This window comes from Mesorhizobium sp. SEMIA396 (assembly GCF_024518615.1).
Taxonomy (GTDB): domain Bacteria; phylum Pseudomonadota; class Alphaproteobacteria; order Rhizobiales; family Rhizobiaceae; genus Mesorhizobium.
The window spans coordinates 341516-566765 of record NZ_JANIFC010000001.1 but is presented as its reverse complement, the minus strand read 5'-3'; the positions used below and the strand labels follow the sequence as shown (position 1 = coordinate 566765).

The following is a 225250-nucleotide window of genomic DNA, read 5'->3' as shown; positions in this document are numbered from 1 at the left end:
GAAGCACTCAACGAGTTGCCGGAAGCGGCATGCCCGGATGGTCAGGCCGTTGCGTCGGTGACACTCAATCCCGAATATATCGCCAAATCCTTCTATCCGTCCGATCTGTTTCGGCAGACTGGATTGCAGGCGGTGGGCAGCCGCCCGCGCCGCATCAAGCCAGCCAAGAAATCCAAGGGACGGGAGCCTCAGGAAACGCTCACCACGGAGCTGTTCGTGCTTGGCCCAAAGGATGCGTTCCGTTCGTGGGAACGGTCCCTTCCCGCCTGGGTCTCCGGGACGCATCTTGCGGAAGATATGGTGACGATTGAAGAGATTGCCGCTCCGACGGCGCGTGACAAAATCAAGGGTCCGCTTCCCAAAAGCAAGGACGCGGTGTTCGAAGTCGTCCTTCACACCGATCAGCTTTTCGGAGAAACTGAGGCTCTCCCTGCATTTCAAAAGTATGTCCGGTCGCTCGGTATCGATCAGAAGTTTGACAAGCGCTTTTATGCAGGCGGGCTGTGCTTCCTCGAACTTGAGGCGCCGGTCGCACTCGCTGACGAGATCGCCACGTTCACGATCGTTCGCGCGTTGCGGGAGATGCCGCGGCTTCGAATTCTCCGTCCGGCTTTTCGTACATCCGGCGTGCCGTCGCAGTCACTGACGCTGCCAACGAAACCCGCCCTCGACCCATCCATCAAGACTGCGATATTCGATGGCGGGCTTCCGGCCACGCATCCGCTTGGCCCTTGGTCAACAGCGATCGACGGTCCGCATGTTGGCGCGTCACATCCCGAACTGCTTAAACACGGGCTGCAAGTTACATCGGCGCTGCTATTCGGACCTCTCGATCCAACCAAGCCTGTGCCGGTCCCCTACTCCAATGTCGATCACTACCGCGTGCTCGATATGACGCCCGGGCAAAACCCGCACGAGCTCTACGAGGTTCTCGAACGCATCGACACCGTTCTCAACAATACCGACTACGACTTCGTCAATCTGAGCCTCGGCCCGAGTCTCTCCATTGAGGACGACGATGTCCATGCCTGGACCGCAGTGCTCGACGAACGGTTTTCGCAGGCCGACACACTGGCAACGATCGCCGTCGGCAACAATGGCGAAGGCGACGCCGCCATGGGGTTCAACCGCATCCAAGTGCCGGCTGATTGTGTCAACGCACTCGCGATCGGCGCCGCAGATTCTCCAGATACGCCTTGGCAGCGAGCGGCATATAGCGCCGTAGGCCCCGGCCGCAGTCCGGGCTTGGTGAAGCCGGATTTTGTCGAATTCGGCGGCTCGATGCAAAGACCTTTTCTCGTTGTCGCGGAAGGCGGGGTCAGCAAACTGGATCCAACCGGCGGAACGTCGTTCGCCGCTCCGAGCACGCTCCGTCTCGGGACCGGTATTCGCGCACATTTCGGGCACAATCTCAACCTGCTCGCCGTGCGAACGCTGCTCGTCCACTCGATTGAGGCGAGCGAGATTCCGCACAACGAAGTCGGCTGGGGGCGCCTGGCGCGCAATATCGACGACATCGTTCTTTGCGAGGACGATATGATCCGTGTGATTTATCAAGGCAAAATTTCGCCCGCGAAATACATTCGGGCGATGGTGCCGATGCCCGACAGCGAATTGTCCGGCATGGTCGAGATCACGGCGACGCTTTGCTACAAATGCAACACTGATCCGCATCATCCCGGCAATTATACGCGTGCGGGTTTGCAGGCGACCTTCCGGCCGCATGACGAGAAGTTCAAGAAAGACGATCAGGTTCACCCGAATACCAAGTCGTTCTTCGGCGACCCCGGACTCGGCGCCGGGGAAGACGAACTGCGCCGCGATGCCTGGAAATGGGAGAATTGCCTGCACGCGAGCAGACGGCTCAACGCGAAGAGTCTCAGCCGGCCATCTTTTGACATCCACTACAATGCGCGTCTCGAAGGCCGGAGTTTCTCGCCGGCCGAGCAGCTTCCCTACGCACTCGCCGTGACAGTCCGCGCGCGCAAGATCGCAGATCTTTACGACCAGATCGTACGAAAATACGCCACGGTGCTGGAGCCCATCAGGCCGGTGGTTGACATTCCGGTGCGGACATAGGGAGGCTATTTCGAACTGCGAAGGAACCGAAGATATTCCAACAGTTTGACGTCTTCTTCGGGTGAAAGATTGAGCTCTGTAAAGCTGTTGCGCGCCGGCTTGTGCGCCGAAGTCTTCGAAGTGACGGCGTAGCCCGCCATCTGCATCAGCTGCTCGTAGTTTATTCGGTACACCTGCGCGAGAACATGGAGCACGTTGGGCGACGGTTTCTTGATCTTGCCGTTCTCAATCTGGCTCAAATACGCGTTCGAGACTTCGCGTTTTGTGGCTGTTTCGACCTCCCGCAGTTTCATGCCGCGGTCTTCACGAATCGAGGCCAAATACTGCCCAAGGCTTGCCTTCAGTTCAGTTTTTCGTTCAATCGTGTTATTCATTCTTCACCATAACCGTTTGATTCCTTTCGGATTATAACACTTTTTGCTCAGTCTGTCAAGCGTGCTAATTTCTGCTTGACGTTCTTAGCAAGCTTCTGCTAGTATGCAGAAAGTTGCCGGCAAAGGGATCGGCATCGCCACTTGAAGGAACATAAAAATGGATACCCACGAGAACGGGATCGATCCCGGTGAAGAACAGGTCCTCGACGACATCATCGACCTCGAGGAATACGCCAAGCTTGGCAAGCAGCCCCCGCTCGCGAAAGGATACCGGCTGCAGGTCAACGGCAAGCCGTATGTCATCCTGAAGCCGAATCCGACCGGCGAGGAAATCCTGACGCTGGCGGGTCTCCTGCCCGCCAAGGACTATACGCTCCGCCTCAAAATGGCGGGCGAGCGCCCCGAGAAGATCGGGCTGCACGAACCTATCGACCTGCGCCGCAAGGGTATCGAAAAGTTCAAGGCCTTGCCCCGCGACCAGACGGAGGGCTGACAAGATGTCCCTGCGCCGCAACTTTGAACTCGGGGAGGAGGACGAGGCGTTCCTCCAGCAGTATGAGCGTCCGTGGGAGACCATCATCGACGGATCGCCATGGGTGCTTATCCACGACTTTCCCGTGCCCAAGGGCTACGACCATGACAAGGTCATAGCGGCGATCCGGATCGAATCCGGCTATCCGCATGCCCAGCTCGATATGGTTTACTTCTATCCCGGACTCCAGCGCATCGACGGGCAACCGATCGGGCGCACGGAAGCACGGCAGGCCCTGGACGGAAAGACGTTTCAGCGCTGGTCGCGGCACCGCACGGGAGCGAACCCGTGGAAACCCGGCTTCGACAATTTGGGCACGCATATCTTCCTCGTGGAAGAATGGCTTGAGCGAGAGTTCGAAAAATGCCCGGCAAAATGAGCCTCGCCCTATCGGGCGATCAGCACGCTCATCTGAAGAGCTTCCTCTTCCCCGGCGACGGCTGCGAAGCCGTCGCTATTCTTCTTTGTGGCCGCCGCAACGGTGACCGCGTGCACCGGCTGACGGTACGCGAAATTCATGAGGTTCCATACGATCAGTGCCTTGAGCGTTCGCCAATTCGCGTGGTTTGGAGTCCCGATTACATCGCGCCGATCCTGGAGAGAGCCACCGAGAAGGGGCTTTCTATCATCAAGGTGCACAGCCATCCGGGCGGATATCCTGAATTCTCGGACATCGACGATGACGGCGATCACCGGCTTCTACCGATGATCCGCGGCTGGGTTGAGGCGAATATCCCGCACGGCAGCGCGGTCATGTTGCCTTCTGGTGAAATGTTCGGCCGCGTGCTGCTCGACTACGGCGTCATGCGTTCCTTGAGCTGCATCAGCGTGGCGGGCGATGACCTCCTCTTCTGGTATCCGAACAGCGGCAACGTCGAGGTTCCGAGTTTCGCCGCCTCGCATGCGCAAGCGTTTGACGAAGGCACGATCGAACGCCTTGGCAAGCTTTCCATCGGCGTTATCGGCTGCTCGGGAACGGGCAGTCCTGTGATCGAGCAGCTGATGCGTCTTGGGGTCGGCGAACTTGTCATCGTCGATGATGATGCGATCGAAGATCGCAACGTCAATCGGATCATCAACTCCACAATGGAAGATGCCCGGCTGGGCCGGAAGAAAGTCGACGTGATCGGCGACGCCATCGACCGAACCGGTGTTGGCACCAAAGTCATTCGGCTGGCCCAAAATCTGTGGGACCCGGACGTCGTCCGTGCGCTTGGACAATGCGATGTGCTCTTCGGTTGCATGGACACGGTTGATGGACGCTACCTGCTGAACTGTATCGCAACCCAGTATCTCATCCCCTACTTCGACATCGGAATAAGGCTCGACGCCGTACGTGATGGGTATAATCGCGGACAGATTCGGGAAGTGTGCGGGACGATCCACTACCTACAGCCAGGCCGCTCGTCGCTGATGAGCCGCGATCTGTTCTCGATGGATGACGTGTCGGCCGCGGGACTACGCCGCACAGATCCCGAGGCGCATCTATTGCAGGTCGAAGACGGCTATATCAGAGGTGTCGCAAATCGCCGACCCGCCGTGATCAGCGTAAACATGCTGGCCGCGGCACTTGCCGTTGATGAATTCCTCGCCCGGCTTCACCCGTTCCGCGAGCTGGTCAATCGGGAGTATGCAAGCGTTACGTTCAGCCTCGCCAGCATGGAACTGATCACCGAGCCCGAAGTAGGAATATGCTCTATCCTGTCCTCGAAAGTGGGCCACGGCGATGTCCGCCCGCTTCTGGGCATACCAGAGCTCGGAAAGCGGACTACATGACCTGGCTGATTCAGTTTCTGGCGTGGCTGCTTTCGCTCCCGGGGCGCTGGTTCGATCGACCATACAAGACGATCGTCGTGCGGATCGCACTCCCTGGAAAATTGCGTAAGAAGACCCTCTACGTTGTCGAAGAAGACGGCTTCGAAGAACAAGCCGCAATGCTCTGCCCTCGCTGTCACGACCACATCCTTCACATGAATCTGCTGCCCGACGAGCGACCCTGCTGGAAAGTGACGCGGCATGAAGACGGCACAGCGACGCTGCACCCCTCCGTCTGGAGGAAAAAGGATTGCGGTGTTCACTTCTGGTTCCGTCATAGCCGTGTCGAGTGGGTGAAGGAAACGACGACGCTGCAATAGGTTGGTAATCCCATGGACGTTACCCTTCCTCGCTCCGTCGAAGAGATAGGACGGCCGAGCGTGGCTTCCTTCTCAGCCTTTCAAAACGGATGCACGACCCAGCGACACAGGCTATGTTGCCCCGTCCGGCCGAGGTCGTCGAAGGGGGAGGCATGACATGCAGGCAATGCCGATAGCGCATCAAGCCGCGCAACCCGTGGTCTCCCTGACCGGCTATCCGGCCGCCGTGCTGTGCTGGCTGCTTTCGGCTGGTGTCTATATCGCGGCCAAATGGGTGGCGCCTGAAATGCCGCCCTGGGGCCTCTGCTTCTGGCGGCTGACGCTGGCCTGCGCCATCCTGCTGCCGATCGTGCACCGTCATCACGACGCGATGATCGGGCTTTTGCGAACGCGCGCCGTGGAGGTCGTCGCCGTGGGGGCGATCGGCCTCACGCTGTGCCAAGGTATGATCTACCACGGCCTCAACGACACCGACGCCACCACGGCCGGCATCATCATGGCGCTGTCGCCGGTCATGACGATGGTGCTCGCCCGTTTTGTGCTTGGCGAGCCGCTCGGCCTGTGGAAGTCGCTTGGCGCCCTGGTTGCGCTTGCCGGGATGATCTTCATCGTTGCCCATGGCAACCTGACGGCGCTGCTGCAACTCAAGCTCAACGCCGGCGAGCTGTGGATCGTCGGCAGCGCGTTCTGCTGGGGCCTCTACACCGTGCTTTTGCGCCGTGCCAAATTCGGCATCGAACTCCTGCCGATGGTCGTGCTGCTGCTCGGCGCCGGTGCGCTGGTCGCCTTGCCTTTCCATGTGTGGGAATTGTTCAACGACGAACGCTCCGCCATGGACGTCGACAGCCTTCTCGCACTCGCCTATCTGGCAGGTCCCGGCGGCGCCTTGATGTACTATCTCTACAACAAAAGCGTGCAAACGCTGGGCGCGAGCCGGGCGAGCATGCTGCTCTACCTGCAGACGGTGTTCGTGGCCATGCTCGCCTATCTGCTGCTCGGCGAGGGCTTGCACGATTACGATCTGGTCGGTGCGGCCTTCATCGTCGCCGGCATCGTACTCGCCACAATGGTCAAGCCCAGGCCGGCTCAACCACGCGTGGCGTAGAAATCTCGCGGGTGACGGCTGTGCGGCGGGCAACAAAAAACCCGCCTGCGCGGCGGGTCACTGGCGCAAATCAGCACCATAGGCAAAAATGTAGCATAGCTGCCCTCACCGGTCAAGAAAAAATTCCTATCCACGTCAGCCAAGGTGCCCGCCGGACACATGCATTCCCGGGCCAGCGGCGCACTTGCGGTGGAGGCCGACATTCAAACGAAAGTAAATTCAGTTCCAACTTGACGGAACATTAGCTAGAGCTAATTGTTGATCTGTGCGGCAGGTGGTGCCCTCCATCGCCTGCCGAAGATCGGCCGTCCGATCGGCCCGCGTCCTCCGCCAGAGGCGCGGGCTTTCGGGCCGGGTGACCGGCCAGCCCTCGCAACGGTAGTTCTGTCCTCAGCTTCCGGTCATTTCGCCAGTCCCTCATCGGGGTTTCGCCGCCTTTTGGCCTTCAGGCTGCGGGCGGCTTGCTCGATTGCCGCGCGGTCATTGCCCAGGCGGTCGAGCAGTTCCTGCGCCTCGTCGCCCGATATGCCGGTGCGCACCGCCAGCGCCTCGACCTCCAGCACGTCGGAGCTGGCGATCTCGCCGGTTTCGGGCAGCGCGTCATCCGCCGTCAGCGGCAGGGCCGACTCGCGGTCGATCTCCGCCTCGGCCTGGTGCCAGTGCCGCTCAGGGTCGCCGTGCATGCGGCCTTCCCGTTCCCAGATCTGGTAGGCGCGCTCACGAATTCTGTCGTCCCGGTCGTCGCTCATGGTCAGTCCTCCTTGGGGTCAGGGTTGAACGCCGCGCCAGTGCGGACGCTCCGGAAAATCCGCGCGATCGGATCGCCATGCCGGGCGGCGCGCGGGGCTACTGGCATTGCCGTCTCGGGCCGCCTGAATAGGGCTGGTAGGAGTTGTCTTCCGGGCGGTAGGAGCGGTAGCGGCTGAAGCAGGAATCGACATGGTCGGCCGAAAGTGCGGCGCCGCCATCGTCGGCAACGTAGACGCCCAGGCCGGCGCCGTTTTCGTCGCCATCGCCGGCGGCGGGCAAAACAGCCTGACCGGCGGCTTGGAGATAGGGCGAGATGCAGGGGCGCAGCTGCCCGCTGTAGGAGCGATAGCTGTTGTCGTCCGGATGGTAGGAGCGATAGCGGCTGGCGCACCAGGCGAGATGCGAAGGCGGCAATTCGGTCGTCGTGGGCGCGATCGCGCCGGTGACCGTCGGGTCGGGCGGTGTTTCCTGCGGTTTGGCGGGGATGTCGGGCGGCGCGGACTGTTTGGCCGGCAGGCGTTCGAGGCCCTGCCCGGCCTTGTTCACCGGCCGCGCCTTTTTGGTCCACAGCTCCGCCACGCTGACGGTGGCCGTCGCCTGGCGCGGCGGCTTTGCGGCAAGCAGCCAGGCCGCAAAACCCAGTCCGCTGCCGAAGACCGCAAGGGTCAGCACGAAGCCGCAGACCAGGCCCAAAACCGCTTTCACGACACGCTCCTTAAGTCCCTGCTCATAGAATGCGGGGCCTCAAGGCTGGTTCCAGAAAAACGCCGGCGCCGAAGCTGCCAATCTCCCCACAGGTGGGGGAGATGGCCGGCAGGCCAGAGGGGGGCGCCGTAGGGCGCTCACGGGCGGAGGCTTCCCCTCCCCCGCAAGCTCCAACAAAGAGGGCCACCCCCCGCCCAGACACAGTTCAGAAACAATATTCAACAGTTCGGAAAAACTGCCGAAAAGATCGGATGGCATAAGCATCCCACAACAACTGGAAAAATGGCCGTGCCGGGCGATGCCCGGCCTGGACGGGAAAGTATGGAAATGGATCACGGTGTCGACATCGCCGAACTGGACGCGGAACGATCGGGGCTGGAAAGCGGCCTGGCAAGTGTCGACGCGCCGATAAGAACGGCCCCCGCGACAGCCAGGCGCGGGCAAATCCTGACGGGCGCCGACTTTGCCCGGCAAGGCCTGCCCGGCGAGCGGCTCGACACCGTCTTCGAACAGCTCGCCGACATGTTTGCAGCGCTGCCGGCGGTGATCTCGGACGGGCGTGTCTGGACCTATCGGGAACTGGACAGCCGCGCCAACCAGTTCGCCCGCCTGCTGGTCAAGCGCGGCGTGCGGCCGGGCCACCGCGTCGGGCTCATCCTCGACCGCTCGGCGGAGACCTATGTCGCGCTGCTCGCCGTGATGAAGGCGGGCGCTGCCTTCGTGCCGCTGGCGACCGCCTTCCCCGAGGAGCGGATGGCGCTCATCATCGAAGACGCCGGCGTCAGCCTGATCGTCACCATCGCCGCCTACGCGTCGCGCGCCGGTCAGCTGCCCGTCCCGCATCTCCTTATCGACAGCGCCGCCGCTGAAATCTCCGGACAGTCCGACGCGCCGCTGAAGCCGCATGCGAAGGCCGCTTCATCGGACGACACCTGCTACATCCTCTACACCTCGGGCACCACGGGCAAGCCCAAGGGCGTGGTCATCAAGCACCAGAGTTTCGTCAATTTCATCCGCGTCGCCGCCGCCTCCTACGGCTACCGGCCGGGCGACCGCGTCTATCAGGGCATGACGATCGCCTTCGACTTTTCCTCCGAAGAGATCTGGGTGCCGTTCGTCGCCGGCGCGACGGTGGTGCCGGCACCGGGCCAGATGCCGCTGGTAGGCGAGGAACTGGCCGATTTCCTGCGGCTCCATGACATCACCTGCATCGCCTGCAGCCCGACGCTGCTGTCGTCGATGACGTCGGATGTGCCCAGCCTGCGCACGCTGCTGGTCGGCGGCGAGGCCTGCCCGCACAATCTGGTGGTGCGCTGGTCGAAGCCGGGGCGGCAGATCCTCAACACCTATGGCCCGACCGAGGCGACCGTCACCGCCACAATGGGCGCGCTGACGCCGGACAGCCCCGTCACCATCGGCGCGCCGCTGCCGACATACTCGATCGTCATCCTCGACGCATCGCTGCCGCAGCTTGCCGAGCCCGGCGAACTGGGCGAGATCGGCATTGCCGGCATCGGGCTCGCGGTCGGCTATCTCAACAGGCCCGACCTGACCGAGCAGAAATTCATCGCCGATTTCGTCGGCCTGCCGAACAATCCGTCCAGGCGCATCTACCGGACCGGCGACCTTGGCCGCATCAACGACCAAAGCGAGATCGAGTATAACGGCCGCATCGACACCCAGGTGAAGATCCGCGGCTACCGCATCGAGCTCGGCGAGATCGAGGCGGTGCTGCTCGACCAGCCCGAGATCGCCCAGGCTGCGGTCACCACCTGGGAGATCGAGCCCGGCCGCGTCGAACTCGTCGCCTATTACGCCCCCAAGGCCGGCCAGAAGGCGATCTCGCGCGCCGACCTCGCCAGGACGATGAAGCGGCGGCTGCCCGACTACATGGTGCCCTCCTATCTGGAGGAACTGCCTGTTATCCCGATGACGGTTTCCAACAAGGTGGATTTGCGCCAGCTGCCGAAGCCGACAAGCGTGCGGCTTTCGGGCGATCGCGCCATGGTCGCGCCCGCCAATGACGACGAGCGTTTCCTCGCCGACGCACTGGCCGCGGTGCTGAAATTCGAAGAAGTGTCCGTCGAGGACAATTTCTTCGACGATCTCGGCGCCAACTCGCTGCTGATGGCGCATTTCTGCGCCCGCCTGCGCACCAGGAAGGAATGGGCGACGGCGTCGATGCGCGACATCTACCTCCACCCGACCGTGGCACGGCTCGCGCTCCACCTGGGCGTGGCGGACGAGATGACGACGGCCACCAACGAGCCCGTCCTCACCCGCCGGGCCTCGAATTTCGCCTACTGGACCTGCGGCGCCGCACAGCTGCTGTTCTACGCGCTCTACAGCTATGGCGCCTTGTGGGCGGTCAATGACGGCCTCAACTGGATGTATGACGCGCTCGACGATCCGCTGCAGCTCTACATCAGGTGCGTGGCGCTTTCGGCCGCCGTGTTCTTCGGCATGTCGGGCTTTGCCGTCATCGCCAAATGGGTGCTGGTCGGCCGCTGGAAGGCGGAGGCGTTTCCCATCTGGGGCGTGCGTTACTTCCGCTTCTGGGTGGTCAAGACATTGATCCGCACCGCGCCCGTCGTGCTGTTCCGCGGCAGCCCGCTCTACAGCATCTACCTGCAGCTTCTGGGCACCAAGCTCGGCAAGAACGCCGTCATCGAATCGAAATCCGTGCCCGTCTGCACGGATCTCATCTCGATCGGCGCCAACACCATCCTGCGCAAGGAATCCATGATCCTCGGCTTCCGGGCGCAGTCCGGCTATATCCACACCGGGCCGCTGACCATCGGCCGCGATGCCTTTGTCGGCGTCGGCTCGACGCTCGACATCGACACCCGGATCGGCGACGGCGCCCAGCTCGGCCATTCGTCCTCACTGCACCGCGGCCAAAGCATCCCCGACGGCGAACGCTGGCATGGCTCGCCGGCCGTGCCGACCACGGCCGACTATTGCAAGGTGCGCAATGTCGATCCGTCCAACATCAGGCGCTTCCTCTTCGAAGCGGTGCAGCTGATCGGGCTGTTTGCCATCGTCACCCCCTTGCCGCTTTTGTTCCACAGCTATTGGGAAAACGTCGGCGACGACTACCAGGAAACCATCGGCGTCGTCGCGATCGGCACCACGGTGACGCTGTTCGGCTACATGGCCGCATCCTTCCTGGCGGCGACGCTGGTGCCGCGCCTGGTCAGCCTGCTGTTGAAGCCAGGCCGCACCTACACGCTGTACGGCTTCCGCTACTGGCTGCAGACGGTCGCTGAATTCTCCAGCAATTCCCGCGTGCTCGGCCTGCTGGCCGGCGACAGCTCGGCCATCGTGCACTACATGAGAGCGATCGGCTGGAACCTCAACAAGGTGGTGCAGACCGGCTCCAATTTCGGCTCCAACCAGCAGCACGAAAACCCGCTTCTGTGCGAGATCGGCACCGAGACCATGGTGTCGGACGGGCTGTTCATGATCAACATGCACAAATCCGCCTCCGCCTTCCGGCTCGAGCCGACGAGGATCGGCGAGCGCAACTATCTCGGCAACAACATCTACTATCCGCCGGACGGGCGCACCGGCGACAACGTCCTGCTCGGCACCAAGGTGATGATCCCCATCGACGGGCCGCTGCGCGAGAATGTCGGGCTTCTGGGTTCGCCTGCCTTTGAAATCCCGCGCATGGTGAACCGCGACAAGGAACTCATCGCGGGCGTCGACGAAGACGACCGGCGCCGGCGCATCCCGCACAAGAACCGCCACAATCTGGTGACGATCCTGCTCTTCGTGGCAACGCAATGGGTCATGCTGTTCGTCACGCTGGCGATCTGGGACCGGGCGCTGAACTACTACACCGAATGGGCCGAGGTCGCGCTGTTCGTCGCCGTGCTCCTGACCTCGGCGATCACCATTCCGTTCTACATCTTCGTGGAGCGGGCGAGCCTTGGTTTCGGCCGGCTGAAGCCGCAGATGACGACGATCTACGACGTCGCCTTCTGGCGCCACGAGCGCCACTGGAAGCTGGCGGATTCGCCGATCGTGCGCCTGTTCGCCGGCACGCCGTTCCGGCCGATGATCCTGCGCATGCTGGGCGTCAAGGTTGGCAAACGGGTCTATGACGGCGGCAGCAACCTCACCGAACGCTCGCTGGTAGAGATCGGCGACGACGCCACCCTCAACGAGGGCTGCGTCATCCAGGCCCATTCGCTGGAGGAAGGCGCTTTCAAGTCCGACTTCATCCGCATCGGCAAGGGCTGCACGCTCGGACCTTCAGCCTTTGTCCACTACGGCGTCGTGATGGGCGAAGGCTCGGTGGTCGATGTCGACTCCTTCGTCATGAAGGGCGAAGAGCTGGAGCCCAACTCCATATGGAGGGGCAATCCGGCCAAGCTGCACCGCTTCGTCGAGCCGATCACCGACGATGGCTCCAAGGTATCGGCCAGGGCATCGGCTTGAAGAAGGGCATCGGCTTGAACACCGGAGACATCCGTCTCGTTGCCGTGACCGAGGCCAACCGTGCCCTGGTCACGGCCCTGGAACTGGCGCCGGAGCAGAGGGATTTCGTCGCCGGCAATGCGGACTCGCTGGAAGAAGCCGAAACCGACGCAGACGCGCGGCCACGCGTCGTCATGGCTGGGACCCGTGTCGTCGGTTTCCTGATGTACGAGGCGCCCGAGGATGACGACGAGGCGCGCATCTACCGCTTCATGATCGACCGCGCTTCTCAAGGCAAAGGTTACGGCAAGGCCGCGCTGCGCGAAGTGCTGGACGAAATCCAGGGGCTCGGCCACATCAGCCACGTCTCGATCTGCTACGAACCGGAGAACGATGCGGCGCGAAACCTCTATCGCAGCGCCGGTTTCGTCGAAGAAGGGCTCGACGAGGACGGCGAAATGATCGCCGATCTCGCTTTGCCGGCACGGACGCACGAGCCGTGACGCGGCTGCCCGAGGAAATCGCCTTGGCCGAAGCGATCGCCGCCATCGCACCATCGGGAGTCCGGATCGGATGTCGCATGATCCGCGACGGCGACGAGGCCCATCTGCTGCCCGGGGAAGCGCATTCCCTCCCCGCGCGCCAGCCCGGCATGCGGCGCGCCAGCGGCGCGGCCCGGTGGATCGCGCACGGACTGCTGGCGGAGCTTGGCGTCGGCGACGTCGCCATCCTGCGCACGCCAACCGGCGCGCCGGTCTGGCCCGACGGGATAACCGGTTCGCTCGCGCACGACGACGACATGGCCGTGGCGGCGGTTGCCCCGATTGGCGATATCGCCTCGCTCGGCATCGACGTCGAGCCCGCGCAGCCTCTCCCGGATGATACTTTGGCCCTCGTGACAACGCCCGCGGACCGCACGGACGCAGCCGACCGGCATCTTGCCGGCCGCATCCTCTTTGCCGCCAAGGAAGCCGTCTACAAGGCCGTCTATCCGCTCGATCGCGAGGTGCTGGGCTATGAGGACATCACCGTCGACCTGAACGCAGGCCAGGCGACGACGAAGACCGGCCGCAAGGCCAGGCTCGTTTACTGCGCTGCCCCGCGCGTGGTGGTGCTGGCGTTTGTCGATGGAGATGGGGTTTGAGGTCGGCGCGCTTATTCTGCTGCGCTACGGCGTCATGAGTTCCTAGCCGAACGCGGCAATCGTTGACGTTGGCGCTGCCCCTCACTGTCCTGCCGGACATCTCTCCCCGTATAGTGACGGGGAGAGAGGGGCTGGCCGCGACGCCGGCATTCTTCCCGCAACGCTGGAGATTGGCGAAATCGCCGATGACAGCACCCCTCTCCCCGTCACTATACGGGGAGAGGATGCCGGCAGGCAGGTGAGGGGCGGCGCAGACGCTGGCCATTACGAACGGTCGCTGTGACGCTGTAGGATTATCCGGGTGGATCCTGGCGTCACGAGCCTGGAATCTTCGAAGACTGTTCCTCTTGCGCGCCAACGATCTCCCTATATTCCCGCACTTCGCCATCGAGCCCGCGCAGCCGCCAGCTCTCCCCCTGCCTGCCCTCGACATGACAGGGCCCGATCGGCACCTTGCCGCCGCCTTCCGGCAGGTCGAGCACATAGACGGGGTTGCAGATGCCCGACAGCCGCGCCCGCAGCGCTTCGGTCAGCGCCTGTCCCTGCGCGATCGTCGTGCGCCGGTGCGCCATGCCGCGCGCGAGGTCGCCATGGTGCAGGTAATAGGGTTTGACGCCGAGGCGGTACATCAGCTCGCGGCAGAGCTCCTCCAGCGCCTCGATGCTGTCGTTGACGCCTTTGAGCAGAACGCTCTGGTTGAGCAGCACGAACCCGGCTCGCCGAAGCGTGCGGCAGGCCACCTCGGTAGCGCCGGTGATTTCACGCGCGTGATTGAAATGGGTGACGACGGTGACCATCAGCCGGCCCTGCAGCGTCGCGACGAGCCCTGATGTAATGCGCGACGGCAGCACCACCGGCACGCGCGTATGGATGCGCAGCAGCCGCACATGGGGGATCGCTTCGATGCGCGCGGAGATTTCGGCCAGTGCCTTGTCGGGCAGCGACAGCGGATCGCCGCCGGTCAGGATCACCTCACGGATTTCGGGATGCTCGGCGATATAGGCCAGCGCCGGCTCCAGCGCCTCGTGCGTATAGCCACGACCGATCGAGGTCAGCGATTCCTTGCGGAAGCAGAACCGGCAATAGACCGCGCATTGATAGGTCGGGAACAGCAGCACCCGGTCGGCATGACGGTGCGTCAATCGCGGCACCGGGCTGAAGTCATGATCGGCGATCGGATCGTCGAGCTCGCCCTCCGCTTCCTCAAGTTCCTGCGGAGACGGGATGACCTGCGCCCGGATCGGATCGGCCGGGTCGCTCCAGTCGATCAGGTCGAGATAGGCTTTGGGCGCGCGCACCTTGTGCTTCACCGCCGCGGCTTGGGCGGCCGCGCGCTCGGCTGGGGACAGCGGGAGGGACGCCAGATCGCGCACGTGGCGCACGCCGGCGCGGACGTCCGCCTGCCAGTCGGTGTCAGGGCCGACGGCGGGTGCATCGTGGAGGTTGGTGTCTGAAGTCATCAGGGTTCTCAGGACAGTTTCTGGCGGAGCTATCGGCCGGATGGCCAGGCGGGTCAACCTTCCGGGGTGGCCGCCGCCATCAAATCCACCGCCTGCAAATCCGTAGGTATTTAGCCAAAATGGCACTATTCTGCGCAGTCTGGGCTTCAGGGAAAAGGAATGGATTTCAGCACAGGCCATGGTTACCTGCTCATCGGCGGCCTCATCCTCGTCGGTACTGGGCTGCTCATCCTGTCGCTGATCGTCAATTTGCGCGTCGCCCACAGTGTGCGCGACGACGTGCGCCATCGCGAAAAGCTGCTGGAATACCACCGCAACATCTTCTCGCAGTTGGGCGTGATCCTGATCGGCATCGGCGTGTCCCTGTTCATCTTCTTTTTCCAGCAGAATTACCAAGACCAGCGCAGACGCGAAGCGGATCTTCAGCAGGTTCTGGCCAAGCTGGCGGCGCGCATCGCTCGCGGCGCTCCCCTCGTCGAGTCACTTGGCGAATTCGACGCGCTGCTGGATGACGGCGGGGCCTATATTAGTCCCGAACTTGGTGGAACCAACGCCGCCATCGGCGCGCAGGGAGCGGAGCTTGGCAAGCAGGTCCGCGAAATCCTGCTGGTTGAGCGCGACGTCGACATCCGGGACTTCGACATCCTCAACCTGTCGCGCGATTTCGAGTCGTCGTTCGTCGTCAACGAGCTCGATCCGACGCTATGGTTCGACATCGTGCGCGACGAGAGCGAGATCAAATATGCCATCACCCAACTCACCCTCGACTACAAGGACCTGCAGGATGCGATCGGCGGCGAGCCGATTGAGGTTGCGATCGCCAATCCTGAAACGCAGCGCAAGATCAAGCACGAGGTGCTCGACATCTTCTACGATGCCGACCTCTTGCGCCAGCGCAGCAGGCGATTTCTCGGCCGTGCGTGCTGGCTTCTCAGCCACGGACGCAGCTTTGTCAGTCTTGCACCGGTCGATGCGATCGAGGCCGATGCGAAGTCACATCAGGAATGGATAGACAGGTCGAAGCCCTTGCTGGCGCAGACGAAATCGGGCAACGGCGATTGCTTCAAACTGCTCCGGTACGGCCCGGCATCCTGAACTCCCGGCCGCACCGTTCGATTTGGAAGTCAGTCCCCCACACGTTGCAGCGTGCCGAGATGATTGTCGTCGAGAAAACCTACGGTCATGGCCGACGCCTTGCCGTCAGCGCCGACCACAAAACTTACGCCCGAGGGGCTGTCCGGCGTCTCCGCGTCGGGGAAGGTCAGGAAAAGGTCACCGTCGAAATGCCTCAATGAGTAGGACCGGCCGGCGGCCGGGCCTACCCTGAGCACAAGGTGGTCTCCCGCTTCCGACACAATCGCATCGCCGATGAAGTCGTTGGCGTACCGGCCGGCATAGACGCTGTCCGGCCCGGCTGGCCGTGGCGGAGACGGCGGCGCGGCATAGGCGGCCTTGGCCGCCGCGACCGCCGGACCGAACAGGCCCGCATAGATATCATTCCACGCCTTGACCCAGTCCTTCTCGACGTTACCGTCGAAGACGAGATCGGCGAAGCTGTCGGACAATCCCTCCGGCAGGCCAGTCGGAAAGGCGTTGGCGACGATGACGATGCCCAGCTTCTCCTTTGGGAAGACTGTCACCAGGGTACGCGCCCCGACACTGAAGGCGCCGGCGTGGCCCCAGCTCAGGCCGTGTCGGCCGAATTCGACGTTCCAGCCGAGGCCGTAGAACGATGCGCCGCCGGAGACGGGGTTGTTGCCGCGCGCTATCAGCGGAACATGCGTCTGGCTTAGCGCATCGGCGGCAATCAGTGTCTTGCCGGCATAAACGCCGTTGCCGAGGATGAGGCGCAGCCATTGCGAGAGGTCACGTGCCGTGGAGCTGACGCCGCCGGCGGGCGCCTGCGCATCCGGATCGCGCTCTATCTTCGCGGCCCAGGCGCCATCGACCTTGACGTGAAGCGCAGCACGGTTGCTTTGCTTGACGAAGTCCGAATGACGGGAACTGGTCGAGGCCATGCCAAGCGGACGGTAGAGCTTCTCCTCGGCGACCTCCTCCCAGGGCTTTCCTGTCGGTGTCGCGGCTGCCATGGCACCCTCTGTCAATCCGAAATTGCTGTAGGCATACCCGGCGCGAAAGCTCGACGATGGTGGCACGAACCGCAGGCGATGCACGATCTCGACGCGGTCGTAGCCAATACCTTCGAGGTCGTCTCCGGCGGTGCCTGGAAGCCCGCTGCGATGCGAAAACAGGTCACGAACGGTGAGTTGGCTCGCCGGATAAGGATCGGCCAACCGGAAGGCCGGATCGAGATCGGCGATCTTCGAATCCCAGGACACGATCCTGTCGCTAACCAACGCCGCTACGACGGTGGCGGAAACCGGTTTGGAAAGGGAGGCGATCTGGAACACCGTGTCGGCGTCGACGGTCTCTGGCTTGCCGGCCTCGCGATGCCCAAAACCCTTGAGGAAGATCACCTCGTCATCGCGCACGACGCCGATGGCGAGACCGGGTACAGCACCGTCCGCTACGGCGGCTTCGGCAAGCGCTTCGAGCTTCGACAGGGCAGCAGTGATGCGCTCGGGCGTGAGGGTATCGGCCGGCGCCGCGTGCGGCCAAAGCACCATTGCGGCGATGAAGACCCAAACCCTCCAATGACAGAGATTCCGATTCAGCCGCATGCACAAGCCTCCTCCCAAGCATTCACAAGGCCATGATACAGGGCCGCACGGGTGAGGCCAGCCCTTCTCGGGCCATTCGCGCAACCGGACGGTCGATCTCCTGATCGGCCGCGCCGACGACGCCATCACCTCTGCCGGGCTACCGCATCGACGTCGAAAGCGCGCTGATCGAACATCCGGCGGTCAACGAGCGAGTTGCCGAAGACACCCAGCGGCAAGATTCAGCGGTTCCTGCTGAGGAAGGCCGAGGTGGAGAAGCGGAAGGGGGTGATGCTGCCGATCTCCCCACTTGTGGGACCCGAAGGACGGGCGAGACCCGTGGCTCGCCCGGGAACGGCCCGGCACTACTCCTTTGCGCGAAAAACTTCCGGCACGACGAACACTTCGTCGGCCCGGCCATAGCCGCCGTCGGCGACCTCCTCCACCAGCACCATCGTGAAGGGGCGCACACCCTCGCCGAAAAAGTCGACGAACATGGCTGTCGTTCGATGGATGAGGTCTTCCTTCTGCGCCCTGGAGAGCGCCGCTTGCGGTAACTTGATGTTGGCGAATGGCATGATCTTTTCCTTTCTGTGGAATTTGAGGTTCGGCGTGGAGCGGTCGGCGACGGCTCAGACGACGCCGCCATTGGCGCGGATGATTTGTCCGTTGACCCAGAAGCTGTCCGGCCCGGCCAGGAACGAGACCAGCCCGGCAATGTCGTCGGGCTGGCCAAGCCGGCCGAGCGGGATCATCTTGCCGATGGCCTCGATCTGCGCCTCGCTCTTGCCGTCCGTGAACAGCGCGGTTTCGATCGGCCCGGGCGCTACTGCGTTAACTGTGATGCGGCGCGCGCCAAGCTCCTTGGCCAGGATGTGGGTCATCGCCTCGACACCCGCCTTGGTGGCGGCGTAGACGCCGTAGCCCGGCTGGTAGAGGCCGACGACGCTGCTGGAAAAATTGACGATGCGGCCGCCGTCGCGAAGCCGGCGCGCGCCTTCCCGCATGCCGCGGAACACGCCGCCGAGATTGATCGCGATCTGCGTGTCGAACGAAGCGTCGTCGGTCTGCGCCATCGGCGAAATCTTCATGACGCCGGCATTGTTGACGAGGATGTCGATGCCGCCGAACGCCTTCTCGCCGGCGTCGAACAGCGCTGCGATCCCATTCGGATCGGCGATATCGGCCTGAACGGCGATTGCCTTGCCGCCGCCGGCTTCGATGCTGCGCACAAGCTCTTCGGCCTCGGCGCGGCCCCGTGCATAATTGAGGACGACGGCGACGCCATCGCGGGCGAGCCGCTGTGCGATGGCGGCGCCGATGCCTTTGGAGGCGCCGGTCACGATCGCGGTTCTGGTTTGGCCACCCGTACTTGTTTGATTGGATGTCATGGAAGTCTCTCCGTGTTGGTGACACGGATATAGGCCGACCCGCTTTCCGTATAATCAGCCATCTATTGACATCACTATTCGGAAATTGCGAACAAGGGCCATGGATCGACTGGACACGATGCGGCTCTTCGTTCGCGTTCTGGAGCGGCGCAGCTTTACCGCTGCCGCGGCCGATCTCGGCCTGCCGCGTTCAACCGCGACGGAAGCGATCCGGCGGCTGGAAGAGCATCTCGGCGCGCGGCTTCTGGAACGAACGACGCGGCAGGTGAACGCCACGCAGGACGGCGAAGCCTACTATCGGCGCTGCCTGTCGATCCTGGCCGAGATCGAGGATGCCGAGGCCGCCTTTCGCAATGCCGAGCCTTTCGGCCTGCTGCGCATCGACGCCAGCACGCTGCTCACCCGCACATTCCTGTTGCCGCGCCTGCCGGAGTTCCTCGCCCGCTATGTCAGGATCGACCTGCAGATCGGCCAAAGCGACCGGCTGGTCGATCTCGTGCGCGAAGGCGTCGACTGCGTCATCCGCGTCGGCGAGCCGCCCGACAGCGGCATGATCATGCGGCGGCTGGCTGTCATCCGCGAGATCACCTGCGCCAGCCCTGCCTATCTCGAGCGCCACGGCACGCCCGTCTCCCCCGATGCGCTCGACGGTCACCAGGCGGTGGGCTTTGTTTCGTCGCGCACCGGCGAGACCCTTCCGTTCGAATTCACCGTCGCCGGCAGTATCCGTGAGGTGCGGCTGCCATGCCGCGTCGCCGCCAACAATTCCGACACCGCCGCCGATCTGGCGCGGCTTGGCCTCGGCCTCATCCAGGCACCGCGCTATCGCTTCGAGAAGGATCTGGCGGATGGGACGCTCGTCGAGGTGCTGGCCGACTATCCGCCATCGCCGACACCGCTGTCGGCGCTCTACCCGCAGAACCGTCAGCTCTCGCCACGCCTGCGCGTCTTCCTCGACTGGGCCTCGCGCATCTTCGCCGAGGCCGATCTCTAGGGCAATTCCAGGAAAAATGTGAACAGTTTTCCGGGAAAGCGCGTCACGGGCTGAGGCCGTTCCGGTCCAAAGGCGGACAAGGGCGAATGAGCGCACTTGATCCATAGCCGAAGTTTCACGAAAATCATCCCAAAGCCGGTTGCTGCCATTCAGCGCGCCACTTTCCGTCTGTTGGACTGGATATTGCGGCGCCTGGCCTAATCGCCGCAGTTGAGGAACCGGATAGCCATTATGAGGAGACTGTTTATAACGGTCGCTGAAATCGCGATGACCAAGGGGAGACGATGCGCTACATACGTCCGCTTTCAATAGAAGATGCCGTTGGCCACTTGGCCGGGTCGGCTGGTACGGCCGCCATCCTCGCGGGAGGCAGCGACCTCCTGGTCAGGATGAAGGGCGGCTTTGCCGAACCAGAGCTGATCGTCGACATCAAGGCGATCGATGGCTTGAGCGAGATCCGGGAAACTGCTGAAGGCTTCAGCATCGGCGCCGCGGTTCCCTGCGCCGTCCTGGGAGAGAACACCGCCCTCAAGAAGGCATGGCCTGGTGTCGTCGAGGCGGCCAAGCTGATCGGCTCGAAGCAGGTGCAGGGACGCTGCACCATCGTGGGCAATCTCTGCAACGCCTCGCCGGCCGCCGACAGCGTGCCGGCGCTGGTTGCCGCCGGCGCCAAGGCAGTGGTCGTCGGGCCGGCGGGCCGGCGCACGATTCCCGTGCAGAGCGTGCCGACCGCGCCGGGCAAGACGTCGCTGGCCAAAGGCGAGATCATCGAGGCGATCCTACTCGACAAGCGCGAGCCGCGCTCTGGCGATGCCTATCTGCGTTTCATTCCACGCACCGAGATGGACATCGCGGTGGTCAGTGCCGGCGTGAACCTGACGCTCGACGAGCACGGTGTGGTCAAATCGGCCCGCGTGGCGCTGGGCGCCGTGGCGGCGACGGTGCTTCTGGTCGAAGAGGCGGCGGAGGTGCTCATCGGCTCCAAGCTGGACGAAGCGACGCTGGAGCGGCTCGCCAAGGTCTGTGCGGGCGCCTGCCGTCCCATCGACGACAAGCGCGGCACCATCGAATTCAGACGAAAAGTTGCGGGTGTGCTGGCCCAGCGGGCCGCCACATCAGCCTATACACGTGCAGGAGGCAAATGATGGCTGGTATAGCAGTTTCAACGACAATCAACGGCGACGCTGTCGAGTATCTTTGCCAGCCGGACGAGACGCTGCTCGATGTCCTGCGCGATCGGCTGGGGCTGACGGGCGCCAAGGAAGGCTGCGGCACCGGCGACTGCGGCGCCTGCTCGATCATCCTCGACGATCGGCTGGTTTGCTCATGCCTGGTGCTCGGCGCCGAGGCTGAAGGCCGGCGCGTCGAGACCATCGAGGGCATGGCCCATGGCGATACGCTGCACCCGCTGCAGCAGAAGTTCCTCGAGCATGCGGCGCTGCAATGCGGCATCTGCACGCCGGGCTTCCTGATCGCGGCCAAGGACCTCCTGGCCAAGAACCCCGACCCGACCGAGGAGGAAATCCGCTTCGGCCTCGCCGGGAACCTCTGCCGCTGCACCGGCTACGACAAGATCGTGCGCGCCGTCCAGGACGCGGCCATCGTGATGAAGGGAGCCTGAGATGAATTTCGATCCACGTTTTTCCGGACGTAAATTCGCCTCCGTCGGCACGCGTCCGATCCGTCCCGACGGCATCGACAAGGTGACGGGCCGCGCCCGCTACGGCGCCGACTTCAACATGGCCGGCCAATTGGTCGGGCGTGTTCTCAGAAGCCCGCATGCTCACGCCAGGATCGTGAAAATCGACACGTCCAAGGCGGAAAAGCTCGCCGGCGTCAAGGCGGTGATCACCGCGGCCGACCTGCCCGACCTCACCGATGGCGATGCCGCCATGTACGACGTCCTCGACAATTGCATGGCGCGCACGAAAGCGCTCTATGACGGCCACGCGGTGGCCGCGGTCGCCGCGATCGATGCCCGCACCGCCAGGCAGGCGCTGAAGCTCATCGAGATTGAATACGAGCTTTTGCCGCATGTCACCGATGTCGACGAGGCGGCGAAGCACACGGCGCCCTTGATCAATGATGCCATCTTCACCGAGGGCCTCGAGGAAAAACCGGTAAAACCCTCCAACGTCACCAAGCGCAGCCAGTTTGGCCATGGCGATGTCCATCAGGGTTTCGGGCAGGCCGACTTTATCGTCGAGCGTTCCTTCAAGACCGAGCAGACGCACCAGGGCTATATCGAGCCGCATGCCTGCGTGGCGAATTTCAGCTCCGACGGCACCGCTGATCTCTGGGTGTGCACGCAGGGCCATTTCGTCTACCGCCAGCACTGCGCCCAGTTGCTTGGCATGGAAGCCTCGAAACTGCGCGTCACCTCCTCGGAGATCGGCGGCGGTTTCGGCGGCAAGACCCATGTCTGGGCCGAGCCGGTGGCGCTGGCGCTGTCGCGCAAGGCCGGACGGCCGGTGAAGCTCGTGATGACCCGCGACGAGGTGTTCCGCGCCTCGGGCCCGACCAGCGCCACCTCGATCGACGTCAAGATCGGCGCCCGCAAGGACGGCACGATCACCGCCGCCGAAGCGACGCTTCGCTACAGCTGCGGCCCGTATGCCGGCTCCTGGGCCGAGATCGGCGCCATGACGGCATTCGCCTGCTACAAGCTCGATAACGTCAAGACGGTCGGCTACGAAGTGCTGGTCAACCGGCCGAAGACCGCAGCCTATCGCGCGCCCTCAGCGCCGATGGCGGCCTTCGCGGTGGAAAGTGCTGTCGACGAGCTGGCCAAGAAGATCGGCATGGATCCGGTCGACTTCCGCATCAGGAACGCCGCGCAGGAAGGCACACGGTCCTCCTACGGCCCGGTCTACGGACCGATCGGCATCGGCCCGACGCTGGAGGCGGTGAAGAGCCATCCGCACATGAAGGCGCCGCTGGGCAAGAACCAGGGCCGTGGCATGGCTTGCGGCTTCTGGTTCAATTTCGGCGGCCAGACCTGCACCGACCTCAACATCGGCATGGACGGCTCGGTCTCGCTTGCCGTCGGCACGGTCGATGTCGGTGGTTCGCGCGCGTCGCTGTCGCTGGTGGCGGCGGAGGAGCTCGGCATCGACTATAGCCAGGTCAAGGCGATCGTCGCCGACACGTCCAGCCTCGGCTACAACGACATGACGGACGGCAGCCGCGGCACCTTCTCGTCCTCCATGGCGACGATCTCGGCCGCCCGCAATGCGATCAAAATCCTGCGCGAGCGCGCTGCGCAGATGTGGGACATTGCCGTCGACGACGTGGTCTGGGAAAAGGGCCACGCGGTCGCCAAGGGCGAGAAGCACGGCAATCTCGGCAAGCTGTCGCTGAAGGAGATCGCGGTCGAGTCGGGCAAGACCGGCGGGCCGATCGCCGGCCACAGCGAACTCGTCGCCGATGGCGCCGGCGTCTCCTTCGCCACCCATATCTGCGATATCGAGGTCGATCCCGAGACCGGCGCCACCAGGGTCATCCGCTACACGGTCGTGCAGGATGCGGGCAAGGCGGTGCACCCGACCTATGTCGAGGGACAGTACCAGGGCGGTGCGGCGCAAGGCATCGGCTGGGCGCTCAACGAGGAGTATATATACGGCAAGGACGGGCGGCTGCAGAACGCCGGCTTCCTCGACTACCGCATCCCGGTCTGCTCGGACCTGCCGATGATCGACACGCAGATCCTCGAAATCCCCAACCCCAACCACCCTTACGGGGTGCGCGGTGTCGGCGAGACGTCGATCGTGCCGCCGCTGGCGGCGATTGCCAATGCGGTGTCGAACGCCGCGGGCGTGCGCATGACGCACATCCCGATGTCGCCGCCGCGCATCCTGGCGGCGATCGAGGCGGAACGGGAATGGTCGAAGTAACGCTCTGGGGCTCGCTCGCCGCGACCGCCGGAGGCAACAGCAAGGTCGAGATCGAGGCCAAGGACATAAGGGAGCTGTTCAGGAAGCTGGCTGAACAGTATCCCGGCCTAGAGCCCTGGATCGACAAAGGCATCGCGGTTGCGATCGACGGGACGATCTATCGGGATACGTGGTCGAAGAAGCTGCCAGAGGGGGCGGAGATTTTTCTGTTGCCGCGACTGGCGGGGGGATGAGGGGGAGAGCCGGGCCTCGGCACCATCGCTTAACATCATGTCGTGGTGGGGCCGCAAGCGGACTGTCTGGTTTCGGGTGCCGATGGGTCGATACTAGGCATAGAACCTGCTGCTTGGCTGTTGTAGAGCTCGAACCGTCGGCGCCTATTCTGGAAATTGCTGGTTCCGCAGTCCATCCTGCGCTGCCTTCGCCGCGTTGCTACCCGCTGCCCAGATCCGATAGATCAGGTTGTCGTCTGCGAGGAAAAACTCGCCACCAAGCACCTCTGCGCCATCTTCCACGAGGCGCTTCTTCATGGCGTCCTCGCCGGCGATCGCAATTTCTGCACTCGCATATGGTGCGGTGTCGGGCTGAGGGCTTGGCTTGAAGACCTCCCAATGGAAGGCTCCTCTGGGATAGGCGCTCTGGATCTGATCGCGGCGCGCCTGCGGGCTCTTTGAGAAGCCTACTTTGATGATGTGTTTGTCTTCGACTTCATCATCCCGACGTCCCAGATAGGCTCCGATGTTACCCACGAGGCGGAGTATGTAGAGATGCTTCGGCCCGTTCGTCTCCCCGACCCAGTAAGGCCGTGAGGCCGGTCTCACGGCGCGGCTCGGGCTAAGCGCGGATTCGAGGGTCTGAATTGTCGGGTCCACGGGCTCCGTCTGCCCATAGACCGGCACTTCGTAGACGTCCAACTCATAGAGCTCTGCCGCCTCGTCGGCTGAGACGGGGACACCGTTTGCTCCTATGAGTTCTGCATTCGAGCCACGATAAGCCTGAGGAAACAACTCCTCCACTCGACGCCAATCCTCTGGAACGATGCGCCATGCCCTCGTCGCCTTTACCGCATAAAGCCACTTCCCACGGGAGTCCTGATCGCGCTCCTTTTCGGCCCAGCGATCCCCCGAGATGAACTCCTGCGCGTGACCGATCTCGTGGGAGATCTCAAGCACCCCGACAACCTTGCCGCGCATGTTTTCCGGGCCCTTTCCCTTGGTCACGTAGATCGCGACCAGTGTCCCCGGCTTGGAGTTGCTAAGGTAACGGGCCCGCCGAGCTTCGTCGGCAAATCCGATGCATCCCCAGCTGGCTGGATCGAAGCCCCAGAACGATGTCAGCCAGACCTGCCGGCCATCGGGTAGGGTATCGGTGGCCGGGGCGAGTTCTGGAACCGACGTCCAGTCAAACGCAAACACCTCTTGCTGGGCAGCCTCGATGTCTATAGCTCCGAGTGCGCTGCGGATGTATGCCATCGCATCTTCAGCTGGATGCCGCTCCCCCTTCTTCACCAGGATCGTCGTGAGAGGCGGCAGCCCACGATCCGCCAAATAGTGCAGAATGACCTCGAGATTTCGCCCAAGCCCGCGGCCCGTTGGATGGTTCCAGCCTACTGCCTCACCAACCTGCTGGTATGTCGTCCGCCTCTTATGCAAAGCCTTTGCAGCCAGGAAGCGGGCGATTTCGAATTGAAGCGTATCCATTCGTTACCCATCATTTCAAGTGAATGCTTAAAGGACCGATTTTTCATTACTTCCAGTGCACGCTGATGTGACGATCGACGTCTTCGTTCTTCAACTGTTTGTCACATTGCTAGTCGGCCTGGCGGCGATCGAGGCGGAACGGGAAGGCTAGGGCGAGGGGTGCGCTGATGGTCGAAGTCACCCCTTGGGGCGCCGTCGGCCAGCTTGCCGACGGCAAGAGCAAGGTCGAGGTCGAAGCCAAGGACATCAGGGAGCTGTTCAGGAAGCTGGCTGAACAGTATCCCGGCCTCGAGCCCTGGATCGACAAAGGCATCGCGGTGGCGATCGATGGGACGATCTATCGCGAGACGTGGTCGAAGGAATTGCCGCAGGGGGCGGAGATTTTCTGCTGCCGAGGCTGGCGGGTGGGTAGGCGGACAGCCGTATCCCCGCCGTCGACGACGCAGATCTGGCCAAGTGAATTGAAATAGCGAACACAACGCAAAGATTTCATTATGTGAGAGGAATATCAGGCCAGTCGTCGGGAACAAGAGCTGGCGGCTTAGTCCATGGCCCTTCAACCAACGCGGCTTGAAACCAATCGTCACGTAGGTTCGCGTGCTCAGTAACAATCAATTGGAAGCCGGGCGCATCTTGAATCGTGAACCGAGACAGGACCTCGAACAGCCGCCTAACGGCCTCCAGATCGGCATCCTTTTCAGTCTGTTCGATTGACCCTCCAGCTTCCGCGTAAGCCTTCTCCGAAGGAAAATATACCTGTGTCGGTTGGTCGATTAGCATGAATCTCGGTATGGGCTGACCGTAAGTCGAAGCGAACCGATGAAGGGCCAGTAGTGCGGCCAGATGATACGCCAAGTGATTTTCGCCGCCACCTGTCCTGTTCATATAGATCGGCCGACCAGGCCGATCTATAACGACAGTGAGATTGTGCAGGTCAAGGCGAGCCGGGTACTGGCCAAACTCACCACCGAGAGCGGCGATGTATCCAGACATATGCATAGAGATATTGCTGAGTGTCGATACCAAACGAGATTCTGTATCATCGGCGCCAAGCTTTCGTTCGAGACCTTCTACCTTGGCCTTGAGTCGGCGCTCCTCATTCTTAAGCTTCGTCATCTCGGTATCGGGTACAAGGTTCTCCAGAAACAAACTAATGCGACCGACCACACGTGAAGCGGCGTTGTTCCTGCTGCCCGTCTGGGCGATTACTTCGCTGGCCGCAATGGCGGAAGCTAGTTCCAACTCCCTGCTTCGGAGGTCGTCTCCTATCGAGACCACTTCCTTCTGCCGCTCGACCAAATAGGCTTCTAAGGCGGGCCGTTCGCCAGTCACAGCTATCAGTTCGCGATCCAAAGAGGCGAGTTCCGATAAAAGTGCCTCGGCAATAGGGGTTGTCATGCCGAGGTTGGCTTCTACAAATGGCCACTGCCATTCCCCTGTGGCCTTGTTGGAGGGGAGTGCCTTGATAGAACTCAAGCGATCCCGTTGCTCCGTAACTTCGCTCTGGAAACCTTCCGCTCGGCGGGCGAACTGCTGCGCGCTTTCTATCCGGCGCTGTGTCTCTCGACGTCGTTCCCTGAGATCGACCAAGTCGTTCTCGATGGTTGACACCCTTTGACCGTCGTCTTCGGGTGTAGGCGTTGGTTGCCAGTCAAGAGCCTGTCGGAGAAGATCGACGACCGCCACCTCGTCGCCGCCAATGGATCGTAGAATGCCAACGGCCCGAGCTTCCGACAGGAGGCCGATCGCGCGCTCCTCGGAACTGTCGATTGCTTCGTTGGCTTGCTGGACGAGCTTTGCATTTAAGCGAAGCTCGCGTTGCGCAATGCGCAGTTGGGATTCCAGTGTAAACTTGTCTCTACCAGACACCCCCAGCAGGATGGGTAGCGTGTCCTTGATCGCTTGCGGCTGGTGCGGCTCGTTCTGGCGATAGAACAACTGATCCTTGTTGGTTACAATCGCCTGTTTCTGGAACAGGTAGTAGAAGGTATGTTTTACGTTTGCATCGTAGCTGTCCCGACTGTTTTCAAGCGGAACATCGGTGGTATTCTCAGGAATGCCGAGCAACCCCGTTAGCAGAGCGACGACGCCGTCATCAGTGTCGTTGACTACGAGTTCGTTGAACGCTGGTGCATTTAGCACGGCTCCGCGGCGAACCATGACGGTACTTCCGCTTTGCGCACCAAGTACAGGAGCTGGTTTCGCCACGAGCACCTGTTCGCCCTCGAAACGATAAATAACCGCGTACCAAGTTACGTGATCCCGGATCACGCCTTCGGGCACGTTGAAGGTCGATCGTCCCATGCAATATTCGATGATATCCGAAAGGGCGGATTTGCCGGTGGAGGACCTGCCAGTAATTACGTTGAGGCCATCATGAAAGATCACATCCCGACGGCGGCCATCATTACTATATATATGGATTGACTTGATCTTCATGGTCTAATGCCCAGTGTGGTATAGATAGTTCCTCTATCACCAATGCGCGCGAACTCTTTTCCCAAGAACGCCGCAACGCGTTGACAAGCTATGGACTCAGGAGTGCCGTTAATAGTCTTTCGCACACCTTTTGGCTTGGAAAGCAACCGGCCGTCCGGCTGAACAGCCAGTGCATCGACATGCATGAGCAACCCGAGTGCTTCGAAAGTGAACGGAAGGATATCGGTGCAACGACGGTCGAATCCAACTTGGAGTTCCGGATGCTCCGCAACCACCTTCAAGAAATAACCGCGGTTTCCGCGCTGCAAAGTTTCACGAGACTGGCGCTGCAAACACAATGGCAAAATCAGCAGGGACAACGAGAATGGCATGCCTTCTTTGGCTTCCTCCTCGAACCCAGATAAAGCGCGAAAGAGCACAAGGCCACAAAATGCAGGGTTGAAGAGGTTGCGAATCTCAATTGGCCGCTCGCTCCAGCTTTTCATGCGGCAATGCCCAACAATTGAGCCAAGCGCTGCATGAATCGCGGATGCCAATAAACTCGGGGAGATGGAGTCGAATTGGCGAGAATATGGAAAGCACCGCGAACCACATATGGCTCCATGACGCGCTCCCGTATTCTTAGCCTTTCCGTTTCCATCTCTGCCCAAAGATAAAGCTCTTTGCCGGCTGCAATGCATGCATCAGGTTGGCTATCATCGGTAATGGTCTCGAATGCGATCTCCCGATAATGTGCCCATTCCTCGACGAGACGGTCTTCGTATTCCTCGATCTCACCCGAGACCAGCAGGTTTTCGCGAGCCCAACTCGAGCGCTGTTCGAACGCCCGGTAGTAGTCGAGGATCGCGTTTTGGATTCGACCTGCCGGCAGATCGAGCACACGCAGTTGCTCAACGAATATTCGTGGGTCGTTTAAGGCATCGATCTTGCCGTCTGGATGGCGATTTCGGAACGTTATGGGCAGGTTATCCGCTCGATACTCGTCGGCGAGCGCCGCAAGCTTGTCGGAAACCTCCTGGACCTTGATCGGTTTCTTCCGTTCGCCAGACAGAAGCTTAATAACGGTGTCGGTCCACCAACCCTCAAGTCTCTCGAACAAAGCGACGCGGAATTCTCGGCGGACGGTGCGAAGCCGTTGATCCACCAACATCGGAATTTCATTAATTCGTGGTGCCGCTGGGAAGATCGTTATGCGTCCGTAGAAATCTCGGGTCTCTTCGGCGGTCAAACCATCGAGTTCGGATTTGACTTTTGCGATTTCACGGGACTGGCTTTGAGCCAGAATATTCGCGGCCACTTCAGCTCTAGTGCCGTCATCTGCTTGCACACCGGTAAACAGGGTAAGGAATGAGTTGGGAGAAATACTCGCAGTGCTGAACAAAAGGAAGCGGGCGTCAGACGCCTCCATACCGCTCGCCTTGTAGTATTTGATCCATATGCGCACCGACTTCCAGAAGTCGACCGATAAGTCCGAGAGCCTGTCTCCTGGGGCTTTGTGCTTAAGCGAAGCCAGCGAGACACCTGCATTGGTGGCTACAAATTCTACGTCATCATTTCTTTCGATGTATACAGCACCATCCTCCGGAAGATCGAGCACCTTCAGGAGTGCAAATCTGGCCTGATATATATAACCTAGCCCCTGCTCCGCTGCCGAAAACGCCGAACTAGAGTCGGTCATTCACCGGAAACTCAATAACAGGATATTTGAGACACGTTCCAACTCATCCCCCATCTATGTTTGCGATTTAAATATCTGGGTTATTTTAAATAAACAACCACTCGATTTGATGGGCGAGTGCGAAAATTGCTGCGCAGTTGTGATTTCTGCGGCCTTGGACACTGGCGCGAATTGTGACGAGTGAATGGCTACTTTTCTTCCACGATCCGCAAATACGCCGCCGTCACGAACAGCACGAACAAGATCCGCCTTGCCTCCTCGGGCATTAGCAGGGTCGTCAGCACCGGGAGATTTCATGCCGAGGTGACGGGTGCCGCGAGGCGACTCAGCCCGCGAATGCTTCGAATGTATCCCTGGAGGTCAGCATCGCCTGGCCCTTGAACGAGATCGAGAAATCACCGAGCTGGTACTGGCCCTGGTCATTCTTGACCAGAATGTCGCCATCAACCGTGTTGAAGCCACTCTCGATGCTTTTGAGGATCCTGTCGACGTAGCGCAGGTTGCTCTTGGCGGAGAGACTGTCTTTCTTGGCCAGCTGCGCGAGACCTTGGAGCTTCGGATCGTCGCCGATGCTTTGCAGCCGTGCTTCAACGGCCTCGGGGCCGGTGCGCGCCAACGCCGCATTCAGGGCCGGCAGTGCCTTCTGCAGGCTGAACAATGCAGAGGCTATGGATACTTCGTCGGCCGCACCCCCGGGTTCAAATTGCCCTGCAGTTCCTTCGGCAGCGGCAGGCTTGAGCATTGCAGGTGCACCTCGCGGGCGAACAGCTTTCGTTGCTTCTGCTCATGCTCCTTGATGGCTGCGACGAGCCCCATCGAGTATGGACCAAGCAAGACGCCGAAACCCCACCCCGGATGCTCCTTCTCGCGAGCTTGGTAATCCGAAGCCGCCCTGCGGGCCTGTTGGCATGCCGGCGAAGCCCATTTCTGGTCCTGCTGCGAAAGCGACGCCTCATAGTCGACCGGGGAGGTCGCGCACCCGGCCACTGCCGCAGTCAATGCGAGGCAGATTGCGTTTCTCATCCGAAGCCTCTCCTAAGCCTTGTGAAGGGCCTGCATAGACCTCTTCATCCCACAAGGCGATAGCTGCGGCCATGCGCCTTCCCACCCTCCGCAACCCCTCGCCCCTCCCCGGGCCTTCCCGCAGCCGGATTCGAACATGCCTGGAACCAAGTCACGGGGCCTGGAACCAAATCGCGGGCGAGATTGTTCAGTTGTAACTTTGATCCCACGCCGCGGCCGGCAAAGCGGCGACATTGAGGAGTTCTCACCATGAAGATTTCATCCGGATTTCGTTCCATCGCGGTTGCCGCCATCGCCACCGCGAGCATCGGCTTTGCCAGCGCCGCGCATGCCGACAGCGGCACGATCCGCTTCGCCGTCTACAAGGCGGCCTTCTTCGTCGGTGGCTCCGGCGGCAAGGGCACCTTCACCTTCCATGGCAAGAGCTACCCGATCTCGATCGGCGCCGTGTCCGGAGGCCTGGCTTTCGGCGTGTCCAAGACATATTTCCGCGGCACGGTTCGCCATATCCGCCGCGCCCGCGACGTGACCGGGGTCTACGGAGCAGCCGGCGGCGGCGGCACGATCGGCAAGGGAGCCCAGGTGATCATCATGACCAATGACAAGGGCGCCCAACTCGAACTCACGGGCAAGCAAGTCGGCCTGCAGGTCAACGCCGACCTCAGCGGCATGGCCATCTCGTTCGAGTAAGGCCGTCATTCCAGCCGGACCATATTCAAAGGGCGGTGCCGGCTTCGAGCCGACGCCGCCCTTATCATTTACCTAGCTCCTGAGCCCCGGCGCTTCCTGGCCGGTGCGCTCGACATATTCAGTATAGCCGCCGCCATAGGTGTGGATGCCTTCGGGCGTCAGTTCCAGCACGCGATTGGAAAGCGCTGCCAGAAAATGCCGGTCGTGCGAGACGAACAGCATGGTGCCCTCGTACTGCGACAGTGCGGTGATCAGCATCTCCTTGGTGGCGATGTCGAGATGGTTGGTCGGCTCGTCCAGCACCAAAAGGTTGGGCGGGTCGAACAGCATCAGCGCCATCACCAGCCGCGCCTTCTCGCCGCCTGACAGCACGCGGCATTTCTTCTCGATCTCGTCGCCGGAAAAACCGAAGCAGCCGGCAAGTGCCCTGAGCGGCGCCTGGCCGGCCTGCGGAAACGCGTCCTCCAGTGTCTGAAACACCGTGCGCTCGCCTTCCAGCACCTCCATGGCGTGCTGGGCGAAATAACCCATCTTGACACTTGGGCCGCGCGCGACCGTGCCGGTGTCGGGCTCGGAAGCGCCGGCGACCAGCTTCAGAAGCGTCGATTTGCCGGCGCCGTTGACGCCCATGATGCACCAGCGCTCGCGGCGGCGCACCTGGAAGTCGAGCCCCTCATAGATGGAGCGGCTGCCATAGCCCTTGTGGACGTTCTTCAGCGTCACGACATCTTCGCCGCAGCGCGGCGCCGGCAGGAAATCGAAGGAAACCGTCTGGCGGCGCTTCGGCGGCTCGACGCGGTCGATCTTGTCCAGCTTCTTCACCCGGCTCTGCACCTGCGCGGCATGCGAGGCGCGCGCCTTGAAGCGCTCGATGAAGGCGATCTCCTTGGCCAGCATTGCCTGCTGGCGCTCGAACTGTGCCTGCTGCTGCTTGTCGGCGATCGCCCGCTGCTGCTGGTAGAATTCGTAGTTTCCGGAATAGGCGGTCAGCGAACCGGCGTCGATCTCGACCACCTTGTTGACGATGCGGTTCATGAACTCGCGATCGTGCGAGGTCATCAGCAGCGCGCCGTCATAGTTTTTCAGGAAGGATTCCAGCCAGATCAGGCTCTCCAGGTCGAGATGGTTCGATGGCTCATCGAGCAGCATGGCGTCGGGCCGCATCAGCAGGATGCGGGCCAGCGCCACGCGCATCTTCCAGCCGCCGGACAGCTTTCCGACATCGCCGTCCATCATCTCCTGCGAAAAGCCGAGACCGTCCAGCACTTCCCGCGCACGGCCATCCAGCGCATAACCGTCGAGTTCCTCGAAGCGGTGCTGCGCCTCGCCATATTTTTCGATGATTTCGTCCATCTGGTCGGCCTGGTCGGGATCGGCCATGGCCGCCTCGAGGGCTGCCATTTCGGCCGCGACTTCGGACACCGGCCCGGCGCCGTTCATCACTTCGGCGACAGCGCTGTGGCCTTCCATGTCGCCGACATCCTGGCTGAAATAGCCGATGGTGACGCCGCGATCGACCTGCACCTGGCCTTCGTCGGGCTGCTCCTGCCCGGTGATCATGCGAAACAGCGTCGTCTTGCCGGCGCCGTTCGGCCCGACGAGGCCGACCTTCTCGCCCTTCTGCAGGGAGGCCGACGCTTCGATGAAGACAAGCTGACGGCCGTTCTGCTTGCTGATGCTTTCAAGTCTGATCATGCGGTGTCCGGGCTATATGCTTGCGTGAAAGGATTTGCCCGGCGCCTTACGCGAAGGATGGCCGCAAAGGAAGAGGCGCAAGCGCCGCATACAGCGGAACGCCCTTGCCTTCCCCCCTTGTGGGGGAAGGTGGATCGGCGCGTCAGCGCCTAGACGGATGAGGGGTGTTCCAGCGAATGAGACGTTGGTGTTCCCTGGAACACCCCTCATCCGACTCGCTTCGCGAGGCCACCTTCTCCCACAGGGGGAGAAGGGACAACCCCACCCAGACACACTCCAGAAACAAGATTCAACATCCGGGAAAAACTCGCGAAAACATCGCCTGTCATAACCACCCTCGCGGCGGTCAAGCAGGCTGCTGCACAACGCGAAGAAATGGTCCCGAAACATGCAACGACGCTCGACCGGATGGATGGGTGCCCTGACAGGCATTTCGCTCGCCATGCTGGCGGTCGCAGAGTCGGGGGCGGAAGCAGCGGTCACCCGGAGCGAATATTGCAGCCAGCTCGGCCTTCAACTCGACGGAGCCATCCAGACGAAAGCCGTCCCAGGCACGAGCGCAAGCCAGATCGCCGAGGCAACGGCACTCCAGGACAAGGCGAACCGGTTTTGTGCCGAGCGAAAGCAGGCCCAAGGCATCAGGACCTACGCCAACGCCTTGAAACTCCTTGGCGTGACACCGGTCGACCTGAACCAATAGTATCTGCCTTTGAACCATCAAGCACGCCAAGGCTGCTTGATCGCCCCTCCTTCCTGACTTCCTCCCGGGAAAAGGCCGCCGCTCGCAAAAGCGAGGGCGGCTTTTTTCTTGGCTACGCAATGCCGGAGGAAATGCGCGACAGACACCTGTCAAATCCGCATAAAAACAGATGCTTATAACAATTCGGCGATTCAGATACTGAAGCACTTCATGCGACGCTGAGTGCCGATCACAATCTGCCCAGGGATCGGGTGGCGGGCCGCATGCGCAACGCATGCCCCTCGCCGCAGAAAGAGCCTGAGCGGCTTACTTCCTGCCTTGCGGATGGATCGTCTCGCCGCGCTTCAGCATTGCTACAAACGTCTCGATCTTCTTCTTGCGCCCGGCCTCGGTCTTCATGTTGTGGGTGCGGAAGGCGAGTGCGAAGCGGTTTTGCGCACTGAGTTTTTCAAGCATCGCCTTCGCGGCGGGTTCGGCGTCTATGGCTGCTTGCAAATCATCGGGGATCTTCATCTGCTTGCCGCTGCCATAGGCGCGCGCCCAGCGCCCGTCCGCCTTGGCCGCCTCGACCTGTTTGAGCCCATGCTCGGTCATGCGGCCCTCCTCGACCAGCCGCGCGACATTGTCGATGTTGATCAGGCTCCAGATGCTCTTCCGGCTGCGCGGCGTGTAGCGCTGCAGGAAACTCTTGTCGTCCAGCCCCTTGCGCACCGCGTCGATCCAGCCGAAGCACAGCACCACGTCGATGGCTTCCTTCGGCGTGATCGACTTCAGTCCCGACCCCACCTTGTGAACCTTGATCCACACTTCGGTTTCCGTGGCGTGGTGCTTGCCGAGCCAGGCGTAGAAGCTGCCCGCATCCGGAAACTCGTGCACCTTGTCGGGATCGACCTTGACCGGCGCCATTAGCCGGCCTGTTTGTTCAGTGCCGCTCGCGCCACCATAGTTCCTGCTCCCACTGTCGTATTGCCTCCCGCGTTGTGCCCATCGTCATCGCCCGGCATGTGGCACAGATCGCTGTCAGTTTTCGTCAGTTGCGTCACCACAAGCTAAGGAAAGCATCCCGCGCGACTTCGTCGGGGAGAAGAGAGGGCGCGCGATATTCCACCGCCATGCTATAGAACCGCAAGGTGTCAGTCTGGGGGAATATGCCACCATGAAATCTCTGCTGCTCGCTTTTCTATCTTTGCTGTTGCCGAGCCTCGCCCTTGCGGAGCCGATCGAAACCCGGAAAATCGTCACGGCTGTGACTGGCGACTTCGACGGCGATGGCGCCGTCGATCTTGCCATGGTGGTCGAGACCGAGCCCGGCCAGCCGATGGACGTCCACTTCTTCCTCAGGGACAAGGAGCACAATTACCTCAAGCCTGTCGAGATCGTGCACGAGCAGGTCCACGGGGAATGGAACGGCTACGACCGGCCGGGCTACGAGAACTCCGACACCGAGCCGGAACTGACGATGCTGCCCAACGGTTCGATCAAATTCTACCTGCCAGCGATGCCGGTCGGCAGCGAACGGACCGACATGACGCTGACCATCGCCTGGCGCAACGGTGCCTTCATCGTCGCCGGCTTCGCCTATAACCATGATGACTATTTGAAGGAGAATGCCGAAAGCGCCTGCGAGTACAATGTGCTGACCGGCAAAGGCACCAGCAGCGAAAAGCAGCCGGACGGCAGCACCAAGCACAAGACCGTCTCGGTCGAAGGCCAGGCCATCGCTTTCAAGGACTGGAACCCGGGCGCTGCCTTCGCCGCTTGCGGCAACTGATCGCCCTGCATCATCGGCGTTTCCGATAGCGCTATCGGTTTCTTCCGTTTTCACTTGCCGTACCGAACTGCCAATTCCCTGCCCTTCTCCATCCAAGCAAAGGCAGTGCGAATGAGCATTTCAAATCAGAAAATCCTGATCGTCGGTGGCGGCTCCGGCATGGGTCTGGCGCTGGCCCGGCGCTGCGTTGAGGCTGGGGCCAGTGTGATCATCGCGGGGCGCGGCGAGAACCGGCTGCGACAGGCGCGTGAGGCGCTGGGCAATCCCGACGAGGCCCTGGCCGCGATGGCCGAGCGGCTGCCCGTCGGGCGAATTGGCAACCCGATGACATCGCCGACGCCATCGACGCGTCTACTGCAGTTGCGGCTTTTTCAGAAAACTGCCGCGGTCGGCCGATTTGACGCGCAGCCAGGTTTCGCGGCCGTCGCGCAACACTCGCATCGGAATCTCGGCCCCCGCCGAGCCGCTTTCCCACAGTTTGCGATAGAAATCGGCCAGCCCGTCGACCGCGCCGTCCCGGATGTCGGAGATGATGTCGCCCTGGCGCAGGCCGGCCTTGGCCGCCGGGCCGCCCTCGGTCACGCTCATCACCACCACCCTGCCGTCGCTTTCGGCCGACAGGGCGCCGAGCCACGGGCGCGGCGGCTTGGCCACCTGGCCGCGTGTCAGGAGGTCGTCGAGAATGGGCGGCAAAAGATCGATCGGCACCACCATGTTGATATCGGCGACCTCGCCGTTGCGGCTCATCTGCAGGCGCAGCGAACCGATGCCGAGCAGCGAGCCGTCAGCGCCGAACAGCCCGGCACCGCCCCAGGAGGGGTGCGCCGGTGCAATGAAGATCGCCTCGTCGAGCAGATATTCCCAATAGCCGGCGAATTCCTGCTTGGTGACGATCCTGGCCTGCACCGACTGGCCGATGCCGTCGGCCAGCACGACGGCGTCGCCGATCCTGGCCTTGCCGGCATCGCCCAGCGCCACGGCCGGCAGGCCGAGCGGCGCCAGCGCCTGCACCAGGCCAAAGCCCGATTCCTGGTCATAGGCGAGCGCGTGCGCGGGGATGACGCGGCCGTCATGGCTGGTCAGCCAGACCTCTTCCGCTTCGGTGATGAGATAGCCGATGGTCAACACCAGCCCGTCATTGCGAATGACGACGCCGCTGCCTTCCCTGAGCGTGCCGAGCGCCCCGGCTGTAAAGGCATCTTCGGGGACAGTGGCCCGCACGGCAACGACCGAGCGCGGATTGGGATTGATGGTCATGCTTTTGTCCTGGGTGGGCTTTGGCGACATCTTCTATAGGTATGCCACGCCGGAGAAGGCGCAAGGGTAAGGAAGTGCCCAATTGCCGATGTTGGCCCTGCGGGCATCGATAATAGTTCAACGCAAGTTGAACTTACACATCCGCAGCCCTAGTTTATGGCGACCTGCCATCCTTCCCCGACACGAGGCCACGAAATGACCGACTACACCCCGCCGAAAGTATGGACCTGGAACAAGCCGAGCGGCGGAGCCTTTGCCAGCATCAACCGGCCGATCGCCGGACCGACGCATGACAAGGAACTGCCCGTCGGCAAGCATCCGTTGCAGCTCTATTCGCTGGCGACGCCGAACGGCGTCAAGGTCACCGTCATGCTGGAAGAGCTTCTGGCGCGCGGCCACAAGGGCGCCGAATACGATGCCTGGCTGATCCGGATCAACGATGGCGACCAGTTCGGCAGCGGCTTCGTCGAGGTCAATCCCAACTCCAAGATCCCGGCCCTGATGGACCGCAGCGGCAAGACGCCGGTGCGCATCTTCGAATCCGGTTCGATCCTGGTCTATCTCGCCGAAAAGTTCGGCGAATTCCTGCCGACCGAACAGCCGGCCCGCGCCGAGGTGCTGTCCTGGCTGTTCTGGCAGATGGGCTCGGCGCCGTATCTGGGCGGCGGCTTCGGTCACTTTTATGCCTATGCGCCGGAAAAGTTCGAATATGCCATCGACCGCTTCTCGATGGAGGTGAAACGCCAGATGGATGTGCTCGACCGCCGACTGGCCGAGACCGAATATCTCGGCGGCAAGGACTATTCCATCGCCGATATGGCGGTGTGGCCCTGGTATGGCGGGCTGGCGCTCGGCCGCATGTACAATGATTCCGCCGAGTTCCTGTCCGTGCAGGAATACACACATGTTCAACGCTGGGCCAAGGCGATCGACGCACGACCGACGGTCAAGCGCGGCCGCATGGTCAACCGCGCTTTCGGCGAGCCTGCCATGCAATTGCATGAGCGCCACGACGCCAGCGATTTCGAGACCAAGACGCAGGATAGACTGGCCGCCGAATAGGCCATAGCGGGTCGCGGCAAAGGAAACCCGCCACCGACGCGACGTCGGGGCGGGTTTTCCCCAAGGTTCAGTGCTGCGGGAACCCCCTTAGTGCAGCACTTCAACGATCTGGCGGGTCTCCGGATCGACGAGGACCGTCTGGTCATTGATCACGGCGACGCGATATTTGACGTCGGGCACCTCACGCAATTCGACAGTGTCCGGCACCGAGGAGCCGAGCTTGAGTTCGACCCCCAGAAGGTTCACCGAGGCAAGCGGTTCCCTCTTGATGTATTCGCGAACGACCGTCTCCTGCTCCGGCTGGACGACGACGACGCTCTCCGCCAGCGCCGCACCAATGCCGCCCATCAGGACGACTGCGGCCGCCGCGCTTGTAAGATAAAGTTTCATGACCGTCTCCTAGTGACAATTGAATTCCGCCCTCCATAAAAACTCCACCGCTGCCATGCGGTTCCATCGAACTTCAGAATTGAAGATGTTACGTTTTCGGCTCGGATATTAATTTGTTGCTGATCATACATGCGGCAGACAGCGCGGAAATGCTTGAAAACCTGCACAAATGTGTGCGGACATTAGAGGACGAAAAATTCCTGCTGTAGTCGGATTGGCGAAGCACCTGTCGTCGCCGCGTCAAATCAGCCTCGCGTCCCTCTATCTGGACGATGGGAGCACGAAAAAGGCTCGCCCCGCCGGGAGCAGAGCGAGCCATGGCAGTTCCGATGGAGGTGGCAACCTCACCGGTACCGCTAGAGAACGCGAAGCATCATCACTTGTTCCACCTGACGGCCTGAGCTCCATGCGAAGCTGGTCGCGCATGCGCCATGTTCCCACGATAACGCTGCGCCGAAATCTCCGGCAGGGATATGCTCGGACGCTGTCTCGGTGACCAAACACCGTGGTCGCGCTGGTGGCGAGGTTCCCCGAATTGCCCGGGCGCACACGCGCGAGTGATCCTGGCTACCCGGTCTTAAAGCCGGACACCGTCGCGACGCAATGGCGGGAAGGCGTCTACCGGATCCTCGCTCGGCGCGATATCGTGCGAGCCCCTGAAGATCAGCCTCACGATGAGCACGAAGTAGCCGACCTGCAGGACAAGCAGCGTCGCTATCGTCCAGGCAAATGCCTCCCAGAAAGAGCCGGTAACCATATAGGTCCAGACCGCGACGATGATGGCCGTGGCTGACATTCCTACGAGAAACTGTCCAAAATACATGGTTTCCCAAAACCGTCGAAACCGCGGCGGTTCCGATCAGTCCCTGCCTCATTCCCATTTCCCGCGGACAACATTTCATTATTTTAGCAACTTCGCAAGTAAGCGGCCCATCGCCACTGCGCTCTCCATTGCGCGGCGACTTGGCAAGCGTGGCGATCCGGGGACGGCGGCGGGTGCTGGCGGGGGCTGCCAGCTGTCGGCAATCCAGAAGCACGCCTGCACTTCAAGCACGGGAACAAACGCCGTCACCCCGAGTTCGCCTCCAGTTTTCAAGGAAAGGAGCCCAGCATGGCACCGCGCAACAAACCAGACGCCGATATCGAAGATGACGCACCGCAGGCGGACGGGCCGACCATCGAGCAGCAGGATTGGGATGCAATCAAGGGCGGCGAGATCCTGCCAGAGTCCGTGCCGGAAAACGGCGACATGCGTTACGGCATCGAAAAAGACGGCGATCTGCCCGACGAGGACGACGATAACGCGTACCAGGACAGCGACGACGCCCTTCCCGATGATGAGGAAGAAGCCGCGATCACGCGCGATCAGAACCGCGAGGGCCCATTCGACGAGACGTGAGCCATTCGTCGCCCGAGACATGACTGCCTGTTGTTGAACTTGCCAAAGCCACATTTTCCATGCCCGTTTCGCGGGAAAATGTGCTTGGCTGGCTAAGTTTTCCCCCCAGGCTTTATATCAGATTTACCTAAAATAGCGGAACATCCAAGGGACATTATCGGAACTGAACAAGGCCCCTTGGACTTTTGCGCACAACAGATAAGACCTTGGTCCTACAGGAAAAAGCAAAAGCCCGACCTGACCGATTGAAGCTCCGCCAAGGGAACATCGGGCCGCGCTTGTCGTTTGTCGCGAAGGTTCGGCACCCCTGGTGTGCCATATCCGGAGAACGGCGCGATGCCCCACCGATCCATCATCGTCAAGACAGGCCATGGTCCAGGCACGGCGATCGCCGTGCTCATGGTTGGATTGATGGCGGTGGGCATCGTCTTCGTTGTTCTCGGCAGTTCGCTCTACTTCAGCGAGCAGCCTGCGGATCAACGTGCCCTGCCTTCGCCGCCCGCTCGATCGACACACGATAGCAAAGCGGCAAACTGAACGAGCCCGAACCAATTGCCGGGCGATGGCGAGATTGCGGCCGCGCGGGTCCTCCAGGCTTCGTCCAGTGGAGCGGACGGCTTCGGGCGATGTATTGTCCACCGGAGGCTTTTGGCGCCGCTTGCATTAATATTAGACGTATAGAATATAAGGATGGCCGGCGACCGCCAGAAGTCGGCTGGCCCGGCGTGCCTCCCTTTGCACCTGGCTGCCGGGCCATTTCTCGCCAACGGATGGCATGCGTCGGTGCACCGTCATCTTGACGTCTTCGCTTCTGTCTGGTGCGGATTCACCTTCGCGCCGCCTCGCCATGTGGAGCTCCAGCCTCGGCAAACGGCATTCTGCTCGGCAACCGCCGGAAAAATGCGGACGCCGAGCCGATCGCGCTGGTCAAGCCGCTAAGACGTGCTGGCTAGCTGCTAAAACCGAAGGATGACCGAGGGCCCGCGTCTGCGATAGCACCGGACGCGACGGCGACCATGCCGCCAATAACTACGGCAGACCCGTCTCCATCGCCGCCCGTGCCGGCGCCGGCGCCAGCCCCGATCCCAGTCCCGATCCCGGTCCCGATCCCAGTCCCGATCCCAGCGTCGATGGTCGACCGGCTGCACCTCCGCATGTGTACCGTCGTCGAAGGCCTCTGTTTGTGACGCCTCTATTTCATCGAGAATGCCGTTTCCGGCGCCTGGAACACCGGCCACTGCTTCGATCGGGCGAATTGCCCCTGCAAGGGCTGCTGCCCCGGCAATGCCAAACATTGCTGTCAAGAAGGATCGCCGATCCATAGTAAACCTCCCAACGTTGCATAAGCTGAACGAAGCGCTCGCTTGCCGAATGAGCAGGCCCGCGCGTGGTGAAGATAGAGGATTCGCCAGCCGCCGAAGCGGCTTGCGAATCCTATCAGCGCAGGAAGGGACGTTGCTGCGCCGATCGACGACATGTCAGCCAAGGACTATTCCCATCACCAGAAAGGTGACGGCCGTCGCGAAAATCGGTGCGAGCAACCAGCGCGCTTGGCCAACACTTTTGTCCATCTGTTTCTCCGAATCCGGGAGACAAACAGTCGTGAACAGAGAGCCGTTCCCGTCGGTAAGACCAATGCGCTCGCGGACCGGACTTAAGTCGCACTTCTCATCCGACCGAAGCCCCAGCGGAGGAACATTTTCATTTGGCTCAAGTTCAGTTGCTCGTCAGCGTTGGACGATCTTGTCATGCTGACTCGCAAGGAGAAACAGTATGAAAATGCACCTAACGGGCGCCGCTGCGGCGCTATTGATGTTGGCCGGAGTCGGCGCCGTTGCCGCTCAGGACGTCGTCATTCAGCCTGAACAGGACACGGTCATCCGCGAGTATGTGAAGAAGCAGCCCCTCGCTTCGGTCAAGGTTCCCGGTGTGGAACTGAATATTGGTAGCGCGTTGCCGGAAACGGTCGAGCTTCATGAGATCCCCGATGTCCAATACCGCTACGTGGTCGTCGACAACCGCACAGTCCTGGTGGATCCGGGCACCCGCAAGATCGTCAAGGTCTACGACTGAATTTCGAACGGTCCCAAACCCGCCGCCAGCCATGGCGGCGGGTCGCACATGTCAGGTTCCAAACAGGACGAGTGAAGATGACAAGCAAAGCTGTGAGATCCCCTGCTTTGGGCGTTCGCCTGGCCGATCTCCAAGCCAGAATGCGCAATGCGCGGGTGACGGATGCCGAAATGAAAACCTTTCAAAAGGTCGCGGCCATCATGGAAGATCGTCATGGCCGGATCGATGCCGACGACCTGATTGCGGCGTCGTTCCTCGCCGATCCGGTGCAGGAGCGACGGACGCCTTGAGGGGCATGCCGACAACCAGCAGACTTTTTGATTCCCCGTACCGGGAAAGCGCGCCGAAAGTCTCAGCCGAATCCGCACTTTTGCTCCGGCCTATTCCGCTTTCGCGGAAGTTTCGAGCGACCTGCGATGTGCAATGTTGCTAATGCGGCGGTACGAGCCGCCCTGGTTGACGCGGGCGCCCGAGCCATCCCAACAATGCGCCCCCCCGTCCGCGTCGACCACGGCAGCCGCCTGGCGCTGCCTTCCCTCGCGAAGTCCTCAACCCGGCCTGCCTGATAATGCCGCCTGCGGCGACGGTCGGGCTTCAGCCGCCGACAAGCGCCTTTGTGGTCACCAGATTGACACCGGCCTCCGCGAATTCGCCATTGTGCCTGGTGATGACCTGTTCGGCACTCTCGCTGGCATTGTCCAGCGTGCTGTGCGCATCGGACACCACGGTCACGCCGAGCCCTCTGGCGACCGCGCCCTTGACCGTCGCGGCCACGCAAAAATCGGTCTGTGCGCCCAAGAGCACGACAGCACCCGCACCTTGCCCGGCCACCCAATCGCCGAAGGCGGGATTGCTGAATGCATCGCGCACCGATTTGGCAAAGGTCGGCTCGTCCGCCGCCTGGCCGAGCGCGGGCCAAACCGGCCAGCCCGGCTCATCCGGTGCCAACGGGTCGCCATCGGGTCCGTCATGCCTGATAAAAGCGACCTTGCGCCCGCCGCGCCGCGCCCAATCGATCACCGCCTTGGTGCGCTCGACAATATCTCGCGCATCATGGATCGGCGGCTCGTGCACACCGTCGAACATGCCGGTCTGGAGATCGATGACAATGAGCGGCGCGTTGTCCGGGAGGCTGGGAGCTGACATGGTTTTTCATAGCACGGCGGACAATGCGATCAAGGTTCCGTTCACTCCGGCGCGCCGGCAAACAGCACGACGCTGTCGCCGCCGGCGGCCGGCCAATCCCTGATGGTGCGGTCGTTGCCGCCGGTCACCACCGTGCCATCGGCGGTGAAGGCCACCGCGTAGATCGGGCCGGTCCGGCTATCGAACATCGCGATCTGGTTGCCGGTGTCCATGTCCCACAGCCGCGCCGTGCCGTCGAGCGAGCCGGAGACCAGGCGCTGGCCGTCGGCCGACAGCGCCAATGAGTAGACGGTGCCTTCGTGGCCTTCAAAGCGGCGCGCTTCGCGGCCGCTGTCTAGATCCCAGAGCTTGATCGTGTAATCGCCACTGCCGGTGACCAGATGATGCCCGTCGGCGGTGAACGCGGCGCCATATGTGCCTCGCTCATGCCCGTGCCAACTTCGTAATTGCTTGCCGCTTTCGATGTCCCAAAGTTTCAGTGTGCCGTCTATGCTGCCGCTGAGGGCTTGCCTGCCATCGGGCGAGACGGCGACGGCGCTGACCGACCAGCCGTTCCCGCTCATGGCGTGCAGCACAGCGCCCTTCTTGAGATCCCAGACGATGACATTGCCCGTGTCGTGCCCGCTGATGGCATGTTTGCCGTCCGGGCTGATCGCCAGCTTTCTGACGCCGCCATTGCCGCCCGAGGAGAAGACATGCAGCACCGCGCCGTCGGAAAGTTTGCGCTGCACGATCTCGCCGTCGTCGCCGGCCGTCAGCGCGCTGACGCCGTCGGGCATGAACAGCGCCGTGCGGGCCATATCCTTGTGCACGCCGAGAGTGCGGATCAGCTGCTTGGCGGCGATGTCCCACAGCTTGATCGTGTGATCGGTGCTGGCGCTCATGATCGAGTGCCCGTCGGGCGCCACCGCCAGCCAGACGACCGAGTCGCGGTGGCCCTCGGGCTGCGTCGGTAGCGGCGGCGGAGCCGGCGGCAATGGCGCCACGATGGGCGGCGGAATGACCGCGACCTCCGGCGGCGCCGGAGGCGCGGGCGCGGTCGGCGGCACTAGCGTTGGCGGGGTCGGTTGCACCAGCGCCGGCGGCGTCAGTGGGACCGGTGCCGCAGGCGGATCGGCGGCCTCCGGCGGCGAAGCAGCTTCTGCTGGTGCAGGCGGTGGGGCTGCCGGCTCTGAGGCCGGCGGCGCGCTGGCGACATCCTGCCCCTTGGGTTCGTTGGCCTTCGGCTCGCCAGGATTGGGTTCGTCGGCCTTCGGTTCGACGGGCTCGCTGGCTATGTCGCCGCCTTCATGCCAAGGGCCGAACCGGTCGGCGGCCAGTGCGGCGACCACGACCAATGGCAGGACGAGAAAGACTCTGCGCAGGCCGGGCGTGCCAACGTCCTGCATCTCCGCCGCGCGACCAAACAGCGGCGCGCCCGCTGCTTGGCCCGACCGGTCCGGCAAGAGGCCGGCCCAAAACAGCCCTGCACCAAGCAGGCAGGCGAACGCCGCCACCAGGAACCCCGCCAGCCGTAACGAGGCTGGATCCATCGGCGGGCCTGAAAAGCCGCGCCAGAGGAAAGCCTCGCCGATTGCCGGCCAATAGATCCGCGCCAGGCAGCCTACGGCGACAACGACCAGGGCAAGCGCGAGCAATCTGTCGGCACCCTTGTTCATTGAAATCCCTCGGGCGTTGTTGCGGCCCTCACCATGTGACGGTTGCCCCGCATGTCGACGTCGAGACTATCAGCCGCAAGCTCGTGTCGCCAAGAGCCCGTGTGGACGCCCGGCTTGGTTGACACATCTTGCGTATCTGCCATTCTCGCGTAGGGATGAGGAGAGATTACCATGAAGAAGACTTACGCGAAGCCGGCTCTCGTCAAGAAGGGCAAGCTTTCAGCCGTCACGGCAAACGGCTCGACCAGCGCCACGATATAATCTGGCACACTCTTGGCCGAAACGCGCCTGGCGCTGGAGCAATTCCAGAAAAAGCATCGAAGGCCTTCGATCCGGGATGGCGTAAACAAGAATTGGAGGGCGGGCGCCTTGCCGCTCCTCCTTGGATTTATTGCAGTTTTACCGATTCCAGCCGCATGGTTGACAGATGGCCGCAGTCTGGCATCATCGGATCGGGATTTTAGGAGAGTCTGATATGAAAAAGATCTATGTGAAGCCATCGTTCTTGAAAAAAGGCCGGTTGTCGGCGATCACTGCGGCCAACGGCGCCTCGATTATTATTGTGCCGGGCTGACCGTCAACATAACCTGATTGAAGCGGGGCGAAATTTCGCTCCGCTTTGGCATGCCTAAATCTCAGCGCGTTAAGACCAGATCGTCCACGACCATTTGCCAATAGTGCTTCGTCGACAGGCGAACACGCGTTACAGCTTTGAGCATTGGGGCGTAGTGCAGCGGCGTCAGCGCCGACAGCGTGACCTCGTCGCTTGCAATCAGCTGCTCGCCAAGCCAGCTTTCGATCAGCGCCACCTCCCCTTCTGACGCCAGCCAGGCGGCGCTCAGCATGACCGAGTGAAAGCCGAACGGCCGTTCGCAGCTGAATTCGGCCGGCAGCCCGCTGCTGGTGTAGAGCACATGGTCGCCGGAAACATTGCCATTGACATAGCCCTGGCTATCCTTGGTGAAGTCGCGGGCCATCGCATTCAGGTTGCGCCACGCCAATCCGGCATGGCCAGCCGGAATTTTCCTGAGGCTGCGCGACGTCACATCGTCGAAATCGATCGTTTCGAGGGCGGCATCAGTGTCGATGCCGGCGCGTTGCGGCGACAGCAGGCCGAGATCCGCCGAGTAGGGCGACAGCGTCAGCCGCCGCTCCAAGCCGCCGCCGCTGACGCTGACCGTGTTGGCTTCTTCAGCCAGGTCGAAGCTGAAGACGGCACCCGGGGCCAGTGCCCGCGTCTCCAGGACGTGCCCGTTCCCCGACATGGAGAGGGTCGCTGGTCCATCGCCGGCAACGCGCCCGCTGACGCGGCGCGGCGGTGCCAGACCGACCGGCAGCAGCATCTCCTGCGATACCATCCCGGCCGGCGAACCCGGCAGCGGCATGAAGCGTCGGGACTGAATGTCATTTTCGCTTTTCGCCTGCCAGCCGGGCGGCACCGAAACCACAAAGCGCCAGTTGCCCGGCTTGCGGATCACGGCCTTTCTGCTTTTCACCGACATGGGAAAATTGGCAAAGCCGGCATTGTTGGTGCGCGCGGATGCGGCGAGCTTGCCGGCTTCGTCATACAGCCGCACCATGATCCCGGCCATCGGCCGGTCTCCGGCGCCGTATTTGCCGTCGCGATCGACATCGAAATAGACGAAGGATGAGTAATTGAGCATACCCCCGCCGGCGTTCCATTCGGTACGGACGGCATAGTCGGCAGCCGGATTGGTCTGCCGCCGTCCCTTGCGGCGGCTGCGCTTCCGCCACAGCAGCCAGGACATGACAGCAGCCGCAAGCACCACAATGGCAGCGGCCAGTATCTCGACAGCGCCCAAGTCAGGCATGGAGCCTCGATTCACAAATCTCGTGGGGGGTTGCGTTCACGGGCGATCCGGCTGCGTTGGAGTACTTTGCCGACAGGGTTATTGCATGTCGGCCAAAAGCGAACCCGGATTGGGACAGCAACTTGCATCAAGACAAAGGACTTTAAGCGCGTTGCAGGGACCCGTTCAAGCGCGACGCAATGAAAGCAGTCGCCTACTTCAATTCCACCCACACCGGCGCATGGTCGCTGGCGCCGTCCTCGCCGCGCACGTCGCGGTCGATGCCGGCGGCGGTCAGGCGGCGTGCCAGTTTCTTCGACAGCAGGATGTGATCGAGCCGGAGGCCGGCATCGCGCGGCCAGCGGTTGCGGCGATAGTCCCAGAATGTGTAAAGCGTTTCCTTCGGATGCTTCTTGCGCAGGGCATCAAGCCAACCCTGGTCGAGCAGGCGCTGGAACGACGCCCGGCTTTCCGGCTGCACCAGCGCGTTGTCGTCATAGGAGCGGGTGGCGTAGATATCGCGCGGCTCGGGCACGATGTTGTAGTCGCCGGCCAGCACCACCGGCAGGCCGGTGTCGAGCAACTGTTCGGCATGCACCTCCAGCCGCGCGTGCCAGGCGAGCTTGTAGGCGAATTTCGGACCGGGCTGAGGATTGCCGTTCGGCGCATAGAGACAAGCGACGATGATGCCGTTCACCGCCGCCTCGATATAACGGCTCTGCCTGTCGGCATCATCGCCGGGCAAGGCATCGCGGGTCAGCACTGGCTCGGCGCCCCGTGCCAGGATGGCAACACCGTTCCACGTCGGCTCGCCCTTCCACACCGCGCCATAGCCGGCCGCCGCCAATGCCGAGCGTGGAAACTGCATGTCGCGCGCCTTCAGCTCCTGCAGGCAGGCGACATCGGGCTTTGCCACAGCCAGCCATCCCAGCAGGTTTTCAAGCCGGCTGTTGATGTTGTTGATGTTGAAGGAGGCGATCTTCATCGCTTCAGGAAGCGATCCGACCCGACCACGCCTTGACCGTCTCGGCCAGCATCTTCAGATGGTCGGCCGCCGAAAATCCCGAGATGCTCTTGCGAGGCTTGAGATCGTGGTCGCCGTCCTCCAGCCAGATGACCTCGATGCGATCGGAAAGGTCATAAGTCGCAACCTCGTCCCTGGTGCCGAACTCGTCGCGGGTACCTTGGAAGATCAGCGTCGGCGTCTTCAGATCGGCAAGGTGTTTGGTGCGCAATTGCTCGGGCTTGGCCGGCGGATGGAAGGGATAGCCGAGGCAGACCAGCCCTGAAATCTCGCCCTTGGCAAACATCTCGTCGGCGACCATGGAGGCGACGCGCCCGCCCATCGACTTGCCGCCGATGATCAGCGGTCCCGTCACGCCCTTTGCCCTGAGGTCGGCTGTCGCCTTGATATATTCCGGATTTACCGTCTCGGCCCGCGGCGGCGGTTTGCGGTGGCCGTAGCGGCGGGCAGCCATGTAGTGGAATTCAAAGCGCGCGACCTGTAAGCCGGCCGCGGCCAGCGCCTTGGCGGTGGCGGTCATCGAAGGCGAATCCATCGACGCGCCCGCACCATGGGCAAGCAGGATGGTGGTGGGCGCGGTGTCGGGACCGTCGAAGAGGAAGTGGGTCATGCTGTGATGTCCGGCGCGACGGCGACGCTGCTGATCTCCCCCCTCGTGGGGGAGATGCCTGGCAGGGCAGAGGGGGGCGTGAAGGAATGCCAGCCTTCGGTCATGCTTGCGTGCGGGAACACGCGCCAAAATTGGCCGATCTGTTGGCGGGACAGCGCCCCCCTCTGTCCTGCCGGACATCTCCCCCGCAAGGGGGGAGATTGGCTGTCATGGCGGCCTTTGCCAATCATGCTCACCCCGCCGTCCGCGCCAGCTGCAGATCCACGAACTGCACGCCCTTGGCTGCAACCCGCGCCCATTCCGAATCCGCGTCGAGTTCGAGATAGCGCACCCACAGCTGCCGCGCCTCTAGCAGATTGCCCGCGTCGAACTCCAACCTCGCAAGGTTGAACACCGGATCGGCATAGGTCTTGTCGAGCGCGATCGCCTTCTGCAGGTGCCTTCGCGCCGAGGCTTCGCGACCTTGCTCGCTCATCAGTCCGGCCAGGTTGAACCACGCCTCGACGAAGGCCGGGTCGAGTTTTATCGCATTGATATAGTCATGCGCGGCGTCCACCGCGTGGCCGCCGGCGCGCAGGCAGTTGGCGCGGTTGAAGGCGGCAATCGCATCGCTCGGATCGATGGCGAGACAGCGCTGGTAGAGCGCGGCGGCCCCATCATGGTCGCCCTGCTCCTCCGCCGCTTCCGCCTCGGCGAACAGCTCCTCCAGCGTGTCGTCACCCTCTGCCCCGGCTGTTCCGAGATCGAACAGCAACTGCCCATCGAGTTCGCTCTGGCCGCCTTCGAGATAGATCGCGTCGGCGCGCCCATGCTGCGAGCCGACATTGAGCGACTTGGCGGTCAGCGACGCCACCGGGCCGGAGCGGTGGACGGAGCGCGCGATCGCCGCCCATGTCGCGCCGCCGGCGATGAGCCCGGCATATTTGCGCGCCAGGATCAGGTCGCGGAAGGAATAAGGTTCTGTGTCATGCTCGAACGCATCGAACAGCGACAAAAAATCGAGGTCGGAGCCTGATAGCCGCGACTGATCGATCAGCGATTGCCGCGACAGCGAAGACGCCTCCGGTGTCTTCATCAGTCCGAGAAGGCGCAGGAATCCGTTCTCGCTGATCAGCGTTCGACCGGCCGCGCGCTCGGCGGCGACACTGCGCTCGATCCCGGCATCGCCGTTTTTGACGAGGCCTGCCCTGGCGAGAAGTGTCCGGCCGAAGACGACATGCGTGGTGCGCCTGGTGATACCGCGCCGCAGCTGGCCGTGCTGGCGTTCCACTTCCCGCGCAGCCAGCCTGAGCGGAAAAGCCGCCAGCGCGCCTATCGTGCCGAAAACAGCGCCGGTCGGTGCCGTCATTTCTTGCTCTTGCCGACCGCCTTCAGCAGATTGGCCTTCAACGGATTTTCAGCAGCACCACCCGCTGCCGCCTTCTTCGCGGCGGGCTTGGCAACCTCGTCGGCCTTGCTTTTCGATTTGGCCGGCGGCTTCGATTGCGACAGGCTGGCCTTCAGCGCATCCATCAGGTTGATGACATTGCCGCGCTCGGGTGCCGCCGCGATGATCGGCTTGTGGCCTTTCAGCTTCTCGCGGATCATCGTCATGAGTGCCGCCTCGTAGCGGTCCTCATAATTCTTCGGATCGAAGGTGGTTTCCTTCTGCTTGATCAGCGCCTCGGCGAGCTGCAGCATTTCGGGGTCGGGCTTGCCAGCCGGGATGTTGCCGAAATATTCAGCCGTGCCGCGTACTTCGTTCGGGTTCCTCAATGTACACACGAACATACCGTTCTCGCGCGCGCCGATCGTCACCACGCGCTCGCGGCTGGACAGCACCAGGCGGGCGATCGCCAGCTTGCCGGATTTGCGCATCGCTTCGCGCAGCACGGCAAAGGTCTCTTCCGCCATCGCACCGTCGGGCGCCATGTAGTAGGGCGCGTCCTGATAGATGACATCGACCTCGTCCTCGTCGACGAAGGCCTCGATGTTCATCGTGTGATTGGATTCGATGCGCACCGCATCGAGATCGGCATCATCGATGATGATGTACTGCTTGTCCTCGTATTCGTAGCCCTTGACCAGATCAGCACGCTCGACGAGCCCCAATTCGGGGTCGACCGGTTTCATGTTGATGCGGTTATGGGTCTTCTTGTGCAACTGGTTGAAGCTGATGCGCTCGCTGGCGCTGGTGGCGGGATATAGCCGCACCGGACAGCTCACGAGGCTGAGTTTGAGGTAACCTTTCCAACTTGCCCTGGGCGCCATGAAACACTCCTACGCGGCCATGCACTGACATTTGCTGCAGCGCTTTTCGTCCGAAGGACGATTGGCGCCGAGGAAATCCTACACCGACCCCACACGATACAGGCAAATCCCTGACGAAATCTTCCGGTACGTCTTTGAGGTCGTGGCGGAGAGAATAATTCAAATTGTCGGAAGCGTCGATGGACTTGGAATTGAGACGCTGGCGGGACTGCGCCCTCATCTCGCGACTACTTCCTCGTTCCCTCGAACACCGGCAAATCCCGCGCGAACTCGTCGATCTCCGCCCACGGATCGCCCGACGTCGCCAGCAGCCCCGGCAGGGAGGAATAGTTCAGATACTGCGGCGCATCGATGGATTCCAGATCGCTCCAGCTCACCGGCGTCGAGGCCGGCAGATTGGTGCGGGCGCGCAAGGAATAAGGGGCTGCGGAGGTGTGGCCGCGCGCATTGCGATGATAATCGATGAAGATGCGCTTCTTGCGGTTGTCCTTGCCCATGGTGGTGGTGAAGGTGTCCGGCGCCGTTGTCGCCAGATGCGTGGCGATGGCGCTGGTCGCCTGGTGCAGTTTCTTCCAGTTCTGCTTGCCCGTCACCGGCACGGTGATGTGGATGCCGCTGCCGCCGGAGGTCTTGGCGAACGGCACCAGCCCCAGGCGCTCCAATTCGCCCTTGATGTGCACGGCGGCCTCGACCACCTCGCGCCATGAAATCCCCTCGCCCGGATCGAGGTCGAGGACGATCTGGTCGGGTCTGTCGAGGCTGGTGCGGTGGGTGCCCCAGGTATGGAACTCGACGACGCCGAACTGCGCCAGCGCCAGATATCCTTTCGCGCCTTCGATCGAGAGATAGGATTTGGTCTCGCCCTCCGAATTTGTCGCCTCGAATGTCACCACCGAGGGCGGCATACCGGTGAAGGCGTGGCGCTGGAAGAAGCAATCCTTCGGCAGGCCGGTCGGGCAGCGCACCAGCGACACCGGCCGGCCGAGGATGTGCGGCAGCATGAAATCGCCGACCAGCGCATAATAGACGGCGATGTCGAGCTTGGTCGGGCCGGTCTTGCCGAACAGCCGGCGCGTCGGGTTGGTCACCCAGATGGTGGCAAGGTCGGCCTCGGCGATCAGCCGCTTGCGTTTGGACGAGACCGGCGTCGACAGGCCGACATCTCTCAAACCGCGGAAGACGCCGTGGCGCAGTGCGTTGTCCGATGTGCGGTTGGCGTAATGGATGCGCGCCGACAGCAGCGGGCGCACCCAGTTCATCTCGCGCATGATTTCGCGCGGGACGCCCTCGGGCGCGGTGGCGCCTTCCCGCAGCGGCTCCAGCCTGGCGAGCAGCTCACCGGCGGTGGCGGCATCGAAACCAGTGCCGACCTTGCCGCGATAATGCAATTCACCATCCTCAAACTCTGCCATGCCGAGCGCCGCCAGCCCTTCGGCCGCATCGGAGATGGTGAAGCCTGCGACGACGAAGTCGTCCGACAGCAACGCCTTGGTCTTGGTCCAGCTTTTGCTTCGGCCGCTCTGATAGATGGCCGTGGCGCGCTTGGAGACGACACCCTCCAGCCCCAGTTCCGACGCCTGGTCGTAGAGCCCCTGCCCCGAGCCCTCGACATGGTCGGAGAACTGGATGGCGGAATTGGCACCGAGGCCCGACAGCATCTGCGCCAGCAGCGCCTTGCGCCGGACCAGCGGCGCCTTGGTCAGGTCCCAGCCGTCGAGATGGAGAAGATCGAAGGCGTAGAAATGGAGCTTGCTGCCGGCGCCCTGCGCCAGCGCATCCTGCAGCAGCGCGAAGCGGCTGATGCCCTTGGCATCGAGCACCACGATCTCGCCGTCGACGATGGCGTCGCGGCACGGCAGTTTGGCGAACGCATGCGGCAGGTCGCCATAGCGCTTCGTCCAGTCGATGCCGCCACGGGTGATCAGCTTGACCGCGCCCTCAGTAAGATGCGCCATGGTGCGGTAGCCGTCGAATTTGATTTCGTGCAGCCAGACTTCCCTTGTGTCCCCGCCATCCGGTGGTTTTGGCACCTGCGTCGCCAGTTGCGGCTCGATACGAGCAAGCATGGGGGCCTTGAACGCACCCGGCAGCGTGCCGGGCTTCAGCGATCCCTGTCTGGGCGCGGGTTTGGCGGCTGGCTTCGCCGGCGCCGCCAACTCCTCGATGCGCAATCCGGATTTGACGCTTTCCGGCCGGGCCGTGAGGATGTCAAGCGCGGTGTCGGCGGCGAGGTCGCGCTCCTTGAACAGCAGCCAGTTCTTCTTGTTTTCGTCTTCCCCGGGTTTCGGCTTCAGCCGGGTCAGCATCCAGCCGCCATTGAGCTTGTCGCCGGCCAGCCGGAACTTGAAGGCGCCGGTGCGCAAACTCTTTTCGACATCGTCCATCGGCGCCCAGCTGCCGGTATCCCAGACGATCATCGGCCCGCCGCCATATTCGCCCTCGGGAATGACACCCTCGAAGTCGATATATTCGAGCGGATGATCCTCGGTCTCGACCGCCAGCCTCTTGTCGGCCGGATTGAGCGAAGGCCCGCGCGGCACCGCCCAGCTTTTCAAGACATCGCCGACCTGCAGGCGCAGATCATAATGGTCTGCGGTGGCGTGGTGCTTGTGGACAACGAAGCGGTTGCCTTCGTCCGTGATGAGGCCGCCTGCCGGTTCCGGCGTTTTGGAAAATTCACGCCTCGCGCGGTAGGATTGGAGCTTTGGCGGGGTGGTCATGGCAAAGGTCGAAGCACCGAGGCCAGGAACAAGCCAGTCGCGCTCAATCGTCAACGGCCGGCGTCAACTCGAGCTCCGCCGGCGACAGTCCCTGCTGCAGCTGGCTCAGCCGGAATTCGTCGACCCAATAGGCCTCGCCGTCGACCAGAACCCGGGCCTGGTAGCTGCCTGCCGAAAAACGCTGCGCGGTGATGTAGACCTTGTGACGATCGAGCGCCTTGCGCACCGCGGCGCGCTTGGAATTCTGACCTGTGACGGGACTGAACATGACACTGCCCTCGGTCGCCCCAGACACACAACGCGGCCGCTGCCGGCAGCCTGACGACTGGGGTCAAGGATGGCGGAGACGCGCCGTCCTGTCAATTTCGCGGACAGCGCAGGATGCGGCCCGGTCAAATTTGCCAATCTTTTGAAGATGTTTGAGCCTCGGCCTGAATCAAGACGTGAAGCGCGCCGCCAAACAATCGCCCGTCGCTGCCGCCCTGCTACGCGGCCGGCATGCCCGAATGAGCAGATTTTTGAACTTCCGTGCCGATGAGATCGAGTGTCACCGCCGCAACATCGGCAACCTGGAGCCGCTGGACGCAATAGACCCCACCGGCGTTGTTTTCTTTACACACACCTGGAGCGATGCACGGGCAAGGCATGGGCGGCTGGAGCGTCCGGTTGGGAACACCGAACGGGCCCCATTGCTCTGGCGACGTCAGACCGTACAGCCCCACCGCTGGAGTTCCGACAGAGGCCGCGATGTGCATCGGGCCGCTCTCATTGCCAAGAAAGATCGACGCTTCGGCCAACAATGCCGTCAGGACCTCAAGCGAGGCTTTTCCGACGACACTTGCGACCGGCGATGCTGCCACTTCAAGGATCCTTTGCGCGGCAAGCCCTTCATCCGGCCCGCCAACAAGGAGGGATCGCAGCCCGGTTTTGGCGTATACTTCGTCGATGACCGCAGCAAAATGTTGCGGCGGCCAACAACGTCCTTCGAACCTCGCGCCGGCATGCACTGCCACGTACGACTTCTTCGCCAAAGCGTTTTCCGCAAGAAGCCTGGCACACTCTTCCTGGGCAGTACTGGTCGGCTGCAGCCGAGGTGTTGGATCCTCACAATCCAGCCCAAGGGCGCGGAGAGGAGACAGGTTCCTGTAGAGATAATGCGGTCCGCCATGTCCGAAGGTCGCGGCGAGAACGTTTGCAAGCTGGATTTCCCAGAACTTCATCGGATGCTCGGAAGGATCGAAGCCGACGCGAAGTGGAGCGCCGATCAAACGATGCATGATCCGCGAGGTTTTTGAATCGGTAAGGTCGATGCTAAGATCAAATCTTCGACGCCGCAGATCAGAGATGACGCCACGATAGTCGCTCAAACGCTTGCGCAGAGTCCTTCCTCTGCCACGGGATTCAAAGCCAACGGCAACATCGGCGATCCCTTGCGCGACGATGAACTCCTTGAGACCCGGCGCACAAAGCATGGTCACCGATGCTTGTGGATAAGAAAGACGTAGATTGCGAACCAAAGCAGATGTCAGAACGACATCTCCAATGTACTTCGTTTGAATAATGAGGATGGAACGAATCCCATCTCCTAAACTTGCATTCATCGAGATGATCTGCCGAAAACGCCAACTTAAAAAAATCCGCCCGTGACACTCATTTCTGAACGTCAAGCCGCGCTTTCAGATATAGAGCTAACCAACCCTGTCAACAAGCTTGCCTGCCGGTCTTGGTGCTCTGCATCGCAGGACCGGCAAGCGCTCCTCCTCAGTCCTTCAGTCGCCGCAAGCGGCGCGTCAGGCCCTGGACGGCCTTGAGCAGCCGGGGACGCGACCGCGTCATGCCTTCGACCCGGCTGCGCAGCAAAATGGCTGCGTTCGCAGCCCTGCCCCGCACCGTCACCGGTTCGCAGATCTCGGCCAGTACCGAGCTCGAGGCGCCGATATGTTGCTTGTAGCCCTGGCCGCCGACCGACAGGTCGAAATAGTCGAAGCCCCGCTCGCATCCCCACATCATCAGCTTGCCCATCGTCGTCAGGCCGGGTGAGACATTGGCGACCGCATTCTGGTCGATGCCGAGCAGGAGGGCGTGAAGTGTGCCTTTTCTGACCAGCACATAGATGGAGGCGAGCCAGGCTTCACCGACGCGTAGTCCGAAGAGCCGCACCGATCCATTGGACAGGCCTTGCAGCGCCGCGGCGCGGTAAAAATCGACGACCGGCGCCTGCGTCAGGAGGTCGAAACGCCCGAGCTCACGGAAACGCTTGAGCCGCAGTTCCAACAGAGCATCCAGGAGCTCCTCGGCCAGATCAGGCGTGTCGGCCTCGATCAGAGCGAGGCCACCAAGCTGTTCGAAGCCGCGACAATGCTTGCGGAAGGCCTTGGCGAAGGACGGCTTGCAGATCCGCTTGATGAGCGTCTCCGGATCGCCATGCAGGACGAGGCCGGAGCTGACCTGGATGGAGTCGCGCGCCACCGAAAGCAGTGCCAGCGGATTGGCCACGCCGTGGACCTGCTGCGGAATTCCCGCGATATGGATGCGATCCGCCGGTGGCAGCACGGCACGGACCGCCGCCCACATGGCGTCGGCACTCTGCCTGGTCCACTCTATCCCATCCGCCAGCAGCGGCACTGAGTAGTCGCACACGCGACAGCTCAGCCATTCGATCACGTGGTGGCCGAAGGCCCGGCGCCGCATCAGCGGCAACAGCATGGCCGGCGCGCCGGTCACTGCGTCACTCACCTCGACGAGGACCAGATCCGCGTCTTTGGGCTTCAGCCGTGCGGCGATTCCTTCGACCCAGGCATAATGCTGGTGGGCAGTGCAGACGCCGTGAGCTTCAAGGAGCAGCCATAGCAGCCTTACGGTGTCGAAGCTGGTGTGCAGCCGAGCCGTGAAGTGCGCGGTTGCATCAACGTTGGCGACAGTCGGGGAAACCGGCCCACCGGGCAAATCCTTTATCGGAGTCGTTCCCGCCGCGTAGCTTGCCACATGCTTCTCCCGTCATTCTGATCCCCCGCGCAGGCGCCGCAAACCCCGCATCAGTCCCTGGAGCCTCTTCAGCAGCCGAGGTTTGGAGCGCACGAACACCTCGGCCCGGTTGCGGATCTCGATGGCTGCGCTCACGGCGCTGCCTCGCACCGTGATCCCGTGGCAAAGCTCGCGCAGACCCGAACCCAAGGCACCCATATGCTCCTTATAACTCTGGTTGCCTACCGACAGGTCGAAATAATTGAAATCGCGCCCGCGCGCCCAGCTCATCAACTTGCCCATGATCAGAAGTCCAGGCGAGACATTAGGCACCGCGCCCTGATCGATTGAGATCAGCAGAGCATGAACGGTGACTTGATGGATCAGCAGGTATTGGACCGCGATAAGAGCTTCACCCACACGCAACCCGAAGAGCCGCACCGACCCATCCGACAGGCCCTCGAGAGCAGCGTTTCGATAGAAATCGACAACCGCCGCCTGCGTCAGCAGGTCGAAGCGGCCCAGTTCGCGAAAGCGGCTGAGCCGCATCCGGACCAGGCCGGCGAAGATGACCTCCACCAGGGCCGGCGTGTTGGCTTCGACCAGTTCCACGCCGCCAAGCCGTTCGAGGCGACGCCAGTCCTTGTTGAAAGCCTTGACGAAGGATGGCCGGCATAGGCGCTTGAGGACGGTCTCCGGATCGCCGTCGATGGCGAGGCCGAAGCTGGTATGCAGGGAATCGCGCGTGGCCGCCAGCAGGGCCAGCGGATTGGCGACACCGCTGATCGATTGCGGAATTCCCCTGATCTGGATACGGTCCGCCGGCGGCAGCACGGAGCGCACCGCGGCCCACGCGGCCTGCGCCGACTGCGTCGTCCACGGGCTCGCATCGGCCAGCAACGGTGCCGAATAGTCGCAAACGCCACAGCTCAGCCACTCGATCACTCGATGGCGGAAAGCCGGTCGCCGTATCAACGGCACCAGCATTCGCGGCACGCCCGTCACGGCGTCGTTTACCTCCACGATGAGCAGTTCCGCACCTTCAGGCATCAGCCGCGCTACGATCCCCTCGGCCCAGGCATAATTCTGGTGGGCGGTGCACACACCGTCCGCCTGAAGGCGCAACCAGAGCGGCCTCACCGCTTCCAGGCTGGTGTGGAGCCGCGCCGTGTATGCATCGTTGGAGACGACGACGGCCGGATGGGAGGACTGGCCATCGGGCGAGCCGGTCACCGCAGCAATTTGCACCGCCTGGACTGCCATATTTTTCCTATCGCTTTGCCGTGGCGAACGACAGCGTGCGCCGCCAGGCGCCCAACCGGCTGTCGCGCGCCTCGTCGGGATGCTCGATATTCCACATGCGGTGATGCGCGAAATACCATGATGCCACGAGCACGAACATCTCCGAGACGGCGGAACCCAACAGCGCCCACGGCGGAGACGCGATTGCCAGCAGGGCCGCGATCAGTGCCAGCCCGACGACCGCGCCGCCCGTCGTGGTGAACGCGACGATCCGAAAATCGCCGAGTATCTCAAGCACGATGCGGGGCATGATATAGAGCATGATCGGGACAAAATTCGCGATCACGAAAAGTCCGATGAACCAGGTCGAAGCGTCCTGGAGAGCCTGGGATTTTATCATCGGCAGGACGAACATGATGGCGCATCCATATGCAAGGCCGCCAAACCCCATGACGAGTGCCCAGATCTTGGCCTGCGTCCAGACACGGCCCGTTTCATTGTTCCGCATCAGCCTGGCGAGATCCGGCTGCGTCATGTTGACGAAAGCAAGGCTGATGATGCGCAGCGGGGCAAACAGCACCAGAACCGCCGCCAGCGGTGCGTAGGCGGCAGGACCGGCAATGCCGGCGACCAGCAGCGCCAGACATTGGCCCTGGATGTTGGTGGTGGTGGCGCTGAATGCCGACCAGCGCAGCTGGGGCCAGAGCCTGACATAGCGTCGCCGGGTCGGCATGCGGAAGCTGATGCGAAGCGAGCGCCGAGCCAGCCGGACCAGGACGAAAATGCCGAAAACATTTGCCGCGGCTAGTGCATAGAACACGGTCTGCAGCGGGTCTTGGACCAACCAGATCGACAGCCCGGTCAGGACACAGCCGGCGATTGTAAAAGCGCCATCGCTGACGGAGACGACAACCTGCTGGCGCCGTGCGAAGAAAGCCGTGCGCATATGGCTGCGCAACGACCAGGCACCGACGAAGCAGCCGGCAGCAATTCCGCTTGGATCGCCAAGGACATGCATCAGGACTGCCGTGCCGACGGCCATCAGCAACGCTACGATCAGCGCCGCCGTTCCGAACGCCACGTCATAGGTATCGACGCCGGCGCTGTTGGTGCTCTTGCTCATCCAGATGCTGGCGGGAACGGCGGTGAGCGACCTGATATAGGACAGGCCGACACCGCCCATCACCATGCCGATGGCGAAGAGGCCGTAGCCCTGCGCCGACAGCATGTGCAACAGCATGATGTTGAGGGCAAAATGAAAGCCGCTCTGCATCGCCTCGCCGCCGATCATCAGCACGAGGCGTCGAACCAGATGGCTCGGAAACGCTAGCTTCACGGCCGCGTCTCCGCTTCGCGGGCAGCAGGCACCCTGCCCGGCCGCGCGATGGTCGTCTTCAGCTTGTCGGCGGCGATCGCGGTGATCGCCGCGGCCGCGACCGGCTCGCTGAAGATTGCCTCGTAGCGCGCGCGCCCGGCAGCGACAAACCCGCGCCAGGCCTCAGGGGCGAGGATGATCTCCTGCAATTTCGCGCCAAGAGCTGCTGCGTCGCCGGGCGGAACATGCCAGCCGGTCTCCCCGTCGCTGACCACTTCCACCAGCCCGCCTATCGCCGACACAAGCGGCGGCCGGCCGTATGCCATCGCCTCGATGGCGACGCGGCCCAGCGATTCCGGACGCCGCGACGGCACGGTGACGATATCGGCCCATCGATAATGCTCCGAAGGGTCGGGAATGAAAGGCAGGACTCTGACGCGCCCGGTAAGCCCCATGGTTTCGACCAGTTCGGCAAGCGCATGCTCGCGCTCGGTGCTTTCGAAGGCGCCGCCGACCAGCCGCACCTCGATCCTCGACTGGAGTTCTGCCGGCATCGCGGCGATCGCCTCCAGCAGGATTTCCTGCCCCTTGATCCGGTTGATGCGGCCGAGCAGCAGCACCCGCAATGGGCGCTTGCCGTCATAGGTGGTCGGTTCGACCGCCGCCGGCCCGGCAACGCCGTTGTAGACGACATGCGTGCGCGCGGTCTTGGGATCGCCGAAAGCGGCGCGCGTCGCGCGCGAGTTGAAGATCAGATCGGCATGGCTCCAGCGCATCAGGCCGACGAGTATCCTGCGCATGGCGCCTTCGGGGATTTCGTGGATGTGCAGGACGGCCTTTTGGGGAAGAAGGCGTGCGGCCAGCGCGTAGTCGGCCACGATCGAGGTGTTGACATAGACGAGGTCGCAATCCTTGAGCCGCCGCCACGCCCTGAACACGGCAATTGGCAATCGCGCCATCTCGACGGTCGCAAGGCGCGCAATGGCCTGGCGCCTCAGCACCCACAGCGGTTCGAATACGATCCGGCTGGCATGCGCTTCCAGAATCCGCACGATCGGCCCGCTACGTGGCAAAACCACTTCGATGTCGGCCGACGGAAACGCGGCGCGCAGCGCGGCAACGCTCTCCGCAAAGCTGCGGTCAGAACCATAGAGTTCATAACCCTGATGAACGCAGGCAATCCGCATCTTTATATCCCGCCGGGTGCTACAACCATCGCGCTGGGCGATTGTGGCAGAAGCCCGTCCGCAAGAATCATGCCTGGTTCGATACGCCCGACTGCCGGCCGTACGCCCCAGGCATTGCTTCGTTTCGATACAGCTACGCACAGAAGGGTTGACCGAGAATGAAACAACCATCGGCTTCAACACCGTTTTTTTACAACCCCGCGCGATGATCCCTCGCAGGATACCGAAATCGGGAGGTGGCACGGAAGTTGCCATCTGCTCATTATAAATTAAGCAATATCTAATGTATGAGACATGTGAAAGTGCCGCCGGCCATGAAACCAGAAACGCCCGCCATTCTGATCCTGGGGACCCGCGGCATACCCGCGGCCCATGGCGGCTTTGAAACCTTTGCCGAAAAACTGGCGCTGTTTCTTGTCGGGCGCGGTTGGAAAGTCGGCGTCTATTGCCAGGATGAGGTCGAGCGGATCGACCAGAGGGTGCGCAGCGAAACCTGGCGCGGCATCGAGCTCATTCACATCCAGGTTGCCTCCAAGGGACCGCGCGCGACGCTGGAATTCGACTGGCAATGCGCCCGCGACGCCGCCCGGCGACCGGGCGTTTGCCTGGTGCTCGGCTACAATGGCGCGGTCTTCCTGACCTGGCTCAGGCTGAAGCGACGCAAGATCTTCACCAACATGGACGGCATCGAGTGGCGCCGCCCAAAATGGGGAATGGCGGCGCGAACCTGGTTCTGGCTCAACGAATGGATCGGCGCATGGGCCTCGCATCGGCTGGTCGCCGATCATCCCGCCATCGCAGATCACCTGGCGACGCGCCGGCCGCGCAGCGCCATCGCCACCATCGCCTATGGCGCCGATCCGGTGACATCGGCGCCCGAGGCGCCGGTCCGGGCGCTCGGCCTCGAGCCCGGGCGCTATCTCATCTCGATCGCGCGCATCGAACCCGACAACAACATCCTGCCAATCGTCGAAGCTTTTTGCTCCGCCAAGCGCGACATGAAGCTGGTAGTGCTGGGAACGCTGTCCGACGACATCCCCTATCATGCCGCCATCCGCAAGGCGGCGAATGGCTCGGTGGTCCTGCCGGGCGCCATCTACGACCAGGCGACGGTCAAGGCGCTCAGATACCACGCCCGCTCCTATCTGCATGGCCACACGGTCGGCGGCACCAACCCGTCGCTGGTCGAGGCGCTGGCGGCCGGCAACATGGTGATCGCCCACGACAATCCCTACAACAGATGGACCGCCGGAGCTGCGGCGATCTACTTCACCGACAAGGACAGTTGCGCCAAGCGGATGCAGCAGGCGCTGGACAATGACGCCTTGGTCAAGGCCTGCGGCGTTGCCGCCAGGGCGCGCGCTCAGGAAGCCTTTCGCTGGGACGATGTCCTGCTCGCCTATGAAAATGAGGCCTATCATTTGCTCGGCATGACCGCCGCCAAGACCACCGCGATGGATCATGCATCGCCAGGAACCGTATGACAGGCTGGTCGCGCCGGCGGGTGCTGCGGACGGCGCTGTCCACCGCGGCGGCTCTCGGCTCGCTCCCGGTCGCACCAATCGCTCGCGCAGCCGCCGGGCCGCGATTTCGGCGCGGCGTCAACGCCTGGCCCTGGTTCTCGCTGACGCGCGAATTTCCCGCTCCGCGCACCGACTATGACTGGCCGCCCTTCCAGTCGCAACGGCCGGTGCCGACCCCGGACGACCTGCGTCGGCTGCGCGAGACCGGGCTCGATTTCATCCGACTGCCTGTTGATCCCGGCCCTTTCCTGGCCGCCGACGCCACCACGCGCAGCCGGTTGCTGGACATGCTGGATGCCGCTGTCACGGCCACCCTCCACGCCGATCTCGGCATCATCGTCAACATCCAGGCCAATGCAGCCACCCATTACTGGAACCCCGACCGCATGGTCTCCAGCACCGCCGCACCCGCGTTCGATCTCTACCGCGGGCTGGTCGGCGAGCTTGCCGGCAGGCTGGCGCGGTTCCAGCCCGGCAGGGTGGCGCTCGAGCCGGTCAACGAGCCGGCGCAGGCCTGCGCGTCGAACGTCTGGTCGCAGATCCAGCTTTCACTTCTGACGGCGGCAAGAGCATCGGCCGCGACCCTGCCGCTGGTCGTCACCGGCGGCTGCGGCTCGATGGTGAGCGGACTGACAGCGCTCGATCCGGCACCGCTGTCCCCGTTCGAGCCGATCCTGTTCACCTTCCACTTCTATGAGCCCTATCTGTTCAGCCATCAGGGGGCACCCTGGATGCGCGAGCCCGTCTACCGGTCGCTCAACAATGTGCCGTGGCCGGCATCTGCCGGCTCGCTGGAACAGACGCTGGCATCGGTCAGGGCGCGCATGGCGCAGGACACCGAAATCCCTGAAGACGCCAAGCAGGCAGCCTATGCCGATACCGAGCGTGTGCTGAAAGTCTATTTCGACGCCCGGCCCGACCGCTGGTTTGTCGACAAATATCTTCGCCAGGTTCGCGACTGGGCCGACGGCCACGGCCTTGCGCCGGAACGCATCATCATGGGCGAGTTCGGCGCGCTGCGCACCGACGCCCGCTATGTCGCCGCCCCCAATCCGGATCGCGCGCGCTACATCGCCGATGTCAGACGGAGCGCCGAGGAACTCGGCTTCGCTTGGGCACTGTGGGATCTCTTCGATGGCATGGGCATGATGGACGACACCACCCGGGCACTGGACCCCGATATCATCGCGGCGCTTGGCCTGACCATGCCGGCGGACTGACGGGCCTGAACGCTGCCCGCGTCGGCCGGTAAAGCACCAGCGCCAGCACCACGAACTTGGTCAGCAGCGTCGTCTTCGACGCGACGCTTTCCGAGGTGTTGATCAGAATGACCCAGCCCAGCATCGGCAGCCAGATGCCGGGATGGCAGCGGCGCGCCACCTCGAACAGGAACAGCACGAAGCCGAACGTCAGCAAAAGGGTGAAGAAGGCGCCCTGATAGAGGACGGTGCGGATAATCGGGTTCTCGATGCCCTGTTCGAGACCGTTGATGCGGCGCAGGCTGTCAATCAGGTCGACATCCGGCCCCACGATCAGATCGCGTAATTCCAGGTGCTTGAAGAGCTCGAACATCTCGACGCGGGCATTGGCGCTGCCGCTGTCCGACACGAAGCGCTCCAGCAGCGCATCGAAAAAGCCATAATATGCCGCCACGATGATGACGACCGGCAGCAGCGCGGCAAGCATGAAGCCGAGTGCCGCACCCAAGAGATTGACGCGTCCCCGGCGCAATTTGCTGATGCCCTTGGAAAGCAGATAGCAACCGCCCAGCACAATCGTCATCACCATCGCCGAACGGCCGCCGAACGCGACAAGTGCCGCGCATTGCAGGCCGATCAATCCTATCCGCACAGGCGTCGACAGGGATCTGGCACCGGAGAGCAGCGCAAGCACGTAGATCGACGTCACCATGGCATTGGCGAGCGGATGTCCCTGCAGCGCGCTCGAGCGCAGATCGGTGGTAAACGCCACGCCGTCGAGGCGATAGGGGAAGATAAGCGTCTTGGTGGCGAACTCGAAAAGGGCAAGCAGCGCATTCGCCGTCATGACAACGTGAACGACGGTCTGCAGCCCGGCGAATGTCCGTTCGTCGTCCTCGCTGAGCATCAGCACCAGAAGTGCCGCGGCCACGAACGTATCGATCATGCCAGCCATGCCGGGCCGCTGCCTGGCGATGACGACGAACAAAAGCACGATCGATATGGCGGCCATCAGCGCGCTGGCCGGCCGCCTGTCGGCGAGATGGACGATATAGCCGACCGGATTGCCTGACGCACAGGAGCGCCAGGCAAACAAGAGGACGATGAGATAGGTGGACGGGTGGATCTTGGTCGCCGGGTTGCCGAACAGGCCATCATAATTGTAGCCGACCAGCCACAGCATGCCGCCCGAGATGCCGAACAGCACCGCTACCGCCGCGATCAGTCCGAAGCGCGTCAGCGCATCGAGCGACGTGCCGGCGCGGGGTGCGGCAGCACCATGGTTCGAAGCGCTTGCGCTCCAACTGGCAGCCATATCAGGCGGCCTCGTCGACCAGCAAGGCGGCCGTCGGCAACCGCCCCATGACGGAAACCGCCTGCGCGGTCGTCGTGACGTCGCGCATCGGGGTGGCGTTCAGCGTGGCGACGAGTACGATCTCGTCGGCCATGGCGACCAGCGGCGAGGCATTGAGATTGTCGGCCAGCGCGCCGCCGTCGATGACGACGAGTTCGAAGCTCCGGCTGGCCCGGGCCAGCATCTGCTGCGCAAAATAGATGCCATGCGCTTCCTGGAAAACCGCCTTTGAGCGGCCCCTGCCCAGCACGGCAACGTTGCTGCCGGCGGCGTAATGGCTGACGGCCTCAAAGGCGTACTCGCCGCGCAGCACATCGAGGATCCCCGGCTGCGGATCCTTCTGGTCGCCGCCGCCGGCATTGGCATCGATGAACAGCACCCGGCTGCCCCTGGACGCCGCGGCATTGGCCAGCAGCCGCGCCACCCGGCTGCGCTGCGCGCCCTCGCCCGGCGACGATGTCACCAGGATGGAAGGCACCAGCGGCCAGTCCGCCGGACGCTGGCCCGAACTGAACATGCGCCTCAGCGCAAGGCCGACAACGGCGTCGGTCTTCTGGCTGGAGGCGGCGGCCGAACTTGCGCCGAAAGGCCACCAGCGCCACCCAGTGCCTGAATTTGCCGGCACCACGCCCAGCACCGGCGCGTCGATGGCCGACTGCATCTGCGCGCTGGAAAGCACCGTCGGCGAGGAATATTCGGCGATCAGCGCCAGACCGGTGCCGAGCCCGAGGCCGCCGAATATCGCGCCCAGCAACAGCAGCGGCAAAGGCGGCCAGCTTTTCTTCAAGGCGGGCATGGCATTGGAGATGATGCGCGCATTGGTGCTGTCGACATTGATCTGCTCGCGCGTCTCCTGGGCGCGCTGGAGATAGTTCGAGTAGACGGAACGCAGCGCCTCGAGATCGCGCTGCAATTCGCGCAGCCGCACCGAGGCCTGGTCGGTGTCGAGCGACTTGCTCTTCATGCCGGCGACCTTGGCTTCCAGCGCCTGCTGGTTGGCCAGCGCCCGTTCGTAGTCCGTCTCGGTGGCGGTGGCGATGCGGCCGAGCTCGCGCGCGATCAGCTGGCGCGTGTCGCGCAGCTGCTGCTGGGCTGCGATCAGCGAAGGATGACGCGGCCCCAGCTCCGTGCCGAGCTGCGAGACCTGGTCGACCAGCGTCGCCTCCTGTGCCCGCAGGCTCGAGATCACCGCCGAACGCATCGCCTCCGAGGTTGCGTCCGCCGTGCCGCTCTGCCGGCGCATCTGGTCGACCTGCGCCTTCAGCGCCGCGGTGCGGCTCTGCGCCGCCGCAAGCTGCGTGTTGATCTCGGTCAGTTCCTGGTCGCTGACCAGGTTCCCTGCCGCCATCACCATGTTGTTGGCGGACTTATAGGCCTCGACGGCATTCTCGGCCTGCTGGACGCGTTTGCGCTGCTCGTCCAGCCGGGCGGTGATCGACTCGGAGGCGTCCCTGGCCATTTTCGCGCGCGCGCTCGCCTGATCGACCAGGTAGGCCTGCGCGATGGCGTTGGCCAGGAGGGCGGCCTTGTCGGCGCTCTTGGCGGTGACGATGACGTCGAGGACCAGGACCTTGTCGGCCCGCTTCACCGCCAGGCGCCGGCGCAGCGCGTCGAGTGTCTGCACCGACCTGTCGCCTTCGGCCGATGCCGAACCGAGCAGGCGCGACAGCAAGCCCTGCCCGTTGAATTCCGGATCCTGCGTCAGGTTTGTCGCCGCGATCGCCCGCATCAGCACGCCTGTCGACTGGACCACGCTGACCTGGCTCTCGACCTGCGTGATGCCGCCATCGGGTGAGATACGGCTGGGATTGACGTCGTTGGTGACCACCTGCAGGTCCTGCGGATCGATGAGGATTTCCGCCGCCGAGCTGTAGAGCGCGGGCGTGAAAAGACCGTAGAGAAGGGCGACCAGCGTCAGCAGTGCGACAGTGCCGAAGATCCAGAACCGGCGGCGCACCAGGATGCGCTTCAGGTCGCCCAGTTCGACAGTCGAAGCTGCGTATGATCCCGCGCGTGCCGCATCCGGAGAGTGTTGCTGAGGAACCATGGGCAGGGATGATTGCATGGCTGCCTCCGACAATACTCCATATGCCGGCAAGGTCAGTTGCGGCGCTAACCTAGCTATTCCTCCAACTGTTAAAACATTGTTAATTATGTTGAGAGGTGACGTGAATTTTGGCACGCGGTTTGCTTAAAAATATACATATCGGGGTGTTGGTTACGCGGCGAGCGGAGACGGATGCAGATGGGGTTACAATTTGACCGGACCGGCCTGGCCGGCAAGGCCGGGCACCGCGTTTTCGGGCCTCCACCATGCAGATAAGTCTACGCCTGGACGGCGACTGCGTCCGCGCCTTTCATCTCACGCTGCTGGAGCGCCTTGCCGCGCTCGGCGACGAACTGTCCGTCGATGTCAGGCCGGCGGGCGGCGGCATTCCGCGCAGCGCCGCAGCCCTGTTTCAACTCGAAACGGCGATCCACGGACTGCCCCATGATGGACTGGCCCATGATGGACTGGCCAAGCGTGTGCCGCTTTCGGCGCTCGCGCCCTATCGGCAGTCCCCCGCTTCGCCCGACCTGGTCATCGACCTCTGCGGCGATGTCAGGCTGGAAAGCACACGCGTCTGGCACGTCACCTATGACGGCGCCAGCGGCGAAGCGGCCTTGCTGGCCTCGATCCTCGCCGGCCGCACGCCACTTGCCCGCATCGAGGAGAACGGCGTTGCGATCGCGGCCGGGCGTCTGGGCACAGAATATGGCGGCATCGCGCTGGCGTCCTTCCAGGATATGCTGGCGCGCACAGCAAGCCTGATCGTCGCTGCCATGTCAGGCGCGGCAAAGTCGGTGCCCGATCTGCCAGAGCCGGCGCAGGCAGGCAGCCCGCCGCCAATGCCCTCGGCCGGCAAGCTTGGGGTCAGAGCCGGCAAGGCGCTGGCGCGGCGGATCGTCCAGAAGATCTATCACCTTTGCTACAACGCGCCGCATTGGAAGGTCGGCTGGCGGCAAACCGGGGGCTCCGATCTGTTCGACCTGCGTGCCCATCCGGCGTCGGGTTGGCAAGAGCTGCCGGACGATGGCAGCCGCTTCTACGCCGATCCGTTTCCCATCCTCTACCAGGGCCAGCTGACCCTGTTCGTCGAGGACTATATCCACCGGCTCGGCAAAGCCATCATCTCCGCCGTGCCCTTCGGCCCGGCAGGCCCGCTCGGACGACCTGAACCGGTGCTGGATCTGCCCTACCATCTCTCCTACCCCTTCGTCTTCGAGCGCGACGGCGAGGTCTGGATGGTGCCGGAAAGCTGCGCCAACGGCACCGTCGATCTCTACCGGGCCACCGCCTTCCCCGGTGGATGGGTCAAGGAGGCGACGCTTCTGTCCGGTGTCGTGGCCAGCGACGCCACGCTTGTCGAGCATGGCGGCGCCTGGTGGCTGTTCGCCACCGTCCGCGACGGTGGCGGCGCCTTCTCCGACGCGCTGCACCTATGGTCGGCGCCGAATTTTCGCGGCCCCTGGACGCCGCATCCCAAAAATCCCGTGCTGATCGACATTGCCTCGGCGCGGCCGGCCGGCCGCATGGTCAGGCGCGGCAACGACCTGCTGCGCCCGGTGCAGGACTGCCGCAGGAGCTATGGCGCGGCGCTTGGCATCGCACGCATTTCTCACCTTGATTTGATCGGCATGGAGCAGGTCGTTGAAACCATCTTAAATCCAGGTGCGCTATGGAGCGGGCGTAAACTTCACACGCTCAACGAGGCTGGCGGCTTTGAGTTCATCGATGGCTCGGCGATCGCACCGCGCTGGAAGCAGCGGACCCGCGATTAACCTAAACATTGGTTACTACCAGGCACGCGCTCCGGTTGCTTGCGGTTGATTTAGCTCCGGAAGATATTTTCTACCGGAGATTGTGAAACGTGCAGTTGCCACCAGAAAGGGCAGCAAAATGAGTATCTCAGAGGCTGGCCCGGCCCAAGTCGATGTGGCGATCGTCGGCGCCGGAATGGCCGGCACCACCTTGGCAATGCTGTTGGGACAAGCCGGGCGCAAGGTGGCGCTGATTGATCCGCACCGCGTCCACCACGAGGAATTCCGGGCCGAGAAGATCGGCATGGATCAGATGCTTCTGTTCGAAAAGCTCGGCCTCGATGCGACACTCAAGAGCCTCGTCACCTCGACGACCGACACGCATATCTTCCGCCTCGGCCAGTTCTTCGCGCATGAGAAGAAGGCTGAATTCACATTCTCCTATGGCGCGTTGATCAATGGCCTGCGCGACGCCTTGCCTGCGCAAGTACCGCTGACGGTCGGCAAGGTGACCGAGGTCTCGACTGGACCGGACCGGCAGCGGCTTGTGCTGGCCGACGGCGCCGTCATCGATGCCCGCCTGCTGGTGGTTGCAACCGGCCACGGCGAGGCGGTGCGGCGCGCCGTCGGCGTCGAGCGTATCGAGCAATCGAAGGCGCATTCACTGTCGATGGGATTCGACCTCGCCATCTCCCCGCGTGATTTCGGTCATCAGTCCGTCACCTGCTACAGCAGGCGGGCTGCCGACCGTATCGCCTACATCAGCATCTTTCCCCTCGGCGACAAGATGCGGGCGAACATGTTCGGCTATCGGCAAGTGGCCGAGCCGTGGACGCGGGCGTTTCGCCAGGAACCGCAAAAGATGCTCTGCGAGCTGATGCCCGAAATAGCGGCGCGATGCGGCAACTTCGAAGTCGCAAGTCCTGTCGAGGTCAGGCAGATCAGCCTGAGCACCACGCAAGGCCATCGCCGCGACGGGGTCATCTTCATCGGCGATGCTTTCTGTACCACGTGTCCAACACCGGGCGTCGGCATCGGCCGGGTGATGACCGACGTCGATCAGCTCCATTCGGTTCACATTCCGCAATGGCTCGAAACACCAGGCATGGCGGCTGACAAGATCAACGCCTTCTATGACGACCCGGTCAAGGTGGCTGCCGATGAGGATGGCATGCGGGTGAGTTACTATGCCAAGTCGATCACCGCCGGCACCGGACTGGAATGGCGCGCAAGGCGCTTGCGCAACAACACCGCGCGCCGGCTGATGATCATCGGCCGCAAGGTCCGGCATTTGGGACAGCGGCGGGTGCCCATGGCCAATATGCAATAGGGCGCGACCAGTCGCGCCCTATCGATTGCCAATATTGATTGCCTTATAAGGCGAATGCGTCAGACGCCAACCGCTCAGGTTGCCGTCGACGGAGGTGCCGATGGGGTAGTCTGGGCCGTGACGCCCGAAAGCCTGTCGCGCTTCTGCAAGGTTGGTTTCTCGTATTTCTTCACTGTAAAGTGCCCTCCAAATTGGTACGGCGCCAGCAGAACCAATTCCCTGCCCCGTGTCAATTGCGTCATTACTGGTTCTTACGTCGTCTCCTCGCCATCGTAGTCAAACGATTCTTCACTGTTGCATTGCCGGCACATATCGGCTCCAACAGGACACCTCATCCCAGCGCCAATCCCGCTCTACTCGCCTCCCCGCGCGATGTTGTAAATCGTTTCATCCAGGGTATTTTGGCCATCGGAACAGAGGGAATAGTCATGTCCAACAGCGCCTTGCCGCTGGTTATCAGTGCGCCGGAACCACGCACGCTGGAGCTGATCTTCACAGCCCGGCAGCTGGCGCGGCTCAAGGCGCACTATCGCATTGTCGAGACGACCGCTGACGGCGTCGCGAAACTGCCGGCCGACGTGCTGGCCGAGGCGCGCTACATCATCGGCCAGCCGCCCATATCGCCCGAAACGCTCGACCGGATGAAGGCGCTGCGCTGCGTCTTCAATGTCGAGACCAACCTCATCAACAACATGCCCTACGAGACCTTGTTCGCGCGCGGTATCCATGTCGTCACCACCGGCCTGGTGTTCGCCGAGCCGGTCGCAGAGCTTGGCCTTGCCATGGCGCTCAACCTCGCCCGCGACATCGTCGATGCCGACCTCGCCTTCCGCCAGGGACAGGAACTGTGGGGCGGCGACGGCAACCAGACGGCGCGGCTCCTGTCCGGCGCGGATGTCGGGATCATCGGTTTCGGCGATCTCGGCCGGGCGCTGAACCGGCTGCTGTCGGGCTTCCGCACCCGCACCAAAGTCTTCGATCCCTGGCTGCCGCCATCGATCCTCATCGACAATGGCGTCGAGCCGGCCTCTCTCGACGAGGTGCTGTCGACCAGCGACTTCATCTTCGTCGTTGCCTCGGTGACCAGCGAGAACCAGGGTTTTCTCGGTGCCGAGGCCTTTGCCGGCATGCGCAAGGGCGCCGCCTTCATCCTGCTCAGCCGCGCCGGCGTGGTGGACTTCCCGGCGCTGATGGCGGCGGTGAAGAGCGGCCACATCGTCGCCGCCAGCGACGTTTTCCCCGAAGAACCGCTGGCGCGGGACCATCCGGTGCGCACCCTGCCCGGCTTTCTGCGCTCGGCTCACCGTGCCGGCGCGCTCGACATCGCCTTCAAGCGCATGGGCGATATGGTGCTGGAGGACATGGACCTGATCGACCGCGGCCTGCCGCCGCTGCGCTCCAAGCGCGCCGAGCGCGAGACGGTTTCGCGCATGCGTTCCAAGCCGGCCGACAGGAATTGAGGCGTGGGTTTTCGTCCCGGTTGGCCGGCCCTCGACAAGGTCGGCTTGACAAGGGCGCGGCCGGCGATGACGCTGCCGCAATCGAACTTTGCGGAGGGAGGCCATGAACATGAAGAAGCTCTATGAAAAGCCGATGCTGCTCAAACGGCAGAAACTCTCCGCCGTGACGGCGCAGCAAGCCAATTCAGGCGTAATAGGCCCGACAGGCCCGGCAGGCTGACACCTCGCGGCATCCAATGAAGGTTAGCATCGGACGCACCCGGGGCGGGCGGTACGGCAGCCGCTCCAGGCGCAGCTTCAGTGTCCACGGCTGCTCTTCGCCCTGCGGGCGACCGCTTCCATAAAAGAGCGGGCGGCAGCGTCACAAGCCGTTCTGGACGGTCCGTTCGCGGACAGCACGACCTCCGCGGCCTTCCGCGACATGCCGTATTTCCGGGCGAAGACCGCAGCGTCGTAAGGTTCGTTTTCGGCTACCGGTGCCGCGGACGTGATCCTGGCTTTGGTCATTGGCGCGTCCGCCGGAAACTCTCAAGCAACTCGCCTTCATTGCGGCAGCCATTCTGAAATAGCGAAAACACCGTGGCCGCCAGAAGCTGCACGTCCGACTCTCCCGACATGCGATTGAGTTTGCGCTCCAGGCAGACCCGATCGAAGACGCGCTGGCACAGCTGCAGATCGGAAGGATGGAAACCAGGATTGCGCTTATGAAGGCTCGACATAAGAAGCCCCTTTCGGAGCAGCGACCACTTCCTTGACGCTGTGGGTCAAAAAATGAAATCGGGCTGAGCAAGAGTCAACATCGGCCTTCATCACAGTAAGTATCGTACAATTCTCCCGCCGCTCTGCCCCACTTTTCGAACGGTTCTCGGGCCCGGCGCGACATGGCGCCTTTGTCATTAGCCGGCGGATTTCATCGACCCTCACCGTGATCCGGCGCTCTCATGAAATATGTCGGTTTTGTACCAAGTGGCGCTTGGTACGTTTCCGACACTAACATTCAGGCCGATCTTTTCATATGCGAACGGGCGTTGGGGGGCGCCGTGCTTCGAATTTCATATCGCATTGATATCTTTCTTCGTTCAGAGCCCCTATACATAGGCGATCGTCCGTACGTTTTTACGGGCACGGACGGCTGGGAGATTGGATGGCTCTTGCCCTGCATTGGGCCACGCCATGTCTGATCTCACCAAATACCGAAATCAGCTGCTGCGGCGCATGCCTGCGGATGATCTGGCGTTGCTCGAGCCGCACATGCAGCGCTGCGACTTGCCGCTACGCATGATGCTGGTGACCCCGAATATTCCGATCGAGGCCGTCTACTTCATCGAACAGGGCATCGGTTCGGTGGTCGCCAGCACCGCGAGCGGCCAAGAGGCCGAAGTGGGCTTCATCGGCTTCGAGGGCATGACGGGATATTCCCTGGTGATGGGCGACGACCGTGCGCCGCATGCCTGTTATGTCCAACTCGAAGGCGAAGCGATCCGCATCGAAGCCGGCGCTTTCAAGGCAGCATTGGCGGCAAGTGCAACCTTGCGCATGTTCCTGCTGCGCTTCGTCAACGCGCTACAGACCCAGGCCGGCTGCACCGCGCTCGTCAACGCGCGGCTGAAGCTCGAGGAGCGGCTGGCGCGCTGGCTGCTCATGTGCGACGACCGCGTGCCCGGCGAACATCTCGCCATCACCCACGAATTCCTGGCCATCATGCTTGGTGTCAGGCGGCCAGGCGTCACCGTCGCCCTCCAACTGCTTGAAGGCCGCGCGTTGATCCGCTCGCGTCGGGGCGAGATCGTCATTCGCGACCGCGCCGGACTGCTGGAACTCGCCAATGGCAGTTACGGCGAAGCCGAGGCCGAATATACAAGGCTGATCGGCGAGATCGGCGCGGCCTGATCAGGAGCGGTTGCCGCATCCGGCTTGCCCGATGTCGCTTTGCCGGGCGGTGCCGCACCGCCTTTAAATGCGCCCCGGCCAATCGGCCCATCCCCGTCGATCGGTCCATCCTTGGCTATCGGCAACCCGGCATGCTCCAGACTTGCAAGCTTGCACTTCGTCTGTTCGGCCGCCGCTCCCACAAGGCAGTCGATGGTGAACATGGCACCGGCGTGATCGCTGGCCGCGACCGCCTGGCGGATCTTCGTCAATTGCGCTTGCGTGTAGTCCAGAAGCTCGACCAGGCCGGTATGATCCAAACCGCCCTCCATTGCAGGATGTCGAGAGGCCGATCTCAGGTCGCTCTTGCCATCGAAATACGCCCATTTACACGGCTTGCATAGCCGGACTGTCAGAATCGTACAGTCTACGCGCCACCGGGTCGTTGCCTATTGGCCAAAGGTCCATCTTCGCGCCGCCGCCACGGCATGCAACTGTATATAAGCAATCGCTTGAATACTGGTCCGTACGTCTGTCGGGGAGATGTCGTGCCAATTCGCGAGAATCTCGCCGCCAATCTCAGGCGGCTGGTCCAACGCCACGCTTCCGTCAGCGCGGTGTGCCGTGAGCTTGGCATCAATCGCACCCAGTTCGAGCGCTATCTGCAAGGCAAGGCGGTTCCCAACAAAGCCACCGCAAGGCTGATCTGCGACTATTTCAAGATCGATGAGAATGAGCTGTATCGTGAGCCGGCCGCCGCGGCAGCCAAGAGCGACGGCAACGCAACGCTGCGCCAGGCCCTGTACGAAAACATGGTGCGGCCGCCGTCGCCCGCCATCGCCGGAGGCACATATTTCACCTATTTTTCGATGCCCGGCCGACCCGACTTTTTGATGCGCTCGGTCACCTTCGTGCGGCGCGAGGCCGATCTCGTCACCTTCAGGCGGGTGACGCGCTGGGCTTCGGGCGATGGCCGGGGTGGCTCGAGAATACCCGGCAACCATTACGGCGTGGCGATCTCGCGCCTGAACTGGATTTATTTCACCGGCATCAACCGGCGCCAGACCACCGAGCCCTCAATCATGACCGTGCAGTGGGCTCCCATCTCCGAACCGGTTCTGGTAGGCAGGGCGATCGTCCTCACCGGATCAGGGCCGGCCTTTGTATCCGTCATCATGCGGCAGGACGTCGCCAGGATCAGCATGAGGCGAGCGCTGCAGATGGCCCATATCGTCAGTCTCGACGACCCCAGTGTCGATCGGCTGGTGGTCAGTCTCGCACGAGAGACCCGATAAACTCGCTTCTTACGGGAAAAATCGGGGAAAGTTTCAAGTTTTTCGACTATATTTTTCTTCGTTTCGGGATTTTTGCGCAAAAAACCCCGGAACTTTCACCCAAACCTGTCGTTTTCCAGCTGATCGTTGCTTCGACGATCCCAAAGCAACAGGAGGAGTACCGCCATGAACATCAAGATGATCTGTTTCGGCGCGATGACGCTCTCGATGGTTGCCGGTACGGCGCTTGCCGCGAGCGACACCGGCACGTCGGCTCTCGACGATCCGGCCAAGATGCAGCCCTTCTACACCGACTCCAGCAGGAAGACGATGGTCAGCGACGACGATTTCGTGAAGGCCTGGAAGGCCCTTACGCCGGACGACCAGACCGCGATGATGAAGGCCTGCGAGGACGAGGCGAAGGACGCCACTGCGGCCAACAGCCATCCGGAATTCTGCAGCAGCGTGAAAGCGAACGGCGGCAGCAAGTAGCAATCCAGCGGCCCGATGAGAAACAGCCCCTTCGCGGGGCTGTTTTGCGTCTGCCGCGGGGCGCACGGACAAGCCCGCCACGCAACGATCAAGCCACGCAACGATCAAGCCCGGCCGGCGCGCCGGCCCATTTCCCATTCCTGCTATGTTGCACCGCGATAAAATTGCTCTATGTTGCACTGCGATAAATTTGTTGCATTGCGATATCAGCCTGCCCGGCCGACGTTGCGCAGGGGCTGGGCCTTGCACGAAGGAGCCGTCGTGGCAGCATCGTTCCGGCCGGACATACAAGGATTGCGCGCGCTCGCCGTCGGCGGTGTCGTCGCCTACCATTTCGGCCTCACCGCGCTCCCCGGCGGCTTTGCCGGCGTCGACATCTTCTTCGTCATCTCGGGCTGGCTGATAACAACCCATCTCATGCAGGAGATCGGCGAGACCGGCCGGCTCGACCTTTGGCGCTTCTATGCCAGGCGCGCGCGGCGGCTTCTGCCGGCAGCTTTATTCGTCATCCTGGTTACGCTGGCCGCCGGCTACTTCATCCTGGCGCCGCAGGAGCAGGCGCTCTATTCGCGCGGCGCCATGTTCGCCTCCGCCTATTCCATCAATCTGTGGCTGCTGCGCTGGTCGTTCGACTATTTCGCCGCCGACGCCACCAGCAATCCCTTCATCCACTTCTGGTCGTTGTCGGTGGAGGAGCAGTTCTATCTGGCCTGGCCGGCGCTGCTTCTGCTGGCCGCCTGGCTGCGGCCGGGCCGGCGAACGGCCGCAGCCGTGATCGGCGTTGCCGGCCTTGCCTCCTTCGCCGCCTGCCAGTGGCTGACCAGCGCGGCGCCGGCCTGGGCCTTCTATTTTTCACCGCTGCGCGCCTGGGAGTTCGCCGCCGGCGGCCTGGCGACGCTGGTCCCCATGGCTTTGCTGCAGCACCGCATCTGGCTGCGGGCAGCACTTGGCTGGCTCGGCCTGGCGCTGATCGCGACCGCCTATCTCCTGTTGAGCGAGGACCTGCCCTTCCCCGGCTGGTACTCGTTGCTGCCGGTGGCGGGCACCGTGCTGGTGCTGCTGAGCGGCATCGGCGGGCCGCAGACCAACAGGCGGACCGGCTGGCAAGCCCTTGGCCCGGCCGCCGCTTTGTCCCTGCCGCCCTTGCAATGGATCGGCACGCTCTCCTATTCGCTCTATCTCTGGCATTGGCCGGTCATCGTCTATGCCGGGATGCTGGCGCCGGAGCTTTCCGTGCCGCAGCGCCTTGGCTGTGGCGTGCTGGCGCTCGCGCTGTCGGTGCTCACCTATCATTTGATCGAAGACCCGGCGCGGCGCGGCGCCTGGATGGCGGTAGGCGCCCGCGCCTTTCCCAAGGCCATTCCAGGCGCAAAACCGCTTCGCGCTTTTCCCGGCCTTGTGCTGGTTCCCGCGCTGATGCTGACCGGCACCGGCGTGGCGGTCGCCTATGCCAACGCGCATCTGGCCACGCGCAATATCGGCCCCGAGCAGCGCGGCATCGAGCAGGCGGTCGAAAGACCTTCCATCGCGCGAGCTGTCGACAAGAACTGCCTGGCCGACTTCCAAACGGTGACGCCGAAACCCTGCATGTTCGGCCCGGCCGACGCCACCCGCACCATCGTGCTGTTCGGCGATTCGCACGCCGACCAGTGGTCGACGCCGCTGATCGAAGCAGCCAGGCGCAACGACACAAAGATCATCACCTATCTCAAATCATCGTGCCGCGCTTCGCGGCTCTCCACCTTCAACACGGTGCTGAAGCGCGACTACACCGAATGCGACGCCTGGCGCGAGCAGGCCATATCAGAGATCATCCGCCACAAGCCGCGCCTGGTGGTGATCTCCGAATTTTCCATCGGCAATCTGATCCGTGACCTGCCCGCGGCCGAACGCACCGCTGAAGTAGCGCGCTGGCAGGCCGGCCTGCGCTCGACCTTGCAGGCCTTCAGCCGGGCCGGTGTCGAGACGGCTGTTATCCGCGACACGCCGATCAACGCCAGCTTCGCCGGCTCCTGCGTGGCGCGCACCCTGTGGTGGCGCGAGGCACCCTCGCCGCACTGCGACACGCCAAGAGCCGAAGCCGCCAACGATAGCACCGCCGCCGCCGAGCGCGCCGTGGTGACCAGCGTGCCCGACACCCGCTACATCGACCTCACCAACCAATTCTGCGGCCCGACCACCTGCCACGTCGTCATATCAGGCAAGCTGGCGTTTCGTGACAGGCACCATCTGGCGACGGGCTTTGCCGAGACACTGGCGGGGCCATTGGAGCGGGCCTTGTTTTAGGCGCCTGGGTATCTGCGCCCGGTCCGCATTGTTCATCACATCTTGCGAATCTGTGGAACGGGCTTGATCACCGATCCGGCAGGCATCGCCGGTCGGATCCATTTCACCCCTCACCGCCTCATCATCATCCCGTAATGCACTGCCAACAAATCCAGCCCCACCTTCAGGAGCTTCGTCACCACGTTCCGGCCTTCGCCGGTCTGCTCGGACAGGCGCTTGAGGGAACCGTCCGCGCAGCAGACTTGTCGCACCACGGCGGCCACCTCCCAATGGCCTAGCGCTCTTGTGGCGGCGGCATAGGCCCTGCCGGCGTCGAGCACACTGTCGGCGATGCCGCCGCCATCGCGGCCGCCGTCGACGCGCTCGGTCCAGCGCATCGGCTTGACATCAGCCTGCTGGCTGCAGCGGAAATCCTCGCGGTAGCGCAGACCTGCCTCGCGCTGCTGGCGCGACAGCGAGGTGATGCCGATAAGCGCATCGATGGCGCGCACCCGCACGATGCCGCCGGTGGCGGCGTAGCCGTCATTCGACACCTCGTAGACACGAGCAGCCTCCAGCGTGCCCGCCGCCAGCCGCTTGCGGCCGAAGGCGTCATCCCTGAGCGCGAAATCATGGCCGATCTCGCGGCGTATGCGCACCTGCTCGGCCTCGCCCTTCGGCAATTTCGGCGCCTGCGGTTTGACGGGTCTGGTCCTTTTGCTCATGGGAGGCTCCTGGTTGGCTCGGGATGATGGAGAACGGCAAAGCGGCGATCCTTCGCGCTGTTGGGCATCTCCCCACATGGTCGGCAGGGCGGAGAGAGCCGCCGTTCGGTTGGCCTTCGTTGAATCGGAGGTCGTCGCCTCCTCGCCGCTGCGCCAGCATCCTTGCCGCCCGGCATCCAGGCTGATGGAACCGGCGCGAGCTTTCGACGTTATGTCGCGTCCATGCCAAGGGGAGGTTCGCCGATGACAGCCTTCATGCCGGTTACCGTGCGCTTTTGCGATAACAAAACCATGCTGGTCAGTTCGGTGGCCGGCGCAGCCGAGGCATTGCGCCACCAATGGCCCGACAAGACAGCACCTGGTTATCTCGAGGCGACGCGGCTGGTTACGCTCGCCGTCGAAGGCATCTGCTGCCAGCGCATTGCGTTCGACGCCTTCACCAGGGCGGCCAAGCAACAGAACATACTGGTGGCCAGGCCCAAAAGCCGCGCCCATGACTGGCTGAACGCGGTGGCTAGCCCATGAGGATCGCGCGCCGGCCGAAAAATTGATGCAACCGGCCGCCAGCGGGGCGCGTTTATCGATGCGGTAGTTGGAGCCGCGCGCAAAGCGAAGGTGAACGCCGTGGGTACGATGAAAACCGGAGTGCCGCTCAAAGTGCGGGTGGAAGATGAGATCGAAGAGATCGACAGCGTCAGCGAAGCCGCCGATTTTCTGCAGCGTTGGCCGCTCGAGCGACGCGGCCATGTCTACCGCAGTGCGCTGAACGCCTGCAGCGCGGCGATCGCCGCGCAGATTTCCGAAGCCGACGCCATGAAGGTGTTTACCGGCTTTGCCCGGGTGACCGGCATATTGGTCGACGAGGGCAACCCGGCGATGGCGATGGACGCAAGGAGCATGCAGAGCCGCACGCCCAAGCAAGGCCGGCAAATGCCGAAATAAGGTTTTGCTTCTTTCTCCCCGTTCACGGTGAGGTGTGGTCCGCGCAGCGGACGAAAAGCCAATTGCTTGGCTTTTCGAACAGCGAACGCCCGGCAGGGCAATGAGGGGCGGCGCCAGCGCTTCGGTAAGTGGCATCTGAATCGGATGCTTGAATTTCATGTCAGCTTTCAATCCTGCCTCGTCAGCGCTGCCCCTCATCCGCCTGCCGGCACCTTCTCCCCGTGAACGGGGAGAAGAGACCAAGCCTCACCCCGTCGCCACAAATACGCGGCGCTGGAAGCGCGCCTGATGGTAGGTGCAATAGCTTTTCAGCGCCCTGGTGCGCATGCCGCAGCACAGCATGTCGGCGCCCGGCCGGCTGCCTGGCGCATCGTTTTCAGAATCCTCCTCCACCGTCAGATCCAGCGGCGCGCGGCAGCGTGAAAACAGGCAATCGATGAAACGCATCGCCACGCCATGCGGCTGCCGGCCGATGGCCGCGCGCGGCGGCGCCGGCGTCTCCAGGCGATAGGCTACGCCGTCAGCGATCAGCACGCCTACCTCGCGCACGAACGAATGGCGCCTGGGCCGGGCCACTTCACGCGCGGGGATGTCCTTGGCGGCAAGCACGCCATGCATCTTGCCGACGACAGGCGTCGCAGTCCCCGGGGCGCCAGTCGCCCGCTTGCTTTCAGCGCGCTTGCCCACCGCCTGTCTGGCTCGCGGCGGCGGCCCCTTGCCATTGGCAAAACCGATCGCGCCCAGCATGGCGTTGCGGTGCACGATGCCGATGATGGCGTCGCGCGACACCGGGCTGCCGCGCAACGCGCTGAACGCGACTGCAATCCTGGAGGCTGAAAGCCCGTCCTTCAGCCAGCGGCCGATCTCGTGCAATTCCGCGTCGCTATAGCTTGCCATATTCAGCTCCATCCAAAGTTCGGCCGCACGCCGTCGGGCAGCGTCAAGGTTCGACCCGGTGGCCGGGTCGCAGTCAGGTTGTTTTTCAAGAGCCGGCTGTCAGCCGACCAGCCTCAGCCGGATTGGGTAGATTTCCCGCCGGCAAGGTGCAGAAGCCGCGCCTCGGCCGTGTTTCTATCCAGGGCGGAAACCGCCCTGCCCGTTGGCCTGTCGAACAGGATGACGGTGCCGTCCTCGGTGCGGATGCAGGAGCGGCCAGCCGAAAAAACAGCGCCGGCGCCATGCCGGTCGGATTGGGGGCCGGAGCCGCTGGGAGCGGCGGCTCCGGCCGTTCCGGTCGCCGGAGACGGGCGGACCGGACCCGGGGCTGGTGCAGTCAAGCACCGAGCCTCGGGCTTCATCCTGGCCGGGGAGGAGGACAGCCGGGATGAAAGGGGGGCGACAGCCGCCGGGCACACCGCGCACGGGGCCGGCGCCATTGCGCCATCAAAGGTGGACAGGTTTTGCATAACCATATATAAGCATAACTCACAAATTTATGCAAGCCATTCTTTCATAGACGAGAGCCACTTTCATCACTCACATGGTCGCCATGGCAAGAACGGAACTGTCGATCAAGGTCGGGGCGGCGATCCGCAAGGCGCGCAAGCAGCGCGGCCTGGTCATGCGCCACATCGCCGAGCACAACGACACTGATGTCGCCGCCGTCGGCAATTGGGAAACCGGCCGCAATCTGCCCAAGACCGAGAACCTCCTGAAGACCGCCGCCTTCCTGCGCGTCGACCCGGTGGCGCTAGGTCAAGGGCAGGTCGTGTTTCTCGACGATGCCGGACCGGTCGCCGATGCGGAGATCGTCACCGATACCGGTCCGCTACCCGCGGGGTCGATGGATATCGAGGTGCTGGGCGCGGCCGTCGGCGGCGACGATGGCGATTTCACCTTCAACGGCGAGCCGGCGGGTTACGTCCAGCGCCCGCCGGGGGTGCGCAACCTGCCGAAGGTGTTCGCCCTGCACGTGCTCTCGGATTCCATGGTGCCGCGTTATGAGCCCGGCGACCTGATCTATTGCGGCGGCCGCGACGCGGTGCCCGGCGACCATGTGGTGATCGAGACCTTCCCCGAGGAAAACGAGCGCAACGGCAAGGCCTTCATCAAGAAGCTGGTCAAGCGCACGGCGGGCGAGCTGGTGGTCGAGCAGTACAATCCGCCGAAGACGCTGACCTTCAACCGCTACGCCATCAAACATGTCTGGCGCGTGATTCCGCTGAAGGAATTGCTGGGGTATTGAGGAGCGCTTCTTGCCTTCTCCCCTTGCGGGGTGAAAGGCGGTCCGCACAGCGGACGAAAAGCCAATTGCTTGGCTTTTCGAGCCTTGAACGCCCTGAGCTTGCGAAGGGCCGGGTAGCGCAGGATCCACCTGCCGGGTCCCCGCTGCTTCGCAGCGTCCCGGCGTTCGCTGGCCTTTGATCGTGCCACTGGCACGATCAATTCACTCACGCGAACCGGCCGTTCACCCTTCGACAAGACTCAAGCCCGCCTCGCTCCCTCCAGCGGCACCTCGCGATCGCTCAGCATCTGCGCTTCGCTGCGCACGCGCTGGCGCTCGTCGATGAAGGCCGCCTGGATCGTAACGGTCGCTCCTGGCAGTCCGTCGGCACGGCAGGCCGCGCAGACGATGCGGCCCGACAGAGCGGCAAGCGGCGTGTTCCCCGTCACGCCGAACCGCTTCAGCTGATCGGGTCGCCACCAACGGTTGCGGCCGCAATCCGCGCACTCGACCGAGATCGAGGCGACATGCGCGATTGTTGGTTCCCTGCCCGGCAATGCCATCGCCCCTGCCTCATCGTTGTTCCTGATTTGTTCGCATATTCCTGTGTTTTGCGCCGGGAGTCGAGTCGCAGTTTTCAAACTTTCCCCGAAGTTTTTCTTCTAGTGCAATTTGAGTTATGCTTTCATATATATGAAAATGTGAGTCAGACACGAACCTGCCCACTGCATCAGACCCGGGAGCGATAATGGACGCTTTTGCCACCGATTTTGCCCGTTCCTGCGGTTACGCCGGCGACAGCCTGGCCCTGCTTGAAGCCTTCGAAGCCATCCGCCGAAACGGCATCGCCCACGCCCGTCAGGATCACGTCAGGCGCAAGGCAGTGATCGACGAGTTGAAACCGTCGGAGGCGCTGTTCCTGGCCGCGATTGGCCCGGCGCTCTCGGCGGAAGAGGCCATTGAGGACGCCGCCCGCTTCATAGCCTGCTGGCGCAACATACCGCGCTGGCGCCAGGAGCGGCGCTTGCCCGACCTGGTCAGGGCCAAGCAACAACGGCTGGTGGCACGGTATTTTCGTCGCCATGGCCATCTTCTATGGGCGCGCGAAGCAGCGTGAGGCTGGACCAGCCATTTGCGGGTTCCATCGGCAATTTTTTCTTTCTAGACTGCGCAGGGGTGGCTGATCGTCGACGTGCATAGTTTGGGATGTTCAAGACTGCCCGCTCAAGATTTCAAACCTGGATAACGGCCGGCGCGGGAACCATCGCCGCCCTGCTTGTCGCCGGCCTGATGGGGGCCTTCGGCGCCCTGCCCGCCCACGCCCCGCCGCAATTGCCGTCCGATGCCGCCATCGACGCCGGGCGCTGGCGGGTCCAGCCGATGCGCGCCTATGTCAGCCGCGCCCGGCGAAGTGATTGGCCAGCGCCACCTTCGCCGCGAGCTGCATGAGGAGATCGCCGACCAGCACGCCGGCCAGCACGAGTGCCATGAGTTGCGGCCAGAACCGCCGCAGCAGCGAAAAACCTAGGGTGATCGGTCTGATAATATCGGCAAACATGAGGTTCTCTCACGATGCCACCCGCCAAAACCTTTCTAGCAAAGGACGGCTGTTTTGCAAGAAAGGGGGCTCCCCTTCTCCCCTTGTGGGAGAAGGGACAACCGTCCCCCTCACCTTCTCACCCGCGATTTCAGCCACCGGTCGAACGCCACCGCCAGGATCAGGATGAGCCCGATGACGATGCTTTGCGTATAGGACGAGACGTTGTTGAACTGCAGCCCGTTCTGCAGCACGCCGATGAGCGCCGCGCCGACCACCGTACCGCCGACCGAGCCGATGCCGCCGAACAGCGAGGTGCCGCCGATGACGACGGCCGAAATGACCGTCAGCTCGTAGCCGATACCGGCGACCGCTTCCGAGGAATTCAGCCGCGCCGACAGCACGAAGGCCGCGAGGCCGGCGAAGAAGCCGACGATGACATAAACCGAGACCAGAATACGGTCGACGCGCAGGCCCGACAGCCTTGCCGCCTCGGCATTGCCGCCGACGGCGTAGACAGCGCGCCCGTAGCGCGTGTAGCGCAGCACGATATGGCACAGGATGGCGGCCGCGGCGAAGATCAGCGCCGGCACCGGCACGGGGCCGATCAGCCCGGTGCCGAACCAGCGCATCGAGGCGTCGAAGCCCGAGATCGGGCCGCCGTTTGAGATGGTCAGCGTCAGCCCGCGAAACACCGTCAGCCCGCCCAGCGTAACGACGAAGGGCGGCACTTTCAGCCGGGTGATGACAAGCCCTTGCACCCCGCCGGCAGCAGCGCCCACAACGACGGCGGCCAAGAGTGCTGCGAACCAGCCGAATCCTTGCGTGCCGCTCGTCGACAGCGACAGCGTGTTGGCGGAGCCACCCTTGGCGACCACGGCGGCGACCATACCGCAGAAGGCGAGCAGCGAACCGACCGACAGGTCGATGCCGGCGGTGAGGATGACGAAGGTCATGCCGAGCGCGATCAGCCCGGTGATCGAGATCTGCCTTGTGATGTTGAACAGGTTGATCGGGTCCATGAAGCTCGGCTTCAGCACGGTGAAGACGATGATCAGCGCCACCAGGAACAGCAGCGGCCCGAAGCTCATCAAAAGCCGCGCGAAGTTGATGCCGCCGCGCTGATCCTGTTCCCCCGCCACGCTCATAGTGTCTCCTTGCGGTCGAGTGCCATCAGTTCCATCAGTCTTTCCTCGTTTGCCTCGACGCCCGGCATCTGGCCGGTGATGCGGCCCCGGCGCATGGTGACGATGCGGTCCGACACTGCAAGCACCTCGGGCAGCTCGGACGAAATCATCATCACCGCAATGCCGCGCGCCGCAAGCTGCACCAGGATCTGGTGCACCTCGGTCTTGGCGCCGACATCGACGCCGCGCGTCGGCTCGTCGACGATCAGCACTTTCGGATCGCGCGCCAGCCAGCGCGCCAGGATCACCTTCTGCTGGTTGCCGCCCGACAGGCCTTCGATAGCCTGCTCGGCCGAAGCCATGCGGATCGACAGCATTTTGCGAAACCCGGACAGCGCATCGCGCTCGCGCCGCTCGGCCATGAAGCCGAAACCGTTGCTGAAGCTGCCCAGCGAAGCGATGGAGAAATTCGGCAGGATGCCCAGCGCGGCAAAGATCGCCTGGTGCTTGCGGTCCTCCGGCAGCAGGCCGATGCCGAGCGCAATGGCGTCTGCGGGCGATGCCGGGGCGATCGGCTTGCCATCGAGCGTGATGGTGCCGGCCGCGATACGGTCGGCGCCGAAGATGGCGCGCGCCAGCTCGGTGCGGCCCGACCCGACAAGCCCGGCAACGCCGAGGATTTCACCGGCCTTGAGGTCGATGTCGACGCCGTCGAGCACGATGGCGTGCGGCGCTTCGGGATCGCGCACGGTGCGCAGGCCGCGCACCGACAGCACGACATCGCCGGCCACCGCGCGTTGCGCCGGCCGGGCGTAGAGCTCGGACGCCGCGCGGCCAACCATCTTCTCGATGATTTTGGGCAGGGCGATCGGTCCACCCTCACGGTCGAGATGCCCGGCCAGCCGCCCATCGCGCAGCACCGTCATGCGGTCGCAGATGGCGGAGGCTTCCTCCAGCCGGTGGGTGACGAACATGATGGCGACCTTGTCCTTGCGCAGCCGGTCCATGATCGACAGCAACCGCTGCACCTCGGTCTCGGTCAGCGCCGAGGTCGGTTCGTCCATGATGATCAGCCGGCTTTTCAGCGACAGGGCGCGGGCAATCTCGACCAGTTGCTGTTCGGCCACCGACAGCGCCGACACCGGCGTCATCGGATCGATGGAGAGGCCGACGCGGGCGACGATCGTGCGGGAGTCCTGCTCCATCCGCCTCCAGCTGACCAGCCCGAGCGGACCGGTCGGCGCGCGGCCGATAAAGATGTTTTCCGCCACCGTCAGCGTCGGGATCAGGCTGAGCTCCTGGTAGATGGTGACGATGCCGAGCCGCTTGGCATCCTGCGGGCTGGATGGATGATAATCGGCACCGTCGAAAGTGATGCGGCCGCCCGACGGCGGCATGACGCCCGAGAGGATTTTCAAGAGCGTCGACTTGCCGGCCCCGTTTTCGCCGAGCAGGCCGAGGATCTCGCCGGGGCGGATATCGAGCGAGACGTCGCTGAGCGCGGTGACGCCCGAGAAATGCTTGGTGATGCCTTCGACGGCAAGCAGGATGGGTTCGGACGATGCGGCTTCAGCGGCTGGCGGCAAGGGTGGCTCCTTCCATGCAGTTGATGTCGCCTGTCAGCGCTTGAACGCCCCCCTCTGTCCGGCAGGACAGAGGGGAGCGCTGTCCCGCCGGCTTTGCCAATCGGCCGATCCCCGCCAAACCCCTACTTCGTCTCGCCAATCCGCTCCGCCTTGTCGAGATTGTCCTTGCCTATGACGATCGGCGTCAGCAGCACCAGCTTCTCCTTCGGCTCGGTCTTGTCCTTGGCAAAGGCCACCGCGATGCGCACCGCGGTGCGCGACTGCTCGCCGGGAAACTGCTCGACGGTGCCCGCAAGCTTGCCGTCGCGCACCGCGACCAGCGCTTCCGGCAGCGCGTCGAAACCGTAGATCTTGACGTCGGTGAAGTTGCGCGCCGCACAGGCCTCCAAGGCGCCGAGCGCCATGTCGTCATTGGCGCAGACGATGGCGTCCGGCTTGCCGTTGGCGGCAAGGCCGGCTTCGGTCACCGACAGCGCTTCGGCGCGGGCGAAGTTGGCGGTCTGCTCGAAGACGATCTGGTACTTGTCCTTCAGCGGATCGAGCACATTGTGCACGCCCTTGTTGCGGTCGATCGCCGGACCGGCGCCGGGCTGGCCCTGCAGATGGAACAGCTTGGCGCCGTTGGGGAACGCCGCCACCACCGCGTTGGCTTCCGCCTCGCCGCCCTTGACGTTATCGGCGCCGACATGGGCGAGGATGCCCTCGACGCCGTCGACACGGCGGTCGATCGTCACCACGGGAACGCCGGCCTTGACCGCTTCCTCGATGGCCGGCGCCAGCGCATTGACGTCGAGCGGCGAGATGACGATGGCGTTGACCTTCTGCACCAAGGCCGCCTCGATGTCGGCGGTCTGCTTGGTGGCCGAGTTCTGGCCGTCGCTTTCGGTCAAATTGACGCCTTGCGTGGCGGCTTCCGCCTTGATCTCGTTCAGCATGTGCACGAAGAACGGAAAGCCGAGACTGGGCACCGAGCCAAGGATGGTGAGCTTGTCCTGCGCAAACACCGAGGGCGCGGCGACCATCATGGCGCCGAAAGCCGCGGACGACAGCAGGAATTCACGTCTGTTCATGGGATCCTCCTCCACAAGAACGCACGACCCCGAAAACCGGGATCGGTTTCAGGAAGGATCATGCGTCGGTTCAAAGTGTGGAGCATCCTCCCTGCGCCCGAAAACGCATGCCGCTCCAGCTGGCCGCCGCTGTAAAAAGAGCCTCCCACCGACGCCTGCCTGGGGATGCTAACCCAGGGTCAACCATTTGTGCAACCTCGATATAACAGAGGTGCCGGGCAATTTATCGGAATTGTCGGATTTTGGTTTGCAGCGTGGGCAACATCTCCCTGAGATGCTTGGCTTCCATTCCCTCTGCCCGGCACTACCTTGGACTGACTCGCGAAGTTTTTGTGATCTGGAGAACCCGTATGAAGCCGCAAATCGTCTGCCATATGCTCGCATCACTCGACGGCAGCCTTCATCCAAGCCGCTACACGACAAGTCCGGACGGGACCCGGGCGGAGTGGTCGAGCCTCTACGAACATATCCACAGTGATCTCGCGGCTGACGCCTGGATCGTCGGCCGCGTCACCATGGCCGAGATGAGCAAGGCCGCCGCGCACCCACCAGCCAATGTCGGCAAGGTCGACCGGCCCTATCATTTCGCGCAAATGGATGCGGGCAGTTATGCCGTGGCGCTCGATGCCTCGGGCAAGCTCCATTTTTCCAAACCCGACATCGGCGGCGACCATGTCGTGGTGCTGCTTGGGCGCGACGTCGCCGACAGCCATTTGGCCGAGCTTGCCGCTGACGGCGTGTCCTATATCGTGTCGGAAGCGGCGGACATCGATCTCGCGGCTGTGCTCGAGATGCTCGGCAGCGAACTCGGCATAAGCCGGCTGCTGCTTGAGGGCGGCGCCGGCATCAACGGTTCGTTCCTTGCGGCCGGGCTCGTCGATGAACTGAGCCTTCTCGTGGCGCCCGCGATCGATGGACGCGCCGCCAACCAGGCCTTCGTCGAGTTCGGCGAGAGCGGCCTGGCGGGCAAGATGCAGTTGTCCCTGATGAGCTGCGAGGCCTTGGCGCATGGGCTCGTCCATCTGCGCTACGCGGTCAGCCCTGGAGCATGATCCCGAAAAGTCGTCATCCTGGGGCGGAGCAAGGAGCGAAGCGACGCAGCGCAGACCCCGGGATCCATGCCGGGACTCGGAAGCCCCGCAGCGGTGCAGAATTCTGCTCCGCTGCACCCTATGATTAAGGTCGCGGCATGGATCCCAGGGTCTCCGCGACGGAGCTGCGCTCCTGCTTCGCCCAGGGATGACGAAGTTCAGAGACTTCGGCTCACCTCAAACGTTGCTAGGCGCATCAATACCGCATGGCGTCGAGATCGGCGATCAGCGTCGGGCCGGTCGGATGCCAGCCCAATCGTGCCTGTGTCAGCGCGCTGGAGGCCGGCAGATCCATCGGCGCGAACATTGCCATCCAGCCGAAATGCTCCGCCGCTCTTTCCGGCGCGATGGAGACGACCGGCAATTTCAGGCCCCGGCCAAGCGCCTCGGCGATGGCCCGCACCTCGACGCCTTCCTCGCCGACCGCGTGATAGCGTGCTCCCGGTTGCCGCTTTTCCACGGCCAGCCGGTAAAGCCGCGCCGCATCGAGGAGATGGCCCGCGGAGAAGCGGTTGCGGCCTTCGCCGACATAGGCCGAGACGCCCCTTTCACGCGCGATCTCGATGAGCGGCGAGATAAGCCCTTGCTTGACCGGATTGTGGACCTGCGGCAGCCGCACCACCGACAGATTGATGCCGTTTTCCAGAAGCGCATTGCCGGCCAGCTCGGAGGCTATGCGCGGATTGGGGTGGCTGGCATTGAAGACGTCCTCAATCGCCAGTTCGCCATGCCCAGGGCTGCCCATGCCGACGCCGGAGGTGATCACCAGCGGCCGGTCGGAGCCGGCCAGGGCGGCGCCGAGAGCGGCGATGACGCGCTTGTCCTTTTCGCAATTCTCGGCAAACCGCGAGAAATCATGGTCGAACGCCGTATGGATCACAGCCTCCGCCTTCGCCGCGCCGTCGCGCAGCCCCTCGGGATCTTCGAGGGTGCCCCGATGCACCTCGGCGCCTGCCGCGACCAGCGCCTCGGCGCCGGCGTCGGAGCGGGTCACGCCGACCACCTGGTGGCCCGCCTTGATGAGTTCGGGAACGATCGCCGAACCGATGAAACCGGTCGCGCCGGTGAGAAAGATACGCATGCAAAATCTCCTGCACAGTTGCCTGCGTAATATTGCTGGTCTATTATTCTATTAAAGTAGTGATCTTATCATGGTATAATGGCTAACAGGATGCCCTCCAATTCCGCCGGCTCGCTGGCAGCGTTCCTCAAAGACCGGCGCACGCGGCTCGATCCGGCTTCCTTCGGCTTTTCGGGCCGCCGACGCACGCCGGGACTGCGCCGGGAAGAGGTCGCCCAACGCGCCAACATCAGCCCGACCTGGTACACATGGCTGGAGCAGGGCCGCGGCGGCGCACCCTCGGCCGATGTCCTCAATCGCATCGCCAAGGGGCTACTGCTGACCGAGGCGGAGCGCGAACATCTTTTCATGCTGGGGCTCGGGCGCCCGCCCGAGGTCCGCTACACCGGTGCCGAGGGTGTCAGCCCACGGCTGCAGCGCCTCATCGACACGCTCGATGCCAGCCCCGCCATAGTCAGGACCGCTACGTGGGACGTCGTTGCCTGGAACCGCGCCGCGCGGGTCGTGCTGACCGACTACAGCGCCCTGCCCGAGGGCGAGCGCAACATCCTGCGCTTCATGTTCCTCAGTCCCCATATCCGCGCCAGGCAGCACGACTGGCAAAACCTGGCCCGTTTCGTGGTCGGCTCGTTTCGTGCCGATGCGGCCCGCGCCGGCGCGGTCTCCGAGGTGCGCGAACTCGTCGACGAGCTTTGCAGCGCCAGCCCCGAGTTTGCCGCCCTGTGGCGGGCAAACGACGTGCTCAGCCACGGCGACGGGACAAAGCGCCTGAAGCACCCGGAACTCGGCGATATCGAACTGGAATATTCGGGCTTCGCGGTCGACGGCCGGCCGGATTTGAGCCTGACCGTCTACAACCCGGTCGACAGCGCCGTCGCCGACCGCATCCGCGCGCTGGCTCTCGCCCGACACCCCAAAGAGTAAGGGCGGGACGACCGTCCGCGGGGAGACGCCCGCCCTCAAACGCGCTCGCAGACCGCCTTCAGGATCTGCAAGGTCGGCCCCCAGTAGAGATTGGCATGCGGACGGATCGCCGGTTCGGCAAAATCGCTGAGCGTCAGCGTCAGCAGCGTTCCCTCATCCGCTGGCGCCAGATCGAAGCTGACCACCGTGTGGTTTTCGGGCACGTCCGCCAGACGCGGGGCCGACAACGTGCTCCAGTAGCTGTAGGCGAAGCTCCTTCCCGGCTCAAAAGCGCGGATGGTGCCATGGTTCTCGAACGGCATTCCGTGCAGCAATCCGCGCATCACGATCGCGCCGCCGGCCTGTCCTTGCAGGCTGACGGTCAACTCCTCGTCGGACATCCATTGCGGGATCATTTCTGGCGTCGTCAGTATCCGCCAGACCTTGGCCGGCTCGGCACCGATGACGACGGTCTTGGTTATCGGCGCGAACGAAGCGGTCACGAGGCCTCGCTTTGGCCTAATGGCTCGGGCGCCAGCACCAGCCGGATCTCCTGCGCCGCCTGCGCGGCATGGTGGCGCACGGTGGCAAGGTCGAGCATGCTGTAGGTGGTCGCCACATAGGGCACGGTCAGCGCGGCGACGGAGTGGCCGAACGGCCCGATGACCGGAAAGGCAAGATCGATGACACCCGGCTGCAGCCCGTCCGCCACCTCTTCATGGCCGGCGGTACGGATGCGGCCAAGCGCACGCTCCACCTCGGCCTTTTCGTCAAGAACACCAGAGACTTGCAGCCATTGGTTGACTCTATCCTGCGGCTGGAACGCCATCAGCGTGCGGCCCGTGGCGGTGGCAAACAGCGGGAACTCGGCGCCGACGCGGACGCGGAAGCCGAAGGCCGCCGGGCTTTCCACTTGCGCCAGGATCAGTACCCTTCCGGCATTGTGGACGCCGAGATTGCAGGACTGCTGGATGGAGTCGGACAGCCGCCGCATCGACGGCAGCGCTGCCTGGACGAGGCCGCGCAGCGGCTCATGCCGGTGCGCCAGCTCGAACATGCGGGTCGACAGGAAATAGAGCCCGGCCGGGCGATCGCGAAAGATATAGCCGCGCCGTTCCAGCGCCTGCAGCACGCGGTAGATCTGGTGGATCGAGCGGCCGACCGCCTCGGCAATCTGGCCCTGGTTCAGCCCGTCCTTCTGCTCAGCCAAGAGCTCGATGACGTCGAACGCCTTTTCCAGGGCCGGTACCGAATAGTCCGGCGCTTCCGCAGTCTTGCCAGCCATGCCCCACAATCCTTCCCGGACCAAGCAATTCCAGGAAAAGTGTGAAACGGTTTCCGGCAGGAATTGCGTCAAAACAGAGAGATAGAATCAGGAGCTACTATAGTTACAAGGCAGCCCCCATCGTAGCCATCATCAGCCTGGCGATGCGTTGGTTGATGTCGTCGGGCACCGGCTGCGCGCCTGGCGCCGGTCTTTCGCCGGTAGCGCCCTTCACCACCCGCTCCAGCGACAGCGCCTGCAGCATGAAGCCGATGTCCATGGATTCGATCGAATTGCCCTTCGGTTCGCTGCCGGCAAGGTTGAACATGCGCCCGTCGGCGACCAGGATGACATGCCGGCCATTGGCAAGGTCGAGACGCTGCAAGGTGCCGTCGAGATCGGTGCTACCGGTCGTCATGGCACGCATGCCCTCGGTGTCGATCTCCCACGGAAAATGCCCTGAGTTGGCAAGCACCGCACCATCTTGCATGGCGGCAATCGCGCTGGCCGGCAGCACGCCGGCGCGTCCCGTGGCGGTGATGAACACCTGCGCCCATGGTGCCAGATCCGCCAGCGGCGCCACCCGGTAGCCGTCGAGGGCGGCTTCCAGCGCCTTGATCTCGTCGACCTCGACGACCGCCACGCGGCCGCCCAGCGCCCGCAGGTACTGCGCGATGCCGCGCCCGCACCAGCCATAGCCGATAACGCAGAAGCGCCGGCCGGGGATCATCAGATTGGTGATGCGCATGAAGCTTTCGACAACCGACTGGCCGACCGCGTGCTTGTTCTCGCCGATCGCCTTCAGTGGGCTGTCGTTGATGACGATCGACGGAAACGGCACCTTGCCGGCCAGTTCGCCGCGCAGCCGGTCGCCGCCGGACGTCGTCTCCTCGGTGCCGCCGAGAATGGAGGCCGCCCAGCCGCGTTCGATGATGCCGGCGGCAAGGTCGGCGCCATTGTCGAGCAGCATGTCGGGCTTGGCATCCAGTACCCGCGCCAGATTGGCGTGATGGTCGGCCAGCGTGTCGGCGCGGCTGCCGAACACGCCGATGCCCTGGCTTTGCAGGAAGGCGACGACATCGTCCTGCGTCGAGCCATGATTGCCGGTGCCGACGATCTCGGCCCCGCCTTCGGCGAGCACCTCGAGCAGCACCGCAGTCTTCGGCTCGACATGCAGCGACACGCCGATGCGCCGGCCGGCGAAGGGTTGGGTTTCGCGGAACTCCGAGCGCAGGGTGGCGAGCATCGCCATGCGCGAACGGATCCAGGCGATACGGGCGCGGCCGCGTTCGACCAGTTCCGGGTTTGCCAGATTTGCCTTCGCCTGGGTCATTCGCAGTCTCCGATCATGGTCCATATTCAGCACTTGCAAAAAAGTTTTTTGCATGTGACAAATCTTGCAGAGGGTCGTCAAGCCCCACCGAAAAGGGGCAACGGACAGAACGGCGCCGCACCAAGGCGTGGCGCGGCATTTGGCTTTGCACCTGAAGGGGTAGAAAATGGGAAATCTGGATATCGCGGTTGTCGCCGTATATCTCGTGGCGGTCACCGCAATCGGGCTGTTCTTCGCCCGCTCGATCAAGACCGAGGAAGACTACATCGTCGCCGGCCGGCGCATGGGGCCGCTGTGGCTGACCATTTCGGCCTTCGCCTCGTGGACCGGGCTTGCCGGCCTGTTCGGCACGCCTGAAATGGTGGTCCGCTACGGCATTTCGGGCACATGGTGGTGGTTCACCTTCCCGATCGGACTGTTGCTGATGGGCATCTTCCTGGCCAAGATCGTGCGCCAGCGCATGCATGTGACGACGCCCGACATCGTCGCGCAGGACTATCCGGGTTCGGTGCGGGTCGCCGCCTCGCTGGTCACCAGCTGGAATTACCTCGCATGGGCGGCCGCGCAGGTGTTCGGCATCTCGATGGTGTTCACGCTGTTTTCGGGGATGGACCCGACCACCGGCGCCATCGTCGCCTTCCTCGTCGTCATCGTCTATACCATGCTGGGTGGCTTCCTCGCTGTGGTGGCGACCGACGTGCTGCAGGCGGTCATCTTCCTGGTCGTCATCGGCGTGGTGGCGCCGTTGTTCGTCATCTTCGGACCGGGCGTCTCGCATGTTTATGAGGCGACCAGGGACATTCCCGGCTTCTACAATCTGTTCGCCAACGTGCCGCCTGCGACGCTATTCGTGTGGTTCCTGCTGTTGCCCGCCGGCTTCATCGACACGATCGGCTTCCAGCGCGTCTTTTCCGCCAACTCGCCGGAGACGGCGCGCAAGGGCCTGATCAACGGCTTCGTCATCATGGCCGTGTTCGGCGTCATCCTCACCTTCCTCGGCGTCGCAGCCAAGGCGCTGCTGCCGTCCGGCACCAACCCGGTCAACGCCATGCCGGACCTGATGGTGCAGCTTTTGCCGCATGGCATCATCGGCGTGCTGGTGGCCGCCTTCCTGGCGGTGGCGATGTCGACGGCCAGCACGACATTGCTGATCACCGCCACCACCCTGCAGCGCGACGTGATCTCGCGGCTGCGCCCCGACGCCAGCGACAGGGAAAGGCTGTGGACCAGCCGCATCCTGCTGCTCGTGCTCGGCCTGGTGGCGCTGGTGGTGGCGCTCAGCGTGCCCGGCATCGTCACCATCCTGATGCTCGGCTTCTCGGTCTATGTGCCGGGCCTGCTGCTGCCCGTGCTATCGGCCACGTTCGGCTGGCGCATTCCCTCCTGGTCGATGTTGGCGACCATCGTGCTGGGCGCCGGCTCGACCGCCATCCTCGTGCTGATGGGCGAACCCGGCGGCATTCCAGCCTCGCTGGTAGGCTTCTTCCTTTCGGTCGTCCCGTTCGCCGCCGGGCTCGTTACACGGCCGGAGCGGCAGGACGCTTGAGCCAGGAAAGGTCGCAAGAAAGCAAAGAGATAGCGCTCCATCCTGAATCAGTGCGGGATGGGGCATGGATGTGGAGAGACCGATGAAGAAGACCAGCTTCGACAAGCTTTCGAGTGCCGACCAGGCACTTGTCACAGCCGCCGCGCAAGCGCGCGACAAGGCCTACACGCCCTACTCCAACCACAAGGTCGGCTCGGCCGTGCGCACCTCATCTGGCCGGCTGTTCGCCGCCTGCAATGTCGAGATCGTCACCTTGCAGCAATCGGTGCATGCCGAGCGCAACGCGGTGATGCAGATGGCTGCGGCGGGCGAGCGGCAGATCGAGGCCATCGTCTGCCACGGCCCCTATTCGGGCGTGCCGTGCGCGGAATGCCGGCAAGTGATCTGGGAATTCTGCTGCGATGATCCCGACGTGAAGATCATCGGCTCCACCCTCGATGGCGAGATCGAACTGATGACCATCGGCGAGATCTATCCGAGCCCCTACGGACCGGGCACCAAAGGTATCGACCCGCGCAAATTCTGAAACCGCCGATCGGCTTCCAATGCGCGGCGGACCTGGATCAAGCTTGGCCTCGGGTTGCCGGCCCTCGCCGCATCCAGCTTGCGAAGCCGTCACCCCCCGTGGCATCTGTCTGTCATAACGGACGATCCGCAGCATGGCAGCACGACCACCCGCCGGAAAACCGCCTAACGGCAAGCCACCCGCCGGCAAACTACACACCAGCAAGCTATTGGGCGTCAGTCTCAACCGGGCACTGTCGAAGCTCGGCCTGTGCTCGCGCACGCAGGCCGAGGTGCTGATCGCCGAAGGCCGTGTGCGCATCGGCGGCAAGGTGGTGCGCAATGCAGCCCTGCGGGTCGACCTCGACCGCGACCGCATCGTCGTCGACGACAGGCCGGTGGTTGCCGAGCGCAAGGTCTATCTCATGCTCAACAAGCCGCGCGGGCTGGTCACCACCCGCGACGACCCGCAGCAGCGCGACACCGTCTATGCCTGCCTCGAAGGGCTCGACCTGCCCTTCGTCTCGCCGGTCGGCCGCCTCGACAAGGCCAGCGAAGGCCTGCTGCTGATGACCAACGACACCCGATTTGCCAACCGGCTGATGGACCCGGCTTCGCATTTGCCGAAAACCTATCACGTGCAGGTCGGCACGGTGCCGGACGCGGCGATGTTGAAGACGTTGCGCGCGGGCGTGAGCGTCGACGGCGAGATCCTGAGCGCCAGCTCGATCGAATTGCTGCGCAGCGGTGGCCGCACCGCCTGGCTGGAGATCGTGCTCGACGAAGGCCGCAACCGCCACATCCGCCGCCTGCTCGCCGCGCACGGCGTCGAGGTCCTGCGCCTCATCCGCATCGCCATCGGCCGCCTGCCGCTCGGCGACCTCGCCAAGGGCACGGCACGGCATTTGACACCGGAGGAACTGGCGCTGCTGACGGGGTAAGCAGCGCGTGCGCTGGTGCAGGCTCACAGCAATCCTTCCTGACGGAAAGCTGTCCGGAGGCCTAGCCTATAGGTCGGATGGGAGCCGGCCACGGCTTCAACGATCAGGAGCCAAAGCAATGAATTTCGTCTCTGTCCGCATCATCACTTCGGACGTTCAGCGCCTCGTGCGCTTCTACGGCGAGATCACGGGCATGCCCGTGACGGTCTACACGGAAGACTTCGCGGAACTGGCGACACCGGCCTGCACGCTGGCGATTGGCAGCACGCGCACCTTGATGCTGTTCGGCGGCGACATCGCCCGCCCCGCCGACAACCACACCGTCATCCTCGAGTTCCGCGTCGGCGACGTCGATGCTGAATTCGCCAGGCTCTCGGACCTCGTCAGGAATGTTACTGTGCAGAAGCCAACCACAATGCCCTGGGGCAATCGCTCGCTGCTGTTTCGCGACCCCGATGGCAATCTGGTGAATTTCTTCACGCCGGTGACCGCCGAAGCGATCAAGAAATTCGACAGGTAGGGCGGAAGCGGCGCCGCTGGCCAAAGCCGCCCTACTTCTGGTTCCATTTCCGGATGACCGGCTCGCTCAAATCATGCTCGTAGCCGAGCACGCTGATGCTGGCTGTTTCGAGCACAAGCAGCGCGCCGCCTTCGGGCGGCAGGCCAATCCAGCGCGCCGCCAGCACGCGCAAGAAATGCGCGCTGGAAAACACCAATATGCCGGCATTGGCCTCGCGCAGCCCGGCGATAATCCTGTCGGCCCGCGCGCCGACATCGGCCGCCATCTCGCCCTTTGGACAACCATCGCGAAACACATTCCAGCCGGGGCGCTCGGCCAGGATCTGTTTTGTCGTCAGCCCCTCATAGGCGCCGTAGTCCCATTCCTGCAGATCGTCCTTCTTGACGCTCTGCGCGTCGAAGCCGGCCAGTACACTGGTGTTGTAGGCGCGCTGCGACGGGCTCGACCATACGGCCGAAAAAGACAGCCCCTTGAGCCTATCGGCGACACCCCGCGCGGCGGCCTCGCCAACCGGGGTCAACGGCATGTCGGTGCGGCCGGTATGCTGCCCCGAAAGGCTCCATGCCGTCTCACCATGCCGGACCAGATGGATTTGGGGATACGCGTTGCTCATGGAATGCCTTTCAGTGTCGCCGGCACCTTAAGCGACGATGCGGCAAAGGGGAATCCGCTTGGTACAAAACTGCGTGGTCGCCTGGCCTTGATCGGCGGCGGGCCGGCCCTGTGATCGGCCCGAGGCCGCAACTATATCAAGGCCAGCCTCCACAAGGCTCCCGCCACCACAAGGGCACAGGCCCTTGCACAACAAGTCGAGATCGTCATGTACAAACATCTGCTCATCGCCACGGACGGATCGGAACTGGCCGACAAGGGCGTTACTCACGGCCTGACGTTGGCCAAGGGCCTCGGCGCTGCTGTCACCTTCGTCACCGTCTCGGAACCATTCCCGATCTTCGCCTTGGGGGGTGCCATGGCCGGCTATGCCGCCGGCAACGAACTGGCTGCCTACAAGGAAGAGGCGGGACGACACGCTAAGGAAGTGCTCGACAAGTGCAAGGCGTCGGCGAACGCCGTCGGCGTCTCCGCGGAGGTCGTGCATGTCGAGGACAAGCGGCCCGCCGAAGCCATCCTGGAACTGTCGCAGGCCCTGGGCTGCGACCTGATCGTCATGGCTTCGCACGGCCGCCGCGGACTGGGCAAGCTGCTTCTCGGCAGCCAGACGGCGGAAGTGCTGTCCTACACGGAAATCCCGGTGCTGGTCGTCCGCTAGGGCGTTTTTCCGGGCTGGAACTGACTTTCGGAATCATGCTCAAATAACAGCCGGAGACCATCCCGGCGCGGCTGTCGTGCGCCAACATTGTTCGACCGCGCCGGAGAAAATTGACGAATGGCGGACGAGGGTCGCACCAGGATAATTCCCAGCGGAATGCCGCAGTCGGCCGCCATGCTGGCCGACGTCAAACGGGCGATGGCGACCACCGCAAGCCTCAACCGCTTGACCTTCAACGACGCGGCTGAAGTCCGGACCCTGTTCAGCGAACTCATTGGCAGGAAGGTCGACGACAGCTTCCTGCTGATCCCGCCCTTCTACACGACCGGCGGATCCGATATCCGCGTCGGGCGCAATGTCTTCATCAATCAGAACTGCACCTTTTATGATCTTGGCGGGCTCGACATCGCCGACGATGTCATGATCGGGCCGAATGTCAGCCTCATCACCTCGGGCCATCCCCTCGAACCGTCGCGGCGTCGCGCCTTCACGACCGCAAAGCCGGTCGTGATCGAACGCAATGTCTGGATCGCGGCCGGCGCGACGGTCATCGGCGGCGTGACGGTGGGCGAAAACTCGGTTGTCGCGGCGGGTTCCGTGGTCACTAGGAACGTTCCCCCGAACACGCTTGTCGGGGGAAACCCGGCCAACGTCATCAGGTCGATTGCCGAATGAGGGCGCGACTTTTCATCGGGCGGCCGGACCGACAGATCGTAGTGACATCGTCGCTATGCTATGCTGTTAACGCAGGGAAGGAGCCCATTCATGCGCAAGGACTTCATGCTCGAAGCGTTGCAGCGTGCCACTGAAGACACGTTGCTCAACCGCGACATCTTTGCTGTCGAGCCGGATGTCTACGCCGCTTTTCTGGAACGTCTCGACGCGCCGCAGCATCCGAACCACCGGTTGCGCCGCACCATGACGACAAAGCCTCCATGGGACGCTGCATGACGCTGATGATCACGCTCCGCGCCAATCGCCACCGGCCGCTTAGGATGCCGAAGACCAGAGCGCGGCCTCCAAGACCAGATACCCGCCCAGCATCAGCAGCCCGGCGAAGAACACCGTGCGAAACGTCTCGACGCTCATCGCCTGGCGCAGCGCCTGGCCGGCGAACATGCCGGCGAGCGCCGGCGCAAGCGCCAGGACCGATCCCGCCAGTTGCATTGTCGGCGATGCGAACGCGCCTGCCTTGAACAACCCAAGGGCAAGAGCCGCCGTCGACACAGTGAAGGACAGGCCGAGCGCTTGGATGAGGTCTTCCCGGCCCAGCCGCAGCGATTGCAGATAGGGCACGGCCGGGATGACGAAGACCCCGGTGGCGCCGGTGACCAGCCCGGTCGCCACACCGACCAGCGGTGACACCAACGCCTCGTGGCGCGCCGGCGTGGTGAAGCCAAGCTTGAGCAGGCCGAGAATGGCGTAAAGCACCAGCGCCGCACCGAGCCCGGCCGAGGCAACGCCAGAGTGTGTGCCGGTGAGCAGACCGGCCCCGGCGACGGTGCCAAGCACGACGCCGGCCATCATCGTCCACAACCGCTTGCACAGCCCGCCGAAGGATGGGCCGGTGAACAACTGCCAAAGATTGGTGACCAGCGACGGGATCAAGAGCAGGGCAGCCGCCTGCGCCGGCGGCATCGTTACCGCCAGCAGCCCCATCGCCACGGTCGGCAGCCCCATGCCGACGACACCCTTGACGAAGCCCGCGGCAAGGAAGACCGCGCCGATCCAGGCGATGACGCCGACGCTCAGCACGGTCGTTCCTTCGGGGTGCCGCTTCGATCAGTCATGCAACAGCATGTCCGCCGCATCATCGTCGGGTGCGGGTTTTGCAGGCGTTGCTTCATGGTGGACAGGGGCAGCCATCGCCACGCAACCGCGCTGGCCGGGCTCCGCTCGCGCCATGGCAAGCGAGGCCACCGCGATCGCAAGCACGATCGCCGCGCTTTCAAGTATGCCGGGTCCATGCCGGCCTGTCGCCTTTTCGCTCATCGCGCATCTCCATCGCAAAAGATTTGACTGACATGCCGGCCGCCCACAATGTGGAAGTTACGCCGTCAGCCTTCGCCTGCGCCGAAGGCTGAAGCCCTGCAGGAGAAGAAAGATGCGCTTCGATCTTACCGATCTCCGGCTGTTCCTGCTGGTCGCCGAGCGCGGCAGTATCACCCATGGTGCCGAACTTGCGGGGCTGGCGCTCGCCTCCGCCAGCGCCCGCATCAAGGGCATGGAGGAAAGCCTCGGCGCGCCGCTTTTAGAGCGGCGGCGGCGCGGCGTGGTGCCGACGGCCGCCGGGCAGGCGCTGCTGCACCATGCGCGGGCGGTGCAGAACCAGATCGAGGCGATGGCCGGCGACCTCGGCGCCTATGCCACGGGCTTGCGCGCCCGCGTGCGGCTGATGGCCAACACGGCCGCCACCAGCGCGCTGCTGCGCGACATGCTGCCGGCCTTCCTCGTCGCGCATCCCGGCATCGACATCGACCTCGACGAGCGCCCCAGCCACGAGATCGCAGAGGCGGTGGCAAGCGGTGCCGCCGATCTCGGCATCGCCGCGACCTGGGCCGGCCTTTCGCATCTGGAGCAGAAGCCGTTCTTCATCGACAGGCTCATGGTGATCGCCGCGCGAGACTGGCCCGACCTCGAAGGCAATACGGCCAGCCTCGGCGACCTGCTCGGCGAAGCCTTTGTCGGCCTGAGCGCCGGCCATCCCTTGCAGGAGCACATCACCCGTCAGGCCGCCCGCCTTGGCGGCCATCTGCACTTCCGCATCCGCGTGCCCGGCCTCGACAATGTCTGCCGGCTGGTCGCCCAGGGCGCCGGCATCGCCATCGTGCCCGAAAGTGCCGCGCGCCGCTCCGCCCGCACGCTGCGCAGCCTACGGTTGACCGACGACTGGGCAACACGCCAGCTCAACCTCTGTGCCCGCCGCTTCGAGGATCTGACGCCACAGGCAAAACTGCTGGCGGAGGCGCTGGTGTGAAGTCGCGCTCTACGGCGCTTTGCCCATGGAGCGTAGCGCGTTGATCGCAGCGAGGTATTCGATGAAATGCTTTGGGCAATCGCTTAGCACGAGCCGATAGAGCGGCAACGTCTCGTCGTCACGATGCTGCAGCCGCTGGAATTCCGCTGTGTAGAAATTGGCCTCGCAGACCTGCTCGTTCCTGATGGTTGCATCCGGATCATCAGCCGCCTTCAGTGTCACTTCAGGCGCCTGGTCACCCAGCAGCATGCGGACCAGCGGCGCCGGCCATTTCGTCATGTCGAGCTTTGCCACGCGCAGGATGCTCGACTGCCCGTTGCGGCGCCGGGCAAGGTCCACCCAGATTGCGGAATACGCATCCTGGGGCTGCATTTGGGCGGACTTCTCCAGATCGGCCTGTGCCTTGGCGGCCGGACCAAAGTAGAATCCGGCAATGCCGCGACTTTGATAGAAACCCGCGAATTTTGGGTTTCGACGAACAGCCTCGTTGAAGTTGGCGAAGGCCTCGACATAGTCTGTCTTGTACATACTGGCGATACCCAGCGCTTCGTAGGCGCTGGGATAGTTCGGCGCATAGTGCAACGCCTGAGTGCAATCATTGATCGCGCGATTGTTTTTCGCCATGTACAGCCACACGTAACAGCGCCCGAGATAGGCGGCGGCATCTTCAGGATTGAGGAAGATCGCTTGATCATAGTCCGCGATGGCGGTGTCGTATTTGCCTTTATCGCTCCAGGCCGCGGCACGGTTCCTGTAGGCGCCAGCATAGCCGGCATCTATTGCGATCGCGAGATTGTAATCTGATATGGCGTCATCATATTTATGCCTGGATGCCCAGACGAGGCCCCTGCTGTCGTAGGCTTGCACATAGCCTGGATTGATGGCGATCGCGTAATCGTAGTCCGCCAGCGCAAGATCATACTCGCCTTTGTACGACCAGACCCGACCCCGATTGGTGACGGCTTCGGCATAATGGGGATTGAGGGTGATCGCCTGGCTAAGGTCGGCTAAGGCCCGGTCCGCATCATCGATGTACGACCATAGCAGACCGCGATTGTTGTAGCCGACGGCGTTTTTCGGATCGAGGCTGATCGCCTGATCGTACTCGGCAATGGCCCGCTTGTAGAACATCTTGCTCGCCCAGACATCAGCGCGGTCGCGGTAGATCGAGGCATCCTTTGGATCGAGCCTGATCGCCTGGTCATAGTCAGCAATGGCGCGAGCCTTGTCGCCTTTCTTCATCCAGATCTCGGCGCGCCGTCGAAAGGCGAGGATATGATTCGGATCGAGCGCAATCGCCTGGTCGAGGTCCGCAATGGCGCGGTCATATTCGCCGCTGCCGTCCAGTGCATTCGCTCGGTTGAAATGGGCAAGGGCTTGATCATTCACCGATACGGCCTTGTCCTCCAGCAGGCTGGTGCACACGACGATCCGCTTGGAGGCGTCGAGCTCATCGTCGCCGCAATTGTGCAGACGATTATCGGCTGCCATGACCGGCGGGCCGAATGCGAGCAGGACCGCAAGGCAAGCAAGGTAACACTGCGCCACTTTAGTCAAACGCCCATATCGATGAAGCATCATGTCAGAAAAACTTGGAACATCATTGCAGATCGCCGACCTTGTGCCAGCTTGATCGGGCAAATTCTTGACCAAGAAAATTAATATCGAAGAAATCCGGACGGGCCACGCGCCGGCGGCATGCGTCGACAGCGGGGCATCACCACCTTCAATCGCCCGATCACAACACGATTGTCCTAGTCTGCGCGCTGCCTTTCGCCAGCACGTTCGGCCGCCTGCAGGCAGACGACCTACCCAGTTCGCGTGAAAACAGCGCCTTGCTTTTCAAATATCCGTGACGTAGCTTGTTTGCACATTGGCAAAAAAATAGCCGAAGTTTTTTCCTTTTGTGAAAGACGGGGACTTTGCGGGAACATCTTGATCTGACCGATCGGCGGCTGGTCAAACAGCTGTCGCAGGATGCACAGCCGGGCATCAACCGCATCGCCGAGATGTTGGCGATTTCGGTGCCGACGGTGCGCACGCGGCTGCGCAACCTGCTCGACCGCAACCTGCTCAAGATCGTCGGCCTGCTGAACCTGACCGAGCGCCCCGAGCTGATCTCGGCCATTGTCGGCATCAATGCCCAGGGGCGCGGCCGGGCCCGCGAACTGGCACAGCGCATTTCCGAACTGCCCTTCGTCAACTCGGCTTCGGTGGTCACCGGGCGCTTCGACATCATCGTCGACGTGACGGTGGCCGGTGACGTCGCCGATCTCTACCGCGTCACCAGCGAACTGATCCCCGGCGCCGGCGAGCCCGGCGAAGTCGTGCGCAGCGAAACCTTCGTCGTCATGGCGTCCTGCAACAAATGGGTCAGCCTGCCGGAAGGCTGCTGGTCGGACGACCGCAAGGAGCCGGCATGAAGATCGCGGTACTAGGCGGCCTCGGCCTGCAAGGTCGGGCGGCAATCGCCGACCTCGTCGCCAGCGTCGGCGTCGAGGAAATCGTCTGCGTCGATACCGCAGCGGATGGCCCGGCCCGGCTTGCCGGCCTGACCGATCTTGCCCGCGTGCGCTTCGTGGTGCCTGAAGGCGCGATCGGCCCGGCGCTGGCCACTGTGCTTGATGATGTCGACGCCGTCATCGACCTGTTGCCGCAGCCGCTGATGCGCCAGGCGGTGCAGGCCGCGATCGCCACGCGCACGCCGCTGGTCACCACCAATTACGCCAAGTCGATCGCCGACCTGGCGCCAGCCGCCGAACAGGCCGGCGTCTCGATCATGACCGAATGCGGGCTCGACCCCGGCATCGACCTCGTGCTGTACGCGCGCGCCGCCAGGCAGTTCGACTCGATTTCCTCGATCGATTCCTATTGCGGCGGCATCCCCGAGCCGAAGGCGATGGCCAAGCCGCTGTGCTACAAGGTGAGCTGGAATTTCGACATGGTCCTGGTCAGCCAGAACCGCGACAGCGTGATGATCGAAGACGGGAAACGCGTCGCGGTGCCGGCCGGCCAGCAGCACGACAATCCGTTCATCCATGAAATCGAGGTTGCGGGTCTGGGCAAGCTCGAAGCCTTCCCCAATGGCGATGCGCTGCATTATGTCGAGATGCTGGACGCCGCCAAGGGATTGCGCCGCTCCGGCCGCTACACGCTGCGCTGGCCGGGATGGTCGGCCTTCTGGGCGCCGCTGAAGGAGCTTGGCTTCCTCTCCGAAGACAAGGTGCCCGGCACAGGCAACAGCCCGCGCGAATTCCTCGGCCGTCTGCTCGGCCCGCAACTGCAATATGGTCCCGGCGAGAAGGACCTGTGCGTGATGCGCAATGTCTTTTCCGGCCTCGAAGACGGCCGCGCCAAGACGGTGACGTCGGACCTGATCATCGAGCGGGACCTGGCTTCGGGCCTGTTCGGCATGAGCCTCGGCGTCGGCTATCCCGCCAGCATCGTGGCGCAGATGCTCGCGCGGCGTGAGATCACCAGACCGGGCCTTTTGAACCCGCTGCTGGACGTGCCCGACATCAGGTTCTTCGACGAACTGGCCAAGCGTGGCATCACGGTTTCCGAGACGGTGGCACGGGACTGAGGCAGGAAGATTTTCGAACGGTGGCTGCCGTCGGCAACGGCGCTGCCGCTCAAAAAGCACCCCAAAGGGTGAAAAACAACGTGGAACAATAAAACAAGGAGGAATACCGAAATGAAGATTGCCAGATTTTTCATCGCCGGGCTTGCACTCGCCGGGCTCACTGCCGCTGCCAGTGCCGGTACGCTCGACGACATCACCAAGCGCGGCGAGTTGCGCGTCGCCGTGCAGACTCAAGGACCGCCCTTCTCGCTGGTTGGCGCCAACGGCGAACGCACCGGCAGTTCGGTCGAACTGGCCGAACTGATGGCCAAGGAAATGGGTGTGAAAATCACGTTCCTCGACTTCGACTGGGATGGTCTGATTCCGGCGCTGTTGTCGGGTAAGGCCGACCTTCTGGTCGCCGACATGACACCGACGCTGGCGCGTGGCATGAAGGTCGCCTTCACCACGCCTTACATGTACACGGGCAGCACCGTCTTCACCAAGGCCGACAGCAAGTTCAAGACCACTGAGGACTGCAAGGCCAAGGGCACCAAGATCGCCGTGCTGCTCGGCGCCACCGGCGAGAAGGAAGCCAAGAAAGCCTTCCCCGACGCCGACATCAAGAGCTACAAGGGCGGCGGTCCGCTGCTGCTCGACGCCGTCAACAACGGCCAGGCCGATTGCGGCGTCAACGACGTCTCGGCGGTCAAGGGCCAGTCGACCGCCTATCCGGCCGGCAGCTTCACCATCATGCCGGACCTGTTGTCGAAGGAGCCGCTTGCCTTCGCCACCCGCTATGACGAGCCGGACCTGCTGATCTGGATGAACCTGTTCCTCAACCAGGTCACCATCGATGGTCGCCTGCAGAAGAACCTCGACTACTGGGTCAATTCCGACGCCTGGAAGAAAGACCACTAAGCAGCGATAAAACCCAGGCGGTTTCGCGCGCGTCTCAAGCGCCGCGAAACCGCCTGGAATTTCGCTTCATCCGTCGTTTCCTGCACTCTGGGGATTGCACCCAACGATGCTCGAAAATTTCAGTTTCCGCACCATTGTCGAATATCTGCCGCTGTTCGGGCAGGGCCTGATCACGACCGTCTGGCTGTCGGCGCTGTCCTTTGTCGGCGCACTGATCGTCGGCATCGTGCTGTGCGCCATGAACCTGCAGCGCGGCTGGCTGTTTCGCGTGCCGGCCAAGGCCTATATCGACGCCGTACGCGCCACACCCTTGCTGGCGCAGCTCTATTTCCTCTATTTCGGCCTGCCCCGGCTCGGCTTCGTCCTGCCTGAGCTGGTCGTCGGCATTCTCGCGCTGTCGCTCAACAGCGGCGCCTATATCGCTGAAATCATTCGCGCCGGCATCCTGTCGATCCCACGTGGCCAGGTCGAGGCCAGCGTCGCTTCGGGCATGACCTATGTCCAGCGCATGCGTCTGGTCGTCCTGCCGCAGGCCTTCAAGGTGACGATCCCGCCGCTGCTTGGCCAGGCGATCGTGCTGGTCAAGGATTCCGCCCTTCTGTCGCTGATCTCGGTTTCCGAACTGACGCGCGCCGGCCAATTGCTCGCTTCCGACCGCTTCATGCCGGCCGAAGGTTTCCTCACCATCGCCGCCTTCTACCTGCTGCTGTATTACGGACTGAAAGGACTGGCTGGCGTCTCCAGCCGCTGGCTCGGCACGGCGGGGGCGCGGACATGATCTGGCAACAACTGCAAAGCCTCGCCGGCTCTTATCCGCTGGCCCTGCGCGGCCTCGGCATGACCGTGATGCTGTCACTGATCAGCCTGGTGCTCGGCACCCTGCTTGGCTTCGGCCTCGGCATCCTGCGGACCGGCGGCAACCGGCTGATCTCGGGCTTGATCGGGGCCTGGGTCGACCTGATCCGCGGCACGCCGTTCCTGGTGCAGATCTTCCTGATCTTCTTCATCCTGCCTGAGTTCGGCATCGAACTCGATGCCTTCACCGCCGGCATCATCGCGCTGACCAACCTCGCCGCCTGCTTCATCTGCGAGATCGTCGTTGCCGGCATCCGCTCGGTGCCGACAGGTCAGGTCGAGGCGGCGCTGGCGTCCGGCCTGTCGCGCTTGCAGCGCATGCGCCAGGTGGTCCTCCCACAGGCGATGCGCATCGTGCTGCCGCCGCTGGTCGGGCAGTATGTGCTGCTGATCAAGGATTCTTCCGTCGTCTCGGCGATCGGGCTCACCGACCTCACCCGGGTTGGCTGGCTGGTGGTGCAGCGTGTGCCCAACGGCCTGCTGGTCTTCTTCCTCGTCGGCGTCGGCTATTTCATCGTCTGCTATCCGCTGATCATGCTGGCCCGCCGGCTGGAGCAGCGCATGGGCGCGGCGCATGGCGAGGTGCAGTTGTGACTTCCAACCCCAAAGGTCCAGAAAACATGACCAAAACGGGCCTTGCCAAAACCGGCATGATCGACTTTCGCGGCGTCAACAAATGGTTCGGCACGCTCAATGTGCTCAAGGATATCACGCTCAGCGTCGAGCCGCGCGAAGTGGTCGTCGTCTGCGGCCCGAGCGGCTCGGGCAAGAGCACGCTGATCCGCTGCGTCAACGGCCTGGAGGCGATCAAGGACGGCGACCTCGTCGTCGATGGCCAACGCCTGGGCGACCCCGCCACCAACATGACGCAGCTGCGCACCGAGATCGGCTTCGTCTTCCAGTCGTTCAACCTCTACCCGCACAAGACGGCACTCGAAAACGTCACGCTCGCCCCCATCCACGTCCGCAAGATCCCGCGCGCCGAGGCTGAAAAAGCAGGCCGCGAATTGCTGGCCAAGGTTGGCCTCGCCGATAAGGTCGATGCCTATCCCGCACAGCTCTCCGGCGGCCAGCAGCAGCGCGTGGCGATCGCGCGTTGCCTTGGCATGCGACCCAAGATCATGCTGTTCGACGAGCCGACCTCGGCCCTCGATCCCGAGATGATTTCCGAAGTGCTCGACGTCATGGTGGCGGTCGCCGATGAAGGCATGACCATGATGGTGGTGACACACGAGATGGGCTTCGCCCGCAAGGTCGCCCAGCGCGTGGTGTTCATGGACGCCGGCGCCATCGTCGAAAGCGGCACGCCGGACGAGTTCTTCTCACACCCCAGGACCGACCGCAGCCGCGCTTTTCTGAGCAAGATTCTCAGACATTGAGGCGCGGTCAGGCCGCCTCTTCCGGATTGCCGCCAATGGCGAACGCAACCCGGCCGCGGCGCCTCAGCAGCACGATGGCGAGGAAGGCGATGACGCCGCTCGCGGCGACGACCACCAGGACCCACAGGGAATTGGCGACGGATGTCCGCGCCATCATGAAGGCGAGCGCGAACGGCGCGAAGGCCGAGGTGAACTGACGGGCAGCACTTGCCCATCCGAGCCGCGCACCATAGCCCTCGCGGCCGAAGAGTTCGAGCGGCAAGGTGCCGCCGACGATGCTGGTGAGGCCGGAACCGAGGCCGAACAGCAATACGAACACGAAGGCGCCGGGCAGCCATGGCGTCGTCAGGAGCAGTGCGCACAGCCCGGCTGTGACCAGCGACGCGGCGATGACGGCGAGGTGCGTTTGCTGCAGGCGGCCGCCAAACAGCATGTTGATCAGCCGGCTGGCGACCTGCGCCGGCCCGAACAGGGTCGAGACGAAAAGGCCTGCGGTCCCGAGCCCCAGCGCCGCCGTCAGCGGCACCATGTGGATGAGGATCGCCGACAGCACGAAGCCCTCGGTGGCGAACCCCGCCAGCATGAGCAGGAACACGGCCCGGCCACGCCGCGCATCGAGCCGCGTGCCCGCTTCATCGGGGGCGGGCCCGCGCTCTTGCGGCATGACTGTTGCGTGGCGGCGCGACAGGCGCATCAGCCAGGCGTGGATCGGCAGGCAGAGCCCGAGATTGAGTGCGGCGAACAAAAGATAGACCTCGCGCCATGTCAGATGCGCATGCAGCGCCGAAGTCAGTGGCCAGAACAGGGTCGAGGCGAACCCGGCGATGAGCGTCAGGTGGGTGATGCTGCGTTGCGGCCGGGGAACCCCGATCTGCACGATCGCCACGAAGGCGGCGCTGTAGAGGACGAAGCTGGAGGCCAGCTCCATTGCCAGCAATGCCAGGACGAAGGTCACGCGGTCGGGCGCGACGGCGCACAGCGCCAGCGCCACGGCTGCCGCCACCGAGCCGACGGTCATTATGCGCCCGGCGCCGAAGCGGTCGGCCCACCGCCCGGCAGTCGGCGCGAACAGGCTGCCGGCAAAGAGCGAGGCCGACAGCGCGCCGAATACCCAGCCTTCCGTGAGCCCGAACTCCCCAGCCATTGCCGGCGCGAGGATCGAGAAGCTGTAATAGAGCGTGCCGTAGCCGATGATCTGGGTCAGTCCAAGCGCCCAGATTGCCTTGCGCAGGACAGATCGTTCAGGCATCGACGCCGGCCGCCATATTCTCTCGCGTCTCGGTGGCTGGCGCGGTTGCGCAGCCGCAACCCGATGCGCCGGTTGCCTTGGCGTCCGCATCCCTGACGCAGCAGGCATCGACAGCGGCGGGCGCGGGCCCGCCACAGCAGCCGGCGCTTGCCGACACCGTCACGACACCGACGGCGCTGCACACGCCGGTCTCCGGCAGCACCAGCCGGACTTCGCGGGCCGCGGCATGGTCTCCGGCAATATCGGCCACCACCGAGCGGACTTGCTCGTAGCCGGTCGCCATCAGGAAAGTCGGGGCACGGCCGTAGGATTTCGAGCCGACGATGGTGAAGCCCGGTTCGGGGTGCGCGAGCTCTGCAATGCCATGCGCCGGAACCGTGCCGCATGAGTGGTAGTTTGGATCGATCAGTGGCGCCAGTGCCGGCGGCGCTTCGACGGCGTGATCGAGCGCGATGCGGATTTCGCTCAGGAACGACAGGTCTGGCCTGAAGCCGGTGGTGACGACGATGCGGTCGATGGCCAGGTTGAACGGCTTGCCACCCAGGTTGGCGTCGACCACGAGGCCCTCGCCTTGTCTCTCGATGCCGTTGACGGCGAAGGGCGCCAGCATGTTCAGCCTGCCATCCGCCATCGCCTGCCTGGCCGCCAATCCAAGCGCGCCGCGTTCCGGCAACTGGTCGTTCAGCCCGCCGCCGAGCAGTCTCTCGATGCTGGCGTGGCGCAGCGCCCAGAAGATTTCGGTGCCAGGCGCCGCATCCTGCAACTCCATCAGCGCCAATGCGACGTTGATGGCCGAGTGCCCGCCGCCGATGACCAGGATGCGCTTGCCCGCATAGTCTTCTCTCGCCTTGCCGACCACGTCGGGAATGCCATAGGCGATGCGTGCCGACGCCTCGCCTTCGCCGACAACCGGCAGCCCGTCGACGCCGATCGGATTTGGCCGCCACCATGTTCCGGACGCGTCGATGGCCGCGCGCGCGAGAACGCGGTGTTCGCCGCCGGTATCGCGATAGCGGATGACGAAGGGCGCGTCCTTGCGGCCATCATTGGCGACCTTGTCGTGTCCCTGACGGGTGATCGCGGTGACCTCGGCGCCTAGCTTCAAATTGGCGGCGATCGCGGGAAGCCGGCCAAGCGGCGCCAGATAATCGCGCACGATCTCGCCGCCGGTCGGCAGGCCCTGGCTATCCGGCGCCGTCCAGCCGGAGCGGTCGAGCAGCGCCCGCGCCGCCGCATCGATGTTATATTTCCATGGCGAAAACACCCGCACATGTCCCCAATCGAGCAGCGCCGCACCCACGCTTTCGCCGCGTTCCAGGACGAGCGGAGTGATGCCGCGTTCGACCAGATGCGCCGCGGCTGCCAGCCCGACCGGGCCGGCGCCGATCACCGCGACGGGAAGGTTTGCCATCATGTCCATAGGTTCCATCCTTCCGGTATGTTCGAATTATAAGCGCAAAAAAATCAAGCCAGCGCTTTGCCGGCGGCGGGCGCGCAGGCGGCGTCGGCGCAGCACTCGTCGGCGAGGTAGCCGATCAGCGCATTCATGCCGGGATAGTTGGCGCGGCAGATCAGCGTCGTCGCTTGCCGCTCCTGCGTCACCAGACCGGTGTCGACCAGCCGCTTGAGGTGATGCGACAGCGTCGAGGACGGAATGTCGAGCTTGCCCTGGACGCTGCCGACGGCAAGCCCGTCGTCACCGGCGCGCACCAGGATGCGATAGAGCTGAAGCCGCGTCGGGTTGCCGAGCGCTTCGAGCTGGGAGGCTGCTTTTTCGAGTTTCATGGAAATAAACTATACGGCACTTTTCGCATCGTCAACCCAAATTTCGAAAAATATGGAAATACGAAACCCAGGCACCGTCAAAGGTGCCTCAGATCGACCGCTGGTTGACCCGCTTGGCGACCTCTTCCGCACTCTCGACCCGCTCGGAATAGCGGTCCGTCAGGTAGTTGGAGCGGTCGCGCAGGAGCAGGGTGAACTTCATCAGCTCCTCCATCACGTCGACGATCCGGTTGTAATACGATGACGGCTTCATGCGGCCGGCTTCGTCGAACTCGGCGAAAGCCTTGGCGACCGACGATTGGTTGGGGATGGTGACCATTCGCATCCAGCGGCCAAGGATGCGGAGCTGGTTGACGGCGTTGAAACTCTGGGAGCCGCCGGAGACCTGCATGACGGCGAGCGTCCTGCCCTGCGTCGGACGTACTCCGCCCATCGACAGCGGCAGCCAGTCAATCTGCGCCTTCATCACCCCCGTCATGGAACCGTGCCGTTCCGGAGAGCACCAGACCTGGGCCTCCGACCAGATGGACAGGTCGCGCAATTCCCTGACCTTGGGATGGTCGGCGGACGTCGAATCCGGCAGCGGCAGGCCCGAAGGATTGAAGATGCGAACCTCGGCGCCGAGGCGGCGAAGGATTCGCGCGGCCTCCTCGGTGACGAGGCGGGAATAGGACCGCTCCCGCAGCGATCCGTAGAGCATCAGCACGCGGGGCTTGTGAATGGACCTGGGCGCGTCCAGCAGAACCTGCATATCGATCGGCCGAAACTGCTCTTCGTCGACGTTCGGCAGCGCGTCATCGGCGACGTGGTTCTGCTCAGCCAATGCGCTTGCCCTTGATGTCGACGACGACTTCGCCGTCCTCTTTAACGAACGGCCCGATATTGGGGTTGGGCAGGATGTCGAGAACCGCTTCCGAAGGTCGCGCGAGAACGACGCCGAGACGCGTGACCACGATCGGCCGATTGATCAGGATCGGATGCGCCATCATGAAGTCCAGAATTTCATCGTCGGTCCACTTGGGATTGCCGAGATCGAGTTCCGCGTAAGGCGTGCCCTTCTCGCGCAGCAATTGGCGCGGCATCATGCCCATCGCGGCAATCAACTCGACCAGCCTTTCGCGCGACGGTGGCGTCTTCAGATATTCGATCACCTCCGGCTCTTCGCCGGACTGGCGGATCATGGCCAGCGTATTGCGCGAGGTGCCGCAATCGGGGTTGTGGTAGATGGTGACGGTCATTCGGCAGCCTTCATCTGTCTTGTTGATTTCGCTTCGGCGAGCAGCCAGCCCGCCAGGGCCATGGCCAGCAGCGCCCCCAGCAATTCGGCGGCTATGAAGCCCGGCAGGTCGACCGGACGGATGCCAGAAAACGTGTCGGAAAAGGCGCGGGCGATCGCGACAGCCGGGTTGGCGAAGGAGGTCGAGGCCGTGAACCAGTAGGCGGCGGTGATGTACAGCCCGACAAGCCACGGGATCGCGTCGGAGCGGAAGCGCAAGCCTGCCAGGATGGTGAACACAAGGCCGAAGGCGGCGACTGCCTCCGCGAGCCATTGCCCGGTTCCGGTCCGCACCGTCGCTGAGGCCTGCAGGATAGGCAGTTCGAACATGGCATGGGCCAGAAACGTCCCGGCAATGCCGCCCACGACCTGGGCGGTGACATAGGCAAGCGCCGCGTTCGCCTCGATCTCGCGGCGAAGCGCGAACACCAGCGTAACGGCCGGATTAAAGTGCGCCCCTGAGATCGGTCCCAGTATCGTGATCAGCACGACGAGGATCGCCCCGGTCGGCAGCGTGTTGCCGAGCAGCGAAACGGCGACGTCGTGTGTCAGCCGGGCGGCCATGATGCCGGAGCCGACCACGGTCGCGACGAGCAGCGCGGTTCCCAAGGCTTCCGCGACGATGCGGCGTGGCAGGTCGTTCGCCACGAGCTTCAGCCGGCCTTCGGCAGGTTGCGGCCGATTTCATCCAGCCGCTTCTGCAGGGCAAGCTTGTCGACCATGCTCATCGGCAGGCTGATGAAGATCGAAATCCGGTTGTTGAGCATGCGATAGGCTTCGGCAAAGGCCAGATGTTTTTCGGCATCGGTGCCCTCCGCGTCAGCCGGATCAGGCACGCCCCAATGTGCGGTCATCGGCTGTCCTGGCCAGACAGGGCACGATTCATTGGCGGCGTTGTCGCAGACCGTGAAAACGAAATTCATCTCCGGCGCACCGGGAACCGCGAATTCTTCCCAGTCCTTCGAACGGGCAAAGGACGTGTCGTAATTGAGGTTCTTCAGAAGCTGGAGCGTGTAGGGATGCACCGCCCCTTTGGGATGCGACCCGGCCGAATAGGCCTTGAACTTGCCGGCGCCAATACGATTGAGAATCGCCTCTGCGATGATCGACCTCGCCGAATTGCCGGTGCAGAGGAAAAGAACGTTGTACGGTTCGCTCATGGTGCATGCCTCCCTTCTAGCATTTGCAGGTTACCGCCTGGATCACGGGCTGGCAGAGCTCCGGCGCGCCATTGCAGCAATCTTCCATCAGATAGGCCAGCAGGTCGCGCAGGCCGGTCATGTCGGCGACATAGCGCACGGTCCTTCCGTCGCGTTCGGGACGGATCAGCCCGGCATGGGCGAGCACCTTCAGATGCGCCGACATGGTGTTCTGGACCGTGTCCAGCCTCGTGGCGATCTCGCCCGCCGGAATGCCTTCCGGACCGGCACGCACGAGCAGCCGGAAGACATCCAGCCGCGTCTCCTGGCCAAGTGCGGCCAGCGCGTTCAAAGTGCTTTTCTTATCCATATATCCGAATCCTTGGATTTATGGATATCGGCTTCCCAGCGATCTGTAAAGCGTGTCCGCCGCCATCATGTGACGGCAAGCACCTTTCCCGTATCGTGCTGGCGCACGAAGTCCACGCGGGCGCCGTCCCAATGGTAGCTGTAGTGGCGACCCTGCACTGGAATGGTAATGACATCGGGCCAGAAGATGCCGATGCAGCCGCCGCCCGGCATGCGCACGCTGTTCCACACCAGTCCGTCGCTGCCTCCTGCCCGCAGCGCCCGCCCTTCCGCCTGCGAGGCGGAATAGTCGTCCGGGTCGAGCACGCCGGGCACGGCGTTGACGTCATCGAGGTCGCGGTCGACGCTGCCGATCAGCACGCGGAAATCCGCCGTCCAGCCCGGCCCCTCGTTGGTGGCGCGCATGAATTTCTGATGATGGTGGATGGTTTCGGCCAGAGCGACGTCCTCACTGTCGCCGGCATAGTAGATGCCGTAGCTGCCATCCGAGAAGCGGCCTGGCCTCAGCGTCGAGCAGTGCACGAAGGGCGCCATCACGAAGCTGGCGCCGGGGCCGGAAACCCGCCTTGCGGCCGACACCTTGCCGAGGTCGCCGATCTCGAACCTTATGCGCGGGTTGGTCTTCGCCTCGACCGAGGCCAGCGCCTCCCAGTCGCGCGGGTCGGCAATGTCCTCGAACAGGTCGATGGGCGGATGGATGGAGCGGATGATGCGGAAGGTCTGGGGCCAGTCAACGCGGCGCCTGACCGCAAGTCCACTCACCATGCGCCACGCTCCGCATCGAGCCATTCGCGCATCGCCGAGAGATCGGAGATTTCGCCGCGCAGCATCAGGTCGAGGGCCGACTGGCCGCCGAAGGTGGCATTGGGCTTGCGGATCCAGGCGTAGCCGCGTGCCGGCTCCGTGAACAGATAGCGCAGGCCCTTATGGATGCCCATCAGATGCGCCATGCGGGTGCGCAGGTCGCGGTCGATCCTGCCGACGCCGCCTTCTTTCGCCCCAGTCTTCCAACGCGCCCAGGTCCGGGCCGACATGCCGCCGAGCAGGATGCAGGCCTCCAGGTCAGTGAGGTTCCAGGCCTTGAACAGATTAACCGTGGTGCGCGCCAGCGCGCCGGCCTCGTCATCCGATATGACGCTGCCAACCGTGGCCGGTGTCGTGACAATGGACTGAAGCTGCATTTTGTTGCCTCGCTATTGGCAGATATATAGCATGAATTTGCCAATTGGCAAGGAGATCAGCAAGGCAGGGCCATCGCTTTCAGGCCAATGACGGCTTCCGTCTTGTGAAGGCCACCAATCGCCAAAGTCGGCGCCGCCCCTCATCCGCCTGCCGGCACCTTCTCCCCGGATAGTGACGGGGAGAAGGTAGCTGGCCGCATCGCTGGCGCCTATTCTGCAACATTGGAGATTGGCGAAACCGTCCATGACGGCGTCTTTCTCCCCGTCACTATACGGGGAGAAATGCCCGGCAGGGCAATGAGGGCCGGCGCTGACCTCGGCGATACCGGACGGACAGCGCGCCACATATCGTGGCGCGCCCTGACCAATTTTACTCCGCCGCCTCATACCCCGCGATGCCCTTGATCTCCAAAAAATCCTCGAGCCCGTATTCGGCATATTCGCGGCCATTGCCCGACTGCTTGTAGCCGCCGAACGGCAGGCCGGCGTCCCACTGGGGATAGTTGATGTAGACATTGCCGGTGCGCATGCGCGCCGCCACTTCGCGCGCCTTCTTCATGTCCTTGGCCTGGATGTAGGAGGCGAGGCCATAGACGGTGTCGTTGGCGGTCTCGACCACCTCGTCGACGCTGTCGTAGGGCATGATCGCCAGCACCGGCCCAAAGATCTCCTCGCGCGCGATGCGCATGTCGTGGGTGACGTCGGCGAACACCGTCGGCCTGACGTAATAGCCGCGGTTGAGTTCGGCCGGACGGCCGGGGCCGCCGGCGACCAGCGTCGCACCTTCATCGATGCCGGCCTGGATCAGGTCCTGGATCTTGTCGAACTGGATCTGGCTGACGACCGGGCCAAGCTTGGTGCCGGCAGCGTCGGCGGGGCCGACGGTGAACTTTTCCGCCGCGGCCTTGGCATAGCCGGCCGCCTCGTCATGGCGGTCGCGCGGCACGAACATGCGCGTCGGCGCGTTGCAGGACTGGCCGCTGTTGCTGAAGCAGCCGGCGACGCCCTTGCTGACGGCGCTTGCGAGGTCGACATCCCCGAACAGGATGTTGGCCGACTTGCCGCCAAGCTCCTGATGCACGCGCTTGACCGTGTCGGCGGCGGCCTTGGCCACCAGGATGCCGGCACGGGTTGAACCGGTGAACGACATCATGTCGATGTCGGGGTGGCTGGACAGCGCCTGGCCGACGCCCGGTCCGTCGCCATTGACGAGGTTGAAGACACCCTTCGGCACGCCGGCCTCGTCGAGGATTTCGGCGAAGATGATGGCGTCGAGCGGCGCGATCTCGGAGGGCTTCAGCACCATCGTGCAGCCGGCGGCAAGCGCCGGGCCGACCTTGCAGGTGATCTGGTTGAGCGGCCAGTTCCACGGCGTGATCAGCCCGACGACGCCGATCGGCTCCTTGACCACCAGATGGTTGCCCTTGACGTGGCGGAATTCGAAAGTCTTCAGCACGTCGGCCATCTTCTGCAGATGCGCAAGACCGATGCCGACCTGGCTGTCCAACGCCATCTGGCGCGGCGCGCCCATCTCGCGTGACACAGCGACGGCAAGATCGCCACTGCGCTTCTTGTAGACCGCGATGATGCGGTTCAACAGGTCGAGCCGCTCGCCAACCTCGGTGAAACCAAAGCTGTTGAAGGCGCGCTTGGCGGCGGCCACCGCTTTGTCGACATCGGCCTTGGAGCCGAGCGAAATCTGCGCAAAGGCGTCCTCATTCGAGGGATCGATGACATCGAAAGCGTTGGGCACAACAGGATCGACCCACGCGCCATCGATATAGAACTGCAGATTGTGTGACATGGTTTTCTCCTTGACCGCATCGTCGCGCCGGGCCGTCATATCTGGCTGGAGATAACGATGCACAAACGCCGCTGTCAAACGCAACCCCCGAAGTGGTTGAGCCAGTGCGGCAGTGATTGAGCCAGAGCGTTCGGGTCAGCAACCGGCTTGGTGAGGATGGACTACAGCAAGATATGCCCGGCCTCGACCAGAAATCGCCTCGCCGCAGCCTGATCCGTCGCTTTCACCAACAGATGGTCGCCATCGAAAGTGGACACCACGAAGATGCCCAGCCCGTTTTCCGACAACGGCCTGATGACCGACAACACGATACCGGTTTCGTCGAAGGCAAACGGCCCCTGGAGCTTGAAGGCCACCCAGTCACCGTCCTGCCTGACACTATCCGGCACACGATCCTGCAGGCAAACGATCGAAAGCTCGTCGTCAGTCCTTGTGATGCTGACGAAGCCTGGCCCGTCCGCCCAACCGGGGATGGTCTCCCCCGCCGCCAGCCGGGCAACCGCGTGAAACCCTGGGAGTTGTTTGAGCCTGACGCAGATGGCCATTGTCGAACCCCTCCCTCAGATCGCCGGTGATCCCGCCAGCTTCTTGCTCATGTGGACCGTCATACCGTTCATGAAAGGCTCTTCCCTATCGATGACATAGCCATACCTTTTGTACAGCGACACATTCGCCTCGAAGGCGCCATTGGTCAGCAGGCGAAGCTCGAGGCGGCCCGCTTCGACCGCCTTGCGCTCGGCCAGTTCCAGCAACAGCCGGCCGATCCCCCTGCCCTGCGCATCCGGTGCCACACAGACATTCTCGATCCACAGGTGACCGTCAGCCAGCACGGTTTCGATCATCCCGACGATCCGATCATCCTCGACGGCGAGATCGAACGGATGCTCGGCAACGGCCTTGTCGTAGTCGGTGCGCATCGGCAGCGGCTCGCGGCCGATCACCGGCACCCATTTGACATAGGCGGCACGAACGATATCCCGGATCGCGGCGGCGTCAGCAGGCACGGCCGGCCGAAGCCGGATGGAAGAATTGTTGGTCATCAAAGTGCTCCAGACATGAAAAACCCCGCCGGCGGTGTCGCGGGCGGGGCTGGAAACGAACGAACCGGGTCTATCCTGCCGATCTTTGTCGTCGCGCAATCAGTCTGCCGCTCCGCATTGTGCAGGGGCGACGTCGCTTGGTGTTGGTGGGCGCGAGGAAGAACATGGCGCCAAGCTGGAACAGGAAGCGCGGCGCGTCAAGACACCTACAACGGCTTCAGTATTCCTGCGCCGTCGGTCTGAACAGGATTTCGTTGATGTCGACCTCGTCGGGCTGGCTCATGGCGAACACCACCGTCCTGGCGAAGGAATCGGCCGGAATGGCCACCCGGTCGTAGAGTGCGCGTACGCCCTCGGCGACATCGGCCTCGGTGACGCTGCCGGGCAGTTCGGTCGCCACGGCACCGGGCGAGATGATGGTGGTGCGGACGTTGTAGGGTTTCACTTCCTGGCGCAGACCTTCCGAGATGATGCGCACCGCGTGCTTGGTCGCGGCATAGACCGCTCCGCCCGGCCCGACCTTGTGGCCGGCGACCGACGACACGTTGATGATGTGGCCGCTTTTCTGCGTCTTCATGTGCGGCAGTGCCGCGGCAATGCCGTAGAGCACGCCCTTGATGTTGACGTCGATCATGCGGTCCCAGTCCTCGACCTTGCCGCGCTCCAGCGGGGAATGCGGCATCAGGCCGGCATTGTTGATCATGACGTCGACGCGGCCGTGCGTCTCGACCGCATGGTCGACCAGATGCCGGACCTGGCCGACATCGGTAACGTCGGTCTGAAGGATGGCGCCCTCGCCAAGTGAAAGCGCGCCGGCCAGCGCCTGCAACCGGTCAAGGCGGCGCGCCCCCAGGACCAGTTTCGCACCCTCCCTGGCCAGAAGCCGTGCGGCGGCTTCGCCCAGCCCGCTGCTGGCGCCAGTGATGACGACGACTTTGTCCCTGATGTTCTCGGCCATGATTCTTTTCCTTTTCTGATCTTTGGCTTCGCTGCCCACGGCAGCCTGGGCGTTCGCGTTGGCGGCTCAGCGGGGCAATTCGACCCGGCCGAGCCAGCCGGTGACCTCGTCAAGCGTCTGGCGTTCCTGGTCGCACTGCTTGGAAAAACCCTTGATGAGCCGTGCCCCTGGTGCATGATCTGCGAGGACTTTCAGGCTCTGCCCTGTTCCGTAGCCGCCATGGGTGATGAACGGCACCAAGGTCTTGCCGGACAGATCGTGTTTCGACAGGAAGGAGCGGATCACCGAAGGCGCGGTCATGCCCCAGATCGGAAATCCGAGGAACACCGTCTCGTAGGTTCCGATATCAGGCACCGTGGCGGCCAGCGCCGGTTCGAAACCGGACTCCCGCTGCTGCTCCGCCACCGCAACCTGCTGCTTGTAGTCTTCCGGGTAGGGATCGACGGTCGCGATCTCGAAAATATCCGCTCGCAGAGTCCTGCTGATCTGGCGCGCGATGACCCGCGTGTTGCCGGTGCGGGTGTAGTAGGCCACCAGCACTTTGGCGCCGCCCGTTCGCCGCGCGCTCGACGCACTGGCGGGCGGCTCGATCCGGGACTCAATCCGGCGCCCAGAGGCAGTGCAAGCATGGTCATCAGCGCACCTCGTCTTGAGACTGGTTGGCTCATCACGCTCTCCCAGGTGGCTAACGATCGATCCTTGCTTCCTGTTGCGGAGAATAGCGCGCTCCCTTCACCGCGATCGCCGAGACCGCATTCTCGATGTTGGCAAGATCGTCCGCCGTCAGCGCGATGGTGGCCGACGCGATGTTCTCTTCGAGGCGATTGAGCTTGGTGGTGCCGGGGATCGGAACGATCCAGGGCTTCTGCGCCAGCAGCCAGGCGAGAGCGACCTGTGCTGATGTCGCCTTCTTCTCGGCAGCGATCACGCCGATCGCGTCGACCAGCGCCTGGTTCGCCTTGCGGGCGTCTTCCGCAAAACGCGGCACGGTGTTGCGGAAGTCGCTGCTGTCGAACGTCGTGCTGGCATCGATGGCGCCGGTGAGGAACCCCTTGCCCAGCGGGCTGAAGGGCACGAAGCCGATCCCCAGTTCTTCAAGCACCGGCAGGATCGCCTCTTCCGGTTCACGCCACCAGAGCGAATATTCGCTCTGGACCGCGGCGACCGGCTGTACCGCATGCGCGCGCCGGATCGTGCGTACGCCCGCCTCGGAGAGACCGAAATGCTTCACCTTGCCTTGGCTGATCAAGTCCTTCACAGCGCCCGCCACCTCTTCGATCGGCACGACCGGATCGACGCGGTGCTGGTATAGGAGGTCTATGTGGTCGGTCCTCAGCCGCCTGAGCGAGGCCTCGACGACGTCACGAATATGCTGCGGCCGGCTGTCCATGCCATCGTGTCGGGCTGTCCCGGCGATGTCGATGCCGAATTTGGTGGCGATCACCACCTGGTCGCGGATCGGCTGCAGCGCCTCGCCGACGACCTCCTCGTTCGTGAACGGTCCATAGACCTCCGCGGTGTCGAAGAAGGTGATGCCACGGTCGAACGCCGCCCTGATCAGGTGGACTGCATCCGCCGTCTCCATCGGCTGCCCGTATGACTGGCTCATTCCCATGCAGCCGAGCCCGATGGCCGAAACGTCGAGACCGCTGTTTCCAAGTGTGCGCTTCTGCATTGTCGTTATCCCTTCTTCTCGGCGTCGGCTTGTTCGAAGACCTTGCGGGCAATGCCCAGAGCCGTGGCTGCCGTTGGCCATCCGGCGTAGAAGGCGAGATGTGTAATGGTTTCGATGAGTTCGTCGCGGGTGACGCCATTGTCGAGCGCGCGCTTCATGTGAAAAGGCATTTCATTGATCCGGTAGCCCGAAATCAGGCTGGTGACGGTGACAAGGCTGCGGTCCCGCGGCGACAGGCCGGGGCGCTCCCAAACGTTGCCGAACAACACCTCGTCGGTGTATCTGCCAAGCGCGGGAGCGATATCGGAGAATGGGCTTTTCAGCCTTGGAACATCTGTCATGGTGGTCTCCTTCGAAGAGTTCGGGCGTTGAACTCGGCGCCACGCGCCGATACTTGGTCAAACCCCGTATTGTTCGTCGCTGACATGCTCCAGCCAGTCGACGACCTTGCCGTCGAGCGCTTCGGCGACAGCGATGTGGCTCATCGCGGTGGTCGGCGCGGCGCCATGCCAATGCTTCTCTCCGGGCGCGAACCAGACGATGTCGCCGGGCAGGATCGGTTCGATCGGGCCGCCCTCGCGCTGCACCAGGCCGGCGCCCGAGAGGACGATCAGCGTCTGGCCAAGGGGATGCGTGTGCCAAGCGGTGCGCGCACCGGGCTCGAAAGTCACGGTGGCGCCGCCGACGCGGGCGGGCTCGCTGCCCTTGAACGGCGCGTCGATGCGCACCGCGCCGGTGAAATAATCGGCCGATCCCCTGGCCGAGGCTTGAGAGCCGTTTCGCGTGATGTCCATGGTTTTGTCCCTTCCTGGCAACAGGCGTGACACGACCGCCGGTCTTCAGAGGCTGCCGGTAGAGGCGCCCGGTGTGATGACGCCTATCTAGGGTCTGCGATTGGTGCCGATTAGGTGCTATATCCAGCATGATCTTATGAAAGGGGCTCATGAATGCCGCGAGACAATCTGAATGAGCTAACCGCATTCCTCGCCGTCGCGCGCGAGGAAAGCTTCACCAGGGCGGCGGCCAAGCTCGGGGTTTCCCAATCGGCGCTCAGCCATACGGTGCGGGCGCTGGAGGAGCGGCTGGGCGTGCGGCTCCTGACCCGCACCACGCGCAGCGTGTCGCCCACCGAGGCCGGCGAGCGGCTGGCTCGCACCGTGGGGCCGCGGCTCGATGAGATCGAAGCCGAGATCGCGGCACTCAGCGCCTTGCGCGAAAAACCCGCCGGCACCATCCGCATCACCGCCGGTGAGCATGCCGCCGATGCGATCCTGTGGCCTGCCCTGGCGAAATTCCTGCCCGACTATCCTGACATCAAAGTCGAGATCATCGTCGACTACAGCCTGACCGACATCGTTGCCGAGCGCTTCGACGCCGGCGTGCGGCTGGGCGAACAGGTGGCGCGCGACATGATCGCGGTGCGCATCGGCCCCGACATGCGCATGGCGGTGGTCGGATCGCCGGCCTATTTCGCCAAATGGCCGAAACCGCGCACGCCACAGGACCTGACCACCCACAATTGCATCAATCTGCGGCTGCCGACCTATGGCGGGCTCTACGCCTGGGAGTTCGAGAAGGCCGGGCGCGAGCTGAAAGTGCGGGTCGAGGGCCAGTTGGTGTTCAATACGTCCGCGCTGCGCATGAACGCGGTGCTCGCCGGCCTCGGCCTTGCCTATCTGCCGGAGGAACAGGTAACGGCCCATCTGGCCGACGGCCGGCTGGTGCGGGTGCTCGCCGACTGGTGCGCGCCTTTCCCCGGCTACCATCTCTATTACCCCAGCCGCCGGCAAGCGACGCCGGCCTTCTCGCTGCTGGTCGACGCGCTGCGCTACCGAGGCTAGAACAGGAAACCGGGTTTCCGAAAAAGATCATGCTCAAAACGAGCAGATAGAGCCCCATCCCGATTCGGGAACAGGCTCTCCATCTGGACTGTGCCCGCCGTCGTTCTATCTTCCGGATCGAGCAGATCTGACGAAATCCGGAGCTATCGCCGTGACCGTGACCGACCTTTATCGAGGCTACATCGCCTGCCTCAACAATCAGGACTGGCAGAAGCTGAATCGCTTCGTTCATGACGAGGTGCATTACAATGGCGACCGCGTCGGGCTGTCGGGTTACCAAGAAATGCTGGAGCGCGATTTTCGGGAAATCCCGGACCTCTATTTCGACATCCAGCTGCTGATCGCCGAACCGCCGTTCATAGCCAGCCGGCTCCAGTTCAACTGCACGCCGAAGGGAACCTTCTTCGGCCTGCCCATCAACGGCAGGAAGGTGTCCTTCAGCGAGAACGTCTTCTATGAATTCCTCGACGACAGGATCAGGAACGTCTGGTCGGTGATCGACAAGGCGGCCATCGAAGCGCAGCTTTAATTCAGGCCGGCCAGAAGATGACGCCGATCGTTCGTAAAAATCGATCATTATGACGAAAATAATTCGTTGGAAAGATTATTTGAGGAATGGCATTCCTCCGGCACACCCGTCTGGAGCATTGCTTTGTCTTCCGTTTCCCACTTCGCGAACGATATTCCGAAAAGCGCTTTTCCTGCCGATCTGACACGAGGGCGGAAATCCCTCAACTGGAATGGCATCGTCCCCGGCATCGTCCTTGTCACGATGATTACTGCCGTCGCCTTCTCGGCCCGCAATGTTTCGGGCTTCGCGCTGTTCAGCCCGATGATCCTCGCCGTCGTCGCCGGCATGATCTACTCCAACGTGCTGGGCACACCGGTGCACGCCAAGGCCGGCATCGCATTCTCGCAAAAGCGCCTGCTGCGCTTCGCCATTGTTCTGCTCGGCTTCCAGCTGACGCTCGGCCAAGTCGTCTCGATCGGCGCCGGCGGCGTCGGCATTGTCGCCGCCACGCTTGGCGCCACCTTCGTTTTCACCATTACGCTCGGTCGGCTGATCGGCGTCGACGCCAAGCTGGCGCAGCTGATCGCCGCCGGCACCTCGATCTGCGGCGCCTCGGCCATCGTCGCCACCAACATCGTCACCGATGCGCGCGACGAGGACGTCACCTACGCCGTCGCCTCGATCACCTTGTTCGGCACCGTCGCCATGCTCGGCCTCGACCAGCACGCTTTCGGCCTGTGGGCCGGTGCTTCGATCCATGAAGTGGCGCAAGTCATCGGCGCTGGCTTCCAGAACGGCACCCAGTCCGGCGAGATCGCTACCGTCGCCAAGCTGACCCGCGTCGCCATGCTGGCGCCGATGGTCGTCGCGCTCGGCCTGATGGCGCGCCGCAGGAGCAGCAGTGAGGTGGCGGCGCGGCCGCCCATGCCGTGGTTCGTCGCCGCCTTTGTCGCCATCGTGGCGCTGAACAGCCTCGTCCCGGTGCCAGCCGAGGTGAAGTCGGCAATGGCGCTCGCCACCACCATCATGCTGACCATGGGGCTGGCCGCCATGGGCCTGCAGGCCGACATCTCGCAGCTGCGCTCGCGCGGCCTGCGCCCGCTGGCGCTCGCCTTCTCGGCCTTCCTGTTCATCGGCTGCTTCAGCCTGATGCTGGTGAAATTCACCTAGTCTAAACCGGGCCTCAGTCCTCGAACGAACTCGACGCGGCATAGATCGCCGCCAGCGTCTCGATGCCGGCCTGGTCGGCCTTGTCGAAGCGGCCGGGCAGCGGGCTGTCGAGATCGAGCACGCCGAAGACGCCTTCATCGTCCTCAAGCAGCACCACCAGTTCCGAGCGCGAGTCGGCATCGCAGGCGATGTGGCCGGGAAAATCATGCACGTCCTTGATCAGCATAGAGGTGCCGAGTTCGACCGCCGTTCCGCACACGCCCTTGCCGACGGCGATGCGCACGCAGGCCGGCTTGCCCTGGAACGGCCCGAGCACCATTTCCTCGTCCGATTGCAGGAAATAGAACCCGGCCCAGTTGAGGTCCGGCACCATCTGGAAGATGAGTGCTGCGGTGTTGGCGGCGTTGGCGATCGAATCGCGCTCGCCGTCGAGCAGCGCCTTAAGCTGAGTGGCGAGGTCGCGGTAGAACGCGGCCTTGTCTGAGGTGTCGATGGCCTTGGCCGCAAACATGAACGTGTCTCCGTATAGGGGGTGGCGGTTCGTCCGATCGCTTGCCAAAGTCCGGCGAGCTCCGCAACCAGACGGCCGCCTGGACAGTCTAGCGTGGATTGCGTCCTCTCCGAAAGCCGCAAGATCAGGATTGCCTCCCGGCGCTGAGCCGGTCGGCAAGGCAGCTATGCGTAAACTTTGCGATGGATCATCTTGAGAATCATGACGGCCCCGATCGGGGGCCGCCATTCACATCTCAAACAGGTCGAACAAGTCCTGGGTTTTAGTAGCCGCCCATGCCGCCACCGCCGCCACCCGCAGGCGCGGCATCCTTGGCCGGGATGTCGGTGATCATCGCTTCGGCGGTGATCAGGAGGGCTGCGATCGAGCCGGCATCCTGCAGTGCGGTGCGCACCACTTTCGCCGGATCCACGATGCCTGCCTTGATCATGTCGACATAGACCTCGTTCTGGGCGTCAAAACCCTGATTGTGGTCCTTGCTGTCGGTGAGCTTGCCGACGACGATGGAGCCCTCGACGCCGGAATTCTCGGCGATCTGGCGGATCGGCGCTTCAAGCGCTCGCAGCACGATCGTGATACCGGCCGTGACATCGGCATTGGCGCCGGTCAGGCCGCCAAGCACCGAGCGGGCACGCAGCAGAGCCACGCCGCCGCCGGGCACGATGCCTTCCTCGACCGCCGCGCGGGTGGCGTTCAGCGCATCGTCGATGCGGTCCTTCTTTTCCTTGACTTCCGACTCGGTGACGCCGCCGACGCGGATGACGGCTACGCCGCCGGAGAGCTTGGCCAGCCGCTCCTGCAGCTTTTCCTTGTCGTAGTCGGAGGTCGTCTCCTCGATCTGGCCCTTGATCTGGGCGACGCGCGCCTGGATGGTCGCCTTGGTGCCGGCCCCGTCGATGATCGTGGTGGTGTCCTTCTCGATCAGCACACGCTTGGCGCGGCCGAGCATCTCGATGGTGACGTTTTCGAGCTTGATGCCGAGGTCTTCCGAGATCATCTGGCCTGATGTCAGCACGGCGATGTCTTCCAGCATTGCCTTGCGGCGATCGCCGAAGCCCGGCGCCTTGACGGCCGCGACCTTGAGGCCGCCGCGCAGCTTGTTGACGACCAGCGTCGCCAGAGCCTCGCCCTCGACGTCCTCGGAGATGATCAGCAGCGGCCTGCCGCTCTGCACCACCGCTTCAAGGATCGGCAGCATCGCCTGCAGATTGCCGAGCTTCTTCTCGTGGATGAGGATGTAGGGCTCTTCCAACTCGACGCGCATCTTGTCGGCATTGGTGACGAAATAGGGCGAGAGATAACCGCGGTCGAACTGCATGCCTTCGACGACGTCGAGTTCGGTCTCGGCCGTCTTGGCTTCCTCGACGGTGATGACGCCGTCATTGCCGACCTTGTCCATCGCCTTGGCGATCATCTCGCCGACGCTGGCATCGCCATTGGCGGCGATGGTGCCGACCTGTGCGATCTCGGCCGACGACTTGACCTTCTTGGCGCGCGCCTGGATTTCCTTGACCACGGCGGAAACCGCCTGGTCGATGCCGCGCTTCAAATCCATGGGGTTCATGCCGGCGGCGACCAGCTTGGCGCCTTCGCGCAGGATCGAGGCGGCCAGCACCGTGGCGGTGGTGGTGCCGTCACCGGCGAGGTCGTTGGTCTTCGAGGCCACTTCGCGCACCATCTGGGCGCCCATGTTCTCGAACTTGTCGGCAAGCTCGATTTCCTTGGCGACGGTGACGCCGTCCTTGGTGATGCGCGGCGCGCCATAGGCCTTGTCGATGATGACGTTGCGGCCCTTGGGGCCGAGCGTGACCTTCACCGCATTGGTGAGGATCTCGACGCCGCGCAGCATGCGGTCGCGCGCGTCGGTGGAGAATTTGATTTCCTTGGCAGACATGATTTTTATCCAGTTCGTTCGGAGAAAATGAGGTCAGGCAGCTTTCTTGGCGGCCACGGTCTTGTCGGTTGCGGCCGTCTCGCTCTTGTCGATAACGCCCATGATGTCGGCTTCCTTCATGATCAGAAGGTCCTCGCCGTCGATCTTGACCTCGGTGCCCGACCATTTGCCGAACAGGATGAAGTCGCCGGCCTTGACGTCGAGCGGAACAAGCGTGCCGTTTTCGTCGCGTGCGCCAGGGCCGACGGCGATGACTTCGCCCTCCTGCGGCTTTTCCTTGGCAGTGTCGGGGATGATGATCCCGCCCTTGGATTTGATATCGCCTTCGGCGCGACGAATGACGACGCGGTCGTGGAGTGGCCGAAATTTCATGGGAACTTTCTTTCTGGGGCCGGCACAGGCGGCCACGCCCCTCCTCTATAGACGCGTTGGCACTCGATAGATAGGAGTGCCAAAAATTATTCGCGGGCCAAATTAAATATTCAAAAGTATTATTTCAGCTGGCCGTTTCGTGATATCCGCAGAATGTCAAATAATTCAAAAGATTGAATTTTGCCGATCGAGTGCCTATTTATCGGACAAGTTCACTTTCACGATTTCAGGCACAAGGGAGATTTCTTCGATGGCCGAAGGCAATCAGACGATCATGGAAAAAGCTGAAGCCCGCTTTGTCGACAAGCAGAAGAAGACAGCGGAGAAAAACAAGGCGACCGCCGAATATATGTCCGAGGCAAGAGCCAGGGAGATCAAGACGGCAAGGCTGAGGGAGCTTCGGCTGGCCAAGGAAGAGGCCGATCGTGTCGCCGAGGCCCTCAATCCTACGCCGAAGAAGAAGCGGGCGACCAAGAAAGCCACGGAGGCCAAGACATGAGCCTCACCTTCCCCAACCCCAGCCGCAGCTATGACGAAGCGGGCCAGCGCATTCGTTTCGTCGGCCATGACGGCATGTTCCAGATCTCATTTTCCGTCGCTGCCGACGCCATGGCCAAGATGCGGCCGGGCACTGCTGCCGATGAAGCCGGTTATCTCCAGACATTCGACACCGAGAGCAGCGCCATCCGCGAGGTGGCGTCGAAGGCCTACGACCGCACCCGCAAGAGCATGTATGTGCTGACGGCGGCCGATTTCGGCTGAAATGGCGGCGAGTTGGCGCTGACCGCGATCAGGTCTTGCGCTCGGCCCTTTCGCGGCGTTTAACGTCGCGGACATTCATCTGCACGACCATGTCCTCGGCCTCGCGCGGCCCCATCCCGACCATCACCTTTTGCCGGACAACCGCAGGCTGGCCGGTGAAGACATCGATGATGCTCCAACTCTGGGGAAGCTCCATGCGCACCGTGTAGCGGTTGGCCATGCCGGTCAGCCTCGCATCGTGAAAAACACGGCGCCCAGGATCAGCACCGTCCAGGCGACGACCGACAGTTTCAGCACCATGCCGCCATGCGCAGCCAGAAGCTTCCGCAGGTGCGGCACACCTGCCGGCGAGATTGGTGCCGCCGCCAAGGCGACAGGGGTCTTGAGGCCAAGTTTTCCAAAAACGGGCAGCAGCGACGGTTCACGCACGAAAGGCCTCGAATGTCAGGAAAAAGCGAAGCAACAACGCTCGCCTCCCTTCCATAGCACTCTTTTCGCGAGCGCCTGCATGCCAAATTCAAGACAGGACTGCTTTGACGGCCGGTCCGTACTGCCTTCGCAACACACAATCTATTCGCGGGAACTGACTGCGCTCGGGGCAGATTGGGACGCGAAATTTTGGAGGCCTCGCCTCGGGATCGAACCGAGGCTTCAGAGATTTGCCGTCTCCAGCGTAGCCGCTCCGCCACGAGGCCATGGCTGTCGAAGTAGCGGCCAAATATTTACGGAAAGGTTAATCCCGAGGGATTGTTCAGAATTTTCGGCATCGAGTTTCAGAGCGTTCGTCAGCCAACCTTGCCGGGCCTCGCTTCCGGCGCAGAGTTGCGATCCTTCACGCCCAAGCGGCAGCCCCGCCCCGTGTCGACCGAGGGCCTCCAGCACTGCGATTGACGTTTCTCCCCTACGCGCTTCCGAGGCTGCTTTTACCCCGCGTTGCATTTCGGAGGAGAGGAGCGGAGGCCAACCAACTTTTCCCCTTGAACAGCGATTCGATCTGGCTTAGCTTCATCTGAGAAAAGGTTTTCCCAAGCAATCGTCGTTGGGCTCGGCCACCTGCCGGGCCTCATCCGGCTCGGTAAGAGAAAACCTTTTCCCAACCAAGGATCTCGGCGCGATGCCATCGGACGATCTGCCTGTTCCAGTCTTTTCCAAGCCAGTCACCTTGCGTGACGTGGCCGCCCAGGCCGGAGTCAGTGTCGCCACCGCATCCAAGGCGCTCAATGGCCAGGGCCGGATGACAGCCGAGACGCGCGAACGCATTCGCGAGACCGCCCGGCGGCTCGGTTTCCGGCCCAACAGCCTGGCGCAAAGCCTGCTCCGGCGGCGCAGCTTCACCGTCGGCCTGCTCACCAACGATACCTATGGCCGCTTCTCGCTGCCGTTGATGTCGGGCATTTCGGACGCGCTGGTCGACAATGGCGTCTCGGTGTTCCTGTGCAATGTCGAGGAGGATCCGCGGCTGGGCCAGATGCATGTCGACGCCATGCTCGACAAGCGCGTTGACGGCATCATCGCCACCGGCAAGCGCATCGATCGCCATCTGCCCGTCGACCTCTCCAATCTGCGCGTCCCGGTGATCTATGCCTTCACGCAGCCAGATCCCGACGCCGTCGCCTTCGTCTCGGACGATGTTGGCGGCGCCCGGCTGGCCGTCGAGCATTTCTGCCGGCTGGGCCGCAAGCGCATCGCCCATGTCACCGGGCCGGCGAGCTTTGCCGTGGTGCACGCGCGCGTCCAGGCTTACCGCGACGTGCTGGTCGAAAACGGCCTGACGGTCAGCGAGCCGCTGCTCGGCTCCTGGTCGGAAGCCTGGGGTCACCAGGCGGTTGCGCAACTGTTCGACGGCAAAAGCGAAAGGCCGGACGCGGTCTTCTGCGGCAACGACCAGATCGCGCGCGGCGTCATCGATGCGCTGCGCGAACGCGGCCTCGACGTCCCCAGTGATGTCGGCGTCATCGGTTTCGACAATTGGGAGATCGTGGCCGAGGCGACGCGCCCACCGCTGACCTCTGTCGACATGAACCTTGTCGCGCTCGGGCGCGAGGCCGGGTTGACCCTGCTTTCGCTGGTCGGCGGCAAGCCCGCCGCGCCAGGCATTCGAAAACTGCCGTGCCGGCTGGTGGTGCGGCAGTCATGCGGCCATCCGCCGGGTGGCTGAAAACGAAGCGCCGCGCAATCGGCGCCAAGCCGCGGACCGCGGCCAACCTTGGAGGAGGAGAACATGAGGAACCTGATTGCCAAACTGACCCTGGCCGCTGCCGTTCTGGGTGGCAGTCTCGGCACTGCCGCCGCCGAGACGGCCAACATCTGGGTGCGCGTCGACGGCTCGAATTTCATGCCGAGGATCGTCGATGCCTACAACAAGGCGCACACCAACCAGGTCAAACTCGACATCATTCCCAATGCCGAGATCATCCCGAAATACGGCGCCGCGGCCGCCGGCGGCACGGCGCCCGACGCGCTGTCGCTCGATTTGATCTACACGCCCTCCTTCGCCGCAGCCGGCCAATTGGAGGACATTACCGACTGGGCAAAGTCCCTGCCCTATTTTGCCAGCCTGTCGCCGGCGCATGTGAAGACCGGCACCTACAAGGATCACATCTATGGCCTGCCCTTCTCTGCCGACGCCTCGGTGCTGATCTGGAACAAGAAGCTGTTCAAGCAGGCCGGCCTCGACCCCGAAAAAGGACCTGCCAACTGGGCCGAGATCGCGGCCGATGCCGAGAAGGTCAACGCGCTCGGCGGCAACATCAAGGGCTTCTACTTCTCCGGCAATTGCGGCGGCTGCAACATCTTCACCTTCACACCCCTGATCTGGGCGTCGGGCGGCGACATCCTGAGCGAAGACGGCTCGAAGGCGACGCTGGACAGCCCGCAACTGCGCGGCGCCATCGATCTCTACCGCTCGATGGTCAAGAAGGACCTGGTGCCGGCGGGCGCGCAGACCGATACCGGCGCCAACTTCTTTGCGGCATTTGCCGCCGGCAATATCGGCATCTCGCCGTCCGGCGCCTTCGCCATCGGCGCGCTCAACACCCAGTATCCCGATATCGACTACGGCGTCACCTTCCTGCCGGGCAAGGACAGCGGCTGGTCGTCCTTTGCCGGCGGCGACAATTTCGTCGTCACCAAGGGCACCACGAAACTGCCCGTGGTGAAGGAGTTCCTCGACTTCGCCTATTCGCTTGAAGGCCAGACCATCCTTGCCAAATACGGCAGCCTGCCGGTGCGCGGCGACATCGCCAAGGAGGCGCTGAAGGATCTCGATCCGCGCTACCAGGTCGCCGCCGAGGCCATGACCAAGGGCAAGACGCCCTATTCGGTGGTGTTCAACGACCTGATCAACTCCGCCAACGGGCCGTGGACGCAGATGATCAACGAGGTCTTCTTCGGCGACGATGTCGACGGCGCCATAGCCAACGCACAAGAGACGATGCAATCGATCATCGACCAGGCGCCGCAGAAATAGCCCAACCTCACCTCCCCCTTGAGGGGAGGTCGGACCGCAGGTCCGGGTGGGGTCGCCACCGCAGTGCTCGACGTTTCTTGATGTCGGCGCGCTCCGCAGAGGACCCCACCCCCGGTCTACGGCCGGACCCTCCCCTCAAGGGGGAGGGGGACGCAGCGCCAAGGGAACAGCCATGACCGTCATCACCGCAGCAACCCCTGCCCCGCCCCGCGCCCGCAGGGTCGCCAGCCGCCAACAATGGATCGGCCTGCTCTATGTCGCGCCGGCTGTCGCGCTGGTCGTCGTCTTTTTCCTGATCCCGCTCGGCATGACGGCGTGGATGTCGCTGCACAACTGGCCCTTGATGGGCGAGCATAGCTACATCGGCCTCGGCAACTACGTCGCCATCCTGCGCGACACCAGGTTCTGGAACGCGCTGCGCTTCACCGCCTTCTACACGGTGATCGTCACCATCGCGATCTTCGTGGTGGCCTTTCCGCTGGCGCTGTTCGTCGAACGGCCGCGGCCGCTGACCAATCTCTACCGCACCATGTTCTTCATGCCGGCGGTTGTCGGTTTCGCCTCGGCCAGCCTGCTCTGGTCGTGGTTGCTGAATGTCGATTCCGGCCTGTTCAGCCCGGCTGCCTACGACCTCGGACTGATCGACAGGAAGTTCAACCTTCTGGCCACCTTCCAGCCGGCCTTCTGGTCGATCATCGCCATGGTCGTCTGGAAGGTCGCCGGCTTCACCATGATCATCCTGATGGCCGGCCTGCAATCGATCCCGCAGGACCTGCAGGAGGCGGCCGTCATCGACGGTGCCGGGCCTTTCGCCAGGTTCAGGGCGATCACCCTGCCGCTGATGCGCCGCACGCTGGCGCTGGCGCTGATCCTGTCGGTCGCCGGCTCGATCCTCGCCTTCGACCAGTTCTACATCATCCTGCGCGGCGGCCCGCGCAACCAGACGCTGACGGCGGTCTACTGGATCTTCAACCAGTCCTTCGTGTCGTTCAAGCTCGGCTATGGCGCGGCACTTTCCATGGTGCTGCTGGTCATCCTGGTGGCGCTCAGCCTCGTCCAGCTATGGTTGTTGCGCAAGCCGGAGGGTCTCGACTGATGGCGCAGGCAGCCTCCCGTAGCCGCCGGCTCCTGAGCCGCGTCGCAGAGCATTCTACCGGCATCGTCGCCTCGGTGCTGTTCGCCGCGCCGATTGTTTGGGCGGTGCTGTCGGCGTTCAAGCCGGCGGCCGAAGCACGCCTGCCGCCGCTGCCGCCGTGGCCGACGTCGGGGTTCTCGCTGGAGAACTATGCCACGCTCAACAGCTTCGGCGACGGGCTGTGGGTCTCGGCGCAAAACAGCATCTATGTCTCGGTGATGACGGTGGTGCTGTCGGTCGCCGTCAGCGTGCTGGCCGGCTACGGCTTTTCGCGGTTCCGGTTTCCGTTCAAGGACCTGTTCTTCATCCTCATCCTGTCGACGATCATGATCCCGTTTCAGTCGATCCTGACGCCGATCTTCCTGGTGCTGACCAAGCTTGGCCTGCACAACACCCTGACCGGCCTGGTCGGCGTCTATGTGACGCTGCAACTGCCGTTCTCGATCTTCATGATGCGCAACGCCTTCGACGCCGTGCCGCGCGAAATCGAGGAGGCCGCCCGCATGGACGGCGCCAGCAATCTCACCATGCTTTTGAAAGTGATGCTGCCGCTGGTCTGGCCGGGCGTGGTCACCATCGCCCTGTTTGCCTTCCTCGGCGCCTGGAACGAATTCCTCGCCGCCCTCGTGCTGATGACCGACCAGTCCAAGTTCACGCTGCCGGTGATGATGACCGCACTGCAGTCGGGCCGCTTCGGCGCCATCGACTGGGGCGCGGTGCAGGCGGGCGTCACCGTGATGATGGTGCCGTGCCTCATCCTCTTCCTGGCGCTGCAGCGCTTCTACATCCGCGGCCTGATGGCCGGGGCCGTCAAATAGAATGGAGTAAGTTCATGACCGCATCGCCATCCGCAAAAACCGGAAAACCGAAGCTCGCCTTCCGCCCGCTGCCGGTGCCGCAGGTCGACGTGCACGGCTTCTGGGGCGACCGCGCCGACGCTGTCGCCACACGCACCGCCGACATCCTCTACGAGCGCTGCGTCGAGGCCCGCATGCTGGAGCAGATCGATCCGGACCGCCCCTCGCCCGGCATAGTCATCCCCTTCCACTCGCCCTCCCCCGACGAAGCCGACCGCCAGGGCGCGGAATTCACTGGATCGACGGTGACCACGCAGATGTTCTGGGATTCCGATCTCGGCAAGACGATCGAGACCGCGGCCTATTCGCTTTACCGGCGCAAGAACCCCGAACTGGAGAAGAAGATCGATGCCGTCATCGACATGTATGGCAAGCTGCAGCAGGAGGACGGCTATCTCTCGAGCTGGTATCAGCGCATCCAGCCCGGCAAGCGCTGGACCAATCTGCGCGACTGCCACGAGCTCTATTGCGCCGGCCACCTGATCGAGGGCGCGGTCGCCTATTACCAGGCGACGGGAAAACGCAAGCTGCTCGACATCATGTGCCGCTATGCCGACCATATCGCGTCGGTGCTCGGCCCCGAGCCCGGCAAGAAGAAGGGCTATTGCGGACATGAGGAGATCGAGCTGGCGCTGGTCAAGCTGGCGCGGGTGACAGGCGAGCGGAAATACATGGAGCTGGCCAAATACTTCATCGACCAGCGCGGGCAGCAGCCGCATTATTTCGACGAGGAGGCCCGCGCCCGCGGCGCCGACCCGAAGGCCTATCATTTCAAGACCTATGAATACAGCCAGTCGCACATCCCGGTGCGCGAGCAGGACAAGGTCGTCGGCCACGCGGTCAGGGCGATGTACCTCTATTCCGGCATGGCCGACATCGCCACCGAATATGGCGACGACACGCTGCGGTCGGCGCTCGACCTTCTGTGGGACGATCTCACCACCAAGAGCCTCTATATCACCGGCGGGCTCGGGCCATCGGCGCACAATGAGGGGTTCACCAGCGACTATGACCTGCCCAACGAGAGCGCCTATGCCGAGACCTGTGCAGCGGTGGGCCTGGTGTTCTGGGCCAGCCGCATGCTCGGCATGGGGCCGAATGCGCGCTACGCCGACATGATGGAACGCGCCCTCTACAACGGTTCGATCTCGGGCCTGTCGCTCGACGGCTCGCTGTTTTTCTACGAGAATCCATTGGAAAGCCGGGGCAAGCACAACAGGTGGAAATGGCACCGCTGCCCGTGCTGCCCACCCAATATCGGGCGCATGGTCGCCTCGATCGGCAGCTATTTCTACAGCCTGGCCGACGACGCGTTGGCCATCCACCTCTATGGCGACTCGACCGCCCGTTTCGACATATCGGGCGTCCCGGTCGGCGTGACGCAGACGAGCCGCTATCCCTGGGACGGCGCCGTCGAGATCGTGCTCGAACCGCAGGCGCCGGTCGAATTCACCTTGCACCTGCGCATTCCAGCCTGGAGCGCCAGTGCCCAGTTGAAGGTGAACGGCGAGGCCATCAAGCTGGCTGAGATCACCAGCGACGGCTACGCCGCGATCAAGCGGACATGGAAGAAGGGCGACAATATCCGGCTCGATCTCGAAATGCCGATCGAGCGGCTCTATGCCAACCCGCAGGTGCGCCAGGATGCCGGCCGCGTCGCGCTGTCGCGCGGCCCGCTGATCTATTGCGTCGAGGCATCAGACAATGACAGCCAGCCGCATCGCCTGACGCTGCCGCGGACGGCCACCATCGAAGCGCAGCACCGGCCGGAACTTCTCGGCGGCGTGGTGACGCTGTCGACCGCGGCACTTGCCGATGCCGCCGACGGGTGGCGGGACGGGCTCTACAGGCCCGAGCCGCCGGCCACCGCCGAGACGCGCCTGACCGCCATTCCTTATTTCGCCTGGGACAACCGCGAGCCCGGCGAGATGCTGGTATGGCTCAGGGACGGGTGAGTTGTGATGTTAGCCCGATCTCTTCGGCTACCAGTTCCTGCAGCCGCCACAAATTGCGGTCGCGGATGCCGCAGGCTTCGAGGTGGCGGATCGTCTCGAAAAGATATTGCGCGCCCGAGCCCCAATGACCAACGGCTGTCACCAGCGTCGCCGCGATCGCCTGCTTGTCGAGCTTGCCGGCATAACGCGGATTGGCGGGATCGACGACGAAGCCAAGCGCGCGACATGGGCCGCCTTCGGTCCTGACCTGCAGCCAGCGCGGCACGTTGACGGCGGGCAGGATGGTCATTTCGCGGCGCAGGAGCGCTTCGAGGTTAGCCGCCACCGGTTCCGCGATCTCGAACACCATGCCCTGGCACTGGCCGCCGCGATCGAGCGCCATCATCAGGCCGGGCTGCTCGACCGTGCCGCGAAAACGCTGCACCGTGAAGCAGAACGAACGATGCCAACCGCTGGCCACCGCGCGTTCTCCGCCCCTCACCTCGCCGGCGGGCTTCCACAACAGCGAGCCATAGGCAAATAGTTTCAGCGGCCCGGCCGGAGCGCCGGCCAGCACCTCGTCGCGGATGCGCGCATAGTCGGCATCGGTCATGTGAACCATGCCCGGCGTCGGCCCGGCATCCTCGACAGCACGCATGGTGCGCGCGACCAACGCCTCGGTCAGCGCCATCGGCGTGTTGCGCGGGACCCTCGATGATGCGGTGGAAATGGCCTTGCTCATCTTCGCGCTCCCAGTCCTACCGCCATGTTGCTGAAGGCTGAAGGATTCTCAAGGGCCGTGCAGCCGAGATAGATCACGAGTGGCCGATGCCGCTCTTGCGTGACGCGTCTTGGAACGATGTTGCCGGCAAACTGTTCTGTTCCTTGCCGGAGGATGCCATGAACGATGCGTCGGCACAGCCCGCTGGCCCCGTCCTTTCATCGGCGGAGCGCGTCAACACGCTGTCCCATTTCCACCGCGCCGAGATCGCTCGCATGGCGGGATGGCGCGACCGGCTCGACCTGACGACCAATTGGGCAATCACGGTGGTGGCGGCGCTGCTTTCGGTATCACTCTCGACGGCCAGTGCGCATCACGGCGTGCTGCTGTTCGCCATGCTGCTGATCCTGCTGCTGCTGTGGATCGAGGCGCGCCGCTATCGGTTCTTCGATTTCTATCGGGCGCGCGTACGCCAGTTCGAACGCCACTATTTCGCGCAGATCTTTTCCCCACAGCCCGACTTCGCCTCGGACTGGCTGCTCATCGTCGGCGAAGGCCTGCGCGCGCCGAAATTCCTGCTGTCGCAGCGCGTCGCGCTAGCCCGTCGGCTGCGGCGGAATTACATCTACCTGTTCCTGATCCTCTGGCTGGCCTGGGTGCTCAAGATATCCACACCCAGCCTTCAAACCGTGGGCGTCAGGACCGGCTTTGCCGGCTCGCTTCGCCAAGCCGTGGACAGCGCCGCCCTTGGCCCCGTTCCCGGTGTGGCGATCGTGGTTGTTGTGGCCGCATTCTATGTCGGGTTGCTTGCCATCGTCTTTTTCACGGCCGATGACGACGGCGAACTGTCCTTTGGCGACGTGCATGTTTGACGTTGATGTCCGGCGACACGCCGCTGCAATGCAAACGGCGGTCCGCGCGTTGACATGGTCGGTCCGCCGAAACGTTTGGGAGAACGGAACTGCGCGCCTAGATGCCGAAGAACTGCTTGCCAACCATGTAGCCCAGTGCCGCCACGACCAGCGGAAACAGTGCCGGCGCGGCTTTGCCTAGAAGGGAGACCTGCAGGTCCTTCGCCGGCGTATGACGTGCATTGCCGAGATTCTTGGTCATTGCTTGCCTCGGGTTCGAAAGACTCATTAGCAAATGCTGATTAACAGCATGGCCGCGTTAACGGCCTGATAGGAAATCAACTCTGATCAAATGCAAATTCTAATGATCGGCACATGGACGGCAAAGACGCGCTACCCTATTTCGCGGCGTTCGAAGCGTTGACCGGGACGCGCGGCCTTTCCCGCCAATCGGCAAAACCGCGCCTGAACAACAAGATGGCTCAGGAACCCGATTTAGCAGGTGAACGCCAGCTCCAGAGCCGGTGCAGTTCGCCCGCCGCCTCGCCCGAGCTTCGTGTTGATAGGCGCGGCATCGAACGGCATGCCCGCGGGGGAGGCAGGCCGCATCCCGTCAAAAAATTCGCAAACCAATGTCGGACTTGTTACGCCTCGTTCGTCCTTGGGGTATCGAACAGGCATTTATGAAAGGATCCAGCATATGCCCGGCACCGTGCGTTTGCACCGCGTTCTGACGACCAGCCCGGAAAAGGTCTATCGCGCCTTCGTTGAAGCGGACGCGCTGGCCAAGTGGCTTCCGCCAAACGGCTTCACCTGCACGGTTCATAATTTCGAGGCAAAGGTCGGCGGCACGTTCAAGATGTCGTTCCGCAATTTCACCACGGGCGACAGCCATTCCTTCGGCGGCGAGTACCTCGAACTCGTCCCGGGCGAGCGCCTGCTCTACACCGACAGGTTCGACGATCCCAATCTGCCCGGCGAGATCCGGGTCACCGTGATCTTGAAAAAAGTGTCGGTCGGCACCGAAATCGACATCACCCAGGCCGGCATTCCGGACGTCATTCCGGTCGAGGCCTGCTATCTCGGCTGGCAGGAGTCGCTCAGAAATCTGGCAAAGCTCGTCGAACCCGAAATCAATCAATAGGCTGGGGGGTGGCCGGGAGAACGGGTCGTTTCTGGCCTGCCGAAGCCTGAAACTTGGACTGTGGCGGGAACTGCCCTTTATCGCTAGCAATTCATCATCGACACCCCCTGTGACTGGGCGTGTCAATGAAGGATGCAGCGGAGGCTAAAAAGGCATGACTCTGACCAACCGAGACATCGTCGAGTTAACGGCGTGGCGGCGCCAGCTGCACCAGGCCCCGGAAATCTCGAATGAAGAGGAGAAGACGGCAAGGGAGGTTGTCGCCTTCCTCGCCGATACGGGGCCGCACAAGGTGCTGACACAACTCGGCGGGCACGGCGTCGCGGCCATATATGACAGCGGCAAAGCGGGGCCGACGGTGCTGTTCCGATCGGAACTCGATGCCTTGCCTATCGAAGAACTTTCAGGCGTACCGCATTCGTCGCGCGTGCCGGGCAAGTCGCATATGTGCGGCCATGACGGACACACCGCGATCCTGGCATCCCTCGGCCGTCAGTTGGGGCGCGAAAGGCCTGCAAGCGGCCGCGTCGTGCTGATGTTCCAGCCGGCGGAGGAAACCGGCAATGGCGCGGCAGGTGTCGTCGCCGATCCGCGCTTCGGCGAGATCGCGCCGGATTTCGCTTTCTCATTGCACAACCTGCCCGGCGTGCCATTTGGCGAGGTGCGGCTCAAAGCCGGCGTGGTCAACTGTGCTTCACGCGGCATGCGCATCGTGCTGGAGGGCAAGACCGCCCATTCGTCCATGCCGGAGACCGGCATTTCGCCGATGCTGGCGATCAGTGAGCTGATGCCGGCGCTGCCGGCGCTCGGGCGCGGGACCTTCGCCGACGACGGCTTCTCCATGCTGACGGTCACCCATGCCGCGATGGGCGAAGCCGTGTTCGGCATCTCGCCGGCTCACGCCGAGGTGTGGGCCACGCTGCGCACCCGGCGTGACGAGCGCATGGCAAACCTGTGCGCTGCTGCCGAAGCACTGGTCGCCAGGATCGCGGGCGAGCATCGCCTTTCCGTCCGCTGGGACTATCACGAGATCTTCGTCGCCAGCGTCAACGCGCCGGACGCGGTGGAGCATCTGCGGCGCGCACTTGATGAAGAGGGCGTCGCGCACGGCGAAGAAGCCCTGCCGATGCGCGCCTCTGAAGATTTCGGCCTGTTCGGCCACAGTGCCAAGTCGGCGATGTTCTTCCTCGGTGCAGGCGAGCGGCACCCTGCCTTGCACAATCCCGACTATGACTTTCCCGACGACCTGATCCCGATCGGGTCAAGGATCTTCATGCGCACGGCACGTAATTTGCTGGGCTGACCTCCGCCGACCCCAACACCGAAAGGAACACGCAATGCCAACGATGCCAAAGAACACGATTTGCCTCTGGTTCGACAAGGACGCCGAGGCTGCGGCTCGCTTCTACGCGGAGACCTTTCCCGACACCAGGGTGGGCGCCGTTCACCGTGCGCCGAGCGACTTTCCGTCCGGCAAGAAAGGCGACGTGTTGACGGTCGAATTTACCGTTGCCGGCATTCCCTGCATCGGATTGAACGGCGGCTCCACATTCAAGCAGAGCGAGGCCTTCTCGTTCCAGATCGCCACCGACGATCAGCAGGAAACCGACCGCTACTGGAACGCCATCGTCGGCAATGGCGGCCAGGAGAGCGCGTGCGGCTGGTGCAAGGACAAATGGGGCGTGTCCTGGCAAATCACGCCGCGCACGTTGACCGAGGCCATGGCGGCCGGCGGCGAGGAAGCCAAACGCGCCTTTGATGCAATGATGGAGATGACGAAGATCGACGTCGCGGCGATCGATGCAGCCCGGCGCGGCTGACCTCGATCGCAGCTGAGTTGCTATCGGACCTTGATGACGACCTTGCCCTTGGCGCGTCCTGTTTCGACATAGGCCAGCGCCTCGTTGGTCGCCTCGAAGGGAAAGACCCGATCGACGACCGGGCGGATCGCGCCGGCTTCGATGAGCGATGCGATCTTGCTCAACTGCTCGCCCTGCGCCCACATGAAGAGAAACGAGAACGTCACGCCACGGCGCTTGGCTCTCGCTCGAATACCGCGGCTCAGCAGGCGAAGCACCAGCCTCAGCACCATGTTCAGTCCCTTTTCCCTGGCGAAGTCCGGATCCGGTGGGCCGGAGATGGAGATGAGCTTGCCTCCCGGTTTCAGCACATTCAGTGACTTTTCAAGTGTCTTGGCGTCCTGGCTGTTCAAGACGACGTCGTAGCCCGACAGGACTTTTTCGAAATCGTCTTTCCTGTAGTCGACGACGACATCGGCGCCGAGCCCCTTGACCAGACCGGCACTCGCCGCGCTGGCGGTGGTCGCAACGGTCGCGCCGAGATGCTTTGCCAGTTGGATGGCGAATGTCCCCACGCCGCCGGATCCGGCTTGAATGAAGACCTTCTGTCCCCTCTTCAGGCTGGCCCTTTCGATGAGCGCCTGCCAGGCGGTCAGGCCGACCAGCGGGATCGAGGCCGCCTCCTCCATGCTGAGGTTCCCGGGCTTCAGGGCCACGTCGGCTTCATCCATGGCTATGAACTCGGCGAACGTCCCGATCCGGCCATCGCGCGGCCGCGCATAGACGTCGTCGCCGAGTTTGAACTTGCGGACTTTCGATCCCACGCGGACAACCCTCCCGGCCACGTCGTGACCCAGGATGAACGGCCGGCGATAGGGCAGGATCAGCTTGAACTCTCCGGTTTTGACCTTGGAATCGAGCAGGTTCACCGCCGCGGCGTGGACCTCGACCAGGACATCACTGTCCCCGAGTTTCGGCTCCGGCATTTCGGCCAGCCGCAGCGTGCCGTTCTTGCTGTATTTGTCGACGACGAATGCCTTCATGGCAGTGACTTTCTGAGAGATTGTTGATGTTCGGGACGAAAGCCGCCCGGTGAGGGGTGTCAGGCCTCGAGAAAGGCCAATGCTTTCGGAACGAAATTCGCGTGGTTCTGGAACACCCCGCCATGGCCGGCATCCGCATAGATCACCAATTGCGCCCCCGGAATGCGGCGGGCGAGATCGTGGGTATTGACGCTCGGCACCATCCTGTCGTGATCGCCATTTGCGATCAGCGCAGGGACGCGGATGACGCTCAAATCTTGCGGCGCCTGTAGTCCATAAGCCTTCACCGCCCGGAGTTGCGCGCCGAACGCGCTAAGCGATATCGGCCTGTCGCGGTCGGCCTTGCGCTCTGTCAGCCGCTGCAGGAACGCCTTCGCGGCGCGGCGCCCGTTCACCGTTCTGGTGAAAAACAGATAGTATTTCGGATCCCGAAAAGTCAGCGCACCCTTGATCATGTCCACGATCGTCAGTGGCGTCATCTTGTCGATGCCTTGGCCGCCGGCCGGCCCGGTGCCGGCCAGGATGAGCTTGCGCACAAGCCTGGGCTCGGTCAGCACGATCTCCTGCGCCACGAAGCCGCCGAGCGAGAAACCGAAGAGATCGACTTGATCGAACCCCAGCGCCCGGACAAAGGCGACCGCATCCCGTGCCATCTCGGCGATGCGTGACGGCGTTTTGCCGCCTGAAGCACCAACGCCCCTGTTGTCGAAGGCAATCACCCACCGGGTCGCGGCGAGGCCATCGACGATGCGTGGATCGAAATTGTCCAGTTGAGCGCCGAGATGGTTCAGCAGGATTACCGGCACGCCCGTCCTTGGTCCGAGCTGCCGATAGACGAATGCCGTGCCGCCGACATCGACGGAGTGCGTTGGCGTGTCCTGGAACGATGCCCGTAAGTGGGGCGACCGCTTGAACCCATGTGTCATGCTTGGCACCTCCGCCTTGCGGGGGCTGGCCAATCGTGTTGTCGTTGCCAGTCGCATGTGCGTAAAATCCTCTGCTCGCTGTTGTTCAAACCGGCAGGCGGAACTGTTTGCGCAGGCTCTTGTCGAATATCCCCGCGGGAGCAAAGCGACGCAGCAGGCTGACCTGGCGCGCTGCCCTGCCGGCGGTGTAGCGCCGTTGCGGACGGGCATCGGTCGCTGCTTTGACGACCACCTGCGCCACCACTTCGGGCCGATCGGCGACAGGCATCACATCGCGAAGCAGCGCTTCCAGCGTAGCTCGAGCCTGATCGTATTCCTGCAACGGCGAATCCGGTTGGATCCCGTTCTGGTCGAAGACAGTGCGAACGAATGCCGGCTCGATGACCGAGACGCGGATACTGAAGGCACGAACCTCGTGGTCGAGCGATTCCGAATAGCCCTCGAGCGCGTGCTTGACCGCCGAATAATGCGCTGAATACGGCGCCGGCACCAGTCCCAGCACAGAGCCGATATTGACGATGCGCCCCTCGCCACGCCGCCGCATCGACGGCAGCACCGCATTGGTCATGCGGATGACGCCGAACAGATTGACGTCGAACAAGGCCTGCACCTGTGCAATCGAGAATTCCTCGGCGCCTCCAAGCTGGCCGACGCCGGCATTGTTGACCAAGAGGTCGATCCGGCCGGTCTGCGACAGCACCGTAGAAACGAGTGCGGCAACGGCCTCACCGTCGGTCACGTCGCAAACCAGCATGGTCACCCCGTCCGGGCCGTTGTCGGCCTTGCGCCGGCTGGTTCCGAAGACTGTGAACCCCGCCTTTGCCAGAGCCTCGGCACTGGCGCGGCCAATGCCCGAAGAGGCTCCCGTCACAACAGCGGTTTTTTCGGAATTCGCATTCATTTCGTGCTCCAAAATCATGAGGGCTAGCTTTTTTGCGCCCGTTGAATTACAGTCGTAATATCAGATTACACTCATAATGCAATAGCAGAAAGGAATAGCAGCCATGCGCTACGAAAAGGGCCGGAAGGACGCCTCGCGCGGACGGATCCTGGAGGTCGCGGCAGAACGCTTTCGCGGCGACGGCATCGCCGCGTCCGGACTGGCGACCATCATGAGCGACGCCGGGCTGACGAACGGCGCCTTCTATCCGCACTTTCAATCCAAGGCGCAGCTTGTCCGCGAAAGCGTGGCGGCGGCGATGGAGCTTCAGGCGCAGCAACTGGCAGAAGCATTAGCTTCGGGCGTGGAGATGGCCATCGGCACGTATCTGTCGGCCGAGCACCGGGACAATCCCGGAAAGGGCTGCGCGTCAGCCGCGCTGCTGCCGGAGCTCGCCCGTCAGCCGCCTGAGACGCGTGAAGCCTATACAGACCACCTGCTGGCTTTGGTGCGCCAGTTGGCGCAAGCGCTACCGCAGGCCAAGGATCCGGAGGGCGTGGCGCTGGCTGTCTTCGCAACGCTCCTCGGCACGCTGCAAATGGCCCGCGCCGTGGGCGGAACGGAATTGTCCGATCGCATCCTCTCGGTGGGGAAAGATGCGGCGAAGACGCTGATCGAGCAGCGTTAGCGCTCCAGGAAGCTGACAGTGAGGAACATGCCGGGCGCGGATAGCCGATCCGTCAGATCTTCCGGCTGGCCAGCAGCCTTGTCAGCCAGTCCGGATTCATTTCCGGAACAGAGGACAAAAGCCGTTCGGTATAGGCCGCGTGCGGTGGCGTGAGAACTTCGCTCTTCAATCCCTGCTCGACGACTTTGCCGCGGTGCATGACGACGATTTCGTCGGCTATCGCGCGCACCGTAGCAATGTCATGGGTAATGAAGATGTAGCTCATTCCGAGTTCACGTTGGAGACGTATGAGAAGCTTGAGAATTTCCTCTTGGACGATCTGGTCGAGCGCGGACGTGATCTCGTCGCAGATGATAAGCTCCGGATCGGCAGCCAACGCCCGGGCAATGCAGACGCGCTGTTTTTGGCCACCCGACAGCTCGCCAGGCAGGCGTTCCAGAAAATCTTCGCTCATCTCGACCATGTGCATAAGTTCGCCGATCCGGCGATCCCTCCGCGCGCCCTTAAGGCCGAGGTAGAATTCGAGCGGCCGAGCTATGACTTCTTCGACCGTTTGGCGCGGATTCAGGGCGTTGTCGGGCATCTGATAAATCATCTGTATGCGGCGCAGGACCTCTTTCGGCCGCGTCTTCAGGCCCGTGGAAAGAAGCTGGCCGGCAAAAGAAATCGAGCCTGAAATTGGCGGCAAAAGGCCGGTGACGACTCGAGCGAGCGTCGATTTCCCCGAACCGGATTCGCCGACCACAGCCACGGTTCTTCCGCGCGGAACCTTGATGGAGACATCCTGGAGCACCTTGACCTTTCCTGCATAGGCCGCGGTAACGTTGTCTATCGTCAGCAGATAGTCATCGGCTGGAACTTCGGGCTTGGCGAGCTTGCGTACGGCCCAGAGCGTTTTTGTATATTCCTGGCTGGGTGAGGCCAGCATCTGGCGTGTGTCTGCCTCCTCCACGGTACGTCCGTGGCGCAGAACCATGATACGATCCGCCATTTGCGCCACCACCGCCAGGTCATGCGTCACATAGATTGCAGCGGTGCTGAGTTCCTCCACGATGTTGCGAATGGAAGCTAGAACTTCAACCTGCGTGGTCACGTCGAGCGCCGTTGTTGGCTCGTCGAATATTATGAGGTCCGGACGACAAGCCATTGCCATCGCTGTCATTGCCCGTTGCAACTGCCCGCCGGAGACCTGATGAGGATAACGAAAGCCTATGGTCTCCGGTTCTGGGAGTTGAAGGCGTCGATAAAGATCGACGGCGCTCCGGTTCGCCTCTTCCCGGCCGGCAAGTCCATGCGCCACCGCGGTTTCGACGGTTTGTTCCAAGAGCCGATGTGCCGGATTGAAAGAGGCAGCCGCGCTTTGCGCGACATAGGCAATGCGGGAGCCCCTGAGGCGACGGCGCCCTTTTTCATTGACTGCCAGAAGATCAATCCCGTCGAACAGGACCGAGCCTTGCGTGATCCGGCAGCCCGGCTTGGCATAACCCATTGCGGCAAGGCCAATGGTAGACTTGCCGGCGCCTGACTCTCCGATCAGCCCAAGAACCTGGCCCCGCTTCAGCGTCAGATCGACCCCGTGGACAATGGGATGCCACCGCTCATCCGAGAACCCCTCCACATGCAGATTGCGGATTTGAAGCAGATCCTTTCCTTTTTCGCGTGGGCCTGGGCCGCTACTTTTCATCCCGCAACCCGCTTGTTGCTTGCAGGAACCAGTCCACCACGAAATTCACGGACACGGTAAGGAGAGCAATCGCGCCGGCCGGAAGTAGCGGGGTGACATCGCCGTAGGTGATCAGGGTCGCGTTCTCGCGCACCATTGATCCCCAATCGGCCGTCGGCGGCTGAATACCGACGCCGAGAAACGACAGCGCCGCGACTGTCAGGAAGACGAAGCAGAATCGCAAGCCGAACTCGGCGACCAGTGGCGGCATGACATTGGGAAGGATTTCCTTGGCGATGATCCATTTCGGTCCCTCGCCGCGCAATCGTGCCACCTCGACATATTCCATCACCGCCACGTTAAGCCCGACGGCGCGAGAAAGCCGAAAGACCCGGGTGGAATCCAGAAGCGCAATGATGACAATCAGGCTCGTGATCGACGAGCCGAAGATCGTCAGCAGCACCAGCGCGAAGATCAGACTCGGGATTGACATCAGCACGTCCACTGCACGCGACAAGATCTGGTCGAGCCACCCCCTGTACAATGCGGCAAGAAGGCCGAGCGAGACGCCGACCGCGAAGGACAGTAACGTGGTCGCGACCGCGATAGCGATGGTATTGCGCGCACCGTAGATCAAGCGGGTGAGCATGTCGCGGCCGAGCTGATCGGTTCCCAGTTTGAACTCCTGGCTCCACGGCGCGAAGGCTTCGCTGAAAACCTGCGTCTCGCCATATGGGGCTATCCAGTGCGCGAAGACCGCAACAAAGACGTAGCCGAGGATCACGACGATGCCGAACCATGCGCTGAACGGTGCCTTCTTCAGCGCAGTTTTCGCCCGGGTGGCACGCGAGCGCCTCAGCCTTTGAACCGCCGCGACAGATTCGGATCTGGTCATCGTGGGTGCAAGAGCCTGGGATTGGTGGCGATGGAAATAATGTCGGCTAGCAGGTTGAGAAGGATGTAAGTCGCGGCGAAAATCAGGGCGCAGGCCTGGACAACCGGAACATCCCTGGATTTCACCGCGTCAACCATCAGCTGGCCGATGCCGGGGTAGACGAAAACGACCTCGACCACGACCACTCCGACGATGAGATACGCCAGGTTGAACGCCACCACAGTGACGATCGGAGCCCAGGCATTGGGCAGGGCATGCCTCAGCACGATCACCATCGGGGACATTCCCTTGAGGCGCGCCATATCGATGTAGGGGCTTGCCAGCATGTTGATGATGGCCGCTCGGGTCATGCGCATCATGTGGGCCACGATTACCAGCGTAAGCGTGATTGCCGGCAGGGCGACTTTCCAGAGATGCTCCCAAAATGGCGTCTGATCGTTCACATTCGACAATGTCGGAAATTTGGGAACCGCATTGAGCATCCAGTTCAGCAAGACAGTGAGCCAATGAGGCAGCGTTTGAGCGAAATCGGATCCGATGAACGTGTCGCGCGAGATCACCAGGTAGGCGAGCATATAGGCGACGAAAAATTCCGGGAATGAAATGGTTGTCAGTGTCGCGACATTCACCAGCCGGTCGAACCAGCCGTTGCGGTACAGCGCAGCCAGAATGCCAAGCCCCAAGGCCAGAGGAACAGCTATCAGCGCAGTCACCGCTGCAAGGAACATCGTGTTGTAGAGGCGTGGTGCGATGATCTCGGCCACGGTACGCCGATATCCGGTGCGGCTCGCAAACGAAGAGCCGAAATCGCCATGGAGCATCTGGGCGACCCAAACGAAGTAGCGCTCGACAGGCGGGCGATCGATGCCGATTTCCCGCTGGAACGCGGCGACCGTTTCGGGCGTCGCCGATTGCCCGAGCGTGGCCTTGGCGAAGTCGCCTGGAAGCATCGCGATCGCAGAGAAGATAATGATGGACACGATGAACAAAGTGACCAGGCCGAGGCCAAGGCGCTGCAGGACCGTTTTTGCGACGGGGTTCATGTGCGTGGCGTTTCCCTTTGGGCGGCAGCCCTGCACTCGGAGCCAGCTGACCGGAGCCTCAAAACCATCGCGGCTCCGGCCCGCCATCTCATGCCGTGGCGATCCACCAGCGTTCGGCCATTTTCAGTCCATCGTTCTCCCAGTTGGGCGCCACATCACCGTGTGCGAGCTTTTTGGATTGGGCGCTGACGAAATTGTTGAAGACCAGCACGATGCTGCCGCCGTCATCGTGGGTTAACTGCTGCATCTCGGCATACATCGCCGCTCGCTTGGCCTCGTCCGTCTCGGCGCGCGCCTGGACAAGCAGTTCGTTGAAAGGGGGATTTTTCCAGAAGGATTCATTCCAACTGGAGTCGGCGGCGAAGGCTTGCGTGAACATCCAGTCGGCCGTCGCCCGACCGCTCCAATAGGAAGCGCACCAGGGTTTCTTCAGCCAGACATTGTCCCAATAAGCGTCCTCGGCCTCACGCACGACATTGACGTCGATGCCGCATTGGGCTGCCGTTTCGCGAATGAGCGAAGCCGCGTCCACGGCGCCGGCAAAAGCGGCATCGGCGACCGAGAGATCCACCTTCAGGTTCTCCATTCCGGCCTTTTTCAGGTAATGCTTGGCTTTTTCCGGATCGAAGCTGTGTTGCGGTTGCGGATCCTTGGCGAATTTGATGGCCGGCGCGATCGGGTTGTCGTTGGCCACAGTGGCGTGGCCAAGAAAGATCTTGTCGACGATTTCTTGGCGATTGATCGCCCATTTCAATGCCATTCGCACGTCTGGATTATCAAATGGCGCCATCGTGACATTCATCGGCAAGGTATAGTGCCCATAACCAGTGACTTCGACGATCTCCACCTTGGGATTGCGTTTCAACATGCCGAGGGTCTTCAGGTCGGCGCGGCCGATATAGTCCACCTCCCCCGTGGACAGCGCCGCCATGCGAGCGGCAAGATCCGTGATGGCGATGAACTCCACCTCATCGAGATAGGGCTTGCCGTTCTTGAAGTAGTTTGGATTGCGCTTGAGCTTGGCCGAAACGCCGGGCTGGAAATTCTCGACGACGAAAGCACCGGTGCGAACGCCTGAAGCCCAATCCGCCTTGCCATCCTTGGCCGGCATGATGACCAGATGGTAGTCACTCATAATGTAAGGGAAATCGGCGTTGCCGCTCTTGAGCGTGAAAACCACCGTTTCCGGGCCATCCGCCTTGATGTCGGCGACGGAGTCCAACAGCGATTTCGCCGCCGATTTGGTGTCCTTGCCCATGTGATATTGCAAGGAGGTCACGACGTCATCCGCCGTCACGGTCTTGCCGTTGTGAAAGGTTGCGCCTTTGCGCAGCTTGAAGGCCCAGGTTTTGGCTCCATCCGAAGTTTCAAAGCTCTCGGCGAGGTCCGGTTGGACATTGCCTTTGGCGTCGACCTCAGTGAGGCTGTTGGACAGCGAGCCCGAAAATGCGGTTTGTGTGAACGTGTCGGGGTAGCCGGCCGGATCGATCGAATCCGTCGTCGCGCCATGAGCCATGCCGAGCTTGGCGAAGCCGCCCTGCATTGGTTCGGCCCGCGCCGTGCTCACGAACAGCCGGTCGGCGGCGGCAACCGTCAGGCCCGCGGCCAGCCCAAGATGAATGAAGTCGCGGCGGGAAACCTTGCCGCCTCCGATCAGGCTTTGCGCGATACCAAGCTTGTATTCAGATTCTGACATTTGACTCTCCCATTGCGGAATTCCCCGCGTTATTTCTCGTCAAGCACCGGCGAACAAATCTGCTTATCGGCTCCCGCCACCTTTCTTCGAATTTTTCCAATCCCAATCGGCTTGCGCCAATCAGGCCGTCACGTAGATGCCGCCGGCTTCGACGGTGACTGGAAATGTGCGCGCGCGAACGGACGGATCGACCAAGGCCGCGCCTGACTTGATGTCGAACTCCCAGCCGTGCCAGGCGCATCGAACGATCTCGTTTTCGCGATGATAGATGAATTGCGCCTGTTCAACGGGCGCGGTTGTGCCGCATTGCGGCCCCTCGCAAAGCGGAGCGCCACGGTGCGGACAGACATTCAGCAGCGCGTGGAATGAATCTCCGATGCGGAAAATCCCGACCGAAAGGCTGCGTATCTTGGCGATGAACGGAGACCCTGTTTCGATCTCGTCGACGCGGCAGATATATGTCTTCTCGGGCATCGTATGCTTCCTCAGGCGGCATTCGCGGCTTGCGCGCGGGGGATGCGTTTGTAGACTTCCAGCGCGTTCAGTCCCATGATCTTGCTCTTCCAGGCAGGAGGGATTTGCAGCGTGTTGGCATCGTCGTAATCCCAGTGCGGATAGTCCGATGCAAACATCAGCGTGTTTTCTCCGTCCATCGCTTCGAGCGTGGACCAGAGATGTTGGATGTTTGCAGGCTGCTCCAGCGGCTGCGTGGAAAAGCGGATGTTGCGCCGGCAATATTCAGACGGCAGCATCTTCAGCCATGGCGTCTCCTTGCGCAGCGCTTTGTAATCAGCGTCCAGGCGCCAAAGGACCGACGGAACCCAGGCGACGCCGCATTCGATGATCACGAAGTAGAGGTCCGGCCATTTCTCGAAGACGCCATGGGCGATCATGCTTGCCACGTGCGACATCGCCGACATGTGCAGAATGGCATGCGTTTCCCAGAAGAATGTCGTCGGGGCGGGAGCAATGGCAGTTGAATTCACGCCGCCATGCCCGCCCAGATGAATGGCGAATGGCAACCCCACTTCCGCGCAGGCTTCGTAGATCGGGTGGTAAAACGGGTCGCCATACGGCTTGACGGACCCCTGGGAGGCGAGAACCTGGACCATCCGCGGATGACTGCCAAGACGGCGAATCTCGGCGGCAGCGAGCTTCGGATCCTGTGGCGCGATGATGATCGAGCCCATGAAACGATCGTCTTTCGGCAACCACTGATCGATCTGATAATCGTTGTACGCGCTGACCAGAGCGCTGGCATAGTAAGGGTTAGCCAGGGTCGACGCCTCGATAGGCTCATCGCCGGTCAGGATCGCCACGTCGACTTTGTATTTGTCGAGGTGCTTCTCTTTCATGATGAGATAGTTGTCGGCTTCCGTTTTCGGACGGATGTCCTTGCGGGAGAAGTCCTGCGGGTGGAACCAGGGCCGATGGCCATGCGGAAAGGCGCCAACGGGACCTGTTTTCTCGCCCTCGATGAACATGTCTTTCCACAAGCCGGAGAGATAGGGCTCCAACACGGTGGCGCTTGACCAGTAATTATGACAGTCGCAGTCGACTATGAACACTTCTTCCGCTCCGTATCCGTATCTCGTCCCGGCGGCGCTGCCGGCCGTTGATCTGCTGCAGCTTCCGCCTTGAGTATTGTTTGATCAAGCTTATGATACGTGGAATATGATCGAGTTTTTCGATTGGAGATTTCATGCAACTTGATCACATCGAGACCTTTCTCGACATCATCGAATCGAGAAACTTCAATCGCACCGCGGATCGGCTAGGATTGACCCAGTCGACGATCAGCACCCGCGTTAAGAACCTCGAGAGCGCAATCGGGTCCGAACTGTTTCAGCGCGGACGCGCCGGGGCGGAGCCGACCGCCGCAGGGCGCCGGTTCGAAGCTTATGCAAGATCCTTGCTGTCCACATGGTCGCAGGCTCGCCACGATGTCCGGGCGTTCAATCGTTTCGAAGGAACCCTGCGCGTCGCCGCGCAGGTCGGGATGACCCGCTCGGTTTTGCCGGGTTGGGTGGAGACGCTGTGTCAGGCTCTTCCCAAATCGTCGATCCATGTCGAGTCGGATTATTCAAACCAGATGGTCAGCGACCTGAGCATGGGAAATCTCGATATCGCAGTGCTTTACGCCCCGCGATACCTACCCGAAATCTCCTATGAGCATTTGATGGTTGAGGAATATGTGATGGTTTCCACGGTGGCCAGAACCCTCTCCGAGGTCGACCCCGAAACCTACATTCGTCCGGGCTATACGGTCCTGCTGGAGAAGGCCCATGCCGAATTGCTCGGCGAGTTGGCGATCTGTCGCCTTTCCATGGGATCGGAAACCTTGGCGGAGATGATGCTACGGCGCACGGGCGGCACCTGCTATATGAGAAGTGACGATGCGCGCAGGTTCGCCCTCGAACGCCCATCGTTCATCGTCGAAGGCGCTCCGACGCTGCATCAGCCGGTCCACACGGCCATCCTGGCGCGCCGCAAACACGAACCGATCATCCGCAAGGGAATCCGCGCCCTTCACGTTGCCGTGATGTCACTGGATATGTAATCGAAATAATCGATCATAACTCGGGAGGGATGCTTCTGTTGCGGGGGGCCTGGAACTGGCATCTTGGGTTCGACTTCGAACCGAGATGAATGATGAACGCACACGTTTCCTTGGGGGCCCCCGACCTCCTGCCGATGAGGCATCATCGGCAATGGGCACAAACCACATCGCAGCTTGTACTCTGCCGTCGTGTAATCGAGGAAACGCCCGATGTGAAAACTTTCGTTTTCACATCCCCGACGGATCGGATGTTCTGCTTCAGCGCGGGCCAGTATGTACTCGTGCACCTCAAGATCGAGGGTGCCGCGGTGACGCGCTCCTACTCTGTTTCGTCACCACCGACGCGACCGCTCGACCTGCAGATCACGGTGAAGCGAACACCGGGCGGCCTGGTTTCGAATTGGCTCCACGACAATTTGGGGGCGGGCGACGAGATCGAGATCGAAGGGCCGCTCGGCTCATTCAATCTCGATGACCTACCCTATGAAAAGCCGCTCTTCCTTTCGGGCGGCAGCGGGATAACGCCGGTGATGTCCATGCTGCGTGCGCTTACCGACCGCGCGGCCGACCAGGATATCTCATTCGTTCATAGTGCCAGAACGCCTGGTGATATAGTCTTTCGACGGGAATTGGACGCACTTGCCTCTCGCTTTCCCAACGTAAAAGTAACGTGCGTTTGTAGCCAGGAAGATCCCACCTGGAGGGGGCCGACTGGCAGAATAGACAGTCAGATGCTGCTGACCCTCGTTCCCGATCTCCACAACCGCACTATCTTTGCCTGTGGCCCTGAAGCGTACATGAAAGCCGCACGTGCCTGCCTGGATGCGATTGGCGTGGCTCCGTCACGGTACCACCAGGAGAGCTTCGGCGGCGGCAGCAGCCCCCAGTTGGAACCGGCCCCGACAATACCATCTTCGGTCCGTTTCGTCCGCTCCGGGATCGTGCATAACTGCTTGCCCGGAGAGACGCTGCTGGAGGCGGCGCGCCAATGTGGCGTCTACGTCCCAACCGCCTGCCAGCAGGGAGTTTGCGGCACATGCCGCATCGCCAAGCTGTCCGGCGAAGTCGCCATGGAGGATCTCGGCGGGCTGGCCCCTGAAGAGAAGTCGGCCGGCTATGTCCTGGCATGCTGCAGCCACCCTCAGGGCGCGGTTTCGCTCGATCTTTAACCCCGGGTGCTTGGTTCAGCATTGAAGCCGGCGCAGTAAGTGTTGAACTGCCGGTGAAGGCGTTGCGGGCGTAGCGGACTGATGCGCATCGACCTCAGCCGATATTGCTCAGAAGTCGAGAGCAACCATCATGCCACGGACTTCGGCCATTTCCAGCAGCAGGTCCTGCAGTCTGTCGTCCAGCGCGGCACCGGTCAGCGCCAGAAGCTCGGTAATGCTCTCTCTCATCGATATGACGGCCGCGCCTGTCTTCTCGGCGAGCAGCCGTCCGATGGCAGCCCGGATCAGCTCGTCCTGATCAGACATGCTTCACCTCCCGACGCACTGCAACCTCCCCTTGCTTTCCATGCCTCACCACCGCTTTCGACAACAGGGCGTGATTTCCTATACGGTATGTTTTTTGATGCGATCCCGGGCGGCTTTGCTCACGCCAGCAGATCGTCTTTATCGACCTGCCAGTCGTTCAAAGCCGCCAATGAAGGCAGCGGCGAAAAATCGCCGGGTTGGACCGTTTCAACCGCTGCAAGCAGCTCCTGCGGCACTTCGTGCCGATAAAGCCCGGTGCATGCGCCCTCTTCGACCATTGCCGGCAACCCCGTGATCGCGTCGAAAATCGAAAATGTACCCGTTGGTTCTTCCAGGATCTCTAAACGCCTCACCCGAAACCTCCCTCTTGCGCAAAAGTAGCGACTAACGCCGCTATCCCCAAGTGGTTCCCCAGGCCGGCACATTTTTTCGCGCGTTGGTTGTAGCGCATGCCGGCAGGGCAGTCATGCCCCCAGGGTGCATAGCCAAAATCGCTACGCACCACTTTTAAATCTTGACGCGTGTCAATTTTTTATAAAACATGCGCAAATGCCGGATTGGCATCGGCCGGCGCTCTGGGAGGAGCAATGCCTGACATCGAAAAGTGCCCGACCTGGGCTGCAGTCCGCACATTCCAAAGCGGGCAGCAATCTGTTGGCGAACCATCGCGCCAGGCGCCGGGGTCGCTTGCGCGCCGTCTAACATTGCAGTCACCGGACAGCGACATTGATGCAGCCCATAAAAACAATCAGGAGGAGGAAAAACCATGCGTATGTTCAATTGCCTGAAGCTTGGCACGAACCTGCTTGGCGCAGGCATGCTTGCAGCCATCGTCGCAGCGCCCGCCCATGCCGAGGATACGGCGAAAGTCGCGGCCATCGTCAAAGGCCTCGACAATCCGTTCTTCCAGACCATGCAGAAGGGCATCGAGGAACAGGCCAAGGCAAACGGCGTGAATGTCAGCGTCCAGGCCGCCGCCAATATGGGTGACGCCACCGGCCAGGCCGACCGCCTGACCGCCATGGCCATGCAGGATTTCGATTGCTACCTGGTCAACCCGATCAGCGTCTCCAATCTCGTCCAGGCGCTGGTGCCGGTCGCCCAGAAGAAGAAGCCGATCGTCAACATCGACTCGACCATAGACCCGGAACAGGCCAAGGCCGCCGGCTTCGCCGTCTCGACCTATATCGGCACCGACAATGTCGCCGCCGGCGCGCTGGCCGGCGAAGAGATGCTGAAGCTGGTGCCGAAGGGCTCCAAGGTCGCGCTGGTCGCCGGCATAGTCGGCGATGTCGGCTCCAACGCCCGCATCAAGGGCTTCAAGCAGGCGGTGGAAGGTAAACTCGACATCGTGGTGATGGTCAGCGCCGACTGGGATCGCGAAAAGGCGCTGACCGCCGCCACCGATATTCTCGCTGCCCATCCGGACCTCGCCGGCTTCTTCGCCGCCAACGACATCATGGCGCTCGGCGTCGAGCGCGCCGTGCGAACCTCGGGCAAGGACGTCAAGGTGATCGGCCTCGACGGCATCGTCGACGCGCTCAAGTCGATTGCGGCAGGCGAACTCACCGCCACCGTCGCCCAATATCCCTATGTCGTCGGCGCCATGGGCCTCGAGGCCTGTGCAGTGGCGGCCAAGGGCAAGGAACTGCCGGCCAACGTGCCGGCGCCGGTGCTGTTGATCAACAAGGACAATGCCGAAGCCTCGCTGAAGAACTTCCCGCGTCCCGGCGGCGACTATCCCGATCCCTTCCGCGAGATGCTGAAGTGAGCACACCTGCAGACAACGCACCCGCCGCCCATTCGGCGGGTGCGGAGGAGAGCCGCCCCTCCCTGGCGGCTCTCCTCCTCGATCCCTCCTTCTGGGCCGACTGGGCATCCGTCGTCGGCCTGGTCGGCCTCGTCATCGTCTTCGGCATCGCCCAGCCGGTCTTTCTCAGCGTCGCCAATCTGCAGGCGCTGCTGCTGGCGGCTGCGATCCTGGTCGTGCTGTCGATCGGCCAGACCTTCGTCATCGCCACCTCGGGCATCGACCTGTCGCTAGCGGCAGCCGTCATGCTCGGCGCCATCATCCTCGGCCTCGTCAACGCCGCCGGCTACGGCATCTTTGTCGCCTGCGTGCTCGCGGTTCTCGCCACCAGCGCGGTCGGCTTCCTCAACGGGCTGATCATCACCGCAGGCAAGATCCCCGACTTCGTGGTGACGCTCGGCACGCTGTCGGGCATCACCGGCCTTGGCCTTATCCTGTCGGGCGGTGAACCGACCATGGTCGGCTCGACCTTCCTGCTCAGGCTCGCCTCGGGCTCGTTCGGACCGTTCGGTTATCCGGTCTGGGTGGCGATCGCAGCCGTCATCGTCGCCCATATCGCGCTCTACCACACGCGCTTCGGCGTGCATTTGCTGGCGACCGGCGGCCAGGCGGAAAGCGCCGGCGCGCTCGGCATCCGTACCAACCGGGTCAAGATCGCCGCCTACACGATTTCCGGTCTCTGCGCCGGCATCGCGGCCATTCTTCTGGTCGCCCGCATCGGCTCGGCCGAACCGCAGATCAACACCAGCCTGCTGCTCAATTCGGTGGCGGCGGTGGTGCTGGGCGGCGTCAGCCTGTTCGGCGGCCGCGCCAGCATTCTGGGACCGGCGATCGGCGCGCTGATGCTCACAGCACTCGTCAACGGCCTGACCTTGCTCAACGTCTCAGCCTTCTACCAACCGCTTGCCGTGGGCGCCATCGTGGTGCTGGCGGCCCTGATCATGCGATATCAGAAATGAGCGCGCTCCATCACATCCCCGCCGCTGAGGCGATCATCGCCTGCGAAGGACTGAGCAAGCATTTCGGCGGCATCCGCGCCTTCACCGACGTCGCCTTCCAGGCCCGTCGCGGCGAGGTCACCGCCGTCATCGGCGACAATGGCGCCGGCAAGTCGACGCTGATCCGCAGCCTGGTCGGCGTGCATCAGCCGGACACCGGCAATTTGTTCTTCGACGGCCGGGCGCGGCCCTTCGCCAACCCCGACGAGGCACGCAAGGCCGGCATCGAGACCGTGCACCAGAACCTGGCGCTGATCGACGAACTGACGGTCGCGCAGAACCTGTTCCTCAACCGCGAGATCGTGCGTCGCATCGGGCCGTTCGCTTTCCTCGATCGCAAGGCGATGAAGCGCGAGGCCCGTTCCATGCTGTCGCGCCTGTCGATCAACGTGCCGTCGATCAACCAGCGTGTGCGGCGCTTGTCGGGCGGCCAGCGGCAGGCGATCTCGATCTGCCGCGCTGTCGGCTCCGGCGCCAAGCTGGTGGTGATGGACGAACCGACGGCAGCACTCGGCGTGCAGGAGACCGCCAATGTCGAGGCTCTGATCCGGCGTCTGCGCGAGCAGTCGGTCTCAGTCATCCTGGTCAGCCACAATTTCGATCAGGTCCGCCGCCTGTCCGACCAGATCTGGGTGATGCGGGCGGGAAAGATGGCGGCGACCGTGCGCGCTTCCGAAACGTCCGGAAACGAGCTCGTCGCGCTGGTCACCGGCGCGGCATAGTCCTGCAGCATCAGACTTAAAATCAAAGGGAGTTCGCCTGTGGCACCAATTCGTGTCGGACTGATAGGTCTTGGAGAGGTCGCGCAGTCGATCCATCTGCCTGTGCTGGGCGATCAGCGCGACCGCTGGGTGGTCGCGGGCGTGTACGACGTGTCGCCCAGCCTGGTGTCACTCGTCACCTCCGAATTTGCGACGGCAAAGGCCTTCGACACGGCCGAGGCGCTGATTAGTTCGCCCGACATCGACGCGGTGTTCGTGCTGTCATCCGACGACACCCACAGCCGCTTCGTGCGGGCGGCGATTGCTGCCAACAAGCATATCCTGCTGGAAAAGCCCGCCTGCCTGACGGTGCGCGAAATCGACGATCTGCTGGCGCTGATGCCGGGCTACGACAAGACCCTGTTCGTCGGCTATATGCGCCGCTACGCGCCGGCCTATCTGGCGGCCAAGGACGAACTGCCGGCATACGCCGACATCACCCATGTCCGAATCTTCGACCTGATCTCGGAAGGCCGGCACTTTCTCAAGAAGAGCCAGAACGTCCTCTATCCCAACGACATAGACCCTACCCTGCTGGCGCGTGGCGCAAGCGAACGCGACGCGCTGATCCGCGAGGTGGTCGGCGCCGACGCGCCGACCGATCTGGTGCGCGCCTATCGCGGCCTGACGGCGCTTTCCTCGCATCACATTTCGGCGATGCGCGGGCTGATCGGCGAGCCGGCGCGCGTGCTGGCCGCGCACCGCACCAATGGCGGCGCCAACACATCAGTCACCTTCGACTACGGCCATTTCGCTTGTCTCTACGACGCGGTGGTCGACGATCTCGGCCTGTTCGACGCCATGATCGAGGTGCGCTCGAACACCAGGCGTGTGCGCATTCTCTACGACACGCCCTACATCCGAAGCCTGCCGACGCGGCTGGAGGTCACCGATGCCGGCCCGCTCGGCCCGGTGACGAAAACCTTCGGGCCTCTCTACGGCGATGCTTTCTCGAATGAACTCGAGATTTTCCACCGCCACATCACCGAAGGCACAAAGCCTCTGACCGACCTCGCCGATTCACGCCGCGACCTCGCGCTGATGGCCGAGATCATCGAGCGGATGAAAGAAAGTGGCGGGCGCTGAGGCGCCGCCTGCCGCCTACTTCCCACAGTGATGGTCGTTGATCTTGTTCACCGCATTCGCGTCGGGTCCGACGCGATGATAGGAGCACGCGCCGGCGGCCGTCGTCACCAACTGCTGATCGTAGTAGCGCGGGCCGCCGAACAGGATGTCGATGAGATCGCCTTCGGCGGGAACGTAGCGTTCGGATTGGACCCGGCGGTCGTGGTGCCGGTCGCCAGCGAAAGCCGGGGCGCAAGCGCTTGAGCCCATGGCGACAGCGAGAGCTAGGATCGCAACGCATTTGGTGGTCATGCCAATACCCTCCTGGCCATTCCGGAATCACACCATACATCCAAAACCGCCAGCCGGACAAAAGTTCCGGAGAAGACCGCGATAGGCTCTTGCCGAAGCCAGCTGCCTCGCTCATCCATGGTGCGTGGAAATGTGGAACCTGTGATGACCGATGCCAGCCTTCATCTCGTCGAAGCGACGATCGACCAACTGCGCCGCGCGCTTGATGACGGCACCGTCACCAGCGTCGAACTGGTCGGGGCTTATCTCAGGCGCATCGGGCATTTCGACCGCCACGGCATCAGCCTCAACGCCGTCCCAGTGCTCAACCCTGACATGTTTAAGGAGGCGGCAGCCTCCGACCGGCGCCGAAGCAATGGCGCCGTGCTCGGACCGCTCGACGGCATCCCCTACACCGCCAAGGACAGCTACAAGGTGTCAGGCCTGACGGTGGCCGCCGGTTCGCCCGCCTTCGAGCATCTCATCGCCAATGAGGACGCCTTCACCATTGCCCGGCTGCGCGCCGGCGGCGCCGTGCTGATCGGGCTGACCAACATGCCGCCAATGGCCAATGGCGGCATGCAGCGCGGCGTCTACGGTCGCGCCGAGAGCCCCTACAATGGCGACTATCTGACCGCCGCCTTCGCGTCGGGCTCGTCCAATGGCTCCGGCACGGCGACGGCGGCCAGCTTCTGCGCCTTCGGGCTTGGCGAAGAAACCTGGTCGTCCGGCCGCGCGCCGGCCACCAACAATGCACTGGTCGCCTACACCCCGTCGCGCGGCGTCATTTCGGTGCGCGGCAACTGGCCCCTTGTGCCGACCATGGATGTCGTGGTGCCGCACGCGCGGACAATGCCCGACATGCTCGAACTGCTCGATGTGATCGTCGCCGACGATCCCGAGACGCGAGGCGATTTCTGGCGCGCGCAGCCCTGGGTCAAGCTGCCGAAAAGCTCCGACGTGCGGCCGCCCCGCTATACCGACCTCGCACTGGCGGGGTCGTTGAAAGGCAAGCGGCTCGGCGTGCCCAGAATGTATATCGGCCGCGACAGCGAGGCCGATGCGCCGATCGAAACCCGCGCCTCGGTGCTTGCCCTTTGGCAACAGGCAGCGGCCGATCTCGCGCGGCTTGGCGCCGAGGTGGTCGAGGTCGATTTTCCCGTCGTTTCCAACTATGAGCGCGACCGCCCCGGCGCGCGCACCATGGTCGAGCGCGGGCTGATGCCCCAAGAGTTCGCCGAGCGCGAACTCTGGGATCTCTGCATCTGGGGCTGGGACGACTTTTTGCGCGCCAATGCCGACCCGTCTTTGCCCGATCTCGTCTCGGTCGACGGCCCAAAGATCTTCCCGCAGCCGCCGGGCACGCTGCCCGACCGCTATGAGGGCGGCTTCGACCTGAGGGAATATGTCGAGCGGGCGCGGTCCGGCGTCACGCCCGTCACGGAAATCCCGACGATTGAAGAAGGCCTGAAGGGCCTCGAAGCGACAAGGCGGATCGATTTCGAGGACTGGCTGGACGCCCATGGCATCGACGCCGTGGTGCTGCCCGCGGCCGCCGATGTCGGACCGGCCGATGCAGACATCGACGAGGCGTCCGCCGCCCTTGCCTGGCGCAATGGCACCTGGGTCGCCAACGGCAATCTGGTCTGGCGCCATTTCGGCATCCCCACCGTCACCGTGCCGATGGGAACCATGGCCGATATCGGCATGCCGGTCGGCCTGACTTTCGCCGGCAAGGCCTATGATGATGTCAGGTTGTTGCGCATGGCCGGCGATTTCGAACAGTCGACCCGGCGCCGCACCCTGCCCCCACGCACGCCGGAACTGACTGAAGATGTATTTTCCCGCCGGCCCACGCAAACCGGTGACGGCAAGGCACCTCCGCTCGTCATCGCGCTTGCCGCCGAGACGCGCACGACGGGCGATCAGGACGAGATCACCATCACGCTCGAACTGCCGATCGACGCCGAGGCGGAAAACGCCAGTGTCAAGGTGCATGTCAACGGCGAGCCTGTCGCGATGCAGCGAAGCGGAGCGCGCTCCTGTGGACAGGCATTGGTTCCGGCCGCAGAGCACCAGCGGTTCCACAGCGTCTGGCGTGGCTCGTATGGCTCGATCGTGACGGCTATTGTGCGGCTGGAGGATGGGCGCAGCGCCGGCGCCTATCTGGTAACCGGAGGGATTGGATGAACGCCAGCCGCTAGGAAGGCAGCGAAGTCAGCCATTCTTCCCAAAATTCCTGCTGCATATGGACGAAAACCGGAACCACGTCGACGCCATCATCAAATATGTCGACCAGATCGCTCTCTTGCGGAAATCGCCCCGTCTTCACCTTGCAGGCTATCAATCCGCGACTTTTCTCCATCACGGTATTTTCCGGATAAACATTGGCGCTTGCTCCGTAACAGAAGGGTAGCAGGCCATCGACTTCGAGTGCCTGACGGATTTGGAACAGAGCCTCGAAAAAGTCTTCCTCTTCTGCCTCGATCACCTTGTCCCGATAACTGCATTTCAAATTGCAGGCAGCGCCGTTCACGTGCAGCGTGAACACAGCTTGCTCGTCGTCACCAACGGAACCTGCGCCGATCAGAAAAACAGTACGCTGATGGTCCATCTCATCCCCCTCGCCATGTGACGGGATGGTAGTACGACAACGGCCGCTTTTCCAGCATGGCAGGGATTGGGACGGCCGCACTCCCTCCCGTCGTCATCCGCTGGCCGGGCGTCCCGCCGCAAAGGCAAGGTCCCGCCGAATGGCGTCCAATTTGTCTTGCGCCAGACCGGCAAGCAGCTTTTCATCGAGGTAGCCTGCTCGGATGAGATGAGCGAAGACATAAAGGAGCTGCGAATAGCGGTAGTCGAACGTCCGATCGATATCCCGCCGCTGTTCACGCAAATAGGCTTCCAGCTCCCACATCTGGGAGGGAACCGTCACCGCACTGGCCTTGCTCTTGAATTCGGCCATCGTCTTTGCGAGGGCCGCCTCAAGAGCCTTATCGAAGGCGTGGCGGGCGAGCTTCTTTTCGGAAGCGGACCAACTGAAATCGTTCACTGGATATCTCCGTAGATGTCCTGTGAATTCCACCAGATTTTCACGAACTTCGCCTGCTGCTACCCCCGAGCCGCCCAAAGCAAACCCCGCTCCACCATCAGCGCCATTTCCGGCACCGCGAACTCATCCGCAGTGTGACCAAGGGAACTGTAGAAAACCTTCCCCGCCCCATAGCGCCGTTTCCAGACGACCGGCATGACGACGCCGCCTATCCCAGGAAAATGCGCGTCGGTGAAGGTGGTGGTCGCCAGCACTTCGTTGCTCGGGTCGACATGCATGTAATACTGCTCCGACCGGTAGGCGAAATCGCTGATGCCCGATGTGATCGGCTCGTCCGGCCTGGTGATCGCGACAGTATAGTCGATGATGTTGCCGGGATGCGCCACCCATTGGCCGCCGGTCATGAACTGATAGTCGGGCTCATTGCGGAAACTGTCGCCCATCGTGCCGTGGAAGCCGCCGAGTCCGCTCCCCCCGCGAACCGCATGCATCAGGTTCTGCAGCTCGGCCTTTTCGATCGTCGACATCGTGATGACGGGCACGATGAGATCGAAGGAAGCAAGCTCCGGATCAGCGAACATCGCCGTGCCCTCACCCAGCGTGACGTCGAAGCCGTTTCGCTCAAGCAAGGTGCGAACGACCTTCGCGCTCTGCTCCGGCGTGTGGCCCTCCCAGCCGCCCCAAGCGATCAAGGCCTTCTTTGGCATGGTGTCCCTCCCTTGGAGCACTCCGCTTCGATCTATCTGGCGTCAGCGCCAGCCCAGCGCCGGCGCGACATGGGTCAGGATCGCCTCGATGACATGCGCATTGTAGTCGACGCCGAGCTGGTTCGGAACGGTGAGCAGCAGCGTGTCGGCCTCGGCGATTGCCTCGTCCTGCGCCAATTCCTTGATCAGCACATCCGGCTCGGCCGCATAGCTGCGCCCGAAGATCGCCTTGGTGTTCTCCTCGATGAAGCCGATCTGGTCGCGGCCCTCATTGCCGCGGCCGAAATAGGCACGGTCGCGATCGTCGACCAGCGCGAAGATGCTGCGGCTGACCGAGACGCGCGGCTCGCGCTTGTGACCGGCCGCTTTCCAGGCTTCGCGGTAGATGCGGATCTGCTCGGCCTGCTGGATGTGGAACGGCTTGCCGCTCTCGTCGAATTTGAGCGTCGAGCTCTGCAGGTTCATGCCGAGCTTGGCCGCCCATTCCGACGTGGCGTTGGTGGCAGCACCCCACCAGATCCGCTCGCGTAAACCCTCCGAATGCGGCTCGAGGCGCAAGAGGCCGGGCGGATTGGGGAACATTGGACGTGGATTGGGCTGGGCGAACCCCTCGCCCCGCAGCGTCTCGAGGAAGACCTCGGCATGATGCCGCGCCATGTCGGCGTCGCTCTGGCCTTCCGGCGGCGCATAGCCGAAATGGCGCCAGCCATCGATCACCTGCTCGGGCGAGCCGCGGCTGATGCCGAGCTGCAGGCGGCCGCCGGCGATGATGTCGGCAGCACCGGCGTCCTCGGCCATGTAGAGCGGGTTCTCGTAGCGCATGTCGATGACGGCGGTGCCGATCTCGATGCGGCTGGTCTTGGCTCCGACTGCCGCCAGCAGCGGGAACGGCGAAGCGAGCTGGCGGGCGAAATGATGCACGCGGAAATAGGCCCCATCCGCCCCCAGTTGCTCGGCGGCGATCGCCAGCTCGATGGATTGCAAAAGCGCGTCCGATGCCGAGCGCACTTGCGATTGCGACGAGGGCGTCCAGTGCCCGAACGACAGGAAACCGATTTTCTTCATAGCCATGCGATATAAGGATGCGCGTCAGGCTTCAATGCAAAAGAGATTTTTCGACGCGCCCAATCCAGGCTCATGCATCGCTATTTTCAAACGCGCCGATGCCTTGCGCGATCAGGTTGGTCGCCATGACCAGTGAGACGATTGCCGCGGAATTGAAGACGACGACCCACCATTTGCCGCCGGTCAGGAAGCCATAGCCGTCGGCGACAGCCAGTCCCCAGTCGGCCGATGGCGGCTGGATGCCGAGGCCGAGAAAGCTCAGCGTCGCGATCGAAAAGAACGCGTAGCCCAGCCTTGTGACCAGCTCGATCAAGATCGTTTCCCTGATGTTGGGCAGTATCTCCAGAAACATGATGGCGAGCGGGCCCTCGCCGCCAAGCCGCGCAGCGCTGACATAGTCGCGCTCCTTCTGCTCGCGCACGGCGGCGCGGACGGTGCGCGCCACCAGCGGCGCGTAGGCGATGCCGATCACCAGGATGACCGTTACATTGGACGGGCCGATGGCCACCAGCGTCATGGTGACGAGAACGATGAACGGAAACGCCATCAGCGTATCGAGCAGCCGCGCGCCGATGGCATCGACCAGGCCGTCGAAATAGCCGAGCACCAACCCGATGATGCTGCCGGCGGCGACACCGGCCAGCGTCGCCAGCGGCGCAACCAGCAGGATGTCGCGCGATCCGACGACTATGCGGGACAGCACGTCGCGGCCGAGCTGATCGGTCCCGAACCAGTGCAGCGCGTCGGGCGGCGTCAGCATCGCCAGGAAATCCTCGGCATAGGGATCGTAGGGAACGAAGAGGTTGCCTGCTATGGCGCACACGACCCAGAACAGAAGCAGCAGCGATCCGACCACGACCGACGGCGGCAATCCGGCGAAAGCACTGCGGATCCGGCGCACTGCCGGAAAGCCGGCCACGGAGCGCGGTGGTGCGGGAAACTCCGCCAGATCTGTCATGGCGAGGTCCGGCGGCGTTGCCGCGGATCGAGCAGCGCCAGTACGAGGTCGCCGGCCGCCGCCGACAGCACGAAGATTGCCGCCATCACCAGCACGCCGGCCTCGAGCATCGGGAAATCGCGTGCCTTGGCCGCATTCAGAACCAGATTGCCAAGCCCCTGGATGCCGAACAGCGCCTCGATCACCACCAGCCCGCCAAGCATGTAGCCGGTCTGCGTCGCCAGCACCGCGATGGTCGGCGTCAGCGCGTTGCGCAGCACGTGCCGAAAGATGATCTCGCGCCGCTCGAGCCCTTTCAGGACGGCGGTGCGCGTATAATCGGCGGCCATTGCCTCGATCACCCCTGCCCGCGTCATCCGGGCGATGTAGCCGGCAAGGTTCAGCACCAGCGGCAGCGCCGGCAGGATCAGATAATAGCCATGCGTCCAGAAGCCCGCGCCATCGGGCGCAACACCGGAGATCGGGAACCAGTTCAGCCACAGGCCGAAAACGATGAGCAGCATCAGGCCAGAAACGAAATCAGGCACAATGCCGAAGGAGACGCCTGCCATCACGATCAGCCGGTCGATCAAGCGGCCCGCATTGAGACCGGCAACGACGCCGGCACCAACGCCCAGCGGAATGAGAAAAATCAGAATAATGCCGGCAAGGGCGGCGGAGCGCTTGAGGCTTTCCAGCACGAAGGGCGCCACCGGCCCGCGCATCGACAGCGAGGTGCCGAAGTCACCGGTGACGGCCTTGCTGAACCAGAGCCAGTACTGGACGAGAACCGGCTGATCGGCGCCCAGCCGCTTGTTCAGTTCCGCCACCGCCTGCGCATCGGCAAAAGGCCCGAGCATCACACGGCCGACATCGCCGGGCAGGACCTGCCCGGCGAAGAACACCAGGATGCTGACCAGCCACAGCGTGAGGACAAGTGTGCCCAGACGCGCTGACAGAATGCGACCGGTCAGCATGTCGCGATCATGCCTGGACGAAGGAAACGCGATCGAGCAGCAGATGCGAGATCGCGGTGAAGCGGACGCCCTCGACCTTCGAGCTGACGATCCGGCTGTATTGCGAGAAGTAGCTGATGATCGCCGGCGTCTCGTCGAGCAGCAAGGTCTGGATCTTGCCGGCAACGAGGCGCTGTGCCTGCAGATCACGCGCCTTCGAGTAGTCGAGCAGCAGCGCATCATAGGCCGGGTTGTTGAAATGCGCCGCGTTCCAGGCTCCCGAACTCTTCAGCGTGGCGTTGAGGAAGATGTCGGGCGTGCCGCGATGGCCGTAGTCGGTGATGCCGAGCACCGAATCCAGCCAGGGCGAGCTACCGAAGGTCGCCGAGCCGTAATAGGCGTCCTGCGGCAGGACGTTGAGCTTGACGTCGATGCCGGCCTTCCTGGCGAAGTTCTGGATGATCACCGCATAGTCGGGAATGTCATAGGCGCGTTCGGTGGTCAGCGTCACCTCGAAGCCGTTCGGCACACCCGCCTCACCAAGCAGGCGCTTGGCTTCCGCAATGTCCTGCTTGCGCTGTGGCACCGACGGATCGGCGGAAGGGAAGATCGGCGCGAACGGGGTGTCGTTGCCGACGATGGCGCGGCCCTTGAGCAGGCCCTTGACCACCGCCTCGCGGTCGATGGTGAGCGCCAGCGCGCGGCGGATGCGCTTGTCGGTGAACGGCGCCTGGTCGGTTCTGAGATGCACCTGGTCATGCGAGCTTGCCTGCACGCTCAGCAGCTTGAAATTGGGATTGCCCTCGATCGCCAGCTCCAGGCGCGTCGTGCTCGGGATGACGTCGAGCTGGCCGGCCTGCAGCGCCAGCACCTGCGCCTGCTCGTCGTCGAAAAACTTGATCTCGACCCGGTCGGGCAGCGCCTTGTCGCCCCAGTAGTCTTCATTGCGAACGAAGCTGGCGCCTTGCTTGGGACGGAAGGATTCGAGCTTGAACGGACCGGTGCCGTTGAAACTCTTCTCGAAATCGCCGGCATAGTCGGCCGGCAGGATGACGGCATTGTAGACGTCTGAGGAGACATAGAAGGGGAAGTTGCTGTTTGGGCCGTCGAGATCGAAGGCGACGGTTTCGTCGTCGACCAGCTTGGCGCCGCCCTTGGACAGGATGCCCTTGTAGGCGGACAGCGCCGACGAGCCGCTGGCCCGATCGACCAGCCGCTCGAAGCTCGCCACAACATCCCTAGCGGTGACCGCGCGGCCATCGTGGAATTTCACCCCTGGCCGCAATTTGAAGGTCCAACGACTGGCCGTCTCGTTTGCTTCCCAGGACAGAGCCAGCTTCGGCTGCAGACCATCCTTCGGATCGTCGAGGATCAGATACTCGCCGACCTGGCTGATCACCCCGATGCTGGCCGGATCGGTGACCGAAACCGGATCGATCGCCTTGGTCGGCTGGCCGAGCCCGACGCGAACCGTGCCGCCGGCAGCAGTCGCGGCGCGCGCGCCTCCAAGCCCTTGGGAAGCGGCAAAGCCGGTCAGGCCGAGCAGTGCGGCGTATTTCAGGAGATCGCGGCGCTTGAGAAAGCCGCCCTGATATTCGTCGACGGCGACATTCCAGATGTCCCCCGACAGATTGCGAACTGCGTCGATATCTCTGAGTTTGGTCATGTTAAACCCTGCCTTGAAATGAAGATTGAAAGCTATGCGACGGGTTCGCCGTCGAGATGGATGCGGTCGACGGCCTGCGGATAGAACGCGATGAGGCCCTTGATCTTGGGCATTTCCTCTATGGGATCCCGGTAGCTCCAGGCGATGTCAGGGCGCACCGAGCCGTCGCTCAGCAGGCCGGACCAATAGGAGGCGATGCCCTTGTAAGGACATCGCGTCGTTGTGACGGACGCCGTCAGCCGCTCCAGCCGGATGTCTTCCGCCGGCAGATAGAAACGCGTTGGCAGATGCGTCTCGAACAGCAGAACCGGGCGGTGGCTGTCGGCGATCGGCTCGCCGTCGAACCAGACCTGCACATGGCTGGAGCTCTGCAGCACATCGATGCGTGCGTAGGGATCGCGGGCGTGGACGAAGACTTCCTCTTCCTCCTCGAACCATTGGTCGACGGCTTTCCAGGTGAAGGCGATGCGGCCGGCCAGAGGCGCCAGGTTTTCATCCGGTGGCGACACGAACGCCCAGGCCGCGTTGGCGCTGCGCCTGTCACCGCTGTCGATATCCCAATAGGCGGTTTCGCCACCGACCGGGTGCGGTTCGCGATGCGGTGAGGGTCTCAGCACCGACGGGTCGACCGCTGACGGCGGGAAGAAATAGATCGGCAGGAAATGGTTGGAGCGCAGCACGAGCACGTTGCGGCTGTCGGCGATGGTGCGGCCGCCGAACTTGACGCGCACGCGCTTGGGGCTGTGCAGGACATTGACGAGCTGCGGCGCGGTGGCTTCGCGCGGCTGCAATCTTGGTGCAACGGTCATGATCGTTCTCCCGGCCTGACGTCAGGACACCGCGCGCGCATTGTCGCGTTGTTCGGCGAAGCGATTGGCTGGCCGCGCCAGGCCGAAGCGGTCGCGCAGCGTTCCCGGCGCGTATTCGGTCGGGAACACGCCGCGCCGCTGCAGCTCCGGAACCACCTGTTCGGCGAAATTCACCCAGTCCTCGGGCAGCAGCGGGAACATCAAGTTGAAGCCGTCGGCGGCACCGGAAACGAACCAGTCCTGCAACTGGTCGGCGATCTGTACCGGCGTGCCGGCGACGGTCGGCACCGAACCGCTGTTGGCGAGTTTGCGGGCGATCTCGCGCAGGCTGAGATTCTGCTTCGCCCATTGCCTGACCCGGTTGAGCGACGTGCGTCCGCCGTTGAACGTGCTCTCGTCCGGCAGCGGCGGCAATGGCCCGTCCGGCGGGAACAGCGACAGGTCCAACCCGCTCCAGCTGGACAGAAGGTCGATGCCGACCTGATCCGGCAGCAAGGTCTGCAGGTATTCCTGCTTTTCCCGGCCTTCTGCTTCGGAGGCGGCGACAACAGGCAGGATGCCGGGCAGGATCTTGAAGCTCTCCGGCCGCCTGCCGTGGCGGGCCAGCCGCTCGTTGATATCCTGACGGTATTTGATGCCATCTTCCTTGGTGCTGTAGATGGCGAAGTGCGCATCGGCCTGGGCGGTGGCGAAGTTCTTGCCGTCCTCCGAGGAGCCCGCCTGGACGATCAGCGGATGGCCCTGCGGCGGCCGCGAGACGTTGAGCGGGCCGCGGACTTTGAAGTGCTTGCCCTTGTGATCGATGGGATGGACCTTGTCGGGGTCGGCGAAATAGCCCGACGCCTTGTCGATCAGCAGCGCCTCGTCTTCCCAGCTGTCCCACAGCGCTTTGACGATATCGAGGAATTCGGCCGCACGCTCGTAGCGGAACGCATGTTCGATATTGCCGTCGCGGCCGAAATTGCGCGCCTCCTCGTCCATCGCCGAGGTGACGACGTTCCACGACGCCCTGCCCTTGCTGATGTGGTCGAGCGAGGCGAACATGCGCGCCACATTGTAGGGCTCGCTGTAGGAACTCGATGCCGTGGTGATCAGGCCGATATGCTTGGTCACGCCCGCCAGCGCCGAGAGCAGCGTCAGCGGTTCGAGGCGGGCATTGGCGTAGTGGGCGACGCCGCTCTTGACCGAATCCCAAATCGAAACGTGGTCGGCGACGAAGATGGTGTCAATCCTGGCGCGCTCGGCCGCCTGCACGAGATCGCGGTAGAATTCGAAGTCCAGCACCTCCCGCCCCGGCGCCCTGGGATGGCGCCAGGACATCCGATGATCGCCCTGCGGGTTGAAGAAGAATGCGCTGAGGATCATGTGGTCTCGAGCCATGACGGCCTCCTTCCAGATCTGCTCCGGAGACCGTCGCGCTGCTTGCCTAAGCCGCGACAATCTCTGCTGATGCGAGAAAGGTAGATTGCGCTCCGGCTTAATCCGAGTAATTTTATAGAGATAATGCACTCCGAAAGCGGAAGCTATTGCCCTCGATGGCGGCGCTGGAAGAAAGTGGTTTCAAGTCCCCATGTCCTCCTCAGTTCTGAACGTAGACCAGCTGTCCGTCGCCTATGACGGGCGCAAGGGATCGCATCCCGCCGTCAGCGGCGTGTCGCTGCACATCCGCGAAGGCGAAGCGCTCGGCTTGGTCGGCGAGTCAGGATCGGGCAAAAGCTCTGTGGCGCTCGCCATCCTGCGTTATCTGCCGAAGAACGCCCGTATCGCGGCCTCAGCGCTTGAATTCCAGGGCCGCGAAATCCGCGACCTTTCCGCCGAGCAGCTCCGCCGGCTCAGGGGAAATCAAATCGCGGCCGTCTACCAGCATCCGGGCGCGGCGCTCAATCCAAGCATGACGATCGGCCGGCAGATCACCGAGACGATCATGCGGCACCGCCCGGTTCGCCTCGACGAGGCGCGCGAGCGTGCGGCCGAACTGCTCGGCCGGGTCCGCGTCAGCCATCCGGAGCGTGTGCTGGATCTCTATCCGCACGAACTCTCCGGCGGCATGCAGCAGCGCGCCAACATCGCCATCGCGATTGCGCTCGACCCGTCGCTGCTGGTGCTGGATGAGCCGACGACGGCGCTCGACGCCAGCGTCCAGTCCGAGATCATCGCCATCCTCTCCGACCTGCGCAAGGATCACAAAACCAGCATCCTGCTGATCAGCCACGACATCAACATGATCCGCCGCTCCTGCGACCGGGTGGCGGTGATGCAGGCGGGAACCGTGGTCGAAAGCGGCGTTGCGGGCGATGTCTTCGACAACCCCTCTCACGCCTACACCAAGGCGCTCATCGCCTCGATCCCGGCGCTCAACTACACCAAGCGGGACGGAAGACTGGCGGAGACGGACGGCGTGCCAGCGCACCCCATAGCCCAAGGCGAAGACGCCGGCTTGCCAAAAGAACGCCGGGTCGCGATCGCCTGCAAAGGCATCAGTCATGCCTTCGGCAGCCAGCCAGTGCTGCACGGCATCGATCTCGACATCGGCCAGGGCGAAACCTTCGGGCTGATAGGCGAGTCCGGTTCGGGCAAGTCGACCCTGGCACGCATCGTCACCGGCCTGCAGATGCCCAATGCCGGATCGGTCGAGCTGTTCGGCAGGACGGTCGCGCCGCGCGTCGAGAAGAGAAACCTTGCCGAACGCCGCGACGTGCAGATGGTCTTCCAGTCGCCGGATCGCACGCTCAACCCGCGCCAGCGGATCGGTCGCATCCTCGGCCGTCCGCTGCGCCGGCTCGCCGGCCTGCGCCGCAGCGAGGTGAGAGCCCGCGTCGGCGACCTGCTGGCCTCGGTTCGCCTCGCCGGCGCCACGGCCGAGCAGAAGTCGCGCTCGCTGTCCGGCGGCCAGCGGCAACGGGCGGCGATCGCGCGCGCCTTCGCCGGCGTGCCGAAGGTCGTCGTGCTCGATGAACCGACCTCGGCACTCGACGTCTCCGTCCAGGCGACCGTTCTCAACCTGCTCAACGACCTGCAGCGCGACAAGGACACGACCTATCTGTTCATCAGCCACGACCTCAGCGTGGTGCGCTACATGGCCGACAGGATCGGCGTGCTCTATCGCGGACGCCTGGTCGAAACCGGTTCATCCGACCAGATTTTCAAAGGCCCCAACCACCCCTATACGGCCCTGCTGCTGGCCGCTTCTTCCGATGAGGCCGAGCCGAAACTATCCGCTCCAGCCGAGATCGAGGCCACCGGTGTCCCGAACACCGGATGCGCCTTCGCCGATCGCTGCCCCCTGGTCCTGCCCGGCTGCAGAAAGGCAGAACCATCAGCCATGGAGGTTGCGGCTGGCCACCGGATCGCCTGCTGGCGGCACGGCCAGGGTTTTTGAGCGGCTCAACAGCAGTCCGAAGGTCCGCAGCAACTCGGTTTCAGCGGCAGGCAGGTCGTCCGATGCATGGAACCTCTCCGACGGCTGGCGAGGCGGTGCAACATTGTCATAGCGTGCTGATTTGCCGACACTGGAAGCCCGGAGTTCCTGGTGCCCGCGCTGGGCCTGGGTGTTTCCTCGCATACAAATATATTCGTTCATGCTAATATATTGTGGTCATGCACATTCGTTCGTGACGAACATGTGGGAGGATGCAATGAAAACCATAAATCGCAGGTCTGCAATTGCTCTCGGTGTGACGGCTGCCGCGATAACGCCTCTGTTCACCCTGGCGGCGTCCGCGAAGGTCAAGAAATATGGCCCGAAGGAAGGCAAGGAGATTGCGCCCGGTGTCAGGGTGGTTGAGGTCAGCACCGGCGACTCCGACATTCCCGCCTACAAGAGCATCGCAGTCGTCGACGTGGTGTTCCAGCCCGGCGCACACGCGCCTCAGATGGTGATGGACAATGACATGGTCTGCACCATTACTTCAGGCGCATTCACGATCAAGAAAGCCGACAAGGAATTCAAGCTCAAGGAAGGCGACATGTACACCTGCGCCAAGGGCAAGACCGACGAGGCGACGAATACAAGCAAGGAGGTCGGCGTCCATCGTATCGCCGTCCTGATACCTGCCTAGAGCATGATGCCGAAAAGTGTGAAGCGGTTTTCGGACGACATCATACTCTATCTCTTTGATTTAGAGACGGATTCAGATTTCAGCTCGATTCGACCTGAAATCATCCGGCTCTAGCAGACCGGATTCCGGCCGGATGGAAGATCGCACGCCGTCCGGCCGTCGCTCGCGTACAGCCGGATGCTGGCCTCGTCCCGCCAACGCCCTTCAGCAAGAAGATTCCGTCGCTGGTGCCAGCCGGATCGCAGTCGCATGCTCGCTTTCCGTTCAGGCACAGTGCGATACCGGAATTGGCTCTTGAACGGCCAAGTCGGACACGCGTAACATCGCGCCATCTGAATTGAGTCTGCTTTATTAGTCCGGACTACCCTCCGGATTGGTTTGGACATTTCCCTTGAACACGCAAGCAATCGGCGGCGCGCCGGAGCGCGGCAAATCGTTTGCCCATGTGGCGGAAGCCTCCTGGGGCAAGGGCCTCAGCACCTTGCTCCGCATCGTGCGCATGACGCTGCGCCATCCCTGGCAGGTCGCCATCACCATCGTCTCGACCTTTATTGCCGCGACCTTGCAGCTTTTCATTCCCCGCCTGCTGGGCCGCGCCATCGACCAGGCGCAAGGTGTGATGGCCGCGGGTGCCGGCGCTGCCGCGGAACAGGCGCTGTGGAATACGGCGCTGACGCTGCTCGTCGTCTCGATCCTGCGCGGCCTCTTCACAATGGCGCAGAACTACTATGGCGAGGCCGTCGGCCACCGCACCGGCTATGAACTGCGCCTGGCTTTCTACGAGAAGATCCAGCGCCTGAGCTTCGCCTACCACGACAGGGTCCACACCGGCGATCTCATCACGCTCGGCCTGCTCGATCTCGACGGCGTGCGCATGTTCTTTTCCACCGGCATTTTGCGCGTGGTGCTGCTCGGCGTGCTGATCGGCGTCGGCGCCTATCTCCTGGTCAGCACCGATCCCGTGCTCGGGTTGCTCAGTCTGAGCTTCGTGCCGTTCGTCGCCTGGCGGTCCTCGGTCACCCAGCTCAAACTGCGCAGCACCTGGCTGACGTTGCAGGAGCGCCTCTCGGTGCTGAGCCGGGTGATGGATGAGAACCTCGGCGGTATCCGTGTCGTGCGCGCTTTCGCAGCGCAGCGGCATGAGCTGGAAAAATTCGATCGCGCCAAGCGCGATGCACTGGACCTCGCCAATCAGCGCGTCGACATCCGCGTCGCCAACACCAGCGCCATGAATTTCTCGTTCCTGGCCGCCATGGGGCTGGTCCTGTGGTTCGGCGGCCAGAAGGTGATCGCAGGCCAGATCAGCGTCGGCACGCTGGCGCAGTTCCTCACCTTCATGACCATCTTGCAGATGCCGGTGCGCCAGCTCGGGCTGATGGTCAACTCCTTCGCGCGCGCCTCGACCTGCGGCACCCGGCTGTTCGAACTGCTCGACGCCGAGCTCGACATCGAGGACGCGCCCGGCGCCAGGGATCTCGTCGTCAGCGACGGCGTGCTGCGCTTCGACAATGTCGGCTTTCGCTATGAGGGCGCAGGCGGCCGGCCGACGCTGTCCGGCATCTCCTTCGAGGCCCGGTCCGGCGAGACCATCGGCATTGTCGGCCCACCGGGCAGCGGCAAGTCGACCATCGCGCATCTGATCCCGCGTTTCTACGACGTCACTTCGGGTTCGATCACCATCGACGGCCAGGACATTCGTGAGGTGACGCTGAAATCGCTGCGCAAGGCCGTCGGCGTCGTGCAGCAGGACGCGTTCCTGTTCACCACCTCGATCGAGAACAACATCGCCTATGGCAATCCCTGGGCGCGCGAGACCCGCATCGGGCAGGCAGCCGAGTACGCCCAGCTGCACAATTACATCATGGGCCTCCCGGCCGGTTACACCACGGTTGTCGGCGAGCGCGGCGCGTCGCTTTCCGGTGGCCAGCGGCAGCGCCTGACCATTGCGCGGAGCCTGATGCTGCGGCCATCGGTGCTGGTCTTCGACGATTCGACCGCGGCAATAGATGCCGGTACCGAACAGCGCATCCGGGCGGCGATGAAGCGCTTCGCCAGGGACCGCGTCACGCTCATCATCTCGCACCGGCTGAGCTCGCTGATGCATGCCGACCAGATCCTGTTCGTCGAGGGTGGCCGGATCGTCGAGCGCGGCACGCACGAGGAACTGCTGGCGCTCGGTGGCCGCTATCGCGCGCTCTACGATTTGCAGCTGCGGCCGGACGATGAGCGGCCTGTCGTGGCGGGAGCCGCATGATGTCGACACAGGCCGACGACGACAAGGAAGATACCAGCCGCCGGCCGACAAGGGCTGTCGTGGGCTCGCATCGCGACGAGGAAGAAGTCTTCGGCAAGGCCTACGACCCGCGCATCGTCAGGCGCATCTGGAGCTTCGTGAGACCGTATCAGAGCCGGATCTTCATCTCGGTCGCCGCAGTGCTGGTGTTCACGCTGACGCAATTGGCGATCCCGCTGGTCATCCGCTACGCCATCGACCACGGCATGACGGCGGGCAGGCTCGACCAGCCGGTGATGATCGCAGCGATCATCACTTTCGCCGTCATCATCCTGATCAACTATGCCGCCTCCTATGTGCAGGAAAGCGTCGTCGGCAAAGTGGCCGAGAACGTGCTCTCCGACCTGCGCCGGGCCATGTTCAGCCATCTGCAGCGGGTCTCGTTGAGCTTCATGGACAAGACCGAGGTCGGGCGGCTGATGTCGCGCCTGCAGGGCGACGTCAATTCGATGCAGGAATTCCTCGAAACGTCGGTCATGTCGGTGGGCGACATCGTGCTGCTGTTCGGCATCGTCAGCGTGCTTTTGTGGCTGGATTTCCGGCTCGGCCTGCTGACGCTGTCGACCATGCCGGTGCTGTTCATCGTGCGCCTGTTCTGGCTGCCGCGCGCCAAGGTCGCCTTCATGGCCGCGCACGAAACCAACTCGATCGCCAATGGCGCGCTGGCCGAAGGCATCCATGGCGTGCGCACGGTGCAGAGCCTGGAGCGCCAGCACGTCAATTTCGACCTCTATGACGAGAAGGTGCTGGCCAATCTCAATGCCCATCTGACCTCGGCGAAATACGCGCAGGTGATGGTGCCGATCGTCGACACGCTGACCGGCATCGCCATGGCGACCGTCATCGTCGTCGGCGGTTCGATGGTGCTGTCGCACAGCCTCGACATCGGCGTCATGGTGGCGTTCCTGTTCTACATCCAGCGCTTCTTCGACCCGATCCGCTCGCTGACCATGCAATACAGCGTCATGCAGCGCGCCATGGCTTCGGGCCAGCGCATCTCCGAAGTGCTCGACGTGCCGGTCGACGTCAGCGACAGGCAAGGCGCGGTGACGCTGTCGCGCGACATGGACGGCTCGGTCGAGTTCAGGAACGTCACCTTCGGCTATAGGCCGAACCAGCCGGTGCTGAAGAACATCTCCTTTCGCGTCAATCCGGGCGAGACCGTGGCCCTTGTCGGCCCTACCGGATCGGGCAAGTCCAGCTCTATGGCGCTGGTGCACCGCTTTTACGATGTCTGGTCGGGCGAGGTTCTGGTCGGCGGCCATGATGTGCGTGACCTGACCCAGGATTCGCTCGGCGATCAGGTGGCGATGGTGCTGCAGGAGCCGTTCCTGTTCTCCGGCTCGGTGCTGGAAAACATCCGCTACCACAAGACATCAGCCAGCCGCGAGGAGGTGGTGCGCGCCGCACAAGCCGTCGGCGCGCACGATTTCATCGAGAACCTGCCCGATGGCTACGATACCGAACTCGAGCAGCGCGGCGGCAATCTCTCGCTCGGCCAGCGCCAGCTGATCAGCTTTGCGCGTGCACTGGTGGCCGACGCCAAGATCCTGGTGCTCGACGAAGCCACGGCCAGCATCGATTCCTACACCGAGATGCTGATCCAGAAGGCGCTGATCACCCTGCTGGAAGGCCGCACCGGGCTGGTCATCGCCCACCGTCTTGCCACCATCCGCGGCGCCGACCGCATCATCGTGCTGCAGAACGGCGAGATCGTCGAAAGCGGCAACCACGACCAATTGATGGGCCGAAAAGGCCTCTACGCCCGCCTCTACAACATGAACTACGCCTCGTTCGACGACATTTCGGAAGGCGAGCTGGAGTTGGATGCGGCGGTCGGCAAGGCGACGTGATTGGGCCTACCACAGGCGCCTACGCCATTTCGGGGCGTTTTGAACCCTCGCGGATGGCCTTGTGCACGCCGCGCTGCAGATCCATGAATGCAGGGCTTTCCATCACCTCTTCGCGGCGCGGGCGCTCGATATCGACGTTGAAGGTCTGCGTGATGCGTCCCGGGCCGATCCCCATGACGACGATGCGGTCCGACAGATAGACGGCCTCCTCCACATCATGAGTGACAAACAGGACGGTCAACCTGTGTTCCTCCCAGATCTGGGTCAGCAGTTCCTGCATCTGATGCCGGGTCAAGGCATCGAGCGCGCCGAATGGCTCGTCCATCAACAGCATCTTGGGCCGGTAGGAAAGCGCGCGCGCAATGGCGACGCGCTGTTTCATGCCGCCCGAGAGTTCGGCCGGATAGCGGTCGGCGCTGTCGGACAGCTTGACGAGTTCGAGATGCTCCAGCGCGATCCTGCGGCAGGTCGGGCGATCGTAACCGGCGGCCTTGAGGGCAAATTCGATGTTCTGCCGCGCCGTCAGCCAGGGAAGCAGCGTGTAGGACTGGAAGACGACGCCACGGTCGAGACCCGGCTGCAGGATCGGCGCGCCATCGATGCTGAGATCGCCGGCGTCGAAGTCCTGCAGTCCGGCCACGATCGACAGCAGCGTGCTCTTGCCGCAGCCCGACGTGCCGACCAGGGAGACAAACTCGTTGTCGGCAAGATCGAGATTGATGTCGCGCAGCACTTCCGTGCGCCGCTCGCCGGTGCCGAAGCTCTTGTGGAGACCGGCGATCCGCAGTTTGGGGGGGCTCATCGGCTGGACCTCATTGCGAGCGGCCCTCTTGCTTGAACAGCACCTTTTCCAGCGCCTTCATCACCTGGTCGGTGATGAGGCCGAGCAGGCCGAGCAGCAGGATGTAGCCGATGATCGTGTTTGTCTGGAAATAGCGCTGCGACACGGTGATGCGATAGCCGAGCCCCGAAGTCGCGGCGACAAGTTCGGCCAGCACCAGCCAGGTCCATGCCCAGCCCAGGCTGATGCGCAGCGTATCCCAGATGCCCGGCAAGGCGCTGGGAACGACGATGCGCGTCAGGATCTTGCGATCCGGCAAGCCGAGTGTACGCCCAAGGCCAATGAAATCGGCTGGAACCCGTTTCACATTGTCCATGATCATCAGCACCTGCTGGAAGAAGGTGCCGATGAAGATGATCAGGAATTTCTGCGAATCTCCGGTGCCCGCCCACAGGATGGAGAGCGGCACGAAAGCGACGACCGGCATGTAGCGGATGAAATCCACCAGCGGCTCGATGGCCGCTTCCCAGGACCGGAAACTGCCGATCAGCACGCCGATCGGTATCGACAGGGCCGAGGCGATGAGGAAGCCGATGGAGATACGATACATCGAGGCTTTGAGGTCCAGCCACAACGTGCCGTCGGCGGCGAGCTTGGCGATCTGCATAGCTACGCTGCCCGGCGACGGCAGGAAGATCGGCTTTACCAACCCCAGTCCGGTCGCCGCCCACCAGGCAAGGCCGAGCCCGACGAACACGGCCACCGCGATGATCAGGAAGCGCGACCTGGCGATGGGCACGCCGATCCCGGAGGATCGGCGGCGCCTCGCCGGTTTCGTGACCGGTCCTGCCGCCGGTCGCTCCCGGGGCATCTGTGTCACCACCGCGATCCGGCCTTCGTCATTCCGCTGCCTTGACGAAGGCCGGGTCGATCATCTGCTCCGGCGTCACATCGGCCTGCAGCAGCTTGGCGTTCTTGGCGGCGGCTTCGACATCGGCGAAGGTCTTGGTGGTGAAGTCGCCTGTCAGCGCCGTCTTGTTTTCGGCGAGTGAGTAGTAGCGTACGCCGTCAAAGGCGGTGTTGAGGTCCTTGACGTCCGAACCGACGGCCTTGGCGATGATGGCGCGTCCACCGGGCGTGTCGGCATTGTAGTCCTTGAGCGCCGCGTCCCAGCTCTTGATCATGGCCAGCACCTGGCCGGGCCGCGACTTGATCACCTCGTCACGCACCACCAGCACGTCGCTGATCAGGCCGGGATCCTCGCCGGCGGTGAACAGCAGCTTGAGGTCCTTGTTCTGCGCCATGGCGACGGTGAGGTACGGTTCATAGGTCACCGCGACCGGCACCTGGCCGGCGATCAAGGCGCTGCCGGCGTCGGACGCCGGCATCGGAACCGGCTTGACATCGTCGATCGACATGCCGTTCCTGGCGAGCGCGTATTTGAGCAGAATGTCGCTCGTCGTGCCTTCCTCGAAGGCCACCTGCTTGCCCTTGAGGTCCGCGATGGAGGTGACGTCCTTGCCGGCGATGATGGCGTCGGCGGTCATGGAGACGTCGAGCAGCAGCACGATCTTCACCGGAAGGCCGGCCGCGACCATGCCCATCGCCGTGTGGGTGGCGATGTTGGCGGCGTCGAGCTGGCCGCTTGCAAGTGCTGCATTGATGTCCTTGTCCTCGGCGAAATTAACGATCTGGACGTCGCTCAGCCCGTTCGTCTTGAACAGGCCCTTGGCCTCGGCGACATGCCATTGGCCATAGCCGAGCCAGGGCTCGATCCCGATCTTGAACGCTCCTGCCTCGGGCGTGGTGGGAATGGCCGCATCGGCTGCGTAGGCTGCCGGGGCGGCGGCCAGCCCGATGGCGGCGGCCATCACGAGCGCGCGAAATTGTCCTGTTAGGTTACGCATCATCTTTGTTCCCCTTGATGATCAGACCGCTTTTTCTAACCCAGGCAGCCGGTCTGGTGAGACTGCGGGTTTCTGCTCTTGCGGCACTGTGCCTCGGCGTCTTACCTGCCACTTCATGGTGAAGTGCGAGGATATTTCAGCGTCAGCGGGAGCGGATGTCAAGGCTAAAATACATACATGCATATACAAGTTGGAAAGACTCAATTTTCACGCTTTTCCGGATCGATCCGATCGAGGAAACCCGTCACCCGATCGGCTCCGGCAACGGGTTCGCTGCCGACCATGACCGCGACTGAGAAGGCAATGAGGGAGGAGACCCGCGTATGGCTGCGCGCGCCGGCCCGCAGGTTCATGACCAGCGTCGGCGACAGGAAAAGACCGGCCCGCAGCACCGCGCGCCAATCGGCCGGCAGCATGCCGCGCCGTTTGAGCTCCAGCAGCAATGGCCGCCACAGCGCTGTCGCCTTGACCTCCAGCAGGTCGCGGCGGACGGGGCTCAGGTCCCAGTCCGTGTCGACATGGAGCAGATTTCCGTCCAGCCGCGCCTGGGCGCGAAAAGCCTCTGTCGCGGTCGCCGGATCATAGAGCCAGAACGGATGGGCAAAGATGTTGTGGAACGTCGCCTTCACCTCCGCCAGCAGCGTCGGGATATGCGAGCCGGCAAAGGCGGGATCGAAGAAGGACAGTTCCGCCCTCCCCGCCTTAGCCGTGTACCAGACATTGGCGTTGTGGGCGTCGCCATGCGCGACCACGCCGCCGGCATCGGCAAGCCGGTCGGGCCGCAAGCGCACCGCGGCGGCATCGAAAAGCTCACCGACGCTGTGGGTGTACTGCTGGCCGTTGATGACGAATTTCAGCCGGGAAAACCGATCCCAATCCAGCTCGGCACCGGGAAAGACGAACGGCTTGCCGACATAGAAATCGGCCAGCCGGCCGCCTGGTGACAAGCGTGTCTCGGCATCGATCAGCCGCTCATGAAACAGCCTGTGGATCGGCTCCGCCGCCACGTCCTCGCCAGTGACGGGATGCAGCGTCTCGAGATAGACCTTGAGCAGCCTGGCCGACAGGTCGCGCTCGGCAAGAACGGCTTCTTGCCGCTTGCCGGCATCGTCCTGCGCATCCAGCGCGAACAGCACATCCGAAAATCTCGGATCCGTGCGGCGGCGGTAGACAAGGATCTGCTCGCCGGGCTGCGCCGACATGTGTATGGGTTGGTCGACCGGCAGGCCGGCGCGCGACAGAATCTCGGCGCGGTAATACTCGCCCGTCATCCCCTCCTCCCGCTCCTCCTGATGGAACTTGAAGAAGTAGGCCTTGCCGTCGTCTTCGAAGAAGCCGTTCAGGGAATTGAGGCTGTATTTGTCGAAGTTGATGCGCACATTGCGGGGACTCATCGCAAACAGGTCGCCCAGCAATGCCGCCAGCGCGCTTTGTGCTTCGGCAACATCATGCTGCGCGAGTGCCCGGATCTGCGCCGTGCGACTCGGTGTCTGCGTCATCTGTTGTCCTTCTTGGCCCGTCCATTCGAGAGCGAAAGCGTTCTCGTCAGCACATGTATATACATTGGCAACGAAACCGCTCCGACTTGCATTCGTCCTGCTTCCGTTAGCTGCTTTTTGAAGGGGAATAGCGGCTGCCGAGCGAGTAGCGACTGCCGGCATAGGTCAGCTTGCTGATGGTGGCCACCACCGCGCCTGTCCATGTCCGGCGGTGCAGGAAAAGGCAGCAGGCGCCGACATCGATGCCCAGATGCCGCGCCGTCTCGGCGTCGGCCGGGATCGCCGAGATGATATGCTCGACTTCGGTCACCGGGGTTTTCTGCATGAGATAGTCGTAGGTCGCCGTCTTCGAAAAATCCTGCTTGTCGTAATCGGGAATGAGGCTCGGATTGACGAAGCGCTCTTCCAGCTGCACCGGCAGATCATTCTCGAAATTGACGACGACGGAATGATAGATCGAGACGCGCTTTGGAAACTCGAACGACAGCGCCAGCTCCTTTGTCGGCATGATGGTTTCGAGGACGAGGACTTCGGAACGATGCCTGTTGCCGCGCTCGACGATCTCGGCTGCGATGTTGTTGATCTCGATCAGCGTCGATTGCGGCCGCGGCGGCGCGATGAAGGTTCCCACACCTTGCAGGCGGATCAGGAACCCGGCCGAGGTCAACTCTCTGAGCGCCCGGTGAACCGTCATCCGCGACACGCCGAGCGACGCCACCAACTCGTTCTCGGACGGCAGCTTGCGATCCTTGCCCCACCGGCCCGTTCCGATGTTCGCCAGGATGTAGTCCTTCACCTTCTCGTAAAGAGGGCTGGCCGTGTCGGGCAAAGTGATCATTTCAAAAGTCCTTTCCGGCGATTCATCGGAAATCACGACTGCTCGACAGGTTGCCGCATGCGGATGATTGTTTTCAAGCCGTCGCTGTGTCCCGCCAACAGCCGCTCATAGGCAGCCGGAATGTCATCCAGGCCGATCTCCTGGTCGATCAGCGCCAACAGCGGTTCGCTGAGTTCACCTAGCATCCGCACCGCCTCGGGCAGCTCATCGGCAAAGGCGTGGCATCCCAGCAAGCCGATTTCGCGTTCGACCAGCGTATTGGGATCAATGTCGAGGCGGCCATGGAAGATGCCCACCATGGCGATCGTGCCGCCGGGATCGACAACGCCAAGCAACTGGTTGAGCGCCGCGACGCTGCCGGTCGCCTCAATGGCCGCGAGCAGCGGGGCATTGGCGGTTGCGGCGGCAACGGCATCTCGGTTCAGATCGACGATCCTGGCACCCGTCACCTGCGACACGCGGGCGCAGCGGGCCTGGTTGCGGTCGGTTACGAGCACGGTGCCCGCAAAAGTTCGAGACAGCAGCAGCGCGGCAAGACCGCCGATCGGCCCGCAGCCGACGACCAGCACGGAGCCGGCCGTTTTCGGCAGGCGCCGCACCGCGTGCAGCGCCACCGCCAGCGGCTCGGCCATCGCCGCGACCCGCTCGTCGAGCCCGGCATCGATGATATGCAAAAGCCGCGCGGGCAGCACCGCCTGTTCGGCAAACCCGCCGTCGCAGATTTCTCCCACAAAGCCCAGCGACACACAGAGATGCCGCCTGCCGCCATGACATTGCGCGCAGTCTCCGCACCAGAAACGGGAATCGGCGACCACCCTGTCGCCGACGGCGAAGGCGTCCACGCCCGCGCCGATGGCAGTCACCGTGCCGGTCAACTCATGGCCGGCCGTCGAAGGCGACCGGCTTATCCACTGTCCCGTGCGGAAATTGTGCAGGTCCGAACCGCAAATGCCGGCGGCGTCGACCCTGAGCTTCACCCAGCCCGCATCCGGCACGCCCGGCGTGGCGATGTCCTCGATGCGCAAGTCACCAGGTCCATACAGTCGTGCGGCCTTCATCACGATCGCTTCCGCTCAACCGGCGAGATAGCGGTCGCGGATTTCCGAGACCGCGTTCTCATGCGAGCTGAAGCCCTCGTAGCGGGCGAGCCTGCGGGCGTGCAGAGCGAGTTCCGGATAGGCCGCCGAGGTGACATAGCCGATCGACGAGCGCTTGACGAAATCCGTCACCGAAAGCGGGCCGTAAGTCCGCGCCCAACGGCTGGTCGGCAGCACCGCATTGGGGCCGAGAACGAAATTGGCCAGCGTCACCGGCGTGTGCGGACCCATCAGGATTTCGGCGGCCTCGGTGATGCGCCCGAGATGCGCGAATGGCTCCTTCGACAGGATCTCGAGATGTTCGGGCGCATAGTCGTTGATGAAGCGGTAGCTGTCCTCCAGCGACGCCGTCAGCACGATGCCGCCGCGCTTGCCGGTCAGCACCGCGCGCGAAAACTCGACACGCTGCTCGGTCATCCGCGACCAATGCTCGGGAAGTGCAGCAAGCGCTGCTTCTGCAACCTTGCGGCTGTGCGTCACCAGATAGGCCGAGGAATCCGGCCCGTGCTCGGCTTCGATCAACAGGTCGAGCGCGGCAAGGCCGCCGTCAACGCTGTCATCGGCAAAGATGATCGCTTCCGACGGGCCGGCCGGAAGGCCTGTGTTGATGACCGACGACAGCACGCTCTTGGCCGCCACCACCCACGGGCTGCCGGGGCCGACGATCTTGAGCGCGGGCTTCACCGTCTCGGTGCCGTAAGCGACGGCGGCAACTGCCTGGGCGCCGCCGCATTTGTAGACCGTGCCCACGCCGGCGAGACGCGCGGCGACGAGCGTTGCCGCATCCACCGAACCATCCGATGTCGGCGGCGTCACGATGGCGATCTGCGGCACGCCGGCAATCACCGCCGGCACCGACGTCATCATCGTCACCGATGGAAAGGCGCCCTTGCCGCGCGGCACGTAGAGCGCAACGGATGCGATCGGCGTGTACCTGTCGCCGGCGTAGGCGCCCGGCCGGACTTCCTTGAGCCACATCGTCTCCGGCTTCTGCTCCTCATGGAAATGCCTGATGTTGTCGATGCCGAACTGGATGCTCTCGACCACATCCTTTTCCACCTTGTCGAACGCCGCGTCGAACTCGGCTTCCGACACCTGCAGTTCGCCCTCGGCGACATTGGCCTTGTCGAGTTCCCTGGCGAAGCGGATCAAGGCGGCATCGCCTTCGTCCTTGACGGCCTGGATGATCGGCCGGACCTTCTCGACGAAGACCGTCAGATCGGCCTCGGCGCGCTTCAGCAGACTGGCGCGCTGGTCGGCATCGATGGATGACAAATCGTGGAAGCTGATGTCGGACATAACTGCTCGTCTCCTGGAACTCTTGGAACGCAATGACGGTTGGCCCGTGGATGGCCATAGTTCTGCGGGTCGACAGGCCGACCGGGGCAAGGATCAAAGCCGTCGAGAGGCTTCACCGGGCAAAAGTATATACATGTATGTATGATAGTCGCCAGCAATTTTTCCATCATCCGTCGAAACCACGGAGACAAACCTGCCTCGTCAGATCGAGGCGAGAAAGCCGCCATCGACCGGAATGGACTGGCCGGTTATGTAGGCAGCCGCATCCGAAGCGAGGAACACGGCGATGCCATGCAGGTCGTGGAGGTCGCCGAAACGACGCTGCGGGATTTTGGCCAGCATGGAGTGCTGCCATGCCTCGTTGCTGTAGAAAACGTCGGTCATCGCCGTCCTGAAATATCCCGGCGCGATGGCGTTGACCCTTATGCCAAGCTCCGCCCACTCCGCCGCAAGGGCGCGGGTCATGCCGAGCAGGCCCGACTTCGACGAGCCGTATGGCACCGCGGTGGGAATTCCGACTTCGGATGTCAGCGAGCACAGATTGATGATGGCACCAGGACGGCCGGCATCGCGCATCTGCCGCGCGGCGGCCTGGGCGCAGAAGAACGCTCCCTTGAGATTCGTGTCGACGATCCTGTCCCACAGCGCCTCGTCGACATCGAGCGAGGGCCGCACCTCCTCCACGCCGGCATTGTTGACGAGAATGTCGAGACCGCCAAGCAGGCTGGCAGCCTCTGCGGTGGCTGCGCGGCAGCGACCGACATCGGTGACGTCGAGGGCAACGGCATGCGCCACCCCGCCGGCGGCGCGGATGGCTGTCGTTGTGTCCTGTAATGACGCCAGGCTGCGCGCCGAGACCGCGACGTCGGCGCCGGCGGCACTCAGCGCTTCGGCGATGCTGCGCCCGATGCCTCGGCTTGCGCCGGTGACAAGCGCCTTCCTGCCGGAGAGATCGAAGAGAGAAGCGTTGCGCATGTGATCCTCCTTGCCGGCGTCGGTTTCCGCTTCAGCGTCGAGACTATCAGATCAAGTTACATATACAAGCATATACAAACTATTTCGACTACGGTACGGATGACGAAATCCACCGCAGAGGAGCCCACCCGTGTCGAAAGCCTCGGATATGGTCCGCACCGAAGTCAACCGTTTGTCGCCCTACAATTCCGGGCTCACCATTGACGAGGTCATGGAGCGATACGCACCGGCCAGGATCGCCAAACTGGGCTCCAACGAAAACCCGCTCGGGCCCAGCCCGACGCTAGCCACGACGATGCATGCCGGCTCCGAGATGTTCCGCCTCTATCCCGACCCCGCCGGGCGCAAGCTGCGCCAGGCGATCGGCGACAAATATGCCGTCGCCGAGGGCCAGATCATCCTCGGCAACGGTTCCGAAGACCTTCTCTCCGTCATCAGCCGTGCCGTGTTGCGGCCGGGCGACGCGGTCGTCACGCTCTATCCGTCGTTCCCGTTGCATGAGGACTACGCAACGCTGATGGGGGCGACCGTCAAACGCGTTGTCGTCAACGACGATCTCACCATCAATGTCGATGCGCTGGTCGAGGCGGTGCGCGAACGGCCGCGCATGCTGCTGTTTTCGAACCCGATGAACCCGGTCGGCAGCTGGCTCTCCGGCGGCGATCTGTCCAGGGTTCTGGATGCGGTCGGCGACGAGACGCTGATCGTCATCGACGAAGCCTATGCCGAATATGCCAAGGGCGACGATTATGCATCGTCCCTGCCCTATCTCGAAAAGCTGGGCCGGCCCTGGATCGTGCTGCGGACCTTTTCCAAGGCGTTCGGTCTGGCCGGATTGCGGATCGGCTTCGGCATCGTCGGTGACCCGGAGCTGCGCGCGCTGCTCGATCGCGTCCGCACGCCTTTCAACGCCAACGCGATGGCCCAGGCGGCCGCACTCGCGGCACTGGCCGACGACGAACACCTTGCCAGGGTCGTCGCGCTGGCCAATGCAGAGAGAAAACGCGTCGAGACTTTCCTGGCGAGCAAGGGCCTCGATGTCGCTGCCTCCAGGGGCAACTTCCTGTTCTTCAACTGCCGGCAAGATGCTTCCGCCTTCGTCGAAGGCCTGCTGCGTCACGGCGTCATCGTCAAGCCGTGGAAGCAGCAGGGTTTTGACACCTATGTGCGAGTCAGCATCGGCTCGACAGCGGAGAACGACCATTTCATGGCCGTTCTGTCGGAGCTGTTGTGAATACACGCTTTGGTCGGGATTCGGACGGGCAAGTTGACCCGCGCCTTGCGGCTGCGATGTGCCAGTTCGGACACGATGACACTCTGCGGTGCAGTTCGTTGAACGAAGGCAATAGATTTTTTGGGCTTCAAGCCGACAGCAGGCCTTAACTTTCGCGGCGTGGGTTTTTACATCTCGGGGGTCTGCAAACGATCGACGCTGAGGAGGCTCCCTTGCAGCAACCAGATGACATCGCCGCCCGCCGATTGGGCATTCTCATCGAGCAATATGTGGAAGCGCGCAAAAAGCGCTACGACTATGTGTCGACCGAGCAGGCCTATCGGGCCATCCGGCAGGTCCTCAAACCCGCCATTCCCGATCGCGAACTCGACGACATGGTCGCCTCGCTTGCCGTGAAGAAGGGCCTGGCGGTCGTTTTCGACCGCCAAACCAAATCGTCTGCCGATCATGTTCCTCGGGGCACAAGGCCCTAGATCAACGCAGGTCTGCAGGCGTCGAGCGCCACATCGATACGGGGCCAAACGGCCCCGTATCGATGTGCATCGCCGGAGGAACGAGCGATACACCCGCGCCGTAGGCCTGTGTGCCGCGAGCCGACGGGCGTGGCGGCTTCAGGCGGCAGTGCTGACCTTGCCCGGCTCAAGGATCGACTTGACCTTGTCGGCGACGGCGCGTCCCAGATCGGCGTTGTTTCCGGCAGTAAAATGGATGCCGTCAACACCATCCGTGGTGAGGTAATCGCCGGCATTGAGAAAATCGATCTTCATGAAATCCGCCATCGCCTTGTACTGCCTGGCCAGATCCCTGGATTTTTCGTGCCCGCCACCAAACATGCCCTCGAACCACGGATCGGGCATCGGGGTCAGCGGCGGCGGCGCAATGACCAGCGCCTTGGGAGCCGGATAAGGGGTGCCGATGCCGCCGGCACTGGTCAGGATCTGCCCGACCAGTTTCGCCATTCCATTGGCGATCTCATAAGGCGTCCGGCGGAAATAAGACTTGGTGTCGTTGGTGCCGAGCATGACGATGACCAGGTCGAGCGGCAGATGGCTGGCGATGGCCGAGGGCAGATAGTTCGCCCCGTTCAGGCGCGGATCGTTGGGGTCGTCGAGACAGGTCGTGCGCGCGCTCAGGCCTTCTTCGATGATGTGGTAGCCCGCCCCCAGCGCCGCCGCCATCACACCGGTCCAGCGCTGATCATAAGGGTAGCGGTAGGTCGGCGACCCTTCCTTGACCGGAACCCAGCCCCAGGTCAGCGAGTCGCCGTAGCACATGATGTTTTTTGGCGGTGACATCCATGTTTCTCCATCTGTTTGCAATTGTCTGAACGCCGGCGCACTTGCTCTTCGCCGTTTCAAATCAGGGGTTTCGCACGCGCACTCCGTAGAAGATCGCCGCGCCGAGGATGATGACGCCCTGCGCGATGAGCTTGCCGGGCTCGTCGATGCCGAGCACCGTCATCACCACGAACAGCAGCGCAAAACACAGCGCCCCGAAGAAAGGCCCCCAGACGCCGCCGTCGCCACGACCGAAGACGACGCCGCCGAGGATCGTTGCCGCGACCGCCAGGATCGGCAGGTCGAGGCCGATACGGACGCTGCCGACGGCGATGGAACCGGTCTGCACCAGGGCGGCGATCGCCGCTATCAGGCCGGCGAGCGTATGCGCCAGGATGACCGTGCGCTGGACCGGCACGCCGGAAAAATGCGCGGCTTCGGCATTCTCCCCGACCGAAGCGACGTAGCGGCCAAAGATGGTCCGCGACAGAAGCAGCCACACCGAAGCGGTCAGCAGGACCCAGAACAGCACCGGCGTCGGAACCGACAGGAATTTCGTGTTGTATAGGTCGTTGAACAGCTTCGGCACATCGCCGGGCGGATTGCCGCTCGACAGGAACTGCACCAGCCCGACCAGGATGATGCTGACCGCCAGCGTGACGATGACCGCCGACACCCGCCGGTTGCCGATCATGAAGCCGTTGAACAGGCCGATGACGAGGCCGGTGGCGAGCGCCAGCACGACGAAGAAAGGCATCGACGCGCCGGGGAAAGTGCCCGACGAGATGAAATAGTTGATGAGCAGGATGATGCCGCCGCCAGAGAGGTCGATCGACTTCACCCGCATGACGACGAGCTGCCCCAGCACCAGGATGCCGAGCGGCACGATCTGCCTGACGAAGATGCCCATGATGTTGAGGTTGAGCATGTTCGGCCGCGCGATCCACAGCGTCGCCAGCAGCACGATGAAGACAAAATAGGACGGCGGGATGCGCAGCAGACGCCGGGCGATCGGATTTGCGAGAACGGCGGCCATCGCTCAGAGCCCCATTTTCTTGCGGGATTGCAACCCGACCACCGCCAGCAGGATGCCGCCCTTGATCGCTGTCTGAACAAAGGGCGAGACGTTGGCGAGGTTCATGCCGTTAGCCAGCAGCGCCATGACCAGCGCGCCGATCACTGTGCCGTGCAGGCTGCCGATGCCGCCGGAGAGCTGGGTGCCTCCGAGCGCCACGGCGGTGACGGTATCGAGTTCGAAAAGCAGACCGACATTCGGATCGCCCGACACGATGCGCCCGGCCAGGAAGACACCGGCAGCGGCCGCGAAACAGGAGCAGACCACATAGGCGAGGATAATGTTGCGGCGGTCGGAGACGCCGAAATTGCGGGCAGCGCTTTCGGCGCCGGACGCGATGCCGCCGCCGATCGCAAACAGATGCAGCCCGTACCGGGATCCGTAGAGCAGTTTCCACGCTGCCAGGATCACGGCGATGCCCCAGAAAACCGGATAGGAAATGCCGAGGAAACTGCCCGAGACGGCATCGATGACGATCTCCGGCACGGTGCCACCGGAGACGGGACGCAGGATGCGCGTGATGCCGAGCACGATGTACTGCGTCGACAGCGTCGCGATGATCGGATGGACGTTGAAGCGGGTGATCGCCAGGCCGTTGGTCAGCCCGATGAGTGCCGCCAGCACGAAGACCGCCGGGATCAGCACGATCGCCGGCTGGTCGAGCGCCAGCACCGCGGTGGTGAAGCTGATGACCGAACCGACCGACAGGTCGAGCCCGCCGATGAGCACGACGACGAGCTGTCCGATCGCCGCGATGATCAGCGGCATCGCCTGGGCTACCAGGTTGAAGAGGTTTTCGGCCGTGGCGAACTGTGTCGTCTCGACGGCCAGCCACAGCGAAATGAGCAAGGCGACCAGAAGCGGCAGGCCCCACAGGCCTTGCCGGGTGTTCCGGCCACTCAGGATGTTGAAAAGCGAACGATGCATGGAGGCCCCTAATGCTGGCGCGTGGAACCGCCCATCAGGGCCGCGTCGAGGATCTTGTGTTCTGTCGCCTGCGCTGCCGGCATTTCGGCAACGATGGTATCGTCGTGGACGACGTAGATGCGATCGCAGAGCCCGATCAACTCGATCGTCTCACGCGACAGCACCAGCACGGCGCCGCCCTTGGCGGTAAAGTCGCGCAGCAGGTGGTAGATCTCGGACTTGGCGCCGATGTCGACTCCGCGGGTCGGCTCCTCGACCAGCAGAAGATCGAGATCGGCGGCCAGGTAGCGGCCGAGCAGAACCTTTTGCTGGTTGCCGCCGGACAGGGAGCCGACCGGCGCGGACGGCCCTGCCGCCTTTATGTTCATGACCTCCATCATGCGGGCGATCACGTTTCGATACGGCCGCGCCGCCGCGAGTTCGGATCGCCTCGAATGCAATCCGATGGCGATGTTGTGGGCGATCGGCAAAGCGAGGAAGAGCCCCTCTTCCTTGCGGTCCTCGGGAACGAAGCCGACCCTCAGCTGCTGCAAATGGCGAACGCCTGATGATGGCGGGAGCGGCATTTTCAGCGCTTTGCCGTTGACGGAAATCGTCCCGGCGGAGGGATGATAGCGGCCGATCAGCGATCTCAGGAAGCGCTGCTGGCCCTGTCCCTCCAGGCCGGCCAGGGCGACGATCTCGCCCTTGTGCAATGTCAGCGACAGCGGCCGCGATGTCTCGGTGATCCTCAGGTTCTCGACGCGCAGGATCTCGTCGCCTTTGTTATCAGTACGATCGGGAAAAAGGTCCTGGAGTTCGCGTCCGACCATCATGGCGATGAGTTCGTCGGTGGTGATCTCGGACACCATTCTTGTGCCGACCAGTGCGCCGTCCTTCAGCACCGTCACCGTGTCGCACAGCTCGAATATCTCCTCCATGCGATGCGAGATGTAGACGATGGCTTTTCCCTTATCGCGCAGCCGGCGGATGTTGCGGTTGAGCACATCGACATCGGCTGCGTTGAGCGCCGCCGTCGGCTCGTCGAGGATGAGCACGCTGGCGTCCGCCTGGATGCAATGCGCGATCTCGACGAATTGCCGCTCGGCTATGGTCAGGTTTGAAACGAGTTGCGACGGGTCGAGCGTGAGGCCGAGTTCGCCAAGCGCCTTGGCGGTCTGGCTGCTCATCACCCGATAATCGATCGAGCCGAACCGTGTCGTCGGCTCCCGGCCGAGAAACATGTTCTCGGCGATCGACAGATTGGGCAGCAGCGAATGCTCCTGGAAAACGGTCGAAATGCCGGCATCGAGTGCGGCTCGCGGCGATTTCAGATCGAGCTTCTCCCCGTTCATGAAGATCTCACCGGAATCGGGCTGATGCACGCCCGCCAGGATCTTCATCAACGTCGATTTGCCGGCGCCGTTCTCGCCCATCAGGGCGTGGACGCTGCCCGCCTTGAGATCGAGGGAAACGGAATGGAGCGCCCTGCTCCCTCCGAACGCCTTCGAAATGTGGGACATCTCGATAAGATTGGTCACGAAACCCTCGAACGAACCGGATTCGACAGATGGAATGGCCTGCGGGGAATGCTTGTCCACTCCCCGCCAGCCACGGCGCCGTCACTTCTTGCCGTAATATTCCTTGAGCTTGTCTTCTGGCAGTTCGCTCGGCCACCAGACATTGGCGGTGAGGTCGTCGCGATAGTATTTTTTGGCCTTGTCCTGGTCCCATCCGTCGGGATTATAGACATAGCGTTTGTAGAGCTGATTGCCTTCCAGAAGGGCAACGGCGGCGCGCACGCCGGCCGCACCTTGGGCGGGGCTGTATTCCGGCGAGATCGACTTGAACCCGTCCGTGATCCACTGGCCGAAATAGCCATTGTTGCCCTCGCCCGAAATCGGCGGAACGGGCGTGCCGAACTGCTTGAAGACATCGACGCAGGCGCGCGTCATGTCAGCGCCGGACGACCAGATGCCGTCAACCTGTGGGTTGTTCAGATAAAGCGTCTCGCACAGCTTCTTGGCCTTGTCGTACTGCCAGTCACCATGCTCCTCGGCGATGATCTGCACATGCGTGCCTTTAAGTGATTCCAGTAAGCCGTTGTAGCGGTTGGTGTCTTCCGGATGGCCGGCCAGGCCACGCAGGACCCAGATCTTGCCGTTGTCGCCGACGGTCTTGACCAGCCAGTCGCCCATCACCTTGCCGAAATGCTCGGCGCCGCCCTGGATTTCGGTGGTGTAGGCGTCGGAATCGATGCGGCCGGTGTGAAGGATGACCGGGATGCCGGCGGCGACCGCCTTGGCGATGCTGGCATTGGCCGATGTGCTGGTCACCGGCTGAACGATGATCGCGTCGACATGCTGCGCGATCAGGTCCTCGATGTCGGCCACCTGCTTTTTCTGGTCGAAGCCGGCATCGAGCAGGATGAATTTCGAGATGCGCTTGTCCTTGGCCGCGGCGTTCTCCGCCTCATGCGCCACCTGTACTGTCCAGGTGTTGGCGTTGACGCCGAAGTCGCTCATGCCGATGACCCAGGGCGGGTCCTTCTTGAACGCACCGGCCGCGGTCATGCGCGTGTCGTCGGGGCGCGGCGCCACGCCGTCCATCAGCTTGATGTCTTCCGCATGCGCCAGCGACGTCACGGCAAGCGTGGACGCAACGAGCATCCCCAGGCCGACGGTTTTCAGCAATCCTAACATTAAACTCTCCTCCTTGTGGTTGCCCCGGCCTACGAATTCGTATGGCCGGCCGTACGAATGCGTACGGCCATGAGACGCTCTCCCAATGCATGCTCGTTGTCGCAAACCGACCGATGCACGCAATTCTCCCGCCCCCGAACACATGCGTGCCGAAGCCCAATTCCTGCTGGACGATGATGACGGTCGAGAACTCCTCCGGGCACTTTAGAAGCACAGCGGATTCGCCCTGTCAATAGTTAGTCATGTTGAATGACTATTCCCTTGCTTGCCTTTCATCGCTCCTCTATCCATCATGATTGGCGCTCGCCGGCTTCGGCGCGCTGTCAGTCCCGGCGGGAAAAACATGCGATCAGTCTTGTGCTACGGCGACTCCAACACGCACGGCCAGATCCCCGGCAGGGGGCCGCTCGAGCGCTATGGGCCGGGTGAACGCTGGCCGGGGATATTGCGTTCTCAGCTAGGCCCCGACTGGTATGTCATCGAGGAAGGATTGAGCGGCCGCACCACCGTCCACGACGACCCGATCGAGGGCGCCCACAAAAACGGCAGAACCTATCTTCGCCCCTGCCTGCAGAGCCATGCGACGCTCGACCTCGTCATCATCATGCTCGGCACTAACGATTTGAAGATCCGCTTCAACAAGCCGCCGTCGGAAGTGGCGATGGGGATCGGCTGCCTCGTCTACGACATCAAGGAGCTGGCGCCTGGGCCAGGCGGCTCGACGCCCGAGATCATGATCGTGGCCCCGCCGCCGATGCAGGACGACGTCAAGGAATGGAAGTCCATCTTCGCCGGTGCGCCGGAGAAATCGCGCCTGCTCGCGCTCGAGTTCGAGGTTCTGGCGGACTCGCTCGAACTCCACTTTTTCGATGCCGGCTCGGTGGTCTCGTGCAGCGAAGCGGACGGCTTTCACATCGATGCCGAGGCGCACAGATTGCTGGGCACCGCACTTGCCCGCGCGGTCGACGCCATCGGCTGGAGCCGCTCGACATGAGCAACCATACCGCCGCGAGGCAGCGCGCTCTTACCGACGGGGCGACCCTTGCCTGACATGAGGTTCGCACCACCCAATCCATTGCGCATCGCCGATCGTGCGAGCGGGCTGAATGCGTTGAGCGTGCGCAGCTATAATGAGCGGCTGGTGCTGTCGCTGCTGCTTCAGAACGAGGGCATTTCGCGGATGGAAATCGGCGAAAAGACCGGCCTGTCGGCGCAGACGGCCTCGGTCATCGTCCGTTCGCTCGAGCAGGAAGGCCTGGTCTCGCAAGGCGAGGCGCAGCGCGGCCGCGTCGGGCCGCCCACCATCCCGCTTTCACTCAATCCGGAGGGCGCCTATGCGGTTGGCGTCGGCTTCAGCCGCCGCAGGATCGACATCGCGCTCATCGATTTCATCGGCACCGTGCGCTTCCACACGCAATTGCCGGCGGATGAAGCCAATCCCTTTCCGCAAAGCAGCGATCTGTTCGGCGCGATCAGGCAAGCCATGACCAGCCTGCCGGTCGAGGCGCGCAGCCGGGTTGCCGGCATCGGCCTGGCCGTTCCCGACGATGTCGACACGATGGCTGCAACCCGCAACGGATCGAGCACCTCGCTGAAAGCCTTGCAGGGGGAGATCGAGGAACAGATCAAGCTGCCGGTTTTCGTGCAGAACGATATCACCGCGGCAGCCGGCGGCGAGAGCATGTTCGGCGTCGCCAAGCCGCTCAACGACTATTTGTTCTTCTATCTGGGAGCACGGCTGCAGAGTAGGCTCATCCTCAACCACCAGATCTACAAGGGAAACTCCAGCGCCAGCTTCGATCATGGGCTGATGCGCCTGGAGAGCGAACTGACCAAGCGCCGGCGCCCGTCCGAAATCATCTGGAGCAGCAGCCCCGAGTGGCCTGACCTTGGCGAGGCCTACAGCGAATGGCTAGGGGAATGCTCCAACCGCCTGAAAGCCTCTATTTCCGCACTGACCCAGTTTGTCGAATTCAGGACGGTCGTCCTGTCCAGCTACGCGCCGCAGAAGATCGCCAAGGCCTTGTGCGCCGACATCGGCCGGGAATTCCCCGGCATCGAAGCGCTGCCCGCGCGGGTCAGCATCAGCCCGAAGGCCGTCGGCGCGGCAAGCCTGCCATTCAGTTCGCGCTTCATGATCCAGTGATCGAGCCGAACCGGCGTTGCCGGTCGGCCGATTACGGGCTCTCTGCAGGTCCATCGATGATTTTCAAATGACAAGGCGATTCCGCTTGCCAGGACGCCTCACTTAATAGCATGTTAAGTGAACCCTGAGATCGCCATGAAAATCGCTGCGGATCACGCACTCAACGACAATGCCGCAACCAGCGCCGAAGCGCGCCGCTCGACGGTATTGGGCGATCGCATCAAGGCCTATCGCACCACGCGGCGCCTGACGCTGCGCCAGCTCGGCGACATGATCGGCACCACCGCCAGCTTCCTGAGCCAGCTCGAGCGCGGCCTTTCGGGTGCCAACACCAGCACGCTGATGCTGATCGCCAACGCGCTCGGCATCAGCCTCGCCGATCTTTTCGACGAACGCGAGGTGTCGCCGCACGCGGTGCTGACACGGGCCGAACGGCCGGCGCTGCCGACCAGCGAAGGCTACCGCAAGACGCTGCTGTCGCGCCGGCCGATCCGCGAGATGGAAGTCTATTGCGGCGAGTTCGCCGTCGGCGGCTCCACCGGCGACGTGCCCTACACGCATGGCAACGCGAACGAGATGTTCCTCGTGCTGCGCGGACGCGTGCAACTGACGCTCGGCGACGAGAGCTTCACCCTCGAAGAGGGCGACAGCATCGAATATTCGACCTCGACGCCGCACCGGACGATCAATGTCGGCGATACGGTGGCCGAAGTGCTGTGGATCATCGCGCCGCCGACAAGCGGCGCTGTCGACCTCGATCAATATGTAGCCCGGAAAACGCTCGCGCCCGGCCTGCCAAAATCAAACAGCGAGCCATCGGAGGGTTAGAAAATGGGAAGCAGATCAAGATTGGCCGGGCTTGTCGGCGCCGCCGCACTGGCCTTGCTCGCAGCCGCCGCTCACGCGCAGAACGCGCCGCCGGCCGGGACCGTGGTGGACGGGTCGCTGAAGGGCAAGACGCTGACCTTCGTCTCGTATGGCGGCATCTACCAGGACGGCCAGGTTGCCGCGCTTAAGGAATTCGTCGACAAGAGCGGCGTCAAGCTGCTGAACGACGGACCGACCGAAATCGCCAAGCTCCAGGCGCAGGTCGAATCAGGCAATGTGACCTGGGATGTCGTCGACACGGATGATTTTCCGCCCTTCGTGCATTGCGGCAAACTGTTCCAGAAGCTCGACCTGACCAAGCTCGATATCTCGCACATCCCGCCCGGACAGGTCGGCGAGTGCAGCGTGCCGGCGATGAATTACGGCATGGTCCTGATGTACAAGAACGACACGTACAAGGACAATCCGCCAAAGGACTGGAAGGATTTCTTCGACACCGCGAAATTCCCCGGCACCCGCGCCATCGACGGCAGCGGCAGCCCGCTCGGCGGCTTGATCGAACAGGCCATCCTGGCCGACGGCGGCAAGGTCGACGCCATGACGCCGGCCGACATCGACAAGGGCATCGCCAAGATCAAGGCGATCGGCCCCGACACGATCTTCTGGAAGACCGGCGCCGAATCCCAGCAGCTCGCCGAGTCCGGCGAGGCCGACATGATCATCATGTGGACCGGCCGCGCCATGACGGCAGTCAAGAATGGCGCTGCCTATACGCCGGTGTGGAAGGACTGGCTGGTCGTCATGGATCAGCTGACCATCCCGGTCGGCGCCAAGGACCCCGATGCCTCCTACGCGCTGATCAACGCCTATCTCGGCAAGAAGTCGCAGGAGATCCTGACCGAGCAGACCTCCTACTCGCCGATCAACAACGAGGCACAGCCAAAGGTCGACGCGTCCGTCGCCGCCTTCCTGACCAACACGCCGGACCACGCCAAGCTCGGCTATCAGCAGAACATCAAGTTCTGGGTCGCCAACTTCGCCGCTGCGTCCGACAAGTGGACGGCGCTGATGGCCGGCAACTGAGCCGGCTACCACTGAGGTGACGGCGTGAGCCAGACATCGCATACGCCGACGGCCGGGGGTGATTATCCCCGGCCGTCAGGTGCCGTGCAGGGGCCGCAGCGGCGCCTGCGCCTTGCCGCCTATCCGTCGCTGCTGGCGATGCCGGCCCTGCTCCTGCTTATCGCGGCTATGGGCTATCCCTTGCTGACCGTCACGCTGCGCAGTTTTTCGGACCCGGCCTGGGGCCTGCAGAACTACGTCTGGTTCTTCTCCACGCCGGTGAACGTCACCGTCCTGTGGCGCACCTTTTCCATCGCCGCCTGGGTCACCATCGTCTGCGTCATCGCCGCCTATCCCTATGCCTATCTCATGACGGCGGTCGGGCCGCGCCTGCGGCTGGTCCTCATCCTGTGCGTGCTGGTGCCGTTCTGGGTCAGCGGCGTGGTGCGCACCCTGGCCTGGGTCATCCTTTTGCAGGATTCCGGCATCATCAATTCGGTCATCAGGCTGCTCGGCTTTGACGGCGTGAAGCTGATCCGCACGCAGACCGGAGTCGTCATCGGCATGGCGCAGGTGTTGCTGCCGTTCATGATCCTGCCGCTCTATTCTGTCATGCGCGGCATCGATTTGCGCCTCGTGCAGGCGGCGCGCAGCCTCGGCGCGCGGCCCGCACGTGCCTTCCTGCAGATCTATCTGCCGCTGTCGCTGCCAGGCGTCTTCGCCGGCGCCATCATCGTCTTCATCCTGTCGCTCGGCTTCTACATCACCCCTGCCCTGCTCGGCGGCCCGCGCAGCACCATGCTGTCGACGCTGGTGCAGAGCCAGGTGCTCAGCCTGCTCAACTGGGGACGCGGCGGCGCCATGGGGGTCGTCCTGCTGGGCGCGACCTTCGTGCTTCTGGCGCTCGCCGCACCGCTGATGCGCCAGCGCCACAAGCAGGCGGCCAGATCATGAGGCTGGCCCCCTTCCGCATCCTGCTCGGCCTGTTCTGCCTGCTGGTCGCCGTGTGGCTGGTCATGCCGACGCTGGTCATCATCCCGATGTCGTTCAACGAGAAGAAGTCGTTGGCCTTCCCACCCTCCGGTTTCTCCTGGCAGTGGTACGCGAATTTCTTCACCAATCCCGATTGGCTGTCGAGCTTCTTCAATTCGCTGAGGGTCGCGGGCCTCGTCGCCGTTGCCGCCACGCTGATCGGCACGCTGGCGTCGCTTGGCCTCAGCCGCATGAAACATTCCGGCGCCGGCCTGCTGCGCGCTATCCTGATCACGCCGATGATCGTGCCCGGCGTGGTGCTGGCGATCGGCATCTATGCCGTTTACCTCGACTACCAGCTTGTCGGCACCACCACCGGCTTCGTCATCGCGCACACGATGCTGGCGATCCCCTTCGTCATCATCGCCGTATCGGCAAGCCTCGAAGTCTTCGACGTGCGGCTGGAAACGGCGGCGGCCAGCCTCGGCGCCAACCGCTTCACCACATTCCGCACCGTGACCTTGCCGCTGATCGCGCCCGGTATCCTGTCCGGGCTTTTGTTTGCCTTCGTCACCTCCTTCGATGAAATCATCGTCGCGCTGTTCATCACCAGTCCCTACCTCAAGACCTTGCCGGTGCAGATCTTCACCAGCATCACCCGCGACGCCGACCCGACGGTGACGGCCGTCGGAACCATCATCTTCATTGCCACGACGCTGATCATCAGCGCCGGGCTGATCATCAGCTCGAAATCGACGAGGAGTTGAGATGACTGCGAGGGAACGTGGCGCGGCCATCGACATCAAGGGCGCAACCAAGCGTTACGGCAATTTCACCGCGCTCGATGATGTCAGCCTGCATATCGAGCCGGGCGAGTTCATGACGCTGCTGGGGCCCAGCGGCTCCGGCAAGACGACCACGCTCAACGTCGTTGCGGGCTTCACCGACCTCACCGCAGGCGATCTTGCCGTCGGCGGCAAGAGCATCGTCGCCCTGCCGGCGCACAAGCGCAACATCGGCGTCGTCTTCCAGCACTACGCGCTGTTTCCGCACATGACGGTCGGCAAGAACGTCGCCTATCCCCTCACCTTGCGCGGCATGGACAAGCAGGCGCGCGACCGTCTCGTTGTACGAGCACTGGACATGGTCAAGATGGCCGATTTCGCGCATCGCTATCCCTCCGAACTTTCCGGCGGCCAGCAGCAGCGCGTGGCGCTGGCGCGTGCCATCGTCTTCGATCCGCCGCTGCTGTTGATGGACGAACCGCTCGGCGCGCTCGACAAGAAACTGCGCGAATGGCTGCAGCTGGAGATCAAGCGGATCCACCGCGAACTCGGCACCACCTTCGTCTATGTGACGCACGACCAGGAAGAAGCGCTGGTGCTCTCCGACCGCATCGCTGTGTTCAATCAGGGCCGCATCGAACAGGTCGGAACCGGCCGCCAGCTCTACGACGAGCCGACGACCTTGTTCGTGGCCAAGTTCATCGGCGAATCGACCAGTTTGCGCGGCGAGGCCCAGGCGTCCGGAGACCAGACCAGCCTGACGATCGCCGGCCAGAAGATCGTGGCCTACGGCAAGCTCGCCGGCGGCCGCAAACCGGTGGTCCTGCTGCGGCCGGAGAAGCTGTCGCTTGCCGGCACCAACACGCCTCCCGCCGCCGGGCAGAACAGCCTCACTGGTGAGGTCAGCGAAGCGATCTATCTGGGGTCGGGTTCGAAATACCAGGTGACGCTTCGCGACGGCTCGGTCGCCATCGTGCGCTCGTCGCTGGAAGCCACACCGTTCTCGATTGGTGACACGGTCGATCTGCGCTGGTCCGTCGTCGATGCAAAACTTCTTGCCGACGACGACCGCGCCGACATGACGATGACCTGACCGCTTTTCCCCGCAGGATTTTTAGACATGGACGCCAAAGTCAACGGCAACGTCTCGTTCTGGTATGCCGACATCGGCCTGCCGGCCTACCGCGCGCCGCTTCCAGGTGATCTCGAAGCCGATGTCTGCATCGTCGGCGCCGGCTACACCGGCTTGTGGACGGCTTATTACCTGAAGAAGGCCGATCCTTCGATCCGCATCGCCATCGTCGAGAGGGAGTTCGCCGGCTTCGGCGCGTCGGGCCGAAATGGCGGCTGGCTGTCCGGCGGCTTCAGCTGGTCGCGCGAAAAATATCTGCAGACCTCGACGCGCGGCGCCGTCATCGACATGGAAACCGCCATGCATGGCACGGTCGACGAAGTGATCGCGGTGACCGAGACCGAAGGCATCGATGCCGACATCCGCCGGGTCGACAATCTGACGGTCGCCACCAACCCGCCGCAGCTCGAACGGATCAAGGCCGCCTATGCCGATGCGATCGGCTGGAGCGTGCCGAGCGAGCGTGTCGGCCTGATCGGTCAGGAAGAGGCCAGAGCCCGCATCAACATCAGAAATGTGCTTGGCGGCTATATCCACCACGGCACCGCGCGCGTGCAGCCGGCCAAGCTGGTGCGCGGCCTGTCCGAAGCCGTCGAACGCATTGGCGTGCCGATCTACGAGCAGACCACCGTGACCGGCATCGAGAAGGGCAAGGTCACGACGAGCCGCGGCACCGTGCGCGCGCCAATCATCATTCGTGCCACGGAAGGGTTCACGGCCGGCATACCAGGCAATGAGCGGCTCTGGCTGCCGCTCAACAGCGCGCAGATCATCACCGAGCCGCTGCCGCAATCGCTATGGGACGAGATCGGCTGGGAGGGCCATGAGCTTCTCGGCGACGCCGCGCACGCCTATTGCTATGCACAGCGCACCAGGGAAGGCCGCATCACCATGGGCGGACGCGGCGTGCCCTACCGCTACGGCTCGCAGACCGACGTGCGCGGCCAGACGCAGCAGGCGACGATCGAAAGCCTGCACGCGATCCTCATCCGCCTTCTGCCACAGACAGCCAAGCTTCGCATCGACCACGCCTGGTGCGGCGTGCTGGGCGTGCCCCGCGACTGGTGCACGACGGCCGGTCTCGACCCTGAGACCGGCATCGGCTGGGCCGGCGGCTATGTCGGGCTCGGCGTATCCAGTTCCAACCTGTCGGGCCGCACGCTGCGCGATCTCATCCTGCGGCGCGACACTGAGCTGACCCGCCTGCCCTGGGTCAACCGCCAGGTCAGCAAGTGGGAGCCCGAGCCGATGCGCTGGCTCGGTGTCCACTCGATGTATCAGCTCTACCGCGTCGCCGACGAACGCGAGGAGGCCGGCCTCCAGCACACGTCGAAACTCGCCGCAATCGCCGATCGCATCACAGGACATTAAGAGACTGCCATGACCGATTTCCAGACCTTCGCCCATCTCGCCTCGATCGATCTCGGCGAGCCCGAGCCCAAGCCGACCTCGATCAGCGGCAATCAGTTCGAAGCAGCGAAGACGCTGTGGACCTCGCCCGACGGCACGTTGGAAGTCGGCGTCTGGGAGTGCACGCCGGGCCGCTTCACCGCATCGCGCGACAGCAATTCCGAAACGTGCCACATCGTGTCAGGCCGGGTCTCGCTGCATGGTCCCGATGGCCGCAGCAAGGACGTCGGCCCGGGCGAAATGCTGGTGCTGCCGAAAGGGTGGAAAGGCGAATGGACGATCCACGAGAAGACGCGCAAGCTCTATATCCTGCACTTCGAGGCGTGAGCCGACGTCCGCTTTGGCTGAAGCCTCCCCAACTTCGTCATCCTAGGGCGAAGCAGGAGCGAAGCTCCGTCGCGGAGACCCTGGGATCCATTCCGTGACAGCCATCGAGGAATGCAGCGGAACAGAATTCTGCACCGCTGCAGCGCTTTGAGGTCGCGGCATGTATCCCTTGGGCTGCGGAGCAGCTCCAGGGGTCTGCGCCGCGTCGCTACGCTCCTTGCTCCGCCCGTGGATGACGAAGCGATGGGCGCTACTCGTCGCCCAAACCGCCGGCCGTCGGCTTGCCTTCTATCGCCTGCCGCAAGGCGTCGTTGATGCGGTCCTGCCAGCCCGGCCCATCCTCCTGGAAGTGGTCCAGCACGGCGCGGTCGATCCGGATCGAAACAAGCTCCCTGACGCCTGGAGCGGCGGAGGGCTCACGAACCGGCGCGGCCGGCTTCTTCACCGGCTTGAAAGCCGCTTCGGCGGCCGCCATCGGATTTGTCGGTCGGCGCGGGGGATTTGCCATTGGGATGACCCTGACTGAAGGCGATTCGTGCGCAGCACGCTTACGCCACCATAGCCCAACCAGCGCCGTCGCGCAGGCCCCTTTGGTCGGGACAATCACTCGGCTGCTTGAAGACTTTGCGCGTCGATGATGACCCTGATCTCCGCGCGGCAGGAGCCGCAATTCGTACCGGCATGCAGGGCCGCGCCGATCCCCGCGACGCTGCCGCAGCCGCGGCGCACCGCTTCGGCGATCTGGTTGGCGCCGACGCCGAAGCAGGAGCAGACAATGGCGCCGCGATCGACGTCGACCCCGCCCGGCCGTCCGGCCACGATCGCCAGCCTTCCGCGCCGGTCGACATGATCGGCACTTAACTGTTCCGCCGCCCAGCCGCGCGACACGGCGACCGGGCCGGGCGCGACGAACAAGGCGCCTGACAGTTGATCGCCGTCGAAGGCGGCGATGCGATGCTGGCCGGCGTCGCAGTCATGATAGGCGAGCATTTCCGCACCCGGTGACGCGCCGAACAGTGACCCGGCAAAGCCGGCCCAGTCGATGTCGTCTTCGGCAAAGGCAAGCTCGACCCGCCAGCCGCCCTTGCATTTGGCCACGGCCCAATAGGCCGCGGCATCGGGCGACGGCCTATGCCGCGTCACCGCAAAGCCGAAGGCTTTTGCGGCGAATTTCTCGATGCGGGCGGCGACATGTTTCAGCGCCGGCTGGCCGGAAATGGGATCGGTCAGCGGCGCGGTCAGCGTGTCGAGCCGGCCCTTTGCCGAGAACTGATCGGTCCAGTGCATCGGCGCAAACAGGCTGCCCTGGCGCTGGCGTATCGTCACCAGCGCGCGCACCAGCACGTCACCGCGCGGGCTGGAAACGCGCACGATGTCGGCGTCACCGATGCCGAAGCGCTGCGCATCCACCGGGTGGATCTCGACGAATGGCTCGGCGATGTGCTGCGAAAGCCGCGGGCTTTTGCCGGTCCGCGTCATGGTGTGCCAATGGTCGCGGATACGGCCGGTGTTGAGGATCAGCGGATAGTCGGGACTGGTGCGGACTTCCGTGGTCGGGCGGATGGCGATGAAGCGCGCCTTTCGATCGGGTGTGTAGAAATTGCCGTCGGCGAAGAAGCGAACCTGGAGCCCAGTCGTGCCGACCCCTTCTGGCCTGCCGGCCATCTCCCCCTCGAGGGGGGAGACTAGCAGCTTTGACACCGGCGCTTCTTCCGCAGCGTTGGCGATTGGCGAAAGCCGAGCGGCAGGCTGATCTCCCCCCTTGAGGGGGAGATGGCCGGCAGGCCAGAAGGGGTCGGCACGACCGGGCGCCGGCCACTGGAACGGCTCAAGCGTTGCGTAGGTCTCGCCATCAACTCCGCCGTAGACGCCAATATCGAAGTCCCGCACACCATCATTCTCGAACCCCGACAGCGCCGCGTGTTCAGCAAAAACTTCCGCCGGCGTCGCATAGGAAAACGCCTCGCCGAACCCCATCCGCTTGCCCACCTCGGCGACGATCCGCCAGTCGGGCAGCACCTCGCCGGGCAGCTCCAAAAACGCGCGCTGGCGCGACACCCGGCGCTCTGAATTGGTGACGGTGCCGTCCTTCTCGCCCCAGGCGGCGGCGGGCAGCCGGACATGGGCATGGCGGACGGTGTCGGTCCGGGCCAGCACGTCCGACACCACCACGAAAGGGCACGCCTTGATCGCCGCTTCGACGGCATCGGCGTCCGGCATCGAATCGACCGGGTTGGTGGCCATGATCCACAGCGCCTTGATGCGCCCGTCGGCCAGCGCCTGGAACATCTCGACTGCCTTCAGGCCGGGCTTTCCGGCAATGGCCGGCGCGTTCCAGAAGCGCTGCACACGGTCGCGATGGTCGGGGTTTTCGATCTCCATATGGGCGGCGAGCATATTGGCCATGCCGCCGACCTCGCGGCCGCCCATGGCGTTGGGCTGGCCCGTCACCGAAAACGGCCCTGCTCCGGGTTTGCCGATGCGGCCGGTGGCGAGATGGCAGTTGATGATGGCGTTGACCTTGTCGGTGCCGGATGACGACTGGTTCACACCCTGGCTGTAAACCGTCACCGTTTTCGCCGTCGCCGCAAACAGGCTGTAGAAACGGCCAAGCTCGTCCTCGCTCAGGCCGGTGGCGGCGGCGACGCCGGCCAGGTCGAGCGCGGAGGCCGCGAAAAGCGCTTGCCCGAAGCCGGTCGTGTGCGTCGTGATGTAGGCGCGGTCGAGCGCATTGTGCTGGCCGAGATAAGCGAGCAGGCCCGTGAACAAAGCGACGTCGCCATCGGGCGCGATCGCCAGATGCATATCGGCGATGTCAGCGGTCATGGTGCGACGCGGGTCGACCAGGACGATCTTCATCTCCGGCCGCTTTTCCCGGGCAGCCGCGATGCGCTGGTAGAGCACCGGATGGCACCAGGCGAGGTTGGAGCCGACCAGCACGATCAGGTCGGCCAGTTCCAGATCCTCGTAGGTTCCTGGCACGGTGTCGGAGCCGAAAGCGCGGCGGTGGCCGGCGACCGAGGAGGCCATGCACAGGCGCGAATTGGTGTCGATGTTGGCCGAGCCGACAAAACCCTTCATCAGTTTGTTGGCGACATAATAGTCCTCGGTCAGCAACTGGCCGGAGACATAGAAGGCGACCGCATCGGGCCCATGGTGGGCGATGGTCTGCGAGAAGGTCGAAGCGACCAGGTCGAGCGCCTCGTCCCAGCCGGCGCGGCGACCATGGATCTCCGGATGAAGCAGCCTGCCGCCGAGATCGATGGTCTCGGCCAGTGCCGAGCCCTTGGAGCAGAGCCGACCGAAATTGGCCGGATGGTTGGGGTCGCCGCGCACGGACACCTGCCCGTCCGCGGCGACCTTCGCCAGCACGCCGCAGCCCACCCCGCAATAGGGGCAGGTGGTCCTCACCTCGCGCGCTTCCTCAATCTCCATGGTTCAGGCCGCGCGGCTGGCCAGCGCTTCCAGCGCGATGAACAGACGTTCGCCTTCGACCCGCACCGGAATGGTGCGCACCGCGCCCTCGTCGGCGCCGAGCGCTTTGCCCGTCTCCAGCGAAATCACCCAGTTGTGCAAGGGACAGGTCACCGCCGCACCGTGCACGATGCCCTGGCTGAGCGGTCCACCCTTGTGCGGGCAATGGTCGTCGATGGCATAGACCTGATCATCGGCGGTGCGGAAGACGGCGATCTTGCCTTCCGGGGTGGCGACGCAGCGCGCGCCGCGGCGGGGGATGTCGGCGATAGAGCCGATGGCGATCCAGTTCATGATTGTCACTCCGCCGCCTGCGCAAACCCGACCGAGGCCATCGGCCGGAATTCGTGCTTGTCCTTGCCGGAAACGCGTTCCGACCACGGATCGACCTGGGCGAATTTCTGGCTGAAGACGAAGCGGTCGTAATAAGCCTTGCGCTTCTCGCCATCGTCCATGATCTGACGCTTGATCTCGGGGATGCCGATGCGTTTGGCCCATTTGTAGATGCGCTCGAGATAGCGACCCTGCTCGCGATACATCTGCGTCAGCGCCACGATATGCTCCAGCGCCTCATCCTCGGTCTTGACCAGGCCCAGCACCTCGGTGCCCTTGATGTCGAGGCCGGCCGCGCCGGCGAAATGGATCTCGTAGCCGGAGTCGACGCAGATCACGCCGACATCCTTGCAGGTCGCCTCGGCACAGTTGCGCGGACAGCCCGACACCGCCATCTTGACCTTGGCCGGCGTCCACGAGCCCCACATGAATTTTTCGATGCGGACGCCAAACCCTGTCGAATCCTGCGTGCCGAAGCGGCACCAGTCCGAGCCGACGCAGGTCTTCACCGTGCGCAACCCCTTGGCATAGGCGTGGCCGGAGACGAAGCCGGCCTGACCGAGATCGGCCCATACCGCCGGCAGGTCCTCCTTGCGGATGCCGAGCATGTCGATGCGCTGGCCGCCGGTGACCTTGACCATCGGGATTTCGAACTTGTCGACGACGTCGGCGATGGCGCGCAGCTCCGCCGCGTTGGTGACGCCGCCCCACATGCGCGGCACCACCGAATAGGTGCCGTCCTTCTGGATGTTGGCGTGGACGCGCTCGTTGATGAAGCGCGACTGGTAGTCGTCGGCGTACTCGTCCGGCCAGTCGCAGACGAGATAATAGTTGAGCGCCGGCCGGCATTTGGCGCAGCCGCAGGAGGTCGTCCACTCCAGTTCCTGCATGACGGCGGGAATGGTCTTCAGGCCCTTGGCGATGATCAGCCGGCGCACCTCGTCATGGCCGAGCGTCGTGCAGCCGCACATCGGCTGCACCGCCGCCGGATTGTATTTGTCGCCGATGGTCAGCACCATCAGCTTCTCGACCAGCCCGGTGCAGGAGCCGCAGGAGGCTGACGCCTTGGTGTGGGCACGCACGTCGTCGAGCGAGGTCAGGCCCTTCCCCGTAATCGCGCCAGTGATCTTTCCCTTGCAAACGCCGTTGCAGCCGCAGATTTCCGCATCATCCGGCAAGGCTGCAACGGCCGCCATAGGGTCCAGCGGGGCACCCCCCTGGTAGGACTGGCCGAAGATGAGCGTGTCGCGCATTTCGGAAATATCGGTCTGCTTCTTCTTGAGGTCGTTGAACCAGGCTCCATCAGCCGTCTCGCCATAGAGCACGGTACCGATGATGCGGTCGTCCTTCAGGACGAGGCGCTTGTAGACGCCGGCGGCCGCATCGCGCAGCACGATCTCCTGGCGGTCCTCGCCCTCGGCGAAGTCGCCGAGCGAGAACAGGTCGATGCCGGTGACCTTGAGCTTGGTCGGCGTGTCCATATGGACGAAGGCCGCCGCCTCGTTGCCGGCCAGCTGGCTGGCTGTGACCCGCGCCATCTCGTAGAGCGGTGCGACGAGGCCATAGACCTGGCCGTTGACCTCGGCACATTCGCCGAGCGCGTAGATGTCGGGATCGTTGCTGCGCATGCCGGCGTCGACGACGATGCCCCTGTTGACAGCGATGCCGGCCTGTTTCGCCAGCGCCGAATTCGGCCTGATGCCGACGGCCATCACCACAAGCGTTGCTGGGATAATGGTGCCGTCAGCAAGCTCCACCTGCCCGACCTTGCCGTTGCCTGTGATCGCCTGTGTGTTGGCCTTGGTGATCACCTTGATGCCGCGCTGCTCCACGGCACGCTGCAGCAGATAGCCGGCCGCGGGATCGAGTTGGCGCTCCATCAGCGTCGGCATGACATGCAGCACGGTGACGTCCATGCCTTGCGCGTTCAGCCCTGCTGCCGCCTCCAGCCCGAGCAGGCCGCCGCCGATGACCACCGCCTTGGCGCGCGACTGGGCGGCAAGCATCATCGCCTGGACGTCATCGAGGTCGCGATAGGTCAGCACGCCCGGCAGATCATGGCCCGGCACCGGAATGATGAACGGCACCGAACCGGTGGCGATGACGAGCTTGTCGTAAGGCTCGGTGACACCATGATCCGAAGTAACGGTCTTTGCCGTCCGGTCGATGGCAATGATCTTGTGGCCCTTGTAGAGGGTGATGTTGTTGGCGATGTACCAGCCGTCGCCGTGGATGATGATCTCCTCATAGGCTTTCTCGCCCGACAGAACCGGCGACAGCATGATGCGGTCGTAATTGACGCGCGGCTCGGCGTTGAAGATGGTGACGGTGTAGCGGCCCGGCGCCTGTTCCAGCAGGTGCTCGAGCATGCGCCCGGGGGCCATGCCGTTGCCGATGATGACAAGTCTTTCGCTCATGGTGCTACTCCGCGGCTTCGACGAAGCGGTGGCGTTCGTAGAGGAACTTCAGCACCGCCTCGCGGCAGCGCAGGAAAGTCCGGTCGGAAGAGAGTTCGACGCGCCGGCGCGGCCGCGCCAGCGGCACGGGAAGCACTTCGCCGATGGTTGCCGCCGGGCCATTGGTCATCATGACGATGCGGTCGGAAAGCAGCACCGCCTCGTCGACATCGTGGGTGATCATGATCGTCGTCGAGCCGAGCCTGGAGTGGATGTCCATCACCGCATCCTGCAGATGGGCGCGCGTCAGCGCATCGAGCGCGCCGAACGGCTCGTCGAGCAGCAGTATCTTCGGCTCCATGGCCAGCGCCCGGGCGATCCCGACGCGCTGCTTCTGCCGCCCGATATTTCTGCCGGGCGTTTATCCTTGGCATGCGCCATCTGCACGAGGTCGAGATTGCGCATGATCCAGTCATGCCGCTCGGCCTTGCTCTTCGAACGACCGAAGACCTTCGACACCGCCAGATTGATGTTTTCGTAGACGGTCAGCCACGGCAAAAGGCTGTGGTTCTGGAACACCACGGCGCGTTCCGGTCCGGGGCTGTCGACCTCCTTGTCCTCGAGCAGCACGGCGCCGGCGGACACCTTGGTCAGCCCGGCGATCAGATTGAGCAAGGTCGACTTGCCACAGCCGGAATGGCCGATGATGGAGACGAATTCGCCCTTGTCGATGGTCAGCCTGATGTCCTTCAATACCTCGCTGACCTGGGCACCACGCGTGAAGGATTTGTCGATATGGTCGAGTTTCAGATAGGCCGTCATCGCCCCTCTCCTCACTTTGCCGTTGTGCCGCGGGTGACGAAGGCGCCGACCGCCGCGACCAGACGGTCGAGGCAGAAGCCGGTGACGCCGATATAGGCGAGCGCGACGATGATGTCGGGCAGCCGCGACGAGTTCCACGCGTCCCAGATGAAGAAGCCGATGCCGACGCCGCCGGTCAGCATTTCGGCGGCGACGATGGCAAGCCAGGACAGGCCGATGCCGATCCTCAGGCCGGTAAAGATGTAAGGCGCGGCGGCCGGCACCATGATCTTCACGAAGAACTCGAACTGGTTGAGCCGCAGGATGCGCGAGACGTTGCGATAATCCTCTGGGATGTTACGCACGCCGACCGCGGTGTTGATGATGATTGGCCAGATCGACGTGATGAAGATGACGAAGATCGCCGACGGGCTGGAATCGCGGAACGCCGCCAGCGACAGAGGCAGCCAGGCCAGCGGCGGCACCGTGCGCAGGATCTGGAACACCGGGTCGAGGCCGCGCATCGCCCAGATCGACTGGCCGACCAGCGCGCCGAGCGCGACGCCGACCACCGCCGCCAGGCCGAAGCCGATGGCAACACGCTGCAGCGAGATTAGCACGCGCCATGCCAGACCGATATCCTGCGGGCCATTGTCGAAGAACGGATGCGCGATCAAATCGTAGGCCTCGTTCCACACCTGGGTCGGCGGCGGCAGGCTTGATGTCGGCGACGAACAGGCGATCTGCCAGACGACCAACATCAGCGCGATGACGATGATGGGCGGCACCAGCGCGCTCGCCAGTTTGCCGGCGATGGCGAGCGGCTCGAAGCGACGCCGTGCCTTGGCAGTGAAGGCGATGACCTCCGCCGGCTTGGCAGGAAAGGCCTTCACCTTGGTGTCCTCGATAGTCTGCATCGACATGTCTGGGGAAAACTCCGTGGGGCAGATAATTCGAGCGACAAACGGCGCAATGCGCCGTTTGCGCAGGGGTTCAGGCCGATGCCTTGATCTTCAGGCTATCGAGATAGGCGGACGGGTTGGCCGGATCGAAGATCTTGCCGTCGAAGAAGGTCTCGACGCCGCGCGACGACGACGCCGGAACGTCGGCAGCCGCAACGCCGAGATCCTTGGCCGCTTCGCGCCACAAATCCTCGCGGTTGACCTGATCGACCAGCGCCTTGATGTCGGTGGTCGGCGCGAACTTGCCCCAGCGGATGTTCTCGGCGAGGAACCACGTGTCGTGGCTCTTGAAAGGATAGGAGACGCCGCCCTTCCAGAACTTCATGGAGAGATCGGTGCCGTTGGCGACGCGGCCATTGCCGTAGTTGATGTCGCCCTTGAGGCGGCCGATGATGTCGGCGACGGGCACGTTCATCCATTGCCGCTTGCCGATGATGGCGGCCATCTCGTCCTTGTTCTCAGCGGCCTCGCACCATTGCTGGGCTTCCATGACGGCCATCAGGATCGCCTTGGTGGCGTTCGGGTATTTCTCGATGAATTCGGCACGCAGGCCGAGCGCCTTTTCCGGATGGCCCTTCCACAATTCGCCCGTCGTGGCGGCGGTGAAGCCGACGCCCTGATGGACGAGCTGCTCGTTCCACGGTTCGCCGACGCAGAACACGTCCATGTTGCCGACCTTCATGTTGGCCACCATCTGCGGCGGCGGCACGACGATGGTCGAGACGTCCTTGTCGGGATCGATGCCACCGGCCGCCAGCCAGTAGCGCAGCCACAAATCATGCGTGCCGCCCGGGAAGGTCATGGCGGCCTTGATTTCCTTACCGGCCGCCTTCTTGGCGGCAAAAGCATCTTTCAGCTTCGAGGCGTCGAGACCGACACCGGTGCCGGCATATTCCTGGGCGACCGAAATGCCTTGGCAGTCGTAGTTGAGCCGCGCCACGATCGCCATCGGCATCGGCTGGTTGTTCTGCGTCACCTTGCCCGTGTGCATGAGGTAAGGCAGCGGCGTCAGGATATGGGCGCCGTCGATGCCGTTGGCCGCGCCGCCGAGCATCAGATTGTCGCGTGTCGCACCCCAGGAGGCCTGCTTGAGCACCTCGACATCGGGCATGCCGAACTTGGCGAACAGCCCCTTCTCCTTGGCGATCATCAGCGGTGCCGCATCGGTGAGGGCAATGAAGCCGAGCTTGGCGCCGGTGACCTCCGGAGTGGCGGTCGCAGCATAGGCGCCGGAAGGGAAGAGCTTGCGGGCCGCCACGAACAGGCCGGCCGTCATCGCGCTGCTGACGAGAAAATCGCGGCGCGTCATGTCCTTGAGGGTCGTTCCAGTCCTGATCCGTTTCGTCATCGTCGTCTCCGGTTGGGCGCGGCTTGGGATCCGCGTCGTCGATTGCGTGTTGATCAAAACAAAAAAGCCGCCAGCCAGGTCTTCGCGTCCGGGTGACCGGGAGCGCGCATTAACCTGAGCGGCAGCTTTGCCTGTGGCGCCCGTCATTGGACGCCTGTTCCGTGACCCGCGAAGGGCCTGTCTATTTCAAAGCAGGAACCGTGCCAGTTTTGAGAGAGGTGAAAAAGATCAATTAAATCAGCAACCCGCGCCGATCGCGGACGCACCGGGTCGTATGGCCGGAAGGCCAAAGATTGTTCATTCGGGCAATCGCGCGCACAATTTTTGTGCAATGCACAAGAATGACGCGGAAATGATCAGGCTTCCGCGCGAGCCGATTTCTGGCCGGTAATGTAGGCGTCGACCTCGTCCGGATCGAAGATCTGGCCGTCGAAGAAACCGTCCGGACCGAGCACAAGGCCGGCGCCTGTCGCGCCGACCGCGGTGGCAACTTGGAGCGCACCCTCGACTTTCGAATTGGCGCCGGGAAGCGCCACACCAAGCGGCTTCAGAGCCGAACGGTAGAGGTCGGGCCGGTAGCAGTTGCGGGCGATGGCAAGGTTTTCCGGCGTGTGCGCCACGTGCCCCCAGCGCACCATCTGCGTGTAGAACCACAGCGCATGGCTCTTCCATGGAAAGTTCGCTGCCTTGTCGAACGGGAGGAAGAAGTCGTCGATGGTCCGCTCCGCGCCGCCGCCCAGTCGGAGATGACCGGTCAGGATCGGCATCTGCACGGCCGGCGGCAGACCGAGAAAGCCGGCCTGCGCCATCACAGCTGCCAATTCGCCACGGTTGGCCGGATCCTGGCACCAGCGCGCCGAGTGATGCAGCGCACGCAGCAGCGCCGCCAGTGCCTCGGGGTTTTCGTCTGCCCACGCCTTGCGTACGCCGATTACCTTCTCCGGGCTGTTACGCCATATCCGCGCCTTGACGGTGACGATATGCCCGGTGCCGGCGGCAACCGCAGCACTGTTCCAGGGTTCGCCTGCGCAGTACCCGTCGATGCGGCCGGTGGCCAGCGCATCCGCCATGAAGGGCGGCGGCACGATGACGATCTCGATTTCGCGCGCCGGATCGATGCCGCAGGCGGCGAGCCAATAGCGCAATTCGTAATTGTGCCCGGAATGCGGATGCACCACGGCGAAGCGCAGCGGGTCGCCACCGGCCGCAGCGCGCTCGCGAATGAGCGCGCGCAACGCCGCACCGGCGCGCGCCGGATCAAGATCGGCTTCGGCGCCCTGCGCCACCATTCCGGCCCAGACGGTGTTGGAGACGGTGACGCAATTGCCGCCGAGCCCGAGCGAGAACGGCACGATGGTTTCCGAAGCGAGTGGCGTCAGCCCGAGATTGCAGGCGAGCGGCATCGGTCCCAGCATATGCGCGAGATGAAAGTGACCGATGGCGATGCGGTCGCGGATGTTGGCCCAGGACGTCTCGCGGTGTAGGGTGAGGTCGATGCCTTCTCGTGCGGCAAAGCCAAGCTCCCCGGCCGCGACCAGCACGGCGCTGTCGAAAAGCGGCATGAAACCGGCGGTGATCTGGTGCGCAGCAGTCATGCTCATTCGTCCTCCGGCGGCCCCAGCAGCCCGGCGGCAGTCACCAGGCTCTGGGCGATGTCGCCGATCTTGCGGTTCTGGTTCATCGCCGTCTTGCGCAGCAGCGTGTAGGCCGCCTCTTCGGAGAGGCCGCGCGACTTCATCAATATGCCCTTGGCACGATCGATCACCTTACGGCTCTCTAGCTCGCCGCGAACCTCTTCCAGTTCGCGCGCCATGCGCGAAAAAGCGTTGAAGCGGCTTACCGCCATGTCGAGGATCGGCTTGACGCGCTCTTGCCGCAGACCGTCGACGACATAGGCCGAAACGCCGGCATCGACCGCCGCCTCGATCGAGGCCTGATCGGAGCGGTCGACGAACATGGCGATCGGCCGTTTCACGGCGCGCGACAGCTGGAACATGTTTTCCAGCATGTCGCGGTTCGGATTCTCGAGATCGATGACGATGACATCGGGCTCGATCTCGGCGATCCGCCGCGCAATGCCGGTCACGTCATGGATGACGGTGACTCGCTCATGGCCGGCCTCGCGCAATCCCGCCTCGATGATCGCGGCGCGGATGCGGTTTTCATCGATCACCAGGACGGCGAGTGCGGTTCGAACCATGCCTGCATTGTGACCAAGCGAAGGAATTGTGCAATGCAGTATGGTTGAACAACCCGATATTCGCTGACCGGGCCGCCGGCGTCTAATCCGCCGCCAACGCCGTGACCTCGCGGCGGAAGGGCAGTGCGTCGCCGATATCGGCTTCGTCCAGCTCGCGGGCGAAACGGTGGCCGGCGTAGGTTGCCCAGGCGATCGGACCCGGCGCCCCGGCATCGCCGATGATTTTGATCGAGCGGATGCCGCTATCGGCCCATTGATCTCGCCGCGCCTTCAGTTCGCACCAGACGCCATCGTCCTGTTGGCGCGACGTCACGAGCACGACGGCGTCCGCGGCGAAGTCGCGTTGGCTGCCCGTATAGGCGCACGCAGTGGCAACCCCACCCGCCACGATGCGGGTCACAGTCCGATTCAGCACGATCTCGACGCCGAGTTCGGCCAGCCGGCGATGGATGGCGCCCTGCTCCAGCGTGTTGCGGGTCCAGTCGGACACATAGGCCGACGGCGTCACCAGCGTCACCTTCGCACCCTGCCGCGCCATCAGCTCGGCCAGGACACCGCCCATGTAATAGTGATCGTCGTCGAACAGCACGACAGTGCCGGTCGGTATATTGCCGCCCATCAAATCGTCCGGCGTGTAGACCGGCATGGCCGGGTCCACCGGCATCGGCACGACATGCGCGCGCGCCACGCCATCGCGGCGCCATGTCGAGCCGGTGGCGACGGCAATGTTCTGGAAGCCGAAGGCGAGGATTTCCTCGGCCGACAGCCGGCTTTCGAAATAGACGTCGACATTGGACATCTGGCTGATCTGGTACTGGCGATAGTCGCGCACACGCCCCCATGCCGAGAGACCGGGCAAGCGGCACTCGCGCGCCACGCGGCCGCCGAGTTCGGTTCCCGCTTCGGCGATGGCCACCTGGTAGCCGCGCAGGCCGAGTGCACGCGCCGCTTCCAGCCCGGCCGGGCCGGCGCCGACGATCAGCACGCTGTCGCTGTCGCCCTTGGCCTGCATCCGTTCGGGATGCCAGCCCTTGCGCCACTCCTCCATGAAGGTCGGGTTCTGCGTGCAACGAGAGATCGACATGGTCATGTCGCCGGTGATGCAGATGTTGCAGCCGATGCATTCGCGAATGTCCTCGATCCGCCCCTCCTCCACCTTCTTCGGCAGGAAGGGATCGGCAATCGACGGCCGCGCGCAGCCAATGAAGTCCAGCGTGCCGGACTTGATCATCTTCACCATCACATCCGGCGAGGTGAAGCGACCGACGCCGACGACCGGCTTCGAGGTCAGCATCTTGATGCCGGACACCAGGCTCTCCTGCGCGCCCTCCTCCTTGAACCGCGACGGCCCCGAACAGTCCTCCCAGGCGCCATGCGCCAGGTCCCAGAGGTCTGGCAGGTCGGCATGCATCTCGATCATGTCGCGCACTTCGGAGTTGCCGAAGCCAAGCTCGCCGATCATCTCGTCCAGCGACAGCCGCAGCGTTAGGCCGCACGTGTCGCCGATGGCGTTCCTGCCCTCTTCGATCAGCTCACGCATCAGCCGCGAGCGGTTTTCCAGCGAGCCGCCATATTCGTCGCTGCGCTGGTTCGTGGCGGTGGACAGGAAGTGCTGGATGATGCCGAAGCCATGCGCGCCGTAGAGGCAGACCAGGTCGAAGCCCGCAAGCCTGGCACGCTTGAATGCATTGCGGTGCCAGCGGCGCAGGTCGCGAATATCCTGCTTGTCCATGGCGCGCGCCTGCACCGGATCGTTGGTGAAGGTTCGGATCGGCAGGGCCGACGGTCCGCGCGGTACCTCCTTGGTGTAGAGGTTGGGACCGTTGATGCCCGAATAGGCCAACTGGATGCCGGCCAGCGCGCCATGCTGGTGCATGGCCTCTGCCATCTTCGCCAGCGCCGGGATATCGGCGTCGTCCCACAGCCTGAGCTCGATGAAGGGCGTGATCTCCGATGTGTGGTGCATCTCGGTCTGCTCGGTGAAGATGACGCCCCAGCCGCCTTCCGACTTGATGCGGCGCATCTCGGCCGCGGCCGAAGGATCGCGATAGCCGCCGCCATTGCAATGCGGAACCTGATAGAAGCGGTTCTTGGCGGTCACCGGACCGATCTTTACGGGCTCGAACAGAATGTCGTAGCGCGGATCGCGCATGGAACGTGCCTTCCTGCCAGCGTCGCCTTGCAGCATGCCCGATCATGGTTTCGAGCCGTGGCGCAAGCCGGCCAGCCCAGTGGGTTGATGCCGTGAGACCATTCATAAATTGCGGCAAGCGCCGGGAAACAACAGATTTCTTCTGTGCCGGTTAGGACGCGCCTAATCGGCAGCACTGCCTGGATTAGCATCCGATGAATCCCGGCTGAGCCAAATGCGACTTCAAGGCCGCCGCCGCGCGATGTTAGATAGCGCGCACGCCCAATGAGACACAAGACGCATGGACAGCATCCAGATCCTTGAAAAACTGATCGCGTTCCCGACGGTGAGCCGCGATTCGAACCTCGCCCTCGTCGGCTACGTGGCGGAGCTGCTGGACGCGCATGGCATTGACAGCCGGATCATCCACAGCGAGGACGGCCACAAGGCCAATTTGTTTGCCACCATCGGACCGGCCGACGCTTCCGGCATCATGCTGTCCGGCCACACCGACGTCGTCCCCGTCGACGGCCAGGCCTGGACGCTGCCGCCCTTCGAGATGACGAGCCGAGACGGCAAGCTTTACGGACGTGGCACAGCCGACATGAAGGGTTTTGTGGCCTGCGCGCTCGCGGCGTGCCTTAAAGCCTCGAAAATGACGCTGCGCACGCCGCTGCATTTGGCGCTCTCCTACGACGAGGAGATCGGCTGCATTGGTGTGCGAAGCCTGATCGACATGCTGCAAGCAGCCCCGCAGCGGCCGTTGCTATGCATTGTCGGCGAGCCGACCGATATGCAGGTGGCGACGGGCCACAAGGGCAAGCTTGCCGCACGCGCGCTTTGCAAGGGACGCGAGGGCCATTCGGCGATGGCCCCGCTGGCGCTCAACGCCATCCATCTCGGCTGCGATTTCGTCGCCGCCTTGCGCCGCGAACAGGACCGGCTGGTGCGCGATGGCGCCCGCGACGGCGACTACGACATTGCCTACACAACCGTCCATGTCGGCAAGATCAACGCCGGCGTGGCGCTGAACATCGTGCCGAACCTCTGCCAGGTCGACTTCGAGATCCGCAATGTCGCGGCCGACGACCCGCATGAGATTCTCGAGCGTCTGCGCGTGGAGGCCGCGCGCATTGCCACCGAAGCCTCGGCTATCGCGCTCGAGGCGGCAATCGACATCGACATCACCAACACCTATCCCGGCCTGGACACGCCGGTCAGTTCGCAAGCCGTCGCTTTCATCAAATCGCTGACCGGCGCCAACAACACCATCAAGGTTGCCTACGGCACGGAGGGCGGCCTGTTCAACCGCGATCTCGGCACGCCGACGGTCGTGTGCGGACCGGGATCGATGGCGCAGGGACACAAGCCGGATGAGTTCGTCAGCGTCGAGCAGATGCGCCGTTGCGATGGCATGCTGGAAAAATTGCTGCAGCGGCTTGCCGACCAGCAGTTGGCTTAACCGGGGCTACTTCTGTGGAAGTGCTGCCTGGCCGACAGCCCGCTCGGCGCCGAACACGCCTTGCTCGACGACGAAATGCCGGCAGTGGTCGATGAAGGCCTGGACGGTTTGCGTGCGGTGTTCGGAACTGGGCAAGGCGACGCCCATGGTCAGCGGCCGCAGATCGCCGTCCAGCGGCACGAAGACCAGCGGCTTGCCGTCCGGCGCCAGCGTGTTGAGCGGCCGCATATTGGCGATGCCGTAGCCGAAGCCGTTGGCCACCATGGAACGCATGACGGCGATGTCGCCGGTGCGCTCGGCAATGTTGGGGCGGATCCCGCGCTGGTGGAATGCCGAAAGGAAATATTCGCGGCTGAACGGCAGGTCGAGCAGCACCATCGGCTCGTCGGCCAATTCCTCCGTCGTGATCGACGCCTTTGCCGCAAAGCGATGCCCCGCCGGCAGCATGACATAGGCCGGCACCAGCATCAGCGGCTCGAAGGTCATGTCCTGCGACAGTTCGAGATCGTAGGTCAGGGCAAGATCGATTTCACCGCGCTGCAGCATCTCGAGCAATTGCCCCTGATTGCGCTCGAACTGGCGCACGCGCACATCGGGATAGGCGCGTTCGAACCGCATGCGCAGCGCCGGCAGCACGATTTGCGCAAAGGTCAGCAGGCATCCCACCGCCAGCGGGCCGCGCACCTTCTCGGCAAAGTCGCCGGCGACGTCGTGCAAGGCGTCTGCATCGTTGAGCAGCCGGGCGGCTTCCTTGAGGAAGATGCGGCCACCGGCCGTCAGCGAGAGGCCGTGCGAATGCTTGCGGACAAACAGCTGGACACCGAACTCGGTTTCCAGCTGCGCGATCGAGGCCGAAATCGATGGCGGCGATACATTGACCTGTTCGGCCGCCTTAGCGATGGAACCGGCTTCGCCCACGGCGACGAAATATTCCAGCTGTCTGAGCGTGAAGCGTAGCGGCATGGCTGGCTATGTTGCTGGTTTGAGGGCTTCGATCAAGCCTAATGCATGTCGCGCAAAAGTGGCCCCGGTTTTGCGCAAATGACATGCATAGAGCAAAGGCCTAAAGCGCATCGCTTGAATCCGTTCAATCGCGATGCGCTTTAGGCGCCCATCAGTATTTGATCCATGTCGTTTTGAGCGCGGTGTATTTGTCGAGCGCATGCAGCGACAGGTCGCGGCCGAAGCCGGATTGCTTGAAACCGCCGAACGGCGTCATCGGGCTCAGCGCGTCGACCGTGTTGACGGAAACCGTGCCGGCATGCAGCCGGCCGGCGATACGATGCGCGCGCGACAGGCTGTCGGTCCACAGCGATGCGGCCAGCCCATAGGGGCTGTCATTGGCGATGCGGATCGCGTCGGCCTCGTCGTCGAAGGCGATGACCGAAAGCACCGGCCCGAAGATCTCGTCGCGAGCAATCGGATCGGCAGGTGCGACATCGTCGAAGATGGTCGGCTGGACAAAGCTGCCGCGCCCATTGACCGTGACCAGGTCGCCGCCCGCGACCAGGCGCGCGCTTTTCTTGCCGGCCTCGACGAACCGCATGACATTGGCCGCGTGGCGGGCATCGACCATCGCGCCCATTTTCGAAGCCGGATCGAGCGGATCGCCGGGCTGCGTGGCCGCCGCACGTTGCACCAGTTTCTCCATCAGGGCATCCTTGATGCCGCGCTGGACGAGCAGGCGTGAATTGGCGGAACAGACCTCGCCCTGGTTGAAGAAGATGCCGAAGGCAGCCATGTCGGCTGCCGTGTCAAGATCGCCGCAATCGGCAAAGATGAGGTTCGGGCTCTTGCCGCCGGTTTCCAGCCAGACCTGCTTCATGTTCGACTGGCCGGAATACTGCAGAAACATCTTGCCCACGGCGGTCGAACCGGTGAAGGCGAGGCAATCCACATCCATATGGCGGCCAAGCGCCTGGCCGGCGGTTTCGCCAAGGCCGGGCACGACATTGAGCACGCCTGCAGGCAGGCCCGCTTCCATTGCCAGTTCCGCCAGAAGCAGGGCCGACAAAGGCGACTGCTCGGCGGGTTTCAGCACCACCGAATTGCCTGCCGCCAGTGCCGGCGCGCATTTCCAGGTCGCCATGTCGAGCGGGAAATTCCACGGCACCACCGCGCCGACCACGCCAAGCGGTTCGCGCCGCACCAGCACCAGATCACCTTCGCCGGTCGGCGCCACTTCGCCATAGATCTTGTCGATGGCCTCGCCATACCATTGGAAGATCGCTGCCGAGCCGGGAACGTCGACCGCGGCCGCATCCCTGACCAGTTTGCCCATGTCGAGCGATTCCAGCAGAGCCAGTTCATGCAGGTTTTCGCGCAGCAATTGCGCCAGCCGCAGCAGCACCTCCTTACGGTGCGCCGGACTGGTCCGCGACCAGACGCCGGCGTTGAAGCTGCGCCGCGCTGCGGCAACCGCCAGATCGATGTCTTCCTCACCGCAGGACGCCACTTCGGCCAGCACCTCGCCGGTTGCCGGATTGACGCTGGCAAAAGTCCGGCCCGAACGCGCCGCAACCGTCTTGCCGTCGATGAACGCCTTGTCGCGAAAACGGATCGCCGACGCCTTGCCGATCCAGTCCTTGTGGCTGAGTTCGCTCATCGCAGGCGACCCCTGTCTTGACTATTCGTCGCCCGGCACGCCGTAGCTCGGCGCATCGGATGGGTTTATGGCACGGGTCACATAGGCATCGAGCTGTGGCTTGTAGAGTTCCCACAGCGTCGCCAGTTGCTCGATCGGGCAGTCGTCGGTCCAGTCGCAGCGCAGATCGGCGACCGGCCACGCAACCTCGCGCACCAGCTTCATGCCAGCCGAATGGACCGGGCCGGCCTCGCCGCCCGCTTTCAGCGCGGCGCGCATGGTCGCGATGAGGCGGTCGCCGAGATGCCCTTCCGACGCCAGGAAAGCCTCGACCATGGCTTGCGGAACGCCGTCATGGGCCAGCATGTTGCCGCCGCAGGCGACATTGTCCGCACGCGCCTCCGCCCAGATGCCAAGCGCCTTGGGCCCTGAGTGGATAGCGGTCGTCCCGGCGGCATCGACAGCCAGCACCTGCCGGTATTCGGGATAGGCACCGGTGCGCTTCAATATGACAATCGCCTCTGCCGCCGACGCGCCGCGCGCCAGCAATTCGAGACCGCGCAGTCCCAGCGTAGGATCGGTGACGTTCTGACTGGCAACGGCGCCGGCGCCCGCCTGCGCATAGGCGCAGCGCGCCGCCACAGCAGGCGACGAGGAGGACACCGCGACCCCGAACATGCCGGTGCGGCTGCACCGCGCGACGATGGAGAATGTCATGACTTTAATCCGGGATAACTGCGGTGCCGTCGATCTCGACCAGCCAGTCCGGCCGCGCCAGGGCCTGCACGACAAGGCCGGTCGAGACGGGATGCACGCCTTTGATATACTCGCCCATGGTGCGGTAGACCGCCTCGCGATAGCGGACATCGGTAATGTAGACCACCACCTTGACCAAATGCTCCATGGTGCCGCCGCACTCCTCGATCAGCTGGCGGATGTTCTGCATGACCTTGTGCGTCTGTTCGACCGGATCATGGCTTTCGATATTCTTGGCCGTGTCGAGGTCCTGCGGGCATTGGCCGCGCAGATAGACGGTCCTGCCGCCCCGCGTAACGACCGCCTGGCACAGATCATTGTCGAGCTTCTGCTCGGGATAGGTGTCCTTGGTGTTGAACTTGCGAATTCTTGTATGGGCCATCTTGGTCTCCGTCAGTCGGCTCGAGGTCGGGACGTCCGTTTCCATGCCACTTTGGTCTCGCGCTTCGCGGACGCATGGTAGGCCAGGTACTTGCGCTGCGTGGAGATATGGTCCGCCACATGCTGGGCGTCGTGCCAGACGCCCCAGATGAAGCTCGACCCCCGCCGCGATTGCCACGGCAGTCCCAGGAAATAGATTCCCGGCTCGGTCGACACGCCGCGCTGGTGCTTCGGCTTGCCCTTTTCGTCAAACACATCGACCTTCAGCCAGTTGTAATCGACGGTGAAACCCGTTGCCCAGATGATCGAACCTATCCCGGCTTCCGCCAGGTTCAGCTCGAGAATGGGATCGGTCATGCATTGCGGGTCCGGTCCGATCTCGCGGGCCGCAGGCTCCTCTGGAAGGTCGAGGCCGTTGCGAGCGACATAGGCGTCGGCCTCGTCCAGCACCGACATGTAGTTCGCATCGCCGCGCGCGATATTTTTAGCCAAGTCCGACGCGAAGGTCAGAACCCCGTCCTTGTAGGATTCAGTCCGGCCAACCAGCATTATCCCTTGCGCGGCAAGACGCCGGAAGTCGATCGTCTGGCCGCCCCGCGCGCCGCTCACCGCGATGGTGACGTGTTCGGTGCCAGGCGCCGGCGCTTGAGCGTCCCATTTGCCCAAAACCCCCAGCCACCAGCAGAAGTCACGCTCGCGATAGGCCCGCGGCGGCCGATCATGCGGCCCGACCGAGAGGTAGACGCGCCGTCCCGCGCGCTGGAGTTCGTCGGCGATCTGCACCCCCGAGGACCCGGAGCCGACCACCAGCACCGCACCTTCGGGCAACTGGCCCGGATTGCGATAGGCGCTGGAATGGATCTGCATCGCTCCGGCATCCCCGGGGACAACCGCCGGAATGACCGGATGCTGGAAAGCCCCGGTAGCGGCAACCACGCTCCTGGCCTCGATCACGCCATCCGAGGTTTCGACCCGGAAGCCGGGACGGCCGACAAGCCTTTCCACGCTCCTGACCTCCACGCCGCAGCGGATGGGGGCAGCGATCATGCCGGCGTAAGCGACAAAATAGTCGGCGACCTTCTCCTTGCCGACAAAGGCGTCGGGACCGGCATCCGGAAATTCCATGCCGGGAAAACGATCATGCCAGGCGGGACCATTGGCAACCAGCGAGTCCCATCTTTCGGTACGCCAGCGTTCGGCGATGCGGCTTCGCTCGAGCACGAGATGCGGCACCCCGCACTTGCTCAGATGCTCGCTCATGGCCAGCCCCGCCTGGCCGCCGCCAACAACAAGCGTGTCTACCGTTTCGACTGGCATTTCAGCGGCCCTTTCTGGCTCTCCCCGGGAGTGTCTGCGGATGCGGCGGAGATCTGATCGTTGGTTTACTGGAGGCACCGGGCAGCGAAAATTATGATTTCATGTGGCAGTGGTTAGCTTGTCCCTAAATGCCGGGAAGCATGGCCGAAGATGTGGAGCGCGGGGCGTGGATCATCACTGTTGAGTCAGAAGAAACGGACGGCTCAGAGATAAAGGCTTCTGGCCGCCTTGGACGAGAGCAACTCCTTTGCCGGCCCCTCCTGGGCGACCTTACCCTTGACCAGCACATAGCCGCGATCGGCGATGCCCAGCCCCATTTCGGCATTCTGTTCGATCAACAGGATGGTCGTGCCTTGGCGATGGATTTCCCTTGTGATCTCGAAATACTCGCCGATGAGTTTTGGCGAGAGGCCGAGCGACGGCTCGTCCATGATCACCAGTCTGGGTTCGCCGATCAGCGCGCGCGCCAGCGCCACCATCGCCTGTTCGCCGCCGGACAGCGTGCCGGCGACTTGGCGCAAACGCTCATGGATGCGCGGAAAAAGCTTGCACATCTTGTCCAGTTGCACCGCGAAATTGGGCCCCCTGGCCGACACCGCATCATAGCCCAGGCGCAAATTCTCCATCACGGTCAGGCCGGGGAACAGCCGGCGCCCTTCGGGAACGAGCCCGACGCCGAGCGACGCCAGGTTTTCCGTGCCGAGCGTCGCCATGTCCCTGCCCATCACCTCGACCTTGCCGCGCTGCGCTCGCACGACACCGCAGACTGTCATGAAGGTTGTCGTCTTGCCGGCGCCGTTCGGTCCGAGCAGGCAAACCAGTTCGCCGGGGCGTACGCTCATCGCCACGCCGCGCAGCATCGGCACCGCGCCATAGGAAGTATCGACATCCCTGAGTTCAAGCATGGGCGACCGCCTTCCCGAGATAGGCTTCCTGGACGCGCGGGTCGGCGCGCACCGCCGCGAAGTCGCCCTCGGCGATCTTGCTGCCATAGTCGATGCAGGTGACATGCTGCGGGAACGCTTCGACCACCCGCATGTCGTGCTCGATCAGAACTACCGACAGAGCAGGGTTTTGTACGCGCAGCCGCGTGATGTCGGCCACCAGTGCGTCGGTTTCCGTGTCGTCCATGCCGACCGAAGGTTCGTCGAGCAGCAAGAGCTTGGGCTGCGATGCGAGCGCGCGGGCAATTTCCAGCCGTCGCCTGTCGGCCTGCGCCAGCGTGCCCGCTGGCCGGTAGCGTTGTTCGAACAGGTCGCCGGAGCCGAGCTTGAGCAGGGTTTCGGCCTTTTCCACGCAGGCCGCCATCTCACGGCGCGACGCGCCGGGCCGAAACAGCGCGGTCAGCACGCCGGTCCTGGTGCGGGTGTGCATGCCGATGATGACGTTGTCGAGGACACTGAGGTCGGAGAACAGACGCGACGACTGGAATGTGCGGGCGATGCCGCGGTCGACAACTTCGTAGGACGGGCGGCCGGTGATCTCGGCGCCGTCGAAGGTCACGCGACCGGAGGTTGGCCGGTAGACGCCGGTCACGACATTGAACAGCGTCGACTTGCCGGCGCCGTTCGGGCCGATGACGGCGAGCACCGCGCCCTTGTCGATCGACAGGCTGACATCGTTGAGCGCGACCAGGCCGCCGAAGCGCATCGTCAAATTCTCGACCTTGAGAAGCGCGCTCACAGTCCGCCTCCGTAGCGCCGCATGCGTTGCGGGAACAGACCTTGCGGCCGGATCATCAGGAAGCCGATGATGACGACGCCGAAGAACAGCAGGCGGTAGTCGGCGAACGCGCGCAATTTCTCCGGCAGGATGGTCAGCAGGAACGCACCGACGATGACACCGAAAATATTGTCCATGCCGCCGACGATGACCATGGTCATGATGGTGACGGAGACCAGGAAGGTGAAATTGTCGGGAGAAATGTAGGAGACGTAGAAGGCGTAGATCGTGCCGGCGAAGGCGGCGAGAAAGGCGTCGACGGCGAAGGCCAGAACCTTGAACCACGCCACATTGATGCCTTGCGCCTTGGCGGCGATCTCGTCGGCGCGCAGCGCATTCCAGGCCAGACCGATGCGCGAACCGTGCAGCCGATGCGCGGTGACGATGGCGACGACGACCAGTGCGGCCGACAAATAATAGAAATTCGCCTGGCTCGGCAGCTTCCAGCAGAAGATCACCAGCGGATCGGCAAAGGAATGGCCGAACAGGCTGGGCGCCGGAATGCCGACCAGTCCGTTGGGTCCGCCGGTCCAGCTGAAATTGTTCAGCAATTGCTGGACCACGACACCGAAGGCGATGGTGACAAGCGCCAGATAAGTGTCGCGCGTGCGCATCGACGGGATGCCGATGATGAAACCGAACAGGGTCGCCGCCAGCGCCGCGACCGGCAGCGTCAGCCAGAAGCTGACGCCGAAATTGATCGCCAGCAGCGCCGACACGTAGGCGCCGATGCCGTAGGAAGCGCCGGTGGCGAAGTTCGGGATGTTGGCGCTGCCGAGCTGGAAATTGAGCGCCAGCGCCAGCACCGCATAAAGCTCGGCGACGATCAGCAGATGGAGGATATAGGTGTTGGATCCGACGAAGAACGGAAAGGCCAGGACGATGACCGCCGCAGTGATCATCGCCACGAGCGGAACCCGGGCAAAGCTCGCCAACGCATAGTCGGCGATCCACGGCAGCCTCTCCAGCAGATAGAAACCGAGGCCGAGCAAGGCCAGCAGGCCGACCACCTGCCAGCCGCCGTCGACTTTGAGGATGAGGTACAGGAACGCTGCCCCGATGATTTGCGAGGCGATGGCGAAGACCGTGGCCGCGGCTATGCCCGGCACGTCGGGTGAAGCACGACCCTGCATGCTAGACTTTCTCCATGACGGTGCGCCCAAGCAGGCCGGCGGGGCGGAAGATGAGCACGGCGATGACCAGCAGGAAGACGAAGACCAGCCGGTAGGAAGCGCCGTCCGGCACGAATGTCTGCGCCAGCACTTCGATGCCGGCAATGATCAGTCCGCCCAGTATGGCGCCCGGCATCGAGCCGAGGCCGCCGATGACCGCGGCGGAAAAGCCGAGCAGGCCGGCCATGACGCCGAAGTCGAACCGTGTCACGCCGGCATAGCTTGCGAACAGAAGTCCAGCGATGGCGCCGATAGCCGAGGCAATGAAGAACGTCGCACGGAAGACGCGTGCATCGCGGATGCCCATCATGCGCGCCACGACCCGGTCCTCCGAGGCCGCCCGGATGCGCAGCCCGAGCGGGGTCATGCGCAGGAAGACAAACAGCATGGCAACCAGCGCGACGGTCAGCACCACCACCAGCAGCGCGAACCAGCTGATGGCAACGCCGGAGATTTCGAAAGCCATGCCCGACACCAGGCGCGGGAAGGCATGCGGGTTCGATCCCTGCGGATAGAGATGGCGGATCAGCTCGCGGATGACGATGCCGAGCGCCACGGTCGCCACCAGCGCCATCATGGCGGGCGCATCGCGGAAGCGCCTGATGACCACCTTGTCCAGCAGGACGCCGATCAAACCGACGGCGAACACGGCGACCGGAACCGCAAGCACCAGCCAGGCGGGCCCCGAGGCGCCAAGAGCGGTCGCCAACGCCTGGGCAAGCGCCAGCGTGATGAACGGCGCCGTCATCGCGACATCGCCGTGCGAGAAATGAATGACGTTCAAGACACCGAAGATCAGGCTGAATCCGATCGCCAGCAAGGCATAGATGCAGCCAAGGGTTATCCAGTTCACCAGTTGCTGGACAAGCAGTTCCGCCATGCGGTCGGTCTCTCGATTGAAGCCGACAGGTATCAATCGCCATCCCGGGCGGACAGAACGAATCTCCGAACTCACGAGTCACAATTTCCGAATTTCGTCACTGAATACGCGCCCGTACACTGATGATCAGCCGACGATCACGATCGGCCGGGTCGCTACGACGGCGGCAGATAATTCTGTTTGAGGTGGAACCATGCAAAACAGGCGCAGTGCGCTTATCCGCGTATCGTCAATTCTGGCCGGCTCTCTGTTTGCCATCGCCCTGGGCGCCGCCCAGGCGCAGGCCGACCAGATCAAGCTCGGCTTCATCGGGCCGCTCTCCGGCGGCAACGCCCAGCAGGGCCTCGGCGCCCGCAACGGCTTCCTGCTCGCCATCGAGCAGGCCAATGCCAGCGGCTATCCGCACCAGGTGGAAGGCGTCGTGCTCGATGACGCCTCCGATCCGGCGGTCGGCGTTTCGGCGGCGCAGAAGCTGGTCAACGATCCCGCGGTGGTCGCGGCAACGGGGCATTGGAACAGCTCGGTCGCGTTGGCGACGATCCCGGTCTTCAACCGCTCGCAGATGCCGTTCATCGTCTGGGGCGCGGTCAGCCCGAAGATTACCGAACAGAACTTCCCGAACGTGACCCGCGTCACGCCGACGCTGGTCAACGAGAACAAACCGCTGGCCGAAGCCATCGCCAAGCAAGGCAAGATCAAGAAGATCGCCATCATCTCCGACACCACCGACTACGGTGCGGCCAACACCAAATGGTTCGGCGATTTCTTCAAGGCGGCCGGCGGCGAGGTCGTTTCTTCGGATGCCGCAGCTGTCGGCACGACCGATTTCCGCGCCATGCTGACGACCGCGAAGGCAGCGTCGCCCGACGCGGTCTATTTCGGCGGTGTCGTCACCGAAGCAGCGCTGGTGCGCAGCCAGATGGCCGACCTCGGCATGGGCAATCTGCCGATGTACGGAATTTCAGGCATCTACGACCCGAAATTCATCGAGATCGCGGGAGCTGCCGCCGAGGGCACCATCGCCGGAACTCCGGCCGTCCAGTCGAACCCCAAGCTCGAGGAGTTCAACAAGGCCTATGAAACCAAGGCTTATCCCGATCCTGCCGGCTCCTATGCGAAATATGCCTACGAGGCGACGCAGATCCTGCTTCAGGTCATCAAGGAAAAAGGCCTCGACGACAAGGAGGCGCTGAGCAAGGCCATTCGTGACATCCACCACGACGGCATTCTGGGAGACGTCTCGTTCGATGCCAACGGACAGACCAACATGGCCATCGACATCGACATGTTCGTCGTCCGCAGCGGCAAATGGGAGAAGATGTAACTTACCTGATCGACGCCGCGCCCGTTCTCAGTGGCGCGGCGTCGATCACCTTCATCGCCGAGCTCGCAAAAGTCCTGACCGGAGCGCCTGACCATGAATGACGAGGCTGGCCACGGCGCACCTCGAAAGGCCGTCGAGATCAAGGGCGTCTCCAAGGTGTTCGGCACCTATCAGGCGCTGAAGCCTGTTTCCTTCGACATCTACGACAACGAGTTCTTCACGCTGCTCGGCCCGAGCGGCTGCGGCAAGACCACCCTGCTGCGCATGATCGCCGGTTTCGAGCAGCCGACGGCGGGGCAGATTTTCCTGCACGGCTCGGACATACAGGGACTCCCCCCGCATAAGCGGCGGGTCAACACCGTCTTCCAGAGCTACGCCCTGTTTCCGCATATGAGCGTCGAACAGAACATCGGCTTCGGGCTCGAAAACCTCGGCTGGTCAAAGGGCCGCCGCGATAAGCGCGTCGCCGATATGCTTCGTCTCGTCCATATGGAGGCCTTTGCCGGGCGCAAGCCGCAGCAATTGTCGGGCGGCCAGCGCCAGCGCGTCGCGCTCGCCCGCGCCCTGGCGCCGGAACCGGAAGTGCTGCTGCTCGACGAACCGCTCTCCGCACTCGATCTGAAGCTGCGCCAGGCCATGCGCGACGAGCTGCGCATCCTGCAGCGCAAGACCGGCATCACCTTCGTCTTCGTCACCCACGACCAGGAAGAAGCGCTCGACATGTCGGATCGCATCTGCGTTCTCGGCGATGGCGAGATCCAGCAGCTTGGCACACCCGCGGCGATCTACGAGGAGCCGTCGAACCGCTTCGTCGCCGATTTCATCGGCGAGACCAACTTCCTCGATGCTGACGTGATTGCCGTGGACGGCGAGCAGGCAACCGTGAAAACGCAACTCGGCATGACCTTGACGGCCTCTCACAAGAATGCGGTCGCCGGCCAGAAGGCCTTCATCTCGATACGTCCGGAAAAAATCAGCCTGCCCGCGCAGGACAACCCGATCGCTGTCGACGGCACGATCATGAGCACCAATTATCTTGGCGGCTACACATACTATCTCGTTGAAGCGGGCGGAACCAAGCTGCGCATCTCCAAGCGCAACAGCCTCAGCCGCGGCCAGATGTTCGAAATCGGGCAATCGGTAAAAGTTGGCTTTGCCGCCGAATCCGTGCGGATCCTCGGCGCATGAAGGCACGCACAAAAAGTCCCGACTGGAATGTCCTCGGCCTGCTGCCGGCCCATCTCATCATGCTGCTGACGCTGATCATCCCGATCGGCATCATCATCGTGGTGTCGTTCTCGACGCGCGGACCTTACGGCGGGTTCGAATATGTGTTCACCACAGCGCCCTACAAGCAGCTTTTGTTCAACGAAGGCTGGACCGGCGAGATGGAGTTCAATCCGCAATATCTCATCGTTGTTGCCAGAACGCTGGTCCTGTCGGCCGTGACAACATCGATCTGCCTGCTCCTGAGCTTCCCGGTCGCCTATTTCATAGCGCTGCAGCGGCCGGCGATCAAAGTGCTGCTGATCTATCTCGTCACGCTGCCATTCTGGGTTTCGATGATCGTGCGCGTCTATTCCTGGATCATCATCCTTGGCAAGGATGGTGTCGTCGAAAAGACCCTTCGCGGTCTCGGCCTCGTCGACAACATGGACTCGCTGCTGTTCGGCAACACCGCCATGCTGCTCGGTCTCGTCTACAGCTACATTCCGCTGATGATCCTGCCGATCTTCGCCTCGATCGAGAAACTCGACCCTGCGCTCATCGAGGCGTCGCATGATCTCTATGGCAACCGCGTCACCACATTGCGCCGCGTTATCCTGCCCCTCACCCGGCCCGGCATGATCGCCGGCGCGATCCTGGTGTTCGTTCCAAGCCTCGGCGCGGTCCTGGAGCCGACCCTGCTCGGCGGCGGCAAGACCATGATGATGGGCAATCTCATCCAGCTACAGTTCGGTGGCGCCCGCAACTGGCCGCTCGGCGCCGCCATCGCCATCGTGCTGATGGCCGCGGTCATGGTCTTCCTGATTTTCCAGGGTCTGCGCTCGATGCGCACCGAAGGCATGGAGCGTGCGGCATGAACGCGGACGATGATGTCAGGCGCTATCCGGGCTTCGGTCTCTTCAGCGCGATCTTCTTCGCCTATCTCTATTTGCCCATCGCCGTCGTGGTGTTCTACTCTTTCAATGCGAACCGGATCGTCTCCAATTGGGGCGGCTTCTCATTGCACTGGTACGCCACCGCTCTGTCCAACGCCAACCTGATGACAGCGGTGAAGACCTCCCTGCTCGTCGCCACGGTCGCCACAGTCGCCTCGACCCTTGTCGCGTTGATGGCGGCATTGGTGCTGGTGCGCGGCCGCGATGTCCGGTTCCGCCGCATCTCCGAAGCGGTGGTGAACCTGCCGCTGCTCCTGCCCGAAATCGTCGTTGCTGTCGCCGTCCTGATCCTCTTCTCCGAGATCGGGCTCGCCAACGGAATGGTGAAGCTGATGATCGCCCACACCACCTTCTGCATCCCGTTCGCCTTCCTGCCGATACGCGCCCGCCTGCAGGGAATGGACTTCGATCTGGAGGAAGCCGCCCGCGATCTCTATGCAACCGGTTGGGTCGCCTTTCGTCGCGTCACGCTGCCGCTCATCCTGCCGGGTGTGTTCGCCGGCGCCATGCTCGCCTTCGTCATCTCGATGGATGATTTCATCACCAGCAACCTGTTGAATTCCGGCGGCGCCACCACGCTGCCGGTCTACATTTTCTCGCTGATCAAGCAGGGCGTGTCGCCGCAGCTCAACGCAATCTCGACCTTGATCATGATTGTTTCGGTGGTGCTGGCGACCGTGGCCTTCCTGCTTCAGCGACGGCAGTAGCAGCGGCGTAGTTTTTCCTAATCAAGGCGTCGGGCAAATCGAATTTATCGAACCCGGCAGTTTGTTATCGTCGCCCCTGGGAGAACAACAAACAGGGGAATGACATGACGACTAAAATTGCAGCGCTCACCATGGCCGGTGCCATGAGCCTCGCCTTTAGCGTGCCCGCTCTCGCCGAGGGCAGCCTGGCCATCTACGCATGGGCGGATTCCATCTCGCCCGAGATGGTCACGAAATTCGAGAAGGAAACCGGCATAAAGGTCACGGTCGACGCCTTCTCATCCAACGAGGACCTGCTCACCAAGCTGCAGGCCGGCTCGTCGGGCTACGACATCGTCACGCCTTCGCAGCACTTCGTGAAGATCATGATCGATAGCGGGCTGCTTGAGGATTTCGGCGCCAGTTCGATGGCGGCCTACAGCCAAGTCCTGCCGGACTGGCAGAAACCGTGGTGGGATGCGACAGGCAATCATTCGATCCCGCTCGCCTTCGGCAATGCCGGCTACACCGTCAACCGCGACCTCTACAAAGGCCCGGTCGACAGCTGGAAGACCTATTTCGAGCCACCGGCGGAGCTGCGCGGCAAGATCGCCAGCCTGGCGCAGCCCGACGAAGTCATTCCGGCAGCGGAAAACTATCTCGGCATCAAATATTGCAGCGAAGACCCGCAGGAGATGAAGCGCGTGCTCGACCTCTTGCTGGCGCAGAAGCCATTCGTGGCGGCCTATTCCAGCGACAACATCGAAAACCGCATCGGCAGCGGCGAGGTTGCCGCCCATTTCTGGTGGGACGGCAACACCATGAGGCTTCGCCGCAACGACAAGGCCAATGTCGAATACGCGATGCCGAAAGAAGGTCTGGTCGGCTGGCTGGATTCCTATGTCGTGCCGAAGGGCGCGACCAATATCGAGAACGCCAAGAAGTTCATCGATT

228 protein-coding genes and 4 pseudogenes (2 of these 232 cut by a window edge) are annotated in these 225250 nt (G+C 63.2%); 101 read left to right on the top strand and 131 right to left on the bottom strand.

Annotated features, from left to right (window positions below; translation table 11 throughout):
- Positions 1–2079, top strand: partial view of a S8 family peptidase gene (locus tag NP503_RS02840; RefSeq protein WP_127268629.1) — the 3' portion only. Its footprint begins 144 nt before the window's first position; only the last 2079 of its 2223 coding nucleotides appear in the window; its start codon lies off the left edge, out of view; the stop codon is at positions 2077–2079.
- Between the two features lie 5 nt (positions 2080–2084).
- Here the strand turns inward: NP503_RS02840 and NP503_RS02835 are convergent, their stop codons facing one another.
- Positions 2085–2453, bottom strand: coding sequence for a helix-turn-helix domain-containing protein (locus NP503_RS02835; protein ID WP_127268630.1), 369 nt, complete (start codon positions 2451–2453; stop codon positions 2085–2087).
- A gap of 157 nt (positions 2454–2610) precedes the next feature.
- On the opposite strand from NP503_RS02835, the gene NP503_RS02830 reads away from it, so the two are divergent.
- The 5 genes from NP503_RS02830 (at position 2611) to NP503_RS02810 (ending at position 6225) form a co-directional block, all read left to right on the top strand.
- Positions 2611–2946, top strand: coding sequence for a multiubiquitin domain-containing protein (locus NP503_RS02830; protein WP_127268631.1), 336 nt, complete (start codon positions 2611–2613; stop codon positions 2944–2946).
- Positions 2947–2950: 4 nt separating this feature from the next.
- Positions 2951–3364, top strand: a complete 414-nt coding sequence (locus tag NP503_RS02825; protein WP_127268632.1) for an E2/UBC family protein — start codon at positions 2951–2953, stop codon at positions 3362–3364.
- Positions 3349–4761: a ThiF family adenylyltransferase gene (locus NP503_RS02820; protein ID WP_236382736.1), complete on the top strand. Its 1413-nt coding sequence runs from the start codon at positions 3349–3351 to the stop codon at positions 4759–4761. Before NP503_RS02825 ends, NP503_RS02820 begins: the two co-directional genes overlap by 16 nt.
- Positions 4758–5120: a DUF6527 family protein gene (locus tag NP503_RS02815; RefSeq protein WP_127268633.1), complete on the top strand. Its 363-nt coding sequence runs from the start codon at positions 4758–4760 to the stop codon at positions 5118–5120. Before NP503_RS02820 ends, NP503_RS02815 begins: the two co-directional genes overlap by 4 nt.
- Positions 5121–5277: 157 nt before the next feature.
- The gene (locus NP503_RS02810; protein ID WP_127272007.1) at positions 5278–6225 is read left to right on the top strand and encodes a DMT family transporter; all 948 of its coding nucleotides are present in this window, start codon (positions 5278–5280) and stop codon (positions 6223–6225) included.
- Positions 6226–6626: 401 nt separating this feature from the next.
- Here the strand turns inward: NP503_RS02810 and NP503_RS02805 are convergent, their stop codons facing one another.
- Together NP503_RS02805 and NP503_RS02800 are read right to left on the bottom strand one after the other, a co-directional pair.
- On the bottom strand, positions 6627–6974 hold the full coding sequence (locus NP503_RS02805) for a DUF2934 domain-containing protein (RefSeq protein WP_027035205.1): 348 nt from the start codon (positions 6972–6974) through the stop codon (positions 6627–6629).
- 97 nt (positions 6975–7071) lie between these two features.
- Positions 7072–7680 carry a BA14K family protein gene (locus NP503_RS02800; protein ID WP_127272005.1) on the bottom strand — a complete coding sequence of 203 codons (609 nt, stop codon included), beginning with the start codon at positions 7678–7680 and terminating at the stop codon, positions 7072–7074.
- Positions 7681–8001: 321 nt separating this feature from the next.
- Between NP503_RS02800 and NP503_RS02795 the strand changes: the two genes are divergently transcribed.
- Genes NP503_RS02795 through NP503_RS02785 form a run of 3 tightly spaced genes read left to right on the top strand, consistent with a single transcriptional unit; the run spans position 8002 to position 13249 of the window.
- The gene (locus NP503_RS02795) at positions 8002–12126 is read left to right on the top strand and encodes a Pls/PosA family non-ribosomal peptide synthetase (RefSeq protein WP_127272003.1); all 4125 of its coding nucleotides are present in this window, start codon (positions 8002–8004) and stop codon (positions 12124–12126) included.
- The gene (locus NP503_RS02790) at positions 12123–12608 is read left to right on the top strand and encodes a GNAT family N-acetyltransferase (RefSeq protein WP_127269338.1); all 486 of its coding nucleotides are present in this window, start codon (positions 12123–12125) and stop codon (positions 12606–12608) included. Before NP503_RS02795 ends, NP503_RS02790 begins: the two co-directional genes overlap by 4 nt.
- Positions 12605–13249 carry a 4'-phosphopantetheinyl transferase gene (locus NP503_RS02785; RefSeq protein ID WP_127272000.1) on the top strand — a complete coding sequence of 215 codons (645 nt, stop codon included), beginning with the start codon at positions 12605–12607 and terminating at the stop codon, positions 13247–13249. Before NP503_RS02790 ends, NP503_RS02785 begins: the two co-directional genes overlap by 4 nt.
- Positions 13250–13563: 314 nt before the next feature.
- On the opposite strand, the gene NP503_RS02780 is transcribed toward NP503_RS02785, so the two are convergent.
- Positions 13564–14709, bottom strand: coding sequence for a KamA family radical SAM protein (locus tag NP503_RS02780; RefSeq protein WP_127271998.1), 1146 nt, complete (start codon positions 14707–14709; stop codon positions 13564–13566).
- 159 nt (positions 14710–14868) lie between these two features.
- Here NP503_RS02780 and NP503_RS02775 point away from each other — a divergent pair, with 159 nt between their 5' ends.
- Positions 14869–15804: a hypothetical protein gene (locus tag NP503_RS02775; protein ID WP_127269406.1), complete on the top strand. Its 936-nt coding sequence runs from the start codon at positions 14869–14871 to the stop codon at positions 15802–15804.
- A gap of 29 nt (positions 15805–15833) precedes the next feature.
- On the opposite strand, the gene NP503_RS02770 is transcribed toward NP503_RS02775, so the two are convergent.
- The 3 genes from NP503_RS02770 to NP503_RS02760 all read right to left on the bottom strand — a co-directional run bounded on the left by NP503_RS02770 (position 15834) and on the right by NP503_RS02760 (position 18760).
- Positions 15834–17390: a serine hydrolase gene (locus NP503_RS02770; protein ID WP_127269407.1), complete on the bottom strand. Its 1557-nt coding sequence runs from the start codon at positions 17388–17390 to the stop codon at positions 15834–15836.
- A gap of 344 nt (positions 17391–17734) precedes the next feature.
- A complete protein-coding gene (locus tag NP503_RS02765) occupies positions 17735–17947 on the bottom strand; it encodes a 4-oxalocrotonate tautomerase family protein (RefSeq protein ID WP_127269408.1) in 213 nt (70 codons plus the stop codon).
- Positions 17948–18001: 54 nt separating this feature from the next.
- Positions 18002–18760 (bottom strand): SDR family oxidoreductase, encoded by a 759-nt coding sequence (locus NP503_RS02760; RefSeq protein WP_127269409.1) that lies wholly within the window; start codon positions 18758–18760, stop codon positions 18002–18004.
- Between the two features lie 100 nt (positions 18761–18860).
- Between NP503_RS02760 and NP503_RS02755 the strand changes: the two genes are divergently transcribed.
- The 5 genes from NP503_RS02755 (at position 18861) to NP503_RS02735 (ending at position 23880) form a co-directional block, all read left to right on the top strand.
- A complete protein-coding gene (locus tag NP503_RS02755) occupies positions 18861–19754 on the top strand; it encodes a LysR family transcriptional regulator (RefSeq protein WP_127272499.1) in 894 nt (297 codons plus the stop codon).
- Positions 19755–20038: 284 nt separating this feature from the next.
- Positions 20039–20899 carry a xanthine dehydrogenase family protein subunit M gene (locus NP503_RS02750; RefSeq protein ID WP_127271789.1) on the top strand — a complete coding sequence of 287 codons (861 nt, stop codon included), beginning with the start codon at positions 20039–20041 and terminating at the stop codon, positions 20897–20899.
- Positions 20899–21375 carry a (2Fe-2S)-binding protein gene (locus NP503_RS02745; RefSeq protein ID WP_013530647.1) on the top strand — a complete coding sequence of 159 codons (477 nt, stop codon included), beginning with the start codon at positions 20899–20901 and terminating at the stop codon, positions 21373–21375. The genes NP503_RS02750 and NP503_RS02745 overlap by 1 nt, the downstream gene beginning before the upstream one ends.
- A gap of 1 nt (position 21376) precedes the next feature.
- Positions 21377–23647: a xanthine dehydrogenase family protein molybdopterin-binding subunit gene (locus tag NP503_RS02740; RefSeq protein WP_127272500.1), complete on the top strand. Its 2271-nt coding sequence runs from the start codon at positions 21377–21379 to the stop codon at positions 23645–23647.
- On the top strand, positions 23635–23880 hold the full coding sequence (locus NP503_RS02735) for a MoaD/ThiS family protein (protein ID WP_027035223.1): 246 nt from the start codon (positions 23635–23637) through the stop codon (positions 23878–23880). The genes NP503_RS02740 and NP503_RS02735 overlap by 13 nt, the downstream gene beginning before the upstream one ends.
- Before the next feature lie 144 nt (positions 23881–24024).
- On the opposite strand, the gene NP503_RS02730 is transcribed toward NP503_RS02735, so the two are convergent.
- Entirely contained in the window at positions 24025–25347 is a 1323-nt protein-coding gene (locus tag NP503_RS02730) for a hypothetical protein (protein WP_127266994.1), read from the bottom strand.
- A 167-nt stretch (positions 25348–25514) separates the two neighbouring features.
- Here NP503_RS02730 and NP503_RS02725 point away from each other — a divergent pair.
- Positions 25515–25759: pseudogene (locus NP503_RS02725) on the top strand (MoaD/ThiS family protein).
- A gap of 80 nt (positions 25760–25839) precedes the next feature.
- Here NP503_RS02725 and NP503_RS02720 read toward each other — a convergent pair.
- The 6 genes and pseudogenes from NP503_RS02720 to NP503_RS02695 all read right to left on the bottom strand — a co-directional run bounded on the left by NP503_RS02720 (position 25840) and on the right by NP503_RS02695 (position 30487).
- Entirely contained in the window at positions 25840–27786 is a 1947-nt protein-coding gene (locus tag NP503_RS02720) for a DUF3732 domain-containing protein (protein ID WP_127266995.1), read from the bottom strand.
- Positions 27783–28271 (bottom strand): three component ABC system middle component, encoded by a 489-nt coding sequence (locus NP503_RS02715; RefSeq protein WP_127266996.1) that lies wholly within the window; start codon positions 28269–28271, stop codon positions 27783–27785. The genes NP503_RS02720 and NP503_RS02715 overlap by 4 nt, the downstream gene beginning before the upstream one ends.
- Complete coding sequence (locus tag NP503_RS02710; protein WP_127266997.1) at positions 28268–29464, bottom strand: ABC-three component system protein; 1197 nt, start codon at positions 29462–29464, stop codon at positions 28268–28270. Before NP503_RS02710 ends, NP503_RS02715 begins: the two co-directional genes overlap by 4 nt.
- 188 nt (positions 29465–29652) lie before the next feature.
- A pseudogene (locus NP503_RS02705) lies at positions 29653–29754 on the bottom strand (ABC transporter permease); the annotation flags it as partial.
- Positions 29755–29789: 35 nt separating this feature from the next.
- Positions 29790–30206: a hypothetical protein gene (locus tag NP503_RS02700; protein ID WP_127272796.1), complete on the bottom strand. Its 417-nt coding sequence runs from the start codon at positions 30204–30206 to the stop codon at positions 29790–29792.
- Entirely contained in the window at positions 30131–30487 is a 357-nt protein-coding gene (locus tag NP503_RS02695; protein WP_127266999.1) for a hypothetical protein, read from the bottom strand. The genes NP503_RS02700 and NP503_RS02695 overlap by 76 nt, the downstream gene beginning before the upstream one ends.
- A gap of 249 nt (positions 30488–30736) precedes the next feature.
- Between NP503_RS02695 and NP503_RS02690 the strand changes: the two genes are divergently transcribed.
- Complete coding sequence (locus tag NP503_RS02690; protein WP_127267000.1) at positions 30737–31177, top strand: hypothetical protein; 441 nt, start codon at positions 30737–30739, stop codon at positions 31175–31177.
- A 72-nt stretch (positions 31178–31249) separates the two neighbouring features.
- On the opposite strand, the gene NP503_RS02685 is transcribed toward NP503_RS02690, so the two are convergent.
- Entirely contained in the window at positions 31250–32872 is a 1623-nt protein-coding gene (locus NP503_RS02685; RefSeq protein WP_127267001.1) for an ABC-F family ATP-binding cassette domain-containing protein, read from the bottom strand.
- Positions 32873–33284: 412 nt separating this feature from the next.
- Here NP503_RS02685 and NP503_RS02680 point away from each other — a divergent pair, with 412 nt between their 5' ends.
- On the top strand, positions 33285–33572 hold the full coding sequence (locus NP503_RS02680) for a hypothetical protein (RefSeq protein ID WP_127267002.1): 288 nt from the start codon (positions 33285–33287) through the stop codon (positions 33570–33572).
- A gap of 306 nt (positions 33573–33878) precedes the next feature.
- On the opposite strand, the gene NP503_RS02675 is transcribed toward NP503_RS02680, so the two are convergent.
- Positions 33879–34478 carry a YdeI family protein gene (locus NP503_RS02675; protein WP_127267003.1) on the bottom strand — a complete coding sequence of 200 codons (600 nt, stop codon included), beginning with the start codon at positions 34476–34478 and terminating at the stop codon, positions 33879–33881.
- Positions 34479–34728: 250 nt separating this feature from the next.
- Here NP503_RS02675 and NP503_RS02670 point away from each other — a divergent pair, with 250 nt between their 5' ends.
- Together NP503_RS02670 and NP503_RS02665 are read left to right on the top strand one after the other, a co-directional pair.
- Positions 34729–35343 carry a hypothetical protein gene (locus tag NP503_RS02670; RefSeq protein WP_127267004.1) on the top strand — a complete coding sequence of 205 codons (615 nt, stop codon included), beginning with the start codon at positions 34729–34731 and terminating at the stop codon, positions 35341–35343.
- Between the two features lie 111 nt (positions 35344–35454).
- Positions 35455–35607, top strand: a pseudogene (locus tag NP503_RS02665) (SDR family NAD(P)-dependent oxidoreductase); the annotation flags it as partial.
- 87 nt (positions 35608–35694) lie between these two features.
- Here NP503_RS02665 and NP503_RS02660 read toward each other — a convergent pair.
- Positions 35695–36600: a S1C family serine protease gene (locus tag NP503_RS02660; RefSeq protein ID WP_013530631.1), complete on the bottom strand. Its 906-nt coding sequence runs from the start codon at positions 36598–36600 to the stop codon at positions 35695–35697.
- 195 nt (positions 36601–36795) lie between these two features.
- On the opposite strand from NP503_RS02660, the gene yghU reads away from it, so the two are divergent.
- Complete coding sequence (yghU, locus tag NP503_RS02655; protein ID WP_127271490.1) at positions 36796–37662, top strand: glutathione-dependent disulfide-bond oxidoreductase; 867 nt, start codon at positions 36796–36798, stop codon at positions 37660–37662.
- An 87-nt stretch (positions 37663–37749) separates the two neighbouring features.
- Here the strand turns inward: yghU and NP503_RS02650 are convergent, their stop codons facing one another.
- Both NP503_RS02650 and NP503_RS02645 read right to left on the bottom strand, forming a co-directional pair.
- Entirely contained in the window at positions 37750–38052 is a 303-nt protein-coding gene (locus NP503_RS02650; RefSeq protein ID WP_027035237.1) for a DUF1236 domain-containing protein, read from the bottom strand.
- A 577-nt stretch (positions 38053–38629) separates the two neighbouring features.
- Complete coding sequence (locus NP503_RS02645) at positions 38630–38848, bottom strand: exopolysaccharide production repressor protein (RefSeq protein ID WP_236382731.1); 219 nt, start codon at positions 38846–38848, stop codon at positions 38630–38632.
- A 315-nt stretch (positions 38849–39163) separates the two neighbouring features.
- On the opposite strand from NP503_RS02645, the gene NP503_RS02640 reads away from it, so the two are divergent.
- The 4 genes from NP503_RS02640 to NP503_RS02625 all read left to right on the top strand — a co-directional run bounded on the left by NP503_RS02640 (position 39164) and on the right by NP503_RS02625 (position 41814).
- Positions 39164–39451, top strand: a complete 288-nt coding sequence (locus NP503_RS02640) for a hypothetical protein (RefSeq protein ID WP_127268526.1) — start codon at positions 39164–39166, stop codon at positions 39449–39451.
- A gap of 336 nt (positions 39452–39787) precedes the next feature.
- Positions 39788–39988, top strand: a complete 201-nt coding sequence (locus NP503_RS02635) for a hypothetical protein (RefSeq protein ID WP_127268525.1) — start codon at positions 39788–39790, stop codon at positions 39986–39988.
- A 1236-nt stretch (positions 39989–41224) separates the two neighbouring features.
- Positions 41225–41524 (top strand): DUF1236 domain-containing protein, encoded by a 300-nt coding sequence (locus NP503_RS02630; protein ID WP_127268524.1) that lies wholly within the window; start codon positions 41225–41227, stop codon positions 41522–41524.
- 77 nt (positions 41525–41601) lie between these two features.
- Positions 41602–41814, top strand: a complete 213-nt coding sequence (locus NP503_RS02625) for a hypothetical protein (RefSeq protein WP_127268529.1) — start codon at positions 41602–41604, stop codon at positions 41812–41814.
- Positions 41815–42118: 304 nt separating this feature from the next.
- On the opposite strand, the gene NP503_RS02620 is transcribed toward NP503_RS02625, so the two are convergent.
- Positions 42119–42670, bottom strand: a complete 552-nt coding sequence (locus NP503_RS02620; protein ID WP_127268523.1) for an isochorismatase family protein — start codon at positions 42668–42670, stop codon at positions 42119–42121.
- A 41-nt stretch (positions 42671–42711) separates the two neighbouring features.
- Complete coding sequence (locus NP503_RS02615; RefSeq protein ID WP_127268522.1) at positions 42712–44328, bottom strand: WD40 repeat domain-containing protein; 1617 nt, start codon at positions 44326–44328, stop codon at positions 42712–42714.
- A gap of 171 nt (positions 44329–44499) precedes the next feature.
- Here NP503_RS02615 and NP503_RS02610 point away from each other — a divergent pair, with 171 nt between their 5' ends.
- Both NP503_RS02610 and NP503_RS02605 read left to right on the top strand, forming a co-directional pair.
- Positions 44500–44589, top strand: a complete 90-nt coding sequence (locus NP503_RS02610) for a putative RiPP precursor (RefSeq protein WP_127271493.1) — start codon at positions 44500–44502, stop codon at positions 44587–44589.
- A 214-nt stretch (positions 44590–44803) separates the two neighbouring features.
- Positions 44804–44902, top strand: a complete 99-nt coding sequence (locus tag NP503_RS02605; RefSeq protein ID WP_127271495.1) for a putative RiPP precursor — start codon at positions 44804–44806, stop codon at positions 44900–44902.
- Between the two features lie 61 nt (positions 44903–44963).
- On the opposite strand, the gene NP503_RS02600 is transcribed toward NP503_RS02605, so the two are convergent.
- The 12 genes from NP503_RS02600 to NP503_RS02545 form a co-directional block, all read right to left on the bottom strand.
- Positions 44964–46160, bottom strand: coding sequence for a hypothetical protein (locus NP503_RS02600; protein WP_127271497.1), 1197 nt, complete (start codon positions 46158–46160; stop codon positions 44964–44966).
- 193 nt (positions 46161–46353) lie between these two features.
- Positions 46354–47124: an exodeoxyribonuclease III gene (locus NP503_RS02595; protein WP_127269168.1), complete on the bottom strand. Its 771-nt coding sequence runs from the start codon at positions 47122–47124 to the stop codon at positions 46354–46356.
- 4 nt (positions 47125–47128) lie between these two features.
- Positions 47129–47773: an alpha/beta fold hydrolase gene (locus tag NP503_RS02590; protein ID WP_127269167.1), complete on the bottom strand. Its 645-nt coding sequence runs from the start codon at positions 47771–47773 to the stop codon at positions 47129–47131.
- Between the two features lie 232 nt (positions 47774–48005).
- Positions 48006–49121, bottom strand: a complete 1116-nt coding sequence (locus tag NP503_RS02585) for a tetratricopeptide repeat protein (RefSeq protein ID WP_127269166.1) — start codon at positions 49119–49121, stop codon at positions 48006–48008.
- A complete protein-coding gene (locus NP503_RS02580) occupies positions 49118–50023 on the bottom strand; it encodes a Ku protein (RefSeq protein WP_024501732.1) in 906 nt (301 codons plus the stop codon). Before NP503_RS02580 ends, NP503_RS02585 begins: the two co-directional genes overlap by 4 nt.
- A 227-nt stretch (positions 50024–50250) precedes the next feature.
- Positions 50251–52743, bottom strand: a complete 2493-nt coding sequence (ligD, locus tag NP503_RS02575) for a DNA ligase D (RefSeq protein ID WP_127271499.1) — start codon at positions 52741–52743, stop codon at positions 50251–50253.
- Between the two features lie 43 nt (positions 52744–52786).
- Positions 52787–53011, bottom strand: a complete 225-nt coding sequence (locus NP503_RS02570; RefSeq protein WP_127269110.1) for a hypothetical protein — start codon at positions 53009–53011, stop codon at positions 52787–52789.
- Positions 53012–53228: 217 nt separating this feature from the next.
- Complete coding sequence (locus NP503_RS02565; RefSeq protein WP_306245672.1) at positions 53229–54410, bottom strand: glycosyltransferase family 9 protein; 1182 nt, start codon at positions 54408–54410, stop codon at positions 53229–53231.
- Positions 54411–54504: 94 nt separating this feature from the next.
- The gene (locus NP503_RS02560) at positions 54505–55728 is read right to left on the bottom strand and encodes a GNAT family N-acetyltransferase (protein ID WP_127269109.1); all 1224 of its coding nucleotides are present in this window, start codon (positions 55726–55728) and stop codon (positions 54505–54507) included.
- 12 nt (positions 55729–55740) lie between these two features.
- On the bottom strand, positions 55741–56970 hold the full coding sequence (locus NP503_RS02555; protein ID WP_127269108.1) for a GNAT family N-acetyltransferase: 1230 nt from the start codon (positions 56968–56970) through the stop codon (positions 55741–55743).
- A 7-nt stretch (positions 56971–56977) separates the two neighbouring features.
- A complete protein-coding gene (locus NP503_RS02550; protein WP_127271502.1) occupies positions 56978–58285 on the bottom strand; it encodes a hypothetical protein in 1308 nt (435 codons plus the stop codon).
- Positions 58282–59451 (bottom strand): glycosyltransferase, encoded by a 1170-nt coding sequence (locus NP503_RS02545; protein WP_127271504.1) that lies wholly within the window; start codon positions 59449–59451, stop codon positions 58282–58284. Before NP503_RS02545 ends, NP503_RS02550 begins: the two co-directional genes overlap by 4 nt.
- A 314-nt stretch (positions 59452–59765) precedes the next feature.
- On the opposite strand from NP503_RS02545, the gene NP503_RS02540 reads away from it, so the two are divergent.
- Complete coding sequence (locus tag NP503_RS02540) at positions 59766–60935, top strand: DUF1972 domain-containing protein (protein ID WP_164749030.1); 1170 nt, start codon at positions 59766–59768, stop codon at positions 60933–60935.
- Positions 60932–62194 (top strand): glycoside hydrolase family 5 protein, encoded by a 1263-nt coding sequence (locus NP503_RS02535; RefSeq protein ID WP_127270842.1) that lies wholly within the window; start codon positions 60932–60934, stop codon positions 62192–62194. Before NP503_RS02540 ends, NP503_RS02535 begins: the two co-directional genes overlap by 4 nt.
- Here NP503_RS02535 and NP503_RS02530 read toward each other — a convergent pair.
- Together NP503_RS02530 and NP503_RS02525 are read right to left on the bottom strand one after the other, a co-directional pair.
- Complete coding sequence (locus NP503_RS02530; RefSeq protein WP_127272565.1) at positions 62157–63488, bottom strand: VpsF family polysaccharide biosynthesis protein; 1332 nt, start codon at positions 63486–63488, stop codon at positions 62157–62159. The genes NP503_RS02535 and NP503_RS02530 overlap by 38 nt on opposite strands.
- Position 63489: 1 nt before the next feature.
- Positions 63490–65592 (bottom strand): exopolysaccharide transport family protein, encoded by a 2103-nt coding sequence (locus tag NP503_RS02525; RefSeq protein ID WP_127272564.1) that lies wholly within the window; start codon positions 65590–65592, stop codon positions 63490–63492.
- Positions 65593–65840: 248 nt separating this feature from the next.
- Between NP503_RS02525 and NP503_RS02520 the strand changes: the two genes are divergently transcribed.
- From NP503_RS02520 to NP503_RS02505, 4 genes are all read left to right on the top strand, one after another.
- Positions 65841–67349 carry a formyl transferase gene (locus tag NP503_RS02520; protein WP_127270228.1) on the top strand — a complete coding sequence of 503 codons (1509 nt, stop codon included), beginning with the start codon at positions 65841–65843 and terminating at the stop codon, positions 67347–67349.
- Between the two features lie 118 nt (positions 67350–67467).
- Entirely contained in the window at positions 67468–68658 is a 1191-nt protein-coding gene (locus NP503_RS02515) for an NAD(P)/FAD-dependent oxidoreductase (RefSeq protein WP_127272563.1), read from the top strand.
- 428 nt (positions 68659–69086) lie between these two features.
- On the top strand, positions 69087–70118 hold the full coding sequence (locus tag NP503_RS02510; protein ID WP_127273721.1) for a hydroxyacid dehydrogenase: 1032 nt from the start codon (positions 69087–69089) through the stop codon (positions 70116–70118).
- 103 nt (positions 70119–70221) lie between these two features.
- Positions 70222–70338, top strand: coding sequence for a putative RiPP precursor (locus tag NP503_RS02505; RefSeq protein ID WP_306245655.1), 117 nt, complete (start codon positions 70222–70224; stop codon positions 70336–70338).
- A 283-nt stretch (positions 70339–70621) separates the two neighbouring features.
- On the opposite strand, the gene NP503_RS02500 is transcribed toward NP503_RS02505, so the two are convergent.
- Positions 70622–70837, bottom strand: a complete 216-nt coding sequence (locus tag NP503_RS02500) for a hypothetical protein (protein WP_127272601.1) — start codon at positions 70835–70837, stop codon at positions 70622–70624.
- A 454-nt stretch (positions 70838–71291) separates the two neighbouring features.
- Here NP503_RS02500 and NP503_RS02495 point away from each other — a divergent pair, with 454 nt between their 5' ends.
- A complete protein-coding gene (locus NP503_RS02495) occupies positions 71292–72008 on the top strand; it encodes a Crp/Fnr family transcriptional regulator (protein WP_127272600.1) in 717 nt (238 codons plus the stop codon).
- On the opposite strand, the gene NP503_RS02490 is transcribed toward NP503_RS02495, so the two are convergent.
- Positions 71951–72307: a hypothetical protein gene (locus NP503_RS02490; protein ID WP_164749118.1), complete on the bottom strand. Its 357-nt coding sequence runs from the start codon at positions 72305–72307 to the stop codon at positions 71951–71953. The two genes, NP503_RS02495 and NP503_RS02490, sit on opposite strands and share 58 nt — an antisense overlap.
- A 228-nt stretch (positions 72308–72535) precedes the next feature.
- On the opposite strand from NP503_RS02490, the gene NP503_RS02485 reads away from it, so the two are divergent.
- The 3 genes from NP503_RS02485 (at position 72536) to NP503_RS02475 (ending at position 76039) form a co-directional block, all read left to right on the top strand.
- Positions 72536–73282: a helix-turn-helix transcriptional regulator gene (locus NP503_RS02485; RefSeq protein WP_127270648.1), complete on the top strand. Its 747-nt coding sequence runs from the start codon at positions 72536–72538 to the stop codon at positions 73280–73282.
- 165 nt (positions 73283–73447) lie between these two features.
- Positions 73448–73753 carry a hypothetical protein gene (locus NP503_RS02480; protein WP_127270646.1) on the top strand — a complete coding sequence of 102 codons (306 nt, stop codon included), beginning with the start codon at positions 73448–73450 and terminating at the stop codon, positions 73751–73753.
- 261 nt (positions 73754–74014) lie between these two features.
- Positions 74015–76039 (top strand): acyltransferase family protein, encoded by a 2025-nt coding sequence (locus NP503_RS02475; RefSeq protein WP_127272599.1) that lies wholly within the window; start codon positions 74015–74017, stop codon positions 76037–76039.
- 110 nt (positions 76040–76149) lie between these two features.
- Here NP503_RS02475 and NP503_RS02470 read toward each other — a convergent pair whose 3' ends face one another.
- Positions 76150–76743 carry a DUF6456 domain-containing protein gene (locus tag NP503_RS02470; protein ID WP_127268743.1) on the bottom strand — a complete coding sequence of 198 codons (594 nt, stop codon included), beginning with the start codon at positions 76741–76743 and terminating at the stop codon, positions 76150–76152.
- 243 nt (positions 76744–76986) lie between these two features.
- On the opposite strand from NP503_RS02470, the gene NP503_RS02465 reads away from it, so the two are divergent.
- Positions 76987–77268 carry a DUF982 domain-containing protein gene (locus tag NP503_RS02465; RefSeq protein ID WP_127268742.1) on the top strand — a complete coding sequence of 94 codons (282 nt, stop codon included), beginning with the start codon at positions 76987–76989 and terminating at the stop codon, positions 77266–77268.
- Between the two features lie 108 nt (positions 77269–77376).
- Entirely contained in the window at positions 77377–77685 is a 309-nt protein-coding gene (locus NP503_RS02460) for a DUF982 domain-containing protein (RefSeq protein WP_164749149.1), read from the top strand.
- A 246-nt stretch (positions 77686–77931) separates the two neighbouring features.
- Here NP503_RS02460 and NP503_RS02455 read toward each other — a convergent pair whose 3' ends face one another.
- Both NP503_RS02455 and NP503_RS02450 read right to left on the bottom strand, forming a co-directional pair.
- Entirely contained in the window at positions 77932–78582 is a 651-nt protein-coding gene (locus NP503_RS02455; protein WP_127273603.1) for a GcrA cell cycle regulator, read from the bottom strand.
- Positions 78583–78695: 113 nt separating this feature from the next.
- Positions 78696–78962 carry a hypothetical protein gene (locus NP503_RS02450; protein ID WP_236382727.1) on the bottom strand — a complete coding sequence of 89 codons (267 nt, stop codon included), beginning with the start codon at positions 78960–78962 and terminating at the stop codon, positions 78696–78698.
- A gap of 203 nt (positions 78963–79165) precedes the next feature.
- Between NP503_RS02450 and NP503_RS02445 the strand changes: the two genes are divergently transcribed.
- Positions 79166–79870 carry a helix-turn-helix transcriptional regulator gene (locus NP503_RS02445; protein ID WP_127268739.1) on the top strand — a complete coding sequence of 235 codons (705 nt, stop codon included), beginning with the start codon at positions 79166–79168 and terminating at the stop codon, positions 79868–79870.
- 239 nt (positions 79871–80109) lie between these two features.
- On the opposite strand, the gene NP503_RS02440 is transcribed toward NP503_RS02445, so the two are convergent.
- Positions 80110–80412 (bottom strand): hypothetical protein, encoded by a 303-nt coding sequence (locus NP503_RS02440; RefSeq protein WP_127268738.1) that lies wholly within the window; start codon positions 80410–80412, stop codon positions 80110–80112.
- Positions 80413–80597: 185 nt separating this feature from the next.
- Here NP503_RS02440 and NP503_RS02435 point away from each other — a divergent pair, with 185 nt between their 5' ends.
- Positions 80598–80966, top strand: coding sequence for a hypothetical protein (locus NP503_RS02435; protein ID WP_127268737.1), 369 nt, complete (start codon positions 80598–80600; stop codon positions 80964–80966).
- Positions 80967–81242: 276 nt separating this feature from the next.
- On the opposite strand, the gene NP503_RS02430 is transcribed toward NP503_RS02435, so the two are convergent.
- The 4 genes from NP503_RS02430 to NP503_RS02415 form a co-directional block, all read right to left on the bottom strand.
- The gene (locus tag NP503_RS02430) at positions 81243–81407 is read right to left on the bottom strand and encodes a hypothetical protein (protein ID WP_164748889.1); all 165 of its coding nucleotides are present in this window, start codon (positions 81405–81407) and stop codon (positions 81243–81245) included.
- 110 nt (positions 81408–81517) lie between these two features.
- Positions 81518–82534, bottom strand: a complete 1017-nt coding sequence (locus tag NP503_RS02425; RefSeq protein WP_027035281.1) for an ABC transporter permease — start codon at positions 82532–82534, stop codon at positions 81518–81520.
- A complete protein-coding gene (locus NP503_RS02420; protein WP_127272662.1) occupies positions 82531–84099 on the bottom strand; it encodes a sugar ABC transporter ATP-binding protein in 1569 nt (522 codons plus the stop codon). The genes NP503_RS02425 and NP503_RS02420 overlap by 4 nt, the downstream gene beginning before the upstream one ends.
- 122 nt (positions 84100–84221) lie before the next feature.
- Positions 84222–85169, bottom strand: a complete 948-nt coding sequence (locus NP503_RS02415; RefSeq protein ID WP_127267205.1) for a substrate-binding domain-containing protein — start codon at positions 85167–85169, stop codon at positions 84222–84224.
- A 350-nt stretch (positions 85170–85519) separates the two neighbouring features.
- On the opposite strand from NP503_RS02415, the gene NP503_RS02410 reads away from it, so the two are divergent.
- Positions 85520–86221: a RibD family protein gene (locus NP503_RS02410; RefSeq protein WP_127267206.1), complete on the top strand. Its 702-nt coding sequence runs from the start codon at positions 85520–85522 to the stop codon at positions 86219–86221.
- Between the two features lie 235 nt (positions 86222–86456).
- Here NP503_RS02410 and NP503_RS02405 read toward each other — a convergent pair whose 3' ends face one another.
- Entirely contained in the window at positions 86457–87341 is an 885-nt protein-coding gene (locus NP503_RS02405; protein ID WP_127267207.1) for an SDR family oxidoreductase, read from the bottom strand.
- A 90-nt stretch (positions 87342–87431) separates the two neighbouring features.
- Here NP503_RS02405 and NP503_RS02400 point away from each other — a divergent pair, with 90 nt between their 5' ends.
- Positions 87432–88265, top strand: coding sequence for a helix-turn-helix transcriptional regulator (locus NP503_RS02400; protein WP_164748891.1), 834 nt, complete (start codon positions 87432–87434; stop codon positions 88263–88265).
- 35 nt (positions 88266–88300) lie between these two features.
- On the opposite strand, the gene NP503_RS02395 is transcribed toward NP503_RS02400, so the two are convergent.
- From NP503_RS02395 to NP503_RS02385, 3 genes are all read right to left on the bottom strand, one after another.
- Complete coding sequence (locus NP503_RS02395) at positions 88301–88747, bottom strand: SRPBCC domain-containing protein (protein ID WP_127267209.1); 447 nt, start codon at positions 88745–88747, stop codon at positions 88301–88303.
- Positions 88744–89529 (bottom strand): IclR family transcriptional regulator, encoded by a 786-nt coding sequence (locus NP503_RS02390; RefSeq protein WP_127267210.1) that lies wholly within the window; start codon positions 89527–89529, stop codon positions 88744–88746. Before NP503_RS02390 ends, NP503_RS02395 begins: the two co-directional genes overlap by 4 nt.
- A 103-nt stretch (positions 89530–89632) precedes the next feature.
- The gene (locus tag NP503_RS02385) at positions 89633–90841 is read right to left on the bottom strand and encodes an adenosylhomocysteinase (RefSeq protein WP_127267211.1); all 1209 of its coding nucleotides are present in this window, start codon (positions 90839–90841) and stop codon (positions 89633–89635) included.
- Between the two features lie 166 nt (positions 90842–91007).
- Between NP503_RS02385 and NP503_RS02380 the strand changes: the two genes are divergently transcribed.
- The 4 genes from NP503_RS02380 to NP503_RS02365 all read left to right on the top strand — a co-directional run bounded on the left by NP503_RS02380 (position 91008) and on the right by NP503_RS02365 (position 94352).
- A complete protein-coding gene (locus NP503_RS02380; RefSeq protein WP_127267212.1) occupies positions 91008–92387 on the top strand; it encodes a sodium:solute symporter in 1380 nt (459 codons plus the stop codon).
- An 82-nt stretch (positions 92388–92469) separates the two neighbouring features.
- Positions 92470–92913, top strand: coding sequence for a cytidine deaminase (locus NP503_RS02375; protein WP_164748890.1), 444 nt, complete (start codon positions 92470–92472; stop codon positions 92911–92913).
- Between the two features lie 133 nt (positions 92914–93046).
- Positions 93047–93832 carry a pseudouridine synthase gene (locus tag NP503_RS02370; RefSeq protein ID WP_236382725.1) on the top strand — a complete coding sequence of 262 codons (786 nt, stop codon included), beginning with the start codon at positions 93047–93049 and terminating at the stop codon, positions 93830–93832.
- A gap of 118 nt (positions 93833–93950) precedes the next feature.
- The gene (locus tag NP503_RS02365; RefSeq protein ID WP_127267214.1) at positions 93951–94352 is read left to right on the top strand and encodes a VOC family protein; all 402 of its coding nucleotides are present in this window, start codon (positions 93951–93953) and stop codon (positions 94350–94352) included.
- 31 nt (positions 94353–94383) lie between these two features.
- On the opposite strand, the gene NP503_RS02360 is transcribed toward NP503_RS02365, so the two are convergent.
- Positions 94384–94965: a histidine phosphatase family protein gene (locus tag NP503_RS02360; RefSeq protein ID WP_127267215.1), complete on the bottom strand. Its 582-nt coding sequence runs from the start codon at positions 94963–94965 to the stop codon at positions 94384–94386.
- A gap of 207 nt (positions 94966–95172) precedes the next feature.
- Here NP503_RS02360 and NP503_RS02355 point away from each other — a divergent pair, with 207 nt between their 5' ends.
- From NP503_RS02355 to NP503_RS02345, 3 genes are all read left to right on the top strand, one after another.
- On the top strand, positions 95173–95622 hold the full coding sequence (locus NP503_RS02355) for a universal stress protein (RefSeq protein ID WP_127267216.1): 450 nt from the start codon (positions 95173–95175) through the stop codon (positions 95620–95622).
- 156 nt (positions 95623–95778) lie between these two features.
- The gene (locus tag NP503_RS02350) at positions 95779–96297 is read left to right on the top strand and encodes a sugar O-acetyltransferase (protein WP_236382723.1); all 519 of its coding nucleotides are present in this window, start codon (positions 95779–95781) and stop codon (positions 96295–96297) included.
- Between the two features lie 90 nt (positions 96298–96387).
- Positions 96388–96573, top strand: a complete 186-nt coding sequence (locus NP503_RS02345; protein WP_236382721.1) for a DUF1778 domain-containing protein — start codon at positions 96388–96390, stop codon at positions 96571–96573.
- Between the two features lie 39 nt (positions 96574–96612).
- Here the strand turns inward: NP503_RS02345 and NP503_RS02340 are convergent, their stop codons facing one another.
- Together NP503_RS02340 and NP503_RS02335 are read right to left on the bottom strand one after the other, a co-directional pair.
- Complete coding sequence (locus tag NP503_RS02340) at positions 96613–97377, bottom strand: sulfite exporter TauE/SafE family protein (RefSeq protein ID WP_127269971.1); 765 nt, start codon at positions 97375–97377, stop codon at positions 96613–96615.
- Between the two features lie 27 nt (positions 97378–97404).
- A complete protein-coding gene (locus tag NP503_RS02335) occupies positions 97405–97614 on the bottom strand; it encodes a hypothetical protein (RefSeq protein WP_127269973.1) in 210 nt (69 codons plus the stop codon).
- A 112-nt stretch (positions 97615–97726) separates the two neighbouring features.
- On the opposite strand from NP503_RS02335, the gene NP503_RS02330 reads away from it, so the two are divergent.
- Positions 97727–98599 (top strand): LysR substrate-binding domain-containing protein, encoded by an 873-nt coding sequence (locus NP503_RS02330; protein ID WP_127269975.1) that lies wholly within the window; start codon positions 97727–97729, stop codon positions 98597–98599.
- Between the two features lie 9 nt (positions 98600–98608).
- Here the strand turns inward: NP503_RS02330 and NP503_RS02325 are convergent, their stop codons facing one another.
- Positions 98609–100252, bottom strand: coding sequence for a tetratricopeptide repeat protein (locus tag NP503_RS02325; protein WP_127272103.1), 1644 nt, complete (start codon positions 100250–100252; stop codon positions 98609–98611).
- Between the two features lie 269 nt (positions 100253–100521).
- Here NP503_RS02325 and NP503_RS02320 point away from each other — a divergent pair, with 269 nt between their 5' ends.
- The 6 genes from NP503_RS02320 (at position 100522) to NP503_RS02295 (ending at position 105316) form a co-directional block, all read left to right on the top strand.
- A complete protein-coding gene (locus NP503_RS02320) occupies positions 100522–101022 on the top strand; it encodes an Lrp/AsnC family transcriptional regulator (protein ID WP_127271168.1) in 501 nt (166 codons plus the stop codon).
- A complete protein-coding gene (locus tag NP503_RS02315) occupies positions 101019–102182 on the top strand; it encodes a saccharopine dehydrogenase family protein (protein WP_127271167.1) in 1164 nt (387 codons plus the stop codon). The genes NP503_RS02320 and NP503_RS02315 overlap by 4 nt, the downstream gene beginning before the upstream one ends.
- Before the next feature lie 111 nt (positions 102183–102293).
- Positions 102294–103082, top strand: coding sequence for an ABC transporter substrate-binding protein (locus NP503_RS02310; protein WP_127272106.1), 789 nt, complete (start codon positions 102294–102296; stop codon positions 103080–103082).
- A 106-nt stretch (positions 103083–103188) separates the two neighbouring features.
- Positions 103189–103860 (top strand): amino acid ABC transporter permease, encoded by a 672-nt coding sequence (locus NP503_RS02305; protein ID WP_127271796.1) that lies wholly within the window; start codon positions 103189–103191, stop codon positions 103858–103860.
- Positions 103857–104531 (top strand): amino acid ABC transporter permease, encoded by a 675-nt coding sequence (locus tag NP503_RS02300; protein WP_127272108.1) that lies wholly within the window; start codon positions 103857–103859, stop codon positions 104529–104531. The genes NP503_RS02305 and NP503_RS02300 overlap by 4 nt, the downstream gene beginning before the upstream one ends.
- Positions 104532–104587: 56 nt before the next feature.
- Positions 104588–105316 carry an amino acid ABC transporter ATP-binding protein gene (locus NP503_RS02295; protein WP_164748892.1) on the top strand — a complete coding sequence of 243 codons (729 nt, stop codon included), beginning with the start codon at positions 104588–104590 and terminating at the stop codon, positions 105314–105316.
- A gap of 7 nt (positions 105317–105323) precedes the next feature.
- On the opposite strand, the gene arsK is transcribed toward NP503_RS02295, so the two are convergent.
- From arsK to NP503_RS02205, 18 genes are all read right to left on the bottom strand, one after another.
- Positions 105324–106565 carry an arsenite efflux MFS transporter ArsK gene (gene arsK, locus NP503_RS02290; RefSeq protein ID WP_127270947.1) on the bottom strand — a complete coding sequence of 414 codons (1242 nt, stop codon included), beginning with the start codon at positions 106563–106565 and terminating at the stop codon, positions 105324–105326.
- Positions 106558–107985 (bottom strand): NAD(P)-binding domain-containing protein, encoded by a 1428-nt coding sequence (locus NP503_RS02285; RefSeq protein WP_127272112.1) that lies wholly within the window; start codon positions 107983–107985, stop codon positions 106558–106560. Before NP503_RS02285 ends, arsK begins: the two co-directional genes overlap by 8 nt.
- A 44-nt stretch (positions 107986–108029) precedes the next feature.
- Positions 108030–108350: a helix-turn-helix transcriptional regulator gene (locus NP503_RS02280; protein WP_127272114.1), complete on the bottom strand. Its 321-nt coding sequence runs from the start codon at positions 108348–108350 to the stop codon at positions 108030–108032.
- A gap of 88 nt (positions 108351–108438) precedes the next feature.
- The gene (arsH, locus tag NP503_RS02275; RefSeq protein WP_256754955.1) at positions 108439–109173 is read right to left on the bottom strand and encodes an arsenical resistance protein ArsH; all 735 of its coding nucleotides are present in this window, start codon (positions 109171–109173) and stop codon (positions 108439–108441) included.
- Positions 109166–109588, bottom strand: coding sequence for an arsenate reductase (glutaredoxin) (gene arsC / locus NP503_RS02270; protein WP_127270859.1), 423 nt, complete (start codon positions 109586–109588; stop codon positions 109166–109168). The genes arsH and arsC overlap by 8 nt, the downstream gene beginning before the upstream one ends.
- A complete protein-coding gene (locus tag NP503_RS02265; protein WP_127270860.1) occupies positions 109585–110274 on the bottom strand; it encodes an MIP/aquaporin family protein in 690 nt (229 codons plus the stop codon). Before NP503_RS02265 ends, arsC begins: the two co-directional genes overlap by 4 nt.
- Positions 110275–110279: 5 nt before the next feature.
- The gene (locus tag NP503_RS02260; protein ID WP_127270862.1) at positions 110280–110786 is read right to left on the bottom strand and encodes an arsenate reductase ArsC; all 507 of its coding nucleotides are present in this window, start codon (positions 110784–110786) and stop codon (positions 110280–110282) included.
- Positions 110787–110802: 16 nt separating this feature from the next.
- Positions 110803–111135 (bottom strand): helix-turn-helix transcriptional regulator, encoded by a 333-nt coding sequence (locus NP503_RS02255; protein WP_127270864.1) that lies wholly within the window; start codon positions 111133–111135, stop codon positions 110803–110805.
- A gap of 65 nt (positions 111136–111200) precedes the next feature.
- Positions 111201–111899: an RES family NAD+ phosphorylase gene (locus tag NP503_RS02250; RefSeq protein ID WP_127272117.1), complete on the bottom strand. Its 699-nt coding sequence runs from the start codon at positions 111897–111899 to the stop codon at positions 111201–111203.
- Positions 111893–112315 carry an MbcA/ParS/Xre antitoxin family protein gene (locus tag NP503_RS02245; RefSeq protein WP_127271235.1) on the bottom strand — a complete coding sequence of 141 codons (423 nt, stop codon included), beginning with the start codon at positions 112313–112315 and terminating at the stop codon, positions 111893–111895. Before NP503_RS02245 ends, NP503_RS02250 begins: the two co-directional genes overlap by 7 nt.
- A 370-nt stretch (positions 112316–112685) precedes the next feature.
- Positions 112686–114119 (bottom strand): aldehyde dehydrogenase family protein, encoded by a 1434-nt coding sequence (locus tag NP503_RS02240; RefSeq protein ID WP_127272119.1) that lies wholly within the window; start codon positions 114117–114119, stop codon positions 112686–112688.
- Positions 114120–114280: 161 nt separating this feature from the next.
- Entirely contained in the window at positions 114281–114664 is a 384-nt protein-coding gene (locus tag NP503_RS02235; RefSeq protein WP_127268885.1) for an ACT domain-containing protein, read from the bottom strand.
- A 15-nt stretch (positions 114665–114679) separates the two neighbouring features.
- Positions 114680–115159: a GNAT family N-acetyltransferase gene (locus tag NP503_RS02230; RefSeq protein WP_127268887.1), complete on the bottom strand. Its 480-nt coding sequence runs from the start codon at positions 115157–115159 to the stop codon at positions 114680–114682.
- Positions 115160–115376: 217 nt separating this feature from the next.
- Positions 115377–116117 (bottom strand): SDR family oxidoreductase, encoded by a 741-nt coding sequence (locus tag NP503_RS02225; RefSeq protein WP_127268889.1) that lies wholly within the window; start codon positions 116115–116117, stop codon positions 115377–115379.
- A 66-nt stretch (positions 116118–116183) separates the two neighbouring features.
- On the bottom strand, positions 116184–116657 hold the full coding sequence (locus NP503_RS02220) for a flavodoxin (protein ID WP_236382718.1): 474 nt from the start codon (positions 116655–116657) through the stop codon (positions 116184–116186).
- A 145-nt stretch (positions 116658–116802) separates the two neighbouring features.
- Entirely contained in the window at positions 116803–117792 is a 990-nt protein-coding gene (locus tag NP503_RS02215; RefSeq protein ID WP_127268893.1) for an aldo/keto reductase, read from the bottom strand.
- A gap of 5 nt (positions 117793–117797) precedes the next feature.
- Positions 117798–118133, bottom strand: coding sequence for a carboxymuconolactone decarboxylase family protein (locus NP503_RS02210; RefSeq protein WP_127268895.1), 336 nt, complete (start codon positions 118131–118133; stop codon positions 117798–117800).
- A gap of 57 nt (positions 118134–118190) precedes the next feature.
- Positions 118191–118586, bottom strand: coding sequence for a cupin domain-containing protein (locus NP503_RS02205; protein WP_127268897.1), 396 nt, complete (start codon positions 118584–118586; stop codon positions 118191–118193).
- A 153-nt stretch (positions 118587–118739) separates the two neighbouring features.
- Between NP503_RS02205 and NP503_RS02200 the strand changes: the two genes are divergently transcribed.
- From NP503_RS02200 to NP503_RS02190, 3 genes are all read left to right on the top strand, one after another.
- On the top strand, positions 118740–119633 hold the full coding sequence (locus NP503_RS02200; protein ID WP_127268898.1) for a LysR family transcriptional regulator: 894 nt from the start codon (positions 118740–118742) through the stop codon (positions 119631–119633).
- A gap of 151 nt (positions 119634–119784) precedes the next feature.
- Positions 119785–120162 (top strand): ester cyclase, encoded by a 378-nt coding sequence (locus NP503_RS02195; RefSeq protein ID WP_164748991.1) that lies wholly within the window; start codon positions 119785–119787, stop codon positions 120160–120162.
- A gap of 123 nt (positions 120163–120285) precedes the next feature.
- Positions 120286–121314: a YeiH family protein gene (locus tag NP503_RS02190; protein WP_127272521.1), complete on the top strand. Its 1029-nt coding sequence runs from the start codon at positions 120286–120288 to the stop codon at positions 121312–121314.
- A gap of 13 nt (positions 121315–121327) precedes the next feature.
- On the opposite strand, the gene NP503_RS02185 is transcribed toward NP503_RS02190, so the two are convergent.
- From NP503_RS02185 to groES, 3 genes are all read right to left on the bottom strand, one after another.
- Positions 121328–121825 carry a GAF domain-containing protein gene (locus tag NP503_RS02185; RefSeq protein ID WP_127271638.1) on the bottom strand — a complete coding sequence of 166 codons (498 nt, stop codon included), beginning with the start codon at positions 121823–121825 and terminating at the stop codon, positions 121328–121330.
- 262 nt (positions 121826–122087) lie between these two features.
- On the bottom strand, positions 122088–123719 hold the full coding sequence (gene groL, locus NP503_RS02180) for a chaperonin GroEL (protein WP_127255944.1): 1632 nt from the start codon (positions 123717–123719) through the stop codon (positions 122088–122090).
- Positions 123720–123752: 33 nt separating this feature from the next.
- A complete protein-coding gene (gene groES / locus NP503_RS02175) occupies positions 123753–124091 on the bottom strand; it encodes a co-chaperone GroES (RefSeq protein ID WP_127269688.1) in 339 nt (112 codons plus the stop codon).
- Positions 124092–124341: 250 nt separating this feature from the next.
- Here groES and NP503_RS02170 point away from each other — a divergent pair, with 250 nt between their 5' ends.
- Both NP503_RS02170 and NP503_RS02165 read left to right on the top strand, forming a co-directional pair.
- Positions 124342–124590 carry a hypothetical protein gene (locus NP503_RS02170; protein WP_127269690.1) on the top strand — a complete coding sequence of 83 codons (249 nt, stop codon included), beginning with the start codon at positions 124342–124344 and terminating at the stop codon, positions 124588–124590.
- Positions 124587–124853 carry a DUF1488 domain-containing protein gene (locus tag NP503_RS02165; RefSeq protein ID WP_127269692.1) on the top strand — a complete coding sequence of 89 codons (267 nt, stop codon included), beginning with the start codon at positions 124587–124589 and terminating at the stop codon, positions 124851–124853. The genes NP503_RS02170 and NP503_RS02165 overlap by 4 nt, the downstream gene beginning before the upstream one ends.
- 28 nt (positions 124854–124881) lie before the next feature.
- Here the strand turns inward: NP503_RS02165 and NP503_RS02160 are convergent, their stop codons facing one another.
- Entirely contained in the window at positions 124882–125073 is a 192-nt protein-coding gene (locus NP503_RS02160) for a hypothetical protein (RefSeq protein ID WP_127269694.1), read from the bottom strand.
- 5 nt (positions 125074–125078) lie between these two features.
- Positions 125079–125282: a hypothetical protein gene (locus NP503_RS02155; RefSeq protein ID WP_127269696.1), complete on the bottom strand. Its 204-nt coding sequence runs from the start codon at positions 125280–125282 to the stop codon at positions 125079–125081.
- Positions 125283–125967: 685 nt separating this feature from the next.
- Here NP503_RS02155 and NP503_RS02150 point away from each other — a divergent pair.
- From NP503_RS02150 to NP503_RS02130, 5 genes are all read left to right on the top strand, one after another.
- Positions 125968–127011 (top strand): LacI family DNA-binding transcriptional regulator, encoded by a 1044-nt coding sequence (locus NP503_RS02150; protein WP_127272522.1) that lies wholly within the window; start codon positions 125968–125970, stop codon positions 127009–127011.
- A 63-nt stretch (positions 127012–127074) separates the two neighbouring features.
- The gene (locus NP503_RS02145; RefSeq protein ID WP_127273261.1) at positions 127075–128322 is read left to right on the top strand and encodes a sugar ABC transporter substrate-binding protein; all 1248 of its coding nucleotides are present in this window, start codon (positions 127075–127077) and stop codon (positions 128320–128322) included.
- 172 nt (positions 128323–128494) lie between these two features.
- Positions 128495–129418, top strand: coding sequence for a carbohydrate ABC transporter permease (locus NP503_RS02140; protein ID WP_127272569.1), 924 nt, complete (start codon positions 128495–128497; stop codon positions 129416–129418).
- A complete protein-coding gene (locus tag NP503_RS02135; RefSeq protein WP_127272570.1) occupies positions 129418–130275 on the top strand; it encodes a carbohydrate ABC transporter permease in 858 nt (285 codons plus the stop codon). Before NP503_RS02140 ends, NP503_RS02135 begins: the two co-directional genes overlap by 1 nt.
- A gap of 14 nt (positions 130276–130289) precedes the next feature.
- Positions 130290–132269 (top strand): glycoside hydrolase family 127 protein, encoded by a 1980-nt coding sequence (locus NP503_RS02130; RefSeq protein WP_127272571.1) that lies wholly within the window; start codon positions 130290–130292, stop codon positions 132267–132269.
- Here the strand turns inward: NP503_RS02130 and NP503_RS02125 are convergent.
- Positions 132256–132990 carry a gamma-glutamylcyclotransferase gene (locus tag NP503_RS02125; protein ID WP_127271035.1) on the bottom strand — a complete coding sequence of 245 codons (735 nt, stop codon included), beginning with the start codon at positions 132988–132990 and terminating at the stop codon, positions 132256–132258. The genes NP503_RS02130 and NP503_RS02125 overlap by 14 nt on opposite strands.
- A gap of 158 nt (positions 132991–133148) precedes the next feature.
- Here NP503_RS02125 and NP503_RS02120 point away from each other — a divergent pair, with 158 nt between their 5' ends.
- A complete protein-coding gene (locus NP503_RS02120) occupies positions 133149–133841 on the top strand; it encodes a DUF2270 domain-containing protein (protein ID WP_127271036.1) in 693 nt (230 codons plus the stop codon).
- 97 nt (positions 133842–133938) lie between these two features.
- Here the strand turns inward: NP503_RS02120 and NP503_RS02115 are convergent, their stop codons facing one another.
- Positions 133939–134082 (bottom strand): hypothetical protein, encoded by a 144-nt coding sequence (locus NP503_RS02115; RefSeq protein ID WP_127271038.1) that lies wholly within the window; start codon positions 134080–134082, stop codon positions 133939–133941.
- 438 nt (positions 134083–134520) lie between these two features.
- Between NP503_RS02115 and NP503_RS02110 the strand changes: the two genes are divergently transcribed.
- From NP503_RS02110 to NP503_RS02100, 3 genes are all read left to right on the top strand, one after another.
- Complete coding sequence (locus NP503_RS02110; RefSeq protein WP_127272572.1) at positions 134521–134964, top strand: SRPBCC family protein; 444 nt, start codon at positions 134521–134523, stop codon at positions 134962–134964.
- 154 nt (positions 134965–135118) lie between these two features.
- Complete coding sequence (locus NP503_RS02105; protein ID WP_127272573.1) at positions 135119–136267, top strand: amidohydrolase; 1149 nt, start codon at positions 135119–135121, stop codon at positions 136265–136267.
- A gap of 43 nt (positions 136268–136310) precedes the next feature.
- A complete protein-coding gene (locus tag NP503_RS02100) occupies positions 136311–136784 on the top strand; it encodes a VOC family protein (protein WP_174800353.1) in 474 nt (157 codons plus the stop codon).
- A gap of 20 nt (positions 136785–136804) precedes the next feature.
- Here NP503_RS02100 and NP503_RS02095 read toward each other — a convergent pair whose 3' ends face one another.
- The 3 genes from NP503_RS02095 to NP503_RS02085 all read right to left on the bottom strand — a co-directional run bounded on the left by NP503_RS02095 (position 136805) and on the right by NP503_RS02085 (position 139633).
- Entirely contained in the window at positions 136805–137806 is a 1002-nt protein-coding gene (locus NP503_RS02095; protein WP_127268727.1) for an NADP-dependent oxidoreductase, read from the bottom strand.
- A gap of 59 nt (positions 137807–137865) precedes the next feature.
- On the bottom strand, positions 137866–138732 hold the full coding sequence (locus NP503_RS02090) for an alpha/beta fold hydrolase (RefSeq protein WP_127268726.1): 867 nt from the start codon (positions 138730–138732) through the stop codon (positions 137866–137868).
- An 85-nt stretch (positions 138733–138817) separates the two neighbouring features.
- Complete coding sequence (locus NP503_RS02085; protein ID WP_127268725.1) at positions 138818–139633, bottom strand: oxidoreductase; 816 nt, start codon at positions 139631–139633, stop codon at positions 138818–138820.
- Between the two features lie 103 nt (positions 139634–139736).
- On the opposite strand from NP503_RS02085, the gene NP503_RS02080 reads away from it, so the two are divergent.
- Positions 139737–140300 carry a TetR/AcrR family transcriptional regulator gene (locus tag NP503_RS02080; RefSeq protein ID WP_127268724.1) on the top strand — a complete coding sequence of 188 codons (564 nt, stop codon included), beginning with the start codon at positions 139737–139739 and terminating at the stop codon, positions 140298–140300.
- 52 nt (positions 140301–140352) lie between these two features.
- Here NP503_RS02080 and NP503_RS02075 read toward each other — a convergent pair whose 3' ends face one another.
- The 6 genes from NP503_RS02075 to NP503_RS02050 form a co-directional block, all read right to left on the bottom strand.
- Entirely contained in the window at positions 140353–141984 is a 1632-nt protein-coding gene (locus NP503_RS02075; RefSeq protein ID WP_127268723.1) for an ABC transporter ATP-binding protein, read from the bottom strand.
- Positions 141974–142858, bottom strand: coding sequence for an ABC transporter permease (locus NP503_RS02070; protein ID WP_127268722.1), 885 nt, complete (start codon positions 142856–142858; stop codon positions 141974–141976). Before NP503_RS02070 ends, NP503_RS02075 begins: the two co-directional genes overlap by 11 nt.
- Positions 142855–143901 carry an ABC transporter permease gene (locus tag NP503_RS02065; RefSeq protein WP_127271017.1) on the bottom strand — a complete coding sequence of 349 codons (1047 nt, stop codon included), beginning with the start codon at positions 143899–143901 and terminating at the stop codon, positions 142855–142857. The genes NP503_RS02070 and NP503_RS02065 overlap by 4 nt, the downstream gene beginning before the upstream one ends.
- Positions 143902–143989: 88 nt before the next feature.
- Positions 143990–145597, bottom strand: coding sequence for an ABC transporter substrate-binding protein (locus tag NP503_RS02060; protein ID WP_127271018.1), 1608 nt, complete (start codon positions 145595–145597; stop codon positions 143990–143992).
- Positions 145598–145717: 120 nt separating this feature from the next.
- A complete protein-coding gene (locus NP503_RS02055) occupies positions 145718–146071 on the bottom strand; it encodes a Rieske (2Fe-2S) protein (RefSeq protein ID WP_023809364.1) in 354 nt (117 codons plus the stop codon).
- 11 nt (positions 146072–146082) lie between these two features.
- Positions 146083–147165 carry an amidohydrolase family protein gene (locus NP503_RS02050; protein ID WP_023809365.1) on the bottom strand — a complete coding sequence of 361 codons (1083 nt, stop codon included), beginning with the start codon at positions 147163–147165 and terminating at the stop codon, positions 146083–146085.
- A 134-nt stretch (positions 147166–147299) separates the two neighbouring features.
- On the opposite strand from NP503_RS02050, the gene NP503_RS02045 reads away from it, so the two are divergent.
- On the top strand, positions 147300–148157 hold the full coding sequence (locus NP503_RS02045) for a LysR family transcriptional regulator (protein ID WP_127270220.1): 858 nt from the start codon (positions 147300–147302) through the stop codon (positions 148155–148157).
- Between the two features lie 212 nt (positions 148158–148369).
- On the top strand, positions 148370–149326 hold the full coding sequence (locus tag NP503_RS02040) for a hybrid-cluster NAD(P)-dependent oxidoreductase (protein WP_206517159.1): 957 nt from the start codon (positions 148370–148372) through the stop codon (positions 149324–149326).
- A 108-nt stretch (positions 149327–149434) separates the two neighbouring features.
- On the opposite strand, the gene NP503_RS02035 is transcribed toward NP503_RS02040, so the two are convergent.
- Positions 149435–149632 carry a hypothetical protein gene (locus NP503_RS02035; protein WP_127270219.1) on the bottom strand — a complete coding sequence of 66 codons (198 nt, stop codon included), beginning with the start codon at positions 149630–149632 and terminating at the stop codon, positions 149435–149437.
- Between the two features lie 119 nt (positions 149633–149751).
- Complete coding sequence (locus NP503_RS02030; protein ID WP_127270217.1) at positions 149752–149985, bottom strand: hypothetical protein; 234 nt, start codon at positions 149983–149985, stop codon at positions 149752–149754.
- 234 nt (positions 149986–150219) lie between these two features.
- Between NP503_RS02030 and NP503_RS02025 the strand changes: the two genes are divergently transcribed.
- From NP503_RS02025 to NP503_RS02005, 5 genes are read left to right on the top strand one after another with little or no spacing between them, the layout of a single operon-like run.
- Entirely contained in the window at positions 150220–150420 is a 201-nt protein-coding gene (locus NP503_RS02025; protein WP_127271021.1) for a hypothetical protein, read from the top strand.
- Positions 150399–151403: a substrate-binding domain-containing protein gene (locus NP503_RS02020; RefSeq protein WP_127271023.1), complete on the top strand. Its 1005-nt coding sequence runs from the start codon at positions 150399–150401 to the stop codon at positions 151401–151403. Before NP503_RS02025 ends, NP503_RS02020 begins: the two co-directional genes overlap by 22 nt.
- Entirely contained in the window at positions 151400–152401 is a 1002-nt protein-coding gene (locus NP503_RS02015) for an ABC transporter permease (protein WP_127269571.1), read from the top strand. The genes NP503_RS02020 and NP503_RS02015 overlap by 4 nt, the downstream gene beginning before the upstream one ends.
- Positions 152398–153162: an ATP-binding cassette domain-containing protein gene (locus NP503_RS02010; protein ID WP_127269572.1), complete on the top strand. Its 765-nt coding sequence runs from the start codon at positions 152398–152400 to the stop codon at positions 153160–153162. The genes NP503_RS02015 and NP503_RS02010 overlap by 4 nt, the downstream gene beginning before the upstream one ends.
- 39 nt (positions 153163–153201) lie before the next feature.
- Complete coding sequence (locus NP503_RS02005; RefSeq protein WP_127269573.1) at positions 153202–154287, top strand: Gfo/Idh/MocA family protein; 1086 nt, start codon at positions 153202–153204, stop codon at positions 154285–154287.
- A 15-nt stretch (positions 154288–154302) separates the two neighbouring features.
- On the opposite strand, the gene NP503_RS02000 is transcribed toward NP503_RS02005, so the two are convergent.
- Positions 154303–154578 carry a hypothetical protein gene (locus tag NP503_RS02000; RefSeq protein WP_127269574.1) on the bottom strand — a complete coding sequence of 92 codons (276 nt, stop codon included), beginning with the start codon at positions 154576–154578 and terminating at the stop codon, positions 154303–154305.
- Positions 154579–154722: 144 nt separating this feature from the next.
- Here NP503_RS02000 and NP503_RS01995 point away from each other — a divergent pair, with 144 nt between their 5' ends.
- Positions 154723–156747 (top strand): amidase, encoded by a 2025-nt coding sequence (locus tag NP503_RS01995; RefSeq protein WP_127271026.1) that lies wholly within the window; start codon positions 154723–154725, stop codon positions 156745–156747.
- Between the two features lie 10 nt (positions 156748–156757).
- Here NP503_RS01995 and NP503_RS01990 read toward each other — a convergent pair whose 3' ends face one another.
- From NP503_RS01990 to NP503_RS01950, 9 genes are all read right to left on the bottom strand, one after another.
- On the bottom strand, positions 156758–157171 hold the full coding sequence (locus NP503_RS01990) for a hypothetical protein (RefSeq protein ID WP_127269153.1): 414 nt from the start codon (positions 157169–157171) through the stop codon (positions 156758–156760).
- Between the two features lie 93 nt (positions 157172–157264).
- On the bottom strand, positions 157265–157609 hold the full coding sequence (locus NP503_RS01985; protein ID WP_127269152.1) for a hypothetical protein: 345 nt from the start codon (positions 157607–157609) through the stop codon (positions 157265–157267).
- 59 nt (positions 157610–157668) lie between these two features.
- Positions 157669–158316: a ThuA domain-containing protein gene (locus NP503_RS01980; RefSeq protein ID WP_127269151.1), complete on the bottom strand. Its 648-nt coding sequence runs from the start codon at positions 158314–158316 to the stop codon at positions 157669–157671.
- 42 nt (positions 158317–158358) lie between these two features.
- Entirely contained in the window at positions 158359–159381 is a 1023-nt protein-coding gene (locus NP503_RS01975; protein ID WP_164748804.1) for an LLM class flavin-dependent oxidoreductase, read from the bottom strand.
- A 70-nt stretch (positions 159382–159451) separates the two neighbouring features.
- Positions 159452–160339: an ABC transporter permease gene (locus NP503_RS01970; RefSeq protein WP_127269149.1), complete on the bottom strand. Its 888-nt coding sequence runs from the start codon at positions 160337–160339 to the stop codon at positions 159452–159454.
- Positions 160336–161295 carry an ABC transporter permease gene (locus NP503_RS01965; protein WP_127269148.1) on the bottom strand — a complete coding sequence of 320 codons (960 nt, stop codon included), beginning with the start codon at positions 161293–161295 and terminating at the stop codon, positions 160336–160338. The genes NP503_RS01970 and NP503_RS01965 overlap by 4 nt, the downstream gene beginning before the upstream one ends.
- A gap of 7 nt (positions 161296–161302) precedes the next feature.
- Positions 161303–162940: an ABC transporter substrate-binding protein gene (locus NP503_RS01960; RefSeq protein WP_127271029.1), complete on the bottom strand. Its 1638-nt coding sequence runs from the start codon at positions 162938–162940 to the stop codon at positions 161303–161305.
- A gap of 32 nt (positions 162941–162972) precedes the next feature.
- Positions 162973–163749, bottom strand: coding sequence for a DUF427 domain-containing protein (locus NP503_RS01955; protein WP_127269474.1), 777 nt, complete (start codon positions 163747–163749; stop codon positions 162973–162975).
- Between the two features lie 21 nt (positions 163750–163770).
- Positions 163771–165129 (bottom strand): LLM class flavin-dependent oxidoreductase, encoded by a 1359-nt coding sequence (locus NP503_RS01950; RefSeq protein WP_127269473.1) that lies wholly within the window; start codon positions 165127–165129, stop codon positions 163771–163773.
- A 190-nt stretch (positions 165130–165319) separates the two neighbouring features.
- Between NP503_RS01950 and NP503_RS01945 the strand changes: the two genes are divergently transcribed.
- From NP503_RS01945 to NP503_RS01930, 4 genes are all read left to right on the top strand, one after another.
- A complete protein-coding gene (locus tag NP503_RS01945) occupies positions 165320–167128 on the top strand; it encodes an ABC transporter ATP-binding protein (RefSeq protein WP_127271032.1) in 1809 nt (602 codons plus the stop codon).
- Between the two features lie 256 nt (positions 167129–167384).
- A complete protein-coding gene (locus NP503_RS01940) occupies positions 167385–167807 on the top strand; it encodes a cupin domain-containing protein (protein WP_127270176.1) in 423 nt (140 codons plus the stop codon).
- Positions 167808–168198: 391 nt separating this feature from the next.
- Positions 168199–170061, top strand: coding sequence for an ABC transporter ATP-binding protein (locus NP503_RS01935; protein WP_127270175.1), 1863 nt, complete (start codon positions 168199–168201; stop codon positions 170059–170061).
- Positions 170061–171953, top strand: a complete 1893-nt coding sequence (locus tag NP503_RS01930) for an ABC transporter ATP-binding protein (RefSeq protein ID WP_127271034.1) — start codon at positions 170061–170063, stop codon at positions 171951–171953. Before NP503_RS01935 ends, NP503_RS01930 begins: the two co-directional genes overlap by 1 nt.
- A 19-nt stretch (positions 171954–171972) precedes the next feature.
- Here NP503_RS01930 and NP503_RS01925 read toward each other — a convergent pair whose 3' ends face one another.
- The 8 genes from NP503_RS01925 to NP503_RS01890 all read right to left on the bottom strand — a co-directional run bounded on the left by NP503_RS01925 (position 171973) and on the right by NP503_RS01890 (position 180349).
- Positions 171973–172755, bottom strand: coding sequence for an ABC transporter ATP-binding protein (locus NP503_RS01925; protein WP_127269920.1), 783 nt, complete (start codon positions 172753–172755; stop codon positions 171973–171975).
- 10 nt (positions 172756–172765) lie between these two features.
- Entirely contained in the window at positions 172766–173533 is a 768-nt protein-coding gene (locus tag NP503_RS01920; RefSeq protein WP_127384037.1) for an ABC transporter permease, read from the bottom strand.
- A 100-nt stretch (positions 173534–173633) separates the two neighbouring features.
- The gene (locus NP503_RS01915) at positions 173634–174641 is read right to left on the bottom strand and encodes an ABC transporter substrate-binding protein (RefSeq protein ID WP_127269923.1); all 1008 of its coding nucleotides are present in this window, start codon (positions 174639–174641) and stop codon (positions 173634–173636) included.
- A 200-nt stretch (positions 174642–174841) separates the two neighbouring features.
- On the bottom strand, positions 174842–176140 hold the full coding sequence (locus tag NP503_RS01910; RefSeq protein WP_127272453.1) for a hypothetical protein: 1299 nt from the start codon (positions 176138–176140) through the stop codon (positions 174842–174844).
- A 106-nt stretch (positions 176141–176246) separates the two neighbouring features.
- Positions 176247–176978 (bottom strand): histidine utilization repressor, encoded by a 732-nt coding sequence (gene hutC, locus NP503_RS01905; protein WP_013530484.1) that lies wholly within the window; start codon positions 176976–176978, stop codon positions 176247–176249.
- A gap of 32 nt (positions 176979–177010) precedes the next feature.
- A complete protein-coding gene (locus tag NP503_RS01900) occupies positions 177011–178036 on the bottom strand; it encodes a zinc-binding dehydrogenase (RefSeq protein ID WP_127270512.1) in 1026 nt (341 codons plus the stop codon).
- A gap of 15 nt (positions 178037–178051) precedes the next feature.
- Positions 178052–179374, bottom strand: coding sequence for a histidinol dehydrogenase (gene hisD, locus NP503_RS01895; protein ID WP_127272454.1), 1323 nt, complete (start codon positions 179372–179374; stop codon positions 178052–178054).
- A gap of 201 nt (positions 179375–179575) precedes the next feature.
- Positions 179576–180349 carry an SDR family NAD(P)-dependent oxidoreductase gene (locus tag NP503_RS01890; RefSeq protein WP_127270780.1) on the bottom strand — a complete coding sequence of 258 codons (774 nt, stop codon included), beginning with the start codon at positions 180347–180349 and terminating at the stop codon, positions 179576–179578.
- Between the two features lie 130 nt (positions 180350–180479).
- Between NP503_RS01890 and NP503_RS01885 the strand changes: the two genes are divergently transcribed.
- Both NP503_RS01885 and NP503_RS01880 read left to right on the top strand, forming a co-directional pair.
- Positions 180480–181583, top strand: coding sequence for a histidinol-phosphate transaminase (locus tag NP503_RS01885; protein ID WP_127270781.1), 1104 nt, complete (start codon positions 180480–180482; stop codon positions 181581–181583).
- A gap of 212 nt (positions 181584–181795) precedes the next feature.
- Entirely contained in the window at positions 181796–182056 is a 261-nt protein-coding gene (locus tag NP503_RS01880) for a hypothetical protein (RefSeq protein ID WP_127272455.1), read from the top strand.
- Between the two features lie 138 nt (positions 182057–182194).
- Here the strand turns inward: NP503_RS01880 and NP503_RS01875 are convergent, their stop codons facing one another.
- The 5 genes from NP503_RS01875 to NP503_RS01855 form a co-directional block, all read right to left on the bottom strand.
- Entirely contained in the window at positions 182195–182878 is a 684-nt protein-coding gene (locus tag NP503_RS01875; RefSeq protein WP_127271777.1) for an SGNH/GDSL hydrolase family protein, read from the bottom strand.
- 64 nt (positions 182879–182942) lie between these two features.
- Entirely contained in the window at positions 182943–183896 is a 954-nt protein-coding gene (locus NP503_RS01870) for an ABC transporter permease (RefSeq protein ID WP_127272456.1), read from the bottom strand.
- 3 nt (positions 183897–183899) lie between these two features.
- The gene (locus NP503_RS01865) at positions 183900–184862 is read right to left on the bottom strand and encodes an ABC transporter permease (RefSeq protein ID WP_127301652.1); all 963 of its coding nucleotides are present in this window, start codon (positions 184860–184862) and stop codon (positions 183900–183902) included.
- A gap of 8 nt (positions 184863–184870) precedes the next feature.
- Positions 184871–186382 carry a sugar ABC transporter ATP-binding protein gene (locus NP503_RS01860; RefSeq protein WP_127272783.1) on the bottom strand — a complete coding sequence of 504 codons (1512 nt, stop codon included), beginning with the start codon at positions 186380–186382 and terminating at the stop codon, positions 184871–184873.
- Positions 186383–186463: 81 nt separating this feature from the next.
- Positions 186464–187543, bottom strand: a complete 1080-nt coding sequence (locus NP503_RS01855) for a substrate-binding domain-containing protein (protein WP_127271056.1) — start codon at positions 187541–187543, stop codon at positions 186464–186466.
- A gap of 343 nt (positions 187544–187886) precedes the next feature.
- Here NP503_RS01855 and NP503_RS01850 point away from each other — a divergent pair, with 343 nt between their 5' ends.
- From NP503_RS01850 to NP503_RS01810, 9 genes are all read left to right on the top strand, one after another.
- Positions 187887–188537, top strand: a complete 651-nt coding sequence (locus NP503_RS01850) for an SGNH/GDSL hydrolase family protein (protein WP_023809404.1) — start codon at positions 187887–187889, stop codon at positions 188535–188537.
- 57 nt (positions 188538–188594) lie between these two features.
- Positions 188595–189689 carry an ROK family transcriptional regulator gene (locus NP503_RS01845; RefSeq protein ID WP_127272189.1) on the top strand — a complete coding sequence of 365 codons (1095 nt, stop codon included), beginning with the start codon at positions 188595–188597 and terminating at the stop codon, positions 189687–189689.
- 135 nt (positions 189690–189824) lie between these two features.
- Positions 189825–190517, top strand: a complete 693-nt coding sequence (locus tag NP503_RS01840) for a helix-turn-helix domain-containing protein (RefSeq protein ID WP_127267132.1) — start codon at positions 189825–189827, stop codon at positions 190515–190517.
- Between the two features lie 3 nt (positions 190518–190520).
- Positions 190521–191600, top strand: a complete 1080-nt coding sequence (locus NP503_RS01835) for an extracellular solute-binding protein (protein ID WP_127267131.1) — start codon at positions 190521–190523, stop codon at positions 191598–191600.
- Between the two features lie 24 nt (positions 191601–191624).
- Positions 191625–192533: an ABC transporter permease gene (locus tag NP503_RS01830; RefSeq protein WP_127267130.1), complete on the top strand. Its 909-nt coding sequence runs from the start codon at positions 191625–191627 to the stop codon at positions 192531–192533.
- The gene (locus tag NP503_RS01825) at positions 192530–193318 is read left to right on the top strand and encodes an ABC transporter permease (protein WP_127267129.1); all 789 of its coding nucleotides are present in this window, start codon (positions 192530–192532) and stop codon (positions 193316–193318) included. Before NP503_RS01830 ends, NP503_RS01825 begins: the two co-directional genes overlap by 4 nt.
- A gap of 1 nt (position 193319) precedes the next feature.
- Positions 193320–194429, top strand: coding sequence for an ABC transporter ATP-binding protein (locus NP503_RS01820; RefSeq protein ID WP_127267128.1), 1110 nt, complete (start codon positions 193320–193322; stop codon positions 194427–194429).
- 27 nt (positions 194430–194456) lie between these two features.
- Positions 194457–195839 (top strand): FAD-binding oxidoreductase, encoded by a 1383-nt coding sequence (locus tag NP503_RS01815; RefSeq protein WP_127267127.1) that lies wholly within the window; start codon positions 194457–194459, stop codon positions 195837–195839.
- Positions 195840–195848: 9 nt separating this feature from the next.
- Complete coding sequence (locus NP503_RS01810; RefSeq protein ID WP_127267126.1) at positions 195849–196205, top strand: cupin domain-containing protein; 357 nt, start codon at positions 195849–195851, stop codon at positions 196203–196205.
- Between the two features lie 250 nt (positions 196206–196455).
- Here the strand turns inward: NP503_RS01810 and NP503_RS01805 are convergent, their stop codons facing one another.
- The 10 genes and pseudogenes from NP503_RS01805 to NP503_RS01760 form a co-directional block, all read right to left on the bottom strand.
- Entirely contained in the window at positions 196456–196713 is a 258-nt protein-coding gene (locus NP503_RS01805) for a BrnA antitoxin family protein (protein ID WP_127267125.1), read from the bottom strand.
- A gap of 95 nt (positions 196714–196808) precedes the next feature.
- Positions 196809–199640, bottom strand: a complete 2832-nt coding sequence (locus tag NP503_RS01800) for a nitrate reductase (protein ID WP_127267124.1) — start codon at positions 199638–199640, stop codon at positions 196809–196811.
- 3 nt (positions 199641–199643) lie between these two features.
- The gene (nirD, locus tag NP503_RS01795) at positions 199644–199973 is read right to left on the bottom strand and encodes a nitrite reductase small subunit NirD (protein WP_127267123.1); all 330 of its coding nucleotides are present in this window, start codon (positions 199971–199973) and stop codon (positions 199644–199646) included.
- A 5-nt stretch (positions 199974–199978) separates the two neighbouring features.
- Entirely contained in the window at positions 199979–202429 is a 2451-nt protein-coding gene (gene nirB / locus NP503_RS01790) for a nitrite reductase large subunit NirB (RefSeq protein ID WP_127267122.1), read from the bottom strand.
- A gap of 4 nt (positions 202430–202433) precedes the next feature.
- Positions 202434–203230, bottom strand: a pseudogene (locus tag NP503_RS01785) (ABC transporter ATP-binding protein).
- 11 nt (positions 203231–203241) lie between these two features.
- Positions 203242–204132 (bottom strand): nitrate ABC transporter permease, encoded by an 891-nt coding sequence (gene ntrB / locus NP503_RS01780; protein ID WP_127271809.1) that lies wholly within the window; start codon positions 204130–204132, stop codon positions 203242–203244.
- A gap of 70 nt (positions 204133–204202) precedes the next feature.
- Positions 204203–205519, bottom strand: coding sequence for a CmpA/NrtA family ABC transporter substrate-binding protein (locus tag NP503_RS01775; protein WP_127276282.1), 1317 nt, complete (start codon positions 205517–205519; stop codon positions 204203–204205).
- 356 nt (positions 205520–205875) lie between these two features.
- The gene (locus NP503_RS01770) at positions 205876–207114 is read right to left on the bottom strand and encodes a CmpA/NrtA family ABC transporter substrate-binding protein (protein WP_164748886.1); all 1239 of its coding nucleotides are present in this window, start codon (positions 207112–207114) and stop codon (positions 205876–205878) included.
- A 2-nt stretch (positions 207115–207116) separates the two neighbouring features.
- Positions 207117–207719 carry an ANTAR domain-containing response regulator gene (locus tag NP503_RS01765; protein ID WP_127267110.1) on the bottom strand — a complete coding sequence of 201 codons (603 nt, stop codon included), beginning with the start codon at positions 207717–207719 and terminating at the stop codon, positions 207117–207119.
- A gap of 82 nt (positions 207720–207801) precedes the next feature.
- Positions 207802–209871 carry an NAD(P)-binding protein gene (locus NP503_RS01760; protein WP_127272282.1) on the bottom strand — a complete coding sequence of 690 codons (2070 nt, stop codon included), beginning with the start codon at positions 209869–209871 and terminating at the stop codon, positions 207802–207804.
- 280 nt (positions 209872–210151) lie between these two features.
- Here NP503_RS01760 and argE point away from each other — a divergent pair, with 280 nt between their 5' ends.
- Positions 210152–211312 (top strand): acetylornithine deacetylase, encoded by a 1161-nt coding sequence (gene argE / locus NP503_RS01755; RefSeq protein ID WP_127267112.1) that lies wholly within the window; start codon positions 210152–210154, stop codon positions 211310–211312.
- A 6-nt stretch (positions 211313–211318) separates the two neighbouring features.
- Here argE and NP503_RS01750 read toward each other — a convergent pair whose 3' ends face one another.
- From NP503_RS01750 to NP503_RS01710, 9 genes are all read right to left on the bottom strand, one after another.
- A complete protein-coding gene (locus NP503_RS01750) occupies positions 211319–212275 on the bottom strand; it encodes a LysR family transcriptional regulator (RefSeq protein WP_127267113.1) in 957 nt (318 codons plus the stop codon).
- A 151-nt stretch (positions 212276–212426) separates the two neighbouring features.
- Positions 212427–213917 (bottom strand): aldehyde dehydrogenase, encoded by a 1491-nt coding sequence (locus NP503_RS01745; RefSeq protein WP_127267114.1) that lies wholly within the window; start codon positions 213915–213917, stop codon positions 212427–212429.
- Between the two features lie 21 nt (positions 213918–213938).
- A complete protein-coding gene (locus NP503_RS01740; protein ID WP_127267115.1) occupies positions 213939–214613 on the bottom strand; it encodes a DUF1028 domain-containing protein in 675 nt (224 codons plus the stop codon).
- A 4-nt stretch (positions 214614–214617) separates the two neighbouring features.
- Entirely contained in the window at positions 214618–215034 is a 417-nt protein-coding gene (locus tag NP503_RS01735) for a RidA family protein (RefSeq protein WP_127267116.1), read from the bottom strand.
- 11 nt (positions 215035–215045) lie between these two features.
- Positions 215046–216350 (bottom strand): NAD(P)/FAD-dependent oxidoreductase, encoded by a 1305-nt coding sequence (locus tag NP503_RS01730; protein ID WP_127267117.1) that lies wholly within the window; start codon positions 216348–216350, stop codon positions 215046–215048.
- A gap of 203 nt (positions 216351–216553) precedes the next feature.
- Entirely contained in the window at positions 216554–217255 is a 702-nt protein-coding gene (locus NP503_RS01725) for an ABC transporter ATP-binding protein (RefSeq protein WP_127267118.1), read from the bottom strand.
- Positions 217248–218033, bottom strand: a complete 786-nt coding sequence (locus NP503_RS01720) for an ABC transporter ATP-binding protein (RefSeq protein WP_236382713.1) — start codon at positions 218031–218033, stop codon at positions 217248–217250. The genes NP503_RS01725 and NP503_RS01720 overlap by 8 nt, the downstream gene beginning before the upstream one ends.
- Positions 218030–219205, bottom strand: a complete 1176-nt coding sequence (locus tag NP503_RS01715) for a branched-chain amino acid ABC transporter permease (protein ID WP_127267119.1) — start codon at positions 219203–219205, stop codon at positions 218030–218032. Before NP503_RS01715 ends, NP503_RS01720 begins: the two co-directional genes overlap by 4 nt.
- Position 219206: 1 nt before the next feature.
- Positions 219207–220124: a branched-chain amino acid ABC transporter permease gene (locus NP503_RS01710; protein WP_127267120.1), complete on the bottom strand. Its 918-nt coding sequence runs from the start codon at positions 220122–220124 to the stop codon at positions 219207–219209.
- 193 nt (positions 220125–220317) lie between these two features.
- Between NP503_RS01710 and NP503_RS01705 the strand changes: the two genes are divergently transcribed.
- The 5 genes from NP503_RS01705 to NP503_RS01685 all read left to right on the top strand — a co-directional run.
- Complete coding sequence (locus tag NP503_RS01705) at positions 220318–221448, top strand: branched-chain amino acid ABC transporter substrate-binding protein (RefSeq protein ID WP_127271535.1); 1131 nt, start codon at positions 220318–220320, stop codon at positions 221446–221448.
- Between the two features lie 93 nt (positions 221449–221541).
- Positions 221542–222636 carry an ABC transporter ATP-binding protein gene (locus NP503_RS01700; protein ID WP_127271533.1) on the top strand — a complete coding sequence of 365 codons (1095 nt, stop codon included), beginning with the start codon at positions 221542–221544 and terminating at the stop codon, positions 222634–222636.
- Positions 222633–223532 (top strand): ABC transporter permease, encoded by a 900-nt coding sequence (locus NP503_RS01695; RefSeq protein ID WP_127271531.1) that lies wholly within the window; start codon positions 222633–222635, stop codon positions 223530–223532. Before NP503_RS01700 ends, NP503_RS01695 begins: the two co-directional genes overlap by 4 nt.
- Complete coding sequence (locus NP503_RS01690; protein ID WP_127271529.1) at positions 223529–224317, top strand: ABC transporter permease; 789 nt, start codon at positions 223529–223531, stop codon at positions 224315–224317. The genes NP503_RS01695 and NP503_RS01690 overlap by 4 nt, the downstream gene beginning before the upstream one ends.
- Positions 224318–224421: 104 nt before the next feature.
- Positions 224422–225250, top strand: the 5' portion of a protein-coding gene (locus NP503_RS01685; protein ID WP_127271527.1) for an extracellular solute-binding protein. It continues 203 nt past the right edge of the window; the window shows 829 of its 1032 coding nt (coding positions 1–829); it begins with the start codon at positions 224422–224424; its stop codon lies beyond the right edge, outside the window.

Excerpts from the sequence above, each read along its gene's own strand:
- NP503_RS02715 (WP_127266996.1), bottom strand. The coding sequence starts at position 28,271 with ATGAAAAGCTGGAGCGAGCGGCCAATTGAGATTCGCAACCTCTTCAAC.
- NP503_RS02570 (WP_127269110.1), bottom strand. The coding sequence starts at position 53,011 with ATGTTCAGTCCCGTCACAGGTCAGAATTCCAAGCGCGCCGCGGTGCGC.
- NP503_RS02170 (WP_127269690.1), top strand. The coding sequence starts at position 124,342 with ATGGCCGAAGGCAATCAGACGATCATGGAAAAAGCTGAAGCCCGCTTT.
- ligD (WP_127271499.1), bottom strand. The coding sequence starts at position 52,743 with ATGACCACCCCGCCAAAGCTCCAATCCTACCGCGCGAGGCGTGAATTT.
- NP503_RS02120 (WP_127271036.1), top strand. The coding sequence starts at position 133,149 with ATGAACGATGCGTCGGCACAGCCCGCTGGCCCCGTCCTTTCATCGGCG.
- NP503_RS02440 (WP_127268738.1), bottom strand. The coding sequence starts at position 80,412 with ATGGCATTGCCGGGCAGGGAACCAACAATCGCGCATGTCGCCTCGATC.
- NP503_RS01710 (WP_127267120.1), bottom strand. The coding sequence starts at position 220,124 with ATGGCGGAACTGCTTGTCCAGCAACTGGTGAACTGGATAACCCTTGGC.
- yghU (WP_127271490.1), top strand. The coding sequence starts at position 36,796 with ATGACCGACTACACCCCGCCGAAAGTATGGACCTGGAACAAGCCGAGC.
- NP503_RS02370 (WP_236382725.1), top strand. The coding sequence starts at position 93,047 with ATGGCAGCACGACCACCCGCCGGAAAACCGCCTAACGGCAAGCCACCC.
- NP503_RS02810 (WP_127272007.1), top strand. The coding sequence starts at position 5,278 with ATGCAGGCAATGCCGATAGCGCATCAAGCCGCGCAACCCGTGGTCTCC.
- NP503_RS02360 (WP_127267215.1), bottom strand. The coding sequence starts at position 94,965 with ATGAGCAACGCGTATCCCCAAATCCATCTGGTCCGGCATGGTGAGACG.
- NP503_RS02010 (WP_127269572.1), top strand. The coding sequence starts at position 152,398 with ATGAGCGCGCTCCATCACATCCCCGCCGCTGAGGCGATCATCGCCTGC.
- NP503_RS02720 (WP_127266995.1), bottom strand. The coding sequence starts at position 27,786 with ATGAAGATCAAGTCAATCCATATATATAGTAATGATGGCCGCCGTCGG.
- NP503_RS02495 (WP_127272600.1), top strand. The coding sequence starts at position 71,292 with ATGTCTGATCTCACCAAATACCGAAATCAGCTGCTGCGGCGCATGCCT.
- NP503_RS02765 (WP_127269408.1), bottom strand. The coding sequence starts at position 17,947 with ATGCCATTCGCCAACATCAAGTTACCGCAAGCGGCGCTCTCCAGGGCG.
- NP503_RS01725 (WP_127267118.1), bottom strand. The coding sequence starts at position 217,255 with ATGCTTGAACTCAGGGATGTCGATACTTCCTATGGCGCGGTGCCGATG.
- NP503_RS01810 (WP_127267126.1), top strand. The coding sequence starts at position 195,849 with ATGACCGATTTCCAGACCTTCGCCCATCTCGCCTCGATCGATCTCGGC.
- NP503_RS02365 (WP_127267214.1), top strand. The coding sequence starts at position 93,951 with ATGAATTTCGTCTCTGTCCGCATCATCACTTCGGACGTTCAGCGCCTC.
- NP503_RS02345 (WP_236382721.1), top strand. The coding sequence starts at position 96,388 with ATGCGCAAGGACTTCATGCTCGAAGCGTTGCAGCGTGCCACTGAAGAC.
- NP503_RS02445 (WP_127268739.1), top strand. The coding sequence starts at position 79,166 with ATGGTCGCCATGGCAAGAACGGAACTGTCGATCAAGGTCGGGGCGGCG.
- groES (WP_127269688.1), bottom strand. The coding sequence starts at position 124,091 with ATGAAATTTCGGCCACTCCACGACCGCGTCGTCATTCGTCGCGCCGAA.
- NP503_RS02525 (WP_127272564.1), bottom strand. The coding sequence starts at position 65,592 with ATGCAATCATCCCTGCCCATGGTTCCTCAGCAACACTCTCCGGATGCG.
- NP503_RS02230 (WP_127268887.1), bottom strand. The coding sequence starts at position 115,159 with ATGACCAACAATTCTTCCATCCGGCTTCGGCCGGCCGTGCCTGCTGAC.
- NP503_RS02410 (WP_127267206.1), top strand. The coding sequence starts at position 85,520 with ATGAAGCCGCAAATCGTCTGCCATATGCTCGCATCACTCGACGGCAGC.
- NP503_RS02385 (WP_127267211.1), bottom strand. The coding sequence starts at position 90,841 with ATGACCCAGGCGAAGGCAAATCTGGCAAACCCGGAACTGGTCGAACGC.
- NP503_RS01820 (WP_127267128.1), top strand. The coding sequence starts at position 193,320 with ATGACTGCGAGGGAACGTGGCGCGGCCATCGACATCAAGGGCGCAACC.
- NP503_RS02350 (WP_236382723.1), top strand. The coding sequence starts at position 95,779 with ATGCCGCAGTCGGCCGCCATGCTGGCCGACGTCAAACGGGCGATGGCG.
- NP503_RS02125 (WP_127271035.1), bottom strand. The coding sequence starts at position 132,990 with ATGAGCAAGGCCATTTCCACCGCATCATCGAGGGTCCCGCGCAACACG.
- NP503_RS02730 (WP_127266994.1), bottom strand. The coding sequence starts at position 25,347 with ATGGATACGCTTCAATTCGAAATCGCCCGCTTCCTGGCTGCAAAGGCT.
- NP503_RS01915 (WP_127269923.1), bottom strand. The coding sequence starts at position 174,641 with ATGCGTAACCTAACAGGACAATTTCGCGCGCTCGTGATGGCCGCCGCC.
- NP503_RS02185 (WP_127271638.1), bottom strand. The coding sequence starts at position 121,825 with ATGTTTGCGGCCAAGGCCATCGACACCTCAGACAAGGCCGCGTTCTAC.
- NP503_RS02375 (WP_164748890.1), top strand. The coding sequence starts at position 92,470 with ATGAAGAAGACCAGCTTCGACAAGCTTTCGAGTGCCGACCAGGCACTT.
- NP503_RS02205 (WP_127268897.1), bottom strand. The coding sequence starts at position 118,586 with ATGGACATCACGCGAAACGGCTCTCAAGCCTCGGCCAGGGGATCGGCC.
- NP503_RS02255 (WP_127270864.1), bottom strand. The coding sequence starts at position 111,135 with ATGGATAAGAAAAGCACTTTGAACGCGCTGGCCGCACTTGGCCAGGAG.
- NP503_RS02285 (WP_127272112.1), bottom strand. The coding sequence starts at position 107,985 with ATGGACATGATGGCAAACCTTCCCGTCGCGGTGATCGGCGCCGGCCCG.
- NP503_RS02280 (WP_127272114.1), bottom strand. The coding sequence starts at position 108,350 with ATGAAACTCGAAAAAGCAGCCTCCCAGCTCGAAGCGCTCGGCAACCCG.
- NP503_RS02555 (WP_127269108.1), bottom strand. The coding sequence starts at position 56,970 with ATGGCAGTCCAGGCGGTGCAAATTGCTGCGGTGACCGGCTCGCCCGAT.
- NP503_RS02740 (WP_127272500.1), top strand. The coding sequence starts at position 21,377 with ATGAATTTCGATCCACGTTTTTCCGGACGTAAATTCGCCTCCGTCGGC.
- NP503_RS02430 (WP_164748889.1), bottom strand. The coding sequence starts at position 81,407 with ATGTTTGCCGATATTATCAGACCGATCACCCTAGGTTTTTCGCTGCTG.
- arsC (WP_127270859.1), bottom strand. The coding sequence starts at position 109,588 with ATGACCGTCACCATCTACCACAACCCCGATTGCGGCACCTCGCGCAAT.
- NP503_RS02065 (WP_127271017.1), bottom strand. The coding sequence starts at position 143,901 with ATGAACCCCGTCGCAAAAACGGTCCTGCAGCGCCTTGGCCTCGGCCTG.
- NP503_RS02660 (WP_013530631.1), bottom strand. The coding sequence starts at position 36,600 with ATGACCATCAATCCCAATCCGCGCTCGGTCGTTGCCGTGCGGGCCACT.
- NP503_RS01805 (WP_127267125.1), bottom strand. The coding sequence starts at position 196,713 with ATGGCAAATCCCCCGCGCCGACCGACAAATCCGATGGCGGCCGCCGAA.
- hutC (WP_013530484.1), bottom strand. The coding sequence starts at position 176,978 with ATGATCACTTTGCCCGACACGGCCAGCCCTCTTTACGAGAAGGTGAAG.
- NP503_RS02795 (WP_127272003.1), top strand. The coding sequence starts at position 8,002 with ATGGAAATGGATCACGGTGTCGACATCGCCGAACTGGACGCGGAACGA.
- NP503_RS02250 (WP_127272117.1), bottom strand. The coding sequence starts at position 111,899 with ATGGTGAGTGGACTTGCGGTCAGGCGCCGCGTTGACTGGCCCCAGACC.
- NP503_RS02805 (WP_027035205.1), bottom strand. The coding sequence starts at position 6,974 with ATGAGCGACGACCGGGACGACAGAATTCGTGAGCGCGCCTACCAGATC.
- NP503_RS02115 (WP_127271038.1), bottom strand. The coding sequence starts at position 134,082 with ATGACCAAGAATCTCGGCAATGCACGTCATACGCCGGCGAAGGACCTG.
- NP503_RS02835 (WP_127268630.1), bottom strand. The coding sequence starts at position 2,453 with ATGAATAACACGATTGAACGAAAAACTGAACTGAAGGCAAGCCTTGGG.
- NP503_RS02520 (WP_127270228.1), top strand. The coding sequence starts at position 65,841 with ATGCAGATAAGTCTACGCCTGGACGGCGACTGCGTCCGCGCCTTTCAT.
- NP503_RS02480 (WP_127270646.1), top strand. The coding sequence starts at position 73,448 with ATGAACATCAAGATGATCTGTTTCGGCGCGATGACGCTCTCGATGGTT.
- NP503_RS02620 (WP_127268523.1), bottom strand. The coding sequence starts at position 42,670 with ATGTCAGCTCCCAGCCTCCCGGACAACGCGCCGCTCATTGTCATCGAT.
- NP503_RS01960 (WP_127271029.1), bottom strand. The coding sequence starts at position 162,940 with ATGACCAAACTCAGAGATATCGACGCAGTTCGCAATCTGTCGGGGGAC.
- NP503_RS02820 (WP_236382736.1), top strand. The coding sequence starts at position 3,349 with ATGCCCGGCAAAATGAGCCTCGCCCTATCGGGCGATCAGCACGCTCAT.
- NP503_RS02680 (WP_127267002.1), top strand. The coding sequence starts at position 33,285 with ATGGGTGCCCTGACAGGCATTTCGCTCGCCATGCTGGCGGTCGCAGAG.
- NP503_RS01730 (WP_127267117.1), bottom strand. The coding sequence starts at position 216,350 with ATGCCAGTCGAAACGGTAGACACGCTTGTTGTTGGCGGCGGCCAGGCG.
- NP503_RS01855 (WP_127271056.1), bottom strand. The coding sequence starts at position 187,543 with ATGTTAGGATTGCTGAAAACCGTCGGCCTGGGGATGCTCGTTGCGTCC.
- NP503_RS01775 (WP_127276282.1), bottom strand. The coding sequence starts at position 205,519 with ATGACGAAACGGATCAGGACTGGAACGACCCTCAAGGACATGACGCGC.
- NP503_RS02295 (WP_164748892.1), top strand. The coding sequence starts at position 104,588 with ATGATCGACTTTCGCGGCGTCAACAAATGGTTCGGCACGCTCAATGTG.
- NP503_RS02770 (WP_127269407.1), bottom strand. The coding sequence starts at position 17,390 with ATGCGGCTGAATCGGAATCTCTGTCATTGGAGGGTTTGGGTCTTCATC.
- NP503_RS02695 (WP_127266999.1), bottom strand. The coding sequence starts at position 30,487 with ATGAGAAACGCAATCTGCCTCGCATTGACTGCGGCAGTGGCCGGGTGC.
- NP503_RS02025 (WP_127271021.1), top strand. The coding sequence starts at position 150,220 with ATGCCTGACATCGAAAAGTGCCCGACCTGGGCTGCAGTCCGCACATTC.
- NP503_RS02380 (WP_127267212.1), top strand. The coding sequence starts at position 91,008 with ATGGGAAATCTGGATATCGCGGTTGTCGCCGTATATCTCGTGGCGGTC.
- NP503_RS02400 (WP_164748891.1), top strand. The coding sequence starts at position 87,432 with ATGCCCTCCAATTCCGCCGGCTCGCTGGCAGCGTTCCTCAAAGACCGG.
- NP503_RS02815 (WP_127268633.1), top strand. The coding sequence starts at position 4,758 with ATGACCTGGCTGATTCAGTTTCTGGCGTGGCTGCTTTCGCTCCCGGGG.
- NP503_RS02535 (WP_127270842.1), top strand. The coding sequence starts at position 60,932 with ATGACAGGCTGGTCGCGCCGGCGGGTGCTGCGGACGGCGCTGTCCACC.
- NP503_RS02235 (WP_127268885.1), bottom strand. The coding sequence starts at position 114,664 with ATGGCCATCTGCGTCAGGCTCAAACAACTCCCAGGGTTTCACGCGGTT.
- NP503_RS02545 (WP_127271504.1), bottom strand. The coding sequence starts at position 59,451 with ATGCGGATTGCCTGCGTTCATCAGGGTTATGAACTCTATGGTTCTGAC.
- NP503_RS01970 (WP_127269149.1), bottom strand. The coding sequence starts at position 160,339 with ATGACAGATCTGGCGGAGTTTCCCGCACCACCGCGCTCCGTGGCCGGC.
- NP503_RS02615 (WP_127268522.1), bottom strand. The coding sequence starts at position 44,328 with ATGAACAAGGGTGCCGACAGATTGCTCGCGCTTGCCCTGGTCGTTGTC.
- NP503_RS01910 (WP_127272453.1), bottom strand. The coding sequence starts at position 176,140 with ATGACGCAGACACCGAGTCGCACGGCGCAGATCCGGGCACTCGCGCAG.
- NP503_RS02150 (WP_127272522.1), top strand. The coding sequence starts at position 125,968 with ATGCCATCGGACGATCTGCCTGTTCCAGTCTTTTCCAAGCCAGTCACC.
- NP503_RS01995 (WP_127271026.1), top strand. The coding sequence starts at position 154,723 with ATGACCGATGCCAGCCTTCATCTCGTCGAAGCGACGATCGACCAACTG.
- ntrB (WP_127271809.1), bottom strand. The coding sequence starts at position 204,132 with ATGTCGATGCAGACTATCGAGGACACCAAGGTGAAGGCCTTTCCTGCC.
- NP503_RS02080 (WP_127268724.1), top strand. The coding sequence starts at position 139,737 with ATGCGCTACGAAAAGGGCCGGAAGGACGCCTCGCGCGGACGGATCCTG.
- NP503_RS02135 (WP_127272570.1), top strand. The coding sequence starts at position 129,418 with ATGGCGCAGGCAGCCTCCCGTAGCCGCCGGCTCCTGAGCCGCGTCGCA.
- NP503_RS01980 (WP_127269151.1), bottom strand. The coding sequence starts at position 158,316 with ATGCCAAAGAAGGCCTTGATCGCTTGGGGCGGCTGGGAGGGCCACACG.
- NP503_RS01870 (WP_127272456.1), bottom strand. The coding sequence starts at position 183,896 with ATGGCCGCCGTTCTCGCAAATCCGATCGCCCGGCGTCTGCTGCGCATC.
- NP503_RS02635 (WP_127268525.1), top strand. The coding sequence starts at position 39,788 with ATGCCCCACCGATCCATCATCGTCAAGACAGGCCATGGTCCAGGCACG.
- NP503_RS02830 (WP_127268631.1), top strand. The coding sequence starts at position 2,611 with ATGGATACCCACGAGAACGGGATCGATCCCGGTGAAGAACAGGTCCTC.
- NP503_RS01770 (WP_164748886.1), bottom strand. The coding sequence starts at position 207,114 with ATGACTGCTGCGCACCAGATCACCGCCGGTTTCATGCCGCTTTTCGAC.
- NP503_RS01925 (WP_127269920.1), bottom strand. The coding sequence starts at position 172,755 with ATGAGCCCCCCCAAACTGCGGATCGCCGGTCTCCACAAGAGCTTCGGC.
- NP503_RS01740 (WP_127267115.1), bottom strand. The coding sequence starts at position 214,613 with ATGACATTCTCCATCGTCGCGCGGTGCAGCCGCACCGGCATGTTCGGG.
- NP503_RS02675 (WP_127267003.1), bottom strand. The coding sequence starts at position 34,478 with ATGGCGCCGGTCAAGGTCGATCCCGACAAGGTGCACGAGTTTCCGGAT.
- NP503_RS02425 (WP_027035281.1), bottom strand. The coding sequence starts at position 82,534 with ATGAGCGTGGCGGGGGAACAGGATCAGCGCGGCGGCATCAACTTCGCG.
- NP503_RS02605 (WP_127271495.1), top strand. The coding sequence starts at position 44,804 with ATGAAAAAGATCTATGTGAAGCCATCGTTCTTGAAAAAAGGCCGGTTG.
- NP503_RS01815 (WP_127267127.1), top strand. The coding sequence starts at position 194,457 with ATGGACGCCAAAGTCAACGGCAACGTCTCGTTCTGGTATGCCGACATC.
- nirD (WP_127267123.1), bottom strand. The coding sequence starts at position 199,973 with ATGAACTGGATCGCCATCGGCTCTATCGCCGACATCCCCCGCCGCGGC.
- NP503_RS02225 (WP_127268889.1), bottom strand. The coding sequence starts at position 116,117 with ATGGCCGAGAACATCAGGGACAAAGTCGTCGTCATCACTGGCGCCAGC.
- NP503_RS02460 (WP_164749149.1), top strand. The coding sequence starts at position 77,377 with ATGAAAACCGGAGTGCCGCTCAAAGTGCGGGTGGAAGATGAGATCGAA.
- NP503_RS01840 (WP_127267132.1), top strand. The coding sequence starts at position 189,825 with ATGAAAATCGCTGCGGATCACGCACTCAACGACAATGCCGCAACCAGC.
- NP503_RS02075 (WP_127268723.1), bottom strand. The coding sequence starts at position 141,984 with ATGAAAAGTAGCGGCCCAGGCCCACGCGAAAAAGGAAAGGATCTGCTT.
- NP503_RS01705 (WP_127271535.1), top strand. The coding sequence starts at position 220,318 with ATGCAAAACAGGCGCAGTGCGCTTATCCGCGTATCGTCAATTCTGGCC.
- argE (WP_127267112.1), top strand. The coding sequence starts at position 210,152 with ATGGACAGCATCCAGATCCTTGAAAAACTGATCGCGTTCCCGACGGTG.
- NP503_RS02300 (WP_127272108.1), top strand. The coding sequence starts at position 103,857 with ATGATCTGGCAACAACTGCAAAGCCTCGCCGGCTCTTATCCGCTGGCC.
- NP503_RS01700 (WP_127271533.1), top strand. The coding sequence starts at position 221,542 with ATGAATGACGAGGCTGGCCACGGCGCACCTCGAAAGGCCGTCGAGATC.
- NP503_RS02035 (WP_127270219.1), bottom strand. The coding sequence starts at position 149,632 with ATGTCTGATCAGGACGAGCTGATCCGGGCTGCCATCGGACGGCTGCTC.
- NP503_RS01875 (WP_127271777.1), bottom strand. The coding sequence starts at position 182,878 with ATGTCACCGCCAAAAAACATCATGTGCTACGGCGACTCGCTGACCTGG.
- NP503_RS02755 (WP_127272499.1), top strand. The coding sequence starts at position 18,861 with ATGGATCGACTGGACACGATGCGGCTCTTCGTTCGCGTTCTGGAGCGG.
- NP503_RS02315 (WP_127271167.1), top strand. The coding sequence starts at position 101,019 with ATGAAGATCGCGGTACTAGGCGGCCTCGGCCTGCAAGGTCGGGCGGCA.
- NP503_RS02145 (WP_127273261.1), top strand. The coding sequence starts at position 127,075 with ATGAGGAACCTGATTGCCAAACTGACCCTGGCCGCTGCCGTTCTGGGT.
- NP503_RS02750 (WP_127271789.1), top strand. The coding sequence starts at position 20,039 with ATGCGCTACATACGTCCGCTTTCAATAGAAGATGCCGTTGGCCACTTG.
- NP503_RS02510 (WP_127273721.1), top strand. The coding sequence starts at position 69,087 with ATGTCCAACAGCGCCTTGCCGCTGGTTATCAGTGCGCCGGAACCACGC.
- NP503_RS02775 (WP_127269406.1), top strand. The coding sequence starts at position 14,869 with ATGGATTTCAGCACAGGCCATGGTTACCTGCTCATCGGCGGCCTCATC.
- NP503_RS02095 (WP_127268727.1), bottom strand. The coding sequence starts at position 137,806 with ATGAAGGCATTCGTCGTCGACAAATACAGCAAGAACGGCACGCTGCGG.
- NP503_RS02000 (WP_127269574.1), bottom strand. The coding sequence starts at position 154,578 with ATGACCACCAAATGCGTTGCGATCCTAGCTCTCGCTGTCGCCATGGGC.
- NP503_RS02710 (WP_127266997.1), bottom strand. The coding sequence starts at position 29,464 with ATGACCGACTCTAGTTCGGCGTTTTCGGCAGCGGAGCAGGGGCTAGGT.
- NP503_RS02540 (WP_164749030.1), top strand. The coding sequence starts at position 59,766 with ATGAAACCAGAAACGCCCGCCATTCTGATCCTGGGGACCCGCGGCATA.
- NP503_RS02515 (WP_127272563.1), top strand. The coding sequence starts at position 67,468 with ATGAGTATCTCAGAGGCTGGCCCGGCCCAAGTCGATGTGGCGATCGTC.
- NP503_RS01890 (WP_127270780.1), bottom strand. The coding sequence starts at position 180,349 with ATGCGCAACGCTTCTCTCTTCGATCTCTCCGGCAGGAAGGCGCTTGTC.
- NP503_RS02650 (WP_027035237.1), bottom strand. The coding sequence starts at position 38,052 with ATGAAACTTTATCTTACAAGCGCGGCGGCCGCAGTCGTCCTGATGGGC.
- NP503_RS02435 (WP_127268737.1), top strand. The coding sequence starts at position 80,598 with ATGGACGCTTTTGCCACCGATTTTGCCCGTTCCTGCGGTTACGCCGGC.
- NP503_RS02390 (WP_127267210.1), bottom strand. The coding sequence starts at position 89,529 with ATGGCTGGCAAGACTGCGGAAGCGCCGGACTATTCGGTACCGGCCCTG.
- NP503_RS02600 (WP_127271497.1), bottom strand. The coding sequence starts at position 46,160 with ATGCCTGACTTGGGCGCTGTCGAGATACTGGCCGCTGCCATTGTGGTG.
- NP503_RS02070 (WP_127268722.1), bottom strand. The coding sequence starts at position 142,858 with ATGACCAGATCCGAATCTGTCGCGGCGGTTCAAAGGCTGAGGCGCTCG.
- NP503_RS02470 (WP_127268743.1), bottom strand. The coding sequence starts at position 76,743 with ATGAGCAAAAGGACCAGACCCGTCAAACCGCAGGCGCCGAAATTGCCG.
- NP503_RS02590 (WP_127269167.1), bottom strand. The coding sequence starts at position 47,773 with ATGACCCACTTCCTCTTCGACGGTCCCGACACCGCGCCCACCACCATC.
- NP503_RS01945 (WP_127271032.1), top strand. The coding sequence starts at position 165,320 with ATGTCCTCCTCAGTTCTGAACGTAGACCAGCTGTCCGTCGCCTATGAC.
- NP503_RS02645 (WP_236382731.1), bottom strand. The coding sequence starts at position 38,848 with ATGTCAGCCACGGCCATCATCGTCGCGGTCTGGACCTATATGGTTACC.
- NP503_RS01825 (WP_127267129.1), top strand. The coding sequence starts at position 192,530 with ATGAGGCTGGCCCCCTTCCGCATCCTGCTCGGCCTGTTCTGCCTGCTG.
- NP503_RS02110 (WP_127272572.1), top strand. The coding sequence starts at position 134,521 with ATGCCCGGCACCGTGCGTTTGCACCGCGTTCTGACGACCAGCCCGGAA.
- NP503_RS01760 (WP_127272282.1), bottom strand. The coding sequence starts at position 209,871 with ATGCGCGATCCGCGCTACGACATTCTGTTCGAGCCCGTAAAGATCGGT.
- NP503_RS02505 (WP_306245655.1), top strand. The coding sequence starts at position 70,222 with ATGAACATGAAGAAGCTCTATGAAAAGCCGATGCTGCTCAAACGGCAG.
- NP503_RS02215 (WP_127268893.1), bottom strand. The coding sequence starts at position 117,792 with ATGCAGAAGCGCACACTTGGAAACAGCGGTCTCGACGTTTCGGCCATC.
- NP503_RS02085 (WP_127268725.1), bottom strand. The coding sequence starts at position 139,633 with ATGAATGCGAATTCCGAAAAAACCGCTGTTGTGACGGGAGCCTCTTCG.
- NP503_RS02055 (WP_023809364.1), bottom strand. The coding sequence starts at position 146,071 with ATGCCCGAGAAGACATATATCTGCCGCGTCGACGAGATCGAAACAGGG.
- NP503_RS01975 (WP_164748804.1), bottom strand. The coding sequence starts at position 159,381 with ATGAAGAAAATCGGTTTCCTGTCGTTCGGGCACTGGACGCCCTCGTCG.
- NP503_RS02140 (WP_127272569.1), top strand. The coding sequence starts at position 128,495 with ATGACCGTCATCACCGCAGCAACCCCTGCCCCGCCCCGCGCCCGCAGG.
- NP503_RS01835 (WP_127267131.1), top strand. The coding sequence starts at position 190,521 with ATGGGAAGCAGATCAAGATTGGCCGGGCTTGTCGGCGCCGCCGCACTG.
- NP503_RS02735 (WP_027035223.1), top strand. The coding sequence starts at position 23,635 with ATGGTCGAAGTAACGCTCTGGGGCTCGCTCGCCGCGACCGCCGGAGGC.
- NP503_RS02045 (WP_127270220.1), top strand. The coding sequence starts at position 147,300 with ATGCAACTTGATCACATCGAGACCTTTCTCGACATCATCGAATCGAGA.
- NP503_RS01865 (WP_127301652.1), bottom strand. The coding sequence starts at position 184,862 with ATGCATCGTTCGCTTTTCAACATCCTGAGTGGCCGGAACACCCGGCAA.
- NP503_RS01800 (WP_127267124.1), bottom strand. The coding sequence starts at position 199,640 with ATGGAGATTGAGGAAGCGCGCGAGGTGAGGACCACCTGCCCCTATTGC.
- NP503_RS02415 (WP_127267205.1), bottom strand. The coding sequence starts at position 85,169 with ATGAACAGACGTGAATTCCTGCTGTCGTCCGCGGCTTTCGGCGCCATG.
- NP503_RS01990 (WP_127269153.1), bottom strand. The coding sequence starts at position 157,171 with ATGGACCATCAGCGTACTGTTTTTCTGATCGGCGCAGGTTCCGTTGGT.
- NP503_RS01845 (WP_127272189.1), top strand. The coding sequence starts at position 188,595 with ATGAGGTTCGCACCACCCAATCCATTGCGCATCGCCGATCGTGCGAGC.
- NP503_RS02130 (WP_127272571.1), top strand. The coding sequence starts at position 130,290 with ATGACCGCATCGCCATCCGCAAAAACCGGAAAACCGAAGCTCGCCTTC.
- NP503_RS02610 (WP_127271493.1), top strand. The coding sequence starts at position 44,500 with ATGAAGAAGACTTACGCGAAGCCGGCTCTCGTCAAGAAGGGCAAGCTT.
- NP503_RS02630 (WP_127268524.1), top strand. The coding sequence starts at position 41,225 with ATGAAAATGCACCTAACGGGCGCCGCTGCGGCGCTATTGATGTTGGCC.
- nirB (WP_127267122.1), bottom strand. The coding sequence starts at position 202,429 with ATGAGCGAAAGACTTGTCATCATCGGCAACGGCATGGCCCCCGGGCGC.
- NP503_RS02825 (WP_127268632.1), top strand. The coding sequence starts at position 2,951 with ATGTCCCTGCGCCGCAACTTTGAACTCGGGGAGGAGGACGAGGCGTTC.
- NP503_RS02685 (WP_127267001.1), bottom strand. The coding sequence starts at position 32,872 with ATGATCAGACTTGAAAGCATCAGCAAGCAGAACGGCCGTCAGCTTGTC.
- NP503_RS02580 (WP_024501732.1), bottom strand. The coding sequence starts at position 50,023 with ATGGCGCCCAGGGCAAGTTGGAAAGGTTACCTCAAACTCAGCCTCGTG.
- NP503_RS01940 (WP_127270176.1), top strand. The coding sequence starts at position 167,385 with ATGAAAACCATAAATCGCAGGTCTGCAATTGCTCTCGGTGTGACGGCT.
- NP503_RS01735 (WP_127267116.1), bottom strand. The coding sequence starts at position 215,034 with ATGGCCCATACAAGAATTCGCAAGTTCAACACCAAGGACACCTATCCC.
- NP503_RS02060 (WP_127271018.1), bottom strand. The coding sequence starts at position 145,597 with ATGTCAGAATCTGAATACAAGCTTGGTATCGCGCAAAGCCTGATCGGA.
- NP503_RS02500 (WP_127272601.1), bottom strand. The coding sequence starts at position 70,837 with ATGTCGAGCCTTCATAAGCGCAATCCTGGTTTCCATCCTTCCGATCTG.
- NP503_RS02100 (WP_174800353.1), top strand. The coding sequence starts at position 136,311 with ATGCCAAAGAACACGATTTGCCTCTGGTTCGACAAGGACGCCGAGGCT.
- NP503_RS02465 (WP_127268742.1), top strand. The coding sequence starts at position 76,987 with ATGACAGCCTTCATGCCGGTTACCGTGCGCTTTTGCGATAACAAAACC.
- NP503_RS02200 (WP_127268898.1), top strand. The coding sequence starts at position 118,740 with ATGCCGCGAGACAATCTGAATGAGCTAACCGCATTCCTCGCCGTCGCG.
- NP503_RS02240 (WP_127272119.1), bottom strand. The coding sequence starts at position 114,119 with ATGTCACACAATCTGCAGTTCTATATCGATGGCGCGTGGGTCGATCCT.
- NP503_RS02625 (WP_127268529.1), top strand. The coding sequence starts at position 41,602 with ATGACAAGCAAAGCTGTGAGATCCCCTGCTTTGGGCGTTCGCCTGGCC.
- NP503_RS02690 (WP_127267000.1), top strand. The coding sequence starts at position 30,737 with ATGAAGATTTCATCCGGATTTCGTTCCATCGCGGTTGCCGCCATCGCC.
- arsK (WP_127270947.1), bottom strand. The coding sequence starts at position 106,565 with ATGCCTGAACGATCTGTCCTGCGCAAGGCAATCTGGGCGCTTGGACTG.
- NP503_RS02640 (WP_127268526.1), top strand. The coding sequence starts at position 39,164 with ATGGCACCGCGCAACAAACCAGACGCCGATATCGAAGATGACGCACCG.
- NP503_RS02780 (WP_127271998.1), bottom strand. The coding sequence starts at position 14,709 with ATGACTTCAGACACCAACCTCCACGATGCACCCGCCGTCGGCCCTGAC.
- NP503_RS02105 (WP_127272573.1), top strand. The coding sequence starts at position 135,119 with ATGACTCTGACCAACCGAGACATCGTCGAGTTAACGGCGTGGCGGCGC.
- NP503_RS01965 (WP_127269148.1), bottom strand. The coding sequence starts at position 161,295 with ATGCTGACCGGTCGCATTCTGTCAGCGCGTCTGGGCACACTTGTCCTC.
- NP503_RS02090 (WP_127268726.1), bottom strand. The coding sequence starts at position 138,732 with ATGACACATGGGTTCAAGCGGTCGCCCCACTTACGGGCATCGTTCCAG.
- NP503_RS02245 (WP_127271235.1), bottom strand. The coding sequence starts at position 112,315 with ATGCAGCTTCAGTCCATTGTCACGACACCGGCCACGGTTGGCAGCGTC.
- NP503_RS02355 (WP_127267216.1), top strand. The coding sequence starts at position 95,173 with ATGTACAAACATCTGCTCATCGCCACGGACGGATCGGAACTGGCCGAC.
- NP503_RS01695 (WP_127271531.1), top strand. The coding sequence starts at position 222,633 with ATGAAGGCACGCACAAAAAGTCCCGACTGGAATGTCCTCGGCCTGCTG.
- NP503_RS02670 (WP_127267004.1), top strand. The coding sequence starts at position 34,729 with ATGAAATCTCTGCTGCTCGCTTTTCTATCTTTGCTGTTGCCGAGCCTC.
- hisD (WP_127272454.1), bottom strand. The coding sequence starts at position 179,374 with ATGTCCGACATCAGCTTCCACGATTTGTCATCCATCGATGCCGACCAG.
- NP503_RS01745 (WP_127267114.1), bottom strand. The coding sequence starts at position 213,917 with ATGAGCGAACTCAGCCACAAGGACTGGATCGGCAAGGCGTCGGCGATC.
- NP503_RS02760 (WP_127269409.1), bottom strand. The coding sequence starts at position 18,760 with ATGACATCCAATCAAACAAGTACGGGTGGCCAAACCAGAACCGCGATC.
- NP503_RS02020 (WP_127271023.1), top strand. The coding sequence starts at position 150,399 with ATGCGTATGTTCAATTGCCTGAAGCTTGGCACGAACCTGCTTGGCGCA.
- NP503_RS02700 (WP_127272796.1), bottom strand. The coding sequence starts at position 30,206 with ATGCTCAAGCCTGCCGCTGCCGAAGGAACTGCAGGGCAATTTGAACCC.
- NP503_RS01690 (WP_127271529.1), top strand. The coding sequence starts at position 223,529 with ATGAACGCGGACGATGATGTCAGGCGCTATCCGGGCTTCGGTCTCTTC.
- NP503_RS01750 (WP_127267113.1), bottom strand. The coding sequence starts at position 212,275 with ATGCCGCTACGCTTCACGCTCAGACAGCTGGAATATTTCGTCGCCGTG.
- NP503_RS02335 (WP_127269973.1), bottom strand. The coding sequence starts at position 97,614 with ATGAGCGAAAAGGCGACAGGCCGGCATGGACCCGGCATACTTGAAAGC.
- NP503_RS02585 (WP_127269166.1), bottom strand. The coding sequence starts at position 49,121 with ATGACGGCACCGACCGGCGCTGTTTTCGGCACGATAGGCGCGCTGGCG.
- NP503_RS01850 (WP_023809404.1), top strand. The coding sequence starts at position 187,887 with ATGCGATCAGTCTTGTGCTACGGCGACTCCAACACGCACGGCCAGATC.
- NP503_RS02260 (WP_127270862.1), bottom strand. The coding sequence starts at position 110,786 with ATGAGCGAACCGTACAACGTTCTTTTCCTCTGCACCGGCAATTCGGCG.
- groL (WP_127255944.1), bottom strand. The coding sequence starts at position 123,719 with ATGTCTGCCAAGGAAATCAAATTCTCCACCGACGCGCGCGACCGCATG.
- NP503_RS01955 (WP_127269474.1), bottom strand. The coding sequence starts at position 163,749 with ATGACCGTTGCACCAAGATTGCAGCCGCGCGAAGCCACCGCGCCGCAG.
- NP503_RS02530 (WP_127272565.1), bottom strand. The coding sequence starts at position 63,488 with ATGGCTGCCAGTTGGAGCGCAAGCGCTTCGAACCATGGTGCTGCCGCA.
- NP503_RS01900 (WP_127270512.1), bottom strand. The coding sequence starts at position 178,036 with ATGAAGGCCGCACGACTGTATGGACCTGGTGACTTGCGCATCGAGGAC.
- NP503_RS02405 (WP_127267207.1), bottom strand. The coding sequence starts at position 87,341 with ATGCGTATCTTTCTCACCGGCGCGACCGGTTTCATCGGTTCGGCGATC.
- NP503_RS02310 (WP_127272106.1), top strand. The coding sequence starts at position 102,294 with ATGAAGATTGCCAGATTTTTCATCGCCGGGCTTGCACTCGCCGGGCTC.
- NP503_RS02595 (WP_127269168.1), bottom strand. The coding sequence starts at position 47,124 with ATGAAGATCGCCTCCTTCAACATCAACAACATCAACAGCCGGCTTGAA.
- NP503_RS02330 (WP_127269975.1), top strand. The coding sequence starts at position 97,727 with ATGCGCTTCGATCTTACCGATCTCCGGCTGTTCCTGCTGGTCGCCGAG.
- NP503_RS02165 (WP_127269692.1), top strand. The coding sequence starts at position 124,587 with ATGAGCCTCACCTTCCCCAACCCCAGCCGCAGCTATGACGAAGCGGGC.
- NP503_RS02745 (WP_013530647.1), top strand. The coding sequence starts at position 20,899 with ATGGCTGGTATAGCAGTTTCAACGACAATCAACGGCGACGCTGTCGAG.
- NP503_RS01950 (WP_127269473.1), bottom strand. The coding sequence starts at position 165,129 with ATGGCTCGAGACCACATGATCCTCAGCGCATTCTTCTTCAACCCGCAG.
- NP503_RS02210 (WP_127268895.1), bottom strand. The coding sequence starts at position 118,133 with ATGACAGATGTTCCAAGGCTGAAAAGCCCATTCTCCGATATCGCTCCC.
- NP503_RS01765 (WP_127267110.1), bottom strand. The coding sequence starts at position 207,719 with ATGGTTCGAACCGCACTCGCCGTCCTGGTGATCGATGAAAACCGCATC.
- NP503_RS01715 (WP_127267119.1), bottom strand. The coding sequence starts at position 219,205 with ATGCAGGGTCGTGCTTCACCCGACGTGCCGGGCATAGCCGCGGCCACG.
- NP503_RS01930 (WP_127271034.1), top strand. The coding sequence starts at position 170,061 with ATGTCGACACAGGCCGACGACGACAAGGAAGATACCAGCCGCCGGCCG.
- NP503_RS02160 (WP_127269694.1), bottom strand. The coding sequence starts at position 125,073 with ATGGCCAACCGCTACACGGTGCGCATGGAGCTTCCCCAGAGTTGGAGC.
- NP503_RS02455 (WP_127273603.1), bottom strand. The coding sequence starts at position 78,582 with ATGGCAAGCTATAGCGACGCGGAATTGCACGAGATCGGCCGCTGGCTG.
- NP503_RS02305 (WP_127271796.1), top strand. The coding sequence starts at position 103,189 with ATGCTCGAAAATTTCAGTTTCCGCACCATTGTCGAATATCTGCCGCTG.